Here is a 230,686-nt window from a genome sequence, read left to right on the forward strand (position 1 = left end):
AGGGTATGTTCTGCTGCAAAACTCGGCTGCAGGCTTACCGGATAATTCAGGAAATCTCTTTTTGAATCCAGATAAGAGTAGCTGATCCAGTAATCGATATTTTCAAATGTCTTTTTATTATCTCTCCAGAAGAATTCCAGTCCTTTTGCATATCCATAGCCATCATTATTTAAAGCGGTCTGAATCTGCTGATTTTGCTCTTTGTTCTGGGTAATATTGAACGTCTTAATCAACTGGTCATATTTCTTGTAAAATGCCTCAAAACGTAAAGTTCTGCCTTCTGAAGCTCTCTGAACCTGGAAAATATAATGCTGTGATTTCTGAAAACCAAGATTGGCAGGTCCATTGATGTATTTACTTTCCGGATTCTGATAAAAAATCCCGTAAGCTAATGAAGTGGTCCAGTCTTTTGCAAGACGGTAGGCAATCGCAAAACGAGGCGCAATATTATCCTTTCCTAAAAAAGAAGAATGCTCTGCTCTCACCCCTATTTTTGCTGACAATGCATTGCTGAAGCCAAGATCTGTTTCCACGAAAGCAGAAGAGATCAGGTCTTTATAATGTTTCTGTACAGCTTCAAAATTCAGATTTTCATCGGTATTATTCAGTTCAACTCCTCCTCTTAAGGCACTGATTCTGTTGATCTTTCTTTCAAGAACTGCTTTGAAGTTCACATAGTTTCCATCAGTCAGAAGCTGGCTTCTGTTGGATTCAATATCATTGGTTTCCGTAGAAAAATGAAGATCCGATCTGTTGTAGGAATAAGAACCGCCCACATTAAGCAGATATTTTCCGAATTTCTGTTTAAAAGAAAGGTTGTGAAATGTATTTTTACCGTTAAGCTTTACCAGACTGAAATCAGATCCGGGTTTAAGACTTTCTGATCTCACACCCATTTTATTGGAATTGAACATTCCGTAATATTTGAAAAAGCCTCCTGATTTTGTTTTAAATCTGAAATTAAGATCTCCGTTAAGACCTTGGGGAGCTTCTACAAAGTCTGTATTAAAATTTAAGACTTTCTGCATCAGACTTAAAAGAGAATATCCTGCTGTAGCACCGTAGGAATAGTTTTTATTATCTCCTAACTTTTGAAATCCTGCACTCAGAAAAATGGGTGAAATCCCAAAGTTATAGGAGGTTTCTTCCGGAAGATCTACACTTTCCAGCATCAATGCTCCCGAAAGAGCCTGCCCGTACAATGCAGAATAGCCACCACTTGAGAAAACATTTCCTTTAAAAAGTGAAGTATTGAACTGATCTCTCCCCGCTATTCCCGGAACAGAATTAGAAAAATAATTATTGATAAGACTTCCGTCCATAAAGATTTTAGATTCCGTTCCGGTACCTCCACGAATGAATAAACCTTCTGTTCCTCCTACTTTCTGTACTCCCGGAAGATAAGTCAATGCTGAAGAAATCTGTCCGTCTGCTCCTGCCGTTGTATAAATATCAATGGGAGTGAGTAATGCTGTTGCTCTTTTTTTATCACTGGCTTCAATAGATCCTGCAGAAACTACTACTGCATCAATCTCACTGATCTGTTCTTTAAGATCAATATTCAAGGATATATCTTGATTTTCAATAGAAACTGATCTTTCTACATTTTCATATTTCGGGTGGGTAAAAGTAATTGTATGAGCTCCTTTTTCTGAAGTTTCAAAGGTAAAATTACCCTGAGCATCTGTTGTAGCCCCATCATAGGTGTCTTTGAGCGTTACATTTACTTCGGCGACTCCTTTGTTTTTAAAGGATACTTTCCCCGATATTTTCACCTGGGAATATCCCATAATGGAAGTGAGAAGAAGAATCAGAAACAGTATGTTTTGTCCTTGTGTTTTCATTTTTATTGTTTTCTGGAATCAAAAATAGCATGAGAAATACCTTTCTGTAAAAAAATTATTACTGAAAGGCATTCTTTTGCTCCCGAATGGTAATTAATGAACCGGAATGCAAAAATCCACGATCATCTTCGCATCCGGATGTTCTTTAAAATTGGAGTGATAGATTTCATAAGGAAAGGTTCTTCTCATGGCGTAGTTGTTTTCGTTCATCCATAAGAACAGAGAAACCCAGCATTGTTCAAAATCATCCAATGTCACCTCTCCGCTTCCTACAATGTACTTTCCGCCTTCTAACGTTTCTGAAAATACTTCTCCCTCCTGTTGCTGCAGTTTTTCATCCAAAAGCATACAGGCGTGAATCCTGACTTTATCGAGAGGTGTGATTTTACAGCTGTCGTGATATACAGAAATCATTTTAAGATTTTCCCGCGGAAACAGGTTTTTCTTTTTTGCCCAGTCTATCAGGATATTAAAAGAAGGTTCTACGTTGGCCATTCCAAGGCTCATAATGGATGCCAGATTCATTTCCGGCATTTCTTTTATTTCGATTTTCAAATTCATTCTAGTCCAGTTTAACAGGTTTTCAATATTGCAAATGTATTGGCTGAAAACCGTCTCAACTTGTCCGTTCTTGCTTTGTGTTTGTAAAATCCTGTGAAATTTTTCCGGTGCTGATCTGCGAAATTCTGTGGGCGCGAGACCGTAATATTTTTTGAATGTTTTGCAGAAAACAGAATGATTGGAGAAACCAAGATCCCAATAGATCTCCTTGATCTCCATATTTTTATGAACTGCTAAATGAAGAGCACTTTTCTCTATTTTCTTTCTGATAATATAATTCTGAAGGGTTTCTCCTGTAACCAGCTTAAATATTCTGTGAAAATGAAAAGGTGAATAGGCACATATCTCTGAAACTTTTTCCAGAGACAGCTCCGCATCAATATGGTTATCAATATATTGAATTGTTTTTACAATCCGTTTTTTATATTCTTCCACTTCAAAATTATTAGTTTACAAAGATATTTGTCCGGAATGAAAGTCTGTTGTCTTTTATTGCTATTGTCTGGAAGTCATTTCGCTTTTTTTGTCACGAGATCTCCTCTTCAAAACGTTTAAATAAAACAACATCTTGTTTAACTTTCTGATCTGAAGATGCAATATACCCCTGATAATCTTCATGAATAAAAATTTCTCTGGTAAAGAACTTTTCTTCTTCAATCCTGCATTCGTTATTGACCACTTCAAAAGAATCCAGCGGAAGCATCAGCCCTGCTCCATGAGCCTTTATTACAGCTTCCTTTCTTGCCCAATAAGTGAAGAATTCTTTCGTTTTATCCTCAGCATCATGAATTTTCTGAAGCTCTCTGGCCGTCATCTGAAATATAAAATCCTGATAATTGATCTTCGGATCTCTGAATTCAACATCTATTCCCAAAGGATATTCTGCAATAGCACAGACCGCAAGCTCTTTGGAATGCGATATATTAAAATGAAGATGATGGTCTTTTAAGTAAGGCTTTTTATTGGGAAGAACTCCTGTTTCTACATCAGAAATATTATAATACGTTTTCAGACCGTATTGTAAAAGCACCTTTCCCAGTAAAGAAAGCTGCACATCCTGCCATCTTCTGTATCGCAGGATATTCTGATTAACCTCCTGAGAAAAAGCAGGCAGGTATAGGTCTAAACGTGACTGATGTTTTTCTTCGCTGATGAATGTATAAAGAATGATCATTTTCTATTGGTTTCCAGCTATGAAGGCTTAATTAAAATGACTTTTTAACGACTAAAATAAAGCTTTTTTTCATCTCTTTTTAAACAACATATTATTCATCTCAAGATTTTGGAATTTAAAGTTAAAAGATGCTTTATGCCAGTAATTATTTAAACCAGTTTTTTAAAAAAGAGTGAGATCATAAAGCGCTTTGGAAAATCTTTTTTAAATTTATCGTAAAATCACTATAAATCATTTAACAAATGAAAGTACAAACATTAGCATTATTGGCGGGATTTGCAGTTTTTGCCGTTTCATGCGGAACCACAAAAACCTATTCTGTAAATGCCAAAAGCGGAACACAGACGGGGGGAACAGCGAAGTTTACTCAAAATGGAAATGAAGTAACAATGAAGCTTGACATCACCAACCTTACTCCTGGAATCCATGCCGTACACATTCATGAAAAAGGTGACTGCTCAGCTGCAGACGGAACTTCTACTGGCGGCCACTGGAATCCTTCGAAGAATGATCATGGTAAATGGGGTGCCGAACATTTCCATATGGGAGATATAGGAAACCTGGTTGCTGATCAGAACGGAACGGCGACATTGACTTTCAAGACAGACAAATGGTGTCTGGGCTGTACAGACGAGTCTAAGAACATTATCGGAAAAGGTCTTATAGTACACGCTGCAGCAGATGATTTCCATACCCAGCCTACTGGAAATGCAGGAGGAAGAGTAGGATGTGTAGAAATTAAATAATTTACTTTATTCAATAAAAAAACCGCTAATCTTTTAATTAGCGGTTTTTTTATGTTTAGGATTTAGCTCCCATATCTGATACAATATTCATTGCTTCCTGCAGGTAAAGATCTTTTTTCAGATTCTTGATCCACATTTCAGATTTTTTCTTGAAAGCTTCGTCTTTTTTCTCTCTTTCAATTTCACTTGGATACATGATGAACTGAAGACCGTTCTCAAATTTCGTCAAAGCTTTGAACTTTTCAATCTGAGATTTTCTGTTCTTCATCAGCTCATTGAATTTTGTAATATTCAAAGTGATATTTTCTTCCTTATCCAGTTTTTCTCTCCACTGAGCAGATTCTAATAGCAACTGGTAATTGCTGTTTTTAGCCATTCTGTCTGCACTTGCCTTCTCCAGAGCCTGGATATTGAAATAGTTCAGTTTCTGGAATTTTGTAGGTGGAATTTTATCCCACGCCAATGCATAATCATCATATCGCTCTCCTACTTCAGCATACGTAAAGAAGTCTTTCATCTGGATATCAGAAACAATTCCTTTTCTCTGGGTAGATTCTCCGGTAATTCTGTAGAATTTCTGGATCGTCAGTTTTAAAGATCCGAAATCATCTTCTGTATTCAGGAATCTGTTCAAATCCACAAAAGTCTGAACAGTTCCTTTTCCGAAAGATTGTGGAGATCCGATAATCATCGCTCTACCATAATCCTGCATTACTCCTGCAAGAATTTCTGAAGCTGAAGCCGAAAGTTCGTTTTGCATGATAACCAACGGACCTGTCCAGATTGGAGTTTCATTTTTGTTCTTAAGTGTCTGTATTTTTCCGTTTCCGTCTTTTACCTGAACATAAGGACCAGCTTCCATGAAAAGTCCCATAATATCGCCTACTTCAGTTAAAGAACCTCCACCATTATTTCTAAGGTCAAGAATGATTCCCTGAATGTTCTGTTCTTTAAGCTTAATGATTTCATTTTTGATATCATCAGAAGCATTTCTTCCTTTGGCGTTTTCAAAATCAGCATTAAAGCTTGGCAGGTTGATGAAACCGTATTTCTTACCATTTGGAGCATTCACTACAATACTTCTTGCAAATGTATCTTCGATAGCAACTTCTTCACGGATCATGGTTACATCTTTAATGGAACCATCTTTTTTCTGAACAGTTAAGGTTACCGGAGTTCCTTTTTCACCTCTGATCAGTCTTACCGCTTCATCAGAAAGCATTCCTACTACATTTACAGCATCTTCTTTCGGCTTTGATCTTACTTTCAGGATTTTATCTCCTTCTGAAAGCTGCTTGGATTTCCATGCCGGTGCACCAATGGTAAGCGCTCCTAAGTAAAGGTTTCCTTTTTTCTCCTGGATCAGGGCTCCGATACCAATTACTTTTCCGGTGAACTGGGTATCAAAATCTTCTTTATCTTTTGGAGAATAATAGTTGGTGTGCGGATCAAATACTTCAGTATACGCATTCATATACACGGTAAACCAATCCATTTTCTTTCTCTTTTTGAATCTCGTGAAAGTATCTTTTACAAGGTCTTTTACCTCATCAGTCGCTTTTTTGATCTTCTCGTCCTGAGTAAGTGGCTTAAATTTGATCGTATCTTTCAGTTTGTATTTCTGAACAGAGTCTTTCTTTTCTTTCTGAGCTTCTTCTTTGCTGTTCATCGACTCAACTTCCTGGAGGATGTTGTATTTGATGAATTTTTTCCACTCATTATACTGTTCCTGTTTGTTGGCAGGTACTTTTTTTAGTTTGGGCTCAAGAGTAAGCGTTTCATCTTCCTGAAGATTTATGGGCTTGCTGAAGATATCCTGTGTGATTTTATCAATCTCATCCACTCTCTGGTAAAGTCTGTCAATGGTAAGCTTATAGAATGTAAGATCACCTTGTCCGATATAGTCATCAAGCTTTGTTTCATGCTTGCTGAATTCATCCATATCAGATTGCAGAAAATATCTTTTCGCTGGATCTACCAATTCGAAATAATGCTTATAAACGTCCTTCGAATAGGCATCATTGATAGATTTCGGGCTATAATGCAGATAAGAAAGTGTGTTTTTTACGCTCACCATTATTGTCTGCATCTTTTCATCGTCATTCTGTGGCGAGTTGAAACAAAACATTAGACTGGTTAATGGAATAAGGAGTAAAAATTTATTCAGTTTGAAATTTTTCCACATAAACTGTCTTTATTTATTAATTTTTTTAAAATAAGTATAGTAATTAGTAGCAGTAAGTTTGGTACTGTTACAAATGATCAAATTTAATACCTTATTTACAAATATCGACAGTTTTGATCATTTTTATTTAAAGAGATTTACAAATAATCAGGACAGTATGAGCCATTTCCTATTATCAGACAGTTTCGTTATAAAGTGATACAGATCAATCCTTTTTTTCAAACACACCTAAATTTTTAATTTTTAATCTAAAAACAGAAAACACATACCACAAAAATCAATTTTTAGCCATAAAGGCATAAAATATGCAGAGAATTAACCATACAAATTCAAAATATTAAGTCATGAAAAGTTTATTATGGTTAGTAGCAGTCATCTGCATCGTTGTTTGGCTATTGGGAATGCTAGGAGTCGTTCCCGGAATGAGCACAGGTTATTTAATTCACGTTTTACTGGTTATTGCTATTATTGTTATTCTTTATAATATCATTTCCGGTAGAAAACCTCTCGACTAGTTTATTATTTTGTACGACCACTTAACATTAAAATTATCAGGCTTTACAGGTGTTCTTCACAGGATAACAAGAGATTTTCATGGGAGGCACCTGTAAAATTCTGAGTTTGATGAACTAAAATTCATATTAAAATTCCTTCATTTTAGTCAGATATTCTGCTTCTGGCATTTTTCTTTATCGGTGCATTGATCTTCACTCTCTGAAGCAAAAGCAGAAGGATTTTATTTCTATTTCACAACAGCCAATCCCAATCTGGTATTTTATGGCGTCTGATTTTTACCTACATTTGATGTGTTGAAAATCTATTTGTTCAATTCTGAAAATGAACAAACTCACTCTGTTTAAATAAAAAATTAAAGATAATTTATGGAAAGACCACTTATTCTGGTGACTAATGACGACGGAATTACAGCTCCTGGTATCAGAAATCTTGTAAATTTTATGAATGAAATCGGAGAAGTAGTGGTTGTTGCCCCCAATTCTCCTCAAAGTGGAAAAGGCCACGCTATTACCATTAATTCTACCCTAAGCTACGAAGAAGTTACTCTGGATGGCCCGCAGACAGATTTTTCCTGTAGCGGAACTCCTGTTGACTGTGTAAAAATGGCTCTTGATAAAATCCTGACCAGAAGACCCGATATTGTGGTTTCAGGAATCAATCACGGGGCAAATTCTTCTATCAATGTAATCTATTCAGGGACCATGTCGGCTGCAGTAGAAGCAGGTGTAGAAGGAATTCCTGCCATTGGATTCTCATTACTGGATTTCAGCTGGGAAGCAGATTTCACTCAGGCTAAAGAATTTATTCAGAATATTGTAAGAAGAACATTGGAAAACCCAATGCCAAAAGGAGTTGTACTGAACGTAAATATTCCTAAACTTCCGGCGGAAGAGATTAAAGGAGTAAAAGTCTGTAAACAGGCCAATGCCAAATGGGAAGAAAGCTTTGATGAGAGAGTAAATCCTCATGGTAAAAAATATTACTGGCTGACAGGTTATTTCAACAATATGGATGATTCTGAAGATGCTGATGAAACAGCATTGGCCAATGGATATATTTCTATTGTTCCGGTAAAGTTTGACCTTACAGCTTATGAATACATGAAAACATTGGAAGAAGTGATGACTTTTGAAGATGTAAAAGAAGTAAAATAACAAGAAAATAATAAAAGCGTGAAATTTCATTTCACGCTTTGCTTTTTATATGGCTAAAATAAAACTTTATCTTCTTTCCTGAGTTCTTCCAGATAAGCCTTTTTTTCATCTCTGTAAAAGAGGTTCATGGTTTCAAAAGGTATTAGCTTCAGGTCTTTATTGACAATATGTACGCACGACTTCTTCACCGCTCTTACATCAAAATCATGAGCATCCATAAAGTTCATGATAATTATTCTGAAAAGGTTATCATAATCGAGATCCGGAGCACAAACATCCGGCAAGCAGCACAGTAACTGATTGACTTTAGGCTGAACTTTATCTACGGAAATTCCGGTGCTGAAAATATCCAGCAGCTGCATATGCAATCCTTTATCCTGTTCATAAACAATGGTATTCCTTGATTCATTATTCAGAAGATCTGCAGGATTGATATACCGGGTTAAAGGAATTGTTTCGCCCTGCAGTTTCAAGATATATCCCATAGCAAGAGCATCCGGATTACATGGAACGGGAATAATATCATCAGAATTTAATAACGGAAACTGATTGATAATTTCCTGTCTTACTTCAGTTAAGGTAATTTTTTCATGAGCAGAATCTTCCCGGTTTCTTCCGGCAATTTCAACCGGCTGAAAGGTAATTCCTCTTACGCACTTCTGTTTTAGGGCAAATTCTATAATTTTTCCAATTTCATCAATATTTTTATCTTTTTGAAGAACAATAACCAGTGTCGTAGAAAGGTTAAGCTCATTGAGTTTTTCCAATGCTTTCATTCTGACCGCGGTAAGATCCTTCCCTCTGAAATCTTCCAGGACTTCAGGTTTAAATGAATCAAACTGAAGGTAAATTTCAAACTCGGGAGCATAGGTCGCCAATCGTTCAGCAAATCCCGGATCATTGGCTATTCTGATTCCGTTGGTGTTCAGCATCAGATGTTTGATCGGTTTTGATTTGGCAATATCCATAATTTTGAAAAATTCCGGATGGATTGTAGGTTCTCCTCCACTGATCTGCACCACGTCTGGTTCCCCTTCATTTTTTACAATAACATCAAACATAGCCTCAATTTCTTCCAGGCTTCTGTGACTTCCATAGTGGGGTGAGGACATTGCATAGCAGGTTGGACAGGTCAGATTACAACGGTCTGTAACTTCTACGATAGAAAGACAGCTGTGCTGTTCATGGTCTACACATAATCCACAATCATAAGGACATCCATATTCCACATCGGTTCCGAAATGAAAGGGCATTTCAGAGGCTTTATTATAGTTTCTTATATTTTTATAATACTGTACGTCAGAAGCTATTTTTGTTTTAAAAAATCCATGATCCGGACATCTTTTGGTCATAAAAACAGTTTCGTCCTCAATAATGATTTTGGCTCCTACCCTTTTAAGACATTCCGGGCAAAGGCTGATTGTATAATCGTAATAGGTATAATTTCTTACTGGCATAGCAATTTTTTTAAAGTCCTCCGCAAATATAACCGCTGATTAATCCACAGATCAGAAGAGAGATCAGCATGGTCTGAATAAATTGTTTTCTGGTGAATTTTTGGTCTCCTTTCCTTTCATAAATAAGTTTTGTAATAAAAGCGACGATGAGGGAAAAAACCAGTGCAGCCAAAATAATTGCACCAATAATCATTATCACTACCCCAGCCAGATTGAGATTGCCTTCTAAAATAGTTAATGTTTTCATCTTGAATATTTTAAATATAAAGATCCGGTATTTTTGATTTTATAAATGTAGTAAATAATTACACAGATACACACCATTTGAATTGTACCTATATTTCCAATGATTTCTATTCTTGGTTTTATAAAATCCAAAAGGAATCTGAATGTAAAATAGCTGAGCATAAACAGCTGAAAAATAAAACCGGAAGGGTATTTTTTACGATTCTGAATATACTTTAATCCCATCCACAGAAGAAGTAAAAAGGCTATTTCATACAAGGCAACAGGATGTCTGAGATATTGGTCCCCCAAATACATTCCAAAAACAGAATCAGTAGGAATACCATACGTTTCTTCATAAACCCCTGTAAGAAAACATCCTATTCTGCCTATAATCATGGCCAATATCAGGGGAAAAACAATAAGATCTCCCGTACTTTCTTTATGATGTACAATCTTTTTTGCCAGCTCTACTCCCAATAAACCAAAAGCCAGTCCTCCTACAATAGTATTGTTTGACCAGACCTTTCTGAAGGAAAAATTTTCAAATAATGCATAAGGATTTTCAAGATTACCGATCAGCTTGGAACCTATCAAAGCTCCGGCAGTAGCACCAATTAAAACTGCCGCAGAAGTATTGAAGGAAAGTTTTTCCTTAGACTTACGTTTCAGATAAAAATAATATCTCATGCCCAAAAACATTCCGGCAGCCTCAAAAAGCGGATGCGCAAGGATTGTTTTGCCGAAAATATGAAATGTTACAGGAAAATCCATTGTTTCAAAAATACACTATTTCATATTATTCACTACCTTTATTCTGACAAATAATTACAAAATGCGTATAGAATATGACATAAAACTGGGGTTCAAGGATGTAATGTTCCGCCCTAAGCGTTCTACTTTGAAATCCCGTTCGGAAGTTGATTTACTGAGAGAATTTACCTTTAAACATACCAGGAAAAGATGGACAGGAGTCCCTGTAATTGCAGCCAATATGGATACGGTAGGAACTTTTGAAATGGCAGTGGAACTGGCCAAGGAGAAAATTATTACCGCGGTTCATAAGCATTATACTCCTGAGGAATGGAGCAAGTTTCTCAACAGCCAGCCTGAAAGTATTCATCAGTATATTGCACTGAGTACCGGAACCGGAAAAGCTGATGAAGAGAAAATAAAACAGATCCTCGATAAGCACCCAAAAATTGAGTTTCTCTGTATAGATGTAGCCAATGGTTATTCTGAGCATTTCGTTGAATTTGTGAAGAAAGCAAGAGCCAATTTCCCGGATAAAATTATTATAGCAGGAAATGTGGTTACCGGAGAAATGGTAGAAGAACTTCTTCTGGTAGGTGCAGATATCATAAAAGTAGGTATTGGACCTGGATCTGTGTGTACGACCAGAGTAAAAACAGGAGTGGGATATCCTCAACTTTCTGCGATTATTGAGTGTGCAGATGCTGCTCACGGTTTGGGAGGGCATATCATTGCTGACGGCGGATGCAAAGTTCCCGGTGATGTAGCAAAAGCTTTCGGCGGCGGTGCAGATTTCGTAATGCTGGGCGGAATGTTTGCCGGGCATGATGAAAGTGGTGGCGAAATGATTGAAGAAAACGGTAAAAAATACCGCCTTTTTTATGGAATGAGTTCTAAAACAGCCATGGATAAGCATTCCGGAGGTGTGGCAGAATATCGTGCTTCTGAAGGAAAAACAGTAAAAGTGGCTTATAAGGGGCCTGTTTCAGAAACGGTAAAGGATATTTTGGGAGGTGTACGATCTACTTGTACTTACGTAGGTGCCTCAAAGCTTAAAGAACTTTCCAAAAGAACTACTTTTATCAGGGTTCAGGAACAGGAAAACCAGGTTTTTAAGGACTAAAAATACAACAAAAGGCTTTAGATTGATTATCTAAAGCCTTTATTTATTCTTTTGTTCTGATGTATTTTTTATTGAAATATTTTTCAAGCTGATCATTTACATAGGTTTTTTCCTCTTTTACAGAAGCCATTTCATCCATATATAAAATTATGGGAACTTCTTTTATTTTATCTACCACAACAGAATCCTGAGACGAGTTTTTAATTATATCAACTCTTTCATTCATCTCTCTTTCATATTCCTTAAGATCTGTAGTCAGAAGCTCCATAACTATATTTCCACCATTAAAATCCATGTTAAAATAAGAATATTTCTCCGGGAAAACTTTGGGCTCAGGTAGAAAAACAATGAAAAGAGAAACCCACCAGAACTTTTTAATTTTTTCAAATTTAAAAAAGACGATCAGAGATAAAGTGATTAGAAAATAGAAGATAATACTTTCAAATTGCCTTGCAATGGAGGTTAGAATATACCCTGTAAATAGTAAAGGAACCAATGAAACCACCCAGAATAAAACAGCTTTTTTAAAGGTTATCTGACTCATTATCTTTTTGAGTTCTTCTTCAAAAACCATCATAAATAATGGGAGTAATAATAGAACTTTGGCAGCAACATAGAGTGTATTAGCTCCAAAAAGGCCTATTCTTTTTACCCATTTTATAATTCCTTGTTCGCTTTCCCCCATTCTGTTGAAGTTCCCAGGTGCAAGAAAACTTACCAATAAAAAGACGCTTGCAGTCAATATCAACGTCAGATTTTTCTTATTGCGTTTCTGATAATAAGTCACCAACAGAATTCCCCATACAATCAATGCTAGAATTTCATTGGAACCCATCAGCAATATAATAAGTAGTAGAGAAAGAGAAAACCAGATATTCTCTCCTGAATCTTTATTTTTTTTAATAAAATAGAGTAAAATACCCGCTAAAATGACAGGAACGAAATAGATATTGGAACCTGTAATCCAGAAGTAATGCTCAGGCAGACTTACCAGAAGCATGGTATAAAAGAAAAACAAAAGGAAGCCTTTCTTAATAGACTCTTTGAAAGAATAATTGAAATATTCTTTCAAGTTTACTGCGGAAACTCCAATAAAGGAGAGCATTAAAAAAACAGGATAGATTTTCGGAACAATATTTTTACTGTCATAAAAGACAGGATTAAACATATTTATAGAATATCCAAAATACCTTCCGCCCCATGTTGTATAGGTATCCGTAAAACATTGTAACAGCCCAAGTTTTCTGGTGGCATAGGAACAAAAATAATCATCGGTCTGGTATACATTAAAGAGACTAATGTATGCCAGACCGATGATTAGTAAAACGGACAAGAATAATACTATATTCTGTGGTCTTTTCATTTTTTATGTTAACATTCCGCCGTCAACGTTTAATGTCTGTCCGGTAATGTATGCCGACATTTCGCTGCCTAAGAATACACATGCATTGGCGATATCTGCAGGCTGTCCTCCTCTCTTCATTGGAATTTCTTCTCTCCATCCCTGAACTGTTTTTTCATCCAGAACAGCAGTCATTTCCGTTTCGATAAATCCAGGTGCAATTGCATTACATCTAATATTTCTTGATCCTAACTCCAGTGCTACAGATTTTGTAAATCCGATCACCCCGGCTTTAGAAGCTGCATAGTTGGCTTGTCCGGCATTACCCTTCACACCTACTACAGAAGTCATATTGATGATAGATCCTGATCTTGCCTTCATCATCGGCTTGATTACCGCTTTTGTAAGGTTGAAAACTGAATCTAAATTTACTTTGATTACTTTATCCCAATCTTCTTTGGACATTCTCAATAACAGGTTATCTTTTGTAATCCCTGCATTGTTTACCAAAATATCAATCTGCCCGAACTCTGCCATTACTTCCTCCACCAATTTCTGAGCTGCATCATAATCTGATGCGTCAGACTGATATCCCTTGATTTGGGTTACAGAACTTAAAGCTGCTTCTAATTCTTTTGCTTTGTCTACAGAGCCGGCGTAGGTAAATGCTACTTTTGCCCCTTGCTGAGCAAACATTTCAGCGATACCTTTACCGATTCCTCTTGTAGCTCCGGTAATTAGTGCTACCTTTCCTTCTAATATTTTCATATCTATTGACAATTATTTTCTTTTTATAACTCGTTCAGCTTGTGACAGCTGCCTCTTCATGTTTCTACAATTCCTTTCCGGAATTAAACGGTTTGCAAAGATATTATAAAATGTTATTCAACCCATTTAAATTGTCAAAATACTACTATTTTTTTGATGATTATCAGGATTTTCATTAAAGTTGACCAAAATTATTTCTGAATCTGGTGAAATAAATAAAGTCTGTTTTTTTACTCTTATCCAGTCTTAATACCTCTTTCTGCCAAAAGTATTTATCATAAATAATGTCTTTCAAAGGCTCATTCTGAAAATTGGAAACTCCAAATTTTCCTTCTTTTTTAACGACAATTTCGTTTTCAGCATTTCCGAATGTTATAATATCTTCGTATACAAAAGGTACAATTTCTGTTCCCTTCCCATCCAGGACTCCATAAAAGTTGTCTGTGTTTCTGCAGACCAAAGGTTTTGAATATTGATTGAGAGGATTAAAATAGTCAACATCTTCATTTTTTATCTGGCTGATATTTTTCAACTCAGATAATGACTGATCTTTCACTGAAAACCTGTAGTAACGATTATCTTTTCCAACAATAAGATTATCAGGATAAAAACCTAAAATCCGGACCCCGTCACCCACAATATTTTTAAGATCTTTATCGAGAAACTTCTCTTCATTTCCTTTTTTAAGGTAAATAAAGTCTTTCCCAGAAATGGTAAAACTTCTGATGAAATCATATTCCAGTGGAAGAATAACATTTCCTTCCAGATCTATAATTCCTGATTTCTTTACCTTATCATTGTAGACACCAAAATAATTATTCAATAAAGGATTTAGATATTTAAAAGTCTGCACATACAGCTTCTTGTCTTTTTTGCTGAAAACTGTTGTCTTTCCGTTTTTTGTAAGGTAGATATACTCTTTTTTACCAAAGTATTCCGGGGTGATATCATTATAGATTTCTTCAGCAATTGTTTTTCCATCAGCATCAATCAAACCATATTTTCCTGTAGCCTTATTTTGGGTAACCAGATAAGGATAGGCATTGATATTTACCACTTGTTTTGAAAATTTATGCAGAGTCTCTCCGTTATTTCCAATGATTTCTTTTTCATTGTCTTCATTGATGATCAATGCTCTACCCTCATACAAGCTATAGTCTTCTTTAAATTCGCGATTGCTGAGTTGTTTTCCTTTAAGGTCGTAGAGAAACCATTTTTTATCTTTTAAAACCAAGAGTCTGTTCTTCCCTGAAAAACGAATCTTTTCAGCATAAGGAATAATTTCCTTTCCATTAAAGTCATAGACAGCTTCAGCATTCTGTTTTGATGAGATGATACAATCTTCACTCCACCATGGGGTATTAAATTCCTGATCGTTGAGAGGAATAAGTTCTGTTCCTTTTTCGTCAATAACAGCTGATTTTCTGCCATTTCCTTCCTCAGAATATAGAATAAACCGGTTTTTAAAAACATGCAGAATACCTCCTTTGTAAGGGGATTCAAATGTAACCGTTCCTAAAGAATCTACAATTCCCTGTTTCTTGTAACCAGTATCATAGAATGTTCCATATCCTTCCGAATAAGAACTGATCTCCTTCCCTGTTTTTTTCGACAGGATCACCTTCATATATTGGTTAGTCTGTGCTGTACAGACTACAGAAAACAATACAAAAACTAATTTTTTCAAAGAAAATTAAATAGAATTATTGACAATAAGAACGATCTCTCCTTTTAAAGTTTTACTCTTGGAGAACTCAATTAATTCATTGATTGTCCCTCTTTTAGTTTCTTCAAATTTCTTAGAAATCTCACGGCTTAAGCTTACCTTGGTTTTTTCTCCGAAGAATTCTTTGATCTGTTCCAGAGTGGTATTAATCTTATGAGGGCTCTCGTACAAAACGATGGTCTTTTTTTCTTCTGCAAGCTGCTTCAGTTTGGTTTGTCTTCCTTTTTTCTGCGGCAGAAATCCTGCGAATAGAAATTCATTATTAGGAAGCCCCGAAACCACAAGTGCCGGAATGAGCGCCGTAGCTCCGGGAAGGCAAATCATGTCAATATTATTATCTGCTCCTGCTTTGGCCAGCAAATATCCGGGATCTGAAATACCAGGTGTTCCCGCATCGGTAATAATAGCGATATTCTCACCATTTTTAAGATCTGTAATCACTTTCTCCGTTGCCTGATGCTCATTGTGTAAATGATAGGACTTTAAAGGCTTGGAGATCTCAAAATGTTTTAAAAGTATTCCTGAAGTTCTGGTGTCTTCACATAAAATATAATCTACTTCTTTCAGAACATTTACCGCCCTGAATGTCATATCTTCCAGGTTCCCAACAGGTGTGGGAACAAAATATAGGATTCCGCTCAAAATTATAAGAATTTATTTTCCACCAATATCCAAAGTCTCTGTGCATATTCATCCACCTTATTCCATTTTCTGTCATAGTACAGATCACTAAGGTATTCTTTGGCTTCTTCCAGTGTTCTGAATTGATTCAGCTGATAAACAGTATCGTTCAGATCTGCCTGGCTTCCCTCAAAAAGCATCTTTGTAAAGGCAAGTCTGTCATTCAGATCCAGTTTAAATTCAGGTTTCAGCTTGTCTGCTTCCATGAAATTGGTCGGAATATTGGATTTCAGAATACTTCCTTGGTCTTCTGTTACAACCGGAGAAGTTTTCTCTTCTTTGTGAAGCTCCAGATGGTCGTCATCAAAAAGTGACTGAACAGCCTTCATTCCTTTGATATTGGCTAATTTTATTTTTTTCTCCCGATGGTATTCTTCTAAATTTTCGAAGCTTTCATCGGAACGATGTTTATCTGTTTTTTCAGTAACAGGCTTATCGATTTCGACAATATTTCTTCGGTCATATACTTCAGCCAGAATACTTTCTTCTTTTGCAGGTTCTTCTGAATGGTCATTTTTAATCTCACTCAGAATATTTTCAACATTGGAAGTTTCTGTAGCCATTTCTCCCTGTTCTATGGAAACATTTGAAACCACAAATTGTTCTTCGTTTTCTTCAATCAGTATTTCATCATCCAGCGTTTCTGTATCAAAAATGCTCGGAATTGTTTCCGTTACAGAAGATTTTACATCATTTACTACAACAGAATCCGTTTCTTTTTCAGACTTCGTCACAATAATTTCATCTTCCTGTTCTTCTATTTCATTGAGCTGATTAGTGAAAACAGCTTCTTCCTCTGTGACTTCATTATAAAACAGATCTTCGTTAAGATCTTCATCCGAATCCGGTGTAGAATCTGCAAGAATTTTATCTTCATCTACAAAGCTCAAAACTGCTCTCTGTTCCTCTGAAATTTCATTTTCATCAATTTCATTCAGCTGATTATTAAAAACAGCCTCTTCTTCAAGGGGTTCATATTCTGGAGTCTCTTCCTGAATATTTTCCGGTAATTTTTCTTCCTTGTTTTCTTCTACAAAGCTTACAATATTTTCATGGAATTCATTTTCAACAATTTCATTCAGCTGATTGTTGAAAACAGCTTCTTCATCAGGTTCGTCTGAAAAAACTTCATTTTCATCAATTTCGTTCAGTTCATTATTGAAAATTGCTTCCTCCTCCGTCACTTCGTTTCCGGTATCATGATGATCTGTTTCTCCTGAAACAAAAGAGACATACTGATGGTCTGGATTCTGCATCGGATTGTCTGTTACGAAGTATTCAATATTTTTTTCCAGCAGTTTCAAAAAAGAAATCCTGTTAGCAAGCTCATCTACAAGATCTTGCTTGGAAAGTAATTCGTCTATATTGCTTATTTTGTCCAGATTATCAATGATATTCATGGATTCAAAAAAAATCTTTTCCTTTAAATCTTGGATATTCTGCATAATAAGATTCTTATTAAAATTGCTTACTTTTGATGTTAAAAATATACGGCTAATTTAACAAATGTTTTTAGAAAATACAATTAATCATTCCAAACAAAGTGGTTGGATGGAAGTGATTTGTGGCTCTATGTTTTCCGGTAAAACCGAGGAACTTATCCGCAGATTGCGAAGAGCGGAAATGGCAGGACAGAATGTGGAAATTTTTAAACCAAAAATGGATGTACGGTATTCTGAAGAAGATGTAGTTTCCCATAATCAGAATAAAATCCGCAGTACAGCAGTAGAAAACCCTAATGAAATTCTTCTGCTGGCTTCGAATTGTGATGTAGTAGCCATTGATGAAGCTCAGTTTTTTGATGAAAGCATTGTTGATGTTGCCAACCAGCTTGCCAATAGTGGTATCAGAGTAGTTATTGCAGGGTTGGATATGGACTTTTTAGGCCGTCCGTTCGGGCCAATGCCCAATTTGATGGCGACTGCAGAGTATGTTACAAAAGTGCATGCTATTTGTAAGAGAACCGGTAATCTTGCCAACTACTCGATGAGAACTTCACAGGGAGATAATCTGGTGGAACTGGGAGAAACAGAAAGTTATGAAGCAGTAAGCCGCCGTGTTTTTATTGACGAAGTACTTTCAAAAAGAAAATAATCGGATAAAGCAGACGACGAAATCACTAAATTGTAAAACTGTTTGCTATAAACCGTAAAATATATTCAATAATATAAAATGAAAAGCGAAAAAGCTACACTGTAAAATATTTAAAAAGGAAAAACAGGATGATGTCATAAATCTCAGCCCTTTTACTATTTTACCTTTTTGCCGGTTCGCTAAAAAAAAAGCAGAAAGGGTACCAATGAATTATACAGTACAACACATTGCAGAGATCACCAGTTCACAGGTCATTGGTGACGGAAGTTTATTGATCAAAAATATAGCATACGATAGCAGGATTATTTATTCTATCAAGAATACGGCTTTCATTGCGATCAATACTCACAAAAATTCCGGTGAAAAATTTATTGAATCTGCAATGGACAGGGGTATCAATGTCATTATTTCTGAACATCACTATCCGGAGTTTGAAAATATAACCTGGATTATTGTTGAAAATTCCGTAGAGTTTCTTCAAAAATTAGCAAAGTATCATTTCGAAAATTCTCATTTACAATCGATCGGAATTACAGGAAGTAATGGTAAGACTATTTTAAAAGAATGGTTATATCAGTGCTTATGGAACGAGTTTCCTACGGTAAAAAGCCCTAAAAGTTTTAATTCCCAGGTTGGTCTTCCTTTGTCTCTTCTTCAGATCAACAGTTCCCATCAGCTTGGGATTTTTGAGGTAGGAATTTCAAAACCGCATGAAATGGAAAAACTTGAAAATATTTTCCACCCTCAGATCGGACTGCTCACGCATATCGGAACTGCTCACGCGGCCAACTTTTCTTCCGAGGAAGAATTGATTAATGAAAAAATTATTCTTTTCAAAAATTCTGAAGTGATCATTTATAATGGAGATAATTTTTTGGTTGATCAAAAAATTAAAAAATCCTATTCTGATAAAAAATTAATTTCTTACGGTTTTAAAAAAGAGAATCAGGTTTTCATCAAAAACAATATTTCCAAAGATGAAAACATCATCGTTGAATATTTAGGTGAAGAAATCAGTTTTCCGGTTCATCAGAGAGACGAAGCGACATTAACCAATGCTATGGCGCTTATCTCGGTACTCAAGGAACTGAATATCGAAAATAAAAAGATCGTTGAAAAAATCAACCTTTTAAAAGCCGTTGAAATGAGGCTTGAAGCAATTGAAGGAGTTAAGGGCAATATTGTCATCAACGATTCTTTTAATCTGGACCTCGACTCTTTGAAGACTGCCCTGCAGTTTTTGAATGAATACAACAAATCTAAAAAATCACTGGTCTTAACAGATATTGTAGGAGTAAACTCCAACGCCAAAGAATTATATGAAGAAGTTTCTGAACTGGTGAATGAGCAAAATTTTGACTCAGTCTTCTTAATTGGCGATGAAATATCAAACTTTAGTGAATTATTTAAAACTAAAACATATACTTTTATTGATACTAAAGAGCTCATTGAAAGTAAACATCTTACTGAAATAGAAAATCAGATTATTCTGCTCAAAGGAGCCAGAAAATTTGAGATCGAAAAACTGAAAGATATTCTTGAACTCAGAAAGCATGATACGGTATTGGAAGTAAACCTTAATGCAATTCTTCACAATATCAACTATCATAAATCATTGCTGAAACCGGGAACTAAAATGATGGCAATGGTGAAAGCCAACGCTTACGGGCTGGGAAGCTTTGAAGTATCAGAATTTCTTCAGCATCATCATATAGATTATCTTGGGGTAGCCTATGCAGATGAAGGGGTAGAACTTCGTAAAAAAGGGATCACCACTCCTATTATTGTGATGAATCCCGAGCAGCACAGTTATCAGACGATTATAGAATATAACCTGGAGCCGGAAATTTACAGTTTCAGAGTTTTGGAATTATTTTATGAAGCCGTTCAGAAATCCGGATATGATAAAAAATACCCGATCCATATCAAGCTGGAAACGGGAATGCACCGTCTTGGTTTTAAAGATTTTGAGCTGGATCAGTTAAGCGAAACTTTAAGCCACAAAAATGTAAAGGTTCAGAGTATGTTCAGTCATTTATCATCTTCTGATATGCCTGAAGAAAAAGCATTCACTTTGAAACAACTGGAGATATTCGAAAAAAATTCCGATTACCTTATTGAAAAACTAGGCTACACTCCTATCCGTCATATTCTGAATTCGGCAGGAATTACCAGCTATAAAAATCATCAGCATGACATGGTGAGAATCGGTATTGGTATGCTGGGAGAATCTGCAGATCCTGAAATTCAGAAACAATTACGATCTGTGGTAAGCTTTAAAACCGTAATTTCACAGATATCAACCGTTGAAAATGGTGAATCTGTAGGCTACAGCAGAAGATATAAAGCAGATCATCCTACAAGAATTGCAACGATTCCTGTGGGATATGCAGACGGAATTCCAAGATTGATCGGAAATCAGGTAGGAAATGTAGGTGTAAATAAAACTCTTGCACCTATCGTCGGAAATATCTGCATGGATATGATGATGATTAATGTAGACCATATTCCCAACGTAAAAGAAGGTGATACCGTAACTGTTTTCAACGCCAAACCAAGCTTAAAAGAATTCGCAGGATACTGCAAAACGATAACCTATGAAGTATTAACCTCCATTTCCCCGCGGGTGAAACGGATTTATATAAAAGATTAACTATGAGAAAACTCCTGATTCTGCTTTTCATATTCCCACTGTTATTGATCCATTCTCAGGTAAAAAAAAATCTGGTAATTCCGAAGAATCCAAAAATAGGGCTGTCTCTGGCCGGTGGTGGTGCCAAGGGTTTTTCACATGTCGGAGTTCTTAAAGTACTGGATTCTTTGGGAGTGAAAGTAGACTATATTTCCGGAACAAGCATGGGAGCTATCGTAGGCGGATTGTATGCCGCCGGATACTCCGGAAAAGAAATAGAAAAAATAGTCATGGATACAGATTTCTATTCTCTTATTATGGATCCAAAGTCCCGGCAGGAAGCCAGCTTTTTCAATAAATCTGTAGACAAATATCTTTTATCCATTCCGCTCAAAAACGGTAAAATCACACTTCCTTCCTCTATCAGTACCGGACAAAGAAATGTTTATCTTCTGAAAGAACTTTTTAAAAACGTTTCCAATATTGAGGACTTTTCCAAAATGCCTATTCCTTTCCTTTGTGTCGCTACCAATCTTGAAAGCGGCAATATGCAGATTTTTGAAAAGGGAGATCTCGTACAGTCTATTATGGCGAGTTCTGCGTTCCCTTCTTTAATGGATCCGGTAAAAATTGGGGACAGCATTTATATTGACGGAGCGATGACGGTAAACTACCCCTCAAAGCCTTTAAAGGACAAAGGAATTGACATCGTCATAGGTGTGGATCTTAATCAGGATCTTTCTAAAAGAGAAGATTTAAACAATATTATAGCCATTCTAAACCAGGTCATAGATTTCGGTATCAAAAGAGATACCCGAAGACAATACAGATATACAGATATCAATATTAAACCCAATCTGAAAGGGATGTCCGCTACAAGCTACGATGATAAAAAGAAAATTCTGGACAGCGGATATGTGGAAGGTATGAAATATTCCCAGGTATTAGACCAACTGCCAAAGAGATCATTTGACCGTCTCAGACAACAGGTGAACCCTATATATTCGAATGTTTATAAAATAGACAGTATTTCTATTGAAGGAAGCAAAATTTATGGTAAAAACTACACGCTGGGAAAAATGGGACTACGCCTCCCCTCCTTACAGACCTATGGAAGCATTAATAAAATGATAGATAAACTGGTTGCTACCAACAACTACAAATTTATCAATTATGATATCGTTCAGGAGAATGACGCCAATTACCTGAAGCTTTACGTCACTGAAGATGATGCCCGTCATTTTTTAAAATTCGGATTGCATTATGACGAAGTTTTTAAAACGGGGCTTCTTTTGAATTATTCTGCAAAAAGGCTTTTATTCAAAAATTCAAACCTTTCGGTGGATCTCGTTGTAGGAGATCGTCTCAGATATTACCTTAATTATTTTGTAGATAACGGATATATTCCGGGAGTTGGCCTCTATTCATCAGGAATGAGCTTTGATATAAAGAATGTAGATAATTATGTAGTAGACCGCTGGGAATGGATCAGAAATGAAGCTTATATACAGTCGACCTGGAAGGATAAATTTGCCATTGGCGGCGGTATTAGCCACGATTATTTTAAAGCAGAAAACAGCAATGGAGATAACAGGCGATACAGCCGTTTTCTGAACCCTTATGTTTTTATTAAGACCGATACTCAGGATGATAAGGAATTCCCTACAAAAGGGGTTTATTTTGCAGCAGAAGGAAAGGTTGTAGATCTTTTAAAGTCTGAAGTTGATAAAAGAATCATTCAGATTAAAGCGGACCTTAAGCTTAATATTCCGCTAAGCAAACAATTCAGCTATCGTCTCAATCTGTTTGGAGGAGTTACTATCGGTGAAAACCTTCCAGGCTATTACCAATACAGATTAGGCGGAATTTTTGAGCAGAATCTCATTAATTTTAAAAGTTTTGGTGGATTCTATTTCGCCCAGTTGTATACAAACAATGTAATACTGGCATCAAATGATGTTCAGTTTAAGTTTAATAAAAACTATTTTATCAGCGGAAACTTTACCTTTGCCAACTTATCAAACGATATTAAGTTTGAAGATGCAGTTAAAGTAAATTATAGCTCACTGGGAATTACGGCAGGTTACAAATCTCCTTTCGGACAGATAAAAGTAAACTTCAGCCACTCCCTAAAAAATAACCAAAAAGGTATATTCAGTGTTATATTAGGACACTGGTTTTAAAAAAATGATACAGTTCTTTTACGAAAACTTACCAGAATCGGTAAGTACAGATTACAAAAAATGGCTGGAAGATCTTATTCTTTCAGAAGGAAAAAAATTAGGAGAAATCAATTACATTTTCTGTGATGACGAATATCTTCTTAAGATTAATCAGGATTATTTGCAGCATGATTATTATACAGATATCATCACTTTTGATTATGTAAAAGGTAAGACAATAAGCGCTGAGATTTTCGTATCTTTGCAGCGCATTTCTGATAACGCCTCTACCCTTTCCCGAGATTATGAAGAAGAATTAAGAAGGGTTTTAGCCCACGGTATTTTACATCTTGCAGGCTATAAAGACAAGACGGAAGAGGAAGAAAAAGAGATGCGGAGAATGGAAGATCTGTACCTGGATAAATACAGGGATTTAAAGTTTTAAAATTGAAGAATCACTTAAAGTCCCATATCTAAAGTACTCTATTCTAGCAACAATATAAGTTTACCTAGAGTGCATTCTCCAAAAATGTTTCACGTGAAACATTGGTTATAAAGATAAGATTTAAAGCTTAAAATAAGCGAGATAAAAATGATTTCAGAAATATATGATGTAATAGTAGTAGGTGCAGGACACGCAGGTTGTGAGGCAGCAGCAGCAGCAGCTAACCTGGGTTCAAAAACACTGCTTATTACAATGAATATGCAGACCATCGGACAGATGAGTTGCAACCCGGCAATGGGCGGAATCGCAAAAGGACAGATCGTAAGAGAAATTGATGCAATGGGAGGATATTCCGGAATTGTGGCAGACAAATCTGCAATCCAATTCAAGATGCTTAATCTTTCAAAAGGTCCTGCGATGTGGTCTCCGAGAACCCAAAATGATAGAATGCTTTTTGCCGAAGAATGGCGCTTAGCATTAGAGAACACTCCCAATCTTGATTTCTTTCAGGATATGGTGAAACAACTGATTGTTGAAAATAATAAAGTAGCCGGAGTGGTTACTTCTTTAGGAATTGAGATTAAAGCAAAATCTGTAGTTCTTACGAACGGAACTTTTCTTAACGGATTAATCCACGTTGGAGATAAACAATTAGGAGGAGGAAGAATGGGTGAACCGAGAGCTTTTGGAATTACAGAACAACTGGTCACTTTAGGTTTCGAGGCAGGAAGAATGAAAACCGGTACTCCACCAAGAGTAGACGGAAGAAGTTTGGATTATTCAAAAATGGAAGAACAGAAAGGAGATGAAAATCCTCAAAAGTTCAGCTATCTTGATACACCAAAACTCACCAAACAACTAAGCTGTCATATCGTATATACTAATGAAACGGTACACGATATTTTAAGAGAAGGCTTTGACAGAAGTCCAATGTTTAATGGAACGATTCAAAGTTTAGGCCCAAGATACTGTCCAAGCATTGAAGATAAAATTAACCGTTTCGCAGAAAGAAACAGACACCAGCTTTTCGTAGAACCGGAAGGATGGAAAACTGTGGAAATCTATGTCAACGGATTCAGTTCTTCTCTCCCGGAAGATGTACAGATCAAAGCGATGAAACATATACCAGGATTTGAAAATGTAAAAGTTTTCCGTCCGGGTTACGCTATTGAATATGATTACTTCCCTCCTACCCAATTAAAGCATACCCTCGAAACTAAATTAATTGATAATTTATATTTCGCCGGACAGATCAATGGAACAACCGGATACGAAGAAGCAGCTGGTCAAGGATTAATTGCCGGAATCAATGCACATAATAAAGTACATGAAAAGGGAGATTTTATCCTAAACAGAGATGAAGCTTATATTGGAGTATTGATTGATGACCTAATTACAAAAGGAACTGAAGAACCTTACAGAATGTTTACTTCCCGTGCAGAATACAGACTCCTTTTAAGACAGGATAATGCCGATATTAGATTAACAGAAAAAGCATATCAGCTAGGACTGGCAAAAGAAGACAGATTAAGACGCGTCGAAACTAAAGTATCTGAAAGTCAATCACTTGAAGAATTCCTTCGAGAAACTTCTTTAAAACCAGGTATTATTAACCCTGTCCTGGAATCTATCGAAAGCAGCCCTGTTGATCAGGCGTACAGAGCAGCACAAATCCTTACCAGACCTAATATGACGTTAGAAAAACTGGATGAAATTGATTTTATCAAAGAAGTTTCTAGTCAATATAATGATGAAGTAAGAGAACAGGCAGAGATCAATATTAAGTATAAAGGATATATTGAGAAAGAAAAAGAAAACGTTGCTAAGTTAAATCGTCTGGAAAACATTAAAATTCCTGAAGATTTCGATTATACGAAGCTTTCCAGCCTTTCTGCAGAAGCAAAGCAGAAGATGTCTAATGTACGTCCGAAGACTATTGCACAAGCTGGAAGAATAAGCGGAGTTTCTCCGGCTGATATCAATGTTTTATTAGTTTATTTAGGTCGTTAATAAAAATGTTTCACGTGAAACATTAAAAATAAAAACAAGAATTAAGGTATTTTCAAGCATAAAAGCTTTTGAATATCTTAATTTTTTTATCATACTAAAGATATTTATTTCAATGAAAATAAAAGATCATTTTCTTTCACAGGAAATATTTGAGATTGAAGAAACTGAAACAAAAGGAGTTTTTAAAACTACTCCTATTCCATCCAATATTTCCAGATATTATGAAAGTGAAGATTATATTTCTCATCACCAGGATTCCGGAAGTTTGAAAGAAAAGCTTTATAAGTTTCTTCAATCATTCAATCTTCAGTACAAAAAAAATATCCTGATAGACAGAATAAAAAAAGGATCAAAAGTTCTGGACTACGGATGCGGCGCAGGAGAATTTGTAAAGTATATTGAAAATGATTTTGAAACCTATGGATTTGAACCGGATTCTGATGCCAGAAAAGCAGCACAGGGAAAAATAACCAAGGCTTCTATTTTAGATGATATTAACAAAATTGAGGAAAATACCTTAGATGCTATTACACTATGGCATGTATTTGAGCACATCGAGAATCAGGATGAAATGCTTGCTGTTTTTCATGAAAAATTAAAAGAAAAAGGAATTCTTGTGATTGCAGTTCCCAACCCTACTTCCTATGATGCGAAACATTATAAAGAATATTGGGCCGCTTATGATGTTCCAAGACATATCTATCATTTTTCAAAAAATGGTATGGAAAATTTGATTTCCAAAAATCCTGACTGGAAAATGAGAAAGATCAAACCTTTAGTTCTTGATTCGTATTACATCTCTATGTTGAGCGAAAAATACAAAAAATCACCTCTATTTTGGTTAAAAGCAGTGATCTTTGGAACAATTTCCAACGTAAAGGCATTATTTTCGAACGAATTTTCAAGTTTGATATATATTATCGAAAAAAGATAGAAAATCGATTTTTAACCTATTTATGAAGGTCGATTTTCGGCGTTTTTAGCTTAAAAAATAAAAACTCAGGATTTTTCTCCTGAGTTTTCTTTTTAAATATCATGTCCTAATAATAATTCTTCCTCAATTTTATCAAATAAAAAAAAATAAAAATATGTACCCTACTCTATTTTTTAAAGTTGAGAAAAATGTCCATCACCTACACAGCATTTTATGTACTTAAGATTTTACTAAACCTTCCCATTCAGTTTTCAACAAAAGCATAAAAAACAGCAAGAAAAGAAGAAATTTAGTTTCAACAAGATAAATTATTACAGAAATAGCCTCAATTCAGCTTCAAAATAAAATAAGATACAAACACTCTAAAAAAGAGAAAAAATTGATTTTTAAGCTATTTATGGAGTTCATTTTTCGACATTTTTATTAAAAGAAAAAATTAAAGCTGATTTGGTAAATATAATTCTGACGACAAAAAAAGAAAATCTAATTTCTTCTTAAGGTAATTATTCCACGATAAAAAAAAAGCTCCCCTACTCCACTCTACCATTTTTAATAAAAATAATTTTTCCCTACTTCAAAAAATAAAATTGATAAAAATTGAAAGGTTGTATTTTTTTTACGAAAAAAGGAAAAGATAAAAATACAGAGAGTTTCAAAAATCAATACTTGAACAAAAATTTAAAACTTGGAAGCACCTAAACAATGTTAAAACTTCATGGCAAATTTTTAAGTCTAAAGAATAAAAAATTAAAACTTACTTAAATTTATCATGTAAACGGATCTTAAAAATTCAAAAAAAAATTAACTTATTCATTTTTATTATAGTTACCTATGGATTTCTATTGTTTTAGTAAGAATATCACATGAAAATAATAAGGAAAAATAGTTAAAAAATAAGTTTAATGATTAATAATCAATAATATACAAAGCTATCACTATAATGTGAAATAAATAAATGATTGAATTTAAAATTTTCAAAAATTTATATCTCCATTTTCTAGTAGAAATTTAAATACAAAAACAATCTAGAATACTATTTCCTAAAAAGATAAAGTGAAACCTATCTCTCCAGAATAATTTAAAAAAAATAAATAGAATCACTTTTCAATGGGAAGAAAAAATCATAAACCTTCCTTCAAATCCTCTACTAATCTTCATAAGATCATATCAACTACTCCTTCTATATTTTTCGAAATACAAAGTATAATTCACAGAAAAAAATACCGCTTTTTATATCAATTGTTTTGCAAAAATAATGGTCATTTATCAAAGTAAAATGAGAATAAAACCATAAATAAAATCACATAAACTCGTAAATTTTCTAAGAATATTCTGATCATAAATTTCATTAAAAACATAAGTCTCTGAAAGATAATTCAACCCATCTCTATATAACTAAAAGTTATATCTAAAATAGCATTAAAACTACGATCAATAAAGGATTTTCTTTAAGTTTAAGAAATAAAAAAAGCCTGCTAATATAATTAGCAGGCTTTGAAATATCTTTTATTTTCTATTAATTATTGATTGCAGCTACCCCTGGCAATTCAAGTCCTTCAAGACTTTCAAGCATGGCTCCACCACCGGTAGAAACGTAGCTTACCTGATCAGCATATCCGAATTGTTTCACGAAAGCAACACTGTCCCCTCCTCCAACTAAAGAGAAAGCACCAAGTCTTGTTGCTTCAGCAATACTCTCTCCTAAAGCAACTGTGCCACCAGCAAAGTTTGACATTTCAAAAACTCCGATAGGACCGTTCCAAAGGATAGTTCTTGAATTCAACAATACATCATTAAACTGATCTCTCGATTTGTGACCCGCATCAAGTCCCATCCATCCTTCAGGGATTGCATAGATATCAGCTTCTTTTCTCTCCACATCATTACTAAAGCTTTCAGCGATGATGGCATCAGACGGAAGATATACTTTTACTTTGTGCTCTTTAGCTTTTCCTAAAATCTCAAGGGCCAAAGGAAGTTTATCTTCTTCTACAAGAGAATTACCGATTTTCCCTCCAAGAGCCTTAATAAAAGTAAATGCCATACCTCCACCAATGATCAGATTATCTACTGCAGGAAGGATATTCTCTATAATGGTAATTTTAGTTGAAACTTTAGATCCACCCAAAATAGCTGTAACTGGTTTCTCACCACTTTTTAATACTTTGTCGATTGCCTGAAGCTCTCTAGCCATCAGTAAACCGAAATATTTAGTTGACGGAAAGTATTGAGCGATTACTGCTGTGGAAGCATGAGCCCTGTGAGCCGTACCAAATGCATCATTTACATAAGCGTCTCCTAACTTTGAAAGCTTCTCTGCGAATGCAGCATCTCCTTTTTCCTCCTCGTTATGAAAACGTACATTTTCCAATAGTAAGATCTCTCCTGGTTTTAAATCTGCAGCTGCTTGCTCTGCCTTCTCTCCAATACACTCATCAACAAATTTCACTTCTTGTCCTAAAACAGCAGAAACTTCGCCAACAATATGTTTAAGGGAAAATTCATCTTTAACCTCTCCCTTAGGTCTTCCAAGGTGTGTAATTAAGATGACAGAACCACCATCATTAAGGATCTTTTCCACTGTTGGTTTCACAGCAACAATTCTTGTGTTGTCAGTCACTTTCAGTTGATCGTCCTGTGGAACATTAAAGTCCACTCTTACCAGAGCCTTCTTATCTTTAAAATTAAGATCATTGATTGTTTTCATAAGTAGATTTATTTTTTGCTAAGCCCTATGAAACCGTTGTGCTCAAAATCCGTTTTAGCTTTCGGAAAAATCTCGCAAGAACAATTTCATAAATCTCATTGAATTTTTGTTTCACAAATGTAAGGTTTTAAACTTTTTCAACAGTTTGATTAAAATAAAAGTTTTCAAAAAGTTTCCCCGAACCCAATCACCCATTAATCAACAATTTTATCTCTTTTAAAAAAAGAATAATGTAGTTGTTGTTGAGTGTTGTGAATTTCGGGGATAAGTTTTATGCTAAAAATTGATAACATTCAACTTTTACTCAACTCATATTTAACTCACAATATAAATCTCTGTAAACCCGCTATTTCACATACTTATTAACAAATGTTGATAACTTTGAGATGAAACCATTATTAGTTATTTTATTATGGAAAAATCTGGGGATAGCTGAAGAAAACATCTGGAAAGTTGTGGTAAAAGTTTGAGAAAAGATTTTCTATTACGAAATAAATTGATCTTTAAAAATAGAAAGTTGAGAAAAGTTTTCCACAGTTATTCACATACCTTTTCACAATTAACTCAGGGTTTACTAACACGAATTGTTATTATTCTTACCTTTGTAAGGAAATAGAATCTAATAAAGCTTAATAAGAGTATTATGAAAAGAAAAATTGCTATCGCAGCGGACCATGCAGGCTATGAATATAAGGAGATTGTTAAGAACTACCTTTCAGAACGTTTTGATGTTCAGGATTTTGGAACGTTTTCCACAAACAGTGTGGATTATCCAGACTTTGTACACCCTGCGGCAACCTCTGTGGAAAACGGAGAAAATGAGCTGGGAATTCTGATCTGTGGAAGCGGAAACGGAGTTCAGATCACTGCTAACAAACATCAGAAGATAAGATGCGCTTTATGCTGGATGCCGGAGATTGCAACACTGGCAAGACAGCATAATGATGCCAACATGATTTCAATGCCGGCAAGATTTATATCTAAAGAACTGGCACTTGAAATTGTAGATAAATTTCTTTCAACAGACTTTGAAGGTGGAAGACACCAGAACAGAGTTGATAAAATTGCAGTTTGCTAATTATAATAAGGCTTGTAAATCACTTTACAAGCCTTATTTATTTTTTATTCGTACATTTGCAGTGTCCAATAGAAATTACACTCTATTATTCTCCAAAGCCTTTCTTATATTTGAAATATATTTAATAAAAGGTTTTTCTCTTTTCTTCTCCAGAATTGTATTAAATTTATACAAAACTAAAGCTCCCGTTGTAAGCAAAATGAAAGATAATTTCTGATGATTTACGGAAAGATTCTAATGATGAAATTGAATAACCTTATACTAAGGAACTAATAAGGAAGATTTAGAAAAAGGTCTTAATTGAGATAAGACCAAAACAATTAAAAGAAAAATTAAAATGCCAAAAAAAAGAAAATATATAAGTCATAAAAATGATTTAAAGATGATGGAGATCGGAAGAATGATCCTCCGTTTTATGAATGCAAATTCATCCAAAATTTATAATTATAAGCAGATCGCTGATGGGATAGATTACAAAAATCCAAGACAAAGAGAACTTGTGATCCAGGCGCTGCATAAACTTCAGGGATCTGAAAAGATTAAAGAAGTTGAAAAAGGAAAATACATTGTGAACCTGAAAATCGCAGGAACGCTTACCGGAACTATTGACTTTAACCAAAGTGGAAATGCTTATGTAAGTGTGGAAGGTTTGGAAGATGATGTCTTCGTTCATTCCAAAAATGTAAAGGATGCATTGCAGGGAGATAAGGTTCTTATTATAACTTATCATTATAAAGGAAAGAAATTAGAGGGCTCTGTTTTGGAAGTTTTGGAACGTACCAGAACGGAATTTGTAGGAACATTTCAGAAGGTTGCCCATAAGGAATTTGGGTTTGTGGTTTGTGATAAAAAGACAATCAACACAGATATCTTTATTCCGAAAGGAAAATTCAACAATGCTGAAGATGGCGATAAGGTGATCGTAAAAATGACGGAATGGAGACCGGGTGACAAAAACCCGGAAGGTGAAATCATTCAGGTGCTGGGTGCTCCGGGAGAACATGAAACGGAAATCCACTCTATTCTTGCAGAATATGGTCTTCCTTACGAATTTCCATCGGAAGTAGAAGCTGATGCAGATAAAATTGACAGAAGCATCACAGATGACGAGGTGGCAAAACGTTGGGATATGCGTAATATCTGTACGTTTACCATTGACCCTAAGGATGCGAAGGATTTTGACGATGCTTTATCCATTAGAAAACTGGAAAATGGAAACTGGGAAATCGGAGTTCATATTGCAGACGTATCTCATTATGTAGTTCCGGGAACTATTCTGGATGATGAAGCCTATCAGAGAGCTACTTCAGTATATCTTGTTGACAGGGTTGTGCCGATGCTGCCGGAAGTTTTGAGTAATGATGTATGCTCCCTTCGTCCGCACGAGGATAAATATACCTTTTCAGCTGTTTTTGAACTGAATGATAATGCTGAAATTCAAAAGCAGTGGTTCGGAAGAACAGTAATCCACTCAGATAGGAGATTCACATATGAAGAAGCTCAGGAGCGTATCGAAACCGGACAGGGAGATCTGGCGGAAGAAATCAATACACTTGATAAGCTGGCGAAAATAATGCGTCATGAACGTATAAGAAAAGGAGCCATTACTTTTGACAGAAGTGAAGTAAGATTCAATCTTGATGAAAATAATGAACCGATTGGTGTGTACTTTAAAATCAGTAAAGACTCCAATCACCTGATCGAGGAATTCATGCTTTTAGCCAATAAAAAAGTATCAGAATTTGTATCACTTTCAAGAAAAGGTGAGATCACCAACAATACATTTATTTACAGGGTTCACGATGATCCGGATCCTGCAAAACTGGAATCTTTGAGAGACTTCGTTGCTACTTTCGGATATAAAATGGATTTGGCCAATACCAAAAAAGTGGCTGCGTCTTTGAATAAACTTCTTCATGATGTAAAAGGAAAAGGGGAAGAAAATATGATTGAAACTCTTGCGATGAGAAGTATGAGCAAAGCTGTGTATTCTACAGAACCAATCGGCCACTATGGTTTAGGTTTTGAGTATTACAGCCACTTCACCTCTCCTATCCGTCGTTATCCCGATTTGCTGGCACACCGTCTTCTTCAGCATTATCTGGATGGAGGAAAATCTCCAAACAGAGGTGAGCTTGAAGAAAAGGCAAAACACTGCAGTGCGATGGAAAGACTGGCAGCAGATGCGGAAAGAGATTCCATCAAGTACATGCAGGTAAAATTCATGGAAAAACATCTGGGAGAAACATTCAGAGGAGTGATTTCCGGAGTAGCTGAGTTTGGTTTCTGGGTTGAAATTCCTGAGAATGGTGCTGAAGGTTTGATCAAGTTAAGAGACCTTGTGGATGATTCCTATATGTATGATGCGAAAACCCATGCTGTATACGGAATAAGACATGGAAATAAATATCAGCTTGGAGATGAAGTTCAGATTAAGGTGGTGAAAGCCAATCTGATTCAGAAGCAGCTTGACTTCCAGATTGTGAAGTAAAGAATTAAGTCTTTAAGAAGACTGTTGATAAAATTATAAAGGCTGATGTGTTACCGAACCGTCAGCCTTTTATTTTCTAAATATAAAAAGTATGAAATGTACTCTCCACTCCTCTCCTATTCCTTAATAAAAAATTACATTAAAGTGTTATTAAAATCCACTTGATATATCATAACTTTATTGAATAATTAAATCATAAAGTCTAACTTTGTATTAAACGAAATGAATTTTTATTCATTTTAAAACACTACTTAATGCTAGAACTTGTACTATCTGCCGTCATATTAGGATTTATGCTAAGCCTGGTTTTCATAGGACCTATTTTTTTCCTGCTTATTGAAACCAGCTTTTCCAGAGGCCCCAGACATGCTCTGTCACTGGATCTTGGTGTGATTACGGCAGATTTATTATGCATTGTAGCGGCGTACTATGCCAGTACGGATATTGTTTCTTTAATTGATAAACATCCAGGTTTTTACAGGATCACTTCTATTCTTATTTTCATCTACGGAATTGTAATGCTGGTGACCAAAACCAAAATGCACCTGCCCGGAGAAGAAAAGATCATTGGTCAAAATTATATTAAGACCTTTTTCAACGGTTTTTTCTTTAATCTTCTGAATGTTGGAGTCATCCTTTTCTGGCTGGTAACGGTAATTTCCGTAAGGAATCAATATCCGGACACCAGCAGTTTTATTTTATACATCAGTATAGTACTGGCCACTTACCTGTCTATAGATCTTGCCAAGATATTTCTTGCCAAACAGTTTCACGATAAATTAACACAAAAACTGGCCAACCAGATCAGAAGAGTTGTTGGCTGTATTCTTATTATATTCAGTTTCTTTATTTTCCTGCAGAGTTTTAAAAAGTTCAACCAATTTGAAAAACAACTGGAGGAAGCAGAAAAGAAAGAAGTAAAATATCAAAAAGCAAAATGAAAAAAATGATCTTTCCAAAGTCTCTTAAAAAAGGAGACAAAATAGCTGTTATTTCCCCTGCAGGTGCAGTAGATACTACTCAACTGGAAAAGGGAATAGAAATGATTAAAAGCAGAGGTTTTGAACCCGTTCTCGGAGAACATCTCTACACTAAATTTTCAAACGGATATAATTACGCCGGAACAGAAAAGGAAAGAACAAAAGATATCAACTGGGCCTTAAACGATACGGAAATAAGAGCTGTATGGGCTTCAAGAGGTGGTTACGGATGCCAGCATCTTATTCAGCACCTGAAGTTGAAAAACTTTACAGAAAACCCGAAATGGTATATCGGATATTCAGACAATACAGTCATACAAAGTTATCTGTTAAAAAAAGGTTTTGTTTCCATTCATGGACAGACCATTAAGACATCAAGTTTTGGAGTGACAAATGAAAGCTATGATCTGATCTTTGATATCCTAAAAGGCAAAAAGCCTAAATACGTCCTAAAATCTCACCCATTCAATAAAAACGGGAATATTCAGGGAGAACTGGTCGGAGGAAATTTAGCCCTTATCTACGCTCTTCTGGGAACGAAATATTCATTCGATTTTAAAGACAAGATTCTGTTTATTGAAGATATAGGAGAAAACTTCTATGCACTGGACCGTATGATTATGAGTCTGGAGCTGGCAGGTGTCTTCAACAAAATCAAAGGATTGATTGTTGGTGGAATGACCAATATGGGAGATGAAAAGGAAAATAAAAACTATGAAGATAGCTTTGATGAGTTCGTTTACAAACTGATCTCAGACAGAATTTCAAAGTATAATTTCCCGGTAGTATTTGCCTTCCCGAATGGGCATATAAAAGACAACAGACCACTTTTAATTGGTGCAAGCGTGAAAATAAAAGTGGATGCTAAAGTAAAAATAGATTTTTAAAGTATCAGTACTCTCCTATCTCCAAACTCTTAACTATACACTATGGCACATCATAATGATTTTGGAAAAATAGCAGAGAATCTCGCTGCTGATTATCTTCAGAAAAACGGCTATACCATTAATGCCAGAAACTTTCGTTTTAAGCAAAACGAAATTGATATCATTGCTGAAAAAGATAATCTGATTATTATCGTGGAAGTGAAAGCAAGATCCACCGATGCGTTCATCCTTCCTCAGGAAGCTGTAACCAAAACAAAAATAAAATCCATTGTTTCTGCAGCTAATCATTATCTTGAGGAATGTAATAACGATCAGGAAGTCAGGTTTGACATTATTTCCGTTCTTCCCGATGATAAAAAAAACTTAGTTATTGACCATATCAAAGATGCTTTTCAGGCCTTTGATGCAAATTAATAAATCAATACAACAATGTTTGAATGTAACAGAATCATGACATTGATAGAGGAGTGCATTCGGACATTTAACAACCAATTTTATGAAGACAATATTAATCACCGGTGCAACTTCCGGTATAGGTAAAGCCACTGCAGAGCTTCTTGCAAAGCAAGGAAACAGAATTATTATTTGTGGAAGGAGAAGTGAGGTGCTGGAGTCTGTAAAAACAGAACTTTCCCAATACACCGAAATATTTAGTTTAATATTTGATGTAAGGAATCTTGAAGAAGTGGAAGCAGCTATTAATTCTCTTCCTGAGAACTGGAAAGATATTGATGTTCTGATTAATAATGCTGGCAATGCTCATGGGTTAGATCCTCTCTCTGCTGGTAAGACGGACGACTGGGATTCTATGATTGACGGAAATGTGAAGGGATTACTGTATGTTTCCAAAATGATCATTCCAACTATGAAAACTAAAAATTTAGGTCATATTGTAAATATCAGTTCTGTAGCAGCAAGACAAACCTATGCGAATGGAGTAGTGTACTGTGCAACAAAGAAAGCAGTAGACGTTATTTCGGAAGGTATGAGACTGGAACTTACCGAATTTGGAATCAAAGTAACCAATATCCAGCCGGGAGCTGTAGAAACCGATTTCTCTCTGGTAAGGTTCAAAGGCGATAGTGAAAAGGCTTCAACGGTGTATGCAGGCTATGATGCCCTGAAAGCAGAAGATATTGCTGATGCCATTGCTTACTGTGTAAATGCTCCGAAACACGTTACTATTTCAGATATGACTATCTATCCAAGTGCTCAGGCTGAGCCAAGAACGATTTATAGAAAATAGTCCAAAATAATGAAGTAAATTTGCAGAAAATTAAATGCAATTTTGCTGTTTAGCTTAAAACAAAAAAATGAAAATTCTATATCTGGAAACATCATCGAAAAACTGTTCAGTAGCCATATCCGATAATGAGAAGTTATTGTGCCTTTGTGAAGAAGTTTCTGAAAACTATAAACAGTCTGAAAGTCTTCACACTTATGTAGAGTGGGCATTGGAAGGAGCGGGGATTACGCTTAAAGATATCGAAGCCGTTTCTTTAGGAAAAGGTCCCGGATCTTATACCGGCCTAAGAATCGGAGCTGCCTCTGCTAAAGGGTTTTGTTATGGACTCAGAGTTCCTCTGGTAGCAGTGAATTCTCTTGAAAGCATGATAGAGCCTTTTTTAGGCGATAACTACGATTTTATAATACCTTTGATCGATGCAAGGAGAATGGAGGTTTATACGGCCGTTTATGACGGTAAAACAGGGGAGGAGTTATCCAAGACCGAAGCCAAGATTCTGGATGAAACATCTTTTGAAGAATTTAAAGATAAAAAAATTCTGTTTATAGGGGATGGCGCTAAAAAAGCAAAAGAAATTCTGAATCTCCCCGATGCTGTTTTTAAAGAAGATGTTTATCCTTCTGCACAATATCTCATCAGAAAGACTCTGGAGAAAATACAAAACAAAGAATTTGAAGATATGGCTTATTTTGAGCCTTTTTATCTCAAAGATTTCCATGGAGTAAAGAAAAAGAAAAGCGAAGAATAAATCTTCGCTTTTTATTTTATTGAGGTCTTGGCGGGATCTTCGATCCTGATTTTGTCTCAGTAGGTTTTTTAGGATTTTGTGGTTGCCCCGGGCTTGCTTGTGGAGCTGTACTTATATTATCCAGCTTCTGTACTTTTCCACTATTCATTTGTGGAACTCCCGTATTTTGGGTGTTGGGTTGTACAGGTGCTCCTGATGGTTGTTGAGGAATATTATTTCCTTTGTTGTCCGTTGCCTGGAAGCTGAGGTCACTTTTCAGATAATTCAGCATTTCTTTAGCTCTTATCCCTTCAGGTGTTTTGGAATAATTCAGGGCAATCTGTTCCAGCTGCAGAATCATAACTTCTTTTCCACTTGATTTTCCTGCATTGAAAGCATTTAATAAATACAGCTTAGGAACCAGAGCATCTTTCGGAAACTTCTGAATCGTCTGATCTATAATATCTTTACTTTCCACAAATTTTTCTGATTCAAATAGTGCATATGCCTTTTTGTATTCGTTTTCAACTTCTTCAGTTGATTTTACAAATGATTTATTTTTAGGATTTCTGGCAAATTCAGCGTAAGAAGTATAAGGATAATCAGCTAAGAGAATTTGTTTTGCTCTTTCAGAAGCCTGTGGATTTTTCTCATAATTCATGGCAAAAATCTCATACAATGCCTGTAACATCACTTTTTCTTCCGGCTTTACATCAACAAGATCATAAAGTGTTTTCGTGGCCAGTGGAGTATTGGTAAAATAATTCTGATACATAATTCCCAGACCTAATGAGGCGGTATCTCTGTCCTTTTTTAACTGAGATAATTTTCCCTGATCCGTAGGAATCTGTTCAATATAGTACGCAGGCTCAAAACGTCTTGGATTAGGCGCAGAGGTTACTCCCAACGCTTCATTTTTCATATCTTCAATAGACGCCATTTTCTTGGAAGAACGCCAGTTATCGGCCAGGGCACGGTCTCCCCAGATCTGCTTAAATGAAGAGGTTCCTTTGCTTACCGTTCCTGAATTGCTGAAATAAAAACCTTTTGTAGTGACTCCAAAGTCTTCAAAAGAATTGCCACTATTGGCAAAAATAGAATTGGCACTGTAATCTCCGGTATCAAAACCTTTACTTCTTTCTGCACGTCTTCTTTCCTGTTCCTCTTTCTCTTCTTTAATCTTTAATTTGGCAATATATTTTGTGAAATAGTCTGTTTTCTGAGCATCATTCATTTTTGCCAGAGAAAGAATACTGTCATTCTTTTTGATCAGATAGTAGTTTTTGGAAATCTTTTTAATATACTCGGATTGATCTTTTAACAGGATTTTTGATGGTTCATAAGTCATTACGGCAAGCGCAGAATCATAATAACTTCCGGCCCCTATATAATCATTTTTGTCAAGATAGCTTTTTCCTATTTCATAATAAGCCAATCCACGGATCTGAGGATCAGAAACCTTTTCAAACAGTGATTTTCTGAAGAATTGCTGTGCTTCATCCTTTTTGCCTGCTTTATTAGCCATTAAACCTAAGGCATAATAAAATTCGTTCTTTCTGGAGCCATACATCCCTTTTTTACTGATTCCTTCCAGGTAATTTTTGGCTCCTGCATAGTCTCCTTTACCGTTAAAAGTTTTGGCGATGGCAACCTGAGATTTTACTTCAAATTCGAAATCACTGGCATATTTATACGCTGCAGCATAGCTTTCTCTTGCTTTATCATTCTGATTCAGATTTTCCAGCACCTGACCTCTCAGATAAGCGATTCTGCTTTTCAGTTTTCTGTTGCTGTTCAGTTCAAAAGCATTATCAAGTTCTTTGGCGGCCTCTTCTTTTTTCCCGGCATCAAGCAAAGATTCGGAATAGTAAATGCTCAGCAGTTTTGCATAGCTTTTACTGATATCTTCACTTTTCAGTTTGGCAAATGTTTCATGCGCTCTGTGATAATCTTTGATCTGATCATAAGCAAGCCCCTGATAGATTCTCGCGAGTGGAATCCTTTTGTCATCTTTCATACGGGTGAAAACATAATTCAGAGCATCAAGTGCTTCCAGAGATTTACCCCGATAAATTCTTGCCTGGGCAAGGATCATGTAGGCATCAAAAATCTGTTTATTTTTCTCCTCACCATTTCTGGTTACGGAGTATTTATTGATTGCTTTTAAAGCTTTTGCTTCTGCAATTTCGAGAGTAGTGGCTCCTTTGGTCTGTTCCCCGTCAGGTCTTGAAGGGCCATTTCCCTGAGGTCCGCCGGGAATATTGGGAATTCCTGAATTACCTCTTCCAGAAGGTCTGTTGGCTACTTCAGCCATCTTCATCGAATTTTCGGCAAAAGCCTCAGTCTGTCCAAGATCACTTCCTAAAGGCTGTTCTTCATAAGTCAGAATAGGAATGTAGGGAGCATAAAAGTTGTCCTTATGCCCTTTGTCTCTGGTGGTAAACTCACTGTTTAATGCATCTTTTGCATTAAATAATGTGTTATAATATGTGGAAAATCCTTTCAATACTCTTGATCGCTGCTCCGGCTTTTTCGTTTTGGTAGCACATGAAGCAACAAGATATATGACTAAAAGGAATAATATATTCTTTTTCATTATTCAATATAACTCGCTAATCTGCTTTTTATTATCAGCAGTTTGATGATTTTGTAAAAATAATAAAATTTTATAATGAATAATATTTATATTTCGTCAGGAAGTATTTTATTTCTTCTTTAATGGAAGTTTTAAACCTGATAATCTTTTAAATCAGAGAAGATTCTTTCAGGATTTTATAAACAAGATGGGTAGGAAGTCCCATAATGGTATAATAGCTTCCTGTAAGGCTTGTGATCTTTGCCATTCCCAGCCATTCCTGAATACCATAACTGCCTGCTTTATCAAAAGGCTTATAATTCTGAATATAATAGTTTATTTCTTCATCAGAAAGAGTGTCCAGAGTAACATCGGCTACATCTGTTTCGGTAATGGATGTATTGACGGTTTTGATGGTAATGCCCGTATAGACCTGATGCGTTCTTCCCGAAAGACTTTGAAGCATAGTAAAGGCGTCATCTTCATCTTTTGGTTTTCCCAGGATCTGATTATCGATAGCGACTACCGTATCAGCAGTCAGAAGTACTTCGCCCGCTTCAAGTTTTCTAAAGGCTGAAGCTTTTAAATCAGAAAGATAAGCCGCAGCATCTTCTATTTTGATGTTTTCCGGAATAATTTCTTCACAGTCTATTTTTACAACTTCAAATTCAAAGCCTAAACTAGAAAGAAGTTCTTTTCTTCTTGGGGATTGTGATGCTAAAAGTAATTTCATACAGATACTTATACAGATTGAGTATTATCGTCATGCCAGTTCCCCTGAACTTTCATTACCTGTTCAATGACATCACGAACTGCACCGGTTCCTCCTTTTTTAGGAGAAATATAATCGGAAATTCCTTTTACTTCAGGAACCGCATTTTCAGGACATGCCGCAATGGCTGAGCTTTCCATGATGTGAATATCCGGAAGATCATCACCCATGGTCAGAATTTCTTCGTTTTTAAGATTGTATTTCTTCTTAAAATCTTCAAAATCATTCATTTTATTGTGAGACTTCGGATAGTAATCCTGAATACCCAGGTAATTGATTCTGTGCTTTACCATCTCATCATTTCCTCCCGTAATAACCCCAATTAAATAATTGTTTTTTAAAGCTTTTACTACTGCATAACCGTCAAGGACATTCATTACCCTGCACATGTTTCCTCCGGGAAGCAGATATACGCTTCCGTCAGTGAAAACTCCGTCAACATCAAATACAAATGCCTTAATATCTTTTAATTTCTCTTTATAGCTCATACATTTTCTGAATAGAATGATTCATTGTTTTATAAATTTCAAGACTCTCGTCTTTTAATAACTGTTCATGCAGCTGTAAAATCCTTACATCATTTCTTACTGCCGGACCGGTTTGTGCCAGTTTGGGTTCAATTTCATGAATTTTCTGAACCGTTTCATCAATGAGGGGTAAGAAATAATCAAACGGAATATCCTGGGAATCTGAAATTTCTTTAGCTCTTGAAAAAAGATGATTCACAAAATTGCAGGCAAATACAGCAGTCAGGTGAATATATTTTCTTTTTTCGTGATTGCTTTCCATCACTCTTTGTGAAATCTTTGAAGCAAGATCAAACAATATTTTTTGATCTTTTTCATTTTCCGCCTCTATAAAAAATGGAATTTTTTCATATTCAAGTTCTTTGGATTTTGAAAAAGTCTGTAAAGGGTAGAAGCTGGATTTTCTATACACACCAGCCAGCACTTCTTTTGGAAGAGATCCTGAGGTATGGGCAACCAGACAATCTTTTCTTGTAATAATTTTTGAGACTTCTTCTACAGAATGATCACTTACACAAAGAATATAAAGATCTGCTTCTTCCAGATGATCTGTGGAATAAGGAATATTTAATTCTTCAGAAATTTTACCTAATTCTTTTTCGTTCCTCCCAAAAATCTGGGCTACAGGAATACTTTTCAAAGTGAAAGCTTTTGCCATATGATAGGCTACATTTCCGGAACCGATGATTACAATTTGCATATAACAAATATAAGATTTTAAGCTGAGCCGGGAAAAGAAGAACACTTCAGAAATTCTGTACTTCAATATAGGCACGTTTATTGCGTAAGTGTCTCATATTATTTTTAATATTTACATTGAAAATTGAATTTTTAATTTAACTTTCAGCTATTTTTGTAATCCAAAACAATGAAGGCATCTTATGAAGATTAAGGACGCGGAAATTATTTCGTTGATGCAGAATCCACGGACCCAGGATAAAGGGGTTCGTGCCTTGATGGACGCCTATCAAAGCAGATTATACTGGCACATAAGAAGAATTATTGTGGACGGAGATCTTGCACAGGATACTTTGCAGGAAACTTTTATTAAAGCATATCAGAATTTTCATCAGTTTAAAAATGATAGCCAGTTGTATACCTGGTTGTACAGAATCGCTACCAACGAAGCACTACAACAGGTCAACAAAATGAAAAAAATGCAGAAAACGGATGAGGATCCGGAGTATCATATGCAGAATCTCGTCGCAGATAATACAGAAGGAGATGCTGAAGAAATACAGATTTTACTGCAGAACGCTATACAGAGCCTGCCCGAAAAGCAGAAACTGGTATTTATGATGCGGTATTATGATGATTTGCCCTACGAAGAAATATCAAAAATTGTGGATATGTCGGTAGGCACTTTGAAAACAAATTATCATTATGCCAAACAGAAAATAGAAGAGTATATTAAAGAAAATTACGAAAAATAATTTTTGACAACCAAAGATGAAAGAGTTCGACATAGAAAAATTAGAGCGTAAAAACATTTACACAGTTCCTGATAATTTGTTTCAAAATATTCAGGAGAACGTTATGAATGATATAAAGGCAAGTAAAAAAGCACCTGTCTTTAAGCTGAACTGGATGTATGCAGCAGCTGCATCACTGGCTTTGATTTTTGGAGCAACTTATGTTTTTAATTCAGATAATGATTCCCCTGAACAGATACTGAACTCTAAAACAGCTTATGCTGCCAATGACGGAGCGCCGAAAACAGAAAGCGAGCTGGCTTATGAAACTTTAAAATCTGATTTAACTTCTGTTGAAAATAATGATCAAACAGTTGACAATCAAAAAAATAACAATGTCTACGCTTCTAAAAGTGTAAACGAAACCAAAAAAACTGCAGAGACCCCTGAACCGGTGAAAACTGTAAAGAAAAAAGAAGAAACACGAATGAATGAATATCTGGACTCGTTTTCTAATTCTGAAATTGCAGAGTTAGCAAGTAATTCGACTCAGGACGTTTATTTGGATATTTATAATTAAAAGAAAATGAAAAAGATATTATTGACGTTTTTGATTATTTATGGCTTTGGATTAAATGCCCAAAGGACAGACTATGATTGGAAAAAGATGGATCCTAAACAAAGGAAAGAAGTCATCAATAATCTTTCTCCGGAAGAGAGAAAAGACCTCCTAAAGAAATTCAGGAACAATATGATCATGGATAATCTGAATGTTGATCCGGATGATAAAGCCGAATTTACACAATTGTATAACGAATATCTGGATAGCCAGAAGCAGATAAAAAGTCAGTTTAATTCCAATTTTGATCCCGAAACTTTATCAGATGAAGAAGCTAAAGCTAAGCTGCAGCAAAGTTTTGAAGTGGGACAGAAGTTATTGGATAACAGAAAAAAATATGCAGATAAAATGCAGCAGGTAATTCCCTGCCAAAAAGTTCTGAAGCTGTTTCAATCTGAAAAGATGATGAAAGATAAAATGGATGAAAGAAAACCTCACGGAAATCATGACGCTTCTGGATCCAGACAGAACCCATAATAGTTTATTTTTTTAATGTTGGACGGCTCTTACAGATCTTTCTGTGAGAGCCGTTTAATTTTTACAATAAAAAAATTATTTTTACCACAAATTCTATCTATGAAAAAAGCACTTTCCTTTTTATTATTTTCTTTAGTATTATTGGGTCAGAAAACAGAAACCATTGATCTTTCAAAATCTATTAAAGATAACAAAAACTCTATCAAAAGTCTTACAGTGATAGATCAAAGAGGTAATCAGGAAATCGGAATGGTGATGTACCATAAGGATGAGGTAAAAGTTATTTTCGAAAATAATGCCAGCAAAGACATACAGGATTGGTTTTATAAATACAATCCGGTAAGGGGAAATGATGAGATGATTTTTTTGCTTGAAAATTTGAATGTTTCAGAAGATAAAAAGGAAAAGTATTCTATCGGAAAGCTTGAATTAAAGGCAAGTACATTTATTAAGAAAGAAGACGGATATCATTTTATTGATAGAATAGATACTGTAGCAACAGTTTCATCACGAACAACTCCTTATCTGGCACAAAGTCTGGCAAGAAAAGTAACTTTAATTCTTACTGACCTTTTTAAAGAATCTTATAAAGCAACACCTTGGGAACTTAGTATTTCAGAAAATGATTTTCCTGATTATACTTCTGTATTGAAAGAAAAACTTAGTATTCTAAAAGCAGATGAATTAAAAGAAGGAGTTTATAAAGACTATTACAGCTTTTTTACTCACCATCCTGAACCCGGATTTACTTTGCAGACTAATGATAAAGGAGTCGTTACTAAGGCCATAAAAGGAGAGGAAAAAACGGCAATAAGACATTTTTATGGTTTCGTGTATAAAGGCATTGCCTACAAAAATATCCCTGTGGGTTACACTGAGATTTTTAAAGATGATAAGGGTGTTTTTATTGAGGTAACAAAAGCAGAATTATTTCCTGAAACTGCTACAACCGGGGTTACAATTGGTGCAGCAGCAGGAGGTCTGATTGGTGGCGTTATTGGTGCAGTGATAGATGTCAGTTTATCAGGCAAAAGAAAGAATACTGTAGGACCTAAAGTTTATCTTGATCCTTTTACCGGAAATTATGTGTTACCGGAAGACTTTGGCAAAACAAAATAATATTTAAAAAGAGGGAAAATTTTCCCTCTTTTCTTATTGTTATCTGTGTTTCAGTTAAAAGAAAGAATTAAGAATGAAAAATTCTCCTGCATTTTCTTATCTTTGCAAACTACAAGATTCTTAAATGAAAAACATACGAAATTTTTGCATAATCGCTCATATCGACCATGGTAAAAGTACCCTGGCAGACCGTCTATTGGAGTACACGAATACCGTTACCCAAAGAGAATTACAGTCTCAGACGCTGGATGATATGGATCTGGAGAAAGAACGTGGGATTACAATCAAATCACATGCTATCCAGATGGATTATGAGTATAAAGGAGAAAAATATATTTTAAACCTTATTGATACCCCGGGACACGTTGACTTCTCTTATGAAGTTTCCCGTTCTATTGCTGCCTGTGAAGGTGCACTTCTTATTGTAGATGCTGCGCAAAGTATTCAGGCACAGACTATTAGCAACCTGTATCTTGCATTGGAAAATGATTTAACGATCATTCCGATTTTGAATAAAATTGACCTTCCGTCTGCAAATCCTGAAGAAGTAACCGATGAGATCATGAACCTTATCGGATGCGAATATGAAGATGTATTGAGAGTTTCCGGTAAAACAGGAGAAGGTGTTCATAACCTTTTAGAGCAGATTGTTGAAAGAATTCCTGCACCGGTAGGAGATCCTGACGGCCCACTGCAGGCTTTGATCTTTGACTCTGTATACAACCCGTTCAGAGGTATTGAAGCTTATTTTAAAGTAGTGAATGGAAGCATCACTAAAAATGAAAAGATCAAATTCTTCGCTACAGGAAAGGAATATGGAGCTGATGAGGTAGGTACATTAAAACTGAAGCAGGTTCCCAAGAAAACGATCCATTGCGGAGACGTGGGATATCTTGTATCCGGTATTAAAGATGCCCGTGAGGTAAAAGTAGGAGACACCATCACTTCATTTGAAAAACCTGCGGATGCTCCGATTGATGGATTTGAGGAAGTAAAGCCAATGGTATTTGCCGGGATTTATCCGATTGATTCTGAAGATTTCGAAGAATTAAGATTCTCTCTTGAAAAATTAAGACTGAATGATGCTTCTCTGGTTTTCGAACCGGAAAGTTCCGCCGCTCTTGGTTTTGGTTTCCGTTGCGGATTCTTGGGAATGCTACACATGGAAATTGTTCAGGAACGTCTTGACAGAGAGTTCAATATGAATGTGATCACTACGGTACCGAACGTATCTTATTTTGGATATACTAAAAAAGAACCTGAAGTTCCCATTCTGATCAATAACCCGTCTGAAATGATGGATCCTTCAACGATGGACAGAGTAGAAGAACCATTCATCAAAGCGTCTATCATTACAAAATCCGATTTCGTAGGAGCAGTAATGACTTTATGTATTGAAAAGAGAGGAGAAATTGTTAACCAGAGTTATCTGACATCAGAAAGAGTAGAGTTAATTTTCAATATGCCTCTTGCTGAGGTGGTATTCGACTTCTATGACAGATTAAAATCTATCTCTAAAGGATATGCTTCATTCGATTATCATCCAATCGGATTCAGAGCTTCCAAGCTTGTAAAAATGGATATCCTGATCAATGGTGACATGGTAGATGCTTTATCTTCATTGATTCACGATTCTAATGCTTATTATATCGGTAAAAGAATGTGTGAAAAGCTTCGCGAACTGATCCCGAGACAACAGTTTGATATCGCTGTTCAGGCTGCATTAGGGACGAAAGTAATCGCAAGAGAAACGATTAAGGCCTTGAGAAAAGACGTTACCGCAAAATGTTACGGAGGGGATATTTCCAGAAAACGTAAGTTATTGGAAAAGCAGAAAGAAGGTAAGAAGAAAATGAAGCAGATTGGTAGAGTAGAAGTACCACAATCGGCGTTCATGGCTGTACTAAAATTAAATGATTAATTATTAATCTATTATAAAGTAAAACCGCTTCATCAGAAGCGGTTTTTTAATGCATTTATTTTTTACGCGTATATTTTATTTCCATTGTTTTATATTCCTTTCCGGTCTTGGAATCCGGGCCATACATTTCAAGCTTTTGAGTATTATCATCCACAAAGGTGAATACTTCTCTGAAATCACAGTCTTTTCCAGGTCTTGAAGGATCTGTCATTTTCCCTTTGAATTCAACTGATTTTGTGGAAGGGTTCCAGTCGCCTTCGCTATGCATGATTCCGGTTCCCATATTATCGATCCACGTACTGACAAACTTTTTCTTTGCGTTATCATATCCCACAATGCTCATTCCTTCAAAAGGCATTCCCATAAAGTCTCCTTTGTGATTTGTGATCTGATAACGTCCGCCAAACATCATTTTATTGGTCGCTTCAGATTTACTCATCATAGGTTTGGCTCCGTTTTCCATCCACATTGTCGTTTCTCCTGTCCAGGTTCCATCAGATTTTGTAAGCATTTTCTGCATTTCTCCCGGAGTTGAGTACGCCATCCAGTCTTTCATGGCGGTTGCGGAATCTACAGGTTTCCATTCAGATGTAGAAGCTGAATCTGTTTTATCAGAACCAGTGGAAGCTGTCGTTTTTCCTTTCTCACAAGCTATTAACAGAATAGCAACGGAAAGAATTGTTAATAAATTTTTCATAATGATTTAGTTTTAAGATGGTTAGAAAGATAAATTAAAGATAAGAACTTTTATTATAACGGAAATTATTTTTTAATACAACCATAAATTGTAACTTTGTGTATTCGTAACGCAAATCAATTTATGGAGTCTCCAAAAAAATTACAGGATATAAAAGTGGCTGTAGATGCCGTTATTTTCGGATATTTTGATAAAAAAGATCTTCAGATCCTTCTGATTAAAAGAAATATTGAACCTTTTAAAGGAGGCTGGGCACTTCCGGGAGGGCTTGTTCTTGATGATGAAAGTGTAGATGATGCGGTAAAAAGAGAATTGTATGAAGAAGCCGGTATAAAGCCCGATTTTTTGGAACAACTGTATACTTTTGGTAATCTGGGACGGGATCCAAGAAACCGAGTGGTTTCTGTGGCTTATCTGGGGCTAGTGAACCCGTCTTACCATGAATTGTTTGCTGATTCAGATGCTGAAGATGCGCAGTGGTTCAGTATTAATAAACTTCCTTCAGTTGCTTTTGATCATAAAACAATTATTGAAACTGCTCTAAAAAGACTTCGTACAAAAATTCAATACCAGCCAATCGGCTTCAATCTTCTCAATGAAGAATTCCCTTTTTCAGATCTTGAAAATCTTTATAAAACCATTGTCGGACAAGAAATTGACAGAAGAAATTTCCGCAAAAAAATCATGAGTTACGGATTGCTTAACGAAACCAACAACGTTAAAAAAGAAGGCAGCGGCAGACCCGGAAAACTTTTTACTTTCAATAAAGAAAAATATAAAGAGCTTGAAGAGCAGGGCTTTTACTTTGAGATTAAATAGATTGTTTTAAACACAGATTTCACAAATGTCTTGCACAAATATTCATTAATATTTACAGGCATTTTCGGAATGCACATTATACAGTATTAAGACATTCAATAGGAAATATCTAACTCCGGATTGTATTATCGGTCTTCAGTCATTCTGACGGAGGAAGAATCTCGTAATTGGTTAGATTCTTCACTACACTGTTGAACTACGTTCGCAGACCTTCAGTCTGTGTTTAGAATGACATTGATGTAATAACAATTTTTAAGATCAAATTCCACCAGTTTTAGCTGAAACCTATCAAATTTGTGTCATTTGTGATTAAAATTTGTGTTATTCGTGTTTGTTAAGATTAAATTATTATTGCTGAAAATCAATCAATTATATTTATTAGCGTAAAATTAACACAAATAAATTTGGTGCAAAGACTGATATTCTTTTAAATTTGTGTCAAAATAACGCAATCATGAAATATACCTTACAAAATATTATAGAACGCTTTCAAAAAAAGGAAAAGATAAAATATCTCTTTTTCTGGGGACACACGGCAAAAGATATTGTTACCAAATCATGTTTAAGCCAATGGTTTCCAGGAAGTTTTGAAGAAAACGGAATTATCTATAGAACAGCAGAACATTATATGATGGCTGCAAAAGCAAGATTATTTAATGATGCTGAAATGGAAAAGGAAATTTTAAAAGCCGCTACTCCGAATCAGGCAAAAGCTCTGGGTAGAAAAGTAAAAAACTTTGATCCGAAGCTTTGGGATGAACATAAATATCAGATTGTAACTCAGGGAAATCTTTTGAAATTCTCTCAAAATCAGAAATTTAAAGACTTTCTTTTATCAACCGGAGACAAAGTTTTGGTGGAGGCAAGCCCTTATGATAGAATCTGGGGAATCGGGATGCTGGAAACGGATAGCAGAGCAGAAAACCCTTTATTATGGAACGGAGAAAACCTTTTAGGATTTGCCTTGATGGAAGTAAGAAATGAATTAAGAAGATAAAAACACAAACCAGACACAAAATATTAATTATGGAAAAAATAGAATTACACCCACAAATATTTCTGATTGAAAATTTTCTTACTGAGACTGAATGTGATCATTATATCAGTCTTTCGCAGGAAAAAGCCTTTGAAGAAGCAAAAATCAATGTATTCGGACGCCAGCAGATGAATAAAGGAATCAGAAATAATGACCGACTGATGGTTTTTGATACTGCAATTGCTGAAGAGCTTTTTAATAAGGCTGTAGAGTTTCTGCCTCAGGAATGTGGTGGATATCAACTTTTTAACTTTAATGAAATGCTCAGGGTTTATAAATATGCTCCCGGACAGCAGTTCAAAATGCACAGAGATGGAAGTTATATCCGAAATGAAAAGGAGAAAAGTTTCTACACTTTTATGATCTATCTGAATGATGATTTTGAAGGCGGAGAAACAGAATTTGAAAACCTGTTTACAGTAGCTCCGAAGAAAGGAACCGCTCTTGTTTTTCACCACCCTTTAAGACACGAAGGAAAAACACTGATCAGTGGCTTGAAATATGTTTTGAGAACAGATATAATGTATTCAATAGTATAATTCAACCGGATCGGAGAAAGGCATTGCTATGTCTTGTTTAATTAGTGTAATTTTAACACAAATAAAAATATTTGATCATGGAAGATGAATTAAAACCCAGATTTATCGAATCATTACAAAGAAATAATGATCAGATCAGAGAAGACCGTGCAAAAATCATCGGAGCAGATTCCGAACTGATTTACAGGCGCAGAGTGGAAGATATCGAATTAAAAATTAAAAGACTCGAGCGCGAACAGGAAGGGCTTATTGATATCAGTCCTTTAGACAGAAACAGTCTGACTTTTGCGGATTTCAATCCTGAAGCATTCGTTCAGAAAGACATGGAATTATCATTAACAATTAGAAATCTGAATATTCAGCTCGAAGTAACCCAAAAGAGATTTGAATATTTATTTGGAAAAATACTGTAGTCATGGGAAGTACAAGATATGATTTAGACGCTCGTTATGACAGAGCAAGCAAAGCAGGTTACGGAACAAAATCAGCAGGGGAAATTTTCACCCAGAATGCCAAAAGAATGGCTCATGAATCGATGAATCCTCATGGAGTTTCTTTCAGGGAATCCAGAGATTCAGAAGTTCACCCTCATTCAGTTCCCATTATTTTAGGATTAGATGTTACCGGAAGTATGGGACATATTCCTCATGAGTTGATCAGAGATGGATTACCGAAACTCATGGGCGGAATTATCCAGGGAGGCGTTCCTGATCCGGCCTTATTATTCCTTGGAATCGGAGATCATGAATGTGATGGTTATCCGCTTCAGGTGGGACAGTTCGAATCAGGAGATGAAGAACTGGATATGTGGCTCACAAGAACTTATATTGAGTCCGGAGGTGGTGGAAATGCAGGAGAAAGCTATCTTTTAGCGTGGTATTTTGCAGCATTTCACACCAGAACAGATGCGTTTGAAAAAAGAGGACAAAAAGGATTATTGTTTACCGTAGGTGATGAACCTTGTTTAAAAATACTTTCTGCATCTGCAATCAGGGAAATCATGGGAAAAGGACAGCAAACCTATACTCATTTTGAACTGCTGGAAGAAGCAAAGAAAAAATATGAAGTATACCACATCAGTGTTTTGCATTCCGATCAGGCACTGAGAGCAGACAGAGGCTGGAAAGAATTATTAGGACAAAACTGTATTTCCATAGCAGATCACAGGGACATTCCGAATGTTATTAAAAACATTATCTGTGATAAGTTTAAAAGCAAAAGCATCGGAACAACAGGAACAGTAGGATTGGATCAGTTTCAGATGCTTTAGAAATCTGTCAATGTCGTCCTAAAATAGGAATGACAATACTAGAAACCTCAAAAATTAAAAGACATGAAAAAGGCGCAAATAGTAATAGGACTTGGTTTTGGTGATGAAGGAAAAGGAATTACCACAGATTTTCTGGCTTCTCAGAATCCGGAAGCTGTTGTGATCAGATTTTCAGGAGGACAGCAGGCTGCCCATACCGTAATGATGGATGAAAGAAAGCATGTGCATTCCAGTTTTTCCAGTGGTGCACTTCGTGGTCTGCCTTCTTACTTTACCGAGCATTGTACGATTCATCCGGTTTTTCTTCTGAATGAAAGAGAAGAGTTAAAAGCAAAGAACGGAAACATTGAGCTGCATATCCATCCATTGGCAAAGCTGACAACTCCTTTCGATGTATGGCAGAACAGAACAAATGCCCGTAATCTGGAACACGGAACCTGCGGAAAAGGAGTGGGAGCCACGATGAAAAGAAACGAAAGTCCTTATAAACTATTTGCTATAGACCTTATAGCACCCAGAGAAATGCTGATAGAAAAACTGAAAGGAATTGCCTATTACTATGGTTTTGTAGAAGAAGGCGAGATCAGTGAACTTTTAGAACCTTTCTTAAATGCTATTGAAGCTATTGATTGGAAGATAAATGATTATAAATACCTGGCTTCGTTTGATCACCTCATTTTCGAAGGAAGTCAGGGTATTTTACTCGATATGGACCATGGCGTTTTTCCCAATGTGACTTATGCACATACGACTTCAAAAAATGCCTGTGAGATTTGTAAGCTTTTAAAGATTGAAGATATTGAAATGTATTATGTGACCAGAAGTTATGCAACCCGTCATGGAAACGGCTGGATGAGCAATGAAAAAGAAATGAATCTGAAAAACAATGAAGAAGAAACCTGTATATTCAATGAATATCAAAAGGAGCTAAGAACCGGAGAAATAGATTACAAACTGCTGAATTATGCCTTAAAACTGGATGGAGCTTATGCATTTCCGGTTAAAAAAAATCTTGTCATTACTTGTCTGGATCAGATTGATGAGGAATTTAAAGTAGAAAATCTTGATGAGGAATTTGGTGTTGTCTATGGATCCTATTCTCCTTATTCTAAAGATTTTAAACGGATTTTTTAAATTCAGCAGTTAAAAATGTTAATTTTATTTGGAGAGGAGGAAATGATAGAGAATAAAAGAAAATAACCATGAAAACTATACAATATTTAAAAGGGGATGCTACGGTCCCACAGGCCAAAGGAATAAAGATCATCGCCCACATCTGCAATGATATCGGAGGTTGGGGAAAAGGTTTTGTACTGGCAGTTTCCAAAAGATGGGAAGAGCCGGAAAAAGAATATAGAAACTGGCACCGTTTCAGAAGTAAAAATAATTTTGCTTTAGGAGAAATTCAATTGGTTCAGGTTGAAAAATACATTTTTGTAGCCAATATAATCGGGCAAAAAGGAATAAAAACCGGAAGTAATGGTGTCCCTGTTCGGTATGATGCCATTGAAAAAGCTCTGGAAAAACTTTCCAACGAAGCTTTGCTGCTGAACGCAAGCGTTCATATGCCAAGAATCGGATGTGGACTGGCAGGAGGAAAATGGGAAGAAATTGAACCTATTATCGAAAGAACATTGCTTGTAAAGAATGTGGAGGTATATGTGTATGATTTTTAATAAATTAACCAACAATGAGAGAATTTGAAATAAGAGCAGATTATAAAAATGACACGCTGATTGTCTACCAAGCCTATAATAAAGCAATTGCAAAATCAGCCGTAGAGGATCAGAAATTTACAGCTCCTTTTTCATTCAACAGGATGACCTGGATAAAGCCTTCTTTTCTCTGGATGATGGAGCGCAGCAATTATGGACAGAAATCCAATCAGGAATGTACCCTGGCCTTACATATTAAAAGAGAAGCCTGGGAGAAAGCTTTAGGCAAAGCAATTCTTACTTCACCTGAAAAAAGGGTCTATCCCGATCCCCGGAAATGGGAAAAAGATTTTGAAAATGCCGGAATATATGTGCAGTGGGATCCTGAAAGGAATATTAAAGGAGCAAAACTGAATTACCGTTCCATTCAGGTAGGAATCAGCCGCGCATTGATTGAGGAGTTCAATGAAGAATGGATTGTAAAAATAGAGGATTATTCTCCTTTGGTTAAGAAGATTCTGAATCTTACCAGGTCGGGAGAATTTGATAAGGCAAAAAAACTGCTGCCGGTAGAAAAAAACTATCCTCTGTCAAAAGAACTGGCTTACAGAATTGGAGCCACAGTATAACCAAATAAACGAACGTCATGAAAACAACAACATTATATAGACCAGTAGGAGAAAAAGAAATGATCTTGATTATGGAAAGCGGATTTAAAAATTTCCTCCAAGACTGGAATGGCAGCCTATTTTTTACCCCGTTCTTAATGAAGAATATGCTTCAGAGATTGCAGAAAAATGGAACACCAGAGACGAAGCTGGAGACTATCTTGGTTTTGTAACCCGGTTTGAGGTGTTGGAAAAAGTGACGGATCAATATCCTGCACAGAATGTCGGGGCTAGAAATCACAATGAATTATGGGTTCCTTCTGAGGATCTTAACAGCTTTAATAAGGCAATTGTAGGAGATATCAAAGTAATCAAAGTCTTTATAGGAGATGACTTTAAGAAGGCTGCAAGTGCTGATTTGGAAGATTTGATGATCAAAATAAAAAAACTAACTATGACTAATAAAGGAATGGCAAAAGATACTTTGGATATCTTAGCTAAAAATATTATATTAACGAACATAACGAAAAAATAAATATAGAAAACGAGCTGGAAATCAGTAAAAAAGAAACCTCTCTTTTCACTCCGGAACAGCTTTCTGAAATGAAAGAATCTCCGTTGCCGGAAATCAGTTTTGAAACAAAAATTGAAACCTGGAAGTGCAGTTCTTTAAAAGCAATTTTACAATTATCCGAAGAAGAAAATCAGGAGAAGATCATGTGTCTCAATTTTGCATCAGCAAAAAATCCGGGTGGAGGATTTATCAATGGAGCAGAAGCACAGGAAGAAAGTCTGGCAAGAACTTCCGGACTGTATGAAAGCTTACTTCAGGCATTTGATTATTACACAATTCATCGTGCAATGGAATCCTGTTTTTATACCGATACAATGATTTACAGTCCTAAAGTTCCTGTTTTCAGGAAAGATAAGGGAGAGTTGCTTCCTAAGCCTGTTCTGTGTAATTTCATCACGTCTCCGGCAGTCAATACAGGGGTGGTAAAACGTCAGGAACCGGAAAGAGCACATGAAATTCTTGATGCAATGGATCTTAGAATGGATAAAATGCTTTCACTGGCTTTACAACAAGGAAATGAAGTTCTGATTTTAGGAGCCTGGGGATGCGGTGTCTTCAAAAATGATCCAAAAGAAATTGCAGGATTATTCGGGAAATATCTTCAGGGAAAATATAAAAATAAATTTAAAAGAGTGGTTTTCGCAGTGCTTACCAAGAAAGAAGAAATGCTGAAACCATTTGAAGAAATACAATGAAAATAGAACTAAAAAAATATAAAGAACAATTACAAGACTGGCCTGCACAAGGATATCACATCATGGCTCAATATGACGATGAAAAAATTGTGGTATATCAGTCCTATAGAAAGGAAATTGGAGAATTTGCAGTGAAGAATCAATTCTTTGGCGGAAGTTTTAGTTTGGAAAGAATGACCTGGATAAAACCAAATTTTCTTTGGATGATGTACAGAAATGGCTGGGGGAGAAAAGAAGGTCAGGAGCATGTTTTGGCTATTCATTTGAAGAAAGAAGCTTTCATAAAATATCTGGAAAATGCCATATATTCTTCTTACAATACAAGTTTTGGGATTTCCAGAGAAGATTGGCAGAAGCAGGTAAAAGAATCTTCAGTCAGGCTGCAGTGGGATCCGGATCATGATCCTTTTGGAAATAAACTGGAACGAAGAGCCATACAGATTGGTTTAAGGAATGAATTTATTCGATCTTTTTCTAAGGATGATATTCTTCTCATTGAAAATATTTCAGATTTTGTGGCAGAACAATATCAGTTTGTACTGAATGATGATTTAGATAACCTGATCATCCCTGAGGAAAAACCTTTATTATTTGATGATGAGGTTTTAAATAGAAAACTCAATTTAAGATGAAAATAGAATTAATAAAAGGAGACATTACAAAAATCCAAGCTGATGCAATTGTTAACGCAGCCAATTCATCCTTACTTGGTGGAGGCGGTGTAGATGGAGCTATTCACAGAGTGGGAGGATCTCAGATATTGGAAGAATGTGTTGCGATCAGAAATAGACAAGGAAAATGCAAAACGGGAGAAGCGGTAGTAACAAATGCAGGAAATCTCCCTGCAAAATATGTTATTCATACAGTAGGACCAGTTTGGAACGGTCACGAAGAAAAGGAATCCATTCTTCTGGCAAACTGTTATCATAATTCTTTGAATTTGGCAGAAAGCCTTGGTGTGAAGACGATTGCTTTTCCTAATATTAGTACAGGAGTCTATAGATTTCCAAAAGAACTGGCAGGAAAAATTGCGGTAGATGAAGTCAGAAAATTTCATTCAGATAGTATTGATAAAGTTATTTTTGTCTGTTTTGATGATGAAAATGAAAATATTTATAAAGACCTTTTACAACTGTGAAAAAAAATAATTTCAGATTCGTAGATCAACCTGAAGATCCTAACGTGGGATTGGCAAATGAAGAAATTGCTTTTCTTCAGAAAGAATTGAATCTGCGGTTTCCTGAAAATTATATTTATTATCTTCAACATGCTGGAAAAGAATCAAATGTTTTCCCTGTGGAAAATGATATTGTAAAGCTGAAAAAATACCAAAATCAATTGAAAGATGCTTTGAAGCAAAGAGGCTTACTGAGCACCGAAAGTCTTTTTTGTTTTCAGTATAATATAGAGTATGAACCTCTGGTGGGACAGGATTTTGAAACCTTTTATTTTTTCAATTTATCACATCCTGAATCTCCCGATCTGTATATTTTTGGAGACTTTATCACCAATTTTGATTGGCGAGGATATGATAAAGAGCTTACAAATAAAGAAAATTTTGTAGATTTTATCAATCATAAAACGAAAGATAAATTTGGGGAAAATCGATTTAAAAGAATAGGAAATACCCTTTTAGGGATTCTGCTAGCTCCTTTTATTATAATCGTGCTGATTATTGTTGCTGGCCAGGTTTTAATAGAAAAAATTAAAAACCAATGAAAAAACTAACCATATTAAGCGGTGCAGGAATCAGTGCCGAAAGCGGAATAAAAACCTTCAGAGACGGAGATGGTCTCTGGGAAAATCATAATGTAACGGATGTGGCAAGTCCGGAAGGATGGAAAAAGGACAGAGCTTTGGTTCTGGAATTTTACAACCAGAGAAGACGTCAGCTACATGAAGTACAGCCCAACGAAGCTCATCGCTTACTGGCAGAGCTGGAAAAATATTTTGATGTTCAGATTATTACCCAGAATATAGATGATCTTCACGAAAGAGCAGGATCTACCAACATACTTCATATTCACGGAGAATTGTTCAAATCATGTTCTTGTAATAATAAAAGCCTGATTTATGAACAGAAGGATGATATTAAAATTGGTGATAAAGCTGAAGATGGAGCGCAATTAAGACCTTTTATCGTTTGGTTCGGAGAAGATGTTCCTTTATATCAGACTGCAAGAGAAATCGTAAAAGAATCGGATATTCTGCTGGTTATCGGGACTTCTTTGCAGGTATATCCCGCAGCAGGACTGATTCATGATATCAAAGACGATTGTCTTTTAATTGTCATCAATCCTAATGAAACAGGATTTGGATATGGACAGAGAGCCGTAGTAATGAAGGAAACAGCTACGCAGGGAATGAAATTATTATTTGATAAACTGGTCAATTTAGCCTGATGGAAAACAAAGTAAAAGCGGGAATTATGGGTGTCTGCATTGGAGACGCACTGGGTGTTCCGGTAGAGTTTGAAAAGAGGGAAGATCTGAAAAGAAATCCGGTAACAAAAATGTTGGAATACATGTCCTGGAATCAACCCAAAGGAACGTGGAGTGATGACAGTTCTCTTACACTTTGCCTTGCAGAAGAGCTTACCAAAGGCTATGATCTGGAAAAAATCGGACAAAGTTTTGTGAAATGGAATAAGTATGGTCACTGGACGGCCCATGGAAGGCTTTTCGATATCGGAGGAACTACAAGACATTCTCTGGCAAGATTAATCAAAGGTGAAAGTGCCAGATTTTCAGGAAATATTTTTGAAGAAGATAACGGGAATGGTTCTCTGATGAGAATTCTTCCCCTTGCCTTTTATCTTGAAAATGGAAATGATATTCAGAAAATTTATCTTACAGTAAAAGAGGTTTCGGCGATAACTCACGGGCATTTCCGGTCTGTTTTTGCCTGTTTTATCTATGTCATTTTTGCCATTCAATTGTTGAAAGGAAAGAATAAAAGAGAGGCATACACGCATACACAGAAAGTGTCTTTAGAGTATGCTGAAAAGCAAGGTTTTAACCCAAATGAAATTGAACTTTTCAGTAGAATTTTAAAGAATAATATTTCCGGATATCCTGAAGATGAAATCAAAAGTGGAGGATACGTTCTTCATAGCCTGGAAGCTTCAATATGGTGTTTTTTAAACTCGGAAAGCTACTCAGAAGCAGTTTTAAAAGCTGTCAATCTGGGGGAAGATACCGATACCACAGGAGCTATAACCGGAGGTATTGCCGGAATTTATTATGGATATGAAAATATTCCTGAGGAATGGGTTGCAGAGCTCGTGAGGAAACATGATATTGAGGCATTGTGTGAGAAACTCATAATAAAAACTTAAAACTAAGATAATGGAAAAAAGAACAATTGAGGATATAGCTTATTTGATTAAACAAGCTGAAAAAAATAAAGAGAATAAACCCATAATTTTTTTAGGAGCTGGAGCTTCGGTTTCAGCAGGAATTCCTTTGGCAGGAAAAATTGTTAAAGATATTCTTAATATTCATAAAGATAAGCCAACAATTCAAAGACTTAATAAAGAAGAAAGAGAAAATTATTACAAGCTAATGTCTGCATTATCAGCCCAAGAAAGAAGAAATTTATTTGCAGATTATATAAATAATAAAAATGTAAAATTAAATGTTACACATATATATCTTGCACAGTTACTGAAGGAGGGCTGTATAGATTATATTTTAACAGTAAATTTTGATGATTTAATGTTGAAAGCTTGTGCATTATTTAATTTTATTCCACCTGTTTATGATGTTTCTGTTTTAAATGATTTTACAACTACGAATTTTTTAGAAAGGTCTGTAACATATTTACATGGGCAACATCATGGTCAATGGTTATTAAATGCTGAAGGAGAGTTGTCTAAAGTTAGAGCTTCTATTCCTAAAATATTTGATAGAATTTGTCATAATAGAACATGGATTGTTATTGGTTATAGTGGAGAAGATGAACTTGTAAATGAAATTGCTAAAATTGGAAGTTTTGAGAACGAATTATATTGGGTGGGTCATAACGAGAAATCTCTTTCTGAGAAAGTTAAAACAGAACTTTTTGATAGACCAAGAATGAATGCTTATCATATACAAGGATATGATTCTGATAGTTTTTTCCTAAAACTCCACTCAGAATTAAAGTTAAAAACACCTGAAATATTTAATAAGCCGTTTTCATTTCTAAACAATATGATGGACCAGGTAACTGACATAGTTATTGATGAAAAAAGCAAACATAAAGGTCTTTTTAATGGAATAAAAGATAGGGTGGAAATTAGTAAAAAACAAGTAGGAGAAGCAATTGTTACTATAGAAAATAAAGAAGATGAAGATACTCTGATTCAAAAATTATAGAAATGACTATAAAAGAAGATTTTTCTATTGAAAATGCAGAAGAAATGGGAAAAATAATAATAGCAAATAATTATAATAAAGCAAAAGAAGTATTGGGTGATTTTTATAATGATTGGGCAGTAAAAGTAATAAAAGAAGAAGGAGATAACTCTAAATATGGTAAGGCTTTAGATTTGTTGAATAAAGCAAATAGTTTAAATGTAAACCAAGTAACTTATTTTAATAATTGGGGAATTGTTTTAACCAGTTTTGCCACAATGAAAAAGAGTAAAGAACTTTTCAACGAAAGTTTTGATAAATTTAAAATGGCATTAGATATTGATCCTCAGGATATTACTGCTATGATTAATTGGGCATATAGTTTATCTAATTTGGCATATTTGGAAAATAGCAAAGAATTGTATGAGGAAGCATTCGAGAAGTATGAAGAATTATTAAAGCGAGGAATAGATGAAAAGGATAGTTTTGTTTTTGATACTTGGGCAAACTCTCTATTATTTTATTATTATCTTATAGAAGATGAAAAAATAAAGGATGACATATTAAATAGTGCATTGGAAAAAGCTCAAAAAGGATATGAGAATGGTTCCAGTCCATATAATTTAGCTTGCGCTTATTCATTAAAAAATGAAACTAAAAAAGCTTTGAGTTTACTTAATGAAAGTCTAGATAAAAATTTGATAACTGTTTCCCATATCGAGAAAGATAAGGATTGGGATAATTTTAGAAAAAATAAAGAATTTATAGATTTATTAGATCAATATAGATGATAGAAAACCATGAACGAAATAGAAAAGAAAAAGATAAGTAAATTTTTAAGCCTGATTTTGAGGCATCAGCCGGAAAGTATAGGACTTATACTGGATGAAAATGGCTGGGCAGATGTAGAAGAGCTGAGATCGAAATCAGCCAAAAGAAGAATATATTTTACTCACGAAGAATTAGATGAGGTGGTAGAAACCAACAATAAAAAGCGTTTTGCTTTTAACGAAGATAAAACCATGATCAGAGCAAGTCAGGGACACTCTATTGATATCGATCTGGCATTGGAAGCCAAGCAGCCTCCGGAATTTCTGTATCACGGAACAGCTGAAGCCAATATTTCTTCTATTTTAGAAAAAGGAATTGAAAAAAGAACACGTCAGCATGTACACTTAAGTGCTGATAAAGAGACCGCTGCAAAGGTCGGGATGAGACACGGCAAACCTGTGATTCTGACCATCAGAACCGGAACAATGCATCAGGAAGGATTATCTTTCTACCAGTCAGCGAACGGAGTTTGGCTGACCGATTTTGTGGATGCAAAATATATTTCAAAATAAAATGAGCAGAACATTAGTCATAGGAGATATCCACGGAGGGTTTAAAGCCTTGTTGCAGGTTCTTGAAAGAGCAGGAGTGACCGAAAATGATCAGCTGATCTTTCTGGGAGATTATGTGGACGGATGGAGCGAGTCTTCGCAAATCATACAGTTCTTACTGGAACTTTCCGAAAGACAGGATTGTATTTTCATTAAAGGAAATCATGATGCATGGTGTGAAGATTGGTTGAATTTAGGACAAAAACCTGATTTGTGGCTTTTCAATGGAGGAAAAAGTACAGTAGAAAGTTATGCTGATTATTCTCTTGAAGATCTGGATATTCATCTCGAATTCTTTCAAAGGATGAAAAATTATCATATTGATGATCAGAACCGGTTGTTCATTCATGCCGGATACGCTTCCATGCACGGTCCTGAAAAAGAAGTGTACTCAAGCAATTACCGTTGGGACAGAACGCTTTGGGAAACTGCCGTGGCAATGGATAAAAAACTGTCGAAAAATTCTGAATTATATCCTAAAAGACTGCTATTGTATAAAGAAATATTCATCGGACATACGCCTACTCTTGATATTGGGATCAAAATACCAGCCAATAAAGCTAATATCTGGAATATGGATACCGGAGCAGCCTATACCGGATCTTTATCCATCATGGATATTGACTCCAAGCAATTCTGGCAAAGTGATCCGCTTCCTTCCTTATATCCAAAAGAAAAAGGGCGAAATTAATACTGTTGAGAACAAACCTAACAGGTTTTCAAAACCTGTTAGGTTTTTATCTGCAAAACAACTTTAACTTTTCAATCTTTTGCAATTTTGACTGCCAGCACATCCCCGTTTCTCACAAAAGATGATTAATTTTAAAGTCTGAAAATATGACTTCAATGAAACTGAAATATCTTTTATTCACCTTAAGTTCTACCTTGTTTTTGGCTCAAAAATCGTTTCAGACCCCTTTTGAAAAAGGGAACGGAAATCAGACAGTTACCTACGACGAAATGAACAGCTATTATCAGGATCTGGCGAAAAATTTCAATACTATTCAGTACCTTAAAAAAGGAGAAGATGACAATGGAAAGCCAATTTATGTAGTGGTTTATAATCCCTTTCCTGAAAAAGACCTTGAAAAATTAAGAAAAGACAAAGCCATTCTTTTTGTCAACAATGGAATTCACCCGGGAGAGCCGGATGGAATAGATGCTACCATGATGTTGATGAGAGATCTTGCGGCTAAAAAAATTAAAACTCCGCAGAATTTTATTATTGCTGCGATTTCCGCTTACAATGTCAGTGGAATGTTGAACAGAGGATCCTACTCGAGAGCCAATCAGAATGGACCGGAGCAGTACGGTTTCAGAGGAAATGCAAGGAATTATGACCTGAACAGAGATTTTATCAAAGCAGATTCTAAAAATGCCAGAAGCTTTCAGGAAATCTATCAATGGTTGAAACCGGATATTTTTATCGATAACCATGTCAGCAACGGAGCAGATTATCAATATACGTTCACCTATATTTCTACATTTAAAGAACGTTTGGGAAATACCCTTGGAAATTATTTCTACAATGATTATCAGGCTAAAAATATTGAGGATATGAAAAAACTGGGGTATGATAGTACTCCCTATGTCAATATCCACGGAGATGTTCCGGAAGTAGGATTTGCCTCATTTGAAGATTCTCCGAGATATTCTACAGGATATACTTCCCTTTTCAACTCTCTGGGAACAGTTCCTGAAACCCATATGCTGAAGCCTTATGATAAAAGGGTAGATGCCACTTACAAATATATGCTGGTGAATCTACGGAATTTAGATAAAGATTATCATAAAATAAAGCAGCTTCGAATAGAAAATCTAAAACAATATCAGGCTGGAAAACAATACGGAATCCGTTGGAAAATAGATTCTACGAAGTTCTCCACCATGGATTTTAAAGGTTATGAAGGAAAATATAAGCCCAGTGAAGTTTCAGGCAAACCAAGACTGTATTATGACAGAAATAAGCCTTTTACGAAGAATATAAAACTCTTTACGACGGCTGTTCCAACGGGATATATTACCATTCCAAAATATTATGTAATTCCGCAGTCGCAGTACCGGGTGATTAAAGAATTTAAAAGAAATAATATTCAGATGAAACCGATACAGAAAGACAGTACTTTAACGGTTGAGTCCTATAAAATTAAAGATTTTAAAACCGTTAAAAATCCTTATGAAGGGCACTACCTGCATTTTGAAACTACGGTTGATGCTACACAGAAAAATAGGGTATTTACAGCCGGAGATTATCTGGTTTCAACCAATCAGCCTGGTGTAAAATATATTATAGAAACCCTTGAACCTGAAGCATTAGACTCATTTTTCAATTGGAATTTCTTTGACGGAATTCTGGCACAGAAAGAATACTATTCCGCTTATATTTTCGAAGATACAGCTGCTGAACTTTTGAAAAAGGATAAAAAATTGAAAGAAGCGTTTGAAGCTGCCAAAGCATCGGATAAAAAGCTGTCAGAAGATGGAGATGCACAATTAGATTGGGTGTACAGACATTCTCCTTATTTTGAAGAAAAAACATTCAGACAGTATCCCGTTTACAGAGTGTTGTAAATATTTTTTCACAAAAATTCTGATGATTTTTTTGTTTTTTTATAGTAATTTGTTAATCAATGTTTTAGATTTTTATTAAATTAGTATCAAAAACAAACACTATGAAACAAATTTATCAATTCGTAACATTGCTGTGCTTTATACCAATAGGTTTACTGGCGCAATATTCTCAAAGTTTTGATTCGGCAACAATGCCTGCTGACTGGACAATAATTAATGGTGGAGATCCTGGAACCTGGGAAACCTTTAGTTCTTATGACTCTTCATTCAACGCTCCTCATTCTGGGACCCACTTCCTTGGATTGGAATACGGCAGTACTTCCCATGATGATTATGCCATAAGCCCTGCTATAGTGGTCACTGCAGGAGTATCTGATAAGCTTACTTTCTGGGCAAGAAACAGAGGGGCAGGACTTGCTGAGACGGTGGATATAAAAGTATCAACCACAACTCCTACTATTGCAGGCCTTACCAACACGCTCGCAGCAGCAGTAAAACCTCCTACTTCGTGGAATCAGTATACGTACGACCTGACTCCTTTTGTAGGACAAACAATTTATATTGCTTTTCATTCCACTACAGAAGATGTTTGGTTTATAGGGATAGACGATTTCCAGATTTCAACAAACAGTTTATCGGTTTCTGATGCAAAAGCGGATAAGAGCCGTGCATCCATCTACCCAAACCCGGCACAAGATGTTTTACACATCAAAAATAAAACTAAGATCTCTGAAATTAGCATCTATGATCTTAACGGAAAGCTAGTGAAAAAAGAAACGATGGATACAGAAAACGGAACTGTAAATGTAAGTGAACTTGCAGCAGGGAATTATATAGTGAAGGTCAAAGATAAAGAGACTGAAAAAGGCTATAAAATGATTAAGAAATAACATTTATAATAGAATAAAAAAGACGTTTCAATTGAAACGTCTTTTTTATTTTGGTAAGCCTCTCTTCAAGGCCATTTCTGCTCTTTTAATTGCCATTTTCTCTTTCCAGTCCATATAGCTCTTTTTAAAGTTCGACTTCATAATGTCGTCAAATTTACGCTGTACGGTAAGATTCCATAGAGAATGTGCTTTTACTGCCCATGATTTGTCCCATGCTCTTAAGGAAATTGAGAAACTTCCGTCCAGATATTTCATCCAGTGCCACCATCCTGTAGGCATAAATAAAGTATCACCATGCTCAAGATAGCATTCAATACCTTCTACACCATCCAGTGCCGGGAATTTTGTGAAATCCGGATTTTCGATATCATAATCCTCAAGTGCATACGTAGCATAGGGTATCTGATAAAGGCGTTCTTTCCATTTATAATCGAAAAGAAGGATATGTTTTCTTCCATTGAAATGGGTATGGAAAATATGGGCCATATCGATATCGAAGTGAAGGAAGGTTACAGAACCTTTTCCTCCAAAGAACATATTCGGATATTTATCAAGAAAGCCTCCCATTAATTCTTTAGGAGAAATATAATCTTCCAAAAGTTTAGGAGCATATTTTATGGGGTCGAATAGGAAAATTCTAAGATCAGTAGGTTCTCGCTGAATAAGATCTATGTAATCTCCAAACTTCATTTTTGCTGCTGACGCATTGATGGGAGCAGAAGGGTCTGCCTTTGAGCTGTCATATAGCGGGACCTCCACATCTCCTACAACCTCCTTCATATATTCCATCGTCCATTTTTGGTAAGCAGGCCATTTTTTTGCCATATTTTTGATGACAACGGGCCTTCTTGGCTTCAGATATTTTTCGTAGAATTCTTCTTTCGAAATGTCATCTACAACATCTATAGGCTTTAAAATAATTCCCATTTTATAAATTTTATGTTACAAAATTATTAAATATATATTGATGTACCAGTGTTTAATTTTTTTTTAATCTATGATTCAAATCAGATTTTCCTATTTAGAATAAGTAAGATTATTAATTTCTTAGCTTCTTCTTAAAATTGTTCTTTTATCTAATCAATAAGACAAAGTCTATTCAGATTATGTTACATAAATCAAAAAATAAATCATCCACTTATTTTGCAAATTTTTTATGCCAAACATCATTTTATGATAAATTAAATATTCGCAAAAGCGGATAAACAGATTGTGAATCTGCTTAAAAAGATTTCTTTTTTTCAAAGAAAATCAAAAGCTTAAAAATTATCACTATGTTTGTAGTGATAATGGTTTAACTTTTATCTATAAAATTCATCTTTATAAAAAGTGTAACAAAAAACAATATCCATTAACTAATTGAGCAAATAATAAGTATGAAAAAAAATATTTCCTTATTTCTGATGCTTTTCTTTACGGTGCTTACTTTCGCACAGAAAACGATCTCAGGAAAGATCACGGATGATGACGGGGTAGCAATACCAAGCGCCAGTGTAACGATAGAAGAGCCCGGTAAAGATGCTATTCTTGCTTATGCCATTACGAATTCCAAAGGAGAATATAAAGTAACTTTTACATCCGCTGAATCCAATGTGGATTTAAAAGTGAAAGCATTCAATCAGAAACCTCTTACGAAGCAAATTAATAACAGCGATCAGACTCTGAACTTTAAAATGCAGTCTGAAGCTACAGAAATTAAAGAAGTACAGCTGAAAACCAAAATGATCACTGCAAGAGGCGACACCATCTCTTATGATCTTAAGGCTTTCAATAGTAAAAACGACAGAACCCTTGCTGATGTAATGAAAAAGATTCCGGGAATTGAAGTAAACAAGGACGGAACAATTCTTTATCAGGGAAATGCCATCAATAAATTCTACGTCAACGGAAAAGACCTTATGGAAGGAGGTTATGGAACCATCAACAATTCCCTTCCTAAAGATGCTGTACAGAAAGTAGAAGTTCTGGAGAACCACCAGCCGGTAAAAATCCTTCAGGATAAAGTCCCTTCAGATCAGGCAGCCATCAATATCAAACTGAAAAACTCTGTCACCATGACTGGAAGAGGAGAAGTAGGAACCGGATTTGGAGATCCGTGGCTTTGGAATGTAAAACTGACGCCTATGTTTTTCGGGCAGAAAAGCCAATGGGTTGTCAATTATAAAACCAATAACATGGGTGAGCAGGTGGAAAATGAAGGAAATATTCTGGCTTTTGGAAGCTCATGGGAAGGAAGAAGAAGTAACATCTCGCAAAATAATTGGCTAAGTGTAGAGAATGCATCCGTACCTGATCTTCCTGTAAAAAGATATTTGATGAACAGTGTTCATTATCTGTCAGCAAATTATCTTACCAATATTGATAAAAAGAAAGAATGGGAGCTTAAAGCCAATGCCAACTATACCAATAATGCGGTGGAAAGAGAGTCTAATAGTGTTACTAGAGATATCCAGCAGGGGACACAATATACAACAAGGTTCCTGAACAATTTCTATACAGACAAATTAAAAGGAGAACTGATTTTTACAAAAAATGCAAAAAAAGGATTCTTTAAAAATACAACAACATTCTCTCAATTCTGGAATGCAGATAGGGCTTTTGCGGAAAGAAATGATAAGCAGGGTTACAGGATAGGAAACGAAGCATTGGAATCACCTACAACATCTTTCCAGAACTCCTTAAGTACAATTATTCCATGGAAAGAAAAAATGGTGAATTTCAAATCCTATCTGAGCTATCAGAATGATAAACAGATTTTAGAAATTTCTCCTGCCAATTATTTACAGTTTCCATATAAAGAACCTGGAAGTACTGATTTTACAACCATAAAATTCACACCAGGCAGTACTGCTTTGCAATATTTCAGGATTAAATCTTTAGATACATCACATTCTGCAAATATCAGTTTCACTTCAAAAGGATGGACATTCACACCACAGGTAGGACTTGATTTTTCAACTGATAATTTGACAACAAATTTTGATGGAAGTACTGTAGATAATAAACCGGATTTTGCAAATTTAACTTATGAAAATGATCTGAAATTTACGAGAGTTAATCCATCGGCTTCCGTAGGAATCAATTATAAATCTGAGTCATGGAGTTTATTTTCAAGTTTCCCTGTAAACTTCAATAATATTAAGGCTGAAGATGCATTTAGAAATGTTTCCAAATCATTAAGTAAAGTAACTTTTACTCCTAATGTTTTTGCTCAATATTCATTTGCTTCCTTCTTCAAAGCGAGTTTGAATGGAGGAATTAGTAATAACTTCGGAGATATTCAGACAGCTTATGCAGGATATATTCTCACAAGTCCAGGAGGATTTAATGTGATGAACCCTAAAAATCCGATCCCTCAGACTACTACTAAAAATGCAGGAACAAGATTGGAGTACAGAAATCCGTTAAATAACCTTTTCTTTAACGTTGGATATAGAATAAGTGATGCAAAAAATAACCTTATTGCTTCAAGTATCGTTAATGAATCAGGCTTCAGAGTAACAGAATACTTGGAGAAAGAAAATAAAAGGACCAGCAATACCTATTATGCAGAAATAGGAAAGTATTTTCCAAAATTTAAAACCAATGCTTCATTAAGTTATAACAATACCATTTCTAAATCTCAATCCATCAGAAATACTGATAATATTGATAATAAAACAAATGGAAATACGCTAGGAATTAAATTTAACAATACTTATTTCTCATGGATGAGTGTAGATTTTAACGCATCTAAAACATGGAATAAGACATCTAATATTTTCCTTACAGATAATAAAGGAAAGTCAGAAGGATACAGCCACAATCTTAACGTATTTTTCTATCCATTAGAAAACCATACCATAGGGTTTTATTGGGATCAGATCAATTCAAAATCTGCAGACATAAAGTATAATAATGGTTTCTTTGATGTTTCATATCAGTTCTCATGGGCTAAAAAGAAAATTGATTTTGAATTAAAATGGATGAATATAGCAAATAAGAGAGTGTTTGAAAGAATCGATATTGATAATACGAATATCACACAAACAAGTATGCAACTCCGCCCAAGTCAGGTGATGCTAAGTGTAAAATTCAACTTTAAATAAAAAAAAACCAATCCATACGGATTGGTTTTTTATTGAGATATACTGAAATTAAAAGCTTTGCTGGTCTGCTGAAGGCCCATAGCTTCCCGGCAAAGGAATATTGTTTAGTCTGTAATACACTCCCAGTTGAGCCCTGTGATGCGTAATCTGGTTTAAAGCATGCCGGATGGCTCCGTACTTGCTCCAGCTTGCCAGTTCGTGCCCATCATTTTTAATCGTCCAGCTGGGATTCAGATCGTTTTCTGTACTGTTTTCCAATGCTGTTTTTGCAGACTGGTAATCATCTTCCAGTTTTTTCATGAGTTCATCTCTTGTAGAAAGAATGGTAGGTTTATAATCTCCCTTGGCAAAATCCAGTTCCGAAGTTTTTAAAATAGTGTTCGGCCATTCAAAAACTTCTACCAGATGGGTAGCAAGAGGCATCATTTTCATGCTTTTTTCATGCGGAGCATAATCGTTTTTTCCTTCAGGGAATAGTTCAATAAATTTTTTTGTGGTTTGGAACTCTCCCTCCAGTTCGGATTTTAATTGAGATAAGGTATCCATAATATTTTGTTTTTTAGAAACTTAAAGGTAAGCGTTTTAAATATGAAACTGTTTTAAGAGAATCATAATTTTTTAATTAGTAAAGATTTGAAACAGGTGAATATTTTTTACCGAAAAATAAAATTTCAGAAAAACTGTAACAAAAGAAGACAAGTGATTACTAATTATATAAAACTTGCTACAATGAAAAAGTTATTCTCTGTATTTCTTATTGCTCTTTTTGCATTTGCAGGAGCTCAGGAGTCAAAAGAAACAGCCAACCGTTTCTTTTATGAACTGACTTTTAAGCCGAAAAAAGATTCGGCGAGAATGGATAAGATTATTACTATTCTTGATATTACCCCAAAGAAATCAATCTACCAGGATTATACAATGCCGGCTCAGGATTCTATCATTAAAGTTCAGATAGAAGAAATGGAGAAAACCAAATCTTTTAAGGATATGACCAAGTTGATTAGGTGGCCGAAATTTTCATATAAAATTATTAAGACTTATCCTGACATGAAAGTACAGTATGTAGACAGAATCAGCAGAAATCTGTTCTCATATGAAGACGATCCGAAGTTGCAATGGAGTATTCTACCAGATAAACAAAAAATAGGCGCGTACAATGCTCAGAAAGCAACTACTGAATTTGGAGGAAGAACATGGACTGCATGGTTCAGTTCGGATATCCCTTTTCAGGATGGACCTTACAAATTTAAAGGACTTCCTGGTCTGATTGTAAAAATCGAAGACGCTGATAAAAACTATTCATGGCAATTGAGCGGAAATAAAAAGATCGAAAATTATGATGAATTATCATATGCCGATAAGATCAATGCTAAGATGGGAATGATGAGCAATACAGTAACACCTACATCAAAAGAAAAGTTTCTTAAATCTTATGAAGGATACAAAGCAGATCCTTTTGCAGAATCCCGTCCATATATGACTGCAGAGAATATGAGCAGACCCATGCCGGGAACAGACGGAACTGTAGGAGATTTCATGAAAAGGCTGGAAAAGCAGGTGAAAGATTTCTTCGGGTCCAATGATAATCCCATAGAAAAAGAACAGCCTTCTGACAAGAAGAAAAAGTAAGACTTCATATCAACTAAATTATATTTTGAATCAACCCAGATACAGCAATGTGTTTGGGTTGATTTCTTTTTATCAGGTAAATTCTACGTTTGACCAGCAGAAATTTTAAAAAATTCTCAGAAAAAATTTGATTTTATTTTTTATTCTCATATGTTTGCTAAAACTAATTTAAAAATTATACCATGAAAAAATCTATTGTCGCAGTTCTGCTGACAACATCTGCATTGCTATTTGCTAAAAATGAATCTCCAAATAAAAATACGGAGCCCCAAAAGGCAACAGAAACTGTTTTAGTCACCAAGAAGACTATTGAAAAAACAGATCAACTACAAAAACCTATTACATTATCCACAACTGCAAAAGAGAGGGAAAAGGAATTGACTACAGAAGAAAAATGCGCTATTGAACTTGCTGTTGGTCCTGTAATTGCGGGGCCTCCTGTTCATTGTTTTCAGCTTGGAGCAGAAGGATAATCTTAATAAGATATAAATAAGCCCAGATACAACGATGTGTCTGGGCTTATTTCTTTTATCTCAAAACGTTATTTAGATTAAATTTAAATAGCGTATATTTGCAGGACTAAAAATTAGGCTTTGAAAGAGAAAGGATTACATAAATTAAGTGGATTCCCTAAAAATAAAATGGGGAAGATATTGGGATATGATAACGACCATCTTAAAATGCCCAATAAAATTATTGAAATGGGGCTTCTTCCGGAGACCATTTTCAGAATTTTGTATCAGGCTCCGTTCAGCGGGCCAATGTATGTAGAATTTGGAGCAGAAAAAAGCCGGATTGCTCTTCGTGAGGAAGAAGGAGATTACATCATTGTTGAAGAATTGAATTAATGCAGGAAAACAAGAAAAAACAGATACTTTTAGTCGGGAATCCTAATGTAGGAAAGTCAACGGTTTTTAATACGCTTTGCAACAAAAAGCAGAAGACCGGGAACTACGCCGGCGTTACCGTTGCAAGTCATTCGGGAAACTACATATACAAAAATGAAGAAGTTGAGGTGATAGATCTTCCAGGTTCTTACAGTGTATACCCAAGCTCAGAAGATGAGGCCATTTTCTCCAAATATCTTATTGACGAGCAGAAAAACTACGCAGGAGTTGTTTATATTCTTGAAGCATTAAGTTTAAAAAGAGGGCTGCTGTTGTTTCAGCAGATTCAGGACCTTGGCATTCCAATGATTCTGATTGTCAATCAGATTGACCAGGCAGAAAGAAGAGGAATTACTATCGATATTCAAAAATTTTCCGAAGCATTAGGCATTAAAATTATTCAGACCAATGCCAAGGAACAGATCGGGATTGATGAAGTAAGGGAAGCTGTTTATAACAATGAATTCGTAAAAACAGATCAACTTTCTTTTGAAACACCAAACGAACACAGAGACTTTATTCAGAAACTGGCAGCACATAAAGGTTTCGATAACGAATATAAAGCATGGATGAGCCTTTCTCTGGGAACAGATCTTGGAAGAATCGGCGGAGTAATGGAACAGCTCAATGAACCTGATTCTAAAAGTTTGGTTCCTAAAAGATTACAGGTTCAGGAAACTGTAAGAAGGTACCAGAATGTTGACAAAATACTGGCTGATGTTATTTTTAAAAAGGCTCAGTTCAAAGAATTATTAACCGAGAAACTGGATAAAGTTTTGGTTCATAAATTCTGGGGTTATGTGGTCTTTTTAGCTATTCTGCTGATTATTTTTCAAAGTGTTTTCTTCCTTGCAGAATACCCGATGAGCTGGATTGAAGATACATTTTCCTGGCTGGCCGCATTTACAAGCGAACATCTTCCTGAAGGACCAATTAATTCATTGATTTCAAATGGAATCGTTCCCGGAATCGGAGGAATTGTGGTTTTTGCACCACAGATCGGAATTCTCTTGTATTTCCTTTATTTATTGGAAGATTCAGGATATATGGCAAGAGTAGTATTCCTGATGGACAGATTACTTCGTCCTTTCGGGCTTAACGGAAAAAGTATCGTTCCCCTTGTGTCAGGGACTGCCTGTGCGATCCCGGCGGTGATCTCTACAAGAAATATTGAAAATGTAAAAGAAAGATTGCTTACGATATTGGTAACCCCATTTATGACATGTTCTGCGAGACTTCCTGTTTACAGCATCATTATCGGACTGATTATATCAGAAGGAACATTTTTAGGAATCAAATACAAAGCACTAGTCCTGATGGGAATGTATCTCCTTGGGTTTTTAGTCGCTTTATTCTCTGCAGCAATCCTTAAAAGATTTATTAAAAGTAAAGGAAAGACGTATCTCGTAATGGATCTTCCAGCCTATAAAAAACCACTTTTCGGATATGACTTTAAAATGGTTTTAGGAAAAGTATGGGACTTCATTACCGGAGCCGGAAAAATAATTTTCATCGTAAGTATCATTATCTGGTTTTTAAGCTATTTCGGGCCAAGCCAGAAAACAAATGAATTTGTAGCTGCAGATGTTCACTTAGACCATTCTTACCTTGCTAAGATGGGTAAAGGAATAGAACCTGTAATTGCTCCTCTTGGTTACGACTGGAAAATGGGAGTAGGAATCCTTACAAGCTTCGTGGCAAGGGAAGTCTTTGTAGGAACAATGTCTACGCTCTATAGCCTGGAAGATGATGCTCCGGAAGTGAAAGTTATTGATAAAATGAGAAGAGATGTAAAACCAAACGGTGAAAAAGTCTTCAGTTTTGCAACCGGAATTTCGGTGCTTCTTTTTTATGCATTTGCAATGCAGTGTGTTTCTACACTTGCAGTAGTCTACAGAGAAACCAAAAGCTGGAAATGGACTGGCTTTCAGGTAGTCATGATGACAGGTTTGGCATATTTTGTGTCGATGATAGTATATCAGATTTTAAAGTAATGGACTCATCATTAATCATTCAGTACGTACTTATTGTATTAATTGTAGCATTTGCTTGTTACTCTTTATTTAAAGTACTTAAAAAAAATTTCGCTCCTAAGAAATTCAGCTCCAAAAGAACCAACTGTGATAAAGATTGCGGCTGTTCTTAAACAAGGTTTAATAGAAATAAAAAAATAATAGTATTTTCATCCTTTGAAAATATTAATTATTTTGACTCTAAAAAACACAATTTCAGTTCTCTTGTTGTTCTCATGCATTTTTTACGCTAGGTGTCAGACAGATACAACACTAGTAAAATCGTATAGAGATCAGGTGATGATCCGCCTTAATCTGGATACCAATCTTGAAAAGTATATTCTTTCCCAGCGAGGAAATGATAAAATGGAACTGTCCATCAATAACAAAACAAGAACGTCCGTATCTATTGACTACCGTGCCATTAGTGCAACCCTCTCTTTTTCCCCAAAATTTATCCCGGGAAATAATGAGGATGATCTGAAAGGGAAAAGTTCTTATACAGATCTGAGCTTCAGGTTTTTTCCAAAAAGATTTATCCAGACTTTTTATTATAAAAAAGTAAAAGGGTTTTACGTGGAAAATATGAAAGATTTTGTTCCGGACTGGCAGGAAGCAGATGCTTATTTACAGTTTCCAGACTTAAAAGTGGTGAGTTTTGGAGGAACAACATCGTATGTGTTCAATAAAAACTTCTCAGCCAAAAGTGTATATACTCACAGTGAATGGCAGAAAAAAAGCAGCGGAAGCTGGATTCCTTATCTGGATTATGATGTCAGCTTTTTCACCAATACAATAAATGAAGTGAAAAACAAGGAAGTTCAGTATAAAATAGGGGCCAATATGGGATACTTTTATAATTGGATTATAAGAGATAAAGTGAATGTTGCTCCCTACCTTTCTGTAGGACTTGGAGGACAGTTTTCAGGCTCCCAGGAGAACAATGAGCAGAAAGAAAACGAACAGTTTGTAACCCTGAGAATGGAAGGAGGTCTTCACGTGGGATATAATTCAGACCGCTTTCTTTTTGGAGGAAGGATGAACTTTAGGGCTTATACGTATCAGAAAAACGGAGAAGCAGTTGAAAATAATAACCTTTATGGACTGTTATATATTGGGTATCGTTTTGCACCACCGAAAGTTGTGAAAAATACCTACGATAAAGTCCAAAAAAAGATTCCCGTTCTATAAGTTGAAGGGTCTTTTAAGTATCTTTGCGTTGGAAAAATTCAGAAAGAACAAAATAAAAGCAAAAACATCATGTCATTAATAAAATCTATTTCCGGAATTCGCGGAACCATTGGTGGAAGAGTAAATGATAACTTAACACCGCTGGATGTTGTAAAATTCGCATCCGCATTCGGAACCTGGCTTCAAAATAATAAAAACAAAAAAGATCTTACCCTTATCATCGGAAGAGATGCCAGAATTTCTGGTCAGATGGTTTCCTCTTTAGTTACAGCTACATTGCAGGGATTAGGAATTAATGTGGTAGATCTGGGTCTTTCTACAACCCCGACTGTTGAAGTAATGGTGCCTGAGCTGAATGCAGACGGTGGAATCATCCTTACTGCTTCTCATAATCCAAAACAATGGAATGCCCTTAAATTATTAAACGAAAAAGGAGAATTCATCAGTGGTGAAAACGGAGCTGAAGTACTGGCTTTGGCAGAAAGCGAAGATTTCAACTATGCAGAAGTAGACGATCTTGGAAAATATGAAACAAGAGACGATGCTTTTGATATCCATATTCAGCAGATCCTGGATTTACCGATGGTAGACGTGGAAGCAATCAAAGCAAAGAATTTTAAAGTAGTTCTTGATGCTGTAAACTCTACAGGAGGAATTGCTATTCCAATGCTTTTAGATAAATTAGGTTGTGAAACCATCAAATTATATTGTGAACCTACAGGACACTTCCCACACAATCCTGAACCGTTGAAAGAACATTTGGGAGATATCTGTGATCTTGTGAAAAAAGAAAATGCAGACTTAGGAGTGGTGGTAGATCCGGATGTAGACAGATTAGCCCTTATTGATGAAAAAGGAGAAATGTTCGGGGAAGAATACACCCTGGTAGCCGTTGCAGATTACCTGTTGAAAAATAAAAATGGAGTAGCAATCTCCAACCTTTCTTCAAGCCGTGCATTGAGAGATGTAGCACAAAGCCACAATTCAGAATACTTTGCAAGTGCTGTAGGAGAAGTAAACGTTGTTACTTTGATGAAGGAGAAAAATGCGGTGATCGGAGGAGAAGGAAACGGAGGAATTATTTATCCTGAATTGCATTACGGAAGAGATTCTTTAGTAGGAGTCGCTTTATTCCTAACACATTTAGCTAAAGAAAACAAGACCGTTTCTGAATTAAGAGCAGGATATCCAAGCTATTTCATGGGTAAAAAGAAAATAGAACTTACGCCGGAGATTGATGTAGATGCGATCTTAAGCAAAATGGAACAGGAATATCAGAATGAAGAAGTCTCTATAGTAGATGGTGTTAAAATAGACTTTGAAAACAACTGGGTTCACCTTAGAAAATCCAATACAGAACCAATCATCAGAATTTATACTGAAGCTAAATCTCAGGAAGAGGCAGATCAGTTGGGAGATGATATCATTGCTAAAATCAAGAGTTTAATCTAAAAATATATGAAGAGCGGACAAACAGTCCGTTCTTTTTTTATACCAGAAATGTTTGAACATATTAAAAACAGATTTCCTTTCCCTAAAGAAAAGTGGAGAAAATTTCTGGGCAGCTTCCAGCGTATGAATGTTCCTGCCAAGACTTTGCTTTTAAAAGAAGGTGAAGTTTCCTGCAATGCCTATTATCTTGAAAAAGGGATGGTAAGAGCCTGGTATAATAATGACGGAAAAGATGTTACCTTTCAGTTTTTCCCTGAGAACACAATGTTTTCCTCTCTTGAAAGCTTTAAAAAAGGTTTACCAAGCATGGTTTCATTTGAGACCATAGAACCCTGTATTTTATACAAAATTAATAAACCTGATGTGGAAGCTTTTCTGGAAGAAGTTTACGAAAATCCGGAGCTTAGAAACCTTTTTATGGATGCTCTTTTCGAAAGGGTATTCGATTATATGAAACATTTCTTTTCATTCATTAAGGATACTCCGCAGCAGCGATATCTGAATTTAGTTAAACAAAAACCTGAGATCATCAAAAGAGTTCCCCAGCATTATATTGCTTCCTATCTTGGCATTACTACTGTACATCTCAGCAGAATCAAAAGCAAAATATTGAAAGAAGGACTTTAAGAGGATGGAAGGTGGAAGCCAGAAGCTGTAGATTTAAAAAGACACCGCATTACTTGGTATTTGTCCTGTTTAAATTTTAAACGCGATGTTCGCGAAGAATAATAAAAATGCTCGCAAAGACGTTCCAATCATCAAAGGTCGCTATTCTTTGCTGAACGAAATGTCCTTGTGAACAAATAATAATAACAATATCATGTTTCCTAGCGATTGCTGCGTTTGTTAACTCTGTTACCGGCTTTATAAACTCCCAACCTCCCGCTTCCAGCTCCCTTTTCCAAACTGATAACAAATGTTATCGCTTCACAGCCTTCTACACTCCTAATTTTGTATAAAAATTAAAAGAATGAAAGCAGCCGTAGTATTTGCAAAAGGAAGCATTCCTCAATATGCAGATTTCCAGGAGCCTGAAGTACAGGAAAATGAAATTTTGATTTCAGTAAAAGCAGCATCAATTAAAAATCTCGACAGAGCCAGAGCAGGTGGAAATCATTATTCAACAGAAAATCAGAAACACCAGCCAGCGGTTATCGGAACAGACGGCGCAGGATATCTGGAAAACGGAAGTAAAGTCTATTTTTTCAGCAAAAAAGGGACTGTATCCGAAAAAGCTGTAGCAGATAAAAAGATGATCATTCCAATTCCTGAAGGACTTGATTTTTCTCTGGCTGCAGCATTGCCCAACGCCGTTATGGGCTCAGCAATGGCATTAAAGTTCAAAGCAGGAATACAGCCTGGAAATACTGTACTGATTAATGGAGCAACAGGAATTACAGGCAGAATGGCTGTCCAGATCGCCAGATTATATAGAGCACAGAAAATTATTGTTACCGGAAGAAATGAAGAATCTTTGCAGTCTTTACTTGAACTGGGTGCTGATGAGATCGTTTCTCTAAAATTGGAGGACAATGATTTTAAACAAAAAATAAAAGAAATTCATCAGGAAACCCCGATAGATATTATCATAGATTATGTCTGGGGTCATTCTGTAGAAATGATTTTGTCTGCTTTCAAAGGAGACGGAACCTTTTCCCATAAGACAAAGCTTGTAACGATAGGAGGAATGAGCGGGGATACCATTCAGCTGTCTTCTCAGATCCTCAGAGGAACTGATATTCAGATTTCAGGATCAGGATTGGGAAGCTGGACAAAAGAAGAATCAGCGCTACTTTTTTCGGAAATTATCCCGGAAATGTTTCAGGCAGCAGTTGAAGGGGAAATTAAAATGGAAACTCACGAAGTTGATATTAAAGATATCGAAACCATATGGAACGCTGAAATAGAAAGCGGAAAACGTCTGGTCATAAGAATTTAACCCCAATTTCCGTTTTTTTATCCACAATCCTTTTATCGGTTTTCTTTTTTTACTATTTTTATAATAGAAATTTATGAAATGGAATATTCAAAAAAAAGTTGCAACTTTGCATAAATATTTGAATATCAGTTTCAGATGTATTATTAACTAAACGTTTGCCGAGGTTTGTAAGCAAATTCAAGCGTTGGGCCGACAAAGAGGACACTATTGGAAGAGTATTTTGGAAATGAACTTGTAAAAAAGTTCGAGGAAATGATGGAAAACAATGACGAATTCTACTTCGATACCGAAGAGTTAGAAGACATTATTGTTTATTATTTGGAGCTTGGTGACTTTAATTACGCTGACATGGCTGTTAATTATGGGCTAAAGCTTCATCCCAATTCGTTGGATATCAAGATCAAAAGACTTGAGATCCTTCTGGAGTGGGAAGAGTATAATACGGCGAAAGAACTTATTGACGAACTGAAAGGTGCTTCTATGGAGCATACAGACTTTTTGGTTTGCTACGCTAAGTATTATTCGAACCTAGGAAATCCCAGAAAATCCATTGAAATCTGTAAAAAAGCTTTGACATTAGAGGAAGAAGAAAACTTTCTCCACAACTTTATTGCGGATGAATATGTGAATCTCGGAGATCCTTTTAACGCTCTTAAACATTATAGAAAAGCACTGAAAGAAGATCCTACGGATGAATATTCGCTGGAAAACTGTATGGTGTGTTTCAGTGACCTGAATAAGAGTGAGGAGGCTATTGCCTTTCTTAATGAATATTTAGATGAATTCCCTTATTCTGAAACCGCCTGGTTTGAATACGGTCAATTCTATTTCAACAGAAAAAATTATGATGAAGCGATAAGAGGCTATGACTATTTACTGGCAATCAACTCAAACTCTGTAGGAGTATATGCCAATAAAGCAGCCTGTTATGAAGCTTTGGGACAATACCAGAAGGCCATCGAAACTTATGAAGAAATGCTGGAGCTGGAATATACAAAAGCATTTACTTTTTATAAGATCGGATTATGCAACAAGGCTTTAAAACAGCCTATTTTAGCTTTAAATTCATTCCAGAAATCATTGAGAGAAGACCCTCAGTTTTATCTTGCGATGATGGAACAGTCTTATCTTTATGAAGAAATGGGAGGAATGTCTGAAGCATTACATTTTGCCAAAGAAGCTACCCAGCTGAATGAAAACAATCTTGACTATCAGAAGAGACTGGCATTTTTATTCATCGATTCGGGGAAGTTTGAAGAAAGCCTTTCTTGTCTTAAAAAACTGGTGGATGCTGAACCTTCAAGGTTCTACAACTGGTATGCCTATTCAGAAGTTTTAATGTTAGTAGGAGAGTATGAAGATGCGGTAACAGTCTTGAACAGAGCCATTAAAAAACATCACAGAGCCGAGCTGTTTTATCAATTGAGCAATTGTTTTTACAATCTGAAAGAACAGGATAAAGGAATGGAATCTCTTCAAAAAGCATTGGAACTTGATCCTTCTTTAGCTAAGGATATGCAGAAAAAATATCCTTTCATTAAAGACGAAGTGAAAAAGGTCAAGGCCAATAAAGTGAAGAAAAAGAACTAGATGTCTCTAACAAATAACAGAAAACCTGCAGAAATGCAGGTTTTTTTATTGATAGTTGTATTCGTAGAAAAATTTATCCGGAACACTGGTATTTGCATTTCCATTCACATCAAGAGATTGTCTGCTTTCTTCAGATGGATAACCGGCAGTATTAAAAGTAGTTGTATACTTGTGAGACGTTGTTCCGGTTGCTGTTCCTCCTCCGGCAGTCGTATTGGTAAACTCTCCTTTATAAGTACTTAAGCTGTTCTTAATATTCGAAAATAGCATGCTTATCCCATCACTGCTTTCATTTCCATTGAATATGATTTTGTCAAAACCTTTGACATTTTTGAAAGGATAGTTCTTATCAGTATAGGTATAAGTCTCTTTTTCTGTATAATTAACCGTATTTCCATTGACGATTCCGGTTCCTGATCCTACGTTACTTACCATATTTCCATTGCTGTACGTAAATACACTGTTGATCGTATAAGAACCGGCAGTTCCTGAATTCGTCTGTCTTTTTACATTGATTTCCGTATTGCTGGTATAGTTATAAGTAAATGCAACCGTATTCTGTACAGTTCCGGTAGTGGAATATTCCTTTATGACAGCCGAAGCCATGCGCCCATTAGAATATCCATATTCTACAGAGCTTTCAAGAACATTATTTTCGTAATGTTTAATCCCGGAAACATAATCATCGGTATAAGAGAACTCCACTCTTTGTCCATGATTAATGTTGTTAATCATACTGATGATTTTGGTTCCGTTGTAATTGATTTTCATTACAATACCGTCCATCGTCATCTTAGTGGGAAGAATTACGCTTTGATTAGACGGATCACTGTTGTCAAAAGGAGTGTCATCAGAGTTGGAACAAGAAAGTGTAGATAAGGCTATAGCCCCAAAAAGTAGAAGTTTTTTCATAGTTATAAGTTAAATCATCCAAATATAATTTAATTTATAATATGATTTTATTTTTTTGTATTTGTTCTTAAAAATATGAGTCCGGCAATAATAACTCCGGCTCCTATAAATTGTAAATAAGTGAGTTTTTCACCATCAATGATTCCCCAGATAATTGCAACGATTGGCATTACCAAAGTAACCGTTGAAGCAAAAAGAGGAGAGGAAACTTTCAGCAAACGATAATTCATCATCATTGCCAATCCGGTTCCGAAAACAGATAAAAGGCTGACAAACATAAGTCCCATCAGATTATCCTTTGAAAAGCTGAACTCTGAAAAGAATCCTGTACCTGTTAAGGCGATAATGGACGGAAGTAATAAAACAAATGAGAAAACAAAAGCAGATAAAACCGTGGAAGATACCTCCATTAGTCTGGATTTCACGGTCGTTGTGCTCATTGCGTAGCATAAAGTAGCCAATAAAAGCAACAGAATCGGGATCATTTTCAATTCTCCGCTGTCTCCGCCTCCAAATGCGAGGATACAGACTCCGGTGAAGCTTATTAATGTGCCCACAATTTGTTTTTTAGTTGTTTCGAACTTCCATACCAAAGCTCCAACAATAATGACGAAAATAGGCATCATGGAGTTGATAATCCCTGCAATACTACTGCTTATTTCGGTTTCAGCAATCGGAAACAGAAACATGGGGATGAAGTTTCCGGTGAAAGCAGCCAGAATCAACCATTTCAAATGTTTTTTAGGGAAAAGTTTGTAATTGGAAATAGCAACCGGAAGCAGAATAATGCCGGCAATAAGAACTCTTAAAGATCCAACCTGAAACGGATTGAAGTGTTCCAGTGATTTTTTGATTAAAATAAAGGATGATCCCCAGATAATGCTGAGGACAACCAGAAGAACCCACTTTTCTTTATCTGCGTTCATTATTTTCGTGTAAGATTTTTAGAAATTCTTTTTTGGGAATCATTTTTGCCCCCAAACTCTCCAAATGTTCGGTATGTGACTGACAGTCAATTATTTCAATGTTTTTCTTGTTGCTTTCCACAAAATTGATAAATCCTGCCTTTGAAGCATTACTTACCTTAGCAAACATACTTTCTCCGCAGAATACATTTCCAATCTGCAATCCGTAAAAACCCCCTACAAGTTCTTCATCCTGCCACACTTCAATGCTTTTGGCTAGGCCGTATTCATGGAGTTGAACAAAGGACTCCATCAGTTCATCAGAAAGCCATGTGCCTGACTGCCCTTTTCTGGTGGCTTGCTGGCAGTTCCTGATGACTTCCCTGAAATTCTTATTCTCAGAAAAAGTAAAAACATTCCTGTTTAAGATTTTTCTCATTGATTTTGAGATTTTTAATTCTTCAGGAATAAGAACAAATCTTGGATCTGGACACCACCAAAGGATCTCCTCTCCGGGATTGTACCATGGAAAAATGCCCAGCTGATAAGCAAACCAAATACGTTCTACAGACAGGTCGCCACCAAAAGCAACCACTCCCTCATGACCCTCATAAAGCTCAGGGTCAGGAAATGAAATCTCGTTTTTGTCTAATCGGACCATTTTTAGAAAAAAAATCCCACTTCAAAAAGCAGGATTTATATTTGATCTTTATTCTTTAATTAGAAAGGTAAATCATCATCGTCGTCTCCGGCAAACGGATTCTCATTAGAAACTGGAGATGCAGATTGCTGTGGCATCGCCTGAGTAGGTTCTGAAGCATTGTCAGAAACTTTTTCTACTCTCCACCCTGTAATAGAGTTGAAGTATTTAGTTTCACCCTGAGGAGAAACCCATTCTCTCCCTCTGATGTTGATTCCTACTTTTACGTTTTCTCCTTCTTTAAGATTATCTAATAAACTGATTTTATCAGATAAAAATTCTATGTTTATCGGCTGTGGATACTGTTCTTGGGTCAAAATAACCATTTCTCTTTTTTGAAACCCGCTCGCAAATGTTTGAGCATCAAAAAGTTTCTTTACCGTTCCTTGTAATTCCATATCGTAAATATTAACGATGTAAAAGTAAGAAAATGAAATGTAATAAAAGAAGGCGTGAAAAAAAATATGGAAATTTTATTTTTTTTCCTGAAAAGTTTGGTAGTAAAGGAAATTGTCCTATATTTGCACTCACAAAAACGAAGCAAGCTCTTTAAAACTTACAATATAAAAAACCAGCGGATGTGGTGTAATTGGTAGCCACGCCAGACTTAGGATCTGGTGCCGTGAGGCGTGGGGGTTCGAGTCCCTTCATCCGCACTATGCGAAAATAGCTCAGCTGGTAGAGCACAACCTTGCCAAGGTTGGGGTCGCGGGTTCGAATCCCGTTTTTCGCTCCACACCATGCCCTGGTGGTGGAACTGGTAGACACGCAGGACTTAAAATCCTGTGTCCGCAAGGACGTACGGGTTCAAGTCCCGTCTGGGGTACAAGACCCTCTGTAATATCTTACGGAGGGTTTTTTGTTTTAATAGAGAGTGTTCTTTAAATAAAAATCTTATATTTGTAAGAAATCAGGTTGAATCTGAGTATTCAGATCAGCAAAACCAGCGGATGTGGTGTAATTGGTAGCCACGCCAGACTTAGGATCTGGTGCCGTGAGGCGTGGGGGTTCGAGTCCCTTCATCCGCACAATTCGAAAGACTCTGGAGAGTTTTTAAGAAGGTTGGAACCCTTGGTTCGAATCTTTTTTTTTGCCCACACCATGCCCTGGTGGTGGAACTGGTAGACACGCAGGACTTAAAATCCTGTGTCCGCAAGGACGTACGGGTTCAAGTCCCGTCTGGGGTACAAGACCCTCTGTAATATCTTACGGAGGGTTTTTTGTTTTAATAGAGAGTGTTCTTTAAATAAAAATCTTATATTTGTAAGAAATCAGGTTGAATCTGAGTATTCAGATCAGCAAAACAGCGGATGTGGTGTAATTGGTAGCCACGCCAGACTTAGGATCTGGTGCCGTGAGGCGTGGGGGTTCGAGTCCCTTCATCCGCACAATTCGAAAAACTCTGGAGAGTTTTTAAGAAGGTTGGAACCCTTGGTTCGAATCTTTTTTTTTGCCCACACCATGCCCTGGTGGTGGAACTGGTAGACACGCAGGACTTAAAATCCTGTGTCCGCAAGGACGTACGGGTTCAAGTCCCGTCTGGGGTACAAAGCCCTCTGTAATGTATTACGGAGGGCTTTTTTATTTCTGTTGAATTTCTATTCAACATTTTCAGACAGAATATTTCTTCATTTTCTTTTTTTTTGTCGGTTTTTTTGTCAGTTCTGTCAGTCTAAAACAAAATAAATTTACCATGCCATATTAGAACAGATACCGTTTAACAATAAAAAAAAATTATGAATTTAATCAAAGACGAGGAAATTTTACAGTCTGTTGTAAAAAAAGCATGGAAAGATCCTGTATTTAAAAACAGTTTAATCCAGAACCCGGTAGCTACTATGGAGAATTTTTTGGGAAGTCCTATTAATTTGCCCGCAGGGAAGAATCTTGCGTTTGTGGATCAAACAGACTCTTCTACCATTTTTGTAAATATTCCGGCAGAGCCGAATATGGACGATATGGAACTAGACGAGGAACAGTTGGATATCATATCCGGCGGTGCGAATGAAGGAGACCCACCTATCTACATTAAACCAGTTAATTCTGATGGAAGCATTTTTGGTGGAGGGTAGATTGTAAGATTCTATAAATCGTGTATAATTCCTGTTTTTCAAGAATTATATACGATTTTTAATGAACCCAAAACATTGTCTGAATTCATTTGATATACCCTATACTTACTTTATACCAATGCTATAAACCTTTTCGCTATGATAAATTATAAATACATATTGTTTTTTTGTTTTTTATTTATCGGAAATCACCCTAGAGCTTTTTCTCAGACTCATGTAAAAAAAGAGAATCACTCTACAATCAATAAAAACAAGGCAGACAGTCTTTTGAATATTGGTATAAAGAAACAGGAATCAGGAAATTTTGCGGAATCTGTAATATACTTTAATAAAAGTCTGGAGAGTTACTACGAAAATAAAGACTTTAAAAAAGCGGGAGATTGTTATAGCTATTTGGCGATTTCCTACTCTCTTCAAGGAAATTATGTTCAGTCTCTTTCATATTTTGAAAAAAGTATCTCTGAATATAAGAAATCCGGATATAAATTAGGAATATCTTCAGTTACCAATAACATGGGCGGAACTTATTATTACCTAGGTAAACTGCCTCAGGCCCTTAGCTGCTATCAGAAAGTATTGGAGTTACAGAAAGAAATTAAAGATCCGAAAACCATAGCAATAACCACTCAAAATATAGGAGGTATTTATTCTAAACTTGAAGATTATTCCAGCGCTTTGAAATATTATAAAAGGGCATATGATGTATATAAAAAAGTAAATGATGTAAAGGCTATTGCTCAGAACTTAAATTCAACCGGATCTATTCAGGTTAGGATGAAAGATTTTGATCTTGCTTATAAAAATCTAAATAAAGCCCTTAGCATTGCGAACGAACAAAATGATAAGCAGATTAAAGTAGAAGTACTCAATAATTTAGGAACTTTATTTTATAGAAAGCTGGACTATTCTAATGCTCTGGCCTATTTCAATAATACATTACAACTGGCAAAAGAAATGAACAGCCAGCAATATATAGGAGATTCTCAAATTGCTATCGGTAATATTTATATAGAACAAGGAAAAAATAATGAAGCGGTAAAACTGTGTAATAAGGGATTTGCTATTGCTCAAAAAATTGGTTCTCTCAGCTTAAAAAAAGATGCCTGTGACTGTCTGTACCAGTCTTATAAAAAATTGAACGATAATAAGAGAGCTCTTAGCTATTATGAAAAATCAAATATTTTTGAAGATAGTTTAAACTCTAAAGAAACGTCCAATAGGATGATGAATATGGAGTTTCAGAAACAGCAGTTAACGGATAGTATTGCCTATGTAAAGAGAGAACATATCATTCAGATAAAACATAAGGAAGAGGTACAGGAACAAGAAAAGCAAAGGAATATTTTCATTGTTTCTTTATGCTTTATCCTTGTTGTTGCCGGAGGTTTATGGAGCAGGCTCAATTTTGTAAGAAAATCCAGAGAAGCTCTGAGAGTAGAGAAAGATCGTTCAGAAGAGCTTTTACTGAATATTCTTCCGGAAGAGATTGCTGAAGAGCTAAAACAAAAAGGAAGCGTAAATGCCAGAGATTTTAATTTGGTATCCATTCTGTTTACAGATTTTAAATCCTTTACACAAACTGCTGAAAGGATGTCTCCTCAGAGTCTGGTGGAAGAAATTAATGTATGTTTTAGAGCATTTGATCTTATCTCTGAAAAATATCAAATTGAAAAAATAAAAACAATAGGAGATTCGTATATGGCTGCGGGAGGCATTCCGAAACCTGATCAGAATTCATTGAAGAATATTGTTTTAGCCGGACTTGAAATGCAAGGGTTTATGGCAGAAAGAAAAACTGAAAACATACAAACCAATAAGCCTGCTTTTGAAATGCGATTAGGAATTCATGCAGGGCCTATTGTCGCAGGAATTGTAGGCGTGAAAAAGTTTCAGTACGATGTGTGGGGAGATACTGTCAATACAGCCAGCAGAATAGAAAGTAATGGGATGGTAGGAAAAGTAAATATAAGCGAATCGCTTTATCACCTTATTAAAAATGAAGACTGCTTCGTTTTTGAATACCGCGGAAATATCCAGGCAAAAGGAAAAGGAGAACTTAAGATGTACTTTGTTGAAGCCAATTCGGAAAGAATATAACAGATAGTAATCATTGACAGTTTTGAAGCAAAACTTGGCAAATCTATAGAGAAACAACTTTCTATCTTTACCTTATTGAAAATGGAAGTTATCAGGAGCAGATGTTAAAAACGATAACCGTGTAAGAAGAAATAGAGCTGACAGTTTTGAAGCAAAACTTGGCAAATCTGTAGAGAAACAACTTTCTATCTTTACCTTATTAAAAATGGAAGTTATCAGAAGCAGATGTTAAAAAAGATAACCGTGTAAGAAGAAATAGAGCTGACAGTTTTGAAGCAAAACTTGGCAAATCTGTAGAGAAACAACTTTCTATCTTTACCTTATTAAAAATGGAAGTTATCAGGAGCAGATGTTAAAAATGATAACCGTGTAAGAAGAAATAGAGCTGACAGTTTTGAAGCAAAACTTGGCAAATCTGTAGAGAAACAACTTTCTATCTTTACCTTATTAAAAATGGAAGTTATCAGGAGCAGATGTTAAAAATGATAACCAAGTAAGAAGAAATAGAGCTGACAGTTTTGAAGCAAAACTTGGCAAATCTATAGAGAAAATACTTTTTACTTTTACCTTATTAAAAATGGAAGTTATCAGGAGCAGATGTTAAAAAAAGATAATTGACAAAAAGAAATAGAACTGACAGTTTTGAAGTAAAACTTGGCAAATCTATACAAAGAAAGCATTTTACCTTTACATCAACAAAATGGCAATGTTATGGAAGACAAAAAAGAACAAATTATACAGGCAGTTATATCTAAAGCTTGGGAAGATGCGGAATTTAGAAAAGAACTACTCTCAAACTCAATAGAAGCAATAGAAAAACTGACAGGTGTAGTAGTGGTTTTGCCTGAGGGAAAAGAGCTGGTTGTTGTTGATCAGACAGATAAATCTAAAGTGTATTTGAATATACCAGCAGAGCCTGAGTTAGAAAATACAGAACTGACAGAAGAACAATTAGAAATAATTGCAGGAGGAGGACAAATGATTTGGAAAGATTTAGCCGACTCTTTATTTCCTGCTTTTAAAAATTGTATTAAAATATAAAAAGCAATATCATGGAATGTAGAAGTCATACAAAAAGAATTGTTATCCATGACTGCGCAGAATAAATAATAGTGAGAACTTAAAAAAATAATTTTAACATGTAATTTTAATAGTATGATGGTTAGTCGGAATTTAGAAAACACTTTGGAAAGACCAATGTATTCAAAGTATTCTATGCAAACAATAAATAGTTTTCTCAAAATTATGTTTCAAAATGATGACATGCCACTGTTAAAATTGGAAAAATTAACCAGAGAAAAATTAACTGAACTTATCGATCAAGAGGTAAGAATAGAGAATGTTGAGATTACTAATGATCTATTTTTATTATTCTCTAGCCTTGCTATCGAATTACAAAAAAAAGATATAAGATCTGAAGAGACCTGTACGAAGATTAATGAATGCATGGCTAAAGTAGATCTGAATGACAATGAAAAGGCTATTTTACATATGGGTTATTTCCCAATAATGGCACTTTATCATTATAAATTGAATAATTATGAAAAATCAATTCAATACTCTCATCTAGCCATTCAAAATGATGATTATCTTTTGGGAAAATATCCTGAGTTATTCACCCATAAGACGTTGCAGATACAAAATATAATTAAAACACATCTTTTATTTAATGAAGTGGATAGAGCATTTAGTTTGTGTAATGATATGTTAAAATATTTAATTGATGGAGATCAATTTGCCTATCCTGTAGGTCATTGGACAAATAATTTTAACATTGAAAAAGAAAGTGAAGTAATTAATGTTTGTCAAACGGTAACGATCGTCGTGAAAGCTATCATCACCTTGACTAAAAATAGTGAAGACGAACAAAGGCTTTTTTCATTGGCATTTGCAGGAATTGAAGGAAAAAAAATAAAAAATCCGGAGATAAAACTCATATTACAATTCTTTGAAATGAAATTTTCCCTTTACTCATCCCAAAAATTTGATGAGGTGCAAATTAATAAATGGAAAGATAAAGTCATTGAATCAAAATATATCTCTATCCTTAAGCCCCTTTTCTCTAGTTTGTTCCTATCCATGGAAACCAACTCCAGGGGGATTATTAAAAGATATCTCTTTAGTTTTTAACTAAAAGATCACCCATCATATAAGTCATAACTGTTGTCTGGAAGGCGCTTCGAAAAGCCTTCTCTGGAGCAGTGTGCGCCTTAAATAAAGAATATAAAAATAAAATAAACATTAAAACTTAAAAATTTAGAAATTATGAGTTATCAAGCCATCTCGGAAGAGAAAAAAGAACTAGTTAGAGACGTTATGTTCAAAGCTTTAAATGATGCAGCTTATAAAGCAAGATTAGTAAGTAACCCTATTGAGGCAATCAAAGAATTGCACCCGAACTTTACCCTTGGAGGAAACAAAAAAATCGCTGTTGTAGATCAGGTAGATAATGATACCTACTACATCAACCTATCATATCTTTCATATGCTCTATTTGGAGGTGATATTGAAGAATTTGAATTATCAGAAGAAGAATTAGGAATGGTTGCCGGAGGTAAAACAGTTCCAATCGGAAGCTGCCAGTTCTTAAGCTGCTTTGGTGGTAGTATAACAGAACCATCTGCAGAAATAGTATAAATCTAGATACAATAAATAAAAACAAAAAAATTAATTAACATTTAAAAATTCAAAAATTATGAGTTATCAAGCAATTTCAGAAGAGAAAAAAGAACTAGTTAGAGAAGTAATGTTTAAAGCTTTAAACGATGCAGATTACAAAGCAAGATTAGTAAACAACCCTGTTGAGGCAATTAAAGAGCTTCATTCAGATTTTACTCTTGGAGGAAACAAAAAAATCGTGGTTGTAGATCAAGTAGATAACGATACCTACTACATCAACCTATCATATCTTTCATATGCTCTATTTGGAGGTGATATCGAAGAATTTGAATTATCAGAAGAAGAATTAGGAATGGTTGCAGGTGGTAAAACAGTTCCAATCGGAAGCTGCCAGTTCTTAAGCTGCTTTGGAAACGGTTTGACTGAAGATACTGCTACTACTGAAGGTTAGTATATTCATAAAAACTGAATACATAAATAAAAAGAGAATGCACATTCTCTTTTTATTTATTTTACACCATGACTTCCTGTTAAAACGATTGATTTTCAATTGAATATATTGAGTTTCGGGCCTGGATGAATAAAGTGTATTTAATCAAAATGGTAAAAATTTTGTCAGAGATAATAACCTTGAATCCATTTATAGAAAAGAAAAGTCTTTAAGAATGTTATAAATATTAAAAATTAATAGAAAATGACCAATTCCACTTTAAAAGAACCCACCTTTGTTGAAGAAAGAATGACATCTTATCTATGCTCTATTTATGAGAGGAATATCACAAGGATGCTGCCTGAATTTATTAGAAATAATAATGAATTAACTTTTGAAGATTTCTTTGAATATTTAATAAAAGATAACTGGCAAAACATTCGTCGTCAATTTCCTGTTTTAGAGGAGTACTTACCTCTGCAGAAAAATAAAATTCACAATCAATACACCAAGATCATTGAATCATATAAAGATTGTTCTGCAGAACTATTTGACAATATGTTAATTGAAAATGAATCTATTGCAGTTCAGGATATTAAAATAGGAGAGGGTGATTTTCATAATGGTTTTTCAACCTCTATGGTTTTTTTAGAAAATGGAAATAAACTGGTTTTCAAGCCAACCAATGCATCAATTTCTCATTCTCTTTTTTATTTCCTAGACTGGATTAATGATCATATATCCCTGGGCGATTACAAATATCAAATCCTCAATAAAAAAGATTATCATTGGCAGGAATTTGTACTGGGAAAACCATGCAATTCAGAAAGTGAAATAAAGAGTTATTATGAAAGAGCGGGATACTTATTATGTATTCTTTATCTTTTAAATTCTACTGATTTTCATGCTGAAAACCTTATTGCTAATGGAGATACACCTGTAGTGATTGATCATGAAACTTCAATACAGCCTCAGATTTCAGAGCATCTCAGAGATAATTTCAAATCGTTTGATACTCTTAATTTAGAAAATATAGATAAGCAGGATACTGTCATTAATTGTGCGCTTTTACCTTTTGGGAATGATGCTAAATTTATTCCGGCAGGAATGTGTGGTTTGGGGTATTCAAAAAACACGCATGCCTTTGTGACCAAAAAAGAAGGTGTCAATAAGTTTACCAAAGACTGGAAAATGGAATACAAATCAGTCAAAGTAGATTATATTCAGAACAATATTCCCACATTCAACGGTAAGAACGTTTTCGTGGATGAATATTCCGATCAGTTTATCTCAGGCTTTGAAAAATGTTATAATCTGTTTCTAAGTGAAAAAGCATTTTTACTATCTGATCGTTCACCCATTCAAAAATTCAATAACCTTCCTGTAAGGTATATATGGCGTTCGACCAATGTATATGGTAAAATTTTAAATGTCATGAATTTACCCAACAATCAAAAGGACAGAAAAAAATACACCCAAAGAATTGAAGATTATCTTTCCATTGCTTTTAAAGATATTCCCGAAGGCTCTGATTTACGTTTTATTCTGCAACATGAAATCGCTCAAATGTTAAGAGGAGATATTCCTTATTTTGAGGTGAATACATCATCCAGGGATTTACACACAGAATTTGGAGTCGTAAAAGATTTTTTTGAGCTTAGTGCAGTAGAAAACATCGAAAGAAAATTAAACAAGCTTTCTCAGGAGGATTTAGAGTTCCAGAAGAAAGTTATATTTGAACAACTTAGGTAGATATTTATAGTTAAACATCATTTAAAGTTATGGAAATAAGAAAAATCATATTATTAATCATCGTATTGGGTTGGTTTAATCTATTTGGACAAAAATCTAAAGTTTTTAACTTAGGTGTTTTCCATATGGGAAATACTACTGATGCCAACAAGGTAAAATACGATTCAGACAAGAACAATGTTGAGATTGATGCTATAATTAATATGCTGGCAGATTTTAAACCGACAATGATTTGTGTAGAAATCATTCCAAATAATAATGAAGAACTTAATAAAGATTATTCTAATTTTTTACATGACGGAAAATATAAGACTAAATATAAAGGAGAAGTAGAGGCATTAGCCTATCAAGTCGCCAAAGTTTCAGGGGTAAAAACTATCTATGGAATTGATGATAAAGAAACGGCAATGTACAACTATAATATTGCAGATGAGTTGAAAGATCCGGTAGACAGTTTGACTTCAAAGAATTATAAACTTAACCTTTTTAAAAAATTTGCGAAAGTGGAGAGTTTGTCAACCTTAGAAAAATTAATATTCTTCAATTCAAAAGAGACTTTAGAAGGTTTGATTAACATTAATGCGGATATATTAACGTATAGCAGTACTAAAGGAAATTTTGAAGGTGCAGATGAAGCGAGTAAATTTTATAAAAGGAATTTAAGAATATTTTCAAACTTAAACCAACTTCCTGTTACAAAAGATGATCGTGTTCTGATCATTATGGGAGCTACCCATACAGCATTTCTTAATGAGTTCCTGAAAAGAAGCCCTAAATATGAACTTGTTGATACTTCACAATATTTGAAAAAGAAATAGATCTTTATTAGAATATTTTTCCTTTCAACAGAAGATAATTCTTACTTTTTTAATAACCCAAGCTCTCCTATCCACAGGTTTTCTTTGAAACCATGGAGTATTCATTTTAGATAAGAGATTTCTATTACTATTAAAGAACTTTTCACCGGGACTGATTTTAACATCTGAGTATATATCCAGGGAAGAAGAGCCTATATTATATTTTTATTGTCCCTGTTTATAATTATACAGGAGACATTCTTACTTAAATCAGCTTATTATTTGTAGCATATGCAATAGCCTCTGTAATACTGCTCACTTCTAGTCTTTCAAATAGCTTTCTTCGATGGAACTTTACCGTATCCGGAGAAACAAATATAGCTTTTGCGATATCATTGATCGTAAAGCCTCTTGCACAAAGCTGTAAAATTTCAAGTTCTCGTTTGGATAAGACTGCTTTTTTTTCTGCTTCCCATATATCTTGGTCCAGCCTGTAATGATAGACTTTATTTTCTCCGTTTTGATATATTTTAATATTCCCCGAGTCTCTCTCTGAAGAAATGGAAATAAGACATACTGCCTTCCATATTTTTCCATCCTTATTAAGAAATAAAGGCGTTAATTTTTGATTAACTAAAATCTTTTTATTTTCCTTGTTTATAATATGAAAATCATAAGAAATGGTATAATCCAGCCTTTTTTCAAGAGGAATCTTATCATAAAAATCAAATCCTACAGAATTGATCTTTAACAAGAGTTCCAGGTCCTTTTGAGGAACATATTTAAAATAAAAAGCATATCCCATCTCCAGTACTTGCTCTGGAGTATTGCCACAAAGAAAAAGCGGGTTGTCCGAAACATATTCAAACCCCTGCTTCATATAGTCAATTACATAAATACTTGTGTAGGTGGCTCTTGAAAATGCCTTAATCGATTCCAGATAACTGAATTGTTGTTCCTTCTCCTCTTCCGTTACGCTGCTTATTGTATTCCTATGATTAAAGAAAGAATCCTTTTCATCCATGCTTATTTTGTCAGTTTTATACAAAAATAATATAAAATGAACATAATATATGGTATTACGGTATAAAATTTTTCTTTTTCACATTAAATCATGGTTATTTATTTAAATCCCTAAATAGGGATTAAGTTTTTATAAAGAAAACTCAGATGACTACACCAAAGTGTAGTTGTTTGGCTTTCAGTTGAATACTACAATATGGTGTAGTGGAATTGACATCCCTGCCAAGTAGATTTGTTAAAAACAACTAAGCCATGAGAATCACACAAAATTACTTAAACCAATTAGAGCTGGAACAGCTCGCAGAGCTAGCCCAATTTGTAGTAGAAGAAAACTTTAATCATCATTCTGATAATGTTATACCAGAAATGGAAATTCAAAATGATGTTAAAGATGTATATAATGAAGAACTAAGCTATTTCAAAAATTCTGAAATTTTTGTTGTAAAAGATACAATGGGAAGCATTCAAGGTTCTATAAGAGTAATTAAGTGGGATTATAAAACAATACTTCCTATTCAAAAGTTATTCAATATCAATCCTTTAGACGTTGGTTGTTCTCAAAATGCCTCTTCAGTATGGCATATTGGAAGATTTGCAACAAACAAAACCAATCAAGACCGTACATTGTTTAAGAGATTAATGGTCTCTGCCATTACTCCAATTTGTAATGACAAAAATAGTATTGCCTTTGCAGAATGCGACAGCAAGCTTTTAAGAGTAATGAACCTGATGGGCATAAAAGCCGATGTAATAGGCGATTCTATTAATTATCTGGGATCTGAAACAATTCCTGTATCCATGAACTATGAGGGGCTTAAAGGTTTTTATGATGCCAATAGATATCTGGTTAGCTAAAAATGAAATTACAAAACTGTTTAATAAAATCCCCCTTTTAAAATGAATACAGCAAAAACTATAGACTGGAACTCTCCTGATGTTTTGGAACAGATTATCCAGAATATTAGAAACCCGTTAGAGAATATCATTACGGTAAGCAAAAGCACAGCATTACATCATAAAGAAAAAAGGATGAAATCATATTTTCAAGCAGCAAGGAAATAAGTGATATTATTGAAGAAATGATGCTGAAAACAAAAGCAAAAACACTGAATCTGACATTTCGTGGCCGGCCGGAAATTTTTGATATCTACGAATCCAATGAAAATGTTCGCGGGTTGTGCACAGACGAGATTAATCCCCAGAAAATAGCAAAAGTAGATCAGGATTGGCTTGTCAACTTAGAAAAAGAAATTTTTGGCTCTTTGAACCAGAATGAATTAAACCTTTATGAGCTTTCCTATAAAATGGCCGTGAGTGAAAGGCAGTTACACCGAAAAGTGGCCAACCTGGTGTATCTGACGCCTAATAAATATATAAGAGTCTTGCGACTTCATAAAGCTAAACAGATGATAGACGACTATATACAAAAATCTATCTCTCAAATCGCATATGCAGTAGGGTATAATGATGTGCATTACTTTTCCAGATTATTTGCAGATCAATATAATATTACCCCTAAAGAACTCATAAACTCTTTAGAATAACAGGTATAAAACAAAAATATGAACTTAACAGAAGAACAAAAGAGAGGACAAGAAGCATTTTTTAGAATTATTTCTGAAGCTTGGGAAAATGAAGATTTCAAAAAGTATTTAATAGAAAATCCAGAAGAAGCTTTAGAGAAATTTTTTGGAAAAAAAACTCCTATGGGTAAGAAAATTAAAGTAACCGATCAATCAGATCCGGACTATTTGTACATCAATATCCCGGTAAAACCCCAGAGGATGAATAAGGAGGAAGATCTTAAATCAAATGAAGGGAATAGTAACGGTGTGATAACAGATTATAAAGGATTGTATAATTCGTTGAAAAAAATAAATAAACGTCAGGAATAGCAGTTTTTTTGGCGAAATTATCAATGTGAAACAAAATATTTTAGCATAATCTTAAAAGAAATATAATTATGAAAAGAGTACTTTTTTTCTTAGGTCAATTAAATGACAGAGATGTAGAATGGATGATTCATAATGGAAGTAAATTAGAACTACCCATTGGATATACGCTGATCAATAAAGGTGAATCAATAGATAGCTTATTTATTGTTTTATCGGGGCAATTATCCATCTATGCAGGTAACAGCAATGGAGAAAGTATTGCAACACTTGAAGCGGGAGAAATTGTAGGAGAGATGTCTTTCCTGGAATCACGGCCGCCATCAGTTTCTGTAGTTGTAACCAGGCCATCAGTAATATATCAGATTTCTCGTGATACAATAAGTTCCAGAATGGCAGAAAATCCTGAATTCAGATCTAATTTCTATTATGCTCTGGCATTATTTCTTTCAAACAGATTACGTAAAACAACAGACCAGCTAGGATATGGCAACCCTGAGGAAGAAGATCTTATCGATATGAATGTATTGGATGGTGTTGCTAATGCAGGAGCTCGTTTTGGACAGATACTTCACAGATTTTCAGAAGTTTAATCCCAGAAATATTCATTGGCGAAATGAGACTTTATAAATTTATCTATTTATTATTTACAGGGATCGGTATCACTAATTTCTATGGACAGTCAAAGATAAGTAGCGATTTGGTAACCATTTCGAATATCGCATTTGAAAAAAACCCGGACATCATAAGAAGTGGTTACACAATCCAGGATGCAGAGGGTGATTTTCAGATCCAGAGAAGCGTATTTGATATCAATCTATTCTCTGAACTTTCTGTTAAACATAACCGGTACACACTTTTCGATGCTGATACAAGAAATCAATATATAGATAAATTTTTGAAGACAAACACCCTGGACTTTTCAGCCGGAGTACGTAAAAAATTAAGAACAGGACAAATAACAGACATAAGTCTTAAATATGGTTTTAATAATAATAACTTTCCTTATGACAGCTTTAACCAACTTGTTGGGCCTTTCTGGGGAAATCATCTCGGGTCTGTCAATTTTTCATTAACACAACCTTTATTAAGAGGAAGAGGAAGAGAGGTTACTACTCTGTCAGAAAGAGTTTCTCAGCTGTATATAGAAAATACTAAAAGCAATAATGAGTTTAATAACTCATATACCATTCTGCAAATTGGTAAAGCATACTGGAATTATTATCTGGCTTATAAAAGTTTAGAAATTTATAAAGAAAATGAAAGCCGGGTAAGAAATGTAATGGAAGTTACAAGAGAACTTATAAAAGCAGATAAAAAACCGGCCGGAGATTTAGCTCAGGTAAACGCAGACCTCTCAAACCAAGAAAAACTGACAGCTCTTGCAGAACAAAATCTGTATGCAGCAAGAATAAATCTGGGGCGGGTAATTGGATTAAGTAATGAAGAAAGTCTCCGGTTGGATGCTCCTTCCAATGAATTTCCGGCTATTGCTGAATCCCAATACAGAGAAGGACTTGACAGAAGTAGTCTGATAAAAATAGCTAAAGAAAAAAGAGGTGATCTGAGAGCGGTTGAAAAAATTTCTGATGCTTTGGAAATGCAGTATAAACTTGCAGAAAACAATACAAAGCCTCAATTGGATCTTACCGGTTTTGTTTTCTATGGGAGCGCCATTGCCGGAAATGGAATAGACAAAACATTTTCTTCATTTACTAATAATGAGGGAAGGAATTTAGGAGCAGGTGCTAAGTTGACATTTACTTTTCCCGTAAATAATAATCTTGCGAAAGGAAATTATGCCAAAAGTCTTGTTGCCTTAAATGATCAGAAAATCTCAAATGATAATCTACAAAGGAACATAGAGCTGAATATCAGTAATGCCATCAATACTCTGGACAATAGTGTTGTTGTTTTAGAGAGAGCAAAAGAGGCTCTTAATTCATACAAAGATGCTTTTAATAACGAACAGGTAAAGTTACAAGCGGGGCTAACAACCATTCTCAATGTAATTTTATTTCAGGAAAGGCTTACATCCTCAGAATTGGAATACCTGCAGGCGTATCAGCAATTTGCCAATGCAATTATTAATCTGAGACATGAAACAGGAACATTAATATCTCAGGGAGATAAAGGATTTACTTTAAGTCAGAACGTTTTTTACACGATACCAAACATCTCTAATTATTAAATATTAAAATTATGTCAGCAGGGTTTTTTAGAAAGTCGGCATTAGAAAAACTGTCTACTCCGGAGAAATTAGATCAGCTCATAAAAGTTACGGGACCCAAAGCCTGGATTGCCCTTTTTACGGTTTTTATTGCATTGGTAACAGGAATTTGCTGGTCAGTAATGGGTACAGTAAAAACAAAATTGAATGCTACAGGAGTGGTACTTGGAGGAGAAGTACATGAAGTAGTTGCAACCTCTCAGGGCCAGCTTGTTAAGCTTCATGTCTCTATCGGGGATGATGTGAAAAAAGGAGATATTATTGCTACTATTCAACAGCCCGAACTTTATCAGCAAATAGAAGATGCCAAGGCTGTACTCTCAGATAGAAAATTTGAGATGGGAAAACTAATGGCTTATGGCAGTCAAGGAAATCAGCTTGAAGGAAAATTAATTAACCAGAACAGAGTCAGTATTCAGGGAGAAATAGAAGCGGAAAAGAAAAAACTGGCATTCCTTTACAGCCAACTGGAATCAGAGAATAATCTGCTGAATAAAGGGCTCATTGTAAAATCTCAGGTAGCTGGTACGAAACAACAGATAGATGCCTCAAAAAACACAATAGAAAGATTAAAAGGACAAATGGCGGAAGCATCAAGCCAGCAGCATAACCTGGGTTTTGATCTGCAACAAAAAATCACGTTACAAAATCAACGTATTTCAGAGGCAGAAAGAAATCTTCAGTTTTTATCAGAAAGATATGAAACTCAGAATAAAATTAAAAGTCCTTATGATGGAGAGGTTGTGGAAGTTTTAACGGATGCCGGAGGAGTTGTAGGAGCAGGTACACCATTATTTAAATTAAAAAATAAAGGGACAGAAAACTTTGCCGTACTCAAAGGAGTTTTATACATCCCTTCTCAGGATGGAAAAAAAATTAAGAAAGGGATGGAAGCTCTTGTTGTCCCGTCTACTGTACAACCTCAGGAATATGGATTTATGGAAGGAAAAGTAACTTATGTTTCTGATTTTCCTATTACTGAAAGAGGAATGATGACTTCAGTAAAAAACGATCAGCTGGCTAAAGGGTTATTGGCTTCGGGACCTCTGTTTGAAGTGCATGTAGAATTTGAGAAAGATCCTAAATCCTATAGCGGTTTCAAGTGGACCTCTGCCAAAGGACCCAATATTTCAATAAAGGAAGGAACTTCATGTAACGGAAAAATCACAATAAAACAAGAACCTCCCGCTACCATTGTAGTTCCTGCATTTAAGAAATTTTTTGATCTATACTAATAATCGAGTTTTACGGATGGAAAAGAATACAAATTTTGTGATAGGAAAACTGGCGAGACCTGTAAAGGTTCCTACAGTTTTGCAGATGGAAAGTGTAGAGTGTGGGGCTGCGGCATTAAGTATTATTTTAGGACATCATGGTAAATTTGTGCCGCTGGAAAAACTAAGAATTGCCTGCGGAGTATCCAGAGACGGATTAAAAGCTACCAATATTATCAAAGCAGCCAAAGAATTTGGGCTTGAAGCAAAAGGATACTCGAAATCCATTGAAAAATTAATGCAAATTCAGACACCCTCTATTATCTTTTGGAATTTTAACCACTTTTTGGTTTTAGAAGGATTTACAAAGAAAAAAGTATATTTAAGTGATCCGGCACAAGGAAGATATCAGGTGACTCATGATGAGTTCGATGAAGCTTACACAGGAGTTGTACTTACCTTTAATCCCGGTGAAAAATTTGAAAAAGGAAACGAAAAAAGAGGTTTAATGTCTTCTTTAGCAGCCAGAATATCTAATTCTAAGCTGAGTATTATCTATCTTATATTGGCCAGCCTATTCTTGGTGATTCCAGGGTTGGTTATCCCATCTTTTATCAAAATATTTATAGATAAATATCTGATCAATGGGTATTCAGGATTTGTGATGCCATTACTTCTTATTATGGGAGGCGTTTTAATAGTGAACTCTGTATTGGTATATATCCAGCAATATTATCTTTTGAAGTTAGAAACAAAGCTTGCCCTTACTACTTCCAGCAAATTTTTGTGGCATGTATTTCATTTGCCAATCGTCTTTTTTACCCAACGTTACAGTGGAGAAATAGGGAATAGAGTTTCTCTTAATGATAAAGTAGCCAAATTATTAAGTGGAGATCTTGCCAACGCCGCACTTAATATAATTGTAGTTATTTTTTATGCCTTTTTGATGTTTTCCTATGATATTCCTTTGACCTTGATAGGAATATTTATGGCAGGAATCAATGTAATGGTCTTACGATATGTTTCTACCGCAAGAAAAGATGGCAACAGACGCCTGAGTAATGAAAATGGTAAGCTTCTGGGAACGACAACATCTGGAATCAGTATGATCGAAACCCTGAAGGCATCAGGAAGAGAAAATGATTTTTTTACCAATTGGGTAGGATATCTTGCAAAGGTAATGAATGCGCAGCAAGAACTTGGATGGCTAACAATCAGGCTTAATGCAATTCCCCCTCTTGTAACCTCTCTTACCACAACATTCATTTTAGGAGTAGGAGCATTAAGAATTATGGATGGCGAAATGACTCTTGGTGCATTGGTAGCTTTCTCCTATTTGATGAGCAATTTTATATCACCTGTTAATCAACTGATCTCTGTAGGAGCGATGCTGCATGAAACAGAAAGTGATATGAACAGAATAGACGATGTTATCAATTATGAAGTAGATGATCAATTTAAGGAAGTCCAAAATGGAAAACCTATAGTTAAAACTGAAATGGACAATAAGCTGGTAGGATATTTTGAAATGAAGAATGTTACCTTCGGTTATAATACAACATTACCCGCTCTTATAGAAAATTTCAACTTAAAGTTAAAGCCCGGAAACAGAGTGGCCCTGGTGGGAGGATCAGGAAGTGGAAAATCAACAGTTGCTAAAATAGCCTCCGGATTACACAAACCCTGGAACGGCGAAATTTTACTTGATGGAAAAAACAGAGAAGAAATACCAAGAAATATTATTACAGAATCATTAGCAGTAATAGATCAGGACGTCCTGATATTCAACGGAACAATCAAAGAAAATATTTCTTTTTGGGATACCACTATATCTGACAAAAGCATTATTCAATCTGCCAGAGATGCGGCTATTCATGATGTTATTGCATCCAGAAGTGATGCTTATGACAGTTCTGTTTTAGAAGGTGGATCCAATTTTAGCGGAGGACAGCGACAGCGGTTAGAAATAGCAAGAGCTCTGGCTACCAACCCTTCAATTCTGGTAATGGATGAGGCCACCAGTGCATTAGACCCAACAGCAGAAAAGGTCGTTATGGATAATATTAAAAAAAGAGGTTGTACCTGTCTGATTGTAGCGCATAGGCTGAGTACGATTATTGATTGTGATGAGATTATCGTAATGGAATATGGAAAAATAGTAGAAAGAGGAACACATCATGAATTGATGAAAAAAAATGGGGCCTACTCCAAATTAATTGAAACGAAATAAAATCTAATACCATGCCCGTAAAAGAAAAGATATATATAAATGTTGAAAATCCTTTTACCCTAAATAATATCAACAAATTTTGGATGGTGCTTTCAGGTGAGGTAAATGTATTCTATACTAAAGTTGATGAAGAAGGCAATTATCTTATCCCGTTAAAGCACTTTTATACAGTGCAGAAAGGAGAAATCATATTCAGTTTGTTAACAGAAAACAATACTGGAAATAATACAAGGCTTATTGCTTTTTCAAATGAAGCCAAACTACTGCCAATTGATAAGAGCAACCTTCTGGAGATGGATCATTTCTTTTTAAAGAATATGATGAATAAGTGGATCTCAAAAACAACCTCTATCGTATGCAATAGCAATAGCCCCAGAGTTTACAAGGCATTAGATGATTATAAAATAACGCAGTTAGAAAAGAATAGTATCGCCTTCCCTTCAAGTGGAATCAATTGGATACATATTTTGAAGGGAGAAGTGAACATATATGCGGAAAGTACAAATATTAGCTATGATAAGCTTCCTGGATTTCTCACTCCGGTATCTAATAAGCTGTGGATCAGGTCGCTAACTGATGGTACTGAAGTGAAAGTATTAAGTACAAGAGAAGTCCTGCAGGATGAAATTTACTTTTTGCTTTCATTAACAAAGCTGGAAGAACATTTTTACAACCAGCTTAATACCATTATAGAGACCCAGAAACAGGAAGAAAGTAAACATTTTCAGGAGAAACTTTTAATAGAAGAAGAGGGAATCAGAGCTACATTACAGAAAATAAGGTCTATTGTAGCGGGGAATGATGAACGTGTTCATATCCAGAATTCAACCCTATTTAACAAAAAAAATATTCTTTTTTCTACCTGTCGGTTAATCGGAGAGCAGTCCGGATTTAAAATGGATGAACCCAAGCATATAGAATCTTACGAAAATAGTGTTACGAATCAATTATATGCCATAGCCAAAAGTTCTAAAATAAGAATAAGAAAAATTATACTGAGGGGAACCTGGTGGAAAGATGAAAATGGCCATCTCCTAGCATTTACAAAAAAAGACAAAACACCTGTAGCTTTATTACAGGCAACATCCAATAGCTATATTATAAAAAACCTATCTACTGGTATAGAATCCACCGTAAATAATGAGATTGCAGAAACATTAGAGCCAATTGGTTATATGTTCTTCTCTGGGTTTGACGGAAAAATGAATTCCATAAAGAAAGTAGCCCGTTTTGCTACAAAAGGAGTAAGAAAAGATGCAAAATTATTGATTTTTGCTGCCTTAGCAGGAAGTATGATGGGATTATTAATACCCATCTTATCAGGAATGATGTATGATGATGTAATTCCTACAGCAGACAGGTCTCTTCATATTGAGATCTTTTCCATTATGATTATGATGGCTTTAGTTACAGCGGGATTAAATCTTGCTAAAGGAGTTCTACAGCAAAGGTTGGAAACCAAATCCAGTATTAATTTACAGGCAGGTGTTATGGACCACATGCTGAGATTGCCCGTTACTTTTTATAAAAAGTTTAGTGCAGGAGATCTTACAAACAGAGTTTTAAGCATCAATGCAATCCGTCAGATTGTTTCAAACACACTGATGACAGCGGTATTGAGTGGGGCATTTTCTTTTGTGAATCTCGCACTTCTCTTTTACTATGATTCAAAGCTAGCTTTGATAGGCGTAATATTAGGCCTTATTGCAGTTATTTTCATGATTACTATTGGCTGTTTGAAATTGAAGTATGATAGAGAAGTTTCCAAATATCAGGGAGAAATACAAGGATTTTTGTTTGAGTTTTTATCAGGGATTTCTAAAATTAGAATAACAGGTGGAGAAAAAAGGGTTTTCGCTCTTTGGGCAGATAAGTTTTCGAAGCTAAAAAAATTAGGATTTATTTCAGGAAGTTATCAGAACTTTGTGGAAACATTTAACGCCTCTTATCCACTTCTTACAAGCATTTTCTTTTTCTCTTTCCTATATTATACCGTGCTTAATTCTGATACCACAACGGCTATGTTAACGGTAGGTGCATTTATGGCATTCATTACAGCATTTAATCAGTTCCTGAATGATAGTTTAAAGCTGAGTATGGCTTTAATAACATCTCTCAATGTTGTCACTCTGTATGAAAGAGTAAAACCTATTTTGGAAGAGGAGACAGAATCTGCAGAACAAAGTGTGGATCCGGGAGAACTTGCCGGAGATATAGAAATGAATTCAGTTTCCTTCAGATATAATCAAGATCAGCCTCTGGTCCTGAATAATGTTACTTTTAAAATTAAGCCAGGGGAAATGGTTGCCTTTGTAGGTGCTTCAGGTTCAGGGAAATCTACCATTATGAGATTGCTTTTAGGCTTTGAATATCCTGAGCTGGGATCTATTTATTTTGATGGAGACTCTTTTGATTCAATGAATAAAGAATTAGTTAGAAGACAGATCGGAGTCGTATTACAAAATGGATCATTGATGTCCGGAAGTATTTATCAGAACATTGTAGGAAATTCAGAATTGACATTAGATGATGCCTGGGAAGCGGCGCGAATGGCTGGCATGGAAGAAGACATCAAAAAAATGCCTATGGAAATGCATACCGTTGTAAGTGAAGGAGCGGGAACATTCTCAGGAGGACAAAGACAGCGTCTTATGATTGCGAGAGCAATTGTTCATAAGCCACGATTGTTATTTATGGATGAAGCTACCAGTGCGCTGGATAACAGAACCCAGAATATTGTCTCAGAAAGTCTTGATAAACTTCAGGCAACCCGTATCATTATCGCTCACAGATTAAGTACTATTAAAAATGCAGACCGTATTTATGTGATGGATAAAGGAACTATTGTTGAAACGGGAACCTATGATGAGCTGATGGAGCTTGAAGGACTTTTCTCTCAATTGGCAAAAAGACAGATCGCTTAATGTACAAATAGAATAGATGTCCGTACTTAGAAATATAGAAAAACTTGAGACCTATCTGCAGAACAAATTTTCTCCAGAGAGAGTAAAAACGGTAGATTTTGAAGAAAATGGCTGTGTGGAATTCTGGAAATATTACCTTGAAAAAACAGATGAGTCTCATTTTCAGATCTTAAAATATTTTTATCCTCAACTCTACTTTCCGATAGAGACAGAAATAAATACAACAGAAGACTATATCCATGCTGTTTTGAAAGGAAAAGATACTTTTAAAAATTTACCATCACATTTACTGTTGAATCATGCTGAAGGCCTATCAATTCAACTATACAAGGATATTTCAGGAACTATTCCGGTAATTTCGATAAACGACAGCCAGGATTTTGTTGCCATTGCACAAAGCCTTCTCTACAAGAATAATCCAATACCAATTCCCTCCTCTATGGGAGCATTTCTTGCCAGCGGAATCAATAACTGGGAGAGAATTCGTGCTTTAAAAAAAGTATGGGGAGAAAATCATCCTTCAAACAGCTGGAATAATGAATTTTCCAAAAATATTCTGCCCAATCCGGAGCTTTATAAAGACAAGATAATTGTAGTAAGTACAAAACCTTACAGTAATGTTCAGGCAGCTCACCTGGGGCTTTCAGAGGATGAATGGAAAGCATATTCCTATTCCATAAGACTTGAGCATGAATGTACTCATTGGTACACCTTAAAAAGATATGGCTGCGCTTCTAATAATCTTCATGATGAACTTGTTGCTGATTATATTGGGATAGCCAAAACGTTAGGAAGTTATAATAAAGAATGGATGCTTGCATTCATGGGACTGGAAAACTATCCTCAATACAGGGAAGGAAGCAGACTGGAAAATTATATAGATCGTATTGATATTTCCGGAGATAGCTTTCAAGACCTTACTGCAATTATAAGAAATGCTATTGAAACCATTGCAGGGTTTGATGAAGTGTTAGGGAGTATAAAATCAGTACAAGACCAGATAGCGAGGATGGAAGCCCTTTGTGAAACCGATCTTATCGATATAGCCTCCAAAAGAGGAGGCCATATGCTAATGATAAAGTATAATGAAAAGGTTGCGTATAGCTGCTAATTGGTTAATTAACAGTTGTTAAATAAAATTCCGGGAATTTTTTTACAGGTTGATTCGTTGCAATATTGAACGCTATTTTTACACAACTTGCTGCTGCAAGAAATGAAGCAATTGATAATTGCGGTGGAGGAAGTTGTTTGTTTTCTTTAATGTAACTTTCTACAATATCTTCAAGCCATTGCTGAGGGTTTCCCCAATATCTCATGTGGCTGGATACGTACTGAACAACATTTAATTCATTAAAGTTTTCTTCATCTTTCTGCAAAGATTCCAATCCCATATTTTCGCTGATTACCATAACCAATGCTCCCCAGCCCAGATTATAAGGGTGCAGAACAGGGATGTTTTTTTCCTGACACATCTTATCGAAAATAATTGGGATTTCTGTTGAAAAGTCAAGGGCATTGATAGCGATGTTATGGTTTCCAATGATTTCCTCAGCATTGTCTTTAGTAATAAACTCACTGTGGAAACGAATGTTGGCATTGGGATTAATGCTTTTCAATCGGTGATATAAGGTTTCTGCTTTATAAGAAGAAATATCCTGGTAGGTATAATTCTGCCTGTTCAGATTAGATAATTCAATGGTGTCGCCATCCACGAGTGTAATGTTTTCAAAACCAAAACGTAAGGCACATTCTGCTATGTTACTTCCAATACCGCATCCGGCAAGTAATATAGAAAAATCTTTGATAATCTTCTGCTCCTCTTCTTTTACATATAGCCTGTTTCGGGAGTATTGCTCTTCCATTATTTATATTTTAGAAACAAAAATATAGGTATGAGAGAGAATTACTACTACACAAAAGTTTAGTTTTTGCATTTTTACAATAAAAAGAAGAAAGGAATAATTTTGATTTTACAAGAATAATCTAATCGTGTACGTATTTATTTTATCTGTTATCGGCTTTCTTTTCAAGATTCTCCAGCCTTTCAAAAATACTGGTGAAAATATTTTTCTCAGTAGTAGAAACGTATCCTACAATTTTATAATATTCCGTACGAGATTTGGTTATTGTTTGTTTATCAGTAACATATGAGAGGTTTCCATCCTGATAAATAAGAAGATGGTTGATAGATTCTGTTTTCTGATCTGCTTTGTTCAGAAATAGAATATCACCGTATTGATATTGTGGTAGCAAAGGTTTTTCAGAAGTAAATTCATACAAAAGATCAACGGATGCTAATATTTTTTGCATTACTGCCGTGTTTGGATTATTTTCTTCTATGTCTGTCTTTGCTTCTTTGCTGTTTTGAATAGCCAGCTCCGGGAAAAGCATCAGCTGATCTATATCAGAAACGCTTACTAATTGGTTTACCTGGAGGATTTCTGTCAATAATTTGTCAAGATTAAGGTTAAAATGATTAGCTACCTTTAATATAGTTTCTATCTTAGGTTCTGCACGCCCTTCCTCATAAGAGCTTATTACTCCTCTGTTTAAATCAAATAAATCAGCAAAAGCCTTTTGGCTTAGTCCTTTAACCTGTCTTATTTTTTTAATATTAGTTCCAAAGAAGCTCATTTTGTATAATCTTTTTTGCAAAGATAGAGAATCTGAAACAATTATTTGCTAATAATATTTGCATTTTGAAAATTTTATTTTATATTTGTCTAGACGAAAAATAAAACACTAAACCAGCCATCATGAGAAATCAAATATTCAGAACGGTCAAAGAGTGGTTGTTAGATTATGAGTTTAACATCACGTTGGAAGATGAGGCTCAGAGAATCTTAATCATCGAAAAAGAATCCAACGGGATAAAAAACATGATTCTTATAATATCAGACTCTATTCTGATCATGGAACAGTTTCTTTTTGAAATCAAAAATCCATCCGAAAAAATATTTCTGAGACTCCTTCAGAAAAACAGAGACATCGTTCACGGAGCATTTGTACTGGACGGAAGCGGAAGAAGGGTGATTTTCAGAGATACACTCCCAACCGATAATATGGCGCAAAACGAAGTGATGGCTTCCATCAATTCTTTAGGAATCCTTGTGGGGGAATTTACAACGGAAATGCTTGAAATGAGTAAGTAATTCACAAAAGATATTTAAAATGAACATTTTTAAAAGATTGTTAACGATAGGAAAAGCAGAAATCCATTCTGTGATCGACAGCTTTGAAGACCCAATCAATTTAACGGAACAGGGAATCCGCGAAATGAAAGAACAGCTGGGAAAAAGTATAGAAGCTCTCGCTCAGCTGAAAGCTCTTGCCATACGCAAAAAAAATGAGGCAGAAACTGAAGAGCAAACTGCCAAAGATTACTATAATAAAGCTATAGTCATTGTTCAGAAAGCCGAAAAAGGAGAAGTGGAGACCGCTGAGGCAGACCGTCTTGCTAAAGAAGCACTGAAAAAACAGACCTCTTCATTGGAAAAGGCAACAGCTCTTCAGAAAGAACATGAGAAACTGTTTGCTGACTGCGAAAAGTTACAGGGTAATATCAACCATTTGAAATCAAGCATTACCAAATGGGAAAATGAATTGAAAACCCTGAAAGCAAGAGTTCAGGTGAGTGAAGCCACAAAAGATATCAATCAGAAGATGACCCAGATGGATACCGGAAGCGCGGTAAGCATGCTGGAAAAACTGAAGGATCGTGTTGTACAGCAGGAAGCCCTTGCAGAAGCTTATTCTGACCTTTCAAAATCAGGAAAAAGCATTGATGAAGAGATCGATGCCATGGTAAACAATAATGATACAAAAGCTGAAGAAGCTTTAAACAGATTAAAGGAAACCCTTAAAAAAGGCTAATATATGACCTTTCAGGAATTTTTAAATATAGCATTTTCTCCGGTAAATACGGTGCTGACAGTGCTTCTCGGGCTTTCAGTGGTCTATTGGCTCTTTACCATTCTTACAGGGTTGGATATCGATGTAGGAATTCATTCCGACCTGGATGCAGATGCTGATATAGAAGCTCCGGACGGTCATCTTCACGCACCCGATCATGATCCTTCAGCCTGGATGCATTTCCTGAAATTTCTGAATCTGGATATCGTTCCGGTCACGTATTTTCTTACACTTTCATTGCTGATCACATGGCTGGGCTCGTTTTATCTGAATTATTTCGTACCTCTTCCTACTTGGGCAGGAATACTGATCCTTTTTCCAATGATGATTGGAGGAATGCTATTAACCAAAATCATTCTGAAGCCGCTGAATCCCTTTTTTAAGGAAATCAATCATAAAGGTGAATTATCGTACGCCTTTTTAGGAAGAGAAGGCCGCCTGAAATCAAGCATTCAGGATGATAAAATAGGGATGATGGAAGTCTTTATCGGAAGCGATCCTATGACGCTGATGGTGAGAAGTAAAGACGGAAGCAGGCTGGAGCATGGAACCCGGGTTATGATTGTAGATGAGGAACCCGAAAAAAGGATTTACTATGTACAGAAATCAATAAGATATTAAAATAAAAAACTAATAATCATGCTAACTATTTTTTTGATCTTGCTGAATTATATCATGGATATCATCTTCCAATTCTTATAAAAACAAAAAAAACACATCTATATAAACTATAAACTTATAAAACTATGAACTTACCTTTAATTGCTGGAATTGTTGTTGCTGTGGTAGCATCAATCGGATTGATTTTCTGGATTTTATCGATGTATAAAAAAACTGTTCAGGGAATTGTTATTTTAAGAACTGGTTATGGAGGTACAAAAGTCTTCTTTAATGCCGGTATTGTTATTCCTATTATCCATCGTATGGAATCTATGGATATCTCCGTAAAAAAACTGGAGATTTCAAGAGAGGGAAGAGCAGGCTTGATCTGCAAAGACAATATGAGAGCAGATATTCAGGTGGCATTTTTTATCCGTGTCAATAAATCAGTAGATGATATTGTGAATGTAGGGCAAACTATTGGTTGCCAGCGTGCTTCTGATGCCCAGACATTAAGAGAATTGTTTGAAGCTAAATTTTCAGAAGCTCTTAAAACAGTAGGAAAGAAATTTGATTTTACAGAATTATATGAAGCAAGAAGCGAGTTCCGTCAGGAAATCCTTGATATCATCGGAACAGATCTTAATGGCTATGTTCTGGACGATTGTGCGATAGACTACCTTGAGCAGACTTCAATTGATAAATTAGATAAAGATAATATCCTTGATTCAGAAGGAATTAAGAAAATTACTGAACTTACAGCGACCCAAAATATTAAAGCCAATCAGGTTCGTCGTGATGAAGAAAAAACCATTACAAAACAAAATGTAGAAGCCAGAGAAGCCATTCTGGAACTTGAAAAACAGCTGGCAGAAAAAGAAGAATCTCAAAAAAGAGAAGTGGCCAATATCAAAGCCCGAGAAAATGCGGAAATTCTGAAAGTAGAAGAAGAAGAACGTCTGAGATATGAAACCGTTCGTATTGCTACAGAAGAAAAACTGCAGATTGCAGAAGAAAATAAACTTCGTCAGGTCGTTATTGCTGCTAAAAATAAAGAACGTGCAGATCTGGTAGAAACAGAAAGAGTATTAAAAGATAAAGCCCTTGAAGCTACAGAAAGAGAAAGAATTGTCTCTCTTGCTCAGATTGAAAAAGAGAAAGCAATAGAGCTGGAGAAGAAAAGTATTCAGGATGCGATCCGCGAGCGATTAACCATGGAGAAAACCGTAGTGGAAGAGCAGCAGGGAATCAAAGATCTGGAAGCCTTCAAAACAGCAGAAAGAAACAAGCAGGTAGAAATTACCGTTGCCACTCAGGAAGCAGAGAAAAAGCTGATCGAGGAAACAAGAGCTGCAGAATCCCGCAGATTGGCAGCAGAAAAAGATGCGCAGAAATATGTAATTGAAGCACAGGCGAAGAGAGATGCAGCAGAAAAAGAAGCTGAAGCCCGTAAGATCATTGCAGATGCGAAAGCAAAAGAAGAAGCAACCGTAGGATTATCAGAAGCTCAGGTAATGCATGCGAAAGCAGATGCTGCAGAAAGACAAGGCGTTGCAGAAGCAACTGTTATTGAGAAAAAAGCTGATGCCAACAAAAAAGAAGGAATTGCCCAGGCAGAAGTCATCAAAGAAAAAGCATTGGCAGAAGCAGCAGGAATCACAGAGAAAGCAGAAGCCATGAAGAAACTGAATGATGCCGGAAAAGATCACGAAGAATTCCGTCTTCAGCTTGCCAAAGAAAAAGATGTGGAACTGGCTCAGATCGCTATTCAGAAAGATATCGCAGAAGCGCAGTCTATGGTACTGGCGGAAGCTTTCAAATCTGCAAAAATTGATATCGTCGGAGGGGACAATACTTTCTTCGACAATGTTATAAGACAGGTTTCTGCAGGAAAAGGGCTGGATAAGTTCATCAGCCACAGTGAAAATGCACAGATTGTAAAAGAAAACCTTCTGGGTGATGGAGAAAATATCATCGGAAAAGTGATGGGAATGGTGGATAAATATAAAATCTCTTCTGATGACATCAAAAATATGAGCATTGCTTCTTTGATCTTTAAACTGAATGGCGTAGCCAATCAACAGGAAAAAGGTATTCTGGAAAGAGCTCTGGACATGGCTAAACACCTGGGTGTGGAGCACAAGCCGGTGAATAACAACCATGTTTAATACAAGAGTGCTTTAAATGCTTAAAAGATTCTAACACTCAAACCTTATAGGTTTCCAAAATCTATAAGGTTTATATCAAAAAAATTTTCAAAGTACCACAAGTTATACAAAGACCTGCTGTAATTCAGCAGTCATGACAACCTAAATAAAAACGATGTCAGAACAACTTAATTCCGGAACTTACGAAATTATTCAGAACCGTTTAAATGAGCAGAAGAATGATCTGATTCAGAGACTTCAACAGCTTAATGAAAACCGTAAAAATATATTTGGCGGAGTCGATTTTTCGCTTGTAGCCAATGAAAGAATTTCTACGGATCACAGCTGTATTGCCAAAGATATCTATTCACTGGGTGACCACCTGATTTTCGGGTCTAATGCACATCTGGGACTTCAGACGGAAATCAATATTTCGGACGTTTTTTCAATATATACAATCAATAATGACCGGTTTGAACCTCAGGATCACACCCTGATCAATGATGAGGTTTTCATTGACGAGTTTAAAAACCTTTACAAATATTACAGAAATACTTTCTTTGCCCGATTTACCTTCACGGAAAACTATCTTTATATGGTTTTTCAGCTGTCGGAAAGTACTACAGATATCAAAGCCTTTAAATGGCTGATTAAAGGGAATCACTTGACGTATATCGATTCGAGAAGTGCCTCCGAAACCTCATATCCTCAGCAGCATGGCTTTGTATGGACAAAGGCAACAAGAGATATGCAGAGATCCGGAAAACATCCTCATATTTCCTTAGCAGATAAAGTTTTTGTAGAAAGCATCGGTGGAGATATTACCATCAAAGTAGAAGACAATACAGATACCGGGAAGGGAATTTATTCTGAAGATGTCATTCACAAAGATCAGAATCTGGATGATGCAGAGATTCATTTCTGTGATCTGGATAATCTTGTTTTGTTTAAGATAAAGCCTTATCAGGAAACAGAACGCTATTTTATTTATAACCACAAAGAAAAGACCGTTTCCAGAGCAGATGCTCTTAAATATTCGGGACTTTTGCTTCCCGAAAATCAAGGGGTATTGTTTTCAAACGGATATGCGCTTCAGACCGGAGGATTAAAAGTGATTTCTCAGGATCAGAACAGGCTTTACTATCTGAAAACCATTACGGAACCGAACGGAGAGAACTTTTTGTATGTTTTTTATGATGATAAAACGAATAACTATCAGCTTATTTCTTACAATATCATCACCCAGACCATAGAAACTCCGATCCGTTGTAGTGGATTTACGTTTTTACATGATGGAAAACTGATCTATCTGAGAGAAAGCATCGAAACCACAAAGCATCATCTGTCTCAGATCTGGCAGACTCCTTTTTCTAAAGAACTGTTACCCAATATTGAAAAAGCAGACAGTTTACTTTACAAAATAGGAAATAAGGATATTGTAAGAGTAATGGCAGAGAGTCAGGAGCTGATCACCCTTCTGAACAAAAAAGACTCTTACAGTGGTTTATATGATGATATCGTAAAGCTCTCAACCTTTATTCTGGATACTTACTATTTCCTTGGTGAAGATGAGGTCCAGAAGCTTGATGCACCATTGAAGGAGATCAGAGCGATTGCCCATTCTGCCATCAATGAATACGAAAAAGTAGTAGAACAGAGAAAAAATACAGAAGAAGCTTTAGAAAAGATAAAACAGTCCTGTGAGAAAGTTCTTGATGATACCAAAAGGCTTCATTATTCTCAGCTTACAGAATATATTGATGCTCTTTCTCAGATCAGAGCTTTAAGGGGTGAAGTGACAGGAGCAAGAGAGCTTAAATATGCAGATACTGCTTTACTGGATAAATTGGAAAAATCCCTTGCAGACCGTTATACAGAACTTTCAAATGCCTGTGTAGAATTTCTGCTTCAGGAAGGAGCATTATTGCCATACGAAGAAAGAGCACAGCAGATTTCCGAAGATATCATTGGATTACAGAAAGCCATTGATGCCAAAACAATTGAAGAAAATATCAATACCCTTTCCGGGCAGCTTGAATTATTGGTGGATATCGTTAATAACCTTAAAATTGAAGACACCTCCCAGTCTACCCAGATTATTGAAAACATCTCTCTGATTTTTGCAAAACTGAATCAGGAAAGACTTGAACTCAGCAAAAGAAAAAGAGAAATTTCAGGAAAAGAACTGGCTTCAGATTTTCAGGCTCAGATTACCTTATTTGACCAGTCTGTGATCAATTTTCTGGAGCTTTCGCAAACTCCTGAGAAATGTGATGAATATCTGACCAAACTTTCTATTCAGTTGGAAGAAATGGAAACGAAATTTATTGATTTCGAAGAATTCATTCAGCAGATAGGAATCAAAAGAGAAGAGGTTTACGGACATTTCCAGAATAAAAGGGTACAGCTTACCGAAGCAAGAAATAAAAGGACTCAGAATCTTTTTGATGCTGCACAGAGAATCCTGAAATCCGTACAGACCAAAGCAGAATCTTTTGACTCAGAAAATGAGATCAATGGCTATTTTGCCGCCGATCTGATGGTGGAGAAAGTGAGAGATCTCTCCAGACAGCTCGCAGAACTGGAAGATTCAGCAAAGTCGGAGGAGGTTCAGACCTTGTTAAAAACCCAGCAGCAGGAAGCAGTTAGAAAGCTGAAAGATAAAAAAGAGATCTACGCAGACGGGGAAAGCGTTATTGCATTGGGAGACTATAAATTTGCAGTCAATCAGCAGAAGCTGGATCTTACTTTGGTGCTAAGAAATGCTCAATATTACTACCACCTTACCGGAACCAGCTTTTATGAACCTTTAAACTTCACAGCTGATGAATTTAAAGAAGTATGGAATCAGGAATTTGTTTCAGAAAATAACAAAGTAAAAAGATTTGAATACCTCGCCTGGAATGTGTTCTCCGCTCACAAGGAAATAACCTCAGAGGCTGAAAACGAAAAGGCTGTACAGCAGTTTACAGCAGAGCATTTCGGAGAAGGACTGGTAAAAGGAATTCATGATAAAGATGCTGAGACAATTGTATTGAAACTTCAGCAGATGCACAATGAACTGGGACTGATGAGGTTCACAACAGAGGAAAGATCATTAGCACAGCTTTTCTGGTTTTTCCTGGAAAATGATAAAAAAGAATATTATACCAAACAGTTTGAAGCAGCCGCTATTATTGCTGAATCATTCACTATAAAGCAAGGGTTTGAGTATTTAAGCAGAGAACTTTCAGAAGAAATGAAATCTTTTGCATCAGCCCATGGTATTTTTAAAGAAACGGATTGTATCAATGCTGCCACCTACCTGAAACAGGAAGACAAAGAAAACTTCCTGATTTCAGAAAAAGCAGCAGCATTGTATGAATTGTTCCTGAAAGAACTGAAGGAAAAAGGCAAAGACCTTGAGTTTATTAACCAGCTACAGGTGATGTATGAATATCCTAAGGCATGTTATTATATTGCGGAAAGCGCGGTAAAGGCCTTGGGTTCAGAGGTTAACCGGGATATTATGCCGGAGGTGGCAGCATTTATCATTACCCAAAAATTTGATCCGAAAAATATCAAACACATTGCGTATGAAGTAGCCATAAAAGAGCTGAAGTCGCTTGAAAAAGAGACAGAATATCATCTTAACTACTTTGAGTTTGTATCCCGCCTTAGCCATTTTAATACAGTTACCGTTCCTAAATACAAACAGCTTCAGGAATTGAAATACAACTGGGTAGATGAAAAGAAAAAAGCATTGAAGCTGGATACTTTCAAGCCTCAGGTATTAAGCTCATTTGTGAGAAATAAACTGATTAATGATGTTTATTTTCCTCTTATCGGAGCGAATCTTGCCAAGCAATTGGGAACAGCAGGTTCAGACAAAAGAACAGACAGAATGGGAATGCTTCTTCTGGTATCTCCACCCGGATACGGAAAGACAACCCTGATGGAATATATGGCAGAGCGTATGGGACTGGTATTTATGAAGATCAACGGACCATCTTTAGGATACGATATTGTATCAACAGACCCTTCTGAAGCCAAAAATGCTGGGGCAAGACAAGAGCTTGAAAAACTGAATCTTGCGCTGGAAATGGGAGATAATGTTATGCTTTATCTTGATGATATCCAACACTGTAATCCTGAGTTTTTACAGAAATTCATCTCTCTTGCAGACGGACAGAGAAAGATTGAAGGAATATACAATGGAGAAAGTAAAACTTATGACCTTCGATCCAAAAGATTCTGCCTTGTCATGGCTGGAAATCCATACACAGAGAGTGGAGAAAAGTTTAAAATTCCGGATATGCTGGCCAACCGTTCAGATACATACAATCTGGGAGAAATATCCGGATCGAAAACAGATCTTTTTGACCTGAGTCTTATTGAAAATGCTTTAATGTCTAATGAATATCTGACCAGGCTGACCAATCCGGGAATGGAAAACCTGTATGAACTTTATGATTGTGTACTTACAGATAATCCTGCCGATAGCCTGAAAGGAAATTTCAGCTCCAGTGAAATATCAGATTTCAGCTCAGTACTGAAAAGCACGATCACAGTGAGAAATATGGTGTTGAAGGTGAACAAAGAATATATCGCGTCCGCAGCTATGTCAGACGATTACAGAAATGAGCCGCCATTCAAACTGCAGGGATCTTACCGTAATATGAATAAGCTGATTGCACAAATACAGCCTATTCTTAAAGATAATGAAGTTACCCAGATTGTCCTGAATCACTATCAGAATGAATCTCAGACACTGACAACCGGAGCAGAAGCCAATATGCTGAAACTGAAAGAACTGATAGGAATTCTTTCAGAAGAAGAAACAGAACGCTGGAATGAAATAAAGAAAACCTTTGTTAAAAATAAAACCCTGAAAGGACTGGGTGAAAATGATAGAATGTCGCAGATTGTAGCACTGCTTGCGCAATTCGGAGACGGACTGGAAGGAATCAAAGAAGCTCTTAAAAAAGCAGAACAATAACCATGAGACTTTAAATAGTTGTCAACAGGCTGTTTCAGATAGAAACAGTCTGTTTTTTATTTCTATGCTATTATCAATTGTGCGAATTAGGATTTCTTCCAGACAAAATCTGCTTTATATGCGAAAGGAAAAAGATCAGATAAAAAATCTGTACCCATAATATTCTATAGTTCTGTATCTGTGTCCAAAATTAAATACTCCATAATTTTGTTTAGCTAAAGAAGAAAATATGGAAACAATCACTCAACATCAGAAACAGTTTCAATATGCTGAGGCTTATGTATCAGACATGTTGGTGCTGAAAAACATTTTTCTGGAAACACAGAATTTGAAGCAGGTAGATCAGAATTTCGGACTTCCTTTTCTTTTGGCTAAAAACGGAAAAGAAACTGTTGCTTTTGCCAGTCTTATCATCAACGAAAAGGATGAAATATCTTTTAAAATCTATGATAAAAACAGAATGACGGAATCAGAAAAAAGGAATTTTTATTCCCGGGCTGAAAGATATTGCAAAAATAATAATACATCCAATTTCAAGGATCCGGAGCAATTAAAAAGCAGTATCAACAGTATGATCAGTTGGCTGAATCCTGAATAAAAACAGGATAAAATTGTACATTTACTTAAAACCCGGATTCTATGTCTAAAGATGTTCTGTACCTTAAAATAGCCAATTCTGTCACAGAGCAGATTAAAAGTGAAACTCTGCAGTTTGGAGACAGGCTTCCTTCATTGCGAAGTGCCCAGAAATTATATAATGTAAGTCTGAATACCATAAAACAAGCGTATATGGAACTCGAAAGCCGTTCGCTGGTAGAATCACGTCCGAAATATGGATATTATGTAAGCCAGACTTCCCAGCGAAAACTGGCGCTGCCTTCTGTGACACAGATGAAGGTTTCTGAAGGTAAAAACACCCCTCAGGATTTGATTGACAAGGTGTTCGGAAGTATCGGAGGAACAGATGTTACACAATTTGCTCTTGGAATTCCGGGTAAAAGTCTTCTTCCGGTAGCTAAGATGAAAAAATGCATGATTGATGTGATGAAAAGGAAAAGTGACAGCGGAACCAACTACGAACCCGTGCAGGGAAGCGAAGTGCTGCGCCGGGAAATTGCCAAATGGTCAATGGTTATGGAAGGGAAAATCACAGAAGATGATCTGGTCATCACTTCCGGAGCGATGAATGCCGTTTATAATTGCTTAATGGCCGTGACGCAACCGGGAGATTCGGTGGCAGTGGAAAGCCCTGTGTATTTTGGAATTCTTCAGGCCATTCAATTATTGGGACTGAAAGCAGTAGAAATTCCTACGCATCCTATTACAGGAGTGGATCTGGATGCTCTAAAGAAAGTGCTTCCAAAGCTATCTGCATGTTGTTTTGTGGTAAATTATAATAATCCACTAGGATTTCAGATGCCGGATGAAAACAAAAGAGAATTGGTTAAAATGCTTACCGAACACAATGTTCCTTTGGTAGAAGATGATGTCTACGGAAACATCTATTTCGGAGCAGGAAGACCAAAGCCTTGTAAGTTTTATGATGAAGCAGGAATTGTGATGTGGGTAGGCTCGGTTTCCAAAACATTGGCTCCGGGATTTAGAGTAGGATGGGTAGCACCTGGAAAATTTAAAGAGAAAATTATTCGCCAAAAACTGGTTCAGACGGTGAGCGGACCTTCTTTGTTTTCAGATGTGATTGCAGATTTTCTTGCCCACGGACGCTATGATCATCATCTTAGAATGTTTAGAAAAAATTATACGCCAACTACCTTCAGATCCAGAAATCGGTGATTGAATATTTTCCGGATAATACCAAAATCTCAGAACCCAAAGGCGGTTTTATGCTCTGGCTGGAACTGGATAAGAGAATATGCACAGAAGATCTTTATGATTTGGCGGTCAGCCAGAAAGTAAACTTTGCCCCGGGAAGGATGTTTTCACAATATAATCAGTATCAGAACTGTATGCGCCTGAATTATGCATTAGAATGGACAGACAGAGTGGAAAGTGATCTGGAAAAGCTGGGAAAAATGATAAAAAACAGAATTTAATAAACCTTATAGTGATGAATGATATCAAGAATGAAGTAAAAATTATAACGTATGAACCTCAGTATAAAGAAGCCTTCAAAGCTTTAAATGAAGAATGGATCAAAACATTTTTTGTAATGGAAGCGGGAGATTATAAACTGCTGGATCATCCGGAAGAAGAGATTTTAAATAAAGGAGGACATATAGCCTTTGCTTTGCTGGATGGAGAAGTTGTAGGAACCTGCGCATTGGTAAAAACGGAAGATCATCCTCTTACTTTTGAGCTGTCAAAGATGGCAGTAAGTCCTAAAGCTCAGGGAAAAAAAATAGGCTATCTGCTGGGAAATGCTCTAGTGGAAAAAGCAAAAGAATTAAAGGCAGAAAAAGTTTTTCTAGTTACCAACTCTATCCTTGTTCCGGCTATTAAGTTGTACGAAAAGCTGGGCTTTATCCATATCCCTATCGGTCATGCCGAGTACGACCGTGCAGATGTCAGAATGGAGTTGATCTTTGCATAAACAAAAAAATATTAGAACTCGGATAGGAATATCCTTGTTCTAATATCAAATTTAAATCTAATTGCTTTACTGTTTTATTTCTTGATGAATGTCTTGGTCAGTGCTTTTTTGCTTCCGTTGATTTTAATGAAATACACCCCAGCCGGAAGATTTCCGATATTGATTTTTTCATCGTAAAAACCTCTTGAAGACTTTAAATGGGTTGTTAAAACATTTGATCCTTTACTGTCGATGATTTCTGCTTTAATTTCCTTATCCTCAGATTGATACTGGATTCCAAGGAATGTTGAAACTGGATTAGGATAAATTTTAAAATCTTCAATGATTGCTTTCGTTTCTTTTGCTGCCAATATTTCTTTGGAACATGCCGGAATTCTATTCACTCCATCTATTCCCCATGAAGACTGTACCGGAATACAAAGCCAGTTCAATACCGTAGGGAAATGATCTGTTTCTCTTGTTGTAGAGGTGTAATCATACACTTTAAAATTATTCACTATACCCGCATTATAAGTAGGAGAACCTGTCACGGTCATATGATTGGCGTTTGGACCAGAGTCAGTCAATGTATTTCCTGAAGTTCCATTACACTTCCAGTTGGCTAATAATTGAGAATAATAAGGATGTGAAGTTGTAATATCCTGGTTCGCCCAATTCACGATAACATCATTGGGAAGAGCCGATTTCCAGATTCTTACATCTTTATAAGAAGCCGCCAGATTAATTCCGTAAGCATTGGTTCCATCCTGATTTAAACTCAAAGGAAGCCCGGAATCAATATTTCCGATGGTATTCATTTTAGCAAAAGTTACCGGAACACCATCTTCGTACAATGTTACAAGACCATCTCTGTCAAAGCTTGCCGCAATATGTTTCCACTTATTTGTTTCCACTTTTCCGCCTACCAGGTCAATTCTGTTCGTTCCATCTCCAATATTCATTTTGAAAGTCTGTCCTGAATATCCTGAGAACACAAATCCTTTATTTTTCCCATTAGCCCAGTTTTTATTACTGATCATCACCGGATCACTGGAGTAAGCTGCATTAGGCTTTACCCAAAACTCGATGGTGAAATCCTGATTAGCTCCAAAATTAAAAGGAGTCTGGCTTGCTGGCTTTGCATAAGTTCCTGCCGGGAAATTCAATTGATTGAATGTTTTATTGGATTCTATAACAGTTTTGCTGATCTGCTGAGGAATAAATCCAGGATTGGAATATACCGTAAAAATATTTCTTTCAGAAAGATTTCCTCCTCCATGAGAACTTTCAATAGCACCGTGATCTGTTGTCAATACTACCAGCCAGTCTTCGTTGTTATAAGAAGGCCTGTTTTTCATAGCTGCAACAATTTCTCCAATATAAGAGTCCGTAGTCTTAATAGAATTGACATATTGAGAAACAGTAGATGAGAATCCATAAGAATGTCCGGCATGGTCTACATCATCAAAATCTACAAAGAGAATATCCGGATTATCATTCTGTAAAGCTGTAACAGCTGCGTTTTTCACTGCAAGATCCGTTGCGAAATTACTTTTTACATCAGCGGTTTGAATGATTTTGTCGTTAATAGGCGACCAATGAGCCAGAGAAATTGTTCTTAGAGCGGGATTATAAGTCTCTGCTCTTGTTAAAAAATCCGGATAATTGACATAGTTTGGGCTGGCAAAGTTATTGTCCTGAACATTGTGCTTGGTATGCCATACGCCGGTAAGCATGGTGCTCCATCCGTTTCCGCTCCAGGTGGTGGCAGCGCAAAGTCCGTCGATAGAATAAATAGACTGACTGATGAGGTTTTGGATGTTGGGAGTTGGTGTAGACATCATGACATCTGCACGACATCCGTCAATACCGATAAAAAGAACTTTTTTGGTCTGAGCTCCAAGGAAACAGCTCATTACAACAGCCATTGACAATAGTTTTGTTTTCATGGGGAAAAAGGGTTTTTAGAATTGTGAAAGTTTACAAATAGTAATTTATTTTTAACTATTGTAAAATTAGTTTACTATTTGTAAAAATTTATGAACGGAAAGTTAATTAATTGATAATTAAAAAGATCACCGAAAAAAGCTTAGATATTAACCACAAAAGCCACAAAAGAAAAATGACTCTGTTTATTTTAAGTTACATACTTTGTGAATAGAAGATCAAAAAAGGTTTCTGAATATGTCGGTTATAACAAATACCTAATGATCCGTACTACATTCTCCTCCTCCGGAGGGCTGTCGAAAATTCAAAGAATTTTTGAAGGGGCGGTAAAAACACAAACATTTCCAATAGAAAAACCATGGAAACATTTGTGTCAAGAAGTATTTAAAAATAATCTGAAAAAATGGATTAAAGGATTCCCTCAGCTTCAGAAATCGTATTCAGAATATAATCAGGAGCTGCCTTTTCAAGCTCTGATTTACTCTGAGCTCCGGAAAGTACCGCTACTGTTAATCCACAGCCTGCATTTTTGCCCTCTTCAATATCAATCACAGAATCACCTGCCTTTAAAACTTTATGAGCTTCAGTAATATTGAATTTCTTCATTGCAAGATGAATCATTTCAGGACTTGGACGGCTTTCTGAAACATCATCAGCAGTAATCAAAGCATCAAAATGAATACTTTCTTTCCAGTTGAGTTTATCTAAAAGCTGGTGGGCGATTTCTGAGGTATACCCTGTATTTAAAACAATTTTTTTGTTTTGAGACCTCATATTCAATAAGAAATCTTGCGTTCCGTTGATGGGTTTTACATCCAGATTTTGATAAGATTCTTTCAGCTGGTCAGAAAAATTCTCAAAAATAGCAGGAGCATCTTCTTCGTTCCCATTGATTTCTTTTAAAAGACTTGTGATCGCTTCCAGTTTTTCCATTCCGGCACAGCTGGATAATACTTTTTCCAGGCTTACTGCGTAGCCGTAATCATTTACAGCATTGGTAAGTGTTTTGTAGACTACGTTATCTTCATCAATTGTTGTTCCGGCCATATCCAGAACGAGTAATTCTATATTTTTCATTTGAATTTTATGCGTAAATTTTTTCAATATTAAATTTGGAAAAGCCACCGCTTCCCGTCATTCCCTTTCCTCCGATACCCGTTACAATATGAATGTTAGCGGATGGGCTGTGCTCAAAAATATCTTTTGTTTTGCACTGGGAATAGATTCCGAACCATCTCCTCTGAATTTCATACGTAGGAAGATCAATAATTTTCTTAGCCTCATGAATCATGAATTCATCAATCTCCATATTAAGATCATACCCCAAATCATCTGCATTTTTGGCATCTGCATATTCGTGAGAATCTCCTATAATGACAGAACCATCCAGAGCCTGTTTGAATAAAATATGAACTCCGTATTTCTTCTCAAACGAATTAGGATCTTCTAAAGCCTTGATTTTCTGAAAAGAAGGACATTCGCTGAAAGATTCATACCTTCTTACAGAAAGTCCAGTAAGGATATTTCCCTGAAGTGAATAGATTCCTTGTGGTTTGGTCTGAAGCATCTGCAGCTTACTCACTTCCAGATCACTGTCATTGAATACTTTAGTATATAAAGTTTTAAACTCGTGTCCACCGCAGATTATGATTTTGGAAGCGTTAAATTCCGTTCCATCAGCCGTTACCGCTGTACATTTCTGATCATCTTCATGGGTTTCCAGTACAGTTGTATTGTAGAAGATCTGTAATCCCATTTTTTCCTGAAGCAGCTTGTGAAGTTTTACAATCATATCTGCAGAATCTACGGAAAGTTCCTGAGGAAAAAACAAACCTCCCTTGCAATAGTCTGAACGGAGACCGTCAAATTTCTTGATGCAGTCGTTCTTAGATAATAAAACAGATTCATACTCATTATTTCTGTTGATTTCATATAGCTCTTCAATCAGTTGAAGCTCTTCATCATTGGAAGCAATATAGATGGAACCATTTTGTCTGATGGTAAGGTCTGCCTGATCATGAAGTTCATTGTAGATGGTAAGGCTTTCTCTACCGAAGTTTTGCCATTTAAGATCCATTCCGGAGGGTACTACCTGTCCGAAATTTCTTACTGTGGCACCCTGAGGAACAGAATTTCTTTCCAGTAAAGCTACCTTAAGATTTTTCTTCAGCGCATGATAAGCATGGAATGTTCCTAAAATTCCGCCTCCTACAACGAGTAAATCAAATTTTGTTGTCATTTTGCAAATATTTATAAGATTTTCGACGTATCGAAATTGATGAATTGATTAGATTTAGATTTGGGTTTTGACTTTTTTCTGAAGGTCAGAAAAGCAATCACCGAAAGAACGAAAACCGTTATTGTGATGATATAATTTAAGTGGATATAAAAATGTAACCACGAAGTTTGGGCCGAGCCAAAGTTTTTATACAAAAGAATCAGAACACTTCCCAGATAACCAAAAGAATCTACAATATAGATCAGAAAACCTACATTACCTTTGATTTCAAAAGCGGCGATCATCCGGTCAAAATAAATTCCGTTGAAAGGAATATAGCAAATGTACATTCCGAAGCCTGAAACCGTCATCCATAAAAAAGGAGACAGAGAACCCTGCTGAAACAGATATGTAGAAAGTCCTACCGTAAGAATTCCCGCAAAGAGAATGTAATGATAATAAGCAAATGCCTTTTTATTGTTCTTTACTTTTACCATAAAGCTTAAAATTACCAGAACCATTATGGCGATAGGAATTTCCGTTAAAGTGAAAATAGAACTGTCAAAAGTAAAGTTCAGTCCGTCCCAGATTTCACGATTAAAATTATCTCTGAAATCCCTTAAAACGGTTAAACTGATATATAAAAATATGATGCACACAATTGGAACAAAAAACTGTTGAATCAGGGCTTTTCTTTCTTTACCATTCAACGGTTGTCTCTTATTTTTAAGCAAAATATCTTCTTCTGAAGGTTTGGGAATTCTTTCAAGCAATAATCCGAAAAGAATCAGAGGAATAATGAAAATAAGTCCTGCTGAAAAAGGCATCCAGAATTCTGAAATGGAAAAAGTATCCATCAGAAATTTTCCTACAGATTTTGTAAAACCAGAAGAAACCACAAAGCTTGAACATAAAAATAATCCTATGATTTCGGTGGTTTTTCGTCCTTCAATATAAGAGAAAACAATTCCCCAGATCATTCCCAGCGGAATACCATTAATAAACATGAAGAGAATATTGTAAGGAGCAGGAACGGCTGCAAATCCTAATAAGGAAAGCTCAGCAATAGCAATGAAAGTAAAGAGATAAGCGATTCGTTTCTCAGGTTTCAATTCCGAAATAAATTTGATCCCGATGAATTTTGAGATAAAATATCCAATAGCTTGGACAATGATAATCAGAATCTTATAATCTACTCCGAAATAGGAAAGCCCTTCGAAGGAAGCTACGGTAAAAGGTTTCCTGAAACCGTACATGCAGAAGTAAACACCGAAAGCAGCAAATGCGGCCTTCAGTGTTACCAGTGTTTTTTTATTGATGGTTCTGGCCATGGTAATGGTTTAGAAGTTCAGTTTTATTCCAAGATTGAAACGTACTCCATAATATTCCACCTGTTCAGGACGGTCTTCGCTTTTTCCGAAGTGGTAAATCAGTGGTTTGTTCAGAATATTATTCACATCCGCATACAAAGTCAGGTATTTGGTAAATTGATAAGAACCTCCGAAATCCAGATTGCTGTATTTACCATAATAAGAATCATTGATATCCTCCTCAGCGTATTCTACAGCATACTTTCCTTTGTAGTTATAAGCCAGTCTTGCATTGAATCCTTTTTTCTCAAAGAAAAGCTGCGCATTGTACAATTCTTTTGCCTGGTAGGGAAGTGCTACCGTTCTTCCGCCTGGCTTTTCCATTTCGGAAGTCATGAAGGTGGCATTCAATTGTACTCCAAAGTATTGTAAAAGCCCTGGAAGGAAGTCAAATCTTTTATTAATTCCCAACTCAACTCCTCCTAACCATGCTGCTTTCCCATTATTAGGAGCTGTGAATTGTACGCCATTGATTCCGTTGTAATTTCCGATAAAAGAGTCCTGGAAAATAGGATCAGTAATCGATTTATAGAAAACACCGCCACTCAGAATCCCTACGTTGGAAAAATAATATTCTCCCATTAGGTCAAAATTCAAAGAATAGGTAGGATTAAGATTTGGGTTTCCCCCTTTGAACTCGTTATCTGCTTCAATATAAGTTCCGCCCGGAGTAAGATCTCCAAAATTAGGTCTTGAAAAAGTTCTTGTCGCAGCAAAACGAAGATTGGTTTTATCGTTTAACGTATATTTTAAATGAATCATTGGGAGAACAGCCAGATAGTTTTTAGTATTTTCTACCGGTGTCAGTACGTTATCATTCACGCTGTATCCTCTTACTTTAGTATTGGTATTGGATAACCTGATTCCTCCTAAAATGATGATTTTATCATTCAGTTTATAGGTTGCCATTCCGTAAGCATCTGCATGTTTTTCAAACACATCAAAGTTTCTTCCTAATGCTTTATTATATTGCAATGCTTCGGAATCAGCAGTATTGATTTTTAAATTTCCCTGGTTGTCATACCAAAACTGGTTCATTCCTGTGGTTGAAAGTACCGGACCAAAAGTATTGCCGATATGGGCATTCATTTCACTTAAATATTTCGGTCCGTTGGGCTGTGTTGTGAGATATTGTGAATAATCTGATAGAAGAGGGGCTGTTCCACTGCTCCAGTTGTAGAAAATATCGGAGAATTTTGCATTACGTTCTTTATCTCTGTATTTAAAACCATATTTTAAAGTCAGTTTATCAGAAGCATTGATCTCATGGTTGAAAGCCGCTACGATTTTATCCTTTTCCTCCACAAAGACTTTATAAAATTCAAGATCTGTAAATCTCATCTGAGAAGCATCCATTTTAAAGTTCGGGTCACTGTAGAAACCAAATAAAGCATCCGGATTTTTATAATCTAATTTTCCACCGTCAGCTTTCCAATATGCTCTCGGACCATTTCCATGATTTGAAATATAATCAGGATTGATGCCTACTCCAGATTGAGTATACTTGATGACGTAGTAAGAATTGTTCTGTTTATCAGGAATATTGCCGTACTTAAATTTGTTGTCATAATAAGAGAGATCCCAGTCGATTTTTCCTTTATTTAAGTTATGAACTGCTCCCAAAGAAACAGAAGTAAGTTCTGTTATCAGTAAATTGTGGATATTCTGGAGCTCTACTCTTGCTGTATTATTAGCACTGCTGAATTTATCAAAACGGATTCTGTGTTTATAGTGGGTTTCATCATCCGATAAAGTACCATACATTCCTTTTAAATAGAAGGTTGTTTTTGGAGATAATACATATTCAAAAGCGGTATTGATCCCTGTTGTTTTTCTGACTCCGTTATAATCGCGAAGTTCCAACCTGAAAACCCCTTCGTCACCACTTCTTCGTGCTTCAAAATTATCGGTAGACCAGTTTCTTATGAAATGCGCAAAGTTGAATAAATACCCGAATTTTTTATCCTTTGTTCTTCCTCCATATAAAAATCCAAGGTTGTAGACGCCTTTATCAGACTTTGCATTATAACCGCTTCCCACAGTAGCTTTGAACTCTGTTTTCATCGGTGGAGTTTTGGTGATAAAATTGACACCGCCGCCTATTCCGTCAGCTTCCATATCTGGGGTAAAAGACTTGTTTACATGTACATAGGAGATCAGTTCTGTAGGAAAGAAATCAAATGCCGTAGCTCTGGAAGTCGTTTCTTCCTCTGCGGTGGGAAGTCTGTTTCCATTAATGGTTGTGGATGCCCAGAATGGCGGAAGTCCTCTCAGGGAAACAAATCTTCCTTCTCCCTGGTCTCTTTCAATAGAAACTCCCTGCACACGCTGTACGGTTTCTGCTGCATTTCTGTCCGGTAGCTTTCCGATTCCGTCAGAAGCGATGACATTGGTGATATTAATGGCATTTTTCTGAAGGTTTAAAGCTCTCGCTTCCGTATTTTTTAACGTTCCGGTAACGACAATTTCATCAATATTTTTTCTCGGTTGGGATAGTTTGATAATTCCTAAGTCAACCGTTTGTTCCGGTTTAAGATCTACATTGATATCTGAAGATTCATAACCGATGTAGCTGATTTGTAAAGTATATTGGCCTTCTTTAATATCGTTGATGGTAAATTTCCCTTCAATATCAGTCGTTATATTTTTAGATAAGCCTTTTATTTTGACTGTGGCCCCGGGGAGAGGCTGACTGTCGTCAAGCACAGTTCCTATAATTAACTGCTTCTGCGCTGTAACAAAGACTATGAAACAGACAAAAACAAGGGTGAATAATTTCTCTAAATTTGTTTTCATTTTTACATATATTAAATTTTTTATGCAAATCACGCTAATAATTTTAATATATATAAATATTTTGTATTAAGTATTGTTTAACAAATAAGCCCGGTTTGTTACGCTTTTTTTACTTTAAAACCAATAGGAGTTAACCTTTGAAAATTCAGGAAAACAAGCTTTGAAGTAAATGTTTCAACGTTTTTAGTAAATATTTACCATAAATAATAAGAATTGAAATCAGTTGAAAATGGGCCTTTTTTAATTCATATTTCGTTCATCTTGGAAGAAAACAGGAAAATGAAAGTTGCATATTTGTAAACTTTTGTGTTGCCTGAAAATCAGAAATTAAAGGATAATGATTACAGTAGATGATATTTTAGACACAAAGTTTTATGATTCAAACAGTATGTTTTTAAGGAATCAAAGGCTGCTACTTGTCGCTGATGAAGCGTTACATACACTTGGACTGAATCTATTCTTGACGTGTCATTCAGAATAACAAAAGCAAAATAAAAAAAGAAATAGTTAAGCCGTATAAAAATAAAGAACAAGCATCACACAGCTTTCATCACTGATGCTTACCGGAACATGAGGAAATTTTCCGTTGAAATACAAAGAATCACCCTCTTTCAAGATGACTTCTTCATTATCAATTACGTATTTTACTTCTCCTTTCAGGATATATTTGAATTCCCACGCATCCGTAATGACTTTTTCCCTTTTAGAATTGGGCTCAAGAGTTAGTAAAACAGCTTCAAAACCTAAAGAATGAAGACTCTTGCTGAAGATATGCATATACTTAAATCCTTCAGCTTCTACTTCTTTTTCAATGACTTGCTGGCTTTCTTTCGGAACATAAATGAATTTGGCGTTGGATTTTTTCTCAACCCCTTCAAAAAAATAACTGGCATCAATCTCCAGCGACTGAATCAGATCCAATAACACAGGTAGTGAAGGAATCGTTCTTCCGTTTTCAATTCTAGAAACAAGTCCGTTGCTTACATTCGCTTTGAAGGCCAGCTCATTAATGGTTAAATTATTCTTTTTTCTAATATCCTTTAATCTCTTGCCGATACCTATTAAAAAGTCATTCATACTGTGTGTAATTTAACCTGAATTATATTCAAACAAAGGTAATATTATTCCATAGAGTTTGGATACAGGAGGGAATCAATTCATTGAAAATTATTATTTGTTGCTTGCTTCCCCGCATTCTTTCACTTTTTCTCCCCAAGAAAATTTCCCTATTTTTGTAAAACTCCTTATTTCATCTATGAAAAAAATTATTCTTATCGAAGACGAAACCAGTGTGGTGTCCTTTATTAAAAAGGGACTTCAGGAAAACGGATATGAAATTTCTGTAGCTTTTGATGGGCGTACAGGAGTGCAGCTGGTGCAGGCTAATGATTTCGATCTGGTAATTTTAGACATTATGCTTCCGGAAATGAATGGTCTGGACGTGTGTAAAGAAATAAGAAAAACCAATCAGAGTGTTCCGATTTTATTTCTGACTGCTTTGGGAACTTCTGAAAACATCGTTCTCGGATTGGAAAGTGGTGGAGATGATTATCTGGTGAAGCCTTTTAAATTCATTGAACTGGTAGCCCGTGTAAAGTCTTTACTAAGGAGAAGCAACAACAACGGTCCACAGGAAATTGCCGAACCGGAGCCGGATAATGAACATGTATTCCAGTTTTCGGATCTGATGGTAAATGATTATACCAAGAAAGTAACCCGCGCCGGAGAAGAGATTTCTCTTACTTCCACAGAATATAAACTGCTGCTGTACTTCCTGAATAATCCTGAAAAAGTAATTTCAAGAGCGGAAATTCTGGATGCCGTCTGGGGCGTTAATTACGAGCTGGGAACCAATGTAGTAGATGTTTATGTAAATTATTTAAGAAAGAAACTGGATAGCCAGGACGATAATAAGTTGATTCATACCGTGATAGGGATGGGGTATGTGTTAAAAAAGACATAATGAATGTTTAACAGAGTCATTACAAATCAAACCAAAACGATGGTACTCTTGATGTTGGTTTTTACCGCCATCATTTTGCTGTTCAGTGGTTTGGTGTACTTTTCAATTGTTAATTTTTCACACCAGAGATTTTATGAACTGCTGAAGATCAGGACAGCAACGATTGTTCAGATCGAAAAAAGCAAAGATCATCTCGACCTTCCGGAAAATTATGTTCTCAACAGCCTGAATGATGAGGAACTTCCAATGGAAAAAGACTATGTTTTTGCCGTTCCTACAGATTCCAATTTCAAAAAAATATCTCAGGAAATTCATATTCCTTCATACTTCTTTAAAAATATTATCAAGGAAGGAGAGTCCAATTATAATGATGAAGAATTCTATTATATAGGACAGAGCTTCAAATATGATGATAAAGATTATATTGCTATTGCTTCTGCTAAAAACCATTATGTTGTTTATTATCTGGGTTTTTTAAAGCGAACACTGCTTACCTGCATTGTACTGTCTCTGTTCTTTAGTATGATTTTCTCTTTTTATTTATCTAAAACTTTATTCAGACCGATCTTAAAAATCACTGGAAAAGTAAAGGAGATCAGTTCTGAAAACCTTCACTTAAGACTGGAGTCTCAGCCTGATAATAAAGAACTTAACGAACTGGTGGATACTTTCAACGATATGCTCAACCGCATTGAAACTTCTTTCGAAACCCAGAATCATCTGATTGGAAATGTTTCCCACGAATTGAGAACTCCGCTTACCTCTATTATGGGAGAAGCCGATGTTGCCCTTTCTATCAGCAGAACAGCGGATGAATATAAAGAAACCCTGGGAATTATTCTGGATGAAGCCGAAAAGCTGGATAAAAAGATCAAAGCCTTATTAATGATTGCCCAAACCGGATTCGATGGGAAAATCCAGAAAATGGATAAGGTAAGAATTGATCAGTTGCTTTGGGACGTTATAGAAACGCTCAGAAGAATTGATTCCCGGAATAATATCTATCTGGATATCAGTATGCTTCCCGATAACCCGAAGAAACTGAAAGTACAAGGGAATGAGCAGTTATTGCATCTTGCAGTAGCCAATATCATCAGTAATGGCTGTAAATATTCTAATTTCCAACAGGTTAAAGTCTCTCTGGGAGCAACCAATTCGGATGTGTACATCATTGTAAAAGACAACGGTATTGGAATTCCTGAAGTGGAAATGAACAAAATCTACGACCCGTTCTTCAGGGCTTCTAATACCAATAATTATGAAGGCTACGGAATCGGACTTCCATTAGCGAGAAACATCGTAAGAATGCATCATGGTGAACTGATTGTAAGTTCGCACGAGAATCAGGGAACAACCGTACAGATGAAGTTCCCGAATTTCTATAGCATGCAGAAAGGCGAAGAGATAAACAAATAAGAATCTCTATTCTAGCATTTTTTACTCATTTTTCATTTGTTTTGTTTTGAAAAACAAATGTTTATATCTTTTTTTTGATCCTGATTCTTTCCTATATTAAGGGCTCTTAACAATTTTCTAATCTCATTTTAATCTCTTTAATCACATTTTAATTCCATTCCAAAGATCTTCTAATATGGTCGTTCTAGTTTTGTATCATCAAAAAGATAAACACAATACAAAATAATAAGAACATGACTAAAACAATTTTAATTGCAACAGATTACTCTCTTGAGTCATTGAATATATTGAAAAAAGTACTTAAAGAGAAAGATGCCGCTGAAGATCAAAACCAATATAACATTCTTCTGACTTCCGGGTATGATTCCGGAGATTCTATCAGAGATCTTTTGTTCAGTACCAAAACATCAGTTTTCAATAAAATAAGACCTACAGAATTCTGCGATGCCTTTGGAATTATCAGTAATAAATATCCTCACCTGGTTAATAAAATCATCTGTGATGTGTTTACAGGAAGTTTCCAAAGAACATTCAATCAATATGTAAAGGCGGAAAATATTGAGGAAGCTTACTATGCTCCATCTATTAAAAGCAAAGGAAAAGGCAAATTTGATCTGATTCCTTATATCAAAAAATGCAAAGAGCTGAAGTCTCATGAAATTGCCATCGAAGTAAGAGAAAAGCTTCCGGAAAGAGGAAGACTGGCAGAGATCTTTGTAGAGGTCTAAAGATTAAACACAATTTAAAAACGATTAAAAATGTTAAGAAATTATAGTAACAGCAGGACACTGGGAGACAATATCAGATTGGGGACGCTGACTGCCTTCACAGCAGGTACTATAAACATTGCTTCCCTATTGATATTTCTCTCTTTTACATCGAACGTAACGGGACACTACGCTATTTTAGCAGCGGAAATCAGTAAAGGAAACTGGACGCAGGTAGGAGTTGTAGGAGGATGGATCTTTTTGTTCTTCTTCGGAAGCTTTCTGTCCAACTTCATTGTCATCAATTTTAATAAGAAAAGTAAATATTTTGCCCATTCCATGCCCATTGTGCTGGAAATTATATGTCTCCTTTTTGTAGGTGTATACGGGCAGTTTTATTATCAGAAAACATTAGAAGAGACAGAATATTTAGTAGCATTGATGCTTTTCGCGACAGGATTGCAAAACGGTTTAACGGCAAGTATCTCCAATTTCTCTGTAAAAACAACCCACCTTACGGGAACAACTACCGACCTGGGAATTCTGGTATCCATGTTTACCCAGAAAAAATACAGGAGAAACGGAGAACTGATTGGCAGAGCAAAACTTCTGATGAGTATTATGCTTGCCTATGTAATGGGAGCTGTATTTTCAGGGTTGACATACTATTATCTGGAATTCAGAGTCTTCTATGTCATCAGTATATGTCTTCTGATTGTCATCGGGTACGATGCTTATAAAATTCATATCCGTCACTTCAACACGAAGTACAGATACAACAGGATTTACAGAAAGCCCAATATTTTTGCTTATCTGTATGAGAAAATCCACGGTATTCCTAAAAGAGAGAAGAAAAGAAAGCTTGTCTTTGAGGATTAAAATAGAAAAACACACTATTAATTTTTTGTATAAACTAGCTGTAAATGCCCTTATTTTGTTATGAAATAGGGGCGTTTTTCTGAAAAATCAACTTCTGGATCGGTATTTCTATTGTTTTTAATCATATTTTCATGTCTGTTAAAATAAAAGTTTCCGGATGAGACGGATCAACTTGCTAACGCCCTTCATTACAAACATTAAAAAAATCGGTTGGGGATAAATAGGTAAAAATGTTGATAATTAAATATTAAATCACGATTTTAGTATTTTAATTCCCGTTTTCATTGACTATTTTTGTAAGTTGATTTACGTTTTTATGTCAGATATTATTCAGCTTTTACCGGATCATGTAGCCAACCAAATTGCAGCAGGAGAGGTGGTGCAGAGGCCTGCATCCATCGTGAAAGAACTTTTGGAAAATGCTATTGATGCCGATGCAACGAAGATTGAATTGATCATCAGAGATGCCGGGAAAAACCTTATCCAGGTGGTAGATGACGGAAAAGGAATGTCCGAAACAGATGCCCGCATGGCGTTTGAAAGACATGCTACCTCCAAAATCAAAGGAACAGAAGATATCTTTAAAATCGCCACAAAAGGTTTCCGTGGTGAAGCACTGGCTTCTATAGCAGCGGTTTCCCAGGTGGAGCTCAGAACGAAACAGAAAGATACTTCGATTGGAACCAATATCTATATCGAAGGAGGGGTTTTCCAGTTTCAGGACCCGGTTCAGACAGCAGACGGATCAAATTTTTTAGTGAAAAATCTTTTCTATAACGTTCCTGCAAGAAGGAAGTTTTTGAAAAATAATAATATTGAATTCAGACACGTAATCGATGAATTTCAACGTGTTGCACTCGCTCATGAGAACCTTGAGTTTTCACTGTTCCATGATGACGAAGCTGTTTTCAGGTTGAGAAAAGGAAGCCAGATGCAGCGTATTGTGGATGTTTTCGGAAGAAAGCTTCAGCCGCTTTTAATTCCTATTAAAGAGGATATTATCTGGTGTAAACTGCATGGCTTTGTTGCCAAGCCTGAAGGTGCCAAGAAAGCAAGAGGCGAACAGTTTCTTTTTGTGAATGGGAGGTATTTCAGAAGTCCGTACTTCAATAAAGCCGTACAGGAAGCATTTGAAGGGCTTCTTCAACCTGGATATGTACCTTCGTTTTTCCTTTTCCTGGAACTTGATCCTGAGAAAATAGATGTCAATATTCACCCACAGAAAACAGAAGTGAAATTTGAGGACGAGCATCTTATTTTTGCTCTGCTCCGTTCCACCATCAAAAGATCTTTGGGAATTTATAATGTTTCTCCAAGCCTAGATTTTGATAGAGATCCTGAACTGGATGAAATGATGAATAAACCGATTCCCAGCAAAGGAAATGGAGGCGGGTCCGGCGGAGGTGTTTTTAAAATGCCTGAAATTATTGTAGATAAAGACTATAATCCGTTTCTGGAAGAAAAAAACGTAGTACATCCGGAGGAAATCCAGAATCTTACGGAAATGTATCATCAGAATATTACAGCAGAACCTTCAAAAATTAACCTGTTTGAAGATGAGGATTTTGATGAAGATCTGATGAGACTTCCTAATGGATACTGGCTTTTCAACAAAGGAGATGTCACCTTAATGCTGGATTTGGGAAGAATGCACAGACTATTGGTTTCTGAAGGAAATAAATCTACCAGAAAATCCAATACCAACAGTCATGCTCTTCTTTTCTCTCTGGAGTATCATATGAATGAAATTGAAAAGACAAAGTACAATTCAATCAAAAAATATCTTCCGGAATTAGGGTTTGACATGAAAATTGCTCATGAAAGTGTACTTCGAATAGATTCACTTCCTGAAGGATTGAAAGAAACCCAGGCCATGAAGTTCCTGGAAAACCTTTTTGAGATCCTCGACTACAAGACAGAAGAAGAATTTTTGCAGTATTACCATAATCAATGGAATAAAATGCAGTCGAAGTCAAGATTTGACTTTATTTATAAAAAAGATGCGGAACAACTGATTAAAGACTTTACAGCATTAGGCTTCCCGGAATTTTTACCGGACGGTAAAAGATGCTTTTATGAAGTTCCGTTTAACGACTTTAAAAACAAATTTTAAAGAATATGTTTAACAATATACCGCCAATAACAAGGAACATAATCATTATAAATGTTATAGTGTACCTCATATCTAATTTTATTTTTAAAGGATTATATGATTCTTTGGTAGGTTATTATCCTTTTTCTCCACTCTTCAAATCATGGCAGGTAATTACGCATATGTTTATGCATGCTTCTCTTGATGAACCTGGAGGGATCATGCATATTTTATTTAATATGTTTACTTTGTTTAGTTTTGGACCTATTTTGGAACAGACACTGGGAGATAAAAAGTATCTGATATTGTACTTCGCAAGTGGTCTTGGTTCATTTTTCTTGTTCAATCTGTGGAATTTTGTTGAGATTCAACAGATTGTTTCTGCGTTGGAAAGCTTAGGAGTAAATGCTTCAGAAATTTATTCGAGGGTGTCCCTTAACACGGCTGAGTATTTAACATTCCATGCATCTAGCCAGGAAGCGCAGAATTTATCAGATCAGCTTTATAGAGATTTAAGATCTCCAATGTTAGGAGCTTCCGGAGCTATTTTCGGTGTAGTAGCTGCTTTTGCCACATTGTATCCGGATGCAAAAATCGGAATTATGTTTATCCCTGTTCCTATGAAAGTAAAATATCTTTTACCAATTATTGTTGTGATTTCAATATATCTTGGGGTGTCAGGAAATGGAGGAGGCATTGCCCACCTTGCCCACGTTGGTGGTGCTTTGGTTGGATGGCTGCTGGCAAGAATTTGGAAAAAACATTTGTACCGTTTCAATTAAAATAATTTTGTGAAGATTTTCCGACTTATCGTATTAATTATCCATCTGGGAATTTTATTTCTGCTGTTGGGTACTTTATTGAATGCTTATGTACCTCCAAAGATTTTTCCATGGTTTAATCTGCTTTCCTTAGGTTTTCCTGTGCTTATTATAGTATATGTGATTCTTACAATTTTCTGGGTATTCAGCTGGAAAAAAAGAGCTTTTGTATTTATGTTTGCTGGGTTAGCATTTATAAATCCTGTAAAACGTTGGGTTAACTATTCTGATAGGAAAGGAGGTTCCGAAATAAAAGTGGTTTCTTTCAATACCAGAGCTGGAAGAGTAGGAAACAAAGAGCTCGAACCCTATCTGAAGTCTCAAAATGCAGATGTTCTTCTTTTACAGGAGGATGCGGGTATCAAATATCAATTTGAAGGCTATAAAAAAGCAAATCCCGGAGGAGGCTTAACAATTCTGACCAGGCACAAAATCTTGAAACAGCAAATTATAGAGCCACAAGATGGAGAATTAAGAATTCCTGGTTTGCTGGCTGATATAGAAATTAAAGGCAAAACCTACAGGTTCATTGATGTCTATCTCAATCCTTTTCGCTTTCAGAAAGAAATGGTGAAACTTAACGGAGATACCGATAACGACGAACAAAAAATAAAAGATGTTGTTAAAAGGCTGATTCCCACCTTTAAAAAACATCAGGATCAGGTCACACTTATTCGTGAAGCTATTGACAATTCTCCTTATCCTGTAATTCTAGCGGGTGATTTTAATTCTGTACCCAATTCTTACGAATATTATCATTTATCAGAAGGGCTTGAAGATGCATTTGTGGAAGCAGGAAGAGGAAGTGCAACCAGTTTTCACGATTATAAATTTCCCATTAGAATAGATTATATTTTCTCTTCCAAAACTGTAAGGGCAATATCTTATAAAGTTGACCGTTCTGTAAGTATTTCAGATCATTATCCTGTCACAGTTAAGTTTTCTACGGAAGGCAAATAATCATAAAAATAGTTAAAGTTATCTGCTTGGTAGGATTTTTGTTGAAAGAAAACCGTACCAAGACCGTTTTTTCATGAAGTCGAACCAGATATTACTATTTATACATATCGTTATTGCTGTATTGCTGTTATGCACATTGGGGAATGCATGGATTCCACCTAATATTTTAGGCAACCTGAATCTTCTGTCTCTTGGTTTTCCTTATCTGATCCTGTCACACCTGCTTCTTACACTGATCTGGATCGTAAAAAAAGAAAAAATTGCGATTGCTTTTGCACTGGGTACACTTATTTTCTACAATCCGATCAGACGATGGGTGAACTTTTCTCCCAAAACAGAAAATTTAAAAACAATACGGGATATTAAAGTATTGACTTTTAATGTGAAATACGGAGAATATGGCTGGGATAAAGTAAAAGATTATATCAAAGCACAGGATGCAGACATTATTCTGGTACAGGAAAAAGATACAAACCGTGTTATAAAACGTGATCTTATAAAATATCCGTCAGTTATTCTTAAAACTAAGCATAAAATTGTAAGACAAGCGGAACTTATTGATGAAAAGGCTCGCGGAAATTCATTCTATGCTGATATAGACATTAATGGGAAAGTAATCAGAATTATTAATGTGTATCTTGAACCCTTCAGGCTTCATAAATCGATGTTTACGAAACTTGATAAATTAGGTTTGGGAAATGTTTCAACATTACTTTCTCATATGACACCGACCTTTCAGGCACATGAAGATCAGGTAAAAAGAATTAGAAAAATGATAGATTTATCTCCTTATCCTGTTATCCTGGCAGGAGATTTTAATTCTGTTCCTAATTCATACGAGTATTATAATCTTGGAAAAGATCTCCAGGACGCGTTCTTAGTAGCAGGAAAGGGTAGTGCAAGCAGTTTTCATGATTATAAAGTCCCGTTAAGGATTGATTATATCTTTACTTCAAAATCAATCATTCCTTTAAGCTATAAAGTAGATCAATCTGTGAAATTATCGGATCACTATCCAGTAATTGCAGAATTTCTGTTAAATTAGTTCCATGAAAAATTTACTGGCTGCGATTTTTGTTTTTACCATTCTTTTTACTGCGTGTTCCAAGAAAGAATCTCCGGGTTTTGGGGCTGAACAGGAGGTGAGAGTACGTTATGATACAACTGCTGTTGACTCCTTTTCTACAGGAGCTGTTTCAGTGGATATTGCACGAAAAATAAGAATGTCCTCTCCTCAGTATCTTGATTCTGTAAAACAGGCTAGAAAGCTGCAGGAGGAAGAAAATAAGCTTAAAGCAGAGCTTGAAAAGGAAACCAAAGCAAAACAGGAAGAGGAAAAGAAAAAAGCAGAAGCTGAAAAGAAACTGAAGGCAACAGAAAAACCGGTAACACCGGAAATCAAATCAGAATAAATCTAAATTCCATTAAAAAATAAACAATATGAAAAAACAAATTTTAGCTGCAGTGGTGATCTCAATATTCACTGTAGCATGTACAAAATCAACAACAAAAACAGAACAGGTAGAAAATCCTGACGGGTCTACTACCACAACCACAACTACTACTACCGAAACACCGAACGTTGTGGATACTGCAAAAATCAACAACGCGAAAGAAGACGTTAAGGCTAAAGTAGATGAAGCAGGCAATAAGATTGATGCCGCTGCTCAGAAGGCGAAAGATAAGATTGATGCCACTGCAGATAAGACAAAACAAGATCTTAACAAAGCAGGACAGGATATCAAAACTGAAGCTAACAAAGTAGGGCAGGATGCAAAAGAAGCTGCTAAAAAAGGAGCTTCAAAAGTAGAAGAAGCCGCGAAAAAAGTAAAAGAAGATTTAAGCAAATAAATAATAAAAGCCGTAGTTCAATAGAATTACGGCTTTTTTATATGCAATTGAGAGTTAGGAATCTTTCTCTCTTATTTATTCATTTCCAATAATGGATCAATATATTCTCTGTCATTGCTTAACCTTGGTACTTTATTTTGTCCGCCTAGCTTTCCTTTAGCTTCCAGCCAGTGATAGAACAGATTTTCTTTTGCAATATGTACAATCGGTCTTTTAAGAGTCATATTGTTGTATCTTTTCGCTTCATAGTCTGAATTGATGGTCTTTAAATGTTTATCAAAAGCATCAATAAAATGATCCAGATTATCAGGATGCTGACTGAATTCAAAGATCCATTCGTGGGCACCACCTTCATTTCCTTTCATAAAAACAGGAGCTCCTGTAAAGTCTGTGATTTGTGCTCCTGTTAATTCGCAGGCCTTTGAAAGGGCAGATTCCACATTGGTGATCATCAGTTCTTCCCCAAAAGCATTGATATAATGTTTTGTTCTTCCTGTTATTTTTATTCTGAAAGGATTGATCGAGGTAAAGACAACGGTATCGCCAATCAGATATCTCCACAATCCTCCATTGGTGGTGATTACCATTGCGTAGTTTTTCCCTACTTCCACATCTTCCAGACTTACGACTTTCGGATTTGAAAAATGAAACTGATCCATAGGGATAAACTCATAAAATATTCCATAATCCAGCATCAGCAGCATCTCATCACTATCTGATCTGTCCTGGATACCAAAGAAGCCTTCGGAAGCATTGTAAATTTCGTAGTAATTGATGTTTTTTCCGATGATCTGTCTGAATTGCTCCCTGTAGGGCTTAAAGCTGATTCCACCGTGAAAAAACACCTCTAAATTAGGCCACAGCTCAGAAATACTTTCTACATGAGTTTCCTTTAATACCCTTTGAAGAAGAACCATCATCCAACTTGGTACTCCAAGAATACTTCCTACATCTTCATTTTTTACTTCGGAGGTGATTGCTTTAAGCTTACTTTCCCATTCTCCCATCAAAGAAACTTTCTTACTCGGAGTGGTGGTGATTTCTACCCAAAAAGGAAGGTTATCAATGAGAATAGCAGACAGATCTCCGAATTTTGTATTGAAATCAGCGTACAGCTCAGAACTTCCGCCTAAACGTAAGTTTTTATAATTAAAAAGCTGGTTTTCAGGGTGGTTGTTGGCGTAGATAGAAACCATATCTTTTCCGGCTTTCATATGACAGTATTCAAGGCTTTCTGCAGAGATCGGAATGAATTTGCTTTTAGCATTGGTGGTACCCGATGATTTGGCAAAATGTTTTATGAGACCTGGCCAGCTTACATCTTTATGGCCTTGTCTTGCTTTCTCAATAAAAGGTTCCATTTCTTCATAGGTAACAATAGGAACTTTGCTTTTAAAATCCTGATAACTTGATATTGAATTGAATCCGTATAGTTTGCCATATTCCGTGTCTTCCGCATGAAACAACTGAGAAAAGAGTATACCTTTCTGGGTTTCAATAGGATGGTCCATGAAATTCTGTATCTGGTCAATCCTTTGACGGATGAACCAGTTGACTACGGTATTGAAAAGTGCTTTGGTTGCCATTTCAACAAATATAATGATATTTGAATTTTCAGAAAATTTTTTACGTGATTAAATAAAAAAACCGTTACAAATTTTGTAACGGTTTGATATTTAGTTTATTGATTCTTAGCAATATTCATCGTAAGCTGCCTGAAGGTTAGCTGCGATAGCTCCTGCAGGGTTTCCTTCAATGTGGTGTCTTTCCAGCATGTGAACTAACTCACCATCTTTGAAAAGTGCTACACATGGAGAACTTGGAGGGAATGGAGCAAGGTGTTTTCTTGCTTCTACTACAGCCTCAGTATCAAATCCTGCAAATACAGTTGTTAGATGATCTGGTTTTTTGTCTCCCGTTAAAGAGTATACTACTCCCGGTCTTGCAGCACCTGCAGCACAACCACATACGGAGTTGATGACCAATAATGTGGTTCCGGATTGTTTTAACGCATCTTCTACCTGAGCAGGAGTTGTTAAATCCTGAAAACCTTTATCTGTAAGCTCTGCCTTCATAGGCATTACTAAATCTGTTGGATACATATATTTTGTTTTTTATCTGTACAAAGTTAAGCAATTCTTTGCGTTTGTTCAATATATAAAAACTATCAATTGATTAGTCATATAAAATTAACCAAGTATTAATATTGTAATAATATTCTAAAAAAAGTGAATTAACACTAGGAATAATAAAATATTATTATTAAATTTGAAATGATTCTGAAAAACAAACGACCGTGAAAAAACATTTGAAGCTTTCCCTCAAGCAATCAATCACTTAAATACTCTCTGAAATATGGTAGTAGCTTAATTCTCTTTCAGTTTAGAATCAAACTGATTAACAAACTTTAATATCCAAAGAAAGTGAAGCCCGGAACTGTTCAGTTCCGGGCTTCTAATCAAATCGATATGCAAAGGTTGTATATCCTATAGTTATGGAGTGAGAATCGTTTTTAAACTTTGAAATGAATCTAAGTTTAAAAACATATCACCATTAAGAAAGGAGCTTTTTAGCCATCTCAGAAATACTTTTTCCGTCTGATTTTCCGGCTAATGCTTTTGATGCCACTCCCATTACCTTCCCTAAATCTTTAACAGATTCAGCTCCGGTTTCAGAAATAATATTTTTAATTTCTGTTTCTAATTCTTCAGCAGAAAGCTGTTTAGGTAAGAATTGCTCAATAACTTTCATTTGAGCATCTTCTACTTCTGCAAGATCATTTCTTCCCTGTGCAGTAAATTGATCGTAAGAATCCTTACGTTGTTTTACCATTCTCTGAAGAATAGCAATTTCCTGTTCTGCTGTTACTTCAGCTCCGATAGCTTCCGTTTTAAGCAGTAATATCTGAGATTTCACAGCACGCAGAGAATCCAAAGCCACTTTGTCTTTGGCTCTCATTGCTGTTTTTATAGCTTCGTTTATTGTATTTTCTAAACTCATGGTTTCAAATTTAACAATGTATCAATGTAACAGTTTACCAATAAATGTCTGGTAATTGTTACATTGGTACATTTCTACATTGTTATATTATTTAGTCTACATCTTTATTTAAAAATCTGTTTTCTCTGATCTGCATGGATCCATTGTTATCAGACAGATAAGTGTTGATGTTCTGGTCTGATGCATTGTTTCCGTCGATCGAAATATTTTTTCTTTTAAAAGCAGGAATAGATTCGAATTCACTTGTGCTGTCAAAATTCTGGTAGCGGGAGTTGAATTCTTTTAATTTATTTCTTCTTTCAATTACTCTGTCCTGATCAATCGTTTTATTCACGAAAGTGAATTCTGATTCTTCAGTTTTTGGAGTCTCAATTTCCGTTTTGTGTTCAAAAGTTGATCTTGTTTCAACCTTTGGCTCTTCCTGTTTCTGGTAGAACGTTTCAATCTTTTGAGCTGGTTCAGCTACCGCAGCATTGGTAGGAGTATTAAACTCTGCTTTTGGCTGCCCGAAATCCTTACTAGGCTCGTTTCTGATAGGCTCGTTTACAAAGAAGCTGAACTCAACAGGTTTTTCATTTGAAAATGAATTGTTGAAGGAAGTTCCGGATTGTGGTTCCTCTTTTTTGTTTTCAAAATCAAATGAAAAAGACTGGATCTCAAGATCGTTAGGATCATCATGTTCCTCATCAATAGCTAATAAGCTATATTCTTCTTCTCCTTCTTCTTCATTTCTCCAGTTTTGTTCCGGTGTATTTACTGTATCTTCCTCTTTATCAAAGAATTTGATTTCAGTTCTTGGCTGCTCTTCTTCAATAATCATTTTTTTTTCAGCAGAGGTCACATTGAACGGAGTGTCGTGATCTTCGTCATCCAGCCTGAAAAGGTTTTTTCCTCCAAAATCATGCGTTGTCTCAGGAGCTGATTCTCTTTCTTCTCTTGTTTTGAAAGGAGAGTTTTTAGGTGCTTCAAAACTGTCGTTAAGACTGATTCTGATTTTCTCAGTAGGTCCTGCGAATTTCTTATTATCATTAGAGAACCCTGTTGCAATTACAAGAACACTTACTGCATCTCCTAATTCTTCATCTGCACCCACCCCGAAAATGATATCTGCAGTGTTTCCTGCTTCTTTCTGGATGTGGTCCATAATGATACCGATCTCATCCATGGTAACTTCTTCAGCCCCACTTCTGATCAATAACAATACGTTTTTAGCACCTGTGATCTTGTTATCATTTAATAACGGAGAATCAAGGGCTTTTCTTACAGCTTCTTCAGCTTTATTTTCACCTGAAGCTGTTCCAGTAGACATCAATGCAGTACCTGAATTCTGAAGTACAGATTTAGCATCTCTAAAGTCAATGTTTACATCAAAGTAACCTGTAATAACTTCTGCCATACCTTTTGCAGCATTGGTTAACACTTCATCGGCTTTTGAGAATCCCTGCTTGAATCCAAGGTTTCCGAATTGCTGTCTTAGTTTATCATTGTTGATGACAATAAGCGAGTCAACATTGTTTCTTAATTTATCCAGACCGTTTTCTGCCTGCTCCAACCTTCTTTTCCCTTCAAAGCTGAAAGGAACGGTAACAATACCTACGGTAAGAATTCCCATGTCTTTCGCTACTTTAGCAATGACAGGAGCGGCTCCGGTACCTGTACCACCACCCATTCCGGCAGTGATGAACACCATTTTGGTGTTTTGACCCATAGCAGCTTTGATATCTTCAATACTTTCGATGGCTGATTTCTCACCAACTTCAGGATCGGCACCAGCTCCAAGACCTTCTGTGATAGAAGTTCCCAACTGAACTTTATTGGCTACCGGGTTATTATCTAAAGTCTGAGCATCTGTATTACAAATCACGAAATCAACTCCGTGGATTCCTTTCTCGTACATGTGCTTCAGAGCGTTGTTTCCACCGCCCCCTACACCGATTACTTTTATAATGGATGAATTTCCTTTTGGCAAATCAAATGAAAATCCTTGTGTACCTATATTTTCCATAACTATACTTTTAATAATTGATAAGTGATAGATGATAATTGATGAATGATATTCGTCTTTAATTTAATAAATATTAATCTATTTCAGGTATCATTGATCATTAATCTTTTATCATTTATATTTATTTACTCTACTTCTTCAAAGAATTTTTTTACTTTTTCCATAAGCGACTGCCCGAAGGTCAGTTTCGCTTTTCTGTTCTCTTGCTTTTCATTTTCAAAAGACTGCTGCTCCTGAACCGGGGCTGCCTGCTGAACGGGTTGAGCCGTTTCTGCCTGTGCTGCAGTGACTTCCGGTTTTGGCTGCTCTGTAACAACTTCTACAACTTCGTCAATATTCTGTTTTTTGTCTCTGATCTTTAAACTTTCCATCAGTAATCCGATAGAAGTAGCAAATTCAGGGCCTTTCAGATACTGATTTTTATCATTGGCGATATATTCATTCGCAAAACCGATTCTGCTGTCAAAACCTGTTGTATAATTGGCCAGCTGACGAAGGTGTTTCAGGTTTGAACCACCACCCGTAAGAACAATTCCGGCAATCAGTTTTTTCTTTTGTTCAAAAGCACCATAAGCCTTCAGTTCTGTATTTACCATTTCCAAAACTTCTTCTACTCTTGCATTGATGATCTGCGCTAAAGTTTTTAAAGAAATCTCTTTGTCCGGTCTTCCGTGAAGTCCGGGAATGGTTACAAAAGTACTGTCTTTTTCTAATTCGGGAACAGCCGAACCAAATTTTACTTTCAGTTGTTCTGCATGTTTTTCTATGATGGAACAGCCTTCTTTGATATCTTCGGTAATAATTCCGCCTCCGTATGGAATCACACAGGTATGACGAATGATATTATCTTTAAAGATTGCAATATCTGTTGTACCACCACCAATGTCAACAATGGCTACACCGGCTTCTTTTTCTTCTTTTGTAAGGACAGCTTCAGAAGATGCCAATGGTTCTAAAGTAAGGGCTTCCATTTCTAATCCGGCTTCACGAACGCATCTTGCAATATTTCTGATGCTGCCCATTTGCCCTACTACGACGTGGAAGTTGGCTTCTAAACGTTTTCCATGCATTCCGACAGGTTCCTGAATTTCCCCCTCGGAGTCCACTTTATATTCTTGAGGAAGTACGTGGATAATTTCTTCTCCAGGAAGCATAACCAGCTTTTTTACCTGATCTTTTAATGCTTCGATGTCATCGTCTGTAATAAATTTATCAGGATGTTCACGCATAATATAATCGGAGTGCTGCAGAGAACGGATGTGTTTTCCTGCAATACCTACCGTAACTTTGCGGATAGGAACTCCGGCGCTGGATTGTGCTTCGGATACTGCAGCCTTGATTGAATTAATGGTTTGTGAAATGTTATTCACAATACCTTTATGAACACCAAGACTCTTAGCTTTTCCTACACCGAGAACTTCTATCTTCCCGTGTGCATTCCTTCTTCCGACAATCGCGACTATCTTCGTTGTCCCGATGTCCAGACCTACTGAATACTCTTGATTTTCCATTTTATATCGATTTGATTTTTTCTACTTTTTTATCTATAAGGATAGGCTCCTATTTGTGTATTAAATGCCCTGAGGGACTTATTCTATTTTTACTTTTGCCTTAGGCTTGGACTGCGCCTTGACGGGGGGCTTTTTCTCTGCTTTTTTAGTTTCTTTTGTTTGTCCTTTCGGTTTGGTACTCTCTTTCGGTTTTACCGAGGTGGAGCTGGTCTTTTTTACCTCTGCTATTTTGGGTTTAGCTTCCGTCTTTTTAGCGGCTGTTGGGGAAGGAACTTTTGCCAATTCCATCTTTCCTGCCTTTAAAATACTGTCATTTTCTTTAAAATAAGGGTTTAAAGTAGTGACAATCTGATTCTGATATTTCACCGAAACCATGCTGTATTTCTGAGGATCCTGATACACAAGATATTTTTCCACAAACGTTTTAAATCCTTTTACTTTAAAATCAATATTATCAAGGTCTCCAATTTCCACTCTATAATTTCCTTCACTTGTCAGAAGGCTATAGCTGTCTTTACTTTTTGAGATTCCGATAAAGTATTTCTTACTGAAATCATCTTTATCAATTTTTTCTACCAGTTCTGCCAGCTTCTCATATTCATCAGGATTTACGTTTCCTGTTACCAGCATACATGGGTGAGAATAGGTTCTTGAAATAGGGAATTCAACTCCTTTCTCATCCACATAAAAGTCTTTTCCGTCTTTATTTAATCTGAAAACAGGCACTCTCTGTTTGATATCCAGATTCAGCTTTCCGTTCAGGTTCAGATAAACATTGGCGCTGTCTACCGCTGGCAGGGAATTGATCTTTTTTTCCAAAGAAGGAATATTGAGATCTCCCACTTTTCCTGAAGGATTTTCTTTTTTTACAATTTCCCTGATATCTTTTTCATCAACAAAATATACCGGAGTTTTCTCGTTCATTTTTACAGAAATCTTGTTATCCGTAATCTGCTCACGGCTGAATCTCCTCAACGAGAAGCTCAGTAACAATCCCAGGATAATTACGGTGACAACAATTTTTAATATTCTGTATTTATTTTTCATACATTTTTTGTATTCATGTATTTATGTAAAATGTATTCATGAATACGTAAATACATTATTACTTTTTACAATTTATTTATCCATTCACAAATAGGATCATACAGAGTGTCTATATTTCCTGCACCTACCGTAATGAGAATGTCAAAATCTTTTTCTTTTATTTTTTCAAAAGCACCGGATAATGTTGATACTTCTTTTTTATCTAATGTTACTTTGTCCAGCAGCCAGCTTGAAGTGATTCCTTCAAAATTTTCCTGAAGTTCTCTTGCAGGGTAAATATCAAGAAGAATAAGTTCATCCGCTTTGCTTAAACTTGCAGCAAACCCATCTGCGAAATCTCTTGTTCTGCTGAAAAGGTGAGGCTGGAAGGCTACCAGAAGTTTTTTATCCGGATAAAATGTTCTGATTGAGCTCATTACAGCATTGATTTCTGTAGGGTGGTGAGCATAATCATCAATGTAAATTTTACCGTTTTGATAAATATGTTTGGTATATCTTCTTTTAATTCCCTTAAAATTGGCAATTGCTTTTTTCAGCGTATCAAAATCTGCGCCTAAATTATGCAGGATAGCCAGTGCTGCAGTGGCATTTTCCACATTATGAATTCCCGGAATTTCCCAGACAAAATCTTTTATTGTTTCCGTTGGAGTATGGAAGTCAAAATAAATTTTATCATGCTCCATACGCAGGTTGTCTGAATAATAATCTGCAGGCTCATTTACCGCATAAGTTTGATGCCCTCTGCCAATTTCCAATCCTTTTCTTACAAAAAGTTGTTTGTCTTGAGGAACTAAAGCTGCAAACTGTCTGAATCCTTCTTCAATATGATTAATGTCTCCATAAATGTCCAGGTGATCTGCATCTGTAGAAGTTACTACTGCCCAGTCCGGAGAAAGGTTCAGGAAGCTTCTGTCATACTCATCTGCCTCTACTACAGAATAGGTAGAACCGTTGTACAGGAAGTTGGATTTAAAGTTTTCAGAAATTCCTCCCAAAAAGCATGAGAAAGGAAGATCGGCCTCTTTACACAAATGAGCTACAAGGGTAGACGTGGTGGTTTTCCCATGAGTTCCTGCAATGGCAATACAGTCTGTATTTTCAGTAATTAAGCCTAAAACTTTAGCACGTTTTAAAACTTCAAACTGATTTTGATTGAAATAATCCAATATTCCAAGCGTTTTGATAGCCGGAGTATAAATTACCAACGTATCTTCTTTCTGAAGGGAAGTAATCCTTTCATCAATAAGATCTTCAAAAACAATATCAATGCCTTCATTCATCAGATTCTGAGTAAGCTTTGTATTGGTTTTGTCGTAACCCAATACTTTTTTTCCGGATGCATTGAAATAGCGTGCCAATGCACTCATTCCTATACCTCCGATTCCAACGAAGTAAAAAGTCTGATATGTTTGTAAAATGTTCATTTATATTTTAATCTTTAATAACTCTTTAATCAGTTCAGAGTTTTATTACTATATTTTGTATTATAAGGCTTTCATCAACTTACGCTAGTGACTCGTTAATGAATTAAATTTTAACGGTGTCAGGCTGAGCTTGTCGAAGCCTTCTAATCTTTCATCCTATTTTTTGATAGCAGTGGTAATAAATCCCAGTTATCATTTATTATTGCTTCTTTCTTTTTCCTACTCCAGCCTTTAACTTGTTTTTCAAATCTTATAGCTTGATTAACATCATTAAACTCATGGTTGAAAACAAGTTCCACAGGTTTTCTTGTATACGTGTAACTTTCAGAATTTAATCCGTCATTATGTTCGTTAATTCTTCTTTCCAAATCATTGGTAAAGCCTGTATAGTAAGAATTATCGGAACATTTTACAATGTATACATAATATATTTTCATTCATTAGTGTTTGCTTACTGGCCCTTCGACAAGCTCAGGGTGACACCTCTAATACTAACTGTTTTATTTACTCATGTCAGGCTGAGCTTGCCTAAGCCTTTCCTAATTATTTTATTACTTTGAAAATCTCGTCTACAATCTCTTTTGCAGCATTTGGCTTGGCAAAATATTTCAGATTGTCGGACATTTCTTTTCTTATCCTTTCATTTTCGCAGATTTCTGATAATGTATTCCAGAATTTTTCCTGCATTTCAGAGTCTTTTACCATTCTGGCAGCATTTTTTTCAACCAGGTTTATGGCATTTTTGGTTTGATGGTCTTCCGCTGCAAAAGGGAAAGGTACCAAAAGCACCGGCTTTTGTGCTACAGCCAACTCTGAAATGGCAATAGCTCCGGCTCTGGAAACAATGATATCAGCTGCTGAATACGCCAGTTCCATGTCTTTGATAAATTCTTTCAAATGAATGGAAGCTGGAAGCTGGAGGCTGGAAGATAATTCTTTGTAATCCAACTTTCCTGTTTGCCAAATTAATTGATATCCTTTTTCTTTCAGATTCTCAATATTTTCTTTCCAGGCATTATTCAATGTTCTGGATCCCAAAGAACCTCCTACAGAAAGAATCGTAAGTTTATCTTTATCCAGTCCCATTTTCTCTTTTGCCTGAGCGGTTTCCTGCATTCCTGAAACAATATTCTCACGAATCGGATTTCCCAGAAACTTTATTTTCTCCGTTGGAAAACCTTCTACTTTAGGATAAGCTGTGAAAACGGCTTTCGCTTTCTTGCTTAAGATTTTATTGGTAACTCCTGCATGAGCATTCTGTTCCTGAATAAAAATCGGAATTCCCATTTTACTCGCTTCATAAAGCGCGGGTCCGCTGGCAAATCCTCCTGTTCCTACAGCAAAATCAGGAGCGAAGTTTTTGATAATCTTTTTAGACCTTGATAAACTTTTCAGAATCTTAAAAGGAAGTCCCAGGTTGGATAACAGATTACCTCTGTCGATTCCTGCGATATCAATTCCTTCAATTTTATAGCCTGCCTGAGGAACTTTTTCCATTTCCATTTTTCCATTGGCACCAATGAACAAAAATTCTGCATCAGGAAATCTTTTTCTGATCTCATCAGCAATGGCAATGGCAGGGAAGATATGTCCTCCTGTTCCTCCGCCGGATAATAATATTCTTAATTTTTTGTCCATTTTAAGCGATATCGTTTATTTCTGCTATACTTTGTTTTTTGCCCATTCCTTCTTCGTCATAAATCTGAATTCTTGAGCTTATATTTAAAATAATACCTAACTGTAAATAAGTCACCAGCATTGAGGTTCCTCCGTAACTGATCAAAGGCAGCGGCTGTCCTGTTACCGGGATGAGGTTTACAGCAACGGCAATATTTACCGAAAGCTGAATGAAGATCATTACCCCGAGACTGAGCACGAGCAACGATCCGAAAAATGCCGGCATTTTACTGGCGATCATCACAATCCTGATCATCATAATCAGGTACAAACTGATCAGAAAAGCGGCTCCAATCACCCCATATTCTTCTACAATCACTGCGAAAATAAAGTCGGAGGCAGATTGCGGAAGCATTTGTTTCAATGCACTTTTCCCTGGGCCCATTCCGGTAATTCCGCCGTGTACAATGGCTGCTTTGGCCTGCATTACCTGATAATTTTTTGCTTTTACGCTTTCATCATCTACATCTGCTGTTTTGGCTTTGCTTGATGTAAAGGTTTCAATACGGCTCATCCATGTGTGAACACGGTTTCCACCGATCATATTGGTATTTAAGGCAATCAATAAAAAGAACACAATGGCTACAAATGATGCGGAGATAAATCCTGCAATGTATTTCCAGTGAAGCTGTCCTATTATGAGAACCACTACGGAAACCATTAAAATCATTAATGCCGTTGAACCGTTATCTTTGGCTACCAATACAAAAACAAGCAGGATAGGCCCGAAAATATACATGATATTCTCTATCGGAAGCCTTTCCCTGGTGATCTTTTTGGTCAGATACCTGCACAGATAGATGATCAGCATTAAAAAGGCAAATGATGAAGGCTGGAAAGAGATTGGTGTTCCCGGAATTTTCAGCCATCTGGAAGCACTTGCTCCATCAATGGTTTGTCCGGTAAACATGGTAACAATCAACAGAATAATCATCAGGCCGAGCAGGATACTGCTGAGCTTTCCGATGTATTCATATTTTATAGTTCCTACCAGTCTCATAATGGCTAGTCCCAGAACTACAAAGAACATATGTTTGATAACGTGGCCTGTTGTGGTCCCGTTATTGACAATGTATTCGAGATTTGAACTTGCAGAGTATACCGGGAAAATAGAGAAAATGGAGATCACAAGGATGACCATCCAAAGTACTTTATCGCCCTTTAGAAATTCAAATCTGTTTTCTGTGTTCTGTTCGTCCATATTTAATGCTATTGGCTAATGGCTAATGGCCATTGGCATTTAATACCTGTTCTTTAAACTGGCGTCCTCTGTCTTCATAGCTTTTGAACAAGTCAAAGCTTGCGCAGCATGGAGATAATAAGACCGTGTCGCCTTTTTTAGCCAGTGATTTTGAAATTTTCACGGCTTCTTCCATACTTGAAGTATCATAAATAAGCTCTTTTTTATCTTTAAAGAAATCGATGATCTTCTTGTTATCTACTCCAAGACAAACAATTGCCTTTACTTTTCTTTTGACTAAATCTTCAATTTCGGTATAGTCATTTCCTTTATCTAAACCGCCAACAATCCATACGGTTGGCGTTTTCATGCTTTCTAAGGCATAGTAAGTAGCATTTACATTGGTTGCTTTACTGTCGTTGATGTATTTTACGTTATCAATTTCAGTAACGAACTCTAATCTGTGCTCTACGGCCTGGAAGGTCATCAATGAATGTCTGATGCTTTCATTGTTGATTTTTAATATTTTACCGGCAATAGATGCTGCCAGGCTGTTAGCTACATTGTGATTTCCCAGCAGAGACAATTCATCAACTTTCATTGCGAATTCGTCTTTCATTTTTACCACAATTTCATCATCATTCACAAAACCCCCTTCCGTTAATTTCTCTTTGGTTGAGAAAGGAATCATTTTCGCCTTTATTTCAAGCTTTTCAAGAAGATTTTTACTCATTTCATCATCCTTGTTGTAGATGAAGAAGTTATCATTCTCCTGATTTTCTGTGATTCGGAATTTGGCCAATGCATATTCTTCATAATTGTAGTTGTACTGATCCAGGTGATCCTGAGACAGATTCAACAATAAAGAAATATAAGGTCTGAAATTCTGAATATCATCCAGCTGGAAAGAGCTTACTTCCAATACATAATATTCATGGTTTTCATCTGCTACCTGCTTGGCAAAGCTGTATCCTATATTTCCTCCTAAACCTACATTCAATCCGTCATTTTTCAGGATGTAGTAGATCAGTGAAGTTGTGGTTGTTTTTCCGTTGCTTCCGGTAATGGCAATGATCTTTGCATCTGTAAATTCTGAAGCAAATTCAATTTCAGAGGAAAGTCTGATTCCTTTTTCATGAATTTTATTGATGATATCAGCCTTTTTCGGAATTCCCGGGCTTTTTACGATCCAGTCAGCATTTAAAATCCTTTCTTCATCGTGGTTTCCTTCTTCAAATTCAATTTCATTTTCGGTAAGAAACTGCTTATAGTTATCCTTAATGGCTCCTTTATCTGAAAGAAATACTTCCAGACCTTTCTTTTTAGCCAGATAAGCAGCTCCGCATCCGCTTTCTCCACCTCCTAAAACAACTATTTTCATATTATAAAAGCTTTATGCTATAGGCTTTAAGCTTTATGCTTATTGCTTACAGCTTTTATTTTTATCTCATTTTTAATGTGATCAGACATACAATGGCCAGTATTACTCCGATGATAATCATTCGGTTCACGATTTTACTCTCGTGGAAACCTTCTTTCTGATAATGATGGTGTAATGGTGACATTTTGAATAGTCTGTTGTTTTGAGCATATTCCAGCCCATATTTTCTTTTTCTGTATTTGAAAACAACTACCTGAAGCATTACAGACAGGTTTTCAATTAAGAAGATTCCGCATAATACAGGAATCAGCAATTCTTTTCTTAAAATAATGGCTAAAACAGCAATTACTCCTCCCAGCATTAAGCTTCCGGTATCTCCCATGAAAACCTGTGCAGGATAAGTGTTGTACCAGAAGAATCCAATTACAGCACCTACCATTGCGACTGCAAAAATGGTGGTTTCCCCCATGTTGGGAAGGAACATGATATTGAGATAGTCTGCAAAGATGATGTTCCCGGAAAGGTACGCGAAAAGAGCCAGCGTGAGCAGTATAATAGCACTTGTTCCTGCTGCAAGACCATCAATTCCGTCGGTGATGTTGGCTCCATTGGAAACGGCTGTTACAATGAAGATTACAATGGGAATAAAGACAATCCATGCCCACTCATGGGCATCTTTATCATTCATCCAAAACAAAATTCCACTATAATCGAATTCATTATTTTTTGCAAAAGGAACAGTGGAAACGGTAATTTTTTCTGTAGGCATAAAGTTTTGCTCTACATTGTTCCTGTTCACTACTTTAGCATCTGCATATTTTCTTTTAACGGTAATATCCGGGTGGAAATACATTGTAATTCCGACAATTAGCCCTAATCCGACCTGTCCTACAATTTTGAATTTACCACTTAAACCGTCTTTATTTTTTTTAATCTTCTTTAAGTAATCATCAAGGAAACCAATAGCACCCATCCAGAACATAGAAACCAACAGCAGCACAATGTACACATTGGTGATTCTTGTAAACAGCAATACAGGAATGATGGTTGCCAAAATAATGATAAGCCCTCCCATGGTAGGAGTTCCTTCTTTTTGTTTCTGCCCATCCAATCCCAGATCACGCACCAATTCTCCCATTTGTTTTGTTCTCAGGTAATTGATTACTCTTTTTCCGTAGACAAGAGCAATAATCAATGAGAATAGTACAGCCATTCCGGCACGGAAGGAAATGTATTTCAACAATCCTAATCCCGGAACGTGAATTCCATGGTTGGTTAGATATTCGTATAGATAGTATAGCATAGTTTCAATTGTTAATAAATGATCATTGATAATTGATGAATGATTGAACAATTATTCTTTCAGTTATCATTTGTAATTTATTTGCTCATTAATTTCCAAAGCTCATTAATTACTTCTTTGTCGTCAAAATGATGTTTCACACCATTGATCTCCTGATAGTTTTCGTGTCCTTTTCCGGCAACTAAAACGATATCTTTAGGTTCTGCAAACTTGATGGCCATTTTTATGGCTTCTTTTCTGTCCGGAATTGAAGTGTATTTACTGAAGTTCTGTGGTTCAACGCCTGCTTCAATTTCTTTGATGATCTGTGCAGGATCTTCTGTTCTCGGATTGTCTGAAGTGATGATTGCCAGGGTTGATTTTTTAGTGGCAATATTTCCCATTTCAGGTCTTTTGGAGTGATCTCTGTCTCCTCCGCAGCCGAATACGGTGATTAATCTTTCGTTTTTGGTTCTGATATCGTTGATGCTGTCCAGAATGTTTTCCAAAGCATCCGGAGTGTGTGCATAATCTACGATAAAGAAAATTCCACCATCGGATTTGAAGGTTTCAAATCTTCCGGAAACTCTTTTTAATTTGCTGATAGCCTGAAGAATTTCATCCTGCTCAAAACCTAGTTCAGCAGCAATTCCAAAGACAAGCAGTAAATTATATACATTGAATTTCCCGGTCAGTGTCGTCCAGAACTCTTTTCCGTTGAAGTTCAACAGCATTCCGTTGAAATCCACTTCCAATAATTTCCCGTGATAGTCTGCCATGGTTTTCAAAGCGTAAGACTTCTTTTTAGCCTTGGTGTTCTGAAGCATGACATTCCCGTTTTTGTCATCCACATTGGTGATGGCAATAGCGGTATCTTCTAATTGATCAAAGAATCTTTTCTTTGTTTTTAAATATTCTTCGAACGTTTTATGATAATCTAAATGATCATGAGTAAGGTTGGTGAAGCCTGCTATTTTGAAGTGTAGTCCTTCAATTCTATTTTGGGCAATTCCGTGTGAGCTTACTTCCATGAAAGCAAATTCGCATCCTTTTTCTACCGCTTCCGCCAAGATCCTGTTGATGGTAATCACATCAGGAGTGGTGTGGGTTGCCGGAATAACTTCTTCACCAATTCTGATTTCAACAGTAGAAAGTAAAGCGGCCGGATATCCAAGGTTTTTAAAGACATCAAAAAGAAGGGTCGAAACGGATGTTTTTCCGTTAGTTCCTGTAACTCCTATCAGTTTTAATTTCTGAGAAGGGTTTCCGTAGAAGTTGGAGGCAAGATGACCTAATGCCTTAGATGAATCTTTTACCTGAACATAGGTTACATGTTCCACCAATGTTTCAGGGAATTCTTCGCAAACAATTGTGGCAGCTCCTTTTTCAATAGCAGAGGCAATGAATGAATGACCATCCACTACTGTTCCTCTCATGGCAATATAAAGAGAGTTTTCTGTAACCTTTCTGCTGTCGATCACCAATTCAGTTACCTCACGGTTATTATCACCGTGGATTTCCAGTACTGGGATTCTGTTTACTAATTCTGTTATAATCATCTTTATCAATAAGGTCTTGCCTTATTTTGGTTTAAATGGTTCTTCCGAAACCTTATTTTAATTTTGCAGAGATAAATAAATTCTCTGGTTCTTACTGATCGTGGTGCCTTCCAGAGGGAATTGTTCTTTGATTCTTCCTACTCCTTTATAATCGACACGGTAGCCTAAGTTTTCCAACTGCGGGATTACATTTTTCCCGATTAATCCTACCACATTAGGCATTTGCTTATCATTGACCGCTACTTTGACATTAGGCTCCACCATTTTGCTAAGGTTTACCTTTTTGTCTACAAGCATTTCTTTTTCAATATTCTGAGGCGTTTTCAGGAATGTTTTTCCTGCAATTTCCTTAAACACCGGCGCTGAAACGGAACCTCCATAAAATCCTTTTGCGGTATTAGGTTCACTGATCATGACATAGCAAGTATATTTTGGAGCATCAGCTGGATAGAATCCTGCAAACGATGCACGATATTTCATTGGGCCAGGCAGCCAGTATTCGAATCTTGCGGTACCTGTTTTTCCTGCCATTTTCAGGTTGGGAGTAAAGATGCTTCGTCCGGTTCCCTTTTCTACTGCTTTGGTTAAAGCACTGGTCATCATTTTAATAGCTTTTTCAGAAGCCATTTTGTTTACCATTACTTCAGGTTTTGCGCTGTACATCACTTTTCCGTCTTTCATGATTTTATCAATGAATAAGGGCTTAAGCATTTTTCCTCCGTTGGCAACTCCGTTGTAGAAGGTTGTCAGCTGCAGCAGGTTGATGTTGGAAGAATATCCGTAAGAAATAGAAGCCAGTGTTGCGGCATTCCATCTTTTATTTTGCGGTGTCACGATCTTCGGTTTTGTGATTCCCGGAAGCTCGATATCCATCTTATCGAATAATTTCCAACGTTTCAGGTGATCAAGAAAAATCTGTGGCTTTTCAGCATAATACTTTGTGATCAGTTTGGCTGTTCCTACGTTACTGGACTTCGCCAACACATCACTGATATCGTATGTTCCTCCTCCGTGGCCGTCAGAGATTCTCTGTTTTGCATAGACCCAAACTCCGTTTCCTACGTTTACCGTTGTGTTTTCATCGATAAATCCATCGTCCATTGCTGCCAGAAGCGAAATGGTTTTAAAAGTAGATCCGGGCTCGATGTTATCTTTCAGCGCGTAGTTGTAAGAGTCTTCGTATTCTCCTTCTTCTGTTCTTCTTAAATTAACAAGAGCACGTACTTTTCCGGTTTCCACTTCCATCACAATCACGGTTCCGTGCTTAGCTTCGAAATTAATCAGTTGCTTCTCAAGTGCGGAGTGCGCAATGTCCTGAATTCTAAGGTCTAAAGTCGTATAAACATCTTCTCCGTCTACCGGTTCCTGAACTTTCCAGAAGTCGATCGGTTTCCATTGGGAAGAATTGATTCTTTGCTCCAGCCTTTTACCGTCTGTTCCGGTTAAATATTTTGAGAAGGCACCTTCCAGTCCGGATTTAAGCTCACCGTTGTCCATACCGATGGTTCCGGCTCCGATTTCTGAAGTGGCCAATTCTCTTTTATAGTTTCTGTCAACAATAAATCCTCCTTTATTTTTTCCTCTTTTGAAGATTGGAAACTTTCGGATTCTGTCGTATTGATCGAAATCCAGCCCTTTTACCAAAGTATAGTACTGGTTTTTCTTTTTCTTCTGCTCGTCAAACTTCTGTCTGAATTCACTTCTTGGTTTTCCGAACATTTTGCTCAAGGAATCAGTTAGCGCTCCGATATTGTTGGAGTACACCGTATCTTTCATTGTTTTGAAATCAAGATAGATGTCATATCTCATCACTGTTGTAGCGAGAATAGAACCATCGGAAGCAAACAAATTACCTCGGGCAGCTTTTAAAGTGGCCTCACGATAGTTTTTATTAATGTAATCATCTTTTATTTCCTGGACATTGGTATTCTGAAGGATGACAATCCTTGCCAAGAACATGACAAACACGCACAAAGCTACCACTGCAAAGAGGTAGCCCCATCGTAACGTTTTCTTACGTTTATTGTCGTATTCATTTTGCTTTTGCATCTGTACTATCCAGTTTTATTAGCAATTTGTGAGGGTGGTTTTCCAGGGTCATCAATGAATCCCGGGCAACCTCTTTCCCCAGCTCTGATTCCATTTTTACTTTGATCAGCTTACTCTGGGCGTAAGCGTTTCGTGATTTGTATTCTTCTGTTTCTTCCTTTAAGGCGTTTACAATTTTTATTTTTTTATTGACGAGATGGTTAGTATAAATCATGGCCATCATCAGAACGAACAAGAGAAGAAAATACTTGTAATGTATTTTGATCTCATCACGATTCAGAAAGTTTCCTTTTATAATGTCTATAAAAGTGAGTCTTTTCTGGGGACGATTTGTTGTTCTTTTTGCCAATTTATGATGTCAATTTGCTTCGCAGTGAATTTACTTCGTGTCAATAGTCAATTTTATTTTGCTAAATGATTCACTATTGAAGATTCACTCATTCACATTTTATACTTTTATTCCTGTTCTCATCTTGGCACTTCTTGCTCTTGAGTTTTCTTCGATTTCCTGATCGTCAGGAATGATCGCTTTACTCTTTATCAATTCGAATGCCTTTTTATAATTTCCGTAGATATCTCTTTCCGGCTCTCCTTCGAACATTCCGTTTTTCAGGAATCTTTTTACCAAGCGGTCTTCTAAAGAGTGATAGGAAATAACGACTAATCTTCCTTCCGGTTTTAAAACATTATAAGCCTGAACCAGCATTTCTTTCAACACTTCAAGTTCCTGGTTGACTTCAATTCTTATCGCCTGAAAAAGCTGAGCATAGAATTTATTTACCTTGTGAGGCGGAATATAGCTGAACAATTTTTTCAGATCTTCCGTTGTATCTATACTTTTAGTTTTTCTGTGATGAACAATTTCTCTCGCCAGCTTTCTTGCTTCTCTTAATTCTCCATAGTGATAGAAAAGATCTGCAAGTTCACTTTCTTCATATTCATTAATCACTCTTTTGGCATCCAGATTCTGCATTACATTCATTCTCATATCCAAAGGAGCATTGCTTCTTGTAGAGAAACCTCTGTCTGCTTCATCAAACTGGTGAGAAGACACGCCTAAGTCTGCCAAAACACCATCCACCTGTGAAACTCCATACATCAGCAATGAGTTTTCCAGAAATCTGAAATTCTGATTCACTAATGTAAACCTGGCATCATCAATTGTATTTTTAAGTGCATCCAGGTCCTGATCAAAACTGAACAATCTCCCTTTGTCGGAAAGTCTGCTCAAGATTTCTCTCGAATGGCCTCCGCCTCCAAAGGTGCAGTCCACATATATTCCGTCAGGATTCGTTACCAAATCATCAACACTCTGCTTCAACAAAACGGGGTTATGATACATGCTTAATTGTGTTTTTTATTTACTATATAATCAATTAATAACCTACAACAGTTATTCTTCATCGAAAGAGCCCATCACATCTTCGGCAAGGCTTGCAAAATCAGCTTCGTTAGTGGAGATTACCTTTTCATAGGCATCTTTATCCCAGATTTCGAAGAGTTCTCCTGCACTGGTAATCACAATATCCTTTTGAAGATTTGCGAAAACCGTCAGGTCTTTGGAGATCTGTAATCTTCCTGCATTATCCAATTCTACTGTTTTTACTCCTGCCGTAAACATTCGTATGAAATCAGCATTCTTTTTTATGAACCTGTTCAGTTTATTAATTTTACCCATCAGTTTGTCCCATGCATTCATAGGATAAACTTCCAGACAAGGTTGGAACACAGATCTTTTGACTACAAACGCCTTATCGTCGAAGTTTTCCATCTGTTTGATTAAAGATGAAGGAACTTTTAAGCGGCCTTTGTCGTCAATTTTACACTCATATGTTCCAATGAAATTTTTCATTTGGGACAAATTTATATAATAATTTCCAAAATTTCCCACTTTTTCCCACTTTTTGACTCAATGTTAATAAGTTTTATTAAAGATTGAATTTCAATAATGTAAAATGCTGATATGAAGAGACTTGTTAAAAGTGCTATTTAGGCCATAATAAAGCGCGTTTGAAAAAAAAAGTTAAAAAGGAGAATATTATATTATTTTTATCTTAAATTAGGATAATCAAAATTTTTTTGAGGTTTAATTTGTATTTTTGCAGGGCTTTATTAAGGCGTTTTATGATATTTAGTACAAAAAAAGAAAAGAAATATTCCTATGTAGAAGCGGGAGAAGGACATCCATTAGTGCTGTTGCACGGGTTAATGGGTGGTTTGAGTAATTTCGATAAAATGGTAGATTTTTTTTCGGATAGAGGCTTTAAAGTATATGTTCCTCAGCTGCCGATCTATGATCTGCCGGTACTCAATACGAATCTTACCACGATTGCAAAATATATTATCAAGTTTATAGAAAGTCATATTGAGGGGCCGGTCTCTATTGTAGGAAACTCAATGGGAGGTCATGTAGGACTTATATTGACTTTAGCAAGACCTGATCTAGTAAAGAATCTTGTTCTTACCGGAAGTTCCGGGCTTTATGAAAGAACTTTCGGAGACAGTTTTCCGAGAAAAAATGACCGATCTTATATCAGGAAGAAAACGGAGGAAGTTTTCTATGATCCAAAGGTAGCAACAGAAGATCTTGTGGATGAAGTTTTTGCAGTTGTCAATGACAGAATGAAAGGAATAAAAACAGTAATGCTGGCAAGAAGTGCCATCAAACACAATATGCTGAATGATCTTCCCAAGATTGTGACGCCTACCTGTCTGATCTGGGGTAAACAGGATAATGTTACTCCACCCGAAGTAGCCGAAGATATGCACAAGTTTATTCCTAATTCGGACTTATTCTGGATTGATAAATGCGGCCATGCAGCCATGATGGAAAAACCAGATGAATTCAATGAAATCCTGTATAACTGGATAAAAGATAAAGTTTAAAACATATAAATGACCATTAAGAGCTTTTCTTAATGGTTTATTTTTCTAAAATACATTCAAAAATGATTATCAAGACAGCAGAGTTTGTAAAGAGTAGTGGAAAATGGCAGGAATGCCCTGAACCAAATATTCCCGAATATGCTTTTATTGGAAGGTCGAACGTAGGAAAATCATCACTGATCAATGCCATGATGAATCATAAAGATCTGGCTAAAACATCGCAGACCCCGGGGAAAACCCAGCTGATCAATCATTTTTTGGTGAATGAGAACTGGTACCTTACCGATTTACCAGGATATGGCTATGCCAAGGTTTCAAAAGTCCAGCGAAAGGATTTTGAAAAGCTGATCACCAATTATATTCTGAACAGAAGAAATCTGGTCAATCTTTTTGTATTGGTAGATGTAAGGCATACTCCGCAGAAAATCGATCTGGAATTTATCCAGTGGTGTGGTGAAAGTGGAATACCGTTTTCCATTGTCTTCACAAAGGCAGATAAACTGAAACCGAATGCTGTTATCAAAAATGTTGAAGACTATAAAGCTGAACTTCATAAAACGTGGGAAGATCTTCCCGAATTGTATATCACCTCAGCAGAAAAGAAAGAAGGAGGAGATAAAATTCTTGACTTTATCCAAAAGACCAATGAGTTTTTAACTAATAATAATATAAGTTTTGATGAGTAATATGATCTGGAAAATCAAAACATTTGAGGAGTTTACTGTTCCGGAATTATATGCAGTACTGAAAGCTCGTATTGATGTTTTCGTTATCGAGCAAAATTGTCCTTATCCTGATCTGGATAATTATGACCAGAAAGCCGTTCATATCTGGGCTGAAGAAGAGGGACAGGTACTGGCCTACTGCCGGATTTTTGATAAAGGGATAAAATATGATGAAACTTCTATCGGAAGGGTTCTGACCACAGAGCTGGTGAGAGGTAAAAGTCTGGGTAAGCAGTTGATACAATATGCCGTAGAAACTATAGAAAACCGTTTTCACACTACTGAAATCAAAATATCCGCACAGGATTATCTTTTAAAATTTTACAGCGGGTTCGGATTTGTAGATACGGGGAAAAAATATCTGGAAGATGATATTCCGCATACGGAAATGATAAGAAAATAGAAAAGCGAGGAAATGTATTCTTCGCTTTTTAATTAAATATATTGAGTGTGTTTTTATTTTCCTGCGATTGCTTTTAAAATAATAGGCTCCAAATTGGAAGGAAGATCAGCAGATTTGATTTGATAGTTTTTAATTTTCATTTCTTTAAACCAATTTTCCCAATATTCTTTAATAACAGCTTCTTCGAAAGGATTTCCTTTTTCTGGATTGATTCCCAAAACAATGACTTCGAGATTACTCAGGTTTTCATTTGCTTTTACAAATCCATAGCCGTTTTTTTCAATAGCATCTTTAAAACCAGATGTTGTTAGGTTGTTAGCTTTTATAAGTTTGGTTGTTAAATAGGAAGTTTTGTATGAATTTTCTTTTTTTTCTTCAAACTTGGTATTTTGATGATACATATAACCATCTGTCAGAATGAACAGAATGTTTCTTTTATCTTGTTTGATACAATAATCATTAACTTTGTTTTTAAAGAATTCCCAGATATCCGAACCGACATATTTGCCGTCTTTTATAGCTGACTGATAAATGTTTATAGGTAATTCTGAGTATTTTTTATCAACAGAATCAAAATAGCTCTTTGGAATATCTTTATTAAAAGAAATTTTCAACTCTTTTGTGAAATCATTTATTTTTGGGTCTGAAGGCTCAGGATTAAAGAAAACTTGCATCTGATCGTCATAAGTGATGATCTTTTTTGATTTAACATGATTTAAAAATCCTTTTTCAATGGCTTTAATATACTCTGTATCCCGTTGAAAATATTGCATTGTAGGATTAGGGTTGGTTGCAGGATCAATTCTGTCTGAAAGATCAATCAGGATACTGAGATTGATATTGTTTGAATCAACAACAATAGTATCTTTCTTTTCTATCTCTGTTCTGTCATCTTTACCTTTACAGCAAGAAGCCAAAGAAATAATGAATAATAAATAGAATATCTTTTTCATAATTTTCAGTTATAAAGATGATAAGTACACTAAATTCTGATTGTCGGAATTAGCACCTACGGTTTCTAAATTGGTATTGTAGGTGACAATACAGTCGTCAATCATTGTTTGTTTTTCCGTTCTTGAAACGGCTATTTTTTCACCGATAAAAGTGATCCAGCCCTGAACATATTCCGAAGCATACAGTTTGTAATCTTTGGTTGGAATGATGACTCCGTCGATAATATTCTGAAGCTCTTCGATTCTTCCTCGTGTCTTGATAACAGTTTCTTTTATCGTTCCGATACTGGCAAGGATTTCTTCAATTTCTTTTTTCAAAACATTAATCTTTTCCTGAAAGAATTCGACTTTTTTCTGTCTGATTTCCTGTTCGTTTTTAATCTTATCCTTTTCACGATGTTCTTTCATTACAAAATCAAAAACCAGCCCCCAAATAATGTAAACAATAAATCCGGCAAAAATAATTCCCCAAAACTGAATTTTGGTAAAAGCTATCTTAAGATCAAAAGATGGAGAATTAAAGGTTCTATTTAATTCATATAATTTTGATTCAATTTCGTAGGCTAAAATGCAATCAAAAATAAATGTTACAATAAATAATAATCCAAGCTTGATATAGTTGGCTCTCGTTTTATTCTCCCAGAACATATGAATTAAATAACCTAATCCAAGAAATACAAACGGAATAAGGGTAACAAAAGCACCTTCAATAACTCCTTCGTTCCATGCCTTACTGAAAGCTTGAGCATCTAAAACACTTTGAATTATAGTACTTTTAGCATCGAAGCTTTTAAAGAAAGCTGAATATGATGTTGATATATAAAATGTTGTTAAATATAGAGTAATAGGAATCAAAAGAATCAGGCCGATCCAGAATTTTGCAGATGCACCTCTTGTAGCTTTTACATTATATTTTTCCGGGTTCCTGGGAAGATCAAGGATCTCAGCTTTTAATGTTTCAATGGTATGCTGATGATTCTCAATTTCTGTGTTCTTGTTTTTTAATTGTTCCTCTTTGGTCTCCTGTGAAACGAATAAAGCTTTGATTTCAGTTTCCCGGTTTTTCTGTTCGTTTACATAGGATTCTTTCAGGTTTTTCTGCTTTTCAACCATTTCTTTTTCTTCATTCTGAAATTTTGAATAAACGGCATCCAGACAAATGGATAGGGTAGAGTGGTTTCCATTGGTTCGCGAACTGTCTCTGTATCCTGCTTCATGATAGGTCCTTTTCCGGGTTTCTTCCAGAGATTCATTGTCCGGATTGTTATTGTTTTGAGGAAACGGTTCCGGTGTTGGTTCTATCGGAACGGATTTGAGTTTGAATAAATTTTTTATGCTGGTGGTATCCATGATGTGTTAGTTTTTTAATTCATATAAAATTTCGCTTTTATTCTTGCCAATTTTTATGGCTTCAATGAGGTAATCTACAATAGCTGTTGTATTTTCTTGCAGAAATCCAAACATCAGAACATATTTTTGCATGGCAGAATATTCATTCGGAGAAACAACTCCGTCGGCCCAGATCATGACGGTGAGGTCATACAGATAATCAACTTTTTCTTCGATCGTTTTGGGTATCAATGACTTTAAATTGATAGGGTTTAAGAGTATGTCGTCTAAATTTTTTGATGAAATTCCTCTTTCTTCTGCACATTTATAAAGCATTTTCAGTTCTAATGCACTGAAATCGTCATCACAGATTGCCATTTGATAGAGTCTTAGAAAGTGAGCTTTGAGGCTTTCTGTTATTTGATTGTTTTCCATGATGGTTATGTCTTATTTTTTAGGATTAATAATTCTGTCTCTGGAAACAGTTCTTTGGTGTATGGGAGGTAAGTGCTCTGAGGTTTTTTCGGTAATTTCTTCTTCTTTTTCTTTTTTTTGTTCTTTTCTTTCTATGAAATTGATTAGCAGAAATAAAATTCCCGTTATAATATCAATTGGGATCCAAATGTTTTTCCGATACAGATAAATCGGGAAAACGGGATTGAAAAGAATGAGAATGATTAGAAATAGTATACTGAAATAATGTTGTTTAGAGCTCAGCGTATTGTATAAAACCAATAAAGCTCCAATGGAAATAATAATTCTAAGGAAAGTATAATATTCTATAGGAAGTTTGAAAATACCAGCGAAACAGCATAACGCACAGAAGGTGAGAAATGGTTTCATTTTTTTGATTATTTTAGATCGTTATTAAAAACATAACCTTCTTTTCCTCTTGATTTAACCTTTACTTTGTACCAAGATCCTTCTGTTGACAACTTTATCAGTTTAGTATCTTTAGGGACTATCGCTATTATTCTGGATTTAGATGTGGGCTTTTCAAAAATATTTATGGTTTTAATTTCTGCAATATTTCTATTATTGGAATTAATATTGACATTAACTTTGTCAATATATACCTTTGGGGGCTTACTTGATTTTGCTTTGGTGGATTTATAAGAATCAGAAGGTTTGTATTTTCCAGACTTACTTTTTTTACTGGAATTACCCGATGATGAGCTTCTTCCAGAAGAACCTCCTCCACAAACGCCGCACGTTCCACCACCACTGCAGTGCCCGCATCTTGAGCAATTTGAACAGGCTGTACAATAGGAAGAACCTGTACATCTTCCACCATGTCCTACATTGTCATTGGCTTTAAAACAGGAATTTAAAATAAATATACTGAAGGTAAGTATGATGAACGAGATTAGTTTTTTCATGTCTAGAATATTAATAGTTAATTGATTTTATCTTCAGATGAAATTTTCATTCATAGAGATTTCTCTCATCGCCTGTATTTTTAGATAATCATTGGCGTTTTTGTACTGTCGGAGAGAACTTGATAATGCAAGTGTGAATATTTCAGTTTCTTTATAATTTACACGCAGTGAATAGCTTTTATTTTGGATTACCAATTCAAGATTTCCTCCTCTTGCGTTGTGGGAAATCAATTTATAGAAAGGAATTTGGAAGCTTTTCCCTCCGGCATTGAAAATAATTCTTGAGTTGGTAAGATATAGAGTTCCAGGATGAGTCTCCCTTATATTTTCTTTTACGGGACGGTATCTTCCGCCGCCAATTCTGGCATTTACTCCTTTCATAACTCTGAAGGAAACACCGGTACTTGTGCGTGAATATCCTGCATGAACAAGCTTGTTTTCAATAAGAGTTGCATTAACGTTTAAATAGCATTGTTCATCTCTTGCTAACGTTATGGAAGGATTGTAAATAACTGGAAAAATACCATGGTCAAGATTCCATAATAACTTGGCTTGCTGTAAACTTTTAATTTTTCGGTCAGAAAGATATACTTTAATGCTCTGATGGTCAATTTTCAGATTTCTTGTCGCCTGTTTCAGCTCTGTTTCTTTTATTGGAGAAAGGCGGTTATCAGATATCTTTTCTTCAAGTATTCTATTGAATAATGAAAAAGCGATTTTATTTTTGATCTCTCCTGCTTTATTTAACGGAAATTGAAGAAAGTTAGCCATGTTTGTAATTTGCTGTTCTTCTAAATCAGTCAGTACACGATCTTCATAACATTTCTGAACCAGATTTTTTACCGTTTTTTCTGAGATCCTATTTTTTTCTAACAGTACTTGCTGATCAGATAAGTTGAAATACACTTTAATCTCGTTCAGTTTAAGAATTTTGCTTTGGGTGAGATTAAAATCTGAAATAGCATTACAAAGGGTATTATAATAAATTTTTCTCCCAAACCTTAATTTTTGTTTTTCAGTTAATACTTTTTTGTGGTTTAATACATTTTGTTGATAGACGGGTAAAATAGTATGAAGATCAGAATAGTCTATGGTTTGTAAGATTTTATGAGTTCCATCAAGATTGATCATTCTTATTTTATTAGTAATAAAATTACCTGTTGGCGGGATTAAAAATATACCCAATATCAGCATTACAATTGATGCCTCAAAACTCTGTTCTATTAAAAGACCTAACGAAATAAGAAGAAATGAAACACCCAAAATCCACCGTAAAGCTTTCAGAATAATTATAAAAGTTTTCATGGCTATTAATTTTTATCCATAGTTTTCCAGCGTCAGATGAAGCTGATTTCTGTAATTATAGATTTCATCAAGGGTATTCAATAAAATCTTTTCTCCTGCTTCTTTTCCGTTGTGGAAAGTTTCCAGATATTTATTTGTTGTATTGAAGTGTAATCTGCAAAGTGGTTTTCTGTTATTGTCATCCAATAAAATCCCGAAATAGGATAAAGTATCCCGATAGGCAATTCTCGAAGAAGGAATTTTCTCTCTCAGAATAGCTTTTACAATTTGGAAGCCTTCCAGTTCTTCTGCAGTAGTTACGATTTTAGAATCATTATTTTGATCAATAGATTGTGATGATTTTATATCGTCTTCTTTTTTCTCTATCTGTTCATTAATGCTCAATGCGGACTTTAGCCGGAAGCTGATCGATTCATTAATAGAAGTAGTTAATGCTTTTTTAGCATACTCTTTAAAAGAAATCATTCTGTTGGCTGTTAAAGGCTTTTCAAAGAAACGGTTCACCAGAAGTTTTACCAATTCATCAGATGGATTTTCAATTTCCTTTTCGAATTCCTTTCTGATGGCTTTGATATACTTTAATGCTTCTGCAGAATCAAGTATACTTTCCAGATTATAATCTTTTTTGGTGAAACTTTCTAGAATTTTGATGGAACTGTCTTTTAAATCTTCAATATTGATGGTGAAAAACGGTTTTTCATCCATAATATTGGGCTTTTCCAGATCTGTATAAAAGTTGTACACAATTCCATTGGTCAAAACTCCGAATCTTGTTTTGGAAACATGATAATACCTGTGAAGCTGTGAATTGTGAGCATCGGCGCTTTCTTTCCAATGCTTACATTCAATAATGAAGATGGGCTCATCATTATTTTTGATCACATAATCTACCTTTTCTCCTTTTTTTGTTCCGATATCACAGACATGCTCCGGAACCACTTCTGTGGGATTAAAAATATCATATCCCAGTATTTGTATAAAAGGCATTACGAAGGCATTTTTTGTGGCTTCTTCAGTTCCGATCTGGTCTTTAAGTCCCATAACTTTCTGCTGCAATTGCTCCAGTTTAATTTTAAGATCCATAGTGTTTAGTTTTTTAAAGTTTCGTCAATGATTTCAGCTGTCGGGGCATTTGATTTTACAGAAGCAATACCATTTTCCATTCCGGATTTTGTACTATACATCTGGCTGTTCCCTATAATTTCACCGTTTCTTGCTTTTAGAACGAAATAGTCTTTTCCATTTTTTGCAAGTCTTCTGTCGTACCTTGCAAGATCCTGAGAATTGACTTTTACAGATTCGATGCCTTTTTGACAGGATACTTTCTGAACATACCCTTCACTGGTTAGAATGATTTCACCGTTTCCGGCTTTCAGATTAAACTGATACTCTTTGTTGACTCTTTGTGTGATTACGAATTTTCCCATGATTAATTTTATTATTAGATAATCCAGTGATCATTTTTGGTAATAATCACTGGAAATAATGACTTGTTAAGCGTACTGAATTAATTCCCAAGTAACAGATTTACCATCATAAGGAGGCATTCTATTTCCTTTTGAAATTGGAGCTGTTGTAGAAGGATTTCCAACGACTTTCCAAACTCCAGATTCAGGACAATTTTCTCCTGTCTTCGCTTTTGTTCCTAATGGTTTTCTTTCCATTGTAAAAATTTTTATTGGTTTAACAGTCCAAAAATATGAGCATTAAATTTTGGTTCGTTACGGGTTTCCGTAAAACGGGCAAAAAATAAAAAAACCTTTCAAAAAATTTGAAAGGCTATATGTAAAATGAATTGTGTATTATATAATCCCGATGTCCTTACAGAAGGCTACCAGCTGCTCATTGCTGTTTATTTCAAGGTCTTCTTTCAGACTGTTTAATCTTTTTTCGACACTGCTCAGGCTGGAGGGTTTAATATTTCTTTCTTCGAGGTGGGCGGGAATGTTTTTTTGTAAGATTCCTTTAGAAAGGAGGGAGACGAGAGTAATGTCAAATGTAGAAAACTCATAGCTGTTGAACTTTTTCATATCCTGCTTCAGATCAAAAGATAAATAGTTTTCGCCGATATATACAGATGCAATGGCCTTTTTCAGTTCTTTTGAATCGTTTCTGGCTTTACGGATATATCCGTTGATTTCATAATCTGAAAAAAGATTTTCTATTACACCCGTTTTATGTTCTGCCGAAAATACAATGATTTTCAAGTCAGGCTGTATCTCTTTTGCTTTTCTGATGAGTTCTTTTCCGTCTTTAAGGTTTTGCTCATGATGATCATCTTCATAATACAGATCTGTAATCAACAGGTCATAAGGATATTCTTCCCGTAATGCTTTCTGAATTTTTCCTATAGCATCATCACAGTAATATACATAATCTACTGTAGGAATATTCAGCTCCTCAAGAGTTTTCTGAACAGAAATATTGATGCTTTCATGATCTTCGGCAATTAAAATTTTTTTGAACATGGTTATACGGTTTAATTAAAAAATGGGTTAAGACCCCAAAAGTATATTCATTTAATTTTTAGTCATTACGGTTTCACGTAAAAGGGACAAAAAAATGATATTTCAGCAGACCTGATCAGATGAGACCGATATCTTTGCAGATGACGATCATTTCAATGTTATTTTTTGCGCCAAGACTGTCCCTGAGTTCGTTCAGCCTCCTTTCGATAGACCTGATGCCATATGGGATCATTCTGTGCTGTTTCAGAGAAGTGCTTATTTCACTTTGCTTATAGCCTTTAGCTAACAGCTCAAGCAATTTGATATCATACGCATCAAACTCAGAAGAAATATGACGCATTGTATTCAGAATTTCCTGGGGAATTACGGTTTCTCCGTTAAAGATTTTCCGTATTGTGCTTTTCAGATCTTGTCCGTCACGCCTTGCCTTACTTACAAATCCATTAATCTGATAGATTTTATAAAGATCGTCAATTGTTTTTGCTTTTTTTTCAACAGAAAATACCACTACTTTTAAAGCCGGTTGAACTTTTTTTGCTTCAAGAATAAGCTCCTGTCCGGAATGAAGTTTCTGAGGAATATGGTCTTGTGCAAAAGACAAATCAGCAATAAGCAGATCATATGGATTTTTTCTTTCCAAAGCTGTTCTGATCCTGCTTAACGCTTCATCACAATAGGTTACATAATCAAAATCAGGAATGTTTAACTCTTTTATTGTATTCAGGATTCCTTGGTTCATTATTTCCTGATCCTCAACGATTAAAACTTTTTTGAACATGGCTGCATAATTAGGAAACAGGGAATGAAAGATTGACCTTCAGCCCCTTTTCAATTTTTGTTTCAAAAGTAAGGGTTCCGTTGATTGTTTTAATACGGGATGCCGCATTACGTAAGCCGTTTTTATAAACAAGATCCCCCGGAATTCCTATTCCATTGTCTTTGTACTGAATTTCAACGACATTGTTTATTTTTTCAAATTTAACCGCAACATGACTGGCCCGGCTGTGTTTTTTCATATTCACCATCAGCTCACGGACCATTTGGTAAACCTCCTCTTTTACTGTGGGAGAAACGGACTCCCAGATCGCAGGACTGTTTCCTGCGGTAAAGGTTTTTACGGTATCATTATTAAAAGAAGCAATAAGCTCTGAGATGACTTTGCTGAACTCTTTTTCTTCTCCAATTTTATCGTAGGAAATATCTCTTGATTTTTCATACACAAATTCCAGTTCATCAAGCGCTTTATCCCGGTCAAAATCTTCCTGGTTTTCAATTTTTGTCATCACCTGGTAAATACCATTGGCAACCACATCGTGCACTTTTTTAGACATCTTAAGCTGGGTGTTTTTTACCTCGATTTCTTTTTCTTGTTCAAGCTTTTTCTGTCTTTTTTTATATAAAATAATAATAATAATTAGTAGGCCAATAAGTAATCCCGAAAGAATGTATTGCCATAATAATTGAATTTCTTTTTCAGCCTTTTCAGCTTTTACTTTTGTATTTTCATACTTTATAAAAGCAAATTTATTAGTGTAATCATTACGACTGGCCTGTATGCTGTCGGATAGATTTTTATATATTCGGAAGTGATTATTTATATCTGCTGGCTTATCTACATAAATTATTTTTTCAAGAGCTTCAAGTCTATCTTCAGGGCTTTTGTTTATTTGAGCAATATCAAGCATTTTTTTAGCATAATAAAGTGATTTCTCTGGATTTGATTTCTTATTAATTTCTGCTAAATGAGCATAGCTTGAATTAGCTCCCCAAAGGTCATTATTTTCTAACTTAAGTTTTAGAATATTTTCTATGTTAGTTTGAGCATCTGTATTATTGTTGTCTAGCCATTTTATATATTCAATATTATCTTTAATTCTATTTTTTAAATTTAAATCTGAAAGGCTTGATAAGTTAAGCTTTTGTAAAATGTTCAATGCTTGTTTATATTTCCCTGATTTATATACTGCTACAGATTTATTATTTAATATACTTAGCCGGTTTTGTTCAGATTCAATTTTAACAGAGAGCGCTTTATCATACCATTCAATTGCCTGAGGATATTGATTTTGATTTAACTTTAAATTAGCCATAGTATCATATAATGCATAAAGGCTTTCATCATTTTCCTTCATCATTTTTAGTGCTTCTACCAATGTTGATTCCGCACCTAAAAAATCACCTCTGTTTTTTTGAGCATTTGCTTGTACAATTAAACTTTTAGAAATATTAGAAAAATCATTTTTTTTACTATAATAACTTATAGCTTCTTGGAGCTTTAAATAGGCCTTAACATCATCTTTTTCAAGAAGTCTAACACCTTCTTCGTATAATTTATCAGCTTTTAATATGTCATTATTCGTTTCCAGTGTATCCTTGCATGAAGCAACGAGACAGAATGAAAAAAGGAAAAATAATAAATTTCGTATCATTTTACTAAAATAAAAAAAACCACTCTAAAGAGTGGTTAAAATTTCTATTTTTTAGGAGGAAGGGTTGTTCCTGTTTCTCCTCCTGTATCGCTCTCCCCTGTTCCTCCTACAGGATCTGTAGCTCCACTTTGAGGCTGAACTGTTTCAGTAGTTGGGTTATTATCATTTGCAGTTGTAATATTAGCATTATTGTTTGAGAATGCTAAACCGATTAGCATCAATATAATCTCGATCATTTCCGTAAAATTTTAGAAGTTTTTTGACTGTTTTTCTTCCTCCTGAGATGTATTTATCTCAGGCTGTACACAATTAAAATTTCGAAGCGCTTCTTAATTTTTTAGGGAAGTGAACCTTCAAAAACGGAGGAGAAACATCTGCTTCCCAATCCGGAGTTTTCCTCCGTTTTATCTGGTGATTTTTGAAATCAGAGTTTTTTAGATTTTATTTTTAATGTTTGTAATTGTCCCTGATTTCTTTTACAAATATCCGATAGTATGTTGTCTTATGTGAGACAGTGAGTGGACAGATAAAGCCATGTAAAATGCTGTGTATTACGGAAAACCGCAATTGTATTGTCTAAAATGTGTCTAATTTGGACAGCAAATTAATCCATTATCGAAATTGTATGTTTGAGAAAAGAAAATTGCTCATAAAAGCAGCATATGAAACCGCAAAAAAAGAACTTAAACTTGAAACAGATGTTTATAGTACTGTATTTGATTTTTTAAGTCAGAAACTAGAAGAGAAATTTGGTTATTCTAAAGATGGAAGAACTTTTGTACGATACTACAATAGATTGGTACATGAAAACCGAGACTATTCTATTGACGATCTAACTTTAGATCAATTAAGTTGGTATGTGGGGTATGATAATTTTAAAGATTTTTCTGAGAATTATACAATTAGGAGAGATCATGGAGAGACTCAGATAGAAATGAAAATTGGAAATGATGAAGATTCTTTGTCAGAAAGACTTTCTAAAATAATTATAAACATTACGAATACGCCTGTTTTTAATATTCCACATATGGCAAAAAATGGAATGGGAATAGGAGCTCTCATTCTGATTTTATTTGCAGGTTTTTCTTATGGACGAAATGAAGTCAAAGAAAATCAATGTATGTACTGGGATGGGGAAGAATACAAGCTAACATCCTGCGATGATAAAAATCCCAAACACAAGTTAATACCCGTTGATACTGTCAAGTTGAAGTATTTTAGGAAAATTACCAGACCAGATACTTTAACGGTAGAAAATGGATTGGGGAGTTCTTGGTACACAAAATATGATAATGTGGTAGAGTTTTTTACAATGGATGGAATAAATCCAGATAATGGCAAAAGTTTAAAAAATGCAACGAGCCATATGATCACAAAATACGCCGGGAAAAATTCAGAACCTTTCCTGATTGAAAAATAAATTTCCTTCACAATAATTTTAAACCCAACTAAAACAAATCCTTACCCATTTTATGGTAACAAAAAAGCGAAGAGATTTTCTCTTCGCTTATGTATTTTATACTAGCTTTTAAATATCAGGATTCCATTTTCTGGAATAATATTAAATATCAGTAGGAGCGGACTTTAGTCCGTTAACTAAATTCATATCATCAGATCCGGCTTTAGCCAAAACTTAAAAATGTAAGACTTTACTCTGCATTCAGCATTCCCAATTCCCCGAAATGCTTTTTGAACTTCTGGATTTTTGGTCCCACTACAGCGCTGCAATACGGCTGTGTCGGATTTTCGTTATAATATCCCTGATGATATTGTTCTGCAGGCCAGAATTTGTCGAATTTCGTTAATTCCGTTACATAGGTACCAGCCCATCTTCCTGATTCCTGAGATACCTTGATGGCTTCTTCAGCTTTTGCTTTTTCTGCATCATCTTTATAGTAAATAACAGAACGGTACTGGGTTCCGATATCATTTCCCTGTCTGTTCAATTGAGTAGGATCATGAAGGAAGAAAAACACATCCATCAGCTGTTCATAAGAAATAATGGCAGGATCATAAGTGATCTGTACCACTTCCGCATGTCCGGTTTCTCCTGTACAGACTTCCTGATAAGTCGGATTGTCTTTATGTCCGCCTGAATATCCTGAAATAGCAGATTGTACCCCTTTAAGCATATTGAAACAGCTCTCCACGCACCAGAAACATCCGCCTCCGAAAGTAATCTGTTCTAAATTATTATTGTCCATTGTAGGTAATTATATTGTTTTATGATCTCTTCCTTTATCCGGAAAAGCTGATCAAAAATAGGAAAAACTTTTTCATTTAAACACGATTTTATGTCTGAAACGTAAATTACAATGATAGATGTGACAAATGGTTTTCAAACACAAATAACACCAATGTTTCACAAATCACCACAAGAAAATACAGGATAATCATCTGTGAAAACCTGTGATCTGTGGGAAATACTTTCACTACAAGATGTGAATGGCGGATATCCGGAACATTTTAAAGCAGCTGGTATTAGTGATGTCATGCTGAGCTTTGTCCAAGCATATTAATTGCGCTAATTTAATTTTAAAGACAAATAACACCAATGTCTTCACAAATAGTGACAAGAAAATATAGAATAGTCATCTGTGAAAATCTGTGCGATCTTTGGGAAAAACAAGAAAAGCACCCTAAAAGGATGCTCTGAATTATTTACAATAGCGTTCAGTTATTTTTCCCAAACTAAAGCACTTGCCCCAAGAATGGCAGCATCTGCTTCGTCAAGCTCACTGAATACCAGTTTTACCTTATTTCTGAAAATAGGAAGAAGGTTTCTTTCCATATGCAGTTTAGCAGGCTTTAAGATAAAATCTCCCGCTTTGATTACTCCTCCAAACAGAAGAATAGCTTCCGGTGAAGAGAACATAACAAAATTAGCCAGGGCTTCACCCAGTTTCTGACCTGTATATCTGAAAACCTCAATCGCGATAGGATCTTCCTTGATAGCACATTCGTATACTGTTTTAGAATTGATCGCATCTTCAGGATATTGGTTCAACATGGATTCCGGGAATTCTGCCCTCATTTTTTTGGCTGTAATGGTAATTCCCGTAGCAGAAGCATAGGCTTCCAGACTTCCTTCAGAACCTGTGCTCCAGTGTTTTCTCCCGCCTGGCTTTACAATCGTATGTCCCAATTCTCCGGCAAACCCATCGTGTCCATAGATTAAGCTTCCGTTGGCAATAATTCCACTTCCTACTCCTGTTCCCAGCGTAATCATGATGAAATCTTTCATTCCTCTTGCAGCTCCGAAAAGCATTTCTCCCAGTGCCGCAGCATTCGCATCATTGGTTACTGTACAAGGAAGGCCAAATTTTGCCGTCATCAGCTCAGCGAAAGGAATAACACCTTTCCATGGAAGATTAGGGGCAAGTTCTATGGTTCCTTTGTAATAGTTAGCGTTTGGTGCGCCTACTCCGATTCCGTCAAAGTGAGCTTCAGTACCATACTTTTCCATCATTGGACGAACATGTTCATATAAAGCATCGATGAAATCTTCCACTTTGTCATAGGCATCAGTTCTCAGATTTCCTTTATCCAGAACTTCACCACGGTGGTTTACGATTCCGAATTTAGTATTGGTTCCGCCGATGTCAACTCCAAGGGCAACTTGTTTTGATAAATCTATTAATGACATTTCTATTATTAAATTCTAGGGGCTAAAATTATAAAAAAGATTGTATTAATGGATTATTAAGTAGGTTTTATTTAATACTTTAAGCTGTTTTTATTGGTTTTTTCTTTTTTCTCCCCCACCAGATCATAAATCCGGTAACCGGAAGAGAAGCGCAGATAATACTTACAATAAAAGCGATGATCTTGGTGGGAAGTCCCAGAATAGCACCAACGTGAATATCATAATTGGCGCTCACAACCTTTTCTCCAAAGTTTTTGTCCTTAGGATCATGAGTGTGCAGCAATTCCCCTGAGTTCTCATCAAAGATTAAGCTGCTGCTTTTATGGTAAGAATAAGAAAGATGTTTTACGTACACCTCAAAGTTGGGATGTTCGTGGTCATCCATATGCGGATGTCCTAAATCGATAGCGAAACCATAAGATTCAGGATATTTTGTCTGTACTGTATTGATGATTTTATCCAGTGTTCCTTCTGTTCTTAATTCGATAGGTGCCTTTGTTTTAATATGTGAGAAGTCAGGATACTTTGTTTGTCCACCGGAAAATATCACGTAAATCATCGCCTGTACTACAAAAAAAGCATAGAAAAGACCTGTAATTGAGAAGATTAAAGCAAAAATCGACGCGTAAAATCCTAAGACATTATGGAGGTCGTAGTTCTTTCGTTTCCAGCTTTTGATATTTTTCCATTTGAAGGCAAATCGCTGTTTTCTTGCTGCTTTGTTCTTTGGCCACCAGAGGATAATCCCTGAGATCAGCATAATGATAAAAATGATAACAGGAATTCCAACCACATACGTTCCCCAGTCCTGCTTCAAAAGATAGCTCCAGTGGATCATTTTTACAATATTGAAGAATCCGTTTTTTTCATCATAGACTCTCAGTACTTTCCCTGTGTATGGGTTTACATAGGCCTGTTTGTAGATAGGAAATTCATCAAAATAGTTCCAGGCATCTGTATTATGTTCATACCAGAAGAAAATATAGGACATTTTTTTATCAATAGGAACATTTACCCAGTGGATAGGATATTTCTCTTTTACCTGTTCTGCCACAGCCTTTTCCATCACTCTGATGGGAAGGACCTGTTTCTGCTCTATATTTTGCTCGTGATGGTAGATGACGTCTTTTCGGGTGATATTTTCCACTTCATCTTTAAATACGTATAATGCTCCGGTAATAGAGATAATAAAGATCAGAAATCCTATTCCCAACCCGAACCAAAGATGCAGCTTGGCAGACCATTTTTTGATAAAGCCCGGTTTCTTTTTATGATGATGCTTTTTCTTCATATAACAGTAAAAAGTAAAGCAAAGATATGCTTTACTTTTTATTTAGATTAATTAAAATTTGTATTCAATCATGAATGTCCCTCTCAATCCAAGAGCATTGGTAAAATCACTGTCTCTTGCAGTCCACCATGAAATAGCAGGCTGATACAGTTTGTTGAAAAGGTTTTCAATACCTAATGATACTCTCCAGTTGGTGTCAACCTCATAACTGGATTTGAAATTGAAAACAGTATACTCAGGTACATATCCTTCACCATAAGCATACAATCCCGTCTTGGTATTTGGTTCAAATCTGTTTTGCTGGAAAGAGTGAAGCATATCAAGACCAACGGATAGAGCTGGAACAGGTCTTGCCTGAACATAAGCCAATACTTTAGGCGCAGAAATTCTGCTGTTGTTGATCTTGGTTGAATAATCACCGTCGTCCTTTATAGAGGTAATTCCTTCCATCCAGCTGTAGCTTCCACCAAACTGAATCCATTTTGTAGGGCTAAAGTGTAAAAATCCTTCTACCCCGTATACAATCTCGGGAGATCTCTGAATCATCAATGCTCTGTCTGGACTTTGTACGAATGATGCTCCCAGTTTCGATGTGCTTACATAAGAAGTTAATTCATAATTCAACCAGCTGGAAAGCTGTCCTGTTGCTCCCAATTCGTAGTTGTTTACAATGATTGGTTTTGTTTCCAGGCTTTTGATGGTTTCAGAAGTTGAGGTTCTTAAAATTCTTCCTAACTCATTGATAGAGTAGGCCTGAGAGAAGCTTCCGAAAAGGTTGATATAAGGCTCAATATTGTAACGAATTCCAATATTTCCTACCAATGCATTGTAGTTCAGTTTTCCACCCGCGACAGGAATACTTTTGGTGAAAGTTCCGTCACTTTTCAGGGTAGAAAGGGTATTGAAGTCATCTACATTTACTTTGATGTTCTCGTAACGAAGTCCTCCTTTGATGGTGAACTTTTTAAACAGATCTATTTTTGCCAGTACGAAAGGTGCAATATTGGTCATGTTCATATTCGGAGTCCAGAAACGTCCGTCTTCCAGTTTTTGTACCGTTTCATCATTCAGAATATCGGCTCCGTAGATAATTTCTCCCTGAGAGTTGGCTGAGTTCCAAAGCTGGGTATCAAAATTGAATCTTGCTCCTGCTTTTTTTGAGATTACATTCGACTGCCCGCCGTTGAAAAAGGTGTCGCTGTAACCGTAAACGGTTTTAAAATCCTGATAGTAAAGGTTGATATTCAAAGACGTTCCTGCAAACAGGTTCTTATTGTCGTAGCTTACTCTTATGTTGTGGTTTTTAGGAGTTCCCTGAGGAGTGGTTTCCAATCCTTTTCCAATTCCTTCACCAATGGTTGGCGTGATACCGTATTTACCTGTTTTTAGTCCTACATTCAAATCTGATCTTGAAGAATAACCAATATAAGAAGCCTCAATTCTCTGATTTTCGTTGACGTCATAACCTATTTTCAACAGTCCGTTGTAGTTGTCCATCTTCGCAATGCTATACGTAGGACTTATCAAAACACCATCACCGTCTTTTGTATATCCTGTTCTTTCGTAGGCTAATGAAAGGGTATAATCAAACTTGTTGATCTTTCCCGATAAAAGCTGACTGGCTCTTACTCCTAAAGTACCTCCATAAGGCTGCCCTGTAAGCCCGATCTGTGAAATCCCGGAGATTTTTTTATCTGTTTTGCTTCTTTTTGTAATATAATTGATGATCCCTCCGTCTGCTCCGTTACCATAAATGGAAGAAGCTCCTTTGATTACCTCTATTCTTTCGATCGCTGAAGGGTCAATGGTTCTTAAATCTCTTGCTCCGTTACGAAGTGGGGTAGACTGTGGAATTCCATCAATCAAAACCAGAACCTGACGTCCTCTTAAGGTCTGTCCTGTATTGGATGTCTGTCCCGAATTGGTTCCTAAACTGGGAACGGTATACTGCAGGATGCTTGTGATATCTGAGTTAACGGTCAGCTGAGACTGAATCTGTTTCTCTCCTACCACCGTTACGGAGCTTGGAACTTCTTTGATGCTTTCCTTTTTTCTGGAAGCAGTCATGACAACCTCGTCTACATTTTTAGTTTGTAAACTATCTTTTACCTGAGCAAAAACAGTAGCAGTTCCTAAGCAGGCAGCTGATAAAAGCACTTTTTTCATTATATTTTCTTTCCTTTTTTCTTTCTTTTTCCCCACCAGACCAGAAATCCGGTTACAGGGAGCGATGTACATGTGAGGCCGGCTATAAACCAGATGACCTTTCCAATGATTCCGAAGTAGGAACCGGTATGGATGTCGTAATTGGCGTTGGAATATTTCTCGGCAGTATTGAGATTGTGATGAGGTTTATTGGCGAGTAGTTTTCCGGAGTATTTGTCGAATGTCAGGATGTTTCTTTCACTGTATCTTCCATCCATTCCGTAAACCGTTACCGGAAGATTCTTCAGTTCTTTTCCTTTTTTATTCTTTCCGTTCAAAGTAATTCTGAAGCTGGATGATTTTGCGTACAGCTTTTGAGTTTGTGTCGCAGCGAGATCAAAAACAGCTTCATTCTTTGCTATCAGAGAGTCCGGAGATTTTCTTTCTTTTTCCTTTGGAAGTTCCCATGAACCTGATAATGCAAAAGTAAAAGTGTTTTTTACATAGGGATAAGCAAAATAAAGCCCTGTAATACTTAATAGCAATGCAATAAATGATGCATAGAATCCAAGAACATTATGAAGATCATAATTTTTACGCTTCCAGTTTTTTACATTTTCCCAGTTGAACCAAAAACGTCCTTTTCTTGCATTTTTGTTTTTAGGCCACCATAAGATGATTCCTGTAATCAGCATAGCGATAAAAAGGACAGTTGGGATTCCTACAGTATACGGTCCCCATTCTGAATTAAGCAGAAGTCCCCAGTGGATATATTTCAGGATGTTGAATACATCATACTTCTCATTATAAACCGCCAGGATTTGCCCGGTGTACTGATTCACATAGACTAGTTTGTTGATGTGTACCTGCTGAAAATAATTCCATCCTTTTTTGCTTTTGTCATAGTACTCAAACTGGTAGGATTTATTTTTATCCAAAGGAATTTCTACAGCGCTTACAGGATATTTTTCATTAAGTTCCAGCGTAACTTTTTCACGAAGCAGATTAATAGACAATGGCTTTTTTCCGATATCCTCCTTTTTCAGGTAAATGGCTTCTTTGCGTAAGCTATTCTGTATTTCATCCTTAAAAACATATAAAGTCCCTGAAAGAGAGACTATAAATACAATGATTCCAACAGATAAACCCAGCCACAAATGCAGCTTTGCAGACCATTTTTTTGTGGAAGAAACCTTCTTTTTATGATGATGCTTTTTTCTCATAGCAAAAAGTTAACCCCATGAGGGGCTAACCTTTGATTTTTTAAAATTTATATCCTATTGATACTCTCCAGTTACGCGGAGCATTGTAGATCCAGGCATATTCTCCTCCATCACCTCTATATCCGCTGTAAAGCTTTCTGTTAAGAACATTGTTCAACATAAAGTTAATATCGAATTTTTTAGCAACATAAGAAACGCCGAAGTTGGTATCAAAATAATCAGGAAGACTCTGATCTTTTGTGGCACTTACCCCATACCAGGATTGTCTTCCTCCCTGATATTGATATCCTGCAGAAATACCGAAACCATTTAAAACACCATTCTGGAATCTATAGTTGATCCAGGTATTCTGAACATTTTTTGCATTTCCTGGAGACTGAACTCCAATTCTTGCAGGATCTGTGTCTTTGATGGTTTTTGCATCAGTGTAGGCATAGTTTACAATGATGTTCAATCCTTTGATGATTTCTCCTTTGATATCAGTTTCAAAACCTCTTGCTCTCTGCTCACCTGTAGCCACTTGGAAGGGCTGTCCTTCATTTTGTTCTTTAGGTCCCGCAACAAGAATATTTTGTCTTCTGATTTCGTATACTGCAAAAGTAGAGTTCCATTTTCCTCCGAACCAGTCTTTTTTCAATCCGAATTCAATATTCTGTCCTCTGAAAGGATCTGTAATTTTGGTTTTGTTAATTCCTGTTCCGGATTGTGGTACGAAGGTTTTATCATAGATACCGTAAGCAGAGAAATTTTCATTAATAGAATAACTCACTCCAACTCTTGGTGTAAACTCACCAGCTGTATCAGGTACAATGGGAGTCCCTGGACTTAGATTAGGATATGCGGAATAAGTTTTACCGCTTGTATATCTTCCTGCTAATGTTAATCTCAATTTATTATTGAACATTTCAATCTGATCCTGAGCGTAATAAGAAGTATATTTTACGCCCTGATCGTTATAAAACGGAGCAGAAGTGTTTAATGTATAAAAATCAGAAGATGGAAGTTTTGAAGGATCTACCCCATAATTTACATTATAAATGTCAATTGGGAATAGTAAGGTTTCTTTGCCATCTACAATTTTTGAATAAGAAGAAAAGTCAGCAGTGTATTTTCTGTCTCCGTAATCAAATCCCGCGATTATTTTATGAACAATATTCCCTGTATTAAGTGTTCCTCTCACATAGGTCTGGAAAATATGATTTTTTCCTTTTGCCTGCCAGTTGCTTAAGGTTCTGTTTAAAACATTTTTATTGGCTGAATCAAAAGTTCCCCACCAAGAACCTCCGTCGTAATTCAGATCCATATAAGCATACTGTGTGCTCCAAACCCAGTCTTTGAAAAGCTTCTGGTCTAAACTTAAGAATAAACTCTGGTCTTTTACTTCAGTTTTCTTAAAGTTAGGGTCATTAAAGTTGGTATGTACATTCAGTGAAGCGTATCCGTCGTTTGACATCAGATAAGCTCCAGGCTGATTGAATTTTAAGTATTGATAGTTGTATTGAGCTGTAAATGTAGTGGTTTTTGTAGGTCTGAAAGTAATGGAAGGGGCAACAATGAATTTGTTTGTTTTGTCATTTTCCACCCAGGATTTATTAGAGCTTCCCATCAAATTGATACGGTAGTCTAAAACCCCGTCTTTTACAAGAACTCCATCCAGATCAGCTTCTCCTCTGAAAAGATTATAGCTTCCTGTGGTGAAACGTACACTGTTGGCAAATTTTCCGGTAGGTTTTTTTGTAACTACATTATAAAATCCGGCAGGATCTCCCATAGAACCCATAAATCCGGCAGGACCTTTTACAAACTCTATTCTGTCTATGATAGATGCGTCAGGATTGATGGGTCCCCAAGTAGAAGAAACATTCATCCCGTTCATGAAAGTAGCAATACCTGCTCCTCTCATGAAAACATTGGAATATACATTATCCCAGTGTTCTACTTTTCTTGCCCCACTTACGTTACGGACTATTCCTTCAGACATATTTAGAGTCATCTGATCAGCAAGAACCTGTGAACTTACAGACTGTACATTTTGTGGCAGCTCAAGAATAGGAGTCTGAATTCTCAGTGAACCTGAAACCTCATTCAGCTTGTACTTCTGATAATATCTTCCGTTAACAACTACTTCTTCAATATCATTGGATTTGATGGTGTCTTTTTTTTGCGCAGAAACCAACATTGTTCCCAGTGCGGAAGCACAGATCAGTACATTTTTCATGAAACTCAAATTTTCTGCAAATATATTATTTTTAACTGTTCTAAATAAATAATAAGATTGATATTTATCATAAAATTATTATATAGTGAATAACAAAAAACCGCTATGGTCAATGCCACAGCGGTTTTTGTATGATTTTATTAAATTTTTCTTAAGCCGGAATTTCGCCTTTATATAAGAAAGAAATAATTTCTTTGTTTAATTTATCGATCATTTCACTGAATAAGTGGAAAGATTCCTGCTTGTAAATTACCAATGGATCTTTCTGCTCGTAAACAGCTCCTTGTGAAGATCTTCTTAAGTCGTCCATCTCACGAAGGTGAAGCTTCCAGTTTTCATCGATAATTGATAAAGTGATATTCTTTTCAAAATCGTTCACTAAACTTTCACACTGAGTATCGTAAGCTTCTTTAAGATCAGCTACAATTGTCATTGTTTTGTGTCCGTCTGTGAATGGAACCTGGATCATTTTGAACATTGAACCTTGATTTTGGTATACATTCTCAATGATTGGGAATGATTTTTCTTTCAATAGGTTCAGCTTCATTTTGTAGTCTTCCTGAGCTGCTTTGAATAAGATATTCGTCAGATCCTGAACGTTTTTATTATTAAAATCACTTTGAGAAACCGGAGATTCCATTGTGAATGTTTTAATGATTTCGTATTCAAAATCTTTATAATTTCCTGAAGCTTTTCCTTTCGCAACGATAGAATTGGCAACATCGAAAATCATATTTGTGATATCATATTTCAAATGGTCTCCGAATAAAGCATTCTTTCTTCTCTTGTAGATTACATCACGCTGTTTGTTCATAACGTCATCGTACTCAAGAAGCCTTTTTCTTGTTCCGAAGTTATTTTCTTCCACTTTTTTCTGAGCTCTTTCAATAGACTTACTGATCATAGAGTGCTGAATTACTTCTCCCTCTTTGTGACCCATTCTGTCCATCATTTTAGCAATTCTTTCAGAACCGAACAAACGCATTAAGTTATCTTCAAGAGATACATAGAACTGAGAACTTCCCGGATCTCCCTGACGTCCCGCTCTACCTCTTAGCTGTCTGTCAACACGTCTTGAATCGTGTCTTTCTGTACCGATGATGGCTAAACCTCCTGCATCTTTTACTTCTTTAGAAAGCTTAATATCGGTACCACGACCTGCCATGTTGGTTGCAATGGTTACAACTCCCGGCTGTCCTGCTCCAGCTACAATCTCAGCTTCTTTTTTGTGAAGCTTCGCGTTCAATACCTGGTGTGGAATCTTTCTTAACTGAAGTGCTTTTGATAGTAACTGAGAAATCTCAACAGAAGTAGTACCTACCAGTACAGGTCTTTTCTGTGCTGTTAATTTTTCAATTTCCTCTATTACAGCATTATATTTTTCTCTGTTAGTTTTGAAAACTAAGTCTTGCTTGTCATGTCTTAAAATAGGACGGTTGGTAGGAATTACCACAACGTCTAATTTATAGATTTCCCAAAGCTCTCCAGCTTCAGTTTCAGCAGTACCCGTCATTCCCGCAAGCTTGTTATACATACGGAAGTAGTTCTGAAGCGTGATGGTTGCAAAAGTTTGAGTAGCTGCCTCAATTTTTACATTCTCTTTCGCTTCGATCGCCTGGTGAAGACCGTCTGAATAACGACGTCCCTCCATGATACGACCTGTCTGCTCATCAACGATTTTTACTTCACCATCAATGACTACATACTCATCATCTTTTTCAAATAATGTGTACGCTTTCAATAGCTGACTCATCGTGTGAACACGCTCGGATTTTTCAGCAAAATCAGAGAAAAGTCTTTCTTTTGCTTCAAACTCTTCTTCTTTAGAAAGGTTCTTAGCTTCTACTTCAGCAATCTCAGTTCCGATATCAGGAAGTACGAAGAAGTTAGGATCAGAGTTACCCTGAGACATGTATTCAACACCTTTGTCTGTAAGGTCTACCTGATTGTTTTTCTCCTCGATTACGAAGTAAAGATCTTTATCTACGATCGGCATATCACGGTTGTTGTCCTGCATGTATTGCGCCTCAACTTTCTGAAGCAATGCTCTGTTTCCGCTTTCCGATAAGAATTTGATTAATTGTCTGTTTTTTGGAAGACCTCTGTATGCCTGAAGTAATTTGAAACCACCTTCTTTTGTATTTCCTGCAGCGATTAATTTCTTCGCTTCATTGAAAATAGCAGAAACGGTTTTCTTTTGTACTTCAACAATTCTGTCGATAGAAGGCTTAAGAACATCAAACTCCTGTCTGTCTCCCTGAGGAACCGGACCTGAAATGATCAATGGTGTTCTGGCGTCATCTACCAATACAGAGTCCACCTCATCCACGATAGCAAAGTTAAGTTCTCTTTGTACCAATTCTGAAGGTGATGTCACCATGTTATCTCTCAGATAATCGAAACCAAACTCGTTGTTCGTTCCGTAAGTAATATCTGAGTTGTATGCTTTTCTTCTTCCGTCTGAATTCGGCTGGTGATTATCGATACAATCGATAGACATTCCGTGGAATTGATAAAGAGGACCCATCCAAGCGGAGTCTCTTTTTGCTAGGTAGTCGTTTACGGTTACAACGTGCACTCCTCTTTCCGGAAGTGAATTTAAGTAAATAGGTAATGTTCCTACCAAAGTTTTACCTTCACCGGTTGCCATCTCGGCAATTTTACCACTGTGAAGAATAACCCCTCCGATAAACTGAACATCATAGTGGACCATATCCCAAACTACAGGAGTTCCGGCAGCGTCCCATGAGTTTTTCCAAATAGCTGTGTCTCCCTGAATGCTAACGAAATCTTTTCCTGAAGCGACAAGTTCTCTATCCCAGTCACTAGCAGTTACACGGATTTCTCCATTCTGAGCCCATCTTCTTGCCGTTTCTTTGATCAATGCAAAAGCTTCGGGAAGAACCTGAACCAGAACTTTCTCTTCAATTTCGTAAGATTCTTTCTTTAAAGACTCAATTTTTGAGAAAAGAGCTTCTTTTTCATCAACGTTGGTTGAATTTTTTATCTGCTCTTTTATCTGTTCTATTTGAGCTGTGATCTTACTGGTTGCAGATTTTATATTCTCTTTAAACTCAGCAGTTTTTTGTCTCAACCCATCATCCGACAATTGTTGAATGCTAGGTTCTACAGCTCTGATTTTTGTTACAACTTTTTTTACTTCTTTTAGGTCCTGCGCTTTTTTGTCTCCCAAAAACCCTTTAAGAACTTTGTTTAAAAAACTCATAAATTTTTTGCTTTATGCTTAATGCAAAATGCTTTAAGCGTTTTAAATAACACTTATCGTGTAAATTATATATAAAAAGGGCAAAAAAGCTCTAAGCATGCAGCCTAAAGCTTATCGCTTTATTAATATTCGTCCTCGTTCCAAAGGAAATCCTCGTCAGTAGGATAGTCACTCCATACCTCTTCGATAGATTCATAAATTTCTCCTTCGTCTTCAATAGCCTGAAGGTTTTCTACTACTTCCATAGGTGCACCAGTTCTGATGGCGTAGTCGATAAGCTCTGCTTTTGTCATTGGCCAAGGTGCGTCACTTAAATATGAAGCTAATTCTAATGTCCAGTACATAATTTTCTAATTTTTTGCAAAAGTATAAAAATAGGTTGTATAATAAACTTTTTTATACTTGATTTTCAATTCTTTTTATAATTTTTCTTATAAATGGCTGTCACAAACTAACTGGCAGCTATGTCAGCAATTTACTTATTGTCGTTTTCTCAAAAACCATTCCACAAATTTTTTTATGCCATTTTGGAAGTCTGTGGCCGGTTTATACCCTATCAAATCCATTGCTTTTGCAATGTCGGCATTGGTTTTTGTGACATCTCCCGGCTGCAATGGCAGAATTTTTTTGATGGCAGATTTTCCCAGCGTCTTTTCGATTGTAGCCACCATTTCAGACAAAGTGATTACTTGATTTTCGCCCAGATTCACAATTTCATAAATTCCTGAATTGTTTTCAAGATAAAGAATAGACTTGGTAATTCCATCAATGATATCATCTATATAAGTATAGTCTCTGGCCGTATTTCCGTCACCATAGAAAGGAATTTCCTGATTTTCCGAAATGAGCTTTGTAAACTTGTGTATAGCAAGGTCAGGTCTCTGTCTTGGCCCATATACCGTAAAGAATCTGAGCTGGATCATATCTATATGGTATAGATTATGGTAAACATGTCCTATAATTTCTCCGCTTTTCTTGGTAGCAGCATAAGGAGAGATAGGATTGTCTACATTATCTGTTTCCGTAAAGGGAATTTTCTCATTGTTTCCATAAACACTTGATGAAGATGCACAAATGAATTTTTTAATATGGAAATCCTTACACAGTTCCCAAAGATTCATAGTACCTCGTACATTCACTTCTTCGTACTCCAGAGGACGTTCAATAGAAGGGCGAACACCGGCAAGTGCAGCAAGATGGATCACCATGTCAATATGATGATTCTTAAAGATGTTTTCAAGACCTTTTAGGTCCCTGATATCCTGCCAATAGAGGGAATATTGGTCTGAATGGGTGAGGGAAACCAAACGCGGAATATCCGTCTCTTTTTCTGAGAACTCAAAATCCGAATTTTTACCGATTGACTCCAAAGTATTTTTAATTTTTACCTGATAGTCATAGAAATCATCAAAATTGTCAATGTTTATGACAGAATGTCCATTTCTTAATAATCGTTCAATTAAATGGGAACCGATGAACCCACTACCGCCTGTTACAAGATAAACCATTTGTATTTTTTATGAGCACAAAAATATAAATTTTACTTTTTGAAAAATATAATCATTAAATTTACTTAAAAAGTAATATAAATATAATATGCAGTTTCAAGGGCAAATTTTAAAGATGACAAGCGTCGATGCTAAGCCAATCCAATACTACCTCAATCTTTCTGGAGATCTGATCCATATGAATGAGCTGTTTGGAAAGGAGTTAAGCATCAAACATACCGGATTTCAATGTGTAAATTGTGGTGAAAATAAACCAATTTACAGAATGGGATTCTGCAAAAACTGTTTTTTTGAAAGCCCTTATGCAAGCGATACCATTATCCGCCCGGAACTATCTACAGCTCATTTGGGAGTTGCAGAGCGAGATCTTGAAGTTGAAAAACAAATTCAGCTGCAGCCACACACTGTTTATCTGGCCTATACAGGAGATGTAAAAGTAGGCGTAACCAGAAATACACAGATTCCTACGAGATGGATTGATCAGGGTGCAACTTTTGCATTACCCATCGCAAGAACGGAAAACCGTTATGAAGCAGGAATGATAGAAGTAGCTTTAAAAGAACATCTGGCAGATAAAACCAATTGGAGAAAGATGCTGCAGGATGATTTTGAAGGAGAAGTAGACCTTGCTGATTTCCGACAAAAGATAAAAGAATATTTTCCCGACGATTTCCAGAAATTTTACAGTGACGGTGAAGAGCTGTGGATGTTTGATTATCCTTTTGAAAAACCGGAGAAAGTTTCATCGTTTACATTAGATAAAAACCTGAGTTTACAGGAAAGCTTACAGGAATTAAAGGTCAGTATCTTGGATTTGAAGGAGGTAATTTTATCAATGTAAGAGGGCATGAAGGGTATGTAATAGAACTGGAAATAAAGAATTGATCTATATAATAGGAAAGAACCAAATCACAAAATATGAAAAAATGGGTTAAAAGGCTATTAATAACTTTCGGAGTCCTGGCAGGAATTCTTCTTGCTGCGAATTTCGGACTGAATCTATGGCTCAAAACCCAACTTCCGGAATACATCAAAAAAAATACAAACTATAAAGTTTCTTACAAAACGCTGGATGTTGATCTGGGAACAGGAAATATCTTTGCAACAGGAATTTCAGTTAACAGTAAAGATCCGCAAAATACAGACGTTATTGGTTTGCAGGGAACTATTGATACCTTGAAAATAAGCCGTTTCGGAATTTATGATGCTGTTTTTAATAAAAGAATCAGCTCGTCAGACCTTTTGTTGGCTAAACCCAATTTAAATGTCATTCTTGCCAAACCTGTCGACCGCAAAACCGGAAAGAAAAGAAATCCGGTTTCATTTGAAAATATAAGAATTAACGAAGGTAAAATTGCTGTTTTCAGGCATACAAAGCAGAAATTTCTGTCTGTCCAACAACTGGATCTGTTTGTAGAAAATTTACAGATGACGGAAGAATCCGTAGAAAATAAACTACCCGTTGTTTTTGACAAATACAGCATCAAAGGACAAAAATTCTTTCTTCGTCCAGATGAAACATATGCGGTTACCATCAGCAGTATAAATACAAGTAACGGACAGATGGCTGTTGAGAATTTCAGGCTGACCCCGCTGCTCTCTTTTGCTCAGTTTAAAAAGTTTTATCCTAAGAAGGCTCAATTATTTGAATTTGCAGTTCCCAAAATGGATTTTACGGATGTTATTTTAAACAAAAATAAAGTTTCACTTACGAATGCAGACTTTGAGAATCCTGTTCTGACAGTCTATAATACAGGAGTAAAGACCAAGAAAGCCGAAAAAAAAACAAATTTTGAAGTTGATTTAAAAAATATAAAGCTGAATAATGCCATAGTAAAGATCACAAAAACGGATGGAAATAATCTTCTGTCAGTAGGGAATCTTAGTGTAAATATCAATCAGCTGATGTTTAATAAAGAAACTTCTGAGCAGATTATTCCAATAGGATATAAAGATTTTACTATAGCCGCAAGGAATATTGAATATTCCAATGCTCAGAATATTACAATACGAAGTCTTGCGCTGAAGCCTGCAAACGGTGAAATCAGGGACGTCATACTGACACCAGGGCACCCTGCAGAGAGAAAAGCAACAGTAGTGTTAAAAACAGATCATATTGCTTTTAATATCAATAAACTGGAATTCGTTGATAAAAAACTGAATGTGGATCTTAAAGATCTTCTCGTAGAAAATGTTAACGGAACTTTTAAAGCAGGTGAAAAAACAACCAATAAATCTGCCGGACCAGGGATTATTAATTCCTTTATCATCAGAAAAACATCCTTAAAAAACTCAAACATTACTTATGATAAAGGAAAACAACCACTGACTTTCCATGATCTTAACGCAACGGTAAATGATATTGAATTATCACCTAGACCTAATCAAAAAGGGCTGTCCTTCAAAGTAAAAGAGTATTATATTACCACTAGAAATCTGGCTTATAAAACGCAGTTTTACAATATGAGCCTTGGGCTTATTAAACTGAATAAAAATAAGGTACAGATTAACAATTTTGCCATGAAGCCTCTCGTTTCAAGAGCACAGTTTATCAAAATGATACCCGTTGAAAGAGATCTGTATAATTTAGAAGCCGGACAAATTACTGCAAAAGGAGAGTGGGATCTTTTTTCTCACAACAAAATGGTTAATGCTTCCCAGGTAGACATTGAGTCTGCAAATGCGAATATTTTCAGAAGCAAAATTCCTAAAGATGATCCGAAGATAAAAGCATTATATTCTAAAATGCTGCGTTCCATTAAGATTCCGATGACCATTCATAATCTGGATCTAAAAAACTCTGTCCTGGTCTACGAAGAAGATACTCCTGAAAGTATGGGACCGGGAAAACTGACCTTCAGCAACTTTAATATGAACGTTAAAAACCTGAATTCATCTAAAATTAAAGGAAAGCCAACAAAAGTAGATATTAACATCAATTGTTCTTTCATGAACCTGTCACCACTTTCTGTCAACTGGAACTTTGATGTTGCAGATCATAATGATAGATTTGCAATTTCCGGAAAAACAACCGGTCTTCCAGCAAATGGAATCAATCCTTTTATCAGGCCTTATCTTCATGTGACAGCTACTGGAGGAACTATTCAGGAAATGCTTTTTAACTTTAAAGGAAACCCTGCCGGATTACACGGAACTTTTAATCTTAAACATAAAGACTTAAAAATTGCCGTATTAAATAAGAATAACCATGAGAAAAAAGGGTTTCTGACTGCAGTAGCCAATATTTTTCTGAAATCAGATTCAGGAAGCTTTCCGGAAGCTGTTACGGTAGAAAATGTAGAACGTGACCCTACAAAGTCTTTCTTTAATCTTTTCTGGAGAGGAATAGAGCAGGGATTGAAGAAAACCCTGATTGGTAAAAATGTTGAAAAAACAGAAAAGAAAGTCAAAGAAGCAGTTTCTTCTGTAAAGGATATGAAACAATCGGTAAAAGAAATAAAACAGGAAATAAAAAATAAAAAAGAAACTCCCCAACCGGAAGCAGAGAAAAAAGAAAAGAAAGGTTTCCTGAATAATGTGTTCAGAAAAAAGGAAAAAACTGAAGAATAATTCTTTAAACCATTAAGACAGATCCTTTTGCGGCCGGTCATAACCACTGTACAGTCTTTAATTGAAAACAACCTTAATGGTTTAAAAAATTAATATGTGATTGAGTTGTTAAAAATTGAATTCATCACTTTCCTGAATAGGGATATCTCTTAAAAACTTGTCAAATTCTTCGCCTGGATAATTGCTGTCTGCACCATAGGAATCTATAATCATCCCACGATTTCCTGCATTGTCCTTCACAACATAAAGTACAGCATTATCATCAGGATTGCTGTCTCCCTCGAAGCGATAAGTTTTTAAAATGACCAGTTCAGAGGGTTGATACACCTTGTCAGAGTTTTCAAACTTCATTTCACATTTATCATTCATTCTGAACTCCCTGTGTATTCCTCTTTCAGAGAGTGTTTTCATCACCTGGCTCAAGGTTGTCATTCTGTCTATGTTTTCTGGATTTTCCATAATAATATTTTTATTTTTAAGTACAATAATTAAACCATTGCAAACTTTAAATATAAGAAAAATAGCAGATTGCAATTTTCCTAAAAATAAAGTTGAATGTTAACAAAATTTATAATTAAAAAAAATAAAATAGGTATGCTTTTTGCAATGGTATCAATAATAAATCAGAGAAAATATGAAAAAAGAAGTTGGAGTTTTACTGGCAGGAGGAGTTGGTCTTTTGGCAGTATTGAGTTTAATAAGCATTAAAAAATTTTGACTAAAAAAGATAAAAAATATAGTGATTCCTATTCGGACTATCACAGACACTTTGATGAAAAAAATAATGATGATGAAACTCATGGAGTAGAATTATTCGCGCTGAAGTAGTAAAAAAATATATTTAATTATGTTTAAATCCAACGCTTTTGAAAGTGTTGGATTTTTTTGTGGAAAACTTTAATGTTAAAACTCATTATTTTATAAAAATTCCATTCTAATTTTACACCGGAATGCAAAACGAAAATTTCATAAAAGGTCAGGGAGCTCAGCGAAACGTTGTCAATCGTTTCGACAGGTATACCTATGAACCAGAAGATGAGGATTTCGAAACCGTAAAGACTTCTTTTACGGAAGTATTTCCCAAAACCATTGTCAATCAGGTCAAAAGTGAAGACCTTCCAATTGAATATTCGATGAACCCTTATCAGGGATGCGAACATGGCTGTTCTTACTGCTTTGCAAGACCTACTCATGAATACTGGGGTTATAGTGCCGGGGTTGATTTTGAAAGAAAAATCATGGTAAAGAAAAATGCCCCTGAGTTATTGGAGAAATTTTTTCAAAAAAAGGGCTATAAAGCCGCCCCGATTCTATTGTCCGGAAATACCGACTGCTATCAGCCGGCCGAAAGACAATTTGAAATTACCAGAAAATTACTGCAACTCTGTCTTGATTACAGACATCCTGTCAATATTTTGACAAAAAATGCACTGGTGCTAAGAGATCTAGATATTTTAAAACCTATGGCAGAACAGAATCTGGTATCTGTTTCTCTAAGCATTCCAACCATCAACGAAGAACTGAGACGAAAGATGGAGCCGAGAACAAGCTCTGCAAAAAATAAATTAAAAGCAGTTGAAATTCTTTCTGAAAACAATATCCCCGTACATGTAATGGTAGCACCCATTATCCCAGGACTCAATAGTGATGAGCCTTTAAACATATTAAAAGCTATTTCGGATGCAGGTGCTTTAGGATTCGGTTATACCCTTGTAAGACTAAACGATACCGTGGAACCAGTTTTTATAAACTGGATTGAAACCCATTTTCCGGACAGGGCACAAAAAGTTTTAAATCTTATCCGCTCCATGAGAGGAGGAAAACTGGGTGATAAAAGATATTTTGAACGACAGAAAGGAGAAGGGAATATTGCAGAAATGATTCATACCACCTTTAAGATCGGCAAAAAGAAGTTTTTTGAAGGCAAAGAGTTTCCAAAGCTTTCAACGTCTAACTTTACTGGATCCCGCGATCAGCAGCTACGGTTATTTGATTAAGCTTGCCTTATATATATAATATAAAATAGAGCCTACCTCTTTATTCTTCTTCCCGCACTCTCAAACCCTTTTACTCTCAAACTATCGAACTTTTTTCAGGAGCTAATTCCTGCTATCCATTTCTACTCCTCGCGCCAGCGCTCTCCTACGCTCCAACCCACCACTCTCCAACCCAAGCTGCGGGGTAACCATTGCTATCAGGGCTAGGGAAGGAGTCGTTAATGATAAGTGGTGAATGATGAATGATGAATGATGAGGTTCTGGTTATTGTGTTTCGAGATTTGGGTCTCCATGTATAAAAGGAATATTGGTTTGAATTTTCATATTGCAGAATTCTATGGAAACATATTATTGAGTATAAATCCCTATTCCCATTGTATCATTCCGCAGGAATCCAAATTCTTTACAAGAGCGCTTGTAAGTTGGCAGGATAATATCTGAGGTCTTTTAGCAGTTAGTATTAGCCATGTCATGCTGAGCTGAGTCGAAGCATTATAATTAATTACGGGTACAGGAGTTAAATCTTATTGTTCTATATTTATATATTAAATATACTCTTCAGTCTTCGTCGAGGAAAGTCAGCTCTCTAGTCTAGTCTCTCTATTATATAATATATACTTTATTTGATCATAGCCACCCAAAACCCCGCATCCCGCACCCCGAATCCTCTTCTCTCCCCCTCAAACGCTCAAACTCTCCCACACTCCCACGCTCTCACCCCGATCTTCCAAACAAATGTTTAAAATTTTTCTCTCTGCCTTCCAGTTGATTAGGATAAAAACCTATCCGAATATGAAATTTATGTTAAATAAACTTGTTTTGCGTTGTATGAAGTTACTATCTTTGCCCCACTGAAAAACGAAAGACATTCAGTAGCGCAGAAGCGCCTTTAGATGGGCAGAAACGATATTACTTCCAAAAAGAGACGGACGAAAAAAACTTTAAAACTTTTTGTAAAAAAAAGTTGCCAGTTTAAAAAGAGTTTGTATCTTTGCAGTCCCAATTAGAGGGAGCGCAGGAGTATAGAGATTGAAGTTTTGAGAAGGATTAAGGTTACTTAAAAAACTTTAAAATTTTCTTCAAAAACATTTGGTCATTAAAAAATAAAGTTTTACTTTTGCACTCGCAAATACGGAGCAGCACTGACAGAGAGATTGCTTCGTTGAAAAGCGAAAGATATAAAGATCATTGACATACAATATAACAACCAAGTAAGGAAAAACTAAAGCGTTAAAAACTTTGAGTGAGTCAGACAAACATACAATGGAGAGTTTGATCCTGGCTCAGGATGAACGCTAGCGGGAGGCCTAACACATGCAAGCCGAGCGGTAGAGATCTTTCGGGATCTTGAGAGCGGCGTACGGGTGCGGAACACGTGTGCAACCTGCCTTTATCTGGGGGATAGCCTTTCGAAAGGAAGATTAATACCCCATAATATACTGAATGGCATCATTCGGTATTGAAAACTCCGGTGGATAGAGATGGGCACGCGCAAGATTAGATAGTTGGTGAGGTAACGGCTCACCAAGTCTACGATCTTTAGGGGGCCTGAGAGGGTGATCCCCCACACTGGTACTGAGACACGGACCAGACTCCTACGGGAGGCAGCAGTGAGGAATATTGGACAATGGGTGCGAGCCTGATCCAGCCATCCCGCGTGAAGGACGACGGCCCTATGGGTTGTAAACTTCTTTTGTATAGGGATAAACCTACCCTCGTGAGGGTAGCTGAAGGTACTATACGAATAAGCACCGGCTAACTCCGTGCCAGCAGCCGCGGTAATACGGAGGGTGCAAGCGTTATCCGGATTTATTGGGTTTAAAGGGTCCGTAGGCGGATCTGTAAGTCAGTGGTGAAATCTCACAGCTTAACTGTGAAACTGCCATTGATACTGCAGGTCTTGAGTGTTGTTGAAGTAGCTGGAATAAGTAGTGTAGCGGTGAAATGCATAGATATTACTTAGAACACCAATTGCGAAGGCAGGTTACTAAGCAACAACTGACGCTGATGGACGAAAGCGTGGGGAGCGAACAGGATTAGATACCCTGGTAGTCCACGCCGTAAACGATGCTAACTCGTTTTTGGAATGTAAGTTTCAGAGACTAAGCGAAAGTGATAAGTTAGCCACCTGGGGAGTACGAACGCAAGTTTGAAACTCAAAGGAATTGACGGGGGCCCGCACAAGCGGTGGATTATGTGGTTTAATTCGATGATACGCGAGGAACCTTACCAAGGCTTAAATGGGAAATGACAGGTTTAGAAATAGACTTTTCTTCGGACATTTTTCAAGGTGCTGCATGGTTGTCGTCAGCTCGTGCCGTGAGGTGTTAGGTTAAGTCCTGCAACGAGCGCAACCCCTGTCACTAGTTGCCATCATTAAGTTGGGGACTCTAGTGAGACTGCCTACGCAAGTAGAGAGGAAGGTGGGGATGACGTCAAATCATCACGGCCCTTACGCCTTGGGCCACACACGTAATACAATGGCCGGTACAGAGGGCAGCTACACTGCGAAGTGATGCAAATCTCGAAAGCCGGTCTCAGTTCGGATTGGAGTCTGCAACTCGACTCTATGAAGCTGGAATCGCTAGTAATCGCGCATCAGCCATGGCGCGGTGAATACGTTCCCGGGCCTTGTACACACCGCCCGTCAAGCCATGGAAGTCTGGGGTACCTGAAGTCGGTGACCGTAACAGGAGCTGCCTAGGGTAAAACAGGTAACTAGGGCTAAGTCGTAACAAGGTAGCCGTACCGGAAGGTGCGGCTGGAACATCTCATTTTAGAGCGTCTTAGGACGTTAAACAAAATCAGTGTCGTAAGATACAAAATACTTACTTAAAGCATAGCTTTAGTTTTTTGTTTGGTTGATATATAAAAATACAAAACCCACTAGAAATTAGTAAAGGGATTGAGAGAGGCAAAGAAGATAAAAGCAGAGAGAGAAAGACGAAGAAATTAGTCTGTTATCTATCAGTCTATCATCTTTTACGTCTAAAAGACAGTCTCGTAGCTCAGCTGGTTAGAGCGCTACACTGATAATGTAGAGGTCGGCAGTTCGAGCCTGCCCGAGACTACTAATTGAAAGACAGGAAGAGATCAGCTATTAGACATCAGACATTTAGGTCTGAGATCTGGAATCTGATATCTAAAGTCTACTAGAGGGGGAATTAGCTCAGCTGGCTAGAGCGCCTGCCTTGCACGCAGGAGGTCAAGGGTTCGACTCCCTTATTCTCCACAGTTTTGGAGGACTGATTTAAAAGTTACGAATGGAGCCAAAAACAACATTTGTTCATCAGTTTGAAAGAAAGAAATTAAGATCATTGACATTAACGGTAAAGACATCACAAAGAGAAAACCGAGCGCATAAAGCGCTTGAGTAACCAATAGGAAAGAAATCGTTAAGGGCGTATGGCGGATGCCTAGGCTTTCAGAGGCGACGAAGGACGTGGTAAGCTGCGAAAAGCTGCGGGGATTGGCACACACGAATTGATCCGCAGATATCCGAATGGGGCAACCCGGCATGTTGAAGACATGTCACCTCGCAAGAGGAGCAAACCCGGAGAACTGAAACATCTAAGTACCCGGAGGAAAAGAAATCGAAGAGATTCCGTAAGTAGTGGCGAGCGAAAGCGGATTAGCCCAAAAGTCTTTTTATGTTTAGAGGAATGTTCTGGAAAGAACAATCATAGAAGGTGATAATCCTGTACTCGAAAGGCATATAGAGATGATAAATGAGTAGGGCGGGACACGTGAAATCCTGTCTGAATATGGGGGGACCATCCTCCAAGGCTAAATACTCCTGAAAGACCGATAGTGAACAAGTACTGTGAAGGAAAGGTGAAAAGCACTTCGAATAGAAGGGTGAAATAGAACCTGAAACCGTACGCCTACAAGCGGTCGGAGCAGCGTAATGCTGTGACGGCGTGCCTTTTGCATAATGAGCCTACGAGTTAATTTTACTAGCGAGGTTAAGGTATTAAGTACCGGAGCCGGAGCGAAAGCGAGTCTGAATAGGGCGCATAGTTAGTAGGATTAGACGCGAAACCTTGTGATCTACCCATGGGCAGGTTGAAGCTCTGGTAACACAGAGTGGAGGACCGAACCGGTTGACGTTGAAAAGTCTTCGGATGACCTGTGGGTAGGGGTGAAAGGCCAATCAAACTGGGAGATAGCTCGTACTCTCCGAAATGCATTTAGGTGCAGCGTCGTATATAAGTTTATTAGAGGTAGAGCTACTGATTGGATGCGGGGGTTTCATCGCCTACCAATTCCTGACAAACTCCGAATGCTAATAAATGTTCTACGGCAGTGAGGGCATGGGTGCTAAGGTCCATGTCCGAGAGGGAAAGAACCCAGACCAACAGCTAAGGTCCCCAAATATATGTTAAGTTGAAGCAACGCGGTTGGACTGCATTGACAGCTAGGATGTTGGCTTGGAAGCAGCCATTCATTTAAAGAGTGCGTAACAGCTCACTAGTCGAGCGGTCCGGCATGGATAATAATCGGGCATAAACATATTACCGAAGCTATGGATTTATATTTTAGATATATCTGGTAGGAGAGCATTCTATTTGCGCCGAAGCAGTACTGTGAGGTATTGTGGAGCGGATAGAAAAGAAAATGTAGGCATAAGTAACGATAAAGCAGGCGAGAAACCTGCTCACCGAAAGACCAAGGCTTCCTCAGCCATGCTAATCAGCTGAGGGTTAGTCGGGACCTAACGCGAACCCGAAAGGGGTAGTGGATGGACAATGGGTTAATATTCCCATACTTGCTCACAATAAAAGGGGACGGTTGGATGTAGCTGCTGGAGACTGACGGAATAGTCAAGGCCTAGCCTTCGGGCGAAGCTGCTGTAGTGTAATCTGATCCAAGAAAAGCCGAAGTGAAGCAACCCGTACCAAAACCGACACAGGTGGTCGAGGAGAGAATCCTAAGGTGCTCGAGTGAGTCGTGGCTAAGGAACTAGGCAAAATAGTCTCGTAACTTCGGAAGAAGAGACGCCAACAGCAATGTTGGCCGCAGTGAAGAGGCCCAGGCGACTGTTTATCAAAAACACAGGACTCTGCTAAATCGAAAGATGCTGTATAGGGTCTGACACCTGCCCGGTGCTGGAAGGTTAAGGAAGGTGCTTAGCGTAAGCGAAGGCATTAACTGAAGCCCCAGTAAACGGCGGCCGTAACTATAACGGTCCTAAGGTAGCGAAATTCCTTGTCGGGTAAGTTCCGACCTGCACGAATGGTGTAACGATCTGGGCACTGTCTCAGCCACGAGCTCGGTGAAATTGTAGTATCGGTGAAGATGCCGATTACCCGCAATGGGACGAAAAGACCCTGTGAACCTTTACTATAACTTCGTATTGACTTTGAGTAAGTAATGTGTAGGATAGGTGGGAGGCTTTGAAGCAGGCACGCTAGTGTTTGTGGAGCCGACGTTGAAATACCACCCTTTACTTACTTGGAGCCTAACTTCTTTCAGAAGGACATTGCGTGGTGGGTAGTTTGACTGGGGTGGTCGCCTCCAAAAGAGTAACGGAGGCTTTCAAAGGTACCCTCAGCACGCTTGGTAACCGTGCGTAGAGTGTAATGGCATAAGGGTGCTTGACTGTGAGACCTACAAGTCGATCAGGTGCGAAAGCAGGACATAGTGATCCGGTGGTTCCGTATGGAAGGGCCATCGCTCATAGGATAAAAGGTACTCCGGGGATAACAGGCTAGTCTCCCCCAAGAGCTCACATCGACGGGGAGGTTCGGCACCTCGATGTCGGCTCGTCACATCCTGGGGCTGGAGAAGGTCCCAAGGGTTGGGCTGTTCGCCCATTAAAGTGGCACGCGAGCTGGGTTCAGAACGTCGTGAGACAGTTCGGTCTCTATCTATTGCGGGCGTTAGATGTTTGAGAGGGCTTGATTCTAGTACGAGAGGACCGAATTGAACAAACCTCTGGTGTATCAGTTGTACCGCCAGGTGCACCGCTGAGTAGCTACGTTTGGAAGAGATAAGCACTGAAAGCATATAAGTGCGAAACTCGCCTCAAGATGAGACATCTTTTAAGGGTCGTTGTAGATGACGACGTTGATAGGCTATAGGTGTAAAGACAGTAATGTCATAGCCAAGTAGTACTAATTACCCGTAGATTTATAGTCTATGGTTACTAATATAAACCAGGTGCTTTATGCGCAGTGAAGGTTTTGTCTTTGTGAAAGTTTTTATCGCTTAAAACAGATGTCAGATATAAGACATCAGATACCAGACCTTGAAGTCTGAAATCTGAAATCTATCCTCTGATATCTTATATACCTTCTTTAGGGTGGTTTTAGCGGTGGGGCTCACCTGTTCCCATTCCGAACACAGAAGTTAAGCCCACCAGCGCCGATGGTACTGCTAACGCGGGAGAGTAGGCCGCCGCCAGTTTTTATTTTATTTTTAAAAAACCTTTATCTTTACGATAAAGGTTTTTTTGTTATATACCTACATCAACACCAAACCCACTCAACATACTCCCCAAACTAACTAACACAAAATCCAAACAGAAACAGAAGTAATGAGTAATAGGTAATGAGCAGTGGATAATAGATAAAGATAATAGATGTTCGTAGTAAGTAGTCCATCTCATCTATCCGCTATTCTTCTTCCTCCAGCTTCAGGCTTCCTGCTTCCAGCCCTCTGTTTTTTATTCTTTATCCAACGATGGGTCTTTACCTTCAATACTGTTTATTCTTCCCAGGCTGTTACTCCTAAGGAGTCTAAATAAGGTTTTCTTTATTAAAATGCTTCGACTCCGCTCAGCATGACAATGCCAATACTAACTGCTAAAGAATCGTGGACATTATCCTGCCATCTTGCATCCTTTAAACCTCTAGTAAATAAGTCTGGATTCCTGAGGAATGAAATAATTGGAATAAACGTGCATCCTTACACTTGCAGTTCTGAGATCTAATCGCTGTACCTCGTACCTCGGAAATTAGGATCTCTATCTTTTAAGGCCGTAAATCGCTTATTGTGGTTGAAAGCTGATTCACGTATATAAACGAGATTTAATCCCTCAGAATTCACCTTATTTTAAGTCAAAAGAAATAAAAAAACCGCTTCTCTAAAGAAACGGTTCTTATGGGTTACATTTTGATTGTAATCTTACATATCATTGTTGGTATCCGGGCATTTGAAATCATCGCTGCAGGTTGCACAAACAATGGTTCCATTACAATAGTACATGCAGAAATCTGCTTCAGGAAGGGTGGCACCTCCTGAAATGTTTTTTAATTGGTCTTTTTTTAGTTTTTTTAGATTTTTCATATGGTTTTAATTGAAAATTTGTAAGTAAAGTAAAAATAGTTAAAATATTTTTAATTAATAATCTCTTTTACATTAAAAATAAAAAATTAATATAACAAACAGCTTTGAGAGCTATATGATCAATGATTTGTATATAAACATTTGATTGCTAATAAAATAAATGCTATTTTTAAGGTAGCGTTATCCGAAAAGCTTACAGAGTAGGAAAAACTAAAACTATAACTATGAAAACACTAAAAAACTTTCAAGAGACGACAAGAGAAGTATTGTTGCGGGTGCCAATTTCCCAGCCTATTGCTTAGAAGGCGGTGGACCGTGAGAAGGCGGCTGTTCTGCAGGACAAATCTGTTCGGGGGGAAAATGTGTTCCTTACGAAAATCCTGGAGGTGGAGAAAATCCTGGCGGCGGTGGAGATACATATACCTGCATCTGTCCGTGGGGTACTTTTACACAATCGACTCCTTGCCCAGAATTTTATTGTATAACAGGATAGGACAAAATTGTATTATTAATTAACTCTCATTATAGTTGGAAAATTATTGATTTTATTCAGTAAATATTGCTAATTTACGCAAGCGTTATCCGAAAAGCTTTCAGAATAGGAAAAACTAAAACAATAACTATGAAAAATTTAAAGAAAATTGAGAGAAAAGAATTGAAAAGTATTTCAGGAGGAATTGATAAGTGTTACGATCTAAGGGATTCTCCTGATGATCCTTGTCAGGAGCTTAATGATCAAAATAACGGTTGTTACAGAATGAATAGCTGCACAATGTTATGTACACGCGTTTCCTGTTTAACTGGAATGTAATATAGTAAAAACGGCTGACTCTATTTGAGGCAGCCGTTTCTTTTTTATTTTTTAATCAACCCCAGTTCGATCAATCTTTCATGCAGGAATTCTCCGGCAGTAGTATCTTCGTATAGCTTTGGATTGTTTTCATCTACACAATTTTCAAGGGCATTTAAAGACATTGCACTGATAGGATGCATAAAGAAAGGAATTGAATATCTTGAAGTACTCCACATTTCTCTTGGCGGGTTTACCACTCTGTGAATGGTAGATTTCAATTTGTTGTTGGTATGTCTTGAAAGCATATCTCCAACATTGATCATCAATTCATCTGGTTCAGCAATGGCATCAATCCATTCTCCGTTGTGGTTTTGAACCTGAAGGCCTTTACCTTGTGCTCCCATTAGAAGAGTGATAAGATTGATGTCTCCATGAGCTGCTGCTCTTACCGCATCATCTGGCTCTTCAGTGATTGGCGGATAGTGAATAGGTCTTAAAATAGAATTTCCTTCTGCGATTTTGTCATCAAAATAAAATTCATCTAAACCAAGGTGTAATGCTAAGGCTCTTAACACATACTGTCCTGTTTTCTCAAGCATTTGGAATGCTTCTTTACCAACTTCGTTGAATTTTGGAAGTTCATCAACGATTACATTGTCTGGATACTCACTTCTGTATTTTGAATCATCAGACAGATACTGTCCAAAATGCCAAAATTCTTTTAAGTCTCCTTTTTTGAAACCTTTAGCAGTTTCTTTACCGAATCCTACATAACCTCTCTGGCCACCAATTCCGGGAATCTCATACTTTTGTTTCGTTTCCACTGGTTGTTCAAAAAAGTTTTTCACCTCTCCATATAAATCTTCTACTAGGTTGTCATCAAGAAAGTGGCCTTTTAAGGCTACAAAACCAATTTCTTCATAAGCTTTTCCGATTTCATTTACAAATTTCTGTTTGCGTTCCGGGTTGCCCGAAAGGAAATCACGCAGGTCTACACTAGGTATTTTATCCATTTTTAGAAATTTACGAACAGCAAAATTACATTTTTTTTAATTTAAATGATTTTAAAATCATTATTTATAAGTTAAATTTGCTGTATGAAAAAATATTCTTCTAAGAGAAGTATCCAAATACTTGCACATCTTCTTCAGCAGTACGGAATTGCAGATATCGTAATTTCTCCGGGGTCAAGAAATGCTCCTTTGGCCATCCATTTTTCAGAGGTAGATCGTTTCAACTGCTACAGCATTGTAGACGAAAGAAGTGCAGCTTTCGTGGCAATGGGAATGGCAAAAAGTGAAAAGAAGCCTGTAGCGGTTACCTGTACCAGCGGATCAGCAGTAGTTAACTACTATCCCGCGGTTACTGAAGCTTTTTATCAGAATGTGCCCCTTTTGGTACTTACTGCAGACAGGCCGACAGATTTTGTTGATATATTCGATGGTCAAACGATCAGGCAGAAGGATGTTTTTCATCAGCATTCCTATGGCGACTTCCAGCTTTTGGAAGACAGCAAGGAGAATGCAGAAGATATTAATTTCGATATCATTAAAAAAGCTATTGAACTTTGCTTTGAGAAGCAAGGTCCGGTACACATTAATATTCCTCTGGAAGAACCTTTATATGAGCTGGTATCTGAGCTTCCCACTTTCCCAACTGTGGAAAAGACCATCAAACGTAAAGAGTATGAAATACCGTCCAATCTGATTGCAGAATGGCATACTTCGCAAAGAATTATGCTGTTGGTGGGAACAAGAGACTACAGCCCGGAACTGGAAAACCAGCTGACTCAGTTGGTGAAAAATCATTCTGTAGTGGTATTGAGTGAAGCCAATTCAAATTTGCACCATGAGAAGTTCTTCAAACATATAGACCGTTATATTTTCAATTTTACCGAAGAGGATTATAAAACATATGCTCCTGACCTGTTGATTACAGTAGGACAGAATGTGGTTTCCAAAAAAGTAAAGCAATTTCTGAGAAGTGCCCGCCCAAAACAGCACTGGCATCTTGATGAAGTATGGCAGCCTGATACTTATTTCTCACTGACAGAAAAGATAGAGGTGAAGCCGGAAGTTTTCTTTTCAAAACTGCTGAAATTTATCAATCTGGAACCTAGACCTTATTTTAATCTTTGGGACGTTTTAAGAGATAAAAAAGATGCTAAACACGAGCAATTTTTAAATACAATTGATTTCTCTGATTTTTATTTCTTCAATAAAGCATCACAGACAATTCCTGAAAACTATAACATTCACTTCAGTAATTCATCTGGGATCAGATATGCCCAGCTGTTTGATTTCGGAAAGAGAAAGATCTATTGTAACCGAGGAACAAGCGGTATTGATGGATCTACTTCTACAGCAATGGGATTTGCCATCAAAAATGAAAACCCAACTTTATTGATCACAGGAGATCTTAGTTTCTTCTATGATATTAATGGTCTTTGGAACCAATATATTCCACCGTTTGTAAGAATTATGATCTTCAATAATGGTGAAGGTAATATCTTTAAAATCATTCCGGGACCTGGAAATGCCAACCCGAATACATTAGACGAATTTATTGCTACAAAACACCGCAAGAACGCTGAATCCCTGGCGAAGCATTTCGGATTCTCCTATATCAGAGTAGAGGATGAGCTTACGTTGGACAGAGTGCTTGAGAATTTCTTCAAACCTGATGCACAGCCAAAAATCCTGGAAGTAAATACTCACGGGAAGAATAGTGCAGATGTACTGAAGTCGTATTTTGAGTTTATGAAATAGATTTAAAGATCAAGATATTCTTCACTCCCTGGCAGATTGATAATTCTGTCAATAGGATAGATAAACATATCATCGAAATCATTCAACGCATTAATGATCTGGAAATGGGTGAATTGCTTTATGTTCTGTAAAGTAATCTCCGTTTCTTTGATCTTTTTTTGCTTTAAAAGATGCTGTCTTTGTACTCCGTTCAACAGATAAGTCGAAGGCGTAAACCAATCTTTTCCTTTCAAAAACAAAAGGTTAGAGAAAGATGTATCGGTGATATGATTGTTTTTAACAATGATAATTTCTTCAGCTTTCGCCTTAGCTTTCATTTTATCCAGTTCTTTACGATCCTCGAATTTGAATGAATAGTCGAAGCTGTTATTTTCTACCAGTTTGAAATCATGTATTTCCGGGATTGCGTATGGAATCATCTGTGTCCTGATTCTTTTATCGAGATCATAGGCAATTCTCAGTTTGAAAAGACCATCCTCATCATGTTGCAGGTTTTTATAGATTTTGGCCAGATCAATAGAGTCTTCCTTCCCGAAATGGGAAAATGTCTGATTGACACGTTTCTGATGTAGATCCAATAGAAAAACCTCCTGATCTTCTACTTTAATGCTTTCAATGAATTGGGACATAGATTTTATTTTTCATTTCCTGATACTCGTCTTCTAATTTACTCATGTGCGTTATACCGCCTCCGCTTTTGAAATAAAGTTGGTCTTCTTCTTTTTCTATAAAGCGTATCATTACACAACTGTCTACATTTTGGCCGTCAAACCAGCCGCAAACTCCCGTATAATATCCTCTGTCATATCCTTCCGCATCCAGAATTATTTCCAGTGTTTTAGGTTTGGGAGCTCCTAAAATAGAGCCGGCAGGAAGAAGTTTCTGCATAATACTTCCTACTTTTCCTTCATATTCAGGTTTTATCATTCCTGAAATTTCAGAACTCATTGCATATAGATCCTTTTGCTGGGTTTTGATAAAGTCAATATGCTGGAACTGGTCCACCTTTACTTCATCAGCGACCATACTCAGATCATTGCGGAGAAGATCTACTACGGTGTAATGTTCTGCCTTCTCCTTTCTGTCATTCTTCAGAATTTCTGCTGCATTTTCAATAGCTGCGTCAATTGTTCCTTTCATAGGATAGGTGAAAATTTTTCCATCAATGATCTTCACAAAAGTTTCAGGAGAAAAAAATACAAAAAAATCTTTATAAAAAACTTTGTACTTTGCATTTGAGTGGTAAAAAATTTCTTCTAAGGTTAAATTGGTCTCAATTCGTGTTTTTCTAGTATAATTTACTAGGTAAGAGTTTCCCAAACGAATATTTTCCTGAACTTTATTAAAGCCGGCCTGAAAGCTATCCAATGTTTCAGGAAAAGACTTCCATATTACTTTTTTGTCCAGTTTATGTGTCTCCTTTGTGTTTGAAAAGTCTTGAAAATCAATAATTAAACCTTCTTTTTCAATTTCATGCTCCTGATAGATTTCAACATTCTCCGAGAGAAAGTCTATGACGAAAAAATAGGGAACCTTCTGAAGAGAAAGTTCGTCCATTTCCATAAATTTTTGATGATTCACTGAAAACATTCTGCAAAAGTACTTATTGATGTTTACTTTTGCATAAATTTTTTTATGATGCAGAATAAATATCCTCAGAAACCGGGAATAGATTTTATATTGAAGCAGGCTTTTTTTTATTGGAATAAAACACTCGTTTTTCAGTTGATGTTTTCCATTGTCTTTTTTGGAATCTTGCTTACAGGAGTGATGCTTTTCGGAGAGAAGTATGATATTTTTTCTTATAATAAAGAATTGCAGGAAGCCTTTATGCAGGGCACTCATGTTTATCTGAAGAAAATGGAGCAAATAACAGCTACTGAAAATTATCAGATGTTTACATTGGCAATCTGGGCAACCACGGCATTTCTGTATCCTTTAAATCTTGGAATGTTCCAGATCTTCCGTAAGATGGATCTTAAAGAGAATATTGTAATAGGAGATCTTTTTGCAGGGTACAACGGGCTTAATTTTTTTAAGTATGTAGGCTATTTTCTTTTCTGGTTCTTTATTTACAAATTTACCATTCCTACTGTTGTATTGGCTATAATTTGGGTTGCTGTAACCATTTTTGTTGCTCCATTGATGTTCTTTACCAATAAAAGAATTTTTGAAGCCATTTCCTTAAATTTTAAAGCGCTTAAAATGTATTTCGTTGAAATCATGGTGTGTGTGATCGTTGCTTTTCTATTTAAGTACTTAGGTTTTGCTTTGTTTCTGATAGGTGGACTTTTCACTTTTCCTTTTTGGAATGCGATGATTTATTCACTTTATAAAACAGTCTTTTCGGAGAAAAGTTAAAATTCATTCGTGTTTAATGGGATTTTTTACTAAAAAAAAGTAAATTTGGTAAAATCATTAAATATTTAAACTATGTCTGAATTTAACGAATTTGATCAGCAAGGCTCTGTACCCAACAGAGAAACGGGATCAATTATTTCTCATGCTTTTGAAATGTACAAAGGCGTTTTCGGTTACGGAATTGTAGCTATGATCATCTATCTGATCGGAGGTTCTGTTATTCAAATGCTTACAGGATTTGATTCTGCTTCTATGGTAGAAGAGATGAAATCTTCAGGAGGCGATTTTAATTATTGGAGTGCACCGGGACTTCCTTTATATATGGGAGCTTCCAGTCTTTTTGGCCTTTTATTATCTCCTTTGTATGTAGGATTGATCTACATGGTGAATAAATACAATACCAAAAACCCTATTGAGTTTTCCGATCTTTTTATCGGATACCGCCAGAATTTTGTGAACATTTTGATTTATAGTCTTCTTGCCTGGATTATTTCCTCGATAGCTCTGGCATTGTGTGTTTTGCCTATCATTTTTGTATATCCTTTCCTTTTAATAGGATATCCGATTCTGTTATTTGAAAATGCTTCAGCTACAGAAGCTTTATCAAAGTCGTTCAACATTGCTAAAGAGAACTATGGAACTTTCTTATTGACAGGGTTTTTAGGGTTTTTGATTTCTATTGCAGGGGTTATTCTTTGCGGAATAGGGGTTATCCTGACAGCTCCGTTTATTATGATTGTAATGTACTCAACCTATTGTGCTTTCTTAGGAAAACCAAGACAAATTATGTTCAGCAAATAAAAATATAAAAATACATGATGAATAAGGACAAACAAATAAGCAGTGTTGCGATAAAGCAGATGTCATTGCTGGCCATCATTCTGGTATTGGCTGGATTGATCTGTTTTAATCTGGCATTGTTTATTCCGTCGGTGTTGGGAGCAATTACCATTTATGTAGTCTGCAGAAAATACAATTTTTATCTGCAGGAAGAAAAAAAATGGAAACCGTCACTGGCAGCCTTTGCATTGATGTTTGCGAGTCTTATTGTTCTTATTCTTCCGATTTATTTTATTGCCGATCTCATTATTGATAAACTGGGAAATGCACAGGCTTATATGGCCAAATTCAATGTTTTCCTGGACAAAATACATTCTTATATCTTCTCAAAAACAGGGTTTGATATTCTGAGCAAAGAAAATATGGCCAAGCTGAAAGATAATGTAGGAAAATTTTCTACTTCTGCAGTCAGTGGGACATTCAATACCCTTACCGTAGTAATGTCTATGTATTTTATTCTCTATTTTATGCTGGAAAGACCGAGACTCTTTGAAAAGATCCTTACTTCTTCCGCCCCGCTGAAGCGAGCAAACATCTCCCTGATCGGCGATAAAATGAGAAAATTAATTATGGCCAATGCAATAGGAATTCCTGTTGTTGCAGTAGGACAAGGAATTGTTGCTCTTATTGGTTATCTGATTTTCGGTGCGCCGGGAGCTATTCTGCTTTTTGCTTTAACAGCTGCTGCATCAGTAATACCGGTTGTTGGAACAGCTATTGTATATGTGCCGGTGTGTATTTTTATGATTGCTGAAGGAAATACAGGACAAGGTATAGGTTTAGCCATCTACTGTCTTGTAGTAGTAGGTCTTACCGATAATCTTCTTCGTTTTACCCTTTTAAAGAAACTGGAAAATATTCACCCATTGAATACTGTATTCGGAATCATCATGGGAATGAATCTTTTTGGCTTCATGGGACTGATTTTCGGGCCTATTCTGATCTCACTAACCCTTCTGCTGGTTCAGGTATACAGAAATGAATTTTCGGATGAAGAAACCCCTCCTGATCTTGAATTACCCGGTCAGGATGATATTAAAGAAAAATTAATTTAATTAGATAAAAACGTGGAAGGACTTAATCCCGAAATATTAAAAGAAATCTGTGTAATGAAAATGCCTTTCGGTAAATATGAAGGAACGGTTCTGGTGGATCTTCCCATCAGCTATCTGGAATGGTTTAATAAAAACGGAATGCCAAAAGGAAAACTGGGAATGCAGCTGTCAACAGTTTATGAGATCAAATTAAATGGTTTGATGGATCTTTTGACTCCTATCCGGGCAGTAGTGAGAAACGGATTGTAAAAACTAAAATATATCAATCTCAGCGGTATCGAAGATAGAACGACATATATGTCTAATTGAATTTGGAATAATTTTTTAGAATTAATTATAAAATGAAAATGATTGGCTTTACCGGAGATAGGTAAAGCCAATCATTTTTTTAATTAAGGATATTGAGTGTAATTATTGTTTAGTAAAAATCAAATCTTTTGTTTCAGGCAGATAGATATTAATATCTGTTCCGCTGGGACATTTACTGTTGTCAAGAATTATATCATTTGGTTTATATTCCCATGAAATCTGTGTAGAGTTGATTTTTTTTAAAATTATTTTGCCCCATCCAACGTTGCAATTTGTACCACTATAAAAGAATATAGCAGAATTATTATAAGGTTTCGTTCCTATACTATAAAGGTTTATTGAAGGGATATTATTATTCTTGGTGTCTTGCAAAACTACACCAGAAGAGTTTTTAACAATATACTTTATATCTAAAATATCTGAGTAATAGATTTTTTGTGAACTTTTTTGTAACTTATTTTCTATTTTGGAGATATACAGTGTGATACTTTTCCCTTGAAAATTTCCTTGAAATATTCCAGTGTATGAATTTAGTTCGTTATTTAAATCTTTTAAATAAGAATTAGCAGGAATGTCCTTCAAAGAAGTATTTAATGGAAGTGTTGTTTGTGCTTTACAAGATAAAAAGCTTATAAAAAGACTAAAAAGTATTGTTGTTTTGATATTTGTTTTCATATTCATTGATTTATTAACAAGTAGTTGAGGTTGGCTGATTATTGCCATTCAGATTAATATTTTTTACACTACCATCATTTTCTATTCTTTGTAAGTTAACTTTTCCTTCTAATCCCATATTTTTTATAGTTTCAAAAAAAAGTTTTTCCACTCCTAAATTATTAATTGTTCCATCACTATTAATATATGTATTACCATTTTTTGCAAAATCAGTTAAATCACTTTCAGTCTTTACATAATCAAGAATATAGCCATTTATATTGTCTTGTGAATAATTGGTTAAAGCATCCTGATACGATCCGTTAAACCAAATAACATAGTGCATGCCATTTGGAGCCACCATTCCAACGAATGCATTTTTAACATTTTCAGAGTTAGAAGTTGGTTGTGCTCTCGCAAAACCTAATAACTGGTCAACATCTGGTGGTGATAACATAGGTATTCCTGTTGGAGTATGGTTATGATAACCTCCTGCATAGCCTGTTTTATCTCCAAAATTTACACTGTGTGCCCCTCCGCTTATGATCTCGGAGGGCGTTCCGTCTACTTTCAATTTTACTCCTTTTTCACCACCTAAAGTAGATTGTGCTTTAAGCTCATCAATTTTTGCTTTGACAGTGGTATTGGTTATTATACCAGTAGTCTTTTCACAAGGATTCTTCGGGTCCTGAGGGTTTTGTGTTTGGCTTCCGCCAGCTCCTCCGTAGGTCTCAGATCCGCCACTCATTCCGCCGCCATTGCTTCCGTAATCTACATAAGGTTGGTAATAATGATTAACAGGTCCGGTAATGTCTCCATAAACAGTAATTATGACAGGTAGTATATCTTCTGTTTGCTCAGGCTGTCCACCTCTTGATGCTATTGTAGGTGAATTATAAACGTTTTGAAAATTTGTAATTATACTCTGTACTTCAGGTGAATTATTTTTCAAAACTATAAAATTAACCCAATCTCTTTTGGGATTGACCAATCCTACCAATACTGCATTAACTGAGCCGTCTTTTATGATAGGGTAGGCAATTCCTTTTGTTGTTTCTCCGTAAGTAATACTTCTAAGATTAAAATAGATTTCTCCTACATTATCATTAAACCTTTTAGAGTAAGACGGATTATTCTTCATAAATGTTTGAATAATTTCTTTAAAAGGTTCATGATAGCTGATGTATTCAGAGCTACCTTTTTGTGATTTTTTTTGCGAAGCCAGATTGTTCTCAAACCTACTAAATGCTTCGATTTTTTCTCTTTCAGTTCTTTTTTCTTCTTGAGTAACTTCATCAGTTCTACACGAATTGAAAAAAAACAAAGATACTGTTACTAATAGCAGTAATCGCAAGATAAATTTTTTGTTCATCGATTTGTTATAATTTTTAAGTCGGCAAATATATAATATTTTTCATTTGGCAGCATATCGTTTTTCCCTGTATTTTGAAATATTTTCCCGCCAATTTATATATGTGGAACGACAAAATGTGTCATATTATTAGTTTTCAATCTCGTATTAAATAAAATTAAGCTGATTGATGGATCTTTTGATTCCCATCAGGGCAGCAGTAAGGAATGGATTGTAAAAATTAGAATATACCCATTTTAGTATATAATTTCGGCGGCATCGAAGATGCCGCCGAAACTATTTTATCATTAATCTTTTTAAGCTTTCAAAGCTGCAATTTCATCTCTCAGCTTGGCAGCTTTTATAAAGTCAAGATTTTTTGCTGCAGATTCCATTTCTTTCTGTTTCTGAGCAATCATTTTCTCAATATCTTCACTGGCATAAGTCGCTTTTGTTTCCGCAACTTTCTGAAGGATTTCTTTTTGCGTATATTTTTCATCCGGGAAGTCTTTGCTTCTTCCTACGAGATTTTCGGATATCTTTTTATTTAGGGCTTTGGGCTTCAGACCGTGATCTTCATTGTACTGCATTTGCTTGGCACGGCGGTATTCGGTTTCATCCAGGGTAGCCTGCATGGATTTTGTGATTTTGTCTGCATACATGATTGCCTTTCCGTTCACGTTTCTTGCGGCACGGCCCACAGTTTGGATCATTGATCTTCTGCTTCTCAGCATTCCTTCTTTATCAGCATCCAGAATGGCAACCAGAGAAACTTCAGGTAAATCCAGACCTTCTCTCAATAAATTAACCCCAATCAGTACATCAAAAAGACCTAAACGAAGATCCTGCATGATCTGAATACGTTCCAGGGTCTCTACATCTGAGTGAATATATCTCGTTCTGATTCCGAACTTGGTAAAGTATTTCGTAAGTTCCTCTGCCATTTTCTTGGTTAAAGTAGTTACCAGTACTCTTTCATCCGCATCAGCTCTTTTCTGGATTTCTTCCATCAGATCATCAATCTGGTTCAGTGAAGGTCTTACTTCAATAATCGGATCAAGAAGCCCGGTAGGACGGATGATTTGTTCAATATAAGCACCTCCCGTTTTTTCAAGTTCATAATCTGCAGGCGTTGCAGAAACATAAATAACCTGATTCTGAATAGCTTCAAATTCTTCAAACTTTAAAGGTCTATTGTCCATCGCTGCAGGAAGTCTGAAACCGTACTCCACTAACGCCTCTTTTCTGCTTCGGTCTCCCCCATACATGGCATGAACTTGCGGAACAGTTACGTGGCTTTCATCAATGACCATTAAAAAGTCTTTAGGGAAATAGTCAATCAGACAGAAAGGTCTTGTTCCCGGAAGACGGCCATCCAGATACCTGGAGTAGTTCTCAATCCCTGAGCAATAGCCCAGTTCTTTAATCATTTCAAGATCCAGTTCAGTTCTTTCCTGAAGTCGTTTTGCTTCTAATGGCTTCCCAACGGAGCTAAAGAAATCCACCTGTTTTACCATGTCGTCCTGAATATCTTTAATGGCGCCATTTAAGGTTTCCTTCGATGTTACAAAAAGATTGGCAGGATAAATCTGTATCTGATCAAAATTATCCTCTACATTTCCAGTAACAGGGTCGAAACTTTGAATCTTTTCAATTTCATCTCCAAAAAACTGAATTCTGATCGCATTATCAGTGTAGGCAGGGAAGACATCGATTACGTCCCCTTTTACACGAAATGTTCCTCTCTGGAATTCATTCAGTGTTCTGGCATACAGTGCATTAACTAGAGAATGGAGAAGTGCTGTTCTTGTCACTTTCTCACCAATAGCGATAGAAATCAAAGATTTATGAAATTCGGTAGGATTCCCGATACCATAAATACATGAAACAGAAGCCACAATCAAAACGTCTCTCCTTCCCGAAAGAAGGCTGGCAGTTGCAGAAAGACGTAGTTTTTCTACCTCTTCATTGATACTCAGGTCTTTTTCAATATAAGTTCCTGTTGTGGCAATATAAGCCTCAGGCTGGTAATAATCATAGTAGCTTACAAAGTATTCCACTGCGTTTTCGGGAAAAAACTCTTTAAACTCCATGAAGAGCTGTGCAGCAAGCGTTTTATTGTGTGCCAGTACCAGAGTTGGACGTTGTACTTTTTGTATCACATTCGCAACAGTAAAGGTTTTTCCGGAACCTGTTACCCCTAAAAGTGTTTGATATTTCTCACCGATCTCTATTCCTTCAGTAAGTTTTTCAATAGCTTGAGGTTGGTCTCCGGTAGGTTTATATTCTGATTGAAGCTTAAAATCCATAGAAAAGAATGTATACAACAAAAATACGAAAGAAATTATTAGGCTGTATAATGTTTTGAAGGTGAATATTTTGATAATATAATTTTAACTTATCATCCTTGATTTTTGATTTTTTGAAGTTGTCTGATTACGAAAAATTGAAAAAATAAAAAAGCGCTGAAAAAAGCGCTTTATTGTTATGGTCGTGTAAAAGTCATTGTTGCCGGAACTTTCAATACTGAAGCAATGGTTTTTCCATCTTTCATTGCAGGTATCCATACTGTTTCATTACTGATTTCAGTGACTGTTTTTAAAAGTTCCCGGTTCAGAATTTCATTTTCTCCCGAAGTAGTTACCAGAGTTGTCTTTCCTGCTTCATTGATATGAATATACGCGGTAGAGGTTATAGGGCTGCTATAGTCTCCTAACTTACTCACATCTACGCTTCTGCTTATTTTGATTTTTAAGTCTTTAGGCCCTCCGGGATATTGTGCTGGAAATTCGTTCGTATTCTGTTGGGTATTGACCGATGAATTTGTGTTTTTACTTTCGTGTGTTTTATCTACTTTCGGAATTATTGTATCCGGAACTTTTTTCAATTTCTCTTTTTGGGAATCTATTATACCAGATGACTTTCCTTCTTCCTTGGTTTTTTCAAAATAGTCCTGACTTTTTAAATCTGTTTGTTTTGATTCCTTGTGTACAATCTGATCCGGGATCTCTGCTATTCTTTCAGAAAGATAAACATGAGTGGAATTTCCTGCATATGTTCTTTCAGAAAATAAGACAGCTGCAGTAATTAAAACGGTGATTCCTGCTGTTTTCTTTAGCAGACTAAATTTTGATTTTTTTGTTTTCATCATAATAAATCTTTTTTTGGTGTTATTAAAATTAAATGAATGAGTCAAAGGAGGATTTTGATGGTTCAGAATTTCTTCAAGAATAAGATTCTGGTAATCTTTGATGTTGCAATTGCTTTTCACGACAGCTTCGTCTGCCAGGAATTCATGATTTGTGATCATCGCTTTCTTATAAAGGAAAAGAACAGGATTGAACCATGTAAAGACTTTTAAAGTGTTCAAAATTAATAGGTCAAGGCTGTGATTTTGTTCAATATGAGTTCTTTCGTGAATGAAAATTCTTTGATCTATTGTATCGTTTTTCATATAGTTTTCGCCCATATACATTGTATTCCAAAAACTGAAAGGGGAAAGATTTTCTTTTGTCAATAATATAGTATGGCTTTGGTAAATATGTCTCTTTCCGGATATTTTTTTGAGCTTCACAAGGGAAATAAAGCTTTTTATCAACAGAAATAGGGTGATGAAAATATAAATTTCCCATACCAAATTCATCCAGTTAAAACTTTCCTGCTTTTGAGGGATAAAAACCAGTTGTTGTGCCGTTTCTTCTATGATCATTTGCGGCATTTTCTCAGTGCTGTGATTGGGAAGAGTAATGGTAACAAAAGGAATTATATAAGAAAGTACTAACGAACTTAATAAATAAAGCCTGTTGAATCTGAGCATTTTTTCTTTTTCCAGAAACAGATAATAAACAGCAATGAAAATAGAAGAACACAGAATTATTTTCAGAATAATAGCAGTCATATTTATTCTTTAATTTGTTCATCAATAATATCACGAAGTTCTTTCAGTTCCTTTTGGCTAAGTTTGGCATTGGAAGTAAAAAATGATGCAAACTGCGTTACAGAGCTGTTAAAAAAGCGGTCAATCATGGAAGTCATTTCTTCCTTAAAATATTCCCCTTTTTCTACTTTTGGAAAGTATTCGCGGGAATTTCCATAAAGTTTATAGCCTATCAGTTCTTTGTTTTGCATTCTTTTAAGTAAGGTTGCAATAGTTGTTGGTGCTGGCTTTGGATCCGGATAGGCTTCCAGTATGTCCTTCATGAAAACAGCTTTCTTTTCCCAAAGAATTTCCATAAGGCTTTTTTCAGAATCAGTTAGTTTAATATCTTTCATTCTACAAGTTTGTAATTTGTTCTACAAATGTAGAATAAAAATTGATATGTGCAAATTTTATTGGCATTATTTTTCCATTCGTTGTATAACATCTAATTATAATGATATGAAAATCAATCAATTTTATATTCCTGTAGTAAGCCTTTTTCTTTTTTTATCTTCATGCAAAGAGAATCATGCCAATGCTCAGCAGACTGGAAATGACGGAAGTGTGGAAACGGAAAATCCTAATTCTGATTATAAGCCTGCATTTAAAGGGCAGACAAGAATCAAGGCTGTAAAAACAACAACGCCCTATGCCATAGAAATATTGAATAAAGACCTTGGAAGACCATGGGGAATTATCAATCTACCTGACGGAAAATTTCTCATCACAGATAAGAAAGGGTATATGAATGTGGTTTCAACAGATGGAAAACAGGTGTCAAAGATTGAAGGTTTTCCAAAAGTAGATTCAAAAGGACAGGGCGGAATGCTGGATGTAGCACTTGATCCTGATTTTAAAACCAACAATATTATTTATTTCAGTTTTTCGGAACCTTTTGGAAAAGGAAACTTAACATCTGTAGCAAAAGGAAAGCTGTCTGCAGATCTTAAAAATATTTCAGAAGTAAAAGTTATTTTCCGTGCTGAACCTTCTTATGACGGAGATAAGCACTACGGAAGCCGTCTGGCTTTTGATAAAGATGGGCATTTATTTGTCAGTACAGGAGAAAGATCAGATAAAGTAACCCGTGTATATGCGCAGAAAACAGATAATTATCTAGGCAAGATTTTAAAGATTACAAAAGATGGTAAACCTGCGCCGGGAAATCCTTTTATTGGGAAACCCGGTTATAAACCTGAAATATATGCTTACGGAATCCGAAATCCGCAAGGAATGGCTATCGATCCCAATGGCAGGCTCTGGGATGTTGAAATGGGGCCAAGAGGGGGTGATGAAATCAATCTGATTCAACCGGGAAAAAATTACGGCTGGGGAGATGTAACCTATGGTATCGAATATTCAGGGGATAAAGTAGGACAGGGTATCACTCAAAAAGAAGGAACCGAACAACCTGTCTATTATTGGGATCCTGTGATTTCACCAAGCGGAATTACTTTCTATACAGGAAATATTGATGAATGGAAAGGTAATCTCATTATCGGATGCCTGAGTGGAGAGCACATTAACAGAATTGTTATGAAAGATAATAAAGTAGTGGGTGAAGAACGTCTTCTTACAGATCAGAAAGAACGTTTCCGTGATGTATTAAACGGGATGGATGGGAATCTTTATGCAGTAACAGACAGCGGTAAGCTTTATAAAATTTCAAAAAAATAAGAAAAAAACTGTATCAAAATTTTATTCTGAACACAGACTGAAGGTCTGCGAACGTAGTTCAATAATGTAGTGAAGAATCTTATGTTATTGGTTTATAAATGAGACTCTTCCTTCGTCAGAATGACAAAGGTGAAATTATTAACCTTTGATACAGTTTCTTTTTATTCTCTTAAAACTTAAAATTAAGTCTGGCAAAAACCTGTCTTCCGGCAAATCCCATCTGTACAGGATCAAAAATACCTCCGGCTTCTGTATTTCCGTCGGATACATGTGTAGTCTGTAAAGTAGGATATCTGTTGAACAGGTTTTTACTTCCTAAAGTCAGATTCAGATTCTTGCAGAATTCATAACCGAAAGAAAGATCGGTGGTCACTTTTGGATTATAGACCTGTTCTGAGTCGTCATAACCAATCAGGGTTACTTTATCAAATCGTACCATCTGCAGATTTACATTGAATTTGTTGAGTCTGTAATTAAGGTTTAAATTTACTTTTGTCTTCGGAGCAGAAGCAAGAATAAATGCTTTTTCTCTTGCACTCAGGTAAGTATCTTCTTTCCCTGCCAGCTGTTCTGAGGTATTGACTTTTGTGATTTCCATATCATTATAGTTTCCTGCTAATGTAGCAGTCAGTTTTCCGGAACCGATATTTTCAGTATAGCTTAAGATTACATCAACTCCTTTTGTTTTGGTATCGATGGCATTGGAAAAAAACTGTACCTGGTCGATAAATGGATTCTCTTCTTGAACTTTTTCTGGTAAGTCTGCTTGTGCAAAATATCCGGTAAGAACAATTCTGTCTTTAACACGGATGTAATAACCATCTACGGTGGCTGTGAATTTTCCAGTATTGAAGGTAAACCCGGCGCTACCGTTCACTGAGGTTTCCTGCTTCAGTTGAGGAATTCCCAGGCTGCTTGCGATGTTACTGTCATTAGAAGCGAGCTGAATAGTGACCAGTTTACCGCCCTGGAAGTTGGTAAATTGCTGGCTGTAGTATTTCTGAGCCAGAGAAGGCGCTCTGAACCCAGTAGAAACGGATCCCCGGAAAGCAAACTGTGGCGTGATCGCATATCTTGTAGCAAATTTACCATTCAGAGTGCTTCCGAAATCATTATAATTTTCAAACCTTCCGGCAATGCTTATCATCCAGTTTTTAGTAACATCCAATTCTGTATCTACATAAGCAGCAAAGTTGTTTCTGCTATTTCCTGTATCTGTAGAATAGCCGGGAAAACCTTGTGAACCACCTGGCCTTACATTGCCACTTGATGGATTCGTAACCAATAAGTTTTGAGGTGTGTTTGGAGTCACCAGATTTCCATTGATATCATACATGGCGTAAGAAGCCTCTTCTCCTTTGATGATATCAAATTTTTCATATCTGAATTCAGATCCGAAAGCAACGTTAAGCCCTTCCAGTACTTTGAACTGTTTCACAGCATTAAACCCAGTTGTATTCTGCAGCAGAGAATGTCCTCCTGCATTAAAGCTTGTAGGAGATTTGACTCCTAAAGTGGCATTAATTGTATTGTCTATCTGGTAAGTAAATCTGTTGTTACCAAAAGCATTATAAAAATCTACATCCCAGTCTGCAACTTTGAACTTTAATCCGTTGTCAAACGTAAAATCCGTAATGCTGGTATTTTCAACCGGGTTAAATCCTGTAGGGTAAACTTCAGGAATATTACCGTCTGCATCTGGGGTTCTGGTCCATGCATAAGCCTTAGTATTTCTATGTGAAAAACCTTGGCGGGAATAAAACTTCAGACCATCAGATAACGGGACTTCAATATTTCCGAAAAAGTAGATGTTCTGAGCTTTTGCATCTCCGAAACGCTGTCTGGGAGAGGTGTAAACATCTGGATTGGCATTTCGTATGGCGTAATCTTTATTGATGAATTCTACAGTAAAGTTTCCGAAACCACCTTTTGATCCTATTTTAGTTCCCAAATTTCCATTGAAATCAAAGGTGGTTCCGTCTACTTTGTGATCTGATACTACGTCATTATTACCTGGACTTTTGAAAAGATTCATACCTGTGAATAGATTTCCTTCAAAACCATTATTTCTGTCATTCAAAATAACATTAATTACTCCTGCAATAGCATCCGAACCGTATTGGGCTGATGCTCCGTCACGAAGAACTTCCACTCTTTTTATGGCGCCAATCGGGATTGTATTCATGTCATATCCCGTATTTCCTCTTCCTTTGGTTCCGAAAAGGTTAATCAGTGAAGATTGATGGTATCTTTTTCCATTTAACAAAAGTAAAGTCTGGTCAGGACCAAGACCTCTTAACGTAGCTGGATCTACAGCATCAGCACCGTCGGATCCTGATTGTTTATTGGAGTTAAAAGAGGGTGCTGAAAATTGTAAAAGCTGGTTGATTTCCACTTGTCCCGTTGACTGGCTTACCTGTTTGATGTCTATAATATCAATAGGAACGGGCGTGTTTACCACTGTTCTTTTCTTGTTTCGGCTTCCGGTAATGGCAACTTCGTCAATTTTTGATTCTTTCAAAGTATCTTTTACCTGCTGGGCATAGGAGAAGGCAGAAACTCCAAGGAAAATAATGCTGATATATTTTATTTTCATATTAATAATTTTAGTGATGATTCAATCAAAATTATCAATATTTATTTTTAAATCAACATGAAAATAAAATATTTAGTATGGATATCTTAATTTCGTGTTGATTTGTGATAAATTCGGAAAAATAATAATCTATTATTTAGATTTAATTAAAATTTTTAATGTTAAAAGCTGGTAATGATTCTGTTAATTCCTTCTTCTAAAATTTCCTGGGATGTAGAAAAGCAAATTCTGATATGTCCTTCAGCTCCTTTTCCGAACCATCTTTCTGATCCCGGAACAATAGCGACTTTCCCGTGAGTTAAGACATGTTGGGCAAACTCATCACTTGTCATTCCGTTTTTAATCTTTGGAAACAATACAAAAGTTGCCTCCGGGAGATTAGGTGTTACAATTTCTGAATGGCTTAATAATCTGAAAGCAAGATCTCTATTGCTCTGTAAGTGAGCCAAAAATTCTTTGTACCATGGTTTTGCCTTCTCCAGTGCTACACTTCCGGCAATTTGAGACAAAGTAGAAACCCCTTCTATTGTAGAGTTGAAATTGGATTTTTCTGTGAAATCTTCAAGAATATCCTCATCATTGCAGAGTACGGCTCCAATCCTCAATCCTGCTATTCCAAATGATTTTGAAAACCCATACACGGTAAAGCTCTTTCTCTTTGCCTTATCTGAAACGGAAGAATAGGTATGAAAGTCTTTATGATCATAAATAATATCACTCCAGATTTCATCACTCATCACCCAAAGATCATGAGCAGATGCAATTTCTGCTACTTTTATCAATACTTCTTTAGAGTAAACTTTTCCGAGCGGATTGTGAGGATTGCATATGCTGATAAGTTTAGTTCTGGGATTGATTAAAGAAACCATTTTTTCAAAATCAATTTCTCCTGTTGTTGTATCCGCAGGGCAGAGCATTACTTTCCCACCCGCAGTTTCCACCGATTTTTTGAAAAGAAAATCTACAGGATCCAGAATAATGGCTTCATCTCCGGGGTTGAGTACATAGGATGCAATAAGGAACATTCCCTGGGCAGCACTGTTGACAGCCAGAACATTCTCCGGTGAGAAGCTTCCGTGTTTTTCCAGGTTAAAGTGATCTGCCACGCTTTTCTTAAATTCCGGAAGTCCGGAAAACGGGCCATAGCTGAGGTAACCGTCTTTCAGGTATTCAATAATTCCCTGTTCTATTTCAGGTGCTGTTCTGAAGTCGGGATCAGCTGCTGTAAGAGGAATGATTCCATCTTCGAGCGTAGCCCATCTTCCGTTATATGCCTTTCTTTTCAAGGCTTCAAGGTTGATATCGTTATTGGTGAACATTATTATTTATAAGATATGGGTAAAATATTTTCGGTTTGTTGGTTGAGTGGAAGCAAAAACTGATTGAGTAATATCCTTCCGTTGTTAATATGAACTTCGATTTCAGGTTTTCTCTTAGCTTCGTATTTACTGAAGGCGGTCTGTATATTTTCTTCTTCAACTAAATATTTCGTTAATAAAAGTGAGTCTTTCAAAGCAGAGGTAACTCCCTGACTGGTAAATGGAATCAGTGGATGTGCTGCGTCACCTATGAATACTGTGTTTTCTTGATAAAATGGATTAAGTTTTTCAAGTTCATAGACATTCCATAAATGTACATTTTATAGTCCGATTTTTGGATGATTTCCGGGATTAGAGGATGCCAGTTTTCAAAAATTTCAATCATGTATTTTCTTAAGTTCTCCACAGAATATTCATTGATCATGTATTTTTGGTTGTCAAACTGTGAATACCAAAGAACAGTATCATCAGAAAGTTTAAGAATCCCGAAAGTAAGGCCTCCGTCTTCATGGTGGAACTTCATAAAGTCATTTTCAATAGAATTGGCAATTTCTTTGTTTTGAATGATATTCACGACTTCACTTTCTCTTACCACTCTCATCATTTCATCTTTAAAAATATGTTTTCTGATGCGGCTTCTGGAACCGTCAGAGATGACAGCAATGTCAGCATCAATATCAGTTCCATCGGAAAGCTTCAGTTTACCGTTCTGTAGATCATCAAAAATGATAGTTTCTTCGTAGGTTATCTTTTGCGGAGTAATATTTTGTGCTAATAAACTGATCAGTGAATGTCTTGAAATGGCGAAAACATGATCCAGATTCTTTTCAGCCAGTACTTTTCCAGTGTGAGAATATTTTGTGTATTTTTTTAAAAAGTTTCCATGCTTAAGAAGCAGTTCGGAGTCAATAATCTGGTAAAGATAATCCATTCCTTCCTGCGGAATAAGAAAGCCGTGGCCTGCCAGATCTTTCTTTTTTCTCCTTTCGTAAATGTGGTAATCGATCTTGTGCTTTTCTAAGTAATTCGCCATGCTTAAGCCAGAAATACCGGCGCCCACGACAGCAATTTTCTTCATTTTCGGAATAAAGTGTTTTTCAGGTTGTTTTTTTAAGTATTTTTTTTAATCACCCTTAGGTAAATGCAAAATTAAAATTAAAAACCTTCACTATTTCAAAAAAATAAGTCAATTTAATTTTGATTTCATGAAAAATAAAAAGAAAAACATAAAATATACTGTGCAATAAAAAAATATGATTGATTTATATGTGTTTATAAGATATGTTCTATTGCAATATCTTAATGATTTTTAGTGGATTAAGAGATGGCTGGTCTTTGAGAACGTAAAGAATCAGATTGTTGTTTGTTTAAACCAATTTTGAATTTTAAGACATAAAAAAACCGGAAAGAATTCCGGTTTTATGATTAAGCTTTTTCAAGCTGAACGGTAAAGTGTCTTAAAATTTCCGGTTCCCACGTGATCTTGTAGCCTTTTGCTATTTCTTCGCGTCTTTCGTATACATTTTTGATGGCAGCAGCAATATAATCCATGTGGTTGTTGGTGTAAGTCCTTCTAGGAATTGCCAGACGTACCAGTTCTAACTTCGGATAACGGTTCTCTCTTGTGTCAGGATCTCTGTCTGCCAGTAAAGTCCCGATTTCTACAGTTCTGATCCCTGCTTCCTTATAAATTTCCAGTCCTAATGTCTGAGCCGGATATTCTTCACGGGAAACATTCGGAAGGAAGTTCAAAGAATCGATGAATACGGCGTGTCCTCCGATTGGTTTCTGAACTGGGATTCCATATTCAATCAGTTTATTTCCAAGATATTCAACCTGAGAAATTCTGCTTTCAAGGTAAGCAAACTCAGTAGCTTCATCAAGTCCTACGGCCAATGCTGCCATATCTCTTCCCGCCATTCCTCCATAAGTAATAAAACCTTCGTAAATGATGGTGAAATTGGATGCTTTTCTGAAAACTTCTTCGTTATTCAAAGCTATAAATCCTCCGATGTTTACTAAACCATCTTTTTTAGAACTCATAGTCATTCCGTCTCCGTAAGAGAAAATTTCCTTACAGATCTCTTTAATGCTTCTGTTTTCCTGTCCTGCTTCTCTTTTTTGATAAAGTAAGCATTTTCAGCAAATCTCGCTGAATCAAAAAATACAGGAATTCCATATTGGTCGGAAAGGGCTTTTACTGCCTTCATGTTTTCCAAAGAAACAGGCTGTCCTCCTGAAGAATTACAGGTAATGGTAATTAAACAGAAAGGGATGTTTTCTTTAGGATGGCTTTTATAAACTTCTTCCAGTTTTTCAAGGTTGATATTTCCTTTGAATGGGTGAAGATCATTAATGTCAAAAGCTTCGTCTATGGTACAATCAATAGCATGTGCTTTTCTGATTTCGATATGTCCTTTTGTCGTGTCAAAATGCGAGTTCCCAGGAACTACATCACCTTCTTTTACCAATACTGAGAAAAGGACGTTTTCAGCAGCCCTTCCCTGGTGTGTTGGTAATAAATATTTGAATCCTGTAATTTTTTCAACGGTTTTCTGTAACTGCTCAAAAGAACGTGATCCAGCATAGCTTTCATCTCCGGTCATCAAAGCAGACCATTGTCTATCAGACATTGCTCCCGTTCCTGAATCGGTAAGCAGGTCAATATAAACGTGCGAAGATCTTAGGTTGAAAAGGTTATAATTAGCTTCTTTAAGCCATTGTTCTCTTTCTTCTCTGGTGGACTGATAGATTTCTTCCACCATTTTAATGCGGAAAGGTTCCGCGTACGGTAAATTCATGAGTTAAATTATGTTTTAAATTGTTTGTAAAGAAAATGTGCTTGAAAATAATTTTTCAAAATTCATCAATGTATAGATAAGTCGGAAAAAGAGATTATTCCGGAGCCTTAAATATATTTTCATCAGAATGGAATCCGGCTACACCGCCGCTCACTGCAAACTTCATGGCAGAAGCTGCTGTCATTCCCACTACAGGTTTGATGTTTTTTCTTCAGTAACAATTACCCAGCCCGAAATAGCGTACGAGTGGGGAAGGTATACCGCAACGTAATTATGCTTGTCAACGTCCGACATTTCTTTTTGAGTTAAAAAACCGATTCTCCAGATTTCCGGATTCTCGTTGGTTTTTACCCATACAGGATCGTTGAATTTTTCTTGTCGCCTACGAATGAGGACATGACGTCTTTCGTAGGAGTGTAAATGTGTTTTACTCCCGGAGTTTTCTCCAGTAAGCTGTCCATGGTATCGAAAAAGAATCTTCCGACCACGAATTTATTTCCTAAATATCCTAAAATAGCTGTAAACAAAATAATAGATACGAATACAAGCCCGGGAACCTGCTTGGCTAAAGAAGGAACAAGGTTGTCAATCGCGCTTACAATATACCAGATTACAAAAATAGTAAGCCCTATAGGACCAATGATAACCAATCCCTGGAAAAAATTTTTCAGGAACATATTGGCGATATTTTCAAAGCTTGGCTTCTTCAAGGTGTATTCTTTACTATTCTTATTTTAACCGTGGATGGTTTCTTTATTTCCGTAGGATTTAATAATATTGGCTTCATACTCCAACCATTCTTCCCAACGTTTGTTTACTTTTTCAGGGTCTCCGAGCTGTCTTGCAAATCCGATGAAAGTAGTGTAATGATTGGCTTCAGAAATCATCAGTTCTTTGTAGAAAACCTTAAGTTCTTCATCTTTGATATTTTCCGTAAGAACTTTGAATCTTTCACAGCTTCTGGCTTCAATCATAGCGGCAAAAAGCATTTTGTCTACGATGAGGTCTTCTCTGCTTCCCTGTACAATAAATTTTGCCAGTTCATTCACGTAATCATCTTTTCTTGCTCTTCCAAAAGTAAAGCCTCTTTTTTGATGATCTCATGTACCTGATTAAAGTGATCCAGTTCCTCTTGTGCAATGGCAAGAAGTTCAGTCACAATCTCAGGATATTCCGGAAGCATGGTGATCAGGCCTATAGCATTGGTAGCTGCTTTTTGCTCGCACCAGGCATGATCCGTTAAAATTTCTCCAATGTTTCCTTCTGCAATATTTGCCCACCTTGGGTCGGTAGGTAGTTTCAACTTAAACATGTTGTAAAATTTTTGTAAATTTAAACAAATTGAGGTAAGAAATGTGACTTTATTTCAATTTGATCCTTAAAGTCTTAAGATGCGGTCTTTTTTCTTAAGAATTCCAGAATATTCCAGCCTGAGGTATCTACTTTTTTCAATCCTGCAGAAATAATGAAGGCTAAAATGATATTAATTCCATAAATAATGACCATCAAAAGCCACCATGGCATGTTTTCTTTTAACGGAACGACCAGAAAATAAACGAGTGAAGAGCTGATTCCCTGTGCAAAATAGAAGAAAATAGCATTTTTTCCGATGTAGGTGATGAAATTTTCTTTTGTGATTTTCAGTCGGTTGTAAAGAACAAATAATGTTGTAAGAGAGAATAATGCCCAGATGATGTAAGGTACTTTTGGTGGAAATTTATTTTTATTGATTTTATAGAAGATGTCTCCTCCGTAGTACCAGAACATCCATATGAGAGCTGCTCCTACAAGTCCATATAATACAGGAATAGCTTTGGTAGGGATCTTTTTTCCACGCATTTTGTGGCCGGTTAAAAATACAGCAAGGTAAAATGCAACGTATCCAACTTGCCCCGTCGGATAATACTCCGGGAAGATGTTGAATAATAAAGTTAAGGCAATACAAAGTCCAATAAACCAATTGATATGTTTTGGGAAAAACCTTAGGATAAGGACACCGAAAACGGTGAGTATATAATACACTTTAAGATACCAGAAACTTCCCATCACTACAGGAAAAGTATCGGCATTGGTGTACTGATGAAGATACCAGTTTCCCAGATTTTCCCATTGAGGGTATGTTGAGATGCTGGTTGTAGAATATTTAGATCCAAATGTAGAATAAAAGCTCTGAAGCCATTCCATAGAAAAAAAGCTGAGTCCAAAGACTTTAAAGAAGTAATCTAAAAAGAACAGGAAGGTCACAAAAATCATATAGGTAATCTGGAGTTTCAGAAGACGGTATAATGTTTTTTCAATATTGGCTCCTGAAGTAATTCCGCTGAGTGCGTAAAATAGTGCCACATCAAAGACCAGAGAAAAAACTCTTACTTCTGCGGGAATATAAAACTGTCCAGACCAGAATGCGGTATGGATAAATATGATGGAAAGTGTTGCCAGTCCTTTGGCGAAATCAATGTAGAGATCTCTGTTCATTATAGATTGCTTGGAAGTTCTTTAGTGATTCGTTTTAGCTGTCCGTGTTCAAAAAAGTATAGATTGCCTTCCCATTCAGGCTTTTGGCTGTGCTCCAGCCCACGAAGATCGTTTTCGAAATATCTCATGTACTTCATTCTTATATTCGAGTTATAAAAATCATTGTCAATAGCAAAAAGAGGTTCCGTGAAAACGGCTGAGCGTTGAGCGGTTGTCTCGCTGATATTATGATAGCCATTCATGACCAGGAATAGTTTATATCCTTTTTCTTTAGCATACGTTTCGTATGAAGACATTGGCAGACACAATTTTGATGAGCAGCCATTGGTAAATACATATACTAATGCTTTTGGATGGTTTGTTAATTCTTTCTTTAGCTGAGAGTCGTTTATCTTATAAATATGCTCAGTGTCTGTTTTTGAAAAGTCCTCTATAGGGATAATGCTCTGCTGTTCAGTGGATGAGAGCTTGCCGTAATCATTTGTTATTCCCGCAACAGTACAGGAGTTTAATATGAAAAAGGAAATTATAAGTAACCAATACTTCATGGAATTATTTTTTTTCAAAAATACAAACAAATTGATTGGGTAAAATATAAAAGCTTTTAAAAACAAAAAAGGGGCGGAACATACTGCCCGCCTCCTTTCTTAAATATGCTAAAAATGAATGTTCTCGTTTATTGAAGATGTTTAAATTCTTCTGCAGAAATTTCTCCCGACTGAATTTTTCTAAGTTCATCTATATATTGACTCATGTATGCGTCAATTTCAGGATTTACAGTGTTCTTAGCCATCTTGTAAGTTCCATTTAGTACTCCCTGATAGTAATAAAAGAAGTTGTAATCGAAATTGGATGCATTAAGATCGTATTGTCCTAAAAGAAATCCTAAACGAACTGCTGATCTTCTCTGTGCAGGAGTTCCATGATGGTTTACATTGGTTGTCTGATAATCGCCGATACTTTGGGCAAATTCATAAGCTGCTGCAATTTCTGCAAAGCTGGTTTTATTGTATCCGTTAGGTCTTCTCAAATAGTATCCTGCAAAACCATCTGCTTCAAGCTCATTCGGTCTGTACGTTGATTCTGATACGGAAGGAAGATTGAAGATATACTGTAACTGATGTCCATACTCATGGGCAAGGATCATTGCATTTACAATATCACCACCTTTTGATTTTGCATCATAATAGATGGCATAACCATAATAGATTTTTCCTGTAGAATAAGAAATGGCATTGTACGTTGAATTGAAATTGGATGGATCGTTCACAAAACGCAGCGTAGGATTGCTTCTTCCCCACATGCTTGCAATTTTAGTCATTTGCCCATTCATAAAATTGGTGTCTGTGGAGTTTTGAAGCCCGGTCAGTAAAACTGAATTGGTGCTCCAGTTGTTGTCTACATAAGAACAGATTTTTTCAAGATCCCCAGGCTGATCAATTTTTGCACTTAGTGCTTCTTGCTGAGGTTGAACATTGTTGTCCATTTGGTCATCACTACATGCTGTTAAAGAAGTAACAGCAATGGCGCCTGCTAGTAAGCAGAGATTAAAGTTTCTTTTCATATATAAATTCAATTTGGTAAAACGAAGGTATGAAATTATCTCTTAAGTGTGAGTACATTATTGAAAAAAATTATTCAAAACATAGTGAATAGGATTTTAATAAAAAAAACATTGCTTTGATTGTAAGCTATTTAGAAATTTATATGTATATTTGCACCTCGAAATAACTAAAAATTTATAAACAATGTTTGCAATTGTAGAAATAGCAGGGCTTCAATACAAAGTTGAGCAAGACCAGAAGTTGTTTGTAAACCGTTTAAAAGGAGATAAAGGAGGAAAAGTTTCTTTCGATAAAGTTCTTCTTACTGTAAACGGTGCAATCACTGTAGGCGCCCCAGCTGTAAACGGAATCACTGTAGAAGCAGAGATCCTTGACCACGTTAAAGCTGATAAAGTAATCGTTTTCAAAAAGAAAAGAAGAAAAGGTTACAAAGTGAAAAACGGTCACAGACAATCTTTAACTCAAATCGTAATCACTGGTATTACAGGTTTTGAGGGTGGAGCTAAAAAAGCTGCTGCTAAAAAAGAAACTGTGAAAGGTGAAGTTCTTTCTGACAACGCAACTGTTAACTTTGGTGAAGATCACGAATTGAACTATCACTTAAAGAAAAACAACTTGTCTCAGTCTAAAGAGAACAGAGAAACTTTAATTACTTTAGGTAAAGCAGTTAAAGTTGAATTAGAAAAGAATATTCTTACTCATGAAGAAGTAGATGCTGCTATCATTAAGAATATCGATCAATTTAAAGCACTTAATAAATAATCCAGTAATAAAATGGCACACAAGAAAGGAGTCGGTAGTTCCAAGAACGGTAGAGAGTCTCACTCTAAAAGATTAGGTGTGAAGATTTTCGGAGGACAAGAAGCTATTGCCGGAAATATTATTGTTAGACAAAGAGGTACTCAGCACCACCCAGGTGATAACGTGGGAATCGGTAAAGATCACACTTTGTTTGCATTAGTAGATGGTAAAGTAGTTTTCAGAAAGAAAGCAAACAACAGATCTTTTGTATCTGTAGAGCCAAACGCATAATTTAAGCGTTTTATAAAAATTAAAACCTCAGTTTTTACTGAGGTTTTTTTATTGGCCTTTTTGATGTATTCATTTATTCGTGAAATATTTTATATTTGTTAACTGTTCAGATTTGAATCAGTTGCGATAGCCGAAAAGTAAAAGAGTAGGCCAATATTAAAACAAGATATCTATGAAAAATGTAAAAAAATTAACCAGAAAAAAATTAAAGGAAGTAACCGGAGGTGTAGCAGGAGAATGTCCTTCCATGTTTCAGTCTTGTGAAGAATGGTGCCGATGGACTCCATGGCAGAAATCACACTGCATGCTTTCTCAGCCATGTACAGAATGTTTTGAGTAGTAGCAGAAATTATAACCCCTAATCTTTTTTAAGACAATAATTAGAGCTGAACCTTTAATAATATTCATCTTTTTAAAAGTAAAAAGCATTACATAGTATCTCTACATTGTGAGATATTGATATGTTTTTCCGTAACCCAATAAAAAATTAATGCGGAAGCCGAAAAGCAAAGAGAGTAGGCAGCAAATAAAACTAAACAATCATGAAAAATTTAAGAAAATTAACCAAGAAGAATCTGAAAGAAATCAACGGAGGAGCGGGTACAGTATGGTGTCCGCCAAAGCCAATTACTTCATGTAGTACATGGTGCGGACTGACAAAGGAACAGAAAATGCGTTGCCTTCTTGATGTAGAAGAACCTTGCGAATGTTTTTAATTAAAGCTTTACAAAAAAGTTCGGCGGCTTCAAAGAAGCCGCCGAACGTGTTTTATATTATAATCTGTTTAAAATCCTACCTGGAACCCTGCTTTAACCCCGAATTTAGAAATATCAGGTCTGTCAAGATAATTTCCTCTCCAGTTGAAGTCTACTCTGAAGATTCTAAGATTTCCAATTCCTATATTTTCAATCCCGAATCCATATTCATAATAGATATGTTCGCTTGGTGCAGAATATTTAAAACCTTCTACATTGATCGCTTTGGAGGCATCACTTAATGTACCATAGGCTCCTCTGATAAATGCAACTTCTCTAAGTTTCAGTTTTTTAATCAAAGGAATGTATGAAAGGATCTTACCGTTAAAATGATGCTCTAATTGAAGAGTTGTATACGCATCCGTCACAAACTCATAATAGTTAAGCTGAGAGAAAGTATTCGGAACCAGACCATAGGAAAGGTTTGCCGGAATAATATTCTGTAATGCCAAAGGAACTGTATTGAAGTTCTTTCCAGCTTCGAAATTAACCACCAGTTTTCCCATACTTCCAATTAAAAATGGCTTGTAGAGCATGAACTGGAGTTTGTCATAATTGAAATCAGCATTAAATAATCCTTCAATACCTCGTGTATATCTTAAAACGATAGTTGGAGCTAAGTTTCTGGCCTGGTAACGGTCAATACCGGTTTGTGAAAATTTTGCACCAGGTTTGGCAATTAAACTGATGGTAACATGAGAATCATTAACTGTTTGTCTTAACTGTCCATCTTTGTAATACATCAGATTGAATTTCTCAGGAATAGCAGACTTAATACTCTGCATCACTCCATCTACTCGGATCTGGAAGTTCTTCCATGGTTCAATAGCTGCAAAAACACTTGTTTTGTTTACTGAACTTAAAGAAATGTTTTCTCCTCTTGCAAAAAAGGTACTGGTAGATGAAGATTGCGGCGTAACACCATCCCCTGATGTAAGCTGTCCCCCAAGCTGAACAATATCTCTGCTGGTTCCTGCTCCAATCATAAAGCGGTTAAGCTTATTGAACATATATCTTGCTTCTACGCCATATTTAAACTGTTGATCTTTGAAACCATAAGCTGTATAAAACTGGGCTCTCCAGGTATCATTCAATCCGAAATAGGTTCTTGCTCCTAATCTTATTCTGTCCCCTTCTACTTCATTTCTTCCGTAAATTGAGAAAATAGGACCAATATCTATTCCTTTAAAGGCATTATAATAACGTGAACCGAGGGTTTCAAACAGTTTTACCATTCGGTTGAATTTCGGTGTCTGCTGAAGCTGGTCAAGCATGTTATAAACGCCCTGTTCTGCTTTAGATAAAGTGTCAGGTCTTGCTTTAGTCCAATATGCATCGTCTTTATTGGTGAACTTGTCTTCGTATTCTTCTTCGGTACGTTTGAATACTTTAGGATCAAGAGGCTTGTTGAACTGATAATCAGAATAATCTACCGATCTTTTGGCAATGATACTTTTTGCACCTTTCTTTTTTGAGAAAGGACTCATTTCAAATTCAGTGATCAGTTTTTTAGGAAGAAATGTAGCGTCATCAGGATTGTCGTATTCTACCTGAGTATACACACTGTTGACAAAGTTGACGTTGATCTTCTGTGTTGACTTTAATGTTGCTCCTAAAACAGCATAAGTATCGGTGTCAATATAAAGGTTTCCCTGGAATGCAAGAATGTCTTTTCTCTTAGGCTGATACCTTATCTGAAATGCTTTCTCACCACGAATCGTAATGGTATCCATAAGGCTATAATCGTAAGTACTGAAACCATCACTTCCGACAGGGCTCTGGAATCCGATATCGAAATAATTAAGAGTATTGTCGTAGATATTAATATCACGGTATAAGTTTTTAGCAGAAACCGTAATCACCTGGTTATCCTGAAAACCTGAAGTTTTCTGGGCTACTAATGTTCTTTTGCTGTTTTTTTCCGGTTTATTTTTACCATAATTTTCGTAAACGGCTTCGTTCAGAAAAATAGGAAGTCCAAGTCTCCCGCTTGCTGTGGAATCTGCATAATCGAAAATGAAATCCAGTTTATTGAAAATCTTTTTCTTCATGAAGGCACTATCAAGATTGTTTAGGTCAAACTGCGTTTTTTCATACTCTTTATAAGAATAGGTGTCGAATTTTTCCAGTCCGTTATTTCTTTTTTGTGCCCATACTTTCTGCATAATTGCATAAGCCGGATTTTCTTTCTTGCTTTTGTATTTTGTTTTTCCGCTTTGAAGAACAATTTCCTGAATGTCGCTTACTTTAGCCTGCGAAAGCTGTACGAAAATATTGTCAGCATTTTCGGGAGTGATATCAAGGGTTTCTGTAGTATAATTTTTTCTGGAAAATCTTAGCTGATGGATGATGCTATCAGACTGAATAATAAAACTGCCTGAAGTTGTAGTCAGGGCAGGTGTTTTACTGTCGTTGATAAAGATATCAACTTTATTGAGTTCTTTACTGCTCTTTTCGTCAACCACCTTGCCGCTCGCTTTGTTTTGAGCGCATACGGAACCGGCGAGAATCAGAAAGAAAAATAAAAGATAGTGTTTTTGGGAGTTATTGTTTAACATCATTCGTTTCTTCAGGCAATTATCATAAACAAAAAGCATGCAGTTTATTTAAAAAATAGGTAAAAAAATAAAATATTTTTATTCTATCCTATAAAACGACAAAAATAGCGAAAATAATATATGTATGGATTAAAAAATAATCGGGAAATTTTAATGCTTAAAATATAATAATCAGGAGATTAAAAGAAAGGTAACGTTCCTGTTTTTTAGAAATATTTTGCAGCCGTTATGAAGAATTTATATCATAAAAAAAGACTTACAGAAATGTAAGTCTTTTTTGCTCCTCCTGCTGGGCTCGAACCAGCGACCCTCTGATTAACAGTCAGATGCTCTAACCAACTGAGCTAAGGAGGAATGTCCTTTGTTTTAAGTGGTGCAAATATAATAGGAATATCCGTACCAAGCAAGTTTTTGTTCCTGAATATTGAATGAAAAAAGCTATTGGTTTATTTTTCAATAAATTAAATTTTAAATATTTTTCTGGGATGAGCAGGAGGTTATTCATGATTTTATAAATTCCAGCCGATAAGCTTTGGGACTTTTGCCCCGCTGCGTTTTAAAAAATTTATTAAGATGGCTCTCATCAGTGAATCCCAATTCGTCGGCAATCTCTGAAATTCTGTTGTTGCTGTGTTTTAAACGGTGCTCTATTAAGGTGGTTTTATAATTATTCAGATAAGACTGAAGGGTTTCACCGCTATGTTTTTTAAAGTATTTACCGAGATAATTTTCAGAAAACCCGAACTCTTTGCAGATAGTTTCAGTTCGTATTTTTTCAGGTTCGTAGATATTTGCCTGTATATAATTCAGAATACTAATAATTCTTGATTCTGAGGTTTCATCGATCTTCTGAGGAAGATATTTGGCAATATTGCGGGCAACAATAACAATGAGTGTATTAATGAGTTGTGCGGTTATATCGCTGTGATACAGGTCTTTATTGACGGCTTCTCTTATCAAAGCTTCTACGATTGGTCTTACAAGTGTTTTATCTGTCTGATTTTTTAGGATACATCCGGGTTTGTGGTTGGCATTTTCAAGAATAAATTCCAAACGCTTGATATTCTCTTTCGAAATTTTATCACTTTTTAAATAAATATTACTGAACCTCAGAAAGAAAAAACGGGTTTTAGTATCAATCCAAAACTGGCTGCAATCCTGTGGGGTCAGGAGAAACATGTGATTATCCGAATAGGAAAAGCTGTGCTTATTAATGCAATGCTGCCCTGTGCCTGATAAAATAAAGACAAGTTCAAAGAAGTTTTTTCTGCTCTCTTTATCAGGGAATGTTTCTAATGTTTCAAAATGAATGCTGTATGGCTCATATAATACGTCTCTGTTCATGAGGGTTGTTTTATATTGGCAAAATTATACAAAAATAGGGAGGTTTTGTACCGGTAATTTGCTAATTATCAGTATAATTTTGCCTTGTTCAAATATTGGAATTGTCTACCAGCATAAAAAAGTTATCCGCTAAAAGATCAAATTTCATTATTAAAAATTATAACATACTAATCATATATGCAGATGAAAACCAATAGATTTTTTTTGATTTCTTCAATTTCAGTACTATTTTTCTTCAACTCAGCTAAGGCTCAGCAGAAGGTCATTCAAACAGACTTTACTAAAGGAATTTGGGAACAGGTGGGAAAAGGATTACAGCGTAAATGGATATCCGGCTCAGAAAGTACTTTTGCCTTTTGGAAAATGGATAAAGATGCTCATGTAGCTCCCCATAGTCATCCGAACGAGCAGGTGACTTATATCAATAAGGGAAGTGTAAAAGTACTCATGAATGGGAAAGAACATATTATAAAGGCTGGTGGCGTGCTGGTGATTCCTGCAGGTATTACGCATGAGTTCTTCTGCCTTGAAGATGGAACCGAAGATCTGGACTTTTTTACTCCTTTGCGTAAAGACTGGATAGATGGATCTGCATCTTATCTTTCAGCACATGGGAAAAACCTTGAAGTCGTAGCGCAGTTTACTGATTCCAGACCAGGAAATGTAGCCGTGAGTCATAACGGAAGGGTATTTGCGACGATGCATCCTTTATCCGATCCCAAACAGCAATTGGTGGAAATCCGCAATGGGAAAGCAGTACCTTTTCCGTCTACGGATTTACAGAAAAACGGACAGCCGGCTGATAGTCATAAATTTGATACTCCGCTGGGAGTCACTATAGATAAAGGAAATCGGCTTTGGATGATTGATATGGGGCTTGAGCTTGGGAAAACCCGTCTTTGGTGCTTCGACCTGAAAAAAAATAAAGTCGCTGAAAAGATAGAATTACCAGCTGATATTGCACCGAAAGGCAGTTTTATTCAGGATGTTGCCATTGATGAAAAAAATGGCTGGGCTTACCTTGCTGATATTGCCAATCCGGGAATTATTGCATTGAATCTTAAAACAAAAAAAGCAAGGAGGTTTGGTGGTCATCATGCTTTACAGTCGGAAGATGTTGATATGATTATTGATGGAAAGGTCATTGATTTTGGAGGCAAACCGTCCCGTGTAGGCATTAATCCTATTACCCTGTCAGATGACAGGGAAACATTATTCTTTGGTTCTATGAATGGAACATCATGGTATGAAGTTCCTGCCCAACTTTTTAGAGAAAATAAAGATGACCATGCAATAGGAAAATCCATTAAGAAACTGGGAGAAAAACCTGTGAGTGATGGTGTGGCTACAGATCAACAAGGGAATCATTACATTACTGATCTTGGAGGTCATGGTATCAGTAAGCTGGATAAAAATGGAAATCTTACGGAATTCATTAAAGATTCAAAATTACAGTGGCCTGATAATATTGCAGTTTCTGATGATGGCTACCTGTATATTTCAGTCAACCAACTTCATACAACAACAGCGTTTTCTGGTCAACCGGATGCCGGAAAACCTCCGTATTTTATATACAGGGTTAAATTATAAGCCAAAATTTTTAAATATAAATCACATAAAATATAAAACAATGAACAAAACGTTTAAATCTGTGGCAGTACTGAAGTCTAAACCGGAGAAAATAGATCATTTGAGAAATGCTTTACTACAACTGATAGAACCAAGCCGTAAGGAAATCGGCTGTATGTATTATATTCTTTTTGAGGATAAAAAATCTGCCGGAACTTTCTATATGTGGGAAGCGTTTGAAGACGAAAAGGCTTTTGAATTTCATACCCAAACTGAACATTTCAAGAACTTTGCAGGTCAGATGGATGAATTGATGAGTGAGCCTATACAGCTTGTTGAGCTGGAAAGAATTTCAGAGGAATAAAACTCTTGTTATCATAAAAGTTAAGATCATACCAACGAAAAAGACCTGCACTTTTGCAGGTCTTTTTTATTTTATAGTTCCGGAGTTTTATTTTTTTAAATCTTTAAGGATTTCCTGAACAGCTCTTTCCAGTTGTGGGTCCTTGTTCTGAAGACGGTCCATAAAGGTGTTTTTTACATAAATATCAGGTTTTACACCTGTCTTTTCCAGGTTCTGTCCGTCTAATGTGTAAGTTCCCCATGAAGGAAGTCTGTAAGAAGATCCGTCTACCAACCCTTTTGCTGAAGTGAAAATAATCCATCGATAAGTATCCTGACCGATAATTTTACCCAGCTTTAGCGCTTTGAACCCGGCTGCTGTCATTTCGGCATCACTTAATGAAGCTTCATTAATCAAAAGAACAATAGGCTTTCCGGAAGGAGCGAAGTTCGGTTGTGTTGTTATTTTTCCTTCACGATATTTCCATTGCAGATAAGGTCTCTGAGAAAGGAAATTCAATACTTTGTCATGAACATTTCCGCCGGTGTTGTAGCGTAAATCGAGAATAACAGCATCTTTTCTGTTTTCCTGTTCTACCATGTCCAGAAGAAAATGATCCAGCTCATCAGTAGACATGTTTTTCATGCAGGAGTAGGCAATACGGTTGTTGCTAAGCTTATCTACACGCTGATGATTATTGTAGATCCAATCGTCGTAAAGCAAGCCTTTTAATTCTCCATTAGAAATCGGATGTACTTTGGTAGTTACCGTTTTACCATCACGATTAAAGGTAAGAACCAGCTCATCCTGTTTTTTAGGGCTTGTGAAATACGTTTCTATATTTTCGTTAAGATCAATCTTTTTCCCGTTTACAGAAGTCAGTTGGTCTCCAGGTTTGATATCAACGCCGGAACGGTAAGCAGGGGATTTTCTCAGAATGCTTTCTACCGTGTAGGGCTGGTCTTTTTTGAAGATAATTCCTGTTTCGTTCGTAAAATAGTTCAGGAACATGGTTTCTTCCTTTCCGGTAGAAGAAAATCCGGTGTGTGAAGAATTAAGCTCTCCTAAAAGATCATTCAATAATATTCTGAGGTCATTCCTGTTATGAACATACGGAAGATACTTGGCATATTGCTCCTTTTTAGCTTTCCAGTCGATACCATGGAACTTTTCATCGTAGAAATTTTCTTCCACACCTGTCCATGCTTCAGCGTACATCTGGGTAAATTCTGATGCCAGATCTTTATCAAAACTGTATTGGATGTTGATCTTTTCAGGCTTTAATGCCGCTACAGTTGTTTTGTAAATATTACCTTCTATCAGGGCAAACAGGTTTTTATCATTTTTGGTTAGATAATAAGCCGCTTTATCGAAAACTTTTTCAGATTTGGCAGGCTCAAAATCTGTGAATACCTTTTTAAACAGCTGTCTTTTTCCATTGTCCTGATTAGAATTGAAAAGAAGAATTTCTTTTTTATCATCAGCGAAAACAGCTGGATCATCCTGGTATCCATATCGGTCGGTAACCAGTTCAATTCTGTCAAGAGTGTCATCAGGATTAACCTTCAATTCCTTGATTAC

General features: G+C 36.2%; 200 protein-coding genes, 10 tRNA genes, 3 rRNA genes and 4 pseudogenes (2 of these 217 cut by a window edge). 122 read left to right on the forward strand and 95 right to left on the reverse strand.

The genetic code is table 11. The features are described 5' to 3' along the window. The 3 genes from KBP46_RS14990 to KBP46_RS15000 all read right to left on the reverse strand — a co-directional run. A protein-coding gene (locus KBP46_RS14990; RefSeq protein WP_123278717.1) for a TonB-dependent receptor crosses the window boundary here: on the reverse strand, window positions 1–1,844 show its 5' portion. 403 nt of this gene lie to the left of the window's left edge; 1,844 of the gene's 2,247 nt are visible here — the first part of the coding sequence; it begins with the start codon at window positions 1,842–1,844; its stop codon lies beyond the left edge, outside the window. Between the two features lie 93 nt (window positions 1,845–1,937). Continuing rightward, window positions 1,938–2,840: a GyrI-like domain-containing protein gene (locus tag KBP46_RS14995; RefSeq protein WP_216443590.1), complete on the reverse strand. Its 903-nt coding sequence runs from the start codon at window positions 2,838–2,840 to the stop codon at window positions 1,938–1,940. 91 nt (window positions 2,841–2,931) lie between these two features. Continuing rightward, window positions 2,932–3,579: a 4'-phosphopantetheinyl transferase superfamily protein gene (locus tag KBP46_RS15000; RefSeq protein WP_216443591.1), complete on the reverse strand. Its 648-nt coding sequence runs from the start codon at window positions 3,577–3,579 to the stop codon at window positions 2,932–2,934. A gap of 242 nt (window positions 3,580–3,821) precedes the next feature. Between KBP46_RS15000 and KBP46_RS15005 the strand changes: the two genes are divergently transcribed. After that, a complete protein-coding gene (locus KBP46_RS15005; protein ID WP_062672846.1) occupies window positions 3,822–4,325 on the forward strand; it encodes a superoxide dismutase family protein in 504 nt (167 codons plus the stop codon). Window positions 4,326–4,380: 55 nt separating this feature from the next. Here the strand turns inward: KBP46_RS15005 and KBP46_RS15010 are convergent, their stop codons facing one another. Continuing rightward, complete coding sequence (locus KBP46_RS15010; protein ID WP_120232329.1) at window positions 4,381–6,510, reverse strand: carboxy terminal-processing peptidase; 2,130 nt, start codon at window positions 6,508–6,510, stop codon at window positions 4,381–4,383. 344 nt (window positions 6,511–6,854) lie between these two features. Between KBP46_RS15010 and KBP46_RS15015 the strand changes: the two genes are divergently transcribed. Together KBP46_RS15015 and surE are read left to right on the forward strand one after the other, a co-directional pair. Next, window positions 6,855–7,025, forward strand: coding sequence for a lmo0937 family membrane protein (locus KBP46_RS15015; RefSeq protein WP_110008970.1), 171 nt, complete (start codon window positions 6,855–6,857; stop codon window positions 7,023–7,025). Between the two features lie 366 nt (window positions 7,026–7,391). Then, on the forward strand, window positions 7,392–8,180 hold the full coding sequence (gene surE, locus KBP46_RS15020; protein ID WP_062672842.1) for a 5'/3'-nucleotidase SurE: 789 nt from the start codon (window positions 7,392–7,394) through the stop codon (window positions 8,178–8,180). Between the two features lie 53 nt (window positions 8,181–8,233). On the opposite strand, the gene KBP46_RS15025 is transcribed toward surE, so the two are convergent. Genes KBP46_RS15025 through KBP46_RS15035 form a run of 3 tightly spaced genes read right to left on the reverse strand, consistent with a single transcriptional unit; the run spans window position 8,234 to window position 10,636 of the window. Beyond that, complete coding sequence (locus KBP46_RS15025; protein WP_120232327.1) at window positions 8,234–9,637, reverse strand: radical SAM protein; 1,404 nt, start codon at window positions 9,635–9,637, stop codon at window positions 8,234–8,236. Between the two features lie 10 nt (window positions 9,638–9,647). Then, a complete protein-coding gene (locus KBP46_RS15030) occupies window positions 9,648–9,884 on the reverse strand; it encodes a hypothetical protein (RefSeq protein WP_062672838.1) in 237 nt (78 codons plus the stop codon). Next, window positions 9,881–10,636: a prolipoprotein diacylglyceryl transferase gene (locus KBP46_RS15035; protein WP_062672837.1), complete on the reverse strand. Its 756-nt coding sequence runs from the start codon at window positions 10,634–10,636 to the stop codon at window positions 9,881–9,883. The genes KBP46_RS15030 and KBP46_RS15035 overlap by 4 nt, the downstream gene beginning before the upstream one ends. A gap of 61 nt (window positions 10,637–10,697) precedes the next feature. Here KBP46_RS15035 and KBP46_RS15040 point away from each other — a divergent pair, with 61 nt between their 5' ends. Beyond that, the gene (locus KBP46_RS15040; RefSeq protein ID WP_062672835.1) at window positions 10,698–11,738 is read left to right on the forward strand and encodes a GMP reductase; all 1,041 of its coding nucleotides are present in this window, start codon (window positions 10,698–10,700) and stop codon (window positions 11,736–11,738) included. A gap of 43 nt (window positions 11,739–11,781) precedes the next feature. Here the strand turns inward: KBP46_RS15040 and KBP46_RS15045 are convergent, their stop codons facing one another. The 5 genes from KBP46_RS15045 to KBP46_RS15065 all read right to left on the reverse strand — a co-directional run bounded on the left by KBP46_RS15045 (window position 11,782) and on the right by KBP46_RS15065 (window position 17,700). Beyond that, complete coding sequence (locus tag KBP46_RS15045) at window positions 11,782–13,101, reverse strand: hypothetical protein (RefSeq protein ID WP_216443592.1); 1,320 nt, start codon at window positions 13,099–13,101, stop codon at window positions 11,782–11,784. 3 nt (window positions 13,102–13,104) lie between these two features. Next, on the reverse strand, window positions 13,105–13,848 hold the full coding sequence (fabG, locus tag KBP46_RS15050; RefSeq protein ID WP_041461954.1) for a 3-oxoacyl-[acyl-carrier-protein] reductase: 744 nt from the start codon (window positions 13,846–13,848) through the stop codon (window positions 13,105–13,107). Between the two features lie 175 nt (window positions 13,849–14,023). Further along, window positions 14,024–15,535 carry a WG repeat-containing protein gene (locus KBP46_RS15055; RefSeq protein ID WP_216443593.1) on the reverse strand — a complete coding sequence of 504 codons (1,512 nt, stop codon included), beginning with the start codon at window positions 15,533–15,535 and terminating at the stop codon, window positions 14,024–14,026. Window positions 15,536–15,541: 6 nt separating this feature from the next. Next, window positions 15,542–16,216: a 16S rRNA (cytidine(1402)-2'-O)-methyltransferase gene (gene rsmI, locus KBP46_RS15060; RefSeq protein WP_216443594.1), complete on the reverse strand. Its 675-nt coding sequence runs from the start codon at window positions 16,214–16,216 to the stop codon at window positions 15,542–15,544. A gap of 2 nt (window positions 16,217–16,218) precedes the next feature. Continuing rightward, entirely contained in the window at window positions 16,219–17,700 is a 1,482-nt protein-coding gene (locus KBP46_RS15065) for a hypothetical protein (RefSeq protein ID WP_216443595.1), read from the reverse strand. Between the two features lie 61 nt (window positions 17,701–17,761). On the opposite strand from KBP46_RS15065, the gene KBP46_RS15070 reads away from it, so the two are divergent. The 6 genes from KBP46_RS15070 to KBP46_RS15095 all read left to right on the forward strand — a co-directional run bounded on the left by KBP46_RS15070 (window position 17,762) and on the right by KBP46_RS15095 (window position 26,532). Beyond that, a complete protein-coding gene (locus KBP46_RS15070; RefSeq protein ID WP_062672824.1) occupies window positions 17,762–18,349 on the forward strand; it encodes a thymidine kinase in 588 nt (195 codons plus the stop codon). Between the two features lie 205 nt (window positions 18,350–18,554). After that, a complete protein-coding gene (locus tag KBP46_RS15075; protein ID WP_216443596.1) occupies window positions 18,555–21,002 on the forward strand; it encodes a bifunctional UDP-N-acetylmuramoyl-tripeptide:D-alanyl-D-alanine ligase/alanine racemase in 2,448 nt (815 codons plus the stop codon). A 2-nt stretch (window positions 21,003–21,004) separates the two neighbouring features. Beyond that, the gene (locus KBP46_RS15080) at window positions 21,005–23,164 is read left to right on the forward strand and encodes a patatin-like phospholipase family protein (protein WP_120232319.1); all 2,160 of its coding nucleotides are present in this window, start codon (window positions 21,005–21,007) and stop codon (window positions 23,162–23,164) included. Between the two features lie 4 nt (window positions 23,165–23,168). Continuing rightward, a complete protein-coding gene (ybeY, locus tag KBP46_RS15085; RefSeq protein ID WP_034694045.1) occupies window positions 23,169–23,588 on the forward strand; it encodes an rRNA maturation RNase YbeY in 420 nt (139 codons plus the stop codon). A 147-nt stretch (window positions 23,589–23,735) separates the two neighbouring features. After that, window positions 23,736–25,598 (forward strand): tRNA uridine-5-carboxymethylaminomethyl(34) synthesis enzyme MnmG, encoded by a 1,863-nt coding sequence (gene mnmG, locus KBP46_RS15090; protein WP_216443597.1) that lies wholly within the window; start codon window positions 23,736–23,738, stop codon window positions 25,596–25,598. A gap of 112 nt (window positions 25,599–25,710) precedes the next feature. After that, complete coding sequence (locus KBP46_RS15095) at window positions 25,711–26,532, forward strand: bifunctional 2-polyprenyl-6-hydroxyphenol methylase/3-demethylubiquinol 3-O-methyltransferase UbiG (protein WP_216443598.1); 822 nt, start codon at window positions 25,711–25,713, stop codon at window positions 26,530–26,532. Between the two features lie 1,516 nt (window positions 26,533–28,048). On the opposite strand, the gene pgk is transcribed toward KBP46_RS15095, so the two are convergent. After that, window positions 28,049–29,239: a phosphoglycerate kinase gene (gene pgk, locus KBP46_RS15100; protein WP_120232315.1), complete on the reverse strand. Its 1,191-nt coding sequence runs from the start codon at window positions 29,237–29,239 to the stop codon at window positions 28,049–28,051. A gap of 643 nt (window positions 29,240–29,882) precedes the next feature. On the opposite strand from pgk, the gene rpiB reads away from it, so the two are divergent. From rpiB to tsaB, 7 genes are all read left to right on the forward strand, one after another. Next, the gene (gene rpiB / locus KBP46_RS15105) at window positions 29,883–30,317 is read left to right on the forward strand and encodes a ribose 5-phosphate isomerase B (protein WP_120232314.1); all 435 of its coding nucleotides are present in this window, start codon (window positions 29,883–29,885) and stop codon (window positions 30,315–30,317) included. 337 nt (window positions 30,318–30,654) lie between these two features. Beyond that, complete coding sequence (rnr, locus tag KBP46_RS15110) at window positions 30,655–32,808, forward strand: ribonuclease R (RefSeq protein ID WP_123278728.1); 2,154 nt, start codon at window positions 30,655–30,657, stop codon at window positions 32,806–32,808. Window positions 32,809–33,062: 254 nt separating this feature from the next. Beyond that, window positions 33,063–33,749 (forward strand): LysE family translocator, encoded by a 687-nt coding sequence (locus KBP46_RS15115; RefSeq protein WP_062672810.1) that lies wholly within the window; start codon window positions 33,063–33,065, stop codon window positions 33,747–33,749. Next, window positions 33,746–34,675 carry an LD-carboxypeptidase gene (locus KBP46_RS15120; protein WP_216443599.1) on the forward strand — a complete coding sequence of 310 codons (930 nt, stop codon included), beginning with the start codon at window positions 33,746–33,748 and terminating at the stop codon, window positions 34,673–34,675. The genes KBP46_RS15115 and KBP46_RS15120 overlap by 4 nt, the downstream gene beginning before the upstream one ends. 42 nt (window positions 34,676–34,717) lie before the next feature. Next, entirely contained in the window at window positions 34,718–35,089 is a 372-nt protein-coding gene (locus KBP46_RS15125) for a YraN family protein (protein ID WP_123278730.1), read from the forward strand. A gap of 82 nt (window positions 35,090–35,171) precedes the next feature. Further along, complete coding sequence (locus KBP46_RS15130) at window positions 35,172–35,921, forward strand: SDR family NAD(P)-dependent oxidoreductase (RefSeq protein ID WP_123278731.1); 750 nt, start codon at window positions 35,172–35,174, stop codon at window positions 35,919–35,921. A gap of 67 nt (window positions 35,922–35,988) precedes the next feature. Then, window positions 35,989–36,669, forward strand: coding sequence for a tRNA (adenosine(37)-N6)-threonylcarbamoyltransferase complex dimerization subunit type 1 TsaB (gene tsaB / locus KBP46_RS15135; protein WP_216443600.1), 681 nt, complete (start codon window positions 35,989–35,991; stop codon window positions 36,667–36,669). A gap of 16 nt (window positions 36,670–36,685) precedes the next feature. On the opposite strand, the gene KBP46_RS15140 is transcribed toward tsaB, so the two are convergent. From KBP46_RS15140 to KBP46_RS15155, 4 genes are all read right to left on the reverse strand, one after another. Further along, entirely contained in the window at window positions 36,686–39,244 is a 2,559-nt protein-coding gene (locus tag KBP46_RS15140; protein ID WP_216443601.1) for a lipopolysaccharide assembly protein LapB, read from the reverse strand. Window positions 39,245–39,392: 148 nt separating this feature from the next. Next, complete coding sequence (locus KBP46_RS15145) at window positions 39,393–39,956, reverse strand: nucleoside triphosphate pyrophosphatase (RefSeq protein ID WP_062672798.1); 564 nt, start codon at window positions 39,954–39,956, stop codon at window positions 39,393–39,395. Window positions 39,957–39,964: 8 nt separating this feature from the next. Next, window positions 39,965–40,483, reverse strand: a complete 519-nt coding sequence (locus tag KBP46_RS15150; protein ID WP_062672795.1) for an HAD family hydrolase — start codon at window positions 40,481–40,483, stop codon at window positions 39,965–39,967. Beyond that, window positions 40,473–41,222 (reverse strand): Rossmann-like and DUF2520 domain-containing protein, encoded by a 750-nt coding sequence (locus KBP46_RS15155; RefSeq protein WP_216443602.1) that lies wholly within the window; start codon window positions 41,220–41,222, stop codon window positions 40,473–40,475. The genes KBP46_RS15150 and KBP46_RS15155 overlap by 11 nt, the downstream gene beginning before the upstream one ends. Window positions 41,223–41,403: 181 nt before the next feature. Here KBP46_RS15155 and KBP46_RS15160 point away from each other — a divergent pair, with 181 nt between their 5' ends. From KBP46_RS15160 to lepA, 5 genes are all read left to right on the forward strand, one after another. Continuing rightward, window positions 41,404–41,955 carry an RNA polymerase sigma factor gene (locus tag KBP46_RS15160; RefSeq protein ID WP_110008945.1) on the forward strand — a complete coding sequence of 184 codons (552 nt, stop codon included), beginning with the start codon at window positions 41,404–41,406 and terminating at the stop codon, window positions 41,953–41,955. A 16-nt stretch (window positions 41,956–41,971) separates the two neighbouring features. After that, entirely contained in the window at window positions 41,972–42,514 is a 543-nt protein-coding gene (locus KBP46_RS15165) for a hypothetical protein (protein WP_216443603.1), read from the forward strand. Between the two features lie 6 nt (window positions 42,515–42,520). Beyond that, window positions 42,521–43,030, forward strand: a complete 510-nt coding sequence (locus KBP46_RS15170; protein ID WP_062672787.1) for a hypothetical protein — start codon at window positions 42,521–42,523, stop codon at window positions 43,028–43,030. Window positions 43,031–43,129: 99 nt separating this feature from the next. Then, on the forward strand, window positions 43,130–44,149 hold the full coding sequence (locus tag KBP46_RS15175) for a hypothetical protein (protein WP_216443604.1): 1,020 nt from the start codon (window positions 43,130–43,132) through the stop codon (window positions 44,147–44,149). A 124-nt stretch (window positions 44,150–44,273) separates the two neighbouring features. Further along, the gene (gene lepA, locus KBP46_RS15180) at window positions 44,274–46,070 is read left to right on the forward strand and encodes a translation elongation factor 4 (protein WP_062672783.1); all 1,797 of its coding nucleotides are present in this window, start codon (window positions 44,274–44,276) and stop codon (window positions 46,068–46,070) included. Between the two features lie 55 nt (window positions 46,071–46,125). Here the strand turns inward: lepA and KBP46_RS15185 are convergent, their stop codons facing one another. Further along, entirely contained in the window at window positions 46,126–46,767 is a 642-nt protein-coding gene (locus KBP46_RS15185) for a DUF1579 domain-containing protein (RefSeq protein ID WP_216443605.1), read from the reverse strand. Window positions 46,768–46,890: 123 nt separating this feature from the next. Here KBP46_RS15185 and KBP46_RS15190 point away from each other — a divergent pair, with 123 nt between their 5' ends. From KBP46_RS15190 to KBP46_RS15290, 22 genes are all read left to right on the forward strand, one after another. Beyond that, the gene (locus KBP46_RS15190) at window positions 46,891–47,586 is read left to right on the forward strand and encodes an NUDIX domain-containing protein (RefSeq protein WP_034694004.1); all 696 of its coding nucleotides are present in this window, start codon (window positions 46,891–46,893) and stop codon (window positions 47,584–47,586) included. A gap of 454 nt (window positions 47,587–48,040) precedes the next feature. Continuing rightward, window positions 48,041–48,583, forward strand: a complete 543-nt coding sequence (locus KBP46_RS15195; protein WP_216443606.1) for an NADAR family protein — start codon at window positions 48,041–48,043, stop codon at window positions 48,581–48,583. A gap of 29 nt (window positions 48,584–48,612) precedes the next feature. Next, on the forward strand, window positions 48,613–49,161 hold the full coding sequence (locus KBP46_RS15200) for a 2OG-Fe(II) oxygenase (protein WP_216443607.1): 549 nt from the start codon (window positions 48,613–48,615) through the stop codon (window positions 49,159–49,161). 77 nt (window positions 49,162–49,238) lie between these two features. After that, window positions 49,239–49,574 carry a hypothetical protein gene (locus KBP46_RS15205; RefSeq protein ID WP_062672777.1) on the forward strand — a complete coding sequence of 112 codons (336 nt, stop codon included), beginning with the start codon at window positions 49,239–49,241 and terminating at the stop codon, window positions 49,572–49,574. A 2-nt stretch (window positions 49,575–49,576) separates the two neighbouring features. Next, window positions 49,577–50,431, forward strand: coding sequence for a hypothetical protein (locus KBP46_RS15210; protein ID WP_216443608.1), 855 nt, complete (start codon window positions 49,577–49,579; stop codon window positions 50,429–50,431). A 63-nt stretch (window positions 50,432–50,494) separates the two neighbouring features. After that, complete coding sequence (locus tag KBP46_RS15215; protein WP_123278741.1) at window positions 50,495–51,565, forward strand: adenylosuccinate synthetase; 1,071 nt, start codon at window positions 50,495–50,497, stop codon at window positions 51,563–51,565. 68 nt (window positions 51,566–51,633) lie between these two features. Then, window positions 51,634–52,107, forward strand: coding sequence for a macro domain-containing protein (locus KBP46_RS15220; protein ID WP_062672771.1), 474 nt, complete (start codon window positions 51,634–51,636; stop codon window positions 52,105–52,107). 14 nt (window positions 52,108–52,121) lie between these two features. Then, a complete protein-coding gene (locus tag KBP46_RS15225) occupies window positions 52,122–52,715 on the forward strand; it encodes a DUF4291 domain-containing protein (protein WP_123278743.1) in 594 nt (197 codons plus the stop codon). 17 nt (window positions 52,716–52,732) lie between these two features. Beyond that, window positions 52,733–52,927, forward strand: coding sequence for a hypothetical protein (locus tag KBP46_RS23810; RefSeq protein ID WP_253297053.1), 195 nt, complete (start codon window positions 52,733–52,735; stop codon window positions 52,925–52,927). 23 nt (window positions 52,928–52,950) lie between these two features. After that, a complete protein-coding gene (locus tag KBP46_RS23815; protein ID WP_253297054.1) occupies window positions 52,951–53,229 on the forward strand; it encodes a hypothetical protein in 279 nt (92 codons plus the stop codon). Window positions 53,230–53,249: 20 nt separating this feature from the next. Continuing rightward, window positions 53,250–53,963, forward strand: coding sequence for a TIGR02452 family protein (locus KBP46_RS15235; RefSeq protein WP_253297288.1), 714 nt, complete (start codon window positions 53,250–53,252; stop codon window positions 53,961–53,963). Then, window positions 53,960–54,595, forward strand: coding sequence for a DUF4291 domain-containing protein (locus KBP46_RS15240; RefSeq protein ID WP_137904569.1), 636 nt, complete (start codon window positions 53,960–53,962; stop codon window positions 54,593–54,595). The genes KBP46_RS15235 and KBP46_RS15240 overlap by 4 nt, the downstream gene beginning before the upstream one ends. Next, the gene (locus tag KBP46_RS15245; protein ID WP_216443609.1) at window positions 54,592–55,101 is read left to right on the forward strand and encodes an O-acetyl-ADP-ribose deacetylase; all 510 of its coding nucleotides are present in this window, start codon (window positions 54,592–54,594) and stop codon (window positions 55,099–55,101) included. The genes KBP46_RS15240 and KBP46_RS15245 overlap by 4 nt, the downstream gene beginning before the upstream one ends. Continuing rightward, window positions 55,098–55,682 carry a hypothetical protein gene (locus KBP46_RS15250; protein WP_216443610.1) on the forward strand — a complete coding sequence of 195 codons (585 nt, stop codon included), beginning with the start codon at window positions 55,098–55,100 and terminating at the stop codon, window positions 55,680–55,682. Before KBP46_RS15245 ends, KBP46_RS15250 begins: the two co-directional genes overlap by 4 nt. Beyond that, window positions 55,679–56,365 carry an NAD-dependent deacylase gene (locus KBP46_RS15255; RefSeq protein ID WP_123278746.1) on the forward strand — a complete coding sequence of 229 codons (687 nt, stop codon included), beginning with the start codon at window positions 55,679–55,681 and terminating at the stop codon, window positions 56,363–56,365. The genes KBP46_RS15250 and KBP46_RS15255 overlap by 4 nt, the downstream gene beginning before the upstream one ends. Continuing rightward, the gene (locus KBP46_RS15260; protein WP_123278747.1) at window positions 56,365–57,300 is read left to right on the forward strand and encodes an ADP-ribosylglycohydrolase family protein; all 936 of its coding nucleotides are present in this window, start codon (window positions 56,365–56,367) and stop codon (window positions 57,298–57,300) included. Before KBP46_RS15255 ends, KBP46_RS15260 begins: the two co-directional genes overlap by 1 nt. A gap of 10 nt (window positions 57,301–57,310) precedes the next feature. Next, window positions 57,311–58,321, forward strand: coding sequence for an SIR2 family protein (locus KBP46_RS15265; protein WP_216443611.1), 1,011 nt, complete (start codon window positions 57,311–57,313; stop codon window positions 58,319–58,321). 2 nt (window positions 58,322–58,323) lie between these two features. Beyond that, window positions 58,324–59,091, forward strand: coding sequence for a hypothetical protein (locus KBP46_RS15270; RefSeq protein ID WP_216443612.1), 768 nt, complete (start codon window positions 58,324–58,326; stop codon window positions 59,089–59,091). A 9-nt stretch (window positions 59,092–59,100) separates the two neighbouring features. Continuing rightward, entirely contained in the window at window positions 59,101–59,643 is a 543-nt protein-coding gene (locus tag KBP46_RS15275; RefSeq protein ID WP_216443613.1) for an RNA 2'-phosphotransferase, read from the forward strand. Between the two features lies 1 nt (window position 59,644). Further along, window positions 59,645–60,373 carry a metallophosphoesterase family protein gene (locus tag KBP46_RS15280; protein WP_216443614.1) on the forward strand — a complete coding sequence of 243 codons (729 nt, stop codon included), beginning with the start codon at window positions 59,645–59,647 and terminating at the stop codon, window positions 60,371–60,373. 155 nt (window positions 60,374–60,528) lie between these two features. Beyond that, a complete protein-coding gene (locus KBP46_RS15285) occupies window positions 60,529–62,253 on the forward strand; it encodes a hypothetical protein (protein WP_216443615.1) in 1,725 nt (574 codons plus the stop codon). A 101-nt stretch (window positions 62,254–62,354) separates the two neighbouring features. Continuing rightward, a complete protein-coding gene (locus tag KBP46_RS15290; protein ID WP_082798752.1) occupies window positions 62,355–63,143 on the forward strand; it encodes a choice-of-anchor J domain-containing protein in 789 nt (262 codons plus the stop codon). Between the two features lie 45 nt (window positions 63,144–63,188). Here KBP46_RS15290 and KBP46_RS15295 read toward each other — a convergent pair whose 3' ends face one another. Then, on the reverse strand, window positions 63,189–64,070 hold the full coding sequence (locus KBP46_RS15295; protein ID WP_062672752.1) for a cupin-like domain-containing protein: 882 nt from the start codon (window positions 64,068–64,070) through the stop codon (window positions 63,189–63,191). Window positions 64,071–64,519: 449 nt separating this feature from the next. Here KBP46_RS15295 and KBP46_RS15300 point away from each other — a divergent pair, with 449 nt between their 5' ends. Next, the gene (locus KBP46_RS15300) at window positions 64,520–67,231 is read left to right on the forward strand and encodes a TonB-dependent receptor (RefSeq protein ID WP_216443616.1); all 2,712 of its coding nucleotides are present in this window, start codon (window positions 64,520–64,522) and stop codon (window positions 67,229–67,231) included. Between the two features lie 48 nt (window positions 67,232–67,279). On the opposite strand, the gene KBP46_RS15305 is transcribed toward KBP46_RS15300, so the two are convergent. Beyond that, the gene (locus KBP46_RS15305) at window positions 67,280–67,777 is read right to left on the reverse strand and encodes a DinB family protein (protein WP_062672748.1); all 498 of its coding nucleotides are present in this window, start codon (window positions 67,775–67,777) and stop codon (window positions 67,280–67,282) included. 183 nt (window positions 67,778–67,960) lie between these two features. Here KBP46_RS15305 and KBP46_RS15310 point away from each other — a divergent pair, with 183 nt between their 5' ends. The 9 genes from KBP46_RS15310 to KBP46_RS15350 all read left to right on the forward strand — a co-directional run bounded on the left by KBP46_RS15310 (window position 67,961) and on the right by KBP46_RS15350 (window position 77,931). Continuing rightward, entirely contained in the window at window positions 67,961–68,860 is a 900-nt protein-coding gene (locus KBP46_RS15310; RefSeq protein ID WP_062673748.1) for a GLPGLI family protein, read from the forward strand. 182 nt (window positions 68,861–69,042) lie between these two features. Further along, window positions 69,043–69,333 carry a hypothetical protein gene (locus KBP46_RS15315; RefSeq protein WP_062672746.1) on the forward strand — a complete coding sequence of 97 codons (291 nt, stop codon included), beginning with the start codon at window positions 69,043–69,045 and terminating at the stop codon, window positions 69,331–69,333. Between the two features lie 168 nt (window positions 69,334–69,501). After that, entirely contained in the window at window positions 69,502–69,708 is a 207-nt protein-coding gene (locus tag KBP46_RS15320) for a FeoA family protein (RefSeq protein ID WP_062673746.1), read from the forward strand. After that, entirely contained in the window at window positions 69,708–71,741 is a 2,034-nt protein-coding gene (gene feoB, locus KBP46_RS15325) for a ferrous iron transport protein B (protein WP_062672744.1), read from the forward strand. The genes KBP46_RS15320 and feoB overlap by 1 nt, the downstream gene beginning before the upstream one ends. A gap of 246 nt (window positions 71,742–71,987) precedes the next feature. Then, window positions 71,988–72,950, forward strand: coding sequence for a DUF4421 domain-containing protein (locus KBP46_RS15330; protein ID WP_262486812.1), 963 nt, complete (start codon window positions 71,988–71,990; stop codon window positions 72,948–72,950). A 69-nt stretch (window positions 72,951–73,019) separates the two neighbouring features. Further along, window positions 73,020–74,402, forward strand: coding sequence for a phosphoglucosamine mutase (glmM, locus tag KBP46_RS15335; RefSeq protein WP_062672741.1), 1,383 nt, complete (start codon window positions 73,020–73,022; stop codon window positions 74,400–74,402). Between the two features lie 6 nt (window positions 74,403–74,408). Further along, window positions 74,409–75,029 (forward strand): Crp/Fnr family transcriptional regulator, encoded by a 621-nt coding sequence (locus KBP46_RS15340; RefSeq protein WP_228432366.1) that lies wholly within the window; start codon window positions 74,409–74,411, stop codon window positions 75,027–75,029. Between the two features lie 343 nt (window positions 75,030–75,372). Beyond that, entirely contained in the window at window positions 75,373–76,341 is a 969-nt protein-coding gene (locus KBP46_RS15345) for a zinc-binding alcohol dehydrogenase family protein (protein ID WP_216443617.1), read from the forward strand. Window positions 76,342–76,548: 207 nt separating this feature from the next. Next, window positions 76,549–77,931, forward strand: a complete 1,383-nt coding sequence (locus KBP46_RS15350; RefSeq protein ID WP_062672737.1) for a tetratricopeptide repeat protein — start codon at window positions 76,549–76,551, stop codon at window positions 77,929–77,931. A gap of 45 nt (window positions 77,932–77,976) precedes the next feature. Here KBP46_RS15350 and KBP46_RS15355 read toward each other — a convergent pair whose 3' ends face one another. The 4 genes from KBP46_RS15355 to KBP46_RS15370 are packed head-to-tail and all read right to left on the reverse strand — an operon-like array spanning window position 77,977 to window position 80,846. After that, the gene (locus KBP46_RS15355; protein ID WP_216443618.1) at window positions 77,977–78,843 is read right to left on the reverse strand and encodes a hypothetical protein; all 867 of its coding nucleotides are present in this window, start codon (window positions 78,841–78,843) and stop codon (window positions 77,977–77,979) included. Window positions 78,844–78,890: 47 nt separating this feature from the next. Beyond that, complete coding sequence (locus KBP46_RS15360; RefSeq protein ID WP_062672733.1) at window positions 78,891–79,769, reverse strand: DMT family transporter; 879 nt, start codon at window positions 79,767–79,769, stop codon at window positions 78,891–78,893. Further along, the gene (gene aat / locus KBP46_RS15365; protein WP_123278759.1) at window positions 79,756–80,409 is read right to left on the reverse strand and encodes a leucyl/phenylalanyl-tRNA--protein transferase; all 654 of its coding nucleotides are present in this window, start codon (window positions 80,407–80,409) and stop codon (window positions 79,756–79,758) included. The genes KBP46_RS15360 and aat overlap by 14 nt, the downstream gene beginning before the upstream one ends. Window positions 80,410–80,468: 59 nt before the next feature. After that, window positions 80,469–80,846, reverse strand: a complete 378-nt coding sequence (locus KBP46_RS15370) for a DUF3127 domain-containing protein (protein WP_103288684.1) — start codon at window positions 80,844–80,846, stop codon at window positions 80,469–80,471. A gap of 176 nt (window positions 80,847–81,022) precedes the next feature. Between KBP46_RS15370 and KBP46_RS15375 the strand changes: the two genes are divergently transcribed. The 15 genes from KBP46_RS15375 to KBP46_RS15445 all read left to right on the forward strand — a co-directional run bounded on the left by KBP46_RS15375 (window position 81,023) and on the right by KBP46_RS15445 (window position 90,236). Further along, a tRNA-Leu gene (locus tag KBP46_RS15375) sits at window positions 81,023–81,104 on the forward strand. 4 nt (window positions 81,105–81,108) lie between these two features. Further along, window positions 81,109–81,184: transfer RNA gene (locus KBP46_RS15380), tRNA-Gly, on the forward strand. 6 nt (window positions 81,185–81,190) lie between these two features. After that, window positions 81,191–81,274: transfer RNA gene (locus tag KBP46_RS15385), tRNA-Leu, on the forward strand. Between the two features lie 120 nt (window positions 81,275–81,394). Then, window positions 81,395–81,476, forward strand: a tRNA-Leu gene (locus KBP46_RS15390). A gap of 75 nt (window positions 81,477–81,551) precedes the next feature. After that, window positions 81,552–81,635: transfer RNA gene (locus tag KBP46_RS15395), tRNA-Leu, on the forward strand. 119 nt (window positions 81,636–81,754) lie between these two features. Next, window positions 81,755–81,836 (forward strand) — tRNA-Leu (locus tag KBP46_RS15400). Window positions 81,837–81,911: 75 nt separating this feature from the next. Beyond that, a tRNA-Leu gene (locus KBP46_RS15405) sits at window positions 81,912–81,995 on the forward strand. Window positions 81,996–82,184: 189 nt separating this feature from the next. Next, window positions 82,185–82,520 carry an NHLP leader peptide family RiPP precursor gene (locus tag KBP46_RS15410; RefSeq protein WP_123278760.1) on the forward strand — a complete coding sequence of 112 codons (336 nt, stop codon included), beginning with the start codon at window positions 82,185–82,187 and terminating at the stop codon, window positions 82,518–82,520. A 138-nt stretch (window positions 82,521–82,658) separates the two neighbouring features. Beyond that, the gene (locus tag KBP46_RS15415) at window positions 82,659–84,617 is read left to right on the forward strand and encodes an adenylate/guanylate cyclase domain-containing protein (RefSeq protein WP_123278761.1); all 1,959 of its coding nucleotides are present in this window, start codon (window positions 82,659–82,661) and stop codon (window positions 84,615–84,617) included. Window positions 84,618–85,271: 654 nt separating this feature from the next. Then, entirely contained in the window at window positions 85,272–85,658 is a 387-nt protein-coding gene (locus tag KBP46_RS15420) for an NHLP leader peptide family RiPP precursor (protein ID WP_216443619.1), read from the forward strand. Between the two features lie 174 nt (window positions 85,659–85,832). Further along, on the forward strand, window positions 85,833–86,747 hold the full coding sequence (locus KBP46_RS15425) for a hypothetical protein (RefSeq protein ID WP_162268225.1): 915 nt from the start codon (window positions 85,833–85,835) through the stop codon (window positions 86,745–86,747). A 135-nt stretch (window positions 86,748–86,882) separates the two neighbouring features. Then, window positions 86,883–87,254, forward strand: coding sequence for a hypothetical protein (locus tag KBP46_RS15430; protein WP_062672722.1), 372 nt, complete (start codon window positions 86,883–86,885; stop codon window positions 87,252–87,254). Window positions 87,255–87,312: 58 nt separating this feature from the next. Further along, on the forward strand, window positions 87,313–87,687 hold the full coding sequence (locus KBP46_RS15435) for a hypothetical protein (protein ID WP_062672720.1): 375 nt from the start codon (window positions 87,313–87,315) through the stop codon (window positions 87,685–87,687). A 243-nt stretch (window positions 87,688–87,930) separates the two neighbouring features. Next, window positions 87,931–89,418: a type 2 lanthipeptide synthetase LanM gene (lanM, locus tag KBP46_RS15440; protein WP_216443620.1), complete on the forward strand. Its 1,488-nt coding sequence runs from the start codon at window positions 87,931–87,933 to the stop codon at window positions 89,416–89,418. Window positions 89,419–89,447: 29 nt separating this feature from the next. Continuing rightward, on the forward strand, window positions 89,448–90,236 hold the full coding sequence (locus tag KBP46_RS15445) for a DUF5694 domain-containing protein (protein WP_216443621.1): 789 nt from the start codon (window positions 89,448–89,450) through the stop codon (window positions 90,234–90,236). A 244-nt stretch (window positions 90,237–90,480) separates the two neighbouring features. On the opposite strand, the gene KBP46_RS15450 is transcribed toward KBP46_RS15445, so the two are convergent. Beyond that, window positions 90,481–91,239, reverse strand: coding sequence for a response regulator transcription factor (locus KBP46_RS15450; protein WP_062672716.1), 759 nt, complete (start codon window positions 91,237–91,239; stop codon window positions 90,481–90,483). Between the two features lie 251 nt (window positions 91,240–91,490). On the opposite strand from KBP46_RS15450, the gene KBP46_RS15455 reads away from it, so the two are divergent. The 10 genes from KBP46_RS15455 (at window position 91,491) to KBP46_RS15500 (ending at window position 102,839) form a co-directional block, all read left to right on the forward strand. After that, a complete protein-coding gene (locus KBP46_RS15455) occupies window positions 91,491–92,093 on the forward strand; it encodes a hypothetical protein (RefSeq protein ID WP_062672714.1) in 603 nt (200 codons plus the stop codon). Window positions 92,094–92,135: 42 nt separating this feature from the next. After that, entirely contained in the window at window positions 92,136–92,300 is a 165-nt protein-coding gene (locus KBP46_RS15460; RefSeq protein WP_216443622.1) for a hypothetical protein, read from the forward strand. Window positions 92,301–92,317: 17 nt separating this feature from the next. Further along, a complete protein-coding gene (locus KBP46_RS15465; protein WP_216443623.1) occupies window positions 92,318–92,782 on the forward strand; it encodes a helix-turn-helix transcriptional regulator in 465 nt (154 codons plus the stop codon). A gap of 18 nt (window positions 92,783–92,800) precedes the next feature. After that, window positions 92,801–93,133, forward strand: a complete 333-nt coding sequence (locus tag KBP46_RS15470; RefSeq protein ID WP_062672709.1) for a hypothetical protein — start codon at window positions 92,801–92,803, stop codon at window positions 93,131–93,133. 68 nt (window positions 93,134–93,201) lie between these two features. Next, the gene (locus KBP46_RS15475; protein ID WP_062672706.1) at window positions 93,202–93,723 is read left to right on the forward strand and encodes a cyclic nucleotide-binding domain-containing protein; all 522 of its coding nucleotides are present in this window, start codon (window positions 93,202–93,204) and stop codon (window positions 93,721–93,723) included. A 23-nt stretch (window positions 93,724–93,746) separates the two neighbouring features. Continuing rightward, a complete protein-coding gene (locus KBP46_RS15480; protein ID WP_216443624.1) occupies window positions 93,747–95,321 on the forward strand; it encodes a TolC family protein in 1,575 nt (524 codons plus the stop codon). Window positions 95,322–95,332: 11 nt separating this feature from the next. After that, on the forward strand, window positions 95,333–96,595 hold the full coding sequence (locus tag KBP46_RS15485; protein ID WP_062672702.1) for an NHLP bacteriocin system secretion protein: 1,263 nt from the start codon (window positions 95,333–95,335) through the stop codon (window positions 96,593–96,595). Between the two features lie 16 nt (window positions 96,596–96,611). Beyond that, on the forward strand, window positions 96,612–98,804 hold the full coding sequence (locus KBP46_RS15490; protein ID WP_216443625.1) for an NHLP family bacteriocin export ABC transporter peptidase/permease/ATPase subunit: 2,193 nt from the start codon (window positions 96,612–96,614) through the stop codon (window positions 98,802–98,804). A gap of 83 nt (window positions 98,805–98,887) precedes the next feature. Beyond that, window positions 98,888–101,728, forward strand: a complete 2,841-nt coding sequence (locus KBP46_RS15495; protein WP_216443626.1) for an NHLP bacteriocin export ABC transporter permease/ATPase subunit — start codon at window positions 98,888–98,890, stop codon at window positions 101,726–101,728. 16 nt (window positions 101,729–101,744) lie between these two features. Further along, window positions 101,745–102,839 carry a hypothetical protein gene (locus KBP46_RS15500; protein ID WP_216443627.1) on the forward strand — a complete coding sequence of 365 codons (1,095 nt, stop codon included), beginning with the start codon at window positions 101,745–101,747 and terminating at the stop codon, window positions 102,837–102,839. 4 nt (window positions 102,840–102,843) lie between these two features. Here KBP46_RS15500 and KBP46_RS15505 read toward each other — a convergent pair whose 3' ends face one another. Further along, window positions 102,844–103,590, reverse strand: a complete 747-nt coding sequence (locus KBP46_RS15505) for a ThiF family adenylyltransferase (RefSeq protein WP_062672696.1) — start codon at window positions 103,588–103,590, stop codon at window positions 102,844–102,846. Window positions 103,591–103,732: 142 nt separating this feature from the next. Further along, window positions 103,733–104,362, reverse strand: a complete 630-nt coding sequence (locus KBP46_RS15510) for a helix-turn-helix domain-containing protein (protein ID WP_062672694.1) — start codon at window positions 104,360–104,362, stop codon at window positions 103,733–103,735. 122 nt (window positions 104,363–104,484) lie between these two features. On the opposite strand from KBP46_RS15510, the gene KBP46_RS15515 reads away from it, so the two are divergent. The 9 genes from KBP46_RS15515 (at window position 104,485) to KBP46_RS15550 (ending at window position 115,916) form a co-directional block, all read left to right on the forward strand. After that, window positions 104,485–104,880, forward strand: a complete 396-nt coding sequence (locus KBP46_RS15515; RefSeq protein ID WP_034693957.1) for a hypothetical protein — start codon at window positions 104,485–104,487, stop codon at window positions 104,878–104,880. Window positions 104,881–104,899: 19 nt separating this feature from the next. Next, window positions 104,900–105,601, forward strand: a complete 702-nt coding sequence (locus KBP46_RS15520) for a PspA/IM30 family protein (protein ID WP_120232281.1) — start codon at window positions 104,900–104,902, stop codon at window positions 105,599–105,601. Between the two features lie 3 nt (window positions 105,602–105,604). Next, window positions 105,605–106,261, forward strand: coding sequence for a hypothetical protein (locus KBP46_RS15525; protein ID WP_216443628.1), 657 nt, complete (start codon window positions 105,605–105,607; stop codon window positions 106,259–106,261). A 125-nt stretch (window positions 106,262–106,386) separates the two neighbouring features. After that, entirely contained in the window at window positions 106,387–108,408 is a 2,022-nt protein-coding gene (locus KBP46_RS15530) for a flotillin family protein (protein WP_062672688.1), read from the forward strand. A 154-nt stretch (window positions 108,409–108,562) separates the two neighbouring features. Then, window positions 108,563–113,365: a DNA repair ATPase gene (locus KBP46_RS15535; RefSeq protein ID WP_216443629.1), complete on the forward strand. Its 4,803-nt coding sequence runs from the start codon at window positions 108,563–108,565 to the stop codon at window positions 113,363–113,365. 229 nt (window positions 113,366–113,594) lie between these two features. Next, window positions 113,595–113,963, forward strand: coding sequence for a hypothetical protein (locus tag KBP46_RS15540; protein WP_062672683.1), 369 nt, complete (start codon window positions 113,595–113,597; stop codon window positions 113,961–113,963). Window positions 113,964–114,004: 41 nt separating this feature from the next. Then, window positions 114,005–115,159, forward strand: a complete 1,155-nt coding sequence (locus KBP46_RS15545) for a PLP-dependent aminotransferase family protein (protein WP_253297055.1) — start codon at window positions 114,005–114,007, stop codon at window positions 115,157–115,159. Beyond that, window positions 115,156–115,419: a hypothetical protein gene (locus tag KBP46_RS23820; protein ID WP_253297056.1), complete on the forward strand. Its 264-nt coding sequence runs from the start codon at window positions 115,156–115,158 to the stop codon at window positions 115,417–115,419. Before KBP46_RS15545 ends, KBP46_RS23820 begins: the two co-directional genes overlap by 4 nt. 14 nt (window positions 115,420–115,433) lie before the next feature. After that, the gene (locus KBP46_RS15550; RefSeq protein ID WP_216443630.1) at window positions 115,434–115,916 is read left to right on the forward strand and encodes a GNAT family N-acetyltransferase; all 483 of its coding nucleotides are present in this window, start codon (window positions 115,434–115,436) and stop codon (window positions 115,914–115,916) included. Between the two features lie 74 nt (window positions 115,917–115,990). On the opposite strand, the gene KBP46_RS15555 is transcribed toward KBP46_RS15550, so the two are convergent. The 6 genes from KBP46_RS15555 to KBP46_RS15580 form a co-directional block, all read right to left on the reverse strand. Then, on the reverse strand, window positions 115,991–117,844 hold the full coding sequence (locus tag KBP46_RS15555) for a LamG-like jellyroll fold domain-containing protein (RefSeq protein ID WP_216443631.1): 1,854 nt from the start codon (window positions 117,842–117,844) through the stop codon (window positions 115,991–115,993). Window positions 117,845–118,250: 406 nt separating this feature from the next. Continuing rightward, entirely contained in the window at window positions 118,251–118,919 is a 669-nt protein-coding gene (locus tag KBP46_RS15560) for an HAD-IA family hydrolase (RefSeq protein WP_062673735.1), read from the reverse strand. Window positions 118,920–118,926: 7 nt separating this feature from the next. Beyond that, window positions 118,927–120,081, reverse strand: coding sequence for a TIGR03364 family FAD-dependent oxidoreductase (locus KBP46_RS15565; RefSeq protein WP_216443632.1), 1,155 nt, complete (start codon window positions 120,079–120,081; stop codon window positions 118,927–118,929). Between the two features lie 11 nt (window positions 120,082–120,092). Continuing rightward, a complete protein-coding gene (locus KBP46_RS15570; protein ID WP_216443633.1) occupies window positions 120,093–121,391 on the reverse strand; it encodes a DUF5690 family protein in 1,299 nt (432 codons plus the stop codon). 9 nt (window positions 121,392–121,400) lie between these two features. Continuing rightward, the gene (locus KBP46_RS15575) at window positions 121,401–124,226 is read right to left on the reverse strand and encodes a TonB-dependent receptor (RefSeq protein ID WP_216443634.1); all 2,826 of its coding nucleotides are present in this window, start codon (window positions 124,224–124,226) and stop codon (window positions 121,401–121,403) included. Window positions 124,227–124,733: 507 nt separating this feature from the next. After that, complete coding sequence (locus KBP46_RS15580; protein ID WP_120232272.1) at window positions 124,734–125,303, reverse strand: helix-turn-helix domain-containing protein; 570 nt, start codon at window positions 125,301–125,303, stop codon at window positions 124,734–124,736. Between the two features lie 178 nt (window positions 125,304–125,481). Here KBP46_RS15580 and KBP46_RS15585 point away from each other — a divergent pair, with 178 nt between their 5' ends. From KBP46_RS15585 to KBP46_RS15630, 10 genes are all read left to right on the forward strand, one after another. Further along, window positions 125,482–126,189, forward strand: coding sequence for a response regulator transcription factor (locus KBP46_RS15585; RefSeq protein ID WP_062673733.1), 708 nt, complete (start codon window positions 125,482–125,484; stop codon window positions 126,187–126,189). Between the two features lie 3 nt (window positions 126,190–126,192). Next, window positions 126,193–127,605: a HAMP domain-containing sensor histidine kinase gene (locus KBP46_RS15590; protein WP_062672666.1), complete on the forward strand. Its 1,413-nt coding sequence runs from the start codon at window positions 126,193–126,195 to the stop codon at window positions 127,603–127,605. A 233-nt stretch (window positions 127,606–127,838) separates the two neighbouring features. Beyond that, window positions 127,839–128,333 carry a hypothetical protein gene (locus KBP46_RS15595; RefSeq protein ID WP_062672664.1) on the forward strand — a complete coding sequence of 165 codons (495 nt, stop codon included), beginning with the start codon at window positions 127,839–127,841 and terminating at the stop codon, window positions 128,331–128,333. 30 nt (window positions 128,334–128,363) lie between these two features. Next, window positions 128,364–129,191, forward strand: coding sequence for a YoaK family protein (locus KBP46_RS15600; protein WP_062672662.1), 828 nt, complete (start codon window positions 128,364–128,366; stop codon window positions 129,189–129,191). 316 nt (window positions 129,192–129,507) lie between these two features. Further along, window positions 129,508–131,304, forward strand: a complete 1,797-nt coding sequence (gene mutL / locus KBP46_RS15605; RefSeq protein ID WP_120232269.1) for a DNA mismatch repair endonuclease MutL — start codon at window positions 129,508–129,510, stop codon at window positions 131,302–131,304. A gap of 5 nt (window positions 131,305–131,309) precedes the next feature. Further along, complete coding sequence (locus KBP46_RS15610; RefSeq protein ID WP_216443635.1) at window positions 131,310–132,065, forward strand: rhomboid family intramembrane serine protease; 756 nt, start codon at window positions 131,310–131,312, stop codon at window positions 132,063–132,065. 9 nt (window positions 132,066–132,074) lie between these two features. After that, window positions 132,075–133,064 (forward strand): endonuclease/exonuclease/phosphatase family protein, encoded by a 990-nt coding sequence (locus KBP46_RS15615; RefSeq protein ID WP_253297057.1) that lies wholly within the window; start codon window positions 132,075–132,077, stop codon window positions 133,062–133,064. 73 nt (window positions 133,065–133,137) lie between these two features. Continuing rightward, window positions 133,138–134,109 carry an endonuclease/exonuclease/phosphatase family protein gene (locus KBP46_RS15620; protein ID WP_062672656.1) on the forward strand — a complete coding sequence of 324 codons (972 nt, stop codon included), beginning with the start codon at window positions 133,138–133,140 and terminating at the stop codon, window positions 134,107–134,109. A gap of 4 nt (window positions 134,110–134,113) precedes the next feature. Continuing rightward, window positions 134,114–134,476: a hypothetical protein gene (locus KBP46_RS15625; RefSeq protein ID WP_062672654.1), complete on the forward strand. Its 363-nt coding sequence runs from the start codon at window positions 134,114–134,116 to the stop codon at window positions 134,474–134,476. A gap of 28 nt (window positions 134,477–134,504) precedes the next feature. Continuing rightward, window positions 134,505–134,915: a hypothetical protein gene (locus tag KBP46_RS15630; RefSeq protein ID WP_120232267.1), complete on the forward strand. Its 411-nt coding sequence runs from the start codon at window positions 134,505–134,507 to the stop codon at window positions 134,913–134,915. Between the two features lie 71 nt (window positions 134,916–134,986). Here KBP46_RS15630 and KBP46_RS15635 read toward each other — a convergent pair whose 3' ends face one another. The 17 genes from KBP46_RS15635 to mraZ all read right to left on the reverse strand — a co-directional run bounded on the left by KBP46_RS15635 (window position 134,987) and on the right by mraZ (window position 154,882). Next, complete coding sequence (locus tag KBP46_RS15635; protein WP_216443636.1) at window positions 134,987–136,501, reverse strand: GH3 auxin-responsive promoter family protein; 1,515 nt, start codon at window positions 136,499–136,501, stop codon at window positions 134,987–134,989. 105 nt (window positions 136,502–136,606) lie between these two features. Continuing rightward, a complete protein-coding gene (locus KBP46_RS15640; RefSeq protein WP_027372869.1) occupies window positions 136,607–137,017 on the reverse strand; it encodes a BrxA/BrxB family bacilliredoxin in 411 nt (136 codons plus the stop codon). A 451-nt stretch (window positions 137,018–137,468) separates the two neighbouring features. Then, window positions 137,469–137,915 carry a GatB/YqeY domain-containing protein gene (locus tag KBP46_RS15645; protein WP_062672649.1) on the reverse strand — a complete coding sequence of 149 codons (447 nt, stop codon included), beginning with the start codon at window positions 137,913–137,915 and terminating at the stop codon, window positions 137,469–137,471. A gap of 91 nt (window positions 137,916–138,006) precedes the next feature. Further along, window positions 138,007–139,920, reverse strand: a complete 1,914-nt coding sequence (gene ftsZ, locus KBP46_RS15650) for a cell division protein FtsZ (protein ID WP_062672647.1) — start codon at window positions 139,918–139,920, stop codon at window positions 138,007–138,009. Window positions 139,921–140,045: 125 nt separating this feature from the next. Then, a complete protein-coding gene (gene ftsA / locus KBP46_RS15655; RefSeq protein WP_120232264.1) occupies window positions 140,046–141,431 on the reverse strand; it encodes a cell division protein FtsA in 1,386 nt (461 codons plus the stop codon). A 78-nt stretch (window positions 141,432–141,509) separates the two neighbouring features. Further along, window positions 141,510–142,478, reverse strand: coding sequence for a cell division protein FtsQ/DivIB (locus KBP46_RS15660; protein WP_216443637.1), 969 nt, complete (start codon window positions 142,476–142,478; stop codon window positions 141,510–141,512). Between the two features lie 65 nt (window positions 142,479–142,543). Continuing rightward, on the reverse strand, window positions 142,544–143,902 hold the full coding sequence (gene murC, locus KBP46_RS15665; protein WP_216443638.1) for a UDP-N-acetylmuramate--L-alanine ligase: 1,359 nt from the start codon (window positions 143,900–143,902) through the stop codon (window positions 142,544–142,546). 143 nt (window positions 143,903–144,045) lie between these two features. Continuing rightward, window positions 144,046–144,339 carry a GIY-YIG nuclease family protein gene (locus tag KBP46_RS15670; protein ID WP_216443639.1) on the reverse strand — a complete coding sequence of 98 codons (294 nt, stop codon included), beginning with the start codon at window positions 144,337–144,339 and terminating at the stop codon, window positions 144,046–144,048. Window positions 144,340–144,445: 106 nt separating this feature from the next. Beyond that, on the reverse strand, window positions 144,446–145,540 hold the full coding sequence (murG, locus tag KBP46_RS15675) for an undecaprenyldiphospho-muramoylpentapeptide beta-N-acetylglucosaminyltransferase (RefSeq protein ID WP_216443640.1): 1,095 nt from the start codon (window positions 145,538–145,540) through the stop codon (window positions 144,446–144,448). Window position 145,541: 1 nt separating this feature from the next. Continuing rightward, window positions 145,542–146,780, reverse strand: a complete 1,239-nt coding sequence (locus KBP46_RS15680; RefSeq protein ID WP_202842300.1) for an FtsW/RodA/SpoVE family cell cycle protein — start codon at window positions 146,778–146,780, stop codon at window positions 145,542–145,544. Window positions 146,781–146,802: 22 nt separating this feature from the next. Further along, a complete protein-coding gene (gene murD, locus KBP46_RS15685; RefSeq protein ID WP_120232259.1) occupies window positions 146,803–148,140 on the reverse strand; it encodes a UDP-N-acetylmuramoyl-L-alanine--D-glutamate ligase in 1,338 nt (445 codons plus the stop codon). Between the two features lie 61 nt (window positions 148,141–148,201). After that, entirely contained in the window at window positions 148,202–149,443 is a 1,242-nt protein-coding gene (mraY, locus tag KBP46_RS15690) for a phospho-N-acetylmuramoyl-pentapeptide-transferase (protein WP_034693896.1), read from the reverse strand. A gap of 77 nt (window positions 149,444–149,520) precedes the next feature. After that, window positions 149,521–150,981 (reverse strand): UDP-N-acetylmuramoyl-L-alanyl-D-glutamate--2,6-diaminopimelate ligase, encoded by a 1,461-nt coding sequence (locus KBP46_RS15695; protein ID WP_216443641.1) that lies wholly within the window; start codon window positions 150,979–150,981, stop codon window positions 149,521–149,523. A 57-nt stretch (window positions 150,982–151,038) separates the two neighbouring features. After that, window positions 151,039–153,030, reverse strand: coding sequence for a penicillin-binding transpeptidase domain-containing protein (locus KBP46_RS15700; RefSeq protein ID WP_062672635.1), 1,992 nt, complete (start codon window positions 153,028–153,030; stop codon window positions 151,039–151,041). Continuing rightward, window positions 153,014–153,379 (reverse strand): FtsL-like putative cell division protein, encoded by a 366-nt coding sequence (locus KBP46_RS15705; RefSeq protein ID WP_002981890.1) that lies wholly within the window; start codon window positions 153,377–153,379, stop codon window positions 153,014–153,016. Before KBP46_RS15705 ends, KBP46_RS15700 begins: the two co-directional genes overlap by 17 nt. A gap of 99 nt (window positions 153,380–153,478) precedes the next feature. After that, entirely contained in the window at window positions 153,479–154,372 is an 894-nt protein-coding gene (rsmH, locus tag KBP46_RS15710; RefSeq protein ID WP_062672634.1) for a 16S rRNA (cytosine(1402)-N(4))-methyltransferase RsmH, read from the reverse strand. A gap of 51 nt (window positions 154,373–154,423) precedes the next feature. After that, complete coding sequence (mraZ, locus tag KBP46_RS15715) at window positions 154,424–154,882, reverse strand: division/cell wall cluster transcriptional repressor MraZ (protein WP_062672632.1); 459 nt, start codon at window positions 154,880–154,882, stop codon at window positions 154,424–154,426. 272 nt (window positions 154,883–155,154) lie between these two features. Here mraZ and KBP46_RS15720 point away from each other — a divergent pair, with 272 nt between their 5' ends. From KBP46_RS15720 to KBP46_RS15730, 3 genes are all read left to right on the forward strand, one after another. Beyond that, window positions 155,155–155,916, forward strand: coding sequence for an alpha/beta fold hydrolase (locus KBP46_RS15720; RefSeq protein ID WP_062672630.1), 762 nt, complete (start codon window positions 155,155–155,157; stop codon window positions 155,914–155,916). 62 nt (window positions 155,917–155,978) lie between these two features. Next, window positions 155,979–156,602 carry a ribosome biogenesis GTP-binding protein YihA/YsxC gene (gene yihA, locus KBP46_RS15725; RefSeq protein ID WP_202842310.1) on the forward strand — a complete coding sequence of 208 codons (624 nt, stop codon included), beginning with the start codon at window positions 155,979–155,981 and terminating at the stop codon, window positions 156,600–156,602. Next, window positions 156,595–157,044: a GNAT family N-acetyltransferase gene (locus KBP46_RS15730; protein ID WP_216443642.1), complete on the forward strand. Its 450-nt coding sequence runs from the start codon at window positions 156,595–156,597 to the stop codon at window positions 157,042–157,044. Before yihA ends, KBP46_RS15730 begins: the two co-directional genes overlap by 8 nt. A 53-nt stretch (window positions 157,045–157,097) precedes the next feature. Here the strand turns inward: KBP46_RS15730 and KBP46_RS15735 are convergent, their stop codons facing one another. From KBP46_RS15735 to KBP46_RS15795, 13 genes are all read right to left on the reverse strand, one after another. Further along, entirely contained in the window at window positions 157,098–157,997 is a 900-nt protein-coding gene (locus tag KBP46_RS15735; RefSeq protein WP_216443643.1) for a hypothetical protein, read from the reverse strand. Window positions 157,998–158,006: 9 nt separating this feature from the next. After that, window positions 158,007–159,347 (reverse strand): beta-carotene 15,15'-monooxygenase, encoded by a 1,341-nt coding sequence (locus tag KBP46_RS15740; RefSeq protein ID WP_216443644.1) that lies wholly within the window; start codon window positions 159,345–159,347, stop codon window positions 158,007–158,009. Between the two features lie 6 nt (window positions 159,348–159,353). After that, entirely contained in the window at window positions 159,354–159,761 is a 408-nt protein-coding gene (locus tag KBP46_RS15745) for a hypothetical protein (protein WP_216443645.1), read from the reverse strand. Window positions 159,762–159,773: 12 nt separating this feature from the next. Further along, window positions 159,774–160,169 (reverse strand): DUF6804 family protein, encoded by a 396-nt coding sequence (locus tag KBP46_RS15750; RefSeq protein WP_216443646.1) that lies wholly within the window; start codon window positions 160,167–160,169, stop codon window positions 159,774–159,776. An 8-nt stretch (window positions 160,170–160,177) separates the two neighbouring features. Continuing rightward, a complete protein-coding gene (locus KBP46_RS15755; RefSeq protein WP_216443647.1) occupies window positions 160,178–160,705 on the reverse strand; it encodes an SH3 domain-containing protein in 528 nt (175 codons plus the stop codon). Between the two features lie 33 nt (window positions 160,706–160,738). Then, entirely contained in the window at window positions 160,739–162,010 is a 1,272-nt protein-coding gene (locus KBP46_RS15760; RefSeq protein ID WP_216443648.1) for a hypothetical protein, read from the reverse strand. A 12-nt stretch (window positions 162,011–162,022) separates the two neighbouring features. Next, window positions 162,023–163,093 (reverse strand): type I restriction endonuclease, encoded by a 1,071-nt coding sequence (locus KBP46_RS15765; RefSeq protein ID WP_216443649.1) that lies wholly within the window; start codon window positions 163,091–163,093, stop codon window positions 162,023–162,025. Window positions 163,094–163,098: 5 nt separating this feature from the next. After that, window positions 163,099–163,437, reverse strand: a complete 339-nt coding sequence (locus KBP46_RS15770; protein ID WP_216443650.1) for a YegP family protein — start codon at window positions 163,435–163,437, stop codon at window positions 163,099–163,101. 66 nt (window positions 163,438–163,503) lie between these two features. Then, on the reverse strand, window positions 163,504–163,674 hold the full coding sequence (locus KBP46_RS15775) for a hypothetical protein (protein WP_216443651.1): 171 nt from the start codon (window positions 163,672–163,674) through the stop codon (window positions 163,504–163,506). Between the two features lie 138 nt (window positions 163,675–163,812). Then, window positions 163,813–164,478, reverse strand: coding sequence for a response regulator (locus tag KBP46_RS15780; protein WP_216443652.1), 666 nt, complete (start codon window positions 164,476–164,478; stop codon window positions 163,813–163,815). A gap of 115 nt (window positions 164,479–164,593) precedes the next feature. Next, window positions 164,594–165,256, reverse strand: coding sequence for a DUF5932 domain-containing protein (locus KBP46_RS15785; RefSeq protein WP_216443653.1), 663 nt, complete (start codon window positions 165,254–165,256; stop codon window positions 164,594–164,596). Between the two features lie 10 nt (window positions 165,257–165,266). Further along, window positions 165,267–166,907, reverse strand: coding sequence for a tetratricopeptide repeat-containing sensor histidine kinase (locus KBP46_RS15790; RefSeq protein WP_216443654.1), 1,641 nt, complete (start codon window positions 166,905–166,907; stop codon window positions 165,267–165,269). A 44-nt stretch (window positions 166,908–166,951) separates the two neighbouring features. Next, window positions 166,952–167,143, reverse strand: a complete 192-nt coding sequence (locus KBP46_RS15795) for a hypothetical protein (protein WP_216443655.1) — start codon at window positions 167,141–167,143, stop codon at window positions 166,952–166,954. Window positions 167,144–167,499: 356 nt separating this feature from the next. On the opposite strand from KBP46_RS15795, the gene KBP46_RS15800 reads away from it, so the two are divergent. Further along, window positions 167,500–168,327: a hypothetical protein gene (locus KBP46_RS15800; protein ID WP_216443656.1), complete on the forward strand. Its 828-nt coding sequence runs from the start codon at window positions 167,500–167,502 to the stop codon at window positions 168,325–168,327. A gap of 229 nt (window positions 168,328–168,556) precedes the next feature. Here the strand turns inward: KBP46_RS15800 and msrA are convergent, their stop codons facing one another. The 9 genes from msrA to KBP46_RS15845 form a co-directional block, all read right to left on the reverse strand. Further along, a complete protein-coding gene (gene msrA, locus KBP46_RS15805; protein ID WP_216443657.1) occupies window positions 168,557–169,111 on the reverse strand; it encodes a peptide-methionine (S)-S-oxide reductase MsrA in 555 nt (184 codons plus the stop codon). Window positions 169,112–169,584: 473 nt separating this feature from the next. Next, window positions 169,585–170,553 (reverse strand): ROK family protein, encoded by a 969-nt coding sequence (locus KBP46_RS15810; protein ID WP_216443658.1) that lies wholly within the window; start codon window positions 170,551–170,553, stop codon window positions 169,585–169,587. A 79-nt stretch (window positions 170,554–170,632) separates the two neighbouring features. After that, the gene (locus KBP46_RS15815) at window positions 170,633–171,844 is read right to left on the reverse strand and encodes a PepSY domain-containing protein (protein ID WP_216443659.1); all 1,212 of its coding nucleotides are present in this window, start codon (window positions 171,842–171,844) and stop codon (window positions 170,633–170,635) included. A 51-nt stretch (window positions 171,845–171,895) separates the two neighbouring features. Further along, window positions 171,896–174,010: a TonB-dependent receptor gene (locus KBP46_RS15820; RefSeq protein WP_216443660.1), complete on the reverse strand. Its 2,115-nt coding sequence runs from the start codon at window positions 174,008–174,010 to the stop codon at window positions 171,896–171,898. Further along, entirely contained in the window at window positions 174,010–175,212 is a 1,203-nt protein-coding gene (locus tag KBP46_RS15825) for a PepSY domain-containing protein (protein WP_216443661.1), read from the reverse strand. The genes KBP46_RS15820 and KBP46_RS15825 overlap by 1 nt, the downstream gene beginning before the upstream one ends. A gap of 40 nt (window positions 175,213–175,252) precedes the next feature. Further along, entirely contained in the window at window positions 175,253–177,430 is a 2,178-nt protein-coding gene (locus KBP46_RS15830) for a TonB-dependent siderophore receptor (protein WP_123278788.1), read from the reverse strand. 151 nt (window positions 177,431–177,581) lie between these two features. Further along, entirely contained in the window at window positions 177,582–180,656 is a 3,075-nt protein-coding gene (gene secA, locus KBP46_RS15835; RefSeq protein WP_123278789.1) for a preprotein translocase subunit SecA, read from the reverse strand. Window positions 180,657–180,778: 122 nt separating this feature from the next. After that, on the reverse strand, window positions 180,779–181,000 hold the full coding sequence (locus KBP46_RS15840; RefSeq protein WP_002662059.1) for a DUF2795 domain-containing protein: 222 nt from the start codon (window positions 180,998–181,000) through the stop codon (window positions 180,779–180,781). Window positions 181,001–181,135: 135 nt separating this feature from the next. Next, on the reverse strand, window positions 181,136–182,164 hold the full coding sequence (locus KBP46_RS15845; RefSeq protein ID WP_120232250.1) for a GDP-mannose 4,6-dehydratase: 1,029 nt from the start codon (window positions 182,162–182,164) through the stop codon (window positions 181,136–181,138). An 88-nt stretch (window positions 182,165–182,252) separates the two neighbouring features. Between KBP46_RS15845 and KBP46_RS15850 the strand changes: the two are divergent. Both KBP46_RS15850 and KBP46_RS15855 read left to right on the forward strand, forming a co-directional pair. After that, window positions 182,253–183,049 (forward strand): annotated as a pseudogene (locus tag KBP46_RS15850) (DUF2797 domain-containing protein). 33 nt (window positions 183,050–183,082) lie between these two features. After that, window positions 183,083–185,734: a hypothetical protein gene (locus tag KBP46_RS15855; RefSeq protein ID WP_216443662.1), complete on the forward strand. Its 2,652-nt coding sequence runs from the start codon at window positions 183,083–183,085 to the stop codon at window positions 185,732–185,734. Between the two features lie 108 nt (window positions 185,735–185,842). Here KBP46_RS15855 and KBP46_RS15860 read toward each other — a convergent pair whose 3' ends face one another. Further along, window positions 185,843–186,193, reverse strand: coding sequence for a hypothetical protein (locus KBP46_RS15860; RefSeq protein WP_120232247.1), 351 nt, complete (start codon window positions 186,191–186,193; stop codon window positions 185,843–185,845). A 491-nt stretch (window positions 186,194–186,684) separates the two neighbouring features. Between KBP46_RS15860 and KBP46_RS15865 the strand changes: the two genes are divergently transcribed. The 6 genes from KBP46_RS15865 to rrf all read left to right on the forward strand — a co-directional run bounded on the left by KBP46_RS15865 (window position 186,685) and on the right by rrf (window position 194,139). Next, window positions 186,685–187,731, forward strand: coding sequence for a PA0069 family radical SAM protein (locus KBP46_RS15865; protein WP_216443663.1), 1,047 nt, complete (start codon window positions 186,685–186,687; stop codon window positions 187,729–187,731). A gap of 1,260 nt (window positions 187,732–188,991) precedes the next feature. Continuing rightward, window positions 188,992–190,508: ribosomal RNA gene (locus KBP46_RS15870) — 16S ribosomal RNA — on the forward strand. A gap of 220 nt (window positions 190,509–190,728) precedes the next feature. Beyond that, window positions 190,729–190,802: transfer RNA gene (locus tag KBP46_RS15875), tRNA-Ile, on the forward strand. A gap of 87 nt (window positions 190,803–190,889) precedes the next feature. Then, window positions 190,890–190,963 (forward strand) — tRNA-Ala (locus KBP46_RS15880). Between the two features lie 153 nt (window positions 190,964–191,116). Continuing rightward, a 23S ribosomal RNA gene (locus KBP46_RS15885) occupies window positions 191,117–193,871 on the forward strand. 160 nt (window positions 193,872–194,031) lie between these two features. Next, a 5S ribosomal RNA gene (gene rrf, locus KBP46_RS15890) occupies window positions 194,032–194,139 on the forward strand. The 16S, 23S and 5S rRNA genes sit together here with 2 tRNA genes alongside, the layout of an rRNA operon. A gap of 720 nt (window positions 194,140–194,859) precedes the next feature. Here rrf and KBP46_RS15895 read toward each other — a convergent pair. Beyond that, window positions 194,860–195,021: a hypothetical protein gene (locus KBP46_RS15895; RefSeq protein ID WP_167348790.1), complete on the reverse strand. Its 162-nt coding sequence runs from the start codon at window positions 195,019–195,021 to the stop codon at window positions 194,860–194,862. Window positions 195,022–195,876: 855 nt separating this feature from the next. Next, window positions 195,877–196,827, reverse strand: coding sequence for an isopenicillin N synthase family oxygenase (locus tag KBP46_RS15900; protein WP_062676114.1), 951 nt, complete (start codon window positions 196,825–196,827; stop codon window positions 195,877–195,879). A gap of 84 nt (window positions 196,828–196,911) precedes the next feature. On the opposite strand from KBP46_RS15900, the gene menD reads away from it, so the two are divergent. After that, window positions 196,912–198,582, forward strand: coding sequence for a 2-succinyl-5-enolpyruvyl-6-hydroxy-3-cyclohexene-1-carboxylic-acid synthase (gene menD / locus KBP46_RS15905; RefSeq protein WP_123277585.1), 1,671 nt, complete (start codon window positions 196,912–196,914; stop codon window positions 198,580–198,582). A 2-nt stretch (window positions 198,583–198,584) separates the two neighbouring features. On the opposite strand, the gene KBP46_RS15910 is transcribed toward menD, so the two are convergent. Next, window positions 198,585–199,211: an aminotransferase class IV gene (locus tag KBP46_RS15910; RefSeq protein ID WP_216443664.1), complete on the reverse strand. Its 627-nt coding sequence runs from the start codon at window positions 199,209–199,211 to the stop codon at window positions 198,585–198,587. Further along, window positions 199,195–200,172, reverse strand: a complete 978-nt coding sequence (locus tag KBP46_RS15915) for an aminodeoxychorismate synthase component I (protein ID WP_120233320.1) — start codon at window positions 200,170–200,172, stop codon at window positions 199,195–199,197. The genes KBP46_RS15910 and KBP46_RS15915 overlap by 17 nt, the downstream gene beginning before the upstream one ends. 45 nt (window positions 200,173–200,217) lie before the next feature. On the opposite strand from KBP46_RS15915, the gene KBP46_RS15920 reads away from it, so the two are divergent. From KBP46_RS15920 to KBP46_RS15935, 4 genes are all read left to right on the forward strand, one after another. Continuing rightward, entirely contained in the window at window positions 200,218–200,943 is a 726-nt protein-coding gene (locus tag KBP46_RS15920; RefSeq protein ID WP_216443665.1) for a hypothetical protein, read from the forward strand. A 72-nt stretch (window positions 200,944–201,015) separates the two neighbouring features. Then, window positions 201,016–201,744 carry a hypothetical protein gene (locus KBP46_RS15925; protein WP_062676109.1) on the forward strand — a complete coding sequence of 243 codons (729 nt, stop codon included), beginning with the start codon at window positions 201,016–201,018 and terminating at the stop codon, window positions 201,742–201,744. Between the two features lie 14 nt (window positions 201,745–201,758). Beyond that, window positions 201,759–202,838 carry an AI-2E family transporter gene (locus KBP46_RS15930; RefSeq protein ID WP_062676108.1) on the forward strand — a complete coding sequence of 360 codons (1,080 nt, stop codon included), beginning with the start codon at window positions 201,759–201,761 and terminating at the stop codon, window positions 202,836–202,838. A 12-nt stretch (window positions 202,839–202,850) separates the two neighbouring features. Next, on the forward strand, window positions 202,851–203,087 hold the full coding sequence (locus tag KBP46_RS15935; protein WP_120233318.1) for a DUF3820 family protein: 237 nt from the start codon (window positions 202,851–202,853) through the stop codon (window positions 203,085–203,087). Window positions 203,088–203,249: 162 nt separating this feature from the next. Here the strand turns inward: KBP46_RS15935 and KBP46_RS15940 are convergent, their stop codons facing one another. From KBP46_RS15940 to KBP46_RS15960, 5 genes are all read right to left on the reverse strand, one after another. Beyond that, window positions 203,250–203,822, reverse strand: a complete 573-nt coding sequence (locus KBP46_RS15940) for a DUF6705 family protein (RefSeq protein WP_216443666.1) — start codon at window positions 203,820–203,822, stop codon at window positions 203,250–203,252. 13 nt (window positions 203,823–203,835) lie between these two features. Continuing rightward, on the reverse strand, window positions 203,836–204,942 hold the full coding sequence (locus tag KBP46_RS15945) for a hypothetical protein (RefSeq protein WP_216443667.1): 1,107 nt from the start codon (window positions 204,940–204,942) through the stop codon (window positions 203,836–203,838). A gap of 527 nt (window positions 204,943–205,469) precedes the next feature. Next, a complete protein-coding gene (gene uvrB / locus KBP46_RS15950; protein ID WP_062676107.1) occupies window positions 205,470–207,461 on the reverse strand; it encodes an excinuclease ABC subunit UvrB in 1,992 nt (663 codons plus the stop codon). A 176-nt stretch (window positions 207,462–207,637) separates the two neighbouring features. Beyond that, complete coding sequence (locus KBP46_RS15955) at window positions 207,638–209,050, reverse strand: M56 family metallopeptidase (protein WP_216443668.1); 1,413 nt, start codon at window positions 209,048–209,050, stop codon at window positions 207,638–207,640. Between the two features lie 2 nt (window positions 209,051–209,052). Further along, on the reverse strand, window positions 209,053–209,424 hold the full coding sequence (locus KBP46_RS15960) for a BlaI/MecI/CopY family transcriptional regulator (protein ID WP_123277592.1): 372 nt from the start codon (window positions 209,422–209,424) through the stop codon (window positions 209,053–209,055). Between the two features lie 106 nt (window positions 209,425–209,530). Between KBP46_RS15960 and KBP46_RS15965 the strand changes: the two genes are divergently transcribed. Continuing rightward, the gene (locus KBP46_RS15965) at window positions 209,531–210,748 is read left to right on the forward strand and encodes a PQQ-dependent sugar dehydrogenase (RefSeq protein WP_123277593.1); all 1,218 of its coding nucleotides are present in this window, start codon (window positions 209,531–209,533) and stop codon (window positions 210,746–210,748) included. 169 nt (window positions 210,749–210,917) lie between these two features. On the opposite strand, the gene KBP46_RS15970 is transcribed toward KBP46_RS15965, so the two are convergent. The 9 genes and pseudogenes from KBP46_RS15970 to KBP46_RS16010 form a co-directional block, all read right to left on the reverse strand. Then, complete coding sequence (locus tag KBP46_RS15970) at window positions 210,918–213,344, reverse strand: TonB-dependent siderophore receptor (protein ID WP_120233311.1); 2,427 nt, start codon at window positions 213,342–213,344, stop codon at window positions 210,918–210,920. A 161-nt stretch (window positions 213,345–213,505) separates the two neighbouring features. Continuing rightward, a complete protein-coding gene (locus tag KBP46_RS15975) occupies window positions 213,506–214,663 on the reverse strand; it encodes a pyridoxal phosphate-dependent aminotransferase (RefSeq protein WP_216443669.1) in 1,158 nt (385 codons plus the stop codon). A gap of 247 nt (window positions 214,664–214,910) precedes the next feature. Then, a complete protein-coding gene (locus tag KBP46_RS15980) occupies window positions 214,911–215,741 on the reverse strand; it encodes an FAD-dependent monooxygenase (RefSeq protein WP_253297058.1) in 831 nt (276 codons plus the stop codon). Window positions 215,742–216,088: 347 nt separating this feature from the next. Further along, window positions 216,089–217,464 (reverse strand): annotated as a pseudogene (locus tag KBP46_RS24135) (tryptophanase). Window positions 217,465–217,558: 94 nt separating this feature from the next. Further along, window positions 217,559–218,141 (reverse strand): annotated as a pseudogene (locus KBP46_RS15990) (DUF502 domain-containing protein). Between the two features lie 57 nt (window positions 218,142–218,198). Continuing rightward, window positions 218,199–218,776, reverse strand: a pseudogene (locus tag KBP46_RS15995) (tRNA-(ms[2]io[6]A)-hydroxylase). A gap of 74 nt (window positions 218,777–218,850) precedes the next feature. Further along, the gene (locus KBP46_RS16000; protein WP_216443670.1) at window positions 218,851–219,939 is read right to left on the reverse strand and encodes an acyltransferase family protein; all 1,089 of its coding nucleotides are present in this window, start codon (window positions 219,937–219,939) and stop codon (window positions 218,851–218,853) included. After that, window positions 219,939–220,487 carry a hypothetical protein gene (locus tag KBP46_RS16005; protein WP_216443671.1) on the reverse strand — a complete coding sequence of 183 codons (549 nt, stop codon included), beginning with the start codon at window positions 220,485–220,487 and terminating at the stop codon, window positions 219,939–219,941. The genes KBP46_RS16000 and KBP46_RS16005 overlap by 1 nt, the downstream gene beginning before the upstream one ends. Before the next feature lie 128 nt (window positions 220,488–220,615). Further along, window positions 220,616–221,503 carry a hypothetical protein gene (locus KBP46_RS16010; RefSeq protein WP_062676095.1) on the reverse strand — a complete coding sequence of 296 codons (888 nt, stop codon included), beginning with the start codon at window positions 221,501–221,503 and terminating at the stop codon, window positions 220,616–220,618. A 184-nt stretch (window positions 221,504–221,687) separates the two neighbouring features. Between KBP46_RS16010 and rplU the strand changes: the two genes are divergently transcribed. The 4 genes from rplU to KBP46_RS16030 all read left to right on the forward strand — a co-directional run bounded on the left by rplU (window position 221,688) and on the right by KBP46_RS16030 (window position 223,252). Further along, window positions 221,688–222,266 carry a 50S ribosomal protein L21 gene (gene rplU / locus KBP46_RS16015; protein WP_076597840.1) on the forward strand — a complete coding sequence of 193 codons (579 nt, stop codon included), beginning with the start codon at window positions 221,688–221,690 and terminating at the stop codon, window positions 222,264–222,266. Between the two features lie 12 nt (window positions 222,267–222,278). Further along, the gene (gene rpmA, locus KBP46_RS16020) at window positions 222,279–222,536 is read left to right on the forward strand and encodes a 50S ribosomal protein L27 (protein ID WP_002984034.1); all 258 of its coding nucleotides are present in this window, start codon (window positions 222,279–222,281) and stop codon (window positions 222,534–222,536) included. 172 nt (window positions 222,537–222,708) lie between these two features. Next, on the forward strand, window positions 222,709–222,876 hold the full coding sequence (locus tag KBP46_RS16025; RefSeq protein WP_183037456.1) for a hypothetical protein: 168 nt from the start codon (window positions 222,709–222,711) through the stop codon (window positions 222,874–222,876). A gap of 202 nt (window positions 222,877–223,078) precedes the next feature. Further along, window positions 223,079–223,252 carry a hypothetical protein gene (locus KBP46_RS16030; protein ID WP_157885793.1) on the forward strand — a complete coding sequence of 58 codons (174 nt, stop codon included), beginning with the start codon at window positions 223,079–223,081 and terminating at the stop codon, window positions 223,250–223,252. A 68-nt stretch (window positions 223,253–223,320) separates the two neighbouring features. Here KBP46_RS16030 and KBP46_RS16035 read toward each other — a convergent pair whose 3' ends face one another. The 3 genes from KBP46_RS16035 to KBP46_RS16045 all read right to left on the reverse strand — a co-directional run bounded on the left by KBP46_RS16035 (window position 223,321) and on the right by KBP46_RS16045 (window position 227,193). Further along, entirely contained in the window at window positions 223,321–225,852 is a 2,532-nt protein-coding gene (locus KBP46_RS16035; RefSeq protein WP_228432146.1) for a DUF5686 family protein, read from the reverse strand. 277 nt (window positions 225,853–226,129) lie between these two features. Further along, a tRNA-Asn gene (locus tag KBP46_RS16040) sits at window positions 226,130–226,203 on the reverse strand. Between the two features lie 147 nt (window positions 226,204–226,350). After that, the gene (locus KBP46_RS16045; RefSeq protein ID WP_062676093.1) at window positions 226,351–227,193 is read right to left on the reverse strand and encodes an AraC family transcriptional regulator; all 843 of its coding nucleotides are present in this window, start codon (window positions 227,191–227,193) and stop codon (window positions 226,351–226,353) included. 183 nt (window positions 227,194–227,376) lie between these two features. On the opposite strand from KBP46_RS16045, the gene KBP46_RS16050 reads away from it, so the two are divergent. Both KBP46_RS16050 and KBP46_RS16055 read left to right on the forward strand, forming a co-directional pair. Next, window positions 227,377–228,783 (forward strand): L-dopachrome tautomerase-related protein, encoded by a 1,407-nt coding sequence (locus tag KBP46_RS16050; RefSeq protein ID WP_216443672.1) that lies wholly within the window; start codon window positions 227,377–227,379, stop codon window positions 228,781–228,783. Window positions 228,784–228,823: 40 nt separating this feature from the next. Beyond that, window positions 228,824–229,126 (forward strand): putative quinol monooxygenase, encoded by a 303-nt coding sequence (locus KBP46_RS16055; protein WP_120233332.1) that lies wholly within the window; start codon window positions 228,824–228,826, stop codon window positions 229,124–229,126. 87 nt (window positions 229,127–229,213) lie between these two features. On the opposite strand, the gene KBP46_RS16060 is transcribed toward KBP46_RS16055, so the two are convergent. Then, window positions 229,214–230,686, reverse strand: partial view of a S41 family peptidase gene (locus KBP46_RS16060; RefSeq protein ID WP_216443673.1) — the final stretch only. 1,698 nt of this gene lie beyond the right edge of the window; only the last 1,473 of its 3,171 coding nucleotides appear in the window; its start codon lies beyond the right edge, outside the window; it ends in the stop codon at window positions 229,214–229,216.

The sequence above is a fragment of the Chryseobacterium sp. PCH239 genome (genome assembly GCF_018924625.1).
GTDB classification, from domain to species: Bacteria; Bacteroidota; Bacteroidia; order Flavobacteriales; family Weeksellaceae; genus Chryseobacterium; species Chryseobacterium cucumeris.

Excerpts from the sequence above, each read along its gene's own strand:
- KBP46_RS15000 (WP_216443591.1), bottom strand. The coding sequence starts at position 3,579 with ATGATCATTCTTTATACATTCATCAGCGAAGAAAAACATCAGTCACGT.
- KBP46_RS15005 (WP_062672846.1), top strand. The coding sequence starts at position 3,822 with ATGAAAGTACAAACATTAGCATTATTGGCGGGATTTGCAGTTTTTGCC.
- KBP46_RS15010 (WP_120232329.1), bottom strand. The coding sequence starts at position 6,510 with ATGTGGAAAAATTTCAAACTGAATAAATTTTTACTCCTTATTCCATTA.
- KBP46_RS15015 (WP_110008970.1), top strand. The coding sequence starts at position 6,855 with ATGAAAAGTTTATTATGGTTAGTAGCAGTCATCTGCATCGTTGTTTGG.
- surE (WP_062672842.1), top strand. The coding sequence starts at position 7,392 with ATGGAAAGACCACTTATTCTGGTGACTAATGACGACGGAATTACAGCT.
- KBP46_RS15025 (WP_120232327.1), bottom strand. The coding sequence starts at position 9,637 with ATGCCAGTAAGAAATTATACCTATTACGATTATACAATCAGCCTTTGC.
- KBP46_RS15030 (WP_062672838.1), bottom strand. The coding sequence starts at position 9,884 with ATGAAAACATTAACTATTTTAGAAGGCAATCTCAATCTGGCTGGGGTA.
- KBP46_RS15035 (WP_062672837.1), bottom strand. The coding sequence starts at position 10,636 with ATGGATTTTCCTGTAACATTTCATATTTTCGGCAAAACAATCCTTGCG.
- KBP46_RS15040 (WP_062672835.1), top strand. The coding sequence starts at position 10,698 with ATGCGTATAGAATATGACATAAAACTGGGGTTCAAGGATGTAATGTTC.
- KBP46_RS15045 (WP_216443592.1), bottom strand. The coding sequence starts at position 13,101 with ATGAAAAGACCACAGAATATAGTATTATTCTTGTCCGTTTTACTAATC.
- fabG (WP_041461954.1), bottom strand. The coding sequence starts at position 13,848 with ATGAAAATATTAGAAGGAAAGGTAGCACTAATTACCGGAGCTACAAGA.
- KBP46_RS15065 (WP_216443595.1), bottom strand. The coding sequence starts at position 17,700 with ATGCAGAATATCCAAGATTTAAAGGAAAAGATTTTTTTTGAATCCATG.
- KBP46_RS15070 (WP_062672824.1), top strand. The coding sequence starts at position 17,762 with ATGTTTTTAGAAAATACAATTAATCATTCCAAACAAAGTGGTTGGATG.
- KBP46_RS15075 (WP_216443596.1), top strand. The coding sequence starts at position 18,555 with ATGAATTATACAGTACAACACATTGCAGAGATCACCAGTTCACAGGTC.
- KBP46_RS15080 (WP_120232319.1), top strand. The coding sequence starts at position 21,005 with ATGAGAAAACTCCTGATTCTGCTTTTCATATTCCCACTGTTATTGATC.
- ybeY (WP_034694045.1), top strand. The coding sequence starts at position 23,169 with ATGATACAGTTCTTTTACGAAAACTTACCAGAATCGGTAAGTACAGAT.
- mnmG (WP_216443597.1), top strand. The coding sequence starts at position 23,736 with ATGATTTCAGAAATATATGATGTAATAGTAGTAGGTGCAGGACACGCA.
- KBP46_RS15095 (WP_216443598.1), top strand. The coding sequence starts at position 25,711 with ATGAAAATAAAAGATCATTTTCTTTCACAGGAAATATTTGAGATTGAA.
- pgk (WP_120232315.1), bottom strand. The coding sequence starts at position 29,239 with ATGAAAACAATCAATGATCTTAATTTTAAAGATAAGAAGGCTCTGGTA.
- rpiB (WP_120232314.1), top strand. The coding sequence starts at position 29,883 with ATGAAAAGAAAAATTGCTATCGCAGCGGACCATGCAGGCTATGAATAT.
- rnr (WP_123278728.1), top strand. The coding sequence starts at position 30,655 with ATGCCAAAAAAAAGAAAATATATAAGTCATAAAAATGATTTAAAGATG.
- KBP46_RS15115 (WP_062672810.1), top strand. The coding sequence starts at position 33,063 with ATGCTAGAACTTGTACTATCTGCCGTCATATTAGGATTTATGCTAAGC.
- KBP46_RS15120 (WP_216443599.1), top strand. The coding sequence starts at position 33,746 with ATGAAAAAAATGATCTTTCCAAAGTCTCTTAAAAAAGGAGACAAAATA.
- KBP46_RS15125 (WP_123278730.1), top strand. The coding sequence starts at position 34,718 with ATGGCACATCATAATGATTTTGGAAAAATAGCAGAGAATCTCGCTGCT.
- KBP46_RS15130 (WP_123278731.1), top strand. The coding sequence starts at position 35,172 with ATGAAGACAATATTAATCACCGGTGCAACTTCCGGTATAGGTAAAGCC.
- tsaB (WP_216443600.1), top strand. The coding sequence starts at position 35,989 with ATGAAAATTCTATATCTGGAAACATCATCGAAAAACTGTTCAGTAGCC.
- KBP46_RS15140 (WP_216443601.1), bottom strand. The coding sequence starts at position 39,244 with ATGAAAAAGAATATATTATTCCTTTTAGTCATATATCTTGTTGCTTCA.
- KBP46_RS15145 (WP_062672798.1), bottom strand. The coding sequence starts at position 39,956 with ATGAAATTACTTTTAGCATCACAATCCCCAAGAAGAAAAGAACTTCTT.
- KBP46_RS15150 (WP_062672795.1), bottom strand. The coding sequence starts at position 40,483 with ATGAGCTATAAAGAGAAATTAAAAGATATTAAGGCATTTGTATTTGAT.
- KBP46_RS15155 (WP_216443602.1), bottom strand. The coding sequence starts at position 41,222 with ATGCAAATTGTAATCATCGGTTCCGGAAATGTAGCCTATCATATGGCA.
- KBP46_RS15160 (WP_110008945.1), top strand. The coding sequence starts at position 41,404 with ATGAAGATTAAGGACGCGGAAATTATTTCGTTGATGCAGAATCCACGG.
- KBP46_RS15165 (WP_216443603.1), top strand. The coding sequence starts at position 41,972 with ATGAAAGAGTTCGACATAGAAAAATTAGAGCGTAAAAACATTTACACA.
- KBP46_RS15170 (WP_062672787.1), top strand. The coding sequence starts at position 42,521 with ATGAAAAAGATATTATTGACGTTTTTGATTATTTATGGCTTTGGATTA.
- KBP46_RS15175 (WP_216443604.1), top strand. The coding sequence starts at position 43,130 with ATGAAAAAAGCACTTTCCTTTTTATTATTTTCTTTAGTATTATTGGGT.
- lepA (WP_062672783.1), top strand. The coding sequence starts at position 44,274 with ATGAAAAACATACGAAATTTTTGCATAATCGCTCATATCGACCATGGT.
- KBP46_RS15185 (WP_216443605.1), bottom strand. The coding sequence starts at position 46,767 with ATGAAAAATTTATTAACAATTCTTTCCGTTGCTATTCTGTTAATAGCT.
- KBP46_RS15190 (WP_034694004.1), top strand. The coding sequence starts at position 46,891 with ATGGAGTCTCCAAAAAAATTACAGGATATAAAAGTGGCTGTAGATGCC.
- KBP46_RS15195 (WP_216443606.1), top strand. The coding sequence starts at position 48,041 with ATGAAATATACCTTACAAAATATTATAGAACGCTTTCAAAAAAAGGAA.
- KBP46_RS15200 (WP_216443607.1), top strand. The coding sequence starts at position 48,613 with ATGGAAAAAATAGAATTACACCCACAAATATTTCTGATTGAAAATTTT.
- KBP46_RS15205 (WP_062672777.1), top strand. The coding sequence starts at position 49,239 with ATGGAAGATGAATTAAAACCCAGATTTATCGAATCATTACAAAGAAAT.
- KBP46_RS15210 (WP_216443608.1), top strand. The coding sequence starts at position 49,577 with ATGGGAAGTACAAGATATGATTTAGACGCTCGTTATGACAGAGCAAGC.
- KBP46_RS15215 (WP_123278741.1), top strand. The coding sequence starts at position 50,495 with ATGAAAAAGGCGCAAATAGTAATAGGACTTGGTTTTGGTGATGAAGGA.
- KBP46_RS15220 (WP_062672771.1), top strand. The coding sequence starts at position 51,634 with ATGAAAACTATACAATATTTAAAAGGGGATGCTACGGTCCCACAGGCC.
- KBP46_RS15225 (WP_123278743.1), top strand. The coding sequence starts at position 52,122 with ATGAGAGAATTTGAAATAAGAGCAGATTATAAAAATGACACGCTGATT.
- KBP46_RS23810 (WP_253297053.1), top strand. The coding sequence starts at position 52,733 with ATGAAAACAACAACATTATATAGACCAGTAGGAGAAAAAGAAATGATC.
- KBP46_RS15240 (WP_137904569.1), top strand. The coding sequence starts at position 53,960 with ATGAAAATAGAACTAAAAAAATATAAAGAACAATTACAAGACTGGCCT.
- KBP46_RS15245 (WP_216443609.1), top strand. The coding sequence starts at position 54,592 with ATGAAAATAGAATTAATAAAAGGAGACATTACAAAAATCCAAGCTGAT.
- KBP46_RS15255 (WP_123278746.1), top strand. The coding sequence starts at position 55,679 with ATGAAAAAACTAACCATATTAAGCGGTGCAGGAATCAGTGCCGAAAGC.
- KBP46_RS15260 (WP_123278747.1), top strand. The coding sequence starts at position 56,365 with ATGGAAAACAAAGTAAAAGCGGGAATTATGGGTGTCTGCATTGGAGAC.
- KBP46_RS15265 (WP_216443611.1), top strand. The coding sequence starts at position 57,311 with ATGGAAAAAAGAACAATTGAGGATATAGCTTATTTGATTAAACAAGCT.
- KBP46_RS15270 (WP_216443612.1), top strand. The coding sequence starts at position 58,324 with ATGACTATAAAAGAAGATTTTTCTATTGAAAATGCAGAAGAAATGGGA.
- KBP46_RS15275 (WP_216443613.1), top strand. The coding sequence starts at position 59,101 with ATGAACGAAATAGAAAAGAAAAAGATAAGTAAATTTTTAAGCCTGATT.
- KBP46_RS15280 (WP_216443614.1), top strand. The coding sequence starts at position 59,645 with ATGAGCAGAACATTAGTCATAGGAGATATCCACGGAGGGTTTAAAGCC.
- KBP46_RS15285 (WP_216443615.1), top strand. The coding sequence starts at position 60,529 with ATGAAACTGAAATATCTTTTATTCACCTTAAGTTCTACCTTGTTTTTG.
- KBP46_RS15290 (WP_082798752.1), top strand. The coding sequence starts at position 62,355 with ATGAAACAAATTTATCAATTCGTAACATTGCTGTGCTTTATACCAATA.
- KBP46_RS15295 (WP_062672752.1), bottom strand. The coding sequence starts at position 64,070 with ATGGGAATTATTTTAAAGCCTATAGATGTTGTAGATGACATTTCGAAA.
- KBP46_RS15300 (WP_216443616.1), top strand. The coding sequence starts at position 64,520 with ATGAAAAAAAATATTTCCTTATTTCTGATGCTTTTCTTTACGGTGCTT.
- KBP46_RS15305 (WP_062672748.1), bottom strand. The coding sequence starts at position 67,777 with ATGGATACCTTATCTCAATTAAAATCCGAACTGGAGGGAGAGTTCCAA.
- KBP46_RS15310 (WP_062673748.1), top strand. The coding sequence starts at position 67,961 with ATGAAAAAGTTATTCTCTGTATTTCTTATTGCTCTTTTTGCATTTGCA.
- KBP46_RS15315 (WP_062672746.1), top strand. The coding sequence starts at position 69,043 with ATGAAAAAATCTATTGTCGCAGTTCTGCTGACAACATCTGCATTGCTA.
- KBP46_RS15320 (WP_062673746.1), top strand. The coding sequence starts at position 69,502 with ATGGGGAAGATATTGGGATATGATAACGACCATCTTAAAATGCCCAAT.
- feoB (WP_062672744.1), top strand. The coding sequence starts at position 69,708 with ATGCAGGAAAACAAGAAAAAACAGATACTTTTAGTCGGGAATCCTAAT.
- glmM (WP_062672741.1), top strand. The coding sequence starts at position 73,020 with ATGTCATTAATAAAATCTATTTCCGGAATTCGCGGAACCATTGGTGGA.
- KBP46_RS15340 (WP_228432366.1), top strand. The coding sequence starts at position 74,409 with ATGAAGAGCGGACAAACAGTCCGTTCTTTTTTTATACCAGAAATGTTT.
- KBP46_RS15345 (WP_216443617.1), top strand. The coding sequence starts at position 75,373 with ATGAAAGCAGCCGTAGTATTTGCAAAAGGAAGCATTCCTCAATATGCA.
- KBP46_RS15355 (WP_216443618.1), bottom strand. The coding sequence starts at position 78,843 with ATGAAAAAACTTCTACTTTTTGGGGCTATAGCCTTATCTACACTTTCT.
- KBP46_RS15360 (WP_062672733.1), bottom strand. The coding sequence starts at position 79,769 with ATGAACGCAGATAAAGAAAAGTGGGTTCTTCTGGTTGTCCTCAGCATT.
- aat (WP_123278759.1), bottom strand. The coding sequence starts at position 80,409 with ATGGTCCGATTAGACAAAAACGAGATTTCATTTCCTGACCCTGAGCTT.
- KBP46_RS15370 (WP_103288684.1), bottom strand. The coding sequence starts at position 80,846 with ATGGAATTACAAGGAACGGTAAAGAAACTTTTTGATGCTCAAACATTT.
- KBP46_RS15410 (WP_123278760.1), top strand. The coding sequence starts at position 82,185 with ATGAATTTAATCAAAGACGAGGAAATTTTACAGTCTGTTGTAAAAAAA.
- KBP46_RS15415 (WP_123278761.1), top strand. The coding sequence starts at position 82,659 with ATGATAAATTATAAATACATATTGTTTTTTTGTTTTTTATTTATCGGA.
- KBP46_RS15425 (WP_162268225.1), top strand. The coding sequence starts at position 85,833 with ATGCAAACAATAAATAGTTTTCTCAAAATTATGTTTCAAAATGATGAC.
- KBP46_RS15430 (WP_062672722.1), top strand. The coding sequence starts at position 86,883 with ATGAGTTATCAAGCCATCTCGGAAGAGAAAAAAGAACTAGTTAGAGAC.
- KBP46_RS15435 (WP_062672720.1), top strand. The coding sequence starts at position 87,313 with ATGAGTTATCAAGCAATTTCAGAAGAGAAAAAAGAACTAGTTAGAGAA.
- lanM (WP_216443620.1), top strand. The coding sequence starts at position 87,931 with ATGACCAATTCCACTTTAAAAGAACCCACCTTTGTTGAAGAAAGAATG.
- KBP46_RS15445 (WP_216443621.1), top strand. The coding sequence starts at position 89,448 with ATGGAAATAAGAAAAATCATATTATTAATCATCGTATTGGGTTGGTTT.
- KBP46_RS15450 (WP_062672716.1), bottom strand. The coding sequence starts at position 91,239 with ATGGATGAAAAGGATTCTTTCTTTAATCATAGGAATACAATAAGCAGC.
- KBP46_RS15455 (WP_062672714.1), top strand. The coding sequence starts at position 91,491 with ATGAGAATCACACAAAATTACTTAAACCAATTAGAGCTGGAACAGCTC.
- KBP46_RS15460 (WP_216443622.1), top strand. The coding sequence starts at position 92,136 with ATGAATACAGCAAAAACTATAGACTGGAACTCTCCTGATGTTTTGGAA.
- KBP46_RS15465 (WP_216443623.1), top strand. The coding sequence starts at position 92,318 with ATGATGCTGAAAACAAAAGCAAAAACACTGAATCTGACATTTCGTGGC.
- KBP46_RS15470 (WP_062672709.1), top strand. The coding sequence starts at position 92,801 with ATGAACTTAACAGAAGAACAAAAGAGAGGACAAGAAGCATTTTTTAGA.
- KBP46_RS15475 (WP_062672706.1), top strand. The coding sequence starts at position 93,202 with ATGAAAAGAGTACTTTTTTTCTTAGGTCAATTAAATGACAGAGATGTA.
- KBP46_RS15480 (WP_216443624.1), top strand. The coding sequence starts at position 93,747 with ATGAGACTTTATAAATTTATCTATTTATTATTTACAGGGATCGGTATC.
- KBP46_RS15485 (WP_062672702.1), top strand. The coding sequence starts at position 95,333 with ATGTCAGCAGGGTTTTTTAGAAAGTCGGCATTAGAAAAACTGTCTACT.
- KBP46_RS15490 (WP_216443625.1), top strand. The coding sequence starts at position 96,612 with ATGGAAAAGAATACAAATTTTGTGATAGGAAAACTGGCGAGACCTGTA.
- KBP46_RS15495 (WP_216443626.1), top strand. The coding sequence starts at position 98,888 with ATGGTGCTTTCAGGTGAGGTAAATGTATTCTATACTAAAGTTGATGAA.
- KBP46_RS15500 (WP_216443627.1), top strand. The coding sequence starts at position 101,745 with ATGTCCGTACTTAGAAATATAGAAAAACTTGAGACCTATCTGCAGAAC.
- KBP46_RS15505 (WP_062672696.1), bottom strand. The coding sequence starts at position 103,590 with ATGGAAGAGCAATACTCCCGAAACAGGCTATATGTAAAAGAAGAGGAG.
- KBP46_RS15510 (WP_062672694.1), bottom strand. The coding sequence starts at position 104,362 with ATGAGCTTCTTTGGAACTAATATTAAAAAAATAAGACAGGTTAAAGGA.
- KBP46_RS15515 (WP_034693957.1), top strand. The coding sequence starts at position 104,485 with ATGAGAAATCAAATATTCAGAACGGTCAAAGAGTGGTTGTTAGATTAT.
- KBP46_RS15520 (WP_120232281.1), top strand. The coding sequence starts at position 104,900 with ATGAACATTTTTAAAAGATTGTTAACGATAGGAAAAGCAGAAATCCAT.
- KBP46_RS15525 (WP_216443628.1), top strand. The coding sequence starts at position 105,605 with ATGACCTTTCAGGAATTTTTAAATATAGCATTTTCTCCGGTAAATACG.
- KBP46_RS15530 (WP_062672688.1), top strand. The coding sequence starts at position 106,387 with ATGAACTTACCTTTAATTGCTGGAATTGTTGTTGCTGTGGTAGCATCA.
- KBP46_RS15535 (WP_216443629.1), top strand. The coding sequence starts at position 108,563 with ATGTCAGAACAACTTAATTCCGGAACTTACGAAATTATTCAGAACCGT.
- KBP46_RS15540 (WP_062672683.1), top strand. The coding sequence starts at position 113,595 with ATGGAAACAATCACTCAACATCAGAAACAGTTTCAATATGCTGAGGCT.
- KBP46_RS15545 (WP_253297055.1), top strand. The coding sequence starts at position 114,005 with ATGTCTAAAGATGTTCTGTACCTTAAAATAGCCAATTCTGTCACAGAG.
- KBP46_RS15550 (WP_216443630.1), top strand. The coding sequence starts at position 115,434 with ATGAATGATATCAAGAATGAAGTAAAAATTATAACGTATGAACCTCAG.
- KBP46_RS15555 (WP_216443631.1), bottom strand. The coding sequence starts at position 117,844 with ATGAAAACAAAACTATTGTCAATGGCTGTTGTAATGAGCTGTTTCCTT.
- KBP46_RS15560 (WP_062673735.1), bottom strand. The coding sequence starts at position 118,919 with ATGAAAAATATAGAATTACTCGTTCTGGATATGGCCGGAACAACAATT.
- KBP46_RS15565 (WP_216443632.1), bottom strand. The coding sequence starts at position 120,081 with ATGACAACAAAATTTGATTTACTCGTTGTAGGAGGCGGAATTTTAGGA.
- KBP46_RS15570 (WP_216443633.1), bottom strand. The coding sequence starts at position 121,391 with ATGGCCAGAACCATCAATAAAAAAACACTGGTAACACTGAAGGCCGCA.
- KBP46_RS15575 (WP_216443634.1), bottom strand. The coding sequence starts at position 124,226 with ATGAAAACAAATTTAGAGAAATTATTCACCCTTGTTTTTGTCTGTTTC.
- KBP46_RS15580 (WP_120232272.1), bottom strand. The coding sequence starts at position 125,303 with ATGAATGACTTTTTAATAGGTATCGGCAAGAGATTAAAGGATATTAGA.
- KBP46_RS15585 (WP_062673733.1), top strand. The coding sequence starts at position 125,482 with ATGAAAAAAATTATTCTTATCGAAGACGAAACCAGTGTGGTGTCCTTT.
- KBP46_RS15590 (WP_062672666.1), top strand. The coding sequence starts at position 126,193 with ATGTTTAACAGAGTCATTACAAATCAAACCAAAACGATGGTACTCTTG.
- KBP46_RS15595 (WP_062672664.1), top strand. The coding sequence starts at position 127,839 with ATGACTAAAACAATTTTAATTGCAACAGATTACTCTCTTGAGTCATTG.
- KBP46_RS15600 (WP_062672662.1), top strand. The coding sequence starts at position 128,364 with ATGTTAAGAAATTATAGTAACAGCAGGACACTGGGAGACAATATCAGA.
- mutL (WP_120232269.1), top strand. The coding sequence starts at position 129,508 with ATGTCAGATATTATTCAGCTTTTACCGGATCATGTAGCCAACCAAATT.
- KBP46_RS15610 (WP_216443635.1), top strand. The coding sequence starts at position 131,310 with ATGTTTAACAATATACCGCCAATAACAAGGAACATAATCATTATAAAT.
- KBP46_RS15620 (WP_062672656.1), top strand. The coding sequence starts at position 133,138 with ATGAAGTCGAACCAGATATTACTATTTATACATATCGTTATTGCTGTA.
- KBP46_RS15625 (WP_062672654.1), top strand. The coding sequence starts at position 134,114 with ATGAAAAATTTACTGGCTGCGATTTTTGTTTTTACCATTCTTTTTACT.
- KBP46_RS15630 (WP_120232267.1), top strand. The coding sequence starts at position 134,505 with ATGAAAAAACAAATTTTAGCTGCAGTGGTGATCTCAATATTCACTGTA.
- KBP46_RS15635 (WP_216443636.1), bottom strand. The coding sequence starts at position 136,501 with ATGGCAACCAAAGCACTTTTCAATACCGTAGTCAACTGGTTCATCCGT.
- KBP46_RS15640 (WP_027372869.1), bottom strand. The coding sequence starts at position 137,017 with ATGTATCCAACAGATTTAGTAATGCCTATGAAGGCAGAGCTTACAGAT.
- KBP46_RS15645 (WP_062672649.1), bottom strand. The coding sequence starts at position 137,915 with ATGAGTTTAGAAAATACAATAAACGAAGCTATAAAAACAGCAATGAGA.
- ftsZ (WP_062672647.1), bottom strand. The coding sequence starts at position 139,920 with ATGGAAAATATAGGTACACAAGGATTTTCATTTGATTTGCCAAAAGGA.
- ftsA (WP_120232264.1), bottom strand. The coding sequence starts at position 141,431 with ATGGAAAATCAAGAGTATTCAGTAGGTCTGGACATCGGGACAACGAAG.
- KBP46_RS15660 (WP_216443637.1), bottom strand. The coding sequence starts at position 142,478 with ATGAAAAATAAATACAGAATATTAAAAATTGTTGTCACCGTAATTATC.
- murC (WP_216443638.1), bottom strand. The coding sequence starts at position 143,902 with ATGAACATTTTACAAACATATCAGACTTTTTACTTCGTTGGAATCGGA.
- KBP46_RS15670 (WP_216443639.1), bottom strand. The coding sequence starts at position 144,339 with ATGAAAATATATTATGTATACATTGTAAAATGTTCCGATAATTCTTAC.
- murG (WP_216443640.1), bottom strand. The coding sequence starts at position 145,540 with ATGGACAAAAAATTAAGAATATTATTATCCGGCGGAGGAACAGGAGGA.
- KBP46_RS15680 (WP_202842300.1), bottom strand. The coding sequence starts at position 146,780 with ATGGACGAACAGAACACAGAAAACAGATTTGAATTTCTAAAGGGCGAT.
- murD (WP_120232259.1), bottom strand. The coding sequence starts at position 148,140 with ATGAAAATAGTTGTTTTAGGAGGTGGAGAAAGCGGATGCGGAGCTGCT.
- mraY (WP_034693896.1), bottom strand. The coding sequence starts at position 149,443 with ATGCTATACTATCTATACGAATATCTAACCAACCATGGAATTCACGTT.
- KBP46_RS15695 (WP_216443641.1), bottom strand. The coding sequence starts at position 150,981 with ATGATTATAACAGAATTAGTAAACAGAATCCCAGTACTGGAAATCCAC.
- KBP46_RS15700 (WP_062672635.1), bottom strand. The coding sequence starts at position 153,030 with ATGCAAAAGCAAAATGAATACGACAATAAACGTAAGAAAACGTTACGA.
- rsmH (WP_062672634.1), bottom strand. The coding sequence starts at position 154,372 with ATGTATCATAACCCCGTTTTGTTGAAGCAGAGTGTTGATGATTTGGTA.
- mraZ (WP_062672632.1), bottom strand. The coding sequence starts at position 154,882 with ATGAAAAATTTCATTGGAACATATGAGTGTAAAATTGACGACAAAGGC.
- KBP46_RS15720 (WP_062672630.1), top strand. The coding sequence starts at position 155,155 with ATGATATTTAGTACAAAAAAAGAAAAGAAATATTCCTATGTAGAAGCG.
- yihA (WP_202842310.1), top strand. The coding sequence starts at position 155,979 with ATGATTATCAAGACAGCAGAGTTTGTAAAGAGTAGTGGAAAATGGCAG.
- KBP46_RS15730 (WP_216443642.1), top strand. The coding sequence starts at position 156,595 with ATGAGTAATATGATCTGGAAAATCAAAACATTTGAGGAGTTTACTGTT.
- KBP46_RS15735 (WP_216443643.1), bottom strand. The coding sequence starts at position 157,997 with ATGAAAAAGATATTCTATTTATTATTCATTATTTCTTTGGCTTCTTGC.
- KBP46_RS15740 (WP_216443644.1), bottom strand. The coding sequence starts at position 159,347 with ATGGATACCACCAGCATAAAAAATTTATTCAAACTCAAATCCGTTCCG.
- KBP46_RS15745 (WP_216443645.1), bottom strand. The coding sequence starts at position 159,761 with ATGGAAAACAATCAAATAACAGAAAGCCTCAAAGCTCACTTTCTAAGA.
- KBP46_RS15750 (WP_216443646.1), bottom strand. The coding sequence starts at position 160,169 with ATGAAACCATTTCTCACCTTCTGTGCGTTATGCTGTTTCGCTGGTATT.
- KBP46_RS15755 (WP_216443647.1), bottom strand. The coding sequence starts at position 160,705 with ATGAAAAAACTAATCTCGTTCATCATACTTACCTTCAGTATATTTATT.
- KBP46_RS15760 (WP_216443648.1), bottom strand. The coding sequence starts at position 162,010 with ATGAAAACTTTTATAATTATTCTGAAAGCTTTACGGTGGATTTTGGGT.
- KBP46_RS15765 (WP_216443649.1), bottom strand. The coding sequence starts at position 163,093 with ATGGATCTTAAAATTAAACTGGAGCAATTGCAGCAGAAAGTTATGGGA.
- KBP46_RS15770 (WP_216443650.1), bottom strand. The coding sequence starts at position 163,437 with ATGGGAAAATTCGTAATCACACAAAGAGTCAACAAAGAGTATCAGTTT.
- KBP46_RS15775 (WP_216443651.1), bottom strand. The coding sequence starts at position 163,674 with ATGGAAAGAAAACCATTAGGAACAAAAGCGAAGACAGGAGAAAATTGT.
- KBP46_RS15780 (WP_216443652.1), bottom strand. The coding sequence starts at position 164,478 with ATGTTCAAAAAAATTTTAATTGCCGAAGATCATGAAAGCATCAATATT.
- KBP46_RS15785 (WP_216443653.1), bottom strand. The coding sequence starts at position 165,256 with ATGTTCAAAAAAGTTTTAATCGTTGAGGATCAGGAAATAATGAACCAA.
- KBP46_RS15790 (WP_216443654.1), bottom strand. The coding sequence starts at position 166,907 with ATGATACGAAATTTATTATTTTTCCTTTTTTCATTCTGTCTCGTTGCT.
- KBP46_RS15795 (WP_216443655.1), bottom strand. The coding sequence starts at position 167,143 with ATGATCGAGATTATATTGATGCTAATCGGTTTAGCATTCTCAAACAAT.
- msrA (WP_216443657.1), bottom strand. The coding sequence starts at position 169,111 with ATGGACAATAATAATTTAGAACAGATTACTTTCGGAGGCGGATGTTTC.
- KBP46_RS15810 (WP_216443658.1), bottom strand. The coding sequence starts at position 170,553 with ATGTCATTAATAGATTTATCAAAACAAGTTGCCCTTGGAGTTGACATC.
- KBP46_RS15815 (WP_216443659.1), bottom strand. The coding sequence starts at position 171,844 with ATGAAGAAAAAGCATCATCATAAAAAGAAACCGGGCTTTATCAAAAAA.
- KBP46_RS15820 (WP_216443660.1), bottom strand. The coding sequence starts at position 174,010 with ATGAAAAAAGTGCTTTTATCAGCTGCCTGCTTAGGAACTGCTACTGTT.
- KBP46_RS15825 (WP_216443661.1), bottom strand. The coding sequence starts at position 175,212 with ATGAGAAAAAAGCATCATCATAAAAAGAAGGTTTCTTCCACAAAAAAA.
- KBP46_RS15830 (WP_123278788.1), bottom strand. The coding sequence starts at position 177,430 with ATGAAAAATGTACTGATCTGTGCTTCCGCACTGGGAACAATGTTGGTT.
- secA (WP_123278789.1), bottom strand. The coding sequence starts at position 180,656 with ATGAGTTTTTTAAACAAAGTTCTTAAAGGGTTTTTGGGAGACAAAAAA.
- KBP46_RS15840 (WP_002662059.1), bottom strand. The coding sequence starts at position 181,000 with ATGTACTGGACATTAGAATTAGCTTCATATTTAAGTGACGCACCTTGG.
- KBP46_RS15845 (WP_120232250.1), bottom strand. The coding sequence starts at position 182,164 with ATGGTTTATCTTGTAACAGGCGGTAGTGGGTTCATCGGTTCCCATTTA.
- KBP46_RS15855 (WP_216443662.1), top strand. The coding sequence starts at position 183,083 with ATGAAAAAATGGGTTAAAAGGCTATTAATAACTTTCGGAGTCCTGGCA.
- KBP46_RS15860 (WP_120232247.1), bottom strand. The coding sequence starts at position 186,193 with ATGGAAAATCCAGAAAACATAGACAGAATGACAACCTTGAGCCAGGTG.
- KBP46_RS15865 (WP_216443663.1), top strand. The coding sequence starts at position 186,685 with ATGCAAAACGAAAATTTCATAAAAGGTCAGGGAGCTCAGCGAAACGTT.
- KBP46_RS15895 (WP_167348790.1), bottom strand. The coding sequence starts at position 195,021 with ATGAAAAATCTAAAAAAACTAAAAAAAGACCAATTAAAAAACATTTCA.
- KBP46_RS15900 (WP_062676114.1), bottom strand. The coding sequence starts at position 196,827 with ATGGATAAAATACCTAGTGTAGACCTGCGTGATTTCCTTTCGGGCAAC.
- menD (WP_123277585.1), top strand. The coding sequence starts at position 196,912 with ATGAAAAAATATTCTTCTAAGAGAAGTATCCAAATACTTGCACATCTT.
- KBP46_RS15910 (WP_216443664.1), bottom strand. The coding sequence starts at position 199,211 with ATGTCCCAATTCATTGAAAGCATTAAAGTAGAAGATCAGGAGGTTTTT.
- KBP46_RS15915 (WP_120233320.1), bottom strand. The coding sequence starts at position 200,172 with ATGTTTTCAGTGAATCATCAAAAATTTATGGAAATGGACGAACTTTCT.
- KBP46_RS15920 (WP_216443665.1), top strand. The coding sequence starts at position 200,218 with ATGATGCAGAATAAATATCCTCAGAAACCGGGAATAGATTTTATATTG.
- KBP46_RS15925 (WP_062676109.1), top strand. The coding sequence starts at position 201,016 with ATGTCTGAATTTAACGAATTTGATCAGCAAGGCTCTGTACCCAACAGA.
- KBP46_RS15930 (WP_062676108.1), top strand. The coding sequence starts at position 201,759 with ATGATGAATAAGGACAAACAAATAAGCAGTGTTGCGATAAAGCAGATG.
- KBP46_RS15940 (WP_216443666.1), bottom strand. The coding sequence starts at position 203,822 with ATGAAAACAAATATCAAAACAACAATACTTTTTAGTCTTTTTATAAGC.
- KBP46_RS15945 (WP_216443667.1), bottom strand. The coding sequence starts at position 204,942 with ATGAAGAATAATCCGTCTTACTCTAAAAGGTTTAATGATAATGTAGGA.
- uvrB (WP_062676107.1), bottom strand. The coding sequence starts at position 207,461 with ATGGATTTTAAGCTTCAATCAGAATATAAACCTACCGGAGACCAACCT.
- KBP46_RS15955 (WP_216443668.1), bottom strand. The coding sequence starts at position 209,050 with ATGACTGCTATTATTCTGAAAATAATTCTGTGTTCTTCTATTTTCATT.
- KBP46_RS15960 (WP_123277592.1), bottom strand. The coding sequence starts at position 209,424 with ATGAAAGATATTAAACTAACTGATTCTGAAAAAAGCCTTATGGAAATT.
- KBP46_RS15965 (WP_123277593.1), top strand. The coding sequence starts at position 209,531 with ATGAAAATCAATCAATTTTATATTCCTGTAGTAAGCCTTTTTCTTTTT.
- KBP46_RS15970 (WP_120233311.1), bottom strand. The coding sequence starts at position 213,344 with ATGAAAATAAAATATATCAGCATTATTTTCCTTGGAGTTTCTGCCTTC.
- KBP46_RS15975 (WP_216443669.1), bottom strand. The coding sequence starts at position 214,663 with ATGTTCACCAATAACGATATCAACCTTGAAGCCTTGAAAAGAAAGGCA.
- KBP46_RS15980 (WP_253297058.1), bottom strand. The coding sequence starts at position 215,741 with ATGAAGAAAATTGCTGTCGTGGGCGCCGGTATTTCTGGCTTAAGCATG.
- KBP46_RS16000 (WP_216443670.1), bottom strand. The coding sequence starts at position 219,939 with ATGAACAGAGATCTCTACATTGATTTCGCCAAAGGACTGGCAACACTT.
- KBP46_RS16005 (WP_216443671.1), bottom strand. The coding sequence starts at position 220,487 with ATGAAGTATTGGTTACTTATAATTTCCTTTTTCATATTAAACTCCTGT.
- KBP46_RS16010 (WP_062676095.1), bottom strand. The coding sequence starts at position 221,503 with ATGAAAAGAAACTTTAATCTCTGCTTACTAGCAGGCGCCATTGCTGTT.
- rplU (WP_076597840.1), top strand. The coding sequence starts at position 221,688 with ATGTTTGCAATTGTAGAAATAGCAGGGCTTCAATACAAAGTTGAGCAA.
- rpmA (WP_002984034.1), top strand. The coding sequence starts at position 222,279 with ATGGCACACAAGAAAGGAGTCGGTAGTTCCAAGAACGGTAGAGAGTCT.
- KBP46_RS16025 (WP_183037456.1), top strand. The coding sequence starts at position 222,709 with ATGAAAAATGTAAAAAAATTAACCAGAAAAAAATTAAAGGAAGTAACC.
- KBP46_RS16030 (WP_157885793.1), top strand. The coding sequence starts at position 223,079 with ATGAAAAATTTAAGAAAATTAACCAAGAAGAATCTGAAAGAAATCAAC.
- KBP46_RS16035 (WP_228432146.1), bottom strand. The coding sequence starts at position 225,852 with ATGATGTTAAACAATAACTCCCAAAAACACTATCTTTTATTTTTCTTT.
- KBP46_RS16045 (WP_062676093.1), bottom strand. The coding sequence starts at position 227,193 with ATGAACAGAGACGTATTATATGAGCCATACAGCATTCATTTTGAAACA.
- KBP46_RS16050 (WP_216443672.1), top strand. The coding sequence starts at position 227,377 with ATGAAAACCAATAGATTTTTTTTGATTTCTTCAATTTCAGTACTATTT.
- KBP46_RS16055 (WP_120233332.1), top strand. The coding sequence starts at position 228,824 with ATGAACAAAACGTTTAAATCTGTGGCAGTACTGAAGTCTAAACCGGAG.